The sequence below is a fragment of the Candidatus Flexicrinis affinis genome, from assembly GCA_016716525.1.
Taxonomy (GTDB): Bacteria; Chloroflexota; Anaerolineae; order Aggregatilineales; family Phototrophicaceae; genus Flexicrinis; species Flexicrinis affinis.
Map to the genome: position 1 here is coordinate 171237 of JADJWE010000009.1, position 230686 is coordinate 401922.

Here is a 230686-nt window from a genome sequence, read left to right on the forward strand (position 1 = left end):
CGCCCAATCCGAGCGCGTGGCGATACGCCGTCACCGCTGCCGCCTGATCCTTCTGCGCGTTGGCGTAGAGCTGCACCGCGCCGAGGCGGGCGAGTCCGTACTCGATGTAGTAAAACGGGTAGCGGAAGATATGCTGCTTGCGATGCCAACCCGTGGCCTTGTAGTCGTCGTAGCCGGTGTAGTCGATATCTGGCTCGAAGCGCGCCTTCAGGTCGAGCCAGGCGGTGTCGCAGGCGTCCGGGTTGCCGCCGTCGTTGGCCGGATCGTACGCCCACAATTGGAACGCGTCCACCATCGCCATATACGGCCAGAACTCGATGATGCTCTCGAGGTGGTCGATGCGGAAACGCGCGGCCTCGCTTTCGGTGAAGTATCCGCCGTTCGCGGTGGTCAGGTACGGCGACGACAACATCTCCATCCCGAACGACGCGACCTCGGCGAACTCGGTGGGATACGCGCGCTGACCTTCGTAGGGCAGAGCACGCGTGGCGTAGCTGTGGAAGGCGTGGCCGACCTCGTGGATCAGCGTGCGCACGTCTCCGTCGCTGTTGACCGCGTTCATGAATACGAACGGCTTCGCGGTGAGCGGGAACGTCGCACAGTACGCGCCCGGCCCTTTGTGCTTGCGATTCGGCAGATCGGTCAGGCCGGCGGCGAGCATGTCGCGGTACTGCGCACCCAACTGCGGATCGACCGCGTCGAACACGCGGCCCGATGTCTCGGCAAACCCGTCGATCGACACCCACGGCGTGAGCGGCGGCTTGCCGCTGGCGTCCACGTCCACGTCATACGGCTTCATCGTGTCGAGGCCGAGGCGCTGGCGGCGCCGGTCGCGAGCACGGATCGCCGCCGGAACGACCACCTCTTCGATTGCGCGGTGGAACGTCGCGTTGTCGTCCGGCGCGTAATCGAAACGTCCGCGCAGTTTCCACACCAAATCGCGGAAGGTGTCGAAGCCGGCGTTCTTTGCCATCTGCTTGCGGATGTCGAATGCCTTCGACCAGATTGCGTTGATCGCCTGACGATCCTGCACCCAACGGTCTGCGAACAGGTCGAAGGCCGCCTTGCGGACCGTGCGGTCGGGATTCTTGAACGACTTCATCAGCTCGACCAGCGTGACCTCGTCGCCGTCCCACTCGACGGACTGCGCGCCGGTAATCTTGGCGTATTCGAGGCCGGCCTGTTGATCCTCGATCTGCAGCGGCAGGTTCTCTTCGCGGAAGACTTCGACCGCCGCGCGGGCACGCTTGAGCGGCATTTCGAAGTTGTCGGGTGTGAGCCCGCTTTCGAGCAACTTGCGATTGAGCCGCGTGACGACGACCTGCATGGGCTGCATCAGGTCCTTCGTCAGCGACTTGAGCCGGGCCTCGGCCTCGGCATCCTGCGTATTCTGGGTCGTGGCGACGCGCGCCCGCGCCATGATCTCGCCGATGACGGTGGTTGCTGCGGTCATATCGCGCAGCCACTGATCGACCGACTCCGGCGTGAGGTCGCGGGCTTCGAGGTCGGCGAAGTACGGCTCGAACCGGGGCCAATCCCACGTCTTCGCCTCGTCATGCGTCTTTGGTAACGTGTCAAACATCGATCGCTCCCATCCTTGATAACGCCGGCGAGTATAACGCACGGAAGAAAGTGCTGAGTCGTGAGTGATGAGGGACGAGGGGGCAGCTACCAGTTATCAGTTATCAGTCGTCAGTCGTCAGGAGTCAGAAGTTCGTCGACCATCACGCATCGTTCTCCCCTCTCCCTGAGGGAGAGGGGCCGGGGGTGAGGGCTTGGTGGGGTGAAGGGTGCGAGCCTACTCCGCCTCGCCATCTCCACGCGCAATGGGCACGCCGCGAACGATCTCGCGGGCCACCCACGTCTGCAGGAAGCGCGGGATCAGCCGCCCGCCGAAGGCGAGAAATCGCTCGAACAGGCCGGGGACGATCAACCGGCGGCCGTTCAACGCCGCTTCGACCACGTTGCGCGCGACCCACTCGCGGTCACGGTAGTACAGCTTTTCGCGCCACGGGATCGGCCGCATGCCGCCGCGTTCGAACAACTGCGTGCGGACGGGTCCGGGGGCCGCCGCCGTGATATTCACGCCGGTACCGCGCATCTCGTAGGCCAGCGCCTCAGTCAAGCTGAGGATGTACGCCTTGCTGCCGCCGTACGCCGCGTGGTACGGCAGTGGGAAGAACCCGCCCAACGAGGTCATGTTGAGGATGACGCCCTGACCGCGCGCGGCCATCTCACGCGCGTAGTGTTTGCTGAACTGCGCGACGGCGCCGACATTCAAATCGACCAGTTCACTTAGGTGCGGCTGCATCTGCGAGATGAACGGCCCTGTCCAATCGACGCCGGCGTTGTTGACTACGATGTCGATCTGCGGTCCTTTTCCCAGCGTTTCGAGCAGGCATGTCCGGGCGTCGCGGTCAGCGAGATCGACGGCGTGTATCACGACGTCGACGGGATATGACGTGCGCAGCTTTTCGGCAGCGGCCTCGAGCTTGTCAGGCCGATGCGCGACGAGGATCAGATTCGCGCCGCGCTTGGCCAACTCGTGCGCGACTGCTTCGCCCAACCCGCTCGATCCGCCGGTGACCAATGCCCACCGATCGGTGACGTCATACGGCGCGCTCCGGGCTGTCATCGGGCTATGCACAGGCGTCGGCGCTGCCGCCGGTAACATACCGGGCAAGCACCACACGGTCGGTGGGACGCACGCACAGATCGCGCGTCCGGCCCTCGCTCAACATGATGTCGTGGATCATGCTGAGTGTCGTACTAAGGCCCGTGTCGCCCAGCACCCACACGACATCCCCGTGAAGCCCGTCCAATGAGGCGCTCAGCTCTTCGCTCGCAAATCCACGCCAACCGAAGTCGATGCCGATCCCCGGCCGGACGCTAGCTTGCGCATGGTGGAATCCCAGCGGCGAATCGGGGCGAAATACGGTGACCACCGGCTCGGTGAGCGTACGTTGCTCGGCCAGTGTATCGAGCGCCGGGTGATAATCCGGCGCCGGCCAGAAGAACGGCGCACCGCCAGCCGCAGTCAGTATGAGCGCGATTCCGCTGGTGATCGCGCCGCCCAACGGCACGCGACGAAGGATCAGGCGGTACAGGATCGCCGCCGTCAGGATGATGAACAGACCGCGCGCGACAGCGACACTGGCGAGTGAATCGCCCAGCACGGTCGTCCACCCTTTGCGCAACAGCAGCTCGGGACGAAGCCCGCCCGCATCTTGCATGCGAGTGATCGACTCGCGCCAATTGGCGAGGATGGCACGGGCCACGTCTTGCGGGGCGGCGGCGCGCACCGGTGTCTCGTCGCGGATCAACCACGCGTCGAATGCGGCCCTATCGCTGACCGGCGCGCGGGACGCACCCAAGACGCCGAGCGTGAACGCCGCAAACAGCACGCCGATCAGGGCGACTGGGATTCGACGCATCGGCTGTTACTTGGCCGGTTCGTTCGGTTCGACGTACATCCACCAGAACCGCTCGGCTGGGTAGGCCGGGATCAACGCCTCGGCCCACGCGAAGTCGCCGGGCTTGACGTAGCGCCGCAGCGCCGAGTCGGCGGCCTTCGCCTTGAGCGTGAGCTCCTTGACGTCCGCGCCCAACTCCTCCAGCGCGATCAGGGCTTCCTCGGCAATCGTGCGGCGCAGCACTTCCGGGCCGTACACCTTAGCCGCCAGTCTCGGATCAGTCTTGGCCTCCTCGAAGAACGGGCGCATCGCATCGAGCCGCGACGCGACCTCGCGTTCGAGCTTGGCCCGATAGTGTTCGCGCCATTCTTTGATGACGCTGGCCCGTTTGGCTTCGATCTTCGCGAGCTGTTCGAGCTGATCGCCGGATAGCTGCGGCTGCAGAGCGCGCAGGCGGCGCAGACGCATCGCCAGTGAGCCGGCGGTCAGGGCCGGCATCCGCCCGCCGGTAAACCATCCGCCGCCCACCGATCCGTACACTTGATCGCCCTGCACATAGGTCTCGAGGCTGTCGGCGAAGGCCTGTGCTTCCTTCAAATCCTGCGTGACCGAGTACTCTTTCGACATAGTCAGGTTCCTTTCGGTAGGCCGTTATTTTAGCACGGATACGAGGCGTGTCAGGACTATGGCATAATGACCGTCTGAGGACCGCAAGGAGGCTGGCATGAACCCGAAGGCGCTGTTGGAACAATACGATCTGCAGCCCCGCAAGAGCCTCGGTCAGAACTTTCTTCACGACCCCAACGCGCTGGAGAAGATCGTCACCACGGCCGAAGTGATGCCGGGCGACACCGTGCTCGAGATCGGCCCCGGCACCGGCCTGCTGACCGAACGTTTGGCGCGGGCGGCGGGGCAGGTCATCGCGGTCGAGGTCGACACGCGCCTGAAGCCCGTGCTCGAAGCGCAGTTCGCGCAAACCCCCAATGTCACGTTGATTTGGGACGACATCCTCAACGTCAACCCGGACGCGCTGTTTCCCGAACGCGACTATATCGTGGTTGCCAACGTACCGTATTACATCACCAGCGCCATCCTCAAGCACCTGCTCGAGCGCGAGCATCGCCCGCGCCGGCTGGTGCTGACTGTCCAGCTCGAGGTCGCCGAGCGTGTGTGTGCCAAGCCCGACGACATGAGCCTGCTGGCGGTAAGCGTGCAGTTCTTCGGCAAACCGTCGCTGGCGGGCAAGCTCAACCCGGCAGTCTTCTGGCCGCGCCCGGATGTCGACAGCGCGTTGCTACGGATCGACTGCTATCCGACGCCGCCGGTCGACGTGCCGAGCGTGGGCGCATTCTTTGTCGTGGTCAAGGCGGGCTTCAGCCAGAAGCGCAAGCAGCTCAAGAATGCGCTGGGCGCAGGCCTGCGGCTGTCGGGCGAGGAGCTGGCGCGGCTAACGGCGGACACCGGCGTCAACCTGACCCGCCGTGCCGAAACGCTCTCCCTCCAAGATTGGGCGGCGTTGACCCGTGCACTGGCGTATAATCTACCGTAGGGATAAGCGGGGACGTATGCGGATCAAACGACCAGATCAAGTATTTCTCGCGTTTATGGCGACGCTTGCGGGTATTGTACTGCTCGGCGGGCAAGGGCTGGGGCTTCCGGTCATGCTTGCGACGGTGCTGGCATTTGTCGCCGCCATCGGACTGGTCGCGTTCCGCCCGGCGTTCGACCGCGTCCGCGCGCAGGCGTCTGCCGCCGCGTCCAACCGCCCGTCCGGCACGCAGGCGGCGCAAGAGGCGACCCAACGCGTGCGCGCCCGCGGTGTGATCCCGTCGGTCGGTGTGAAGCTGGCCGACGTCGGCTTGATCGTCTCCGAGACGACCAGCGACGGCGTGACGTTTCGGCGCACGCGCGAAGTCGATCATGATGACGACGGCGTTCGCCCGTATGTGCAGTTCAATGCCGACGCGCTCGGTGCAGAACGGCGTGCGGTCGTCCGCTATGAGATGATCGATCCGACCGGCGAACCGGCCTTTGTTCACGAGGATGTGGTCTATTTGCAGTTGGGCGAGAACACCTTGCATCCCACACGCCACCTTCCGTTGGCGGGAGGACTTGACACGCAGCAGCTTGGTCGCTGGGACTTGCACGTCTATCTCGACGGTGAATTGGTAGGGATGCTGAACTTCGCCGTCACCCCCTCTGACGAGGAGCGTCGGTCGCGCTTGACCGGCCGGGCCGAACCCGGCGCGACCAGCTTCGAGGATCTGCTGCGAAGGGGCAGCGGGTCAGGAGATAACCGGTAATGAACTTTCGACTCACGCGCGAATTCGCGATCGTCGCCGTCATCGTCGGCGCTATCGTATTGGCAAATCCCAACCTGTGGTGGCTGCTGTTCTTCGTGTTCAGCGGGTTCTGGTTCAACAACCAGCAGTCCAGTGGTCAGAGCGCGTCGCCCCGCCAGATGCCGCGCGGGCGCTACCGCGAGACACGCCGCACCGATGGCACCGAACGGCGCCCGACCACATCCAGCGAACTGCGCCGCCAGCGCCTGGAACAGTCGCAGGAAACGATGCCGGGCGTGTTCCCGCCGCGGCCGCTCGAGAGTGCGAACCCGGCACCGCGTGTGCCGCGCACATCGGCTGCCAAAGGCCCGATGCCGCACGCTGCAGACGCCGTGCGCGCTGCCGGTCAGTCGCTGGACGGCTTGGCGCTGCTGCCGGTCGACATCGGCCTGATGGTCTACACCGGAACGCAGCGGCCCGTCCTTCATCGCGAGGCGCCGGTGCCCGACACGGTTGACTTCGTGCAGCCGTTCGTCGAGCTGCAGTTAAGCCGGCCCGCCGCGGGTACGCTGCGCTTCGAGATCCTTGACTCTACTGGCGACGTGGTGTACCGGCGCGAAGAGCGCGGTCAACTACCTGCCGGCCGTACGGCGGTCATTCCGGCCACGCGCATGCCTGTCGGCGACTTCCTGTTCACCGAAGGCGGGTGGACGCTCAACGTCTACGCGGCTGACACGCTGCTGGCATCGCACACCTTCGAGTGGGGCGAGCCTGCCGACGCGACCGGTGTCCTTCGCGAACACCTTGCGCAGGATGGCGAACTGAGCGCCGATCTGGCGATGCTGGTCGAGGACGCGCGCCTACAGCCGCTCTCGCTGGACGACTTGCTCGACGCGCAAGAAGAGCCGCAGCGCATGGCGCGCAGTTCGTAACCTGCCCATGCGTGGCAGTAGGTGCCTCCGGCGCATCTCGCGGTAGAATGATGCGCTAGGAGGCGCACGCGATGATCGGCAAACGAATTCTCATCACCGGAGTCACCGGGCGGCTAGGGAGCCGTCTGGCGCACTTGCTCGACAACGGCAGCAATACCGTGATGGGGTTCGATCAACCCGCGCTTGACATCACGGACTGGGCGACCGTCCGGCAGGTGATTGTGAACGCGCATCCGGACATCGTCGTCAATGCCGCGGCCATGACCGACGTCGACGGCTGCGCGCGCGATCCTGCACTGGCGCATCGCGTCAACGGGCTTGGTGCGGGTAACGTCGCTGCCGCTGCGTACGCCGCGCGCGCGCTGATCGTCCATATCAGCACCAACGAGGTCTTCGACGGCTCGTCAGCGCGCCCGTATCGCGAGTACGACTCGCCGTGCCCGATCAACCACTACGGCGAGAGCAAGTGGGCAGGCGAACAAGCCGTGATCCGCGTCAACCCGCGCCATGTGATCGTGCGAACGGCATGGCTGTTTTCGCATGGCGGGCGCAACTTCATTCACGCCATTCTCGGCGCGGCGCAGGCCGGCAAGCCGCTGCGCGTCGTGTGCGACGAGATCGCCAACCCGACCTATAACAACGACCTCGCCGATGCCATCATCGCGCTGGCGCAGACCGAACGGCCGGGAATCTATCATCTTGTCAACGAGGGCGCGGCGACCCGCAACGCCTTCGCGCGGCGAATCCTCGACCGCAGCGGATATGCCGACACGCCGATTGCGCCGATTCTGCGCGCGCAGTGGCCGCGCCCGTCCACACCGCCGGCCCATGCCGCGCTGGACAATACTGCCGCGGCCTCGCTTGGGGTACGCCTGCGCCCATGGCAGACCGCACTCGACTCATTCTTGGAGCGCGAAGGGCTGCTGGCCTGAGCCGCCGCATTCTGCGCGCTGTACCGGATAGGTGAACTTAACGATGCACATCGCGCTCAACGCGTGGTTCTGGGATCAGCCATACACCGGCAGCGGCCAGTACATCCGCCGTTTGACGGCGGCGCTGCGTGCCGTCCGTCCCGATCTCAAGCTGACACTGGTGACGCCGCCGCGCATCGGCGCGCCGGAGAGTGTGCCTGACGGTGTCGCTGTCCACCGCGCGGGTGGGATCGGCGGCAAAGTCGGCAAGGTGCTGTTTGAACAGCGCGGGTTCCCGAACGCCGCACGTGCTGTCGGCGCAGACCTCGCCCATGTGCCATACTGGGGGCCGCCGCTGGCCTCGCCAGTGCCGCTGATCGTGAGTGTCCTCGACGTCATCCCGCTGGTGATGAAGGAGTACAGCGGCAGCTTGGCGGCATCCTTCTATACGTCGCTGGTGACGGCCGGCGCGCGCGGCGCCAACCACATCATCACCATCAGCCACGACAGCAAGAGCGACATCGTGGCGCATCTCGGCGCTGCAGCAGATGACGTCACCGTGACGCATCTGGCGGTGGACGACGTGTTTCATCCGCGCCTCGGCGCCGAGCGCGACGAGGCCGTGCGTGCCAAATACAAGCTCCCCGAGCGATTCGTGCTGTACCTCGGCGGCTTCGACGTGCGCAAGCAGGTTAACGAACTGCTGCTGGCCTATACCTACGTGATGCGCGCCGAAGGCGATCAGGTGCCGCTGGTATTGGCCGGCCGCGAGCCGAAATGGGGCGGGCCGGTGTTCCCTGACCTGCGTAAGTACGCGCACGACCTCGGGCTGGACGACGTTGTGCAGTGGGTCAACGCGCCGGATGACGCCGACAAGCCGAGCCTGTACCGTCTTGCCGCCGCGCACGTGTGGCCGAGCCGCAAGGAGGGCTTCGGACTGCCCGTGCTTGAATCGATGGCATGCGGCACGCCGACCATCGCGTGGAACGCCCCGGTCATCGCCGAGGTCGTCGGGGACGGGGCGTATTTGGTCGACTCGGCGCGCGAAATGGCCGGGGCGATCCTCGCCGTGCTGAACCAACAGCCGCTTCGTGATACGCTGGTGAATCAGGGTCTTGCACAGGTCACGCGGTACTCCTGGCGCAAGACCGCGCGCGAGACCGCTGCGGTGTACGATCAGGTGCTGACGTCGCTTTCGACGGGTCAGGGAGGTGGATGATGGCAGAGAATCGGGGACTGCGCGCCCGCGTCGCGCGGCTGTTTCAGCGCCGCGCCGGCAACGAGCTGACCTATCTCGTGATGGGTTTGGCGCTGGGCATCATCATTTCGCGCGTCGGCGATCTGGTCAGCGATCAGCCGCGCTCGTTCTTCGAAAGCCTCGTGCCGGAGTTCATCGGCATTGTCTTTACCGTGTTCGTCATCAACCGGCTCGACTCTGTGCGCGAAGACCGTCTGATCCTCGAAAAGCTCCTGCGCGAGATGCACAGTCGCTATAACCCGGTGGCGCTGCAAGCCATCGAGGAACTGCGCGTGATGGGCTATCTCGACTCCGGCGCGCTGCGCGAACGCGACTTCCGCGGCAGCAGTTGGCAGGAAGCTAACCTGTACCGGGCCGATTTGCGCGGTGCCGACCTCAAGCACGCCGACCTCGAGAACGCCGATCTGTACGAGGCCAATCTGGAAGGCTCGACGGTGACCGCCGACCAACTGCGTATGTGCAAGACGCTGCGGCGCTGTACCATGCCGGACGGCTCACGCTACGACGGGCGCTACAACCTGCATTGGGATCTCCACCTGATGCGCCGCGACGGGTTCGACCCGAACGACCCGACCAGCGCGGCTTCGTTTTACGAGGTGTCGCTGGAGACGTATCAGGCGGGGCAGGAAGCCGCGAAGCGGTAGGGAGGCGGCGGGAACCCTCTAGCCCTCACCCCCGGCCCCTCTCCCTCAGGGAGAGGGGAGAAAACGTTCGGAGACAAGGGTTACAGTCTGGCCAGCCGAACGTAGATGCAGCGTGCCAACTGACCGCTGACTTCTGACGACTGAATACTGACTACTGGCAACTATCTCCTCATCACTCAGGACTCATCACTTGCTTCCATGAGCCCTCACCCCCGGCCCCTTTCCCAACCTTCGGTGCTCCCAATGGACATCAGGGTGTGGGGGGAACGATGTTCGGACACATGGGTAACAGTCTAGCCAGCCGAACGTAGATGCTGCGTGCTGGTTGCTGACGACTGACGACTGAATACTGCCAACTGGCAACTATCTTCTCATCACTCATCACTCAGGACTCATCACTTCTTTCTCCGTCGGGTGACAAGTCGCCGGCGAGCCACGGCATGCCGTAGGCCACCGCCAGCGACCCGGCCTCGCCCAATGCCCGCCCCAACGATTGCACGTCGTGATAGGTCCACCAGTGCTTGCCGGATGGCACGATCGCCACGCCGAAGTCCTCCACCACCAGTGCAGACAGGTCGCGGCGCACGCCGTCGCTGCGCAGGAGCGTCACGCGGAAGCGCGACGGCACGCCGGACGACCACTCGGTGTCGGCATACGGCAGGTGTTGAAACTCGATGGTGGCGGTCAGCCCGTTGCCGAGTTGACTGCTAAAACGAAACTGACCGCCGGCCCACTTGAGCGGCAGTTCCTCCAATTGATAGCCCGCCGCCGAGAATGCTTGACCGACCACGGTCAACAGGAGATCACGGAAGGCGTCCTGCGCGGCCGGGTTCATCGGATCAGTTGATCTTCATCACCCGGAACGACTCGGCATACGGCACACCGATCGCCTGGCCAGACTCTTTGTCCCAGCCGCCGATGAACTCGCGGATTTCCTCGCGGTCCTGAAGCTGCGACGCGTGCAGCATCAGTGCGTCCAGCTTACGCTCGAAATAGGCGCTGATATCGACTTGCAGCGTCGGCTTTTCGCTGAACATGAGGTACACATAGGTGACCTTGTGCGGTTCCAGCCCCTCGTCCAGCAGCTCCTCGAAGTACTTACGGTTGCCTGCGGCAGGGAATACCGCATCAATCACCGTTTGACAGGCATAACGGTGGTCCGGATGGTTGATGTAGGTGTTTTCAAGCGTAAACAACATCGTCGGGTCCATCGTCGCCAACGTATCCGGCTTGACGTGACGGATCACGCGGACAAGCTCGCGCCGCAGCTCCAGCGACGGCACGATCATGCCGTCCGGATGCCCGAGAAAGATGACGTCCTTGACGCCGATCGAAGCGGCGGCAGCGCGCTGTTCGTCCTGCCGTATGGCGGCAAGTTGGGCGCGGCTGATGTCCGGGTCGTCGCTGCCCGCCGCGCCATCGGTGATCAGGCAGTAAGTCACATGGCTGCCGGCTTCCGTCCAGCGCGCAATCGTGCCCGCCATGCCGAACTCGATGTCATCCGGATGGGCGACCATGACCAAGGCGCGTTCTGGTACGTAGAACTCCGGAGCAGAGTTCTCGCTGGGTGTTTCCGTCATTCTGTAGTCCTCTCCCGGATTGAATTACCTTCTCAGCGTACGCGTTTCCACGTCGCTGTCAAGGCACCGGGCAGCAGCGGATTCAGCCGATAAATTGCGCCGTCCGGAGCATCGATAAAGATCGTGCCGTCGGTCGCGCGTTGAATCGTGCGCGAACTGAGATCGATGCTGGCCGTGGCGAAGCCGATCGCGTCGATCCAATACCCGCCGAGGCCGAACTGCGTACAGGCCATCCAGCTAAACTGCTGCTGCGGCAGGATCGTCCCCGGTGTCGGCAGATACGAGCCGCACATGTTGTTGACGCCGTCCCACAAACTGGCGGCCTGCCCGTATTGATCGCTGGCGAACAAGCCGTTCTTGCCCGGGGCGCGCACCAGCGCATAGATCATATTCTGGCCGTCGGCGTTGGCGTTCAGCATCACGCCGAACTCGTTAGACTGATACGCGCCGACGACAAGCTGCGACGCGGCGGTCGGACAGCCGACGTTCTCGGCCTGCGCGATGGCGTTGTCGAAGAACCACGAGAACGAGCACTGCACCAGCACGCGGATTTCGACCGTCTGCGTGATTTCCTGTAGGCCGCGCCGCACGACGAGGCGGTAGAACACGCGCCCGGTCTGCACGTTGGGAATCGTGACGTTCAGTTCGCCGCTGACTTCTACCGGCGTGCGCGTGTTGACCGCACCGTTGGCGTCCTGCTGTTCGATCGTCGCCTCTTCGCCGTCGGCCTCCCAGAGCAGTGTGATCTGTCCGCCGCCGGCGACGTCAGTGCTGCTGGCCGTGAAGCTGAAGATGCTCGGGAACGCGTTGGTCGGCTGGACCTCGGGTGTGATGGTACGGGTCGGCGTAGCCGTGGCCCGACGGGTCGGGGTACGCGTGGGCGTGGCCGTGCGCGTCGGGGTTGGCGTGCTGGTCGTCGTCACCGTCGGCGTCGGCGTGAAAGTCGGTGTGTCGGTCGACAGGGCGTCAAACGCGATGGCAGTGGCCGACGCATCCATAATGGCCTGCGCCGTGCTGTTCAACGCGGCGATAGCCGTTCGGGTCGGATCGAATTCGTTTGGAGTCTCGGTTGGTGTGATAGTCGGCGTATGCGTTTCCGTCGGCGTTCCGCTCGGTTCGCCGGTCGCCGAGGGCTCGGATGTCGCCGTCGGTTCGGGAGTGTCAGTGGGGGTATCGGTCGGCGTGGCGGTCGGCAGTTCCATCAGCGTCGGCAGCGGTTCGCTGCTTTGCAGGCCGGGATCATCGCACGCGGCAAGGACGACAAGGCTGAGACACAGTACAATCCACAACAGAGATGATTTCCGGATCATAAGGAAACTCCGCGTGCGGGCTGGCAAGGCGTTAAGAGCAATAACGGCGCTAATGGTACTTCTGATGAGTGCTGCGTGCCAATCCAACGATAGTCCGGCACAGGATTTGCCCACGTTGATGGTGCTGCCGTCGCTGACGCCAAGCCCCGCCCCGACAGCACTCCCGACCCGCGACATGCGCCCGCTGCCGACGGCAGTCCCGACTGCGATGCCGACGCCTGTACCGCTGATCGTCCCGACTGCGCAGCCTTCTGCGCTGCCCGAGGTCTCGCCGACACCGACCTCTCTGCCGGATCGCTTCGTGTTCGGGCAGTCGGTCGAAGGCCGCGACCTGATCGGCTACCGGATCGGCAGCGGCGAACGCGTGCTGATGCTGGTCGGCGCGGTGCACGGCGGGTTCGAGCAGCACACGTCCGACCTGATCGAGCAGCTCGCCGACCATTATCGCAGCACGCCGACCGATGTGCTGCCGCAGATCTCGCTGGTACTGATCCCCGCGCTGAACCCCGATGGTCTGGAGCGCGGGCGGGTGGCGGCGGGTCGGCTCAACGCCAATGGCGTCGATCTCAACCGCAACTGGCCGTGCGGATGGTCACCCGACGCCGTGTTTCGCGATCAACCGGTGAGCGCCGGCACCGAGCCGCTCGATCAGCCCGAAACGCGCGCGCTGGCGACGCTGATCGAAGACCTTCAGCCCGGCGCGGTCCTATTCTTCCACGCCGCGGCGGCCGGGGTGTTCGCCGGGGACTGCGGCGGCGATGCGGGCAGCGCGGCCATGAGTGCGACATTCGGTACGGCAGCCGGTTACGAATACGGCAGCGACTTCTCCGACTACGTGGTCACGGGTACCGGCCCGGCGTGGGTCAACAGCCTCGGCATTCCGTCCGCCGATATCGAGCTGACCAGCGCCACCGACCCGGAGTTCGACCGCAATCTGGCTGGCGTTCAGGCGGTTCAATGCTGGCTGGCGCCGCTGTCGCCGGCCTGCGCGTAGAGCCGTCCGTTGTGAAACGGCCGCCAAACCGCTACGATGGTCGCGGCGCTCAGGAGGGGGCGATGCACCAACTGAACGAAATCATCGGCACCATGGCCGGCAAACGCGTGATCGTGATCGGTGACGCGATGCTGGACGAATATCTGTACGGGCAGGCGACGCGCATCAGCCGCGAAGCGCCGGTTCCGGTGCTAGAGTACACCGAGCGGCGTGTGATCCCCGGCGGCGCGGCGAACCCGGCTGTCAACGCGGCCCGGCTTGGCGCGCACACGACTCTGATCGGCGTGATTGGCGGCGACGCGGCAGGGCAGGAGCTGCGGGCGGCGCTGTCGGAGCGCGGGGTTGACACGTCCGGGCTGATCGTCGCGGAAAAGCGGCCGACCGTCGTCAAGCAGCGCATTATGGCGCAGATGGGCCTGCGCTTCCCGCAGCAGGTCGCGCGTATCGACCGCATCGACCGGTCGCCGTTGGCTGAATCGCAGCGCAGCGCCGTGCTCGAAATGCTGGCGCGCTGCTTCGGCGAACAGACCGTGGACGTCGTCTTGGTGTCCGACTATCGCAGCGGATTGATCGACAGCGCCTTAGGGCAGGAGATTGTGGCACGGTGCCGCGCGTCCGGCGTGCGGCTGGCGGTCGATGCGCAAGGCGACTTCGACAAATATATCGGCTGCGGCGTGCTCAAATGCAACGCCGACGAGGCCGCGTCGTATCTTGGCACGTCTCTTCAGTCTGACGCAGACTTTGCGCGTGCTGCGGCCAGTCTCGCCGATCGCCTGCAGATTGACGTGGGCGTATTCATCACGCGCGGCGCGGCTGGGATCACCGTCGGAATGCGGCAGAACGGGGCTGCAACTGCAACGCACGTCCCGGCGCGCCATGTCGAGGACGTGTTTGACACGGTCGGCGCAGGCGATACCGCGATTGCGGTCATCGCGTTGGCGCTGGCCTCTGGCGCGGACGTGACTCGCGCGGCGGTGCTGGCGAACGCCGCAAGCGGAATCGTGGTGCGTCGGCTTGGGAACTACGCGCCCAGCCCCGACGAACTGCGCGCGGCGCTCGAGGAGGGTGCGTGACCATGCCGGAACTTATCATCGCTCGATACGCTGGCCCTCACCCCCAGCCCCTCTCCCTCAGGGAGAGCGTGGCAACCGATCGGGCCCTGCCAGTTACGCGATGTGTTGGGGGGCCCCCGGGGGGGGCCCGCCCGGGGGGGGGCCCCGGGGGGGGGGCGCCCCGGGCGCCGGGTCCACCCCGCTTGTAGGCCCATGCGCGTCGTCCATCTCATCAAAACCGACGGAATCGCTGGCGCAGAACGCCACCTGCTCGACCTGCTGCCGGCGCTCATCGCGCGCGGAGTCGATGCGCGGGTGCTGTTCATCGCACCGGAGTCGGGCGCAGGTGCGGACTTCGCCGCGGCGGCCGAATCACGCGCTATTACGGTCGATCGCCTTCCCATTCGCGGCCACGGGTCGCCCGCGCTAGTCCGTGCAATTGCGCGCGCGCTTCGCCGCAGTAAACCCGACATCGTCCACGGCCACCTCGTCCACGCCGAGCTGTGGGGAATCCCGGCGGCCCGTCTAGCCCGCGTCCGCCGTGTCGTCGTCACGCGACACAGCGACGACGCGCGCCGCACACGCCAGCCGCTGCGCACGGTGTATGGCGCCTTGTGGCGGATGCTCGACACCTGCATCTGCGTATCGGATGCGGTGCGCCGCGCAGCCGAGGCAGAAGGCGCGCCGTCGCGCAAGCTGCGCGTGATTCACCTCGGGCTGCCGCCGCGCGAACCAGAGCCGAATCGACCCAGCCGCGAGTCTCTGCGCGCCGAACTTGGGCTTGCGCCCGACACGCTGCTGTTCGGTACGGTCAGCCGACTGCTGCAGATCAAGGGGATTGACGACGCCATCCGTGCGCTCGCGCGGGCACCGCGCGTTCATCTGGTCGTGGCCGGCGATGGCCCGGAACGTGACGCGCTGACAGCGTTGGCAGCGCAACTGAATATGGCGAATCGGGTTCACTTTCTCGGCTGGCGCAGCCCGATTGCGCCGGTGCTGGCGGCGTTGGACGGCCTGCTTGCGCCAAGCCGCCGCGAGGGATTCGGCATGTCGGTGCTGGAGGCAATGCAGCAGGGCATCCCGGTGATCGCGTCGTCGGCCGGCGCGCATCCCGAAACGGTCGTCGACGGCTATACGGGCCTGCTCGTACCGCCCGACGACCCCGCCGCGCTCACCAAGGCGATCGTTTCACTGGTGGAAAGCGCGCACTTGCGTCAGGCGATGGGGGCAGCAGGACGCGAACGGGTGGCGTCGGTATTCACCACAGAGCGCATGGTCGACGCGACGCTGGCACTGTATCGCGAGCTGGGTTCAGGGAAAGCAGTCGAATAGGCTGTCGATCCCGCGCGCCGGGCCCCAAATCTGCGTCGGTACGCCGTTGCGCAATTCCCAACGCGGCCCGGCCAAATCCACGCCGAACACCAGCCAGCAGTTCTCGGCGGCCCACTCATGGAGCTCGGACCGAAACCCTTCTGAGGACTTGGGCAGATAGAGGAAGCGCACGCGCCGATCGGCGATCAATTGCACGATGCCTTCGTCGCTAATCATCGGGTCGCGGCCGATGAACCCGCCGATGAACAGCACCGGCCGGCCGGAATGCACCACGTACGGCGACCCGATCGCCGCGTTCGGCGCTGCGACCAAGTATTCGATATCCTGCGTTTCGGCTTGCAGGAACTCGAGCGCGTCGGGGTTGTAGTCGAGCCGTTCGACGTCGCGAAACGCCAACCACTGCCGCGTCGCGAACGACCCGAACGGCTCTGGCACCGTGCGATCGAGCGCCATCGACGACGTCAGACCGGAGAACACAAACGGTGTGACGACCATCGCCACCGCGCCGAGGCCCACAGCCGCGGACCATCGGCGCATTCGCCAAGCCGCGACGGCGGCCACCGCCAGCACAGCGGCCAGCGGCCACCACACCGGCGGAAACCCATCGTCGAACGGCTTGGCGTGCTGATAGACGAGCAGCAGCGACACGCCGATCACCCACAGCAGCGCGCCCATCCGCGACTGGGCTGCCCACCACGCGGCAATTCCGATCAGGGCGGCAGTCGGCACCATCAGGATGATCGAATAGTAGGCGTGGATGAACGAGGCGACGGTCAGCACGTACGCGCCGATCAACAGCCACGATCCATACAGCAGCAGCGCGCGGAACGGCTCCTCACTCGCACGGCGCGGCCGCCACGCCAGAACGCCGACCACAGCGATGACAACCGCCAGCGGCAGCATCCATCCCGCGTTATAGAATAAGTCGCTGTCGAACAAGCGCGCCGGCGACTCGATGAACGCTTGAATCCCGGTCGACGCCGTCGGCCCGCCGATCAGCGCGGTCGCGCCCGATGTGCGCATCAGGCCGTTATAGCCAAAGATCAGGTCGAACGCCGAGTTGTTCCCGCTGCTGCCGATAAACGGGCGGCTGTCCACCGACGTCAAGTCGACGACGACCGCCCACGAGAACGCGAAGGCTGCATAGACCGCGCCGGTGATGACGAGGCGGCTTAGGCGCCCCGCCCACGGTACCGGCGCGCTGAGCAGATAGACGAGGATCAGCGGCGGCAGCGGGAAGACCGATTGCAGCATCTTGACGTTAAACGCCGCCCCGAACGCCAGTGCAGACCACAACAGCGGGCGCAAGCGTCCCGTTTCGATGGCGCGCAGACCAAATGCCACGCCGACCGTCTGGGCGAAGATCATCTGGCTGTCGATGAGGTTGGTGCGGTCTAGCGCAACACTGACCGGCGTGACGGCGACGACCAGCGCTGCGATGATGCCCGGCCAAAACCCGAACCGGCGCGCGATCATCGCGTGGACGAGCGCGGTGGTCAGTACGCCGCTGGCGACGCCCGGCAGCGCCAGCGAGACCCAATTGAACCCGAAGAGCCATGCCGCGATGGCCTGTGTCATAAACCCCAGCGGCGGCTTATCGACCGTGATGCTGCCGCCCGGTTCGGCCGCGCCGAACAGGAAATTGGACGGCGATTGCATCATCGACAGCACTGTGCCGCCGTAGTAAGAGTGACCGATGCCCTTCGTCTCCAACTCGCTGGTGCGCAGCAGCAGTGCGACGAACAGCACCGCGAACAGCGCCGCGGTCCGTGCAAACGTCAGTCGGGGGATGGTGTAGGTCATGGTGCGATAACGCCGCACACCGGCGCGGCCCAACCCAACGCGTCGCTCTCCGCCACCAATCGGTCGAGCGTCGCGGCGATCTCGTCGGGCCATGCGACGGTGCGGCGCGCGGCAAGATCGGCGTGGCTGTTAACGCACTCGAATGTCGACGCGAGGTTGCCGCGCGTCTCGTTGACCATGAACATCATGTAGTGCATACGCTTGGCGCTGCGCCCGAGAATGCGCGCGTACACCGCAGTCGTGTCGCCGATCAGCACCTCGTTGAGATAGTGGATATGGTGTTCGAGATCGAACCCGCCGCGTTGGGTGCGCTCGAAGAACTCGAGTGTCAGGCCGATCCTGTCGATCAGCGGATACCCGGCGTCGTCAAACAGCGACATATAGTGGCGGACGTTCATATGCCGGTTTTCGTCGCTGTACTCGGGCGGGACGATCCTGCGCAGCAGGAACGGCAGGGCGGTGACGTCGGTAAGGGCGGGTGGCGTGAACTTCATCGCATGACACGCAGTGGTGATTGGACGCGCGCGCGAGTATAGCATGCCGCGCTCCGGTACGACCGGGTTGACCCCGTGCCGTTCCAGCCCCTATAATCAACGTCGACGGGCGCATAACTCAATCGGCAGAGTGCCATCCTTACAAGATGGAAGTTACAGGTTCGAGTCCTGTTGTGCCCAACGCAACCCGCCCACGATGCACCGTGGGCGGGTTCTTTTTACTGACTCAAGGGGTGCAAACCCCTTGACCCCGTTTCTGCGGAACTGGCATGCGAGCATGCCAGTTCCGCGGTTAAGGGAGTCCAAAGGGCGAAAGCCTTCTGGCAGGGGTTGGGGCAGCGCCCCAACGGGCTCCCGCTACACCGAGCCGTCTGGCACGTACTTGCGCCACGAGTACTCCGGCTTGAAGCCCAGCATGCGCTGCGCCTTGCCACTGCTCAGCAGCGACTCGTACGGCTGCAGCCCATCGGGGATGGGCAGCTCGGGGAAGTAGCGCGCGAGCAAGTCATGGTTCGTCGTGTTCATGATCGAGTCGGCCGCGGCGATCATGAAGACTTCCGCGCCCTGAATGTCCGCTGTGATGCTCAGGCGGGCCGCCTGCGCCGCGTCGTTCTCGTCGATATAGCTCCACAGGTTCCAGATCCGGGTCGTCGGGTCGGCCCAGAAGGTCGGGCAGTTCTTGTACACGTCCGGCCCGATGATGTTCGAGAACTGCAAGCCGATGAACGGAATGCCGGACAGGCGGTTGAACTCGCGCGCCATCTGCTCGCTGATCACCTTCGAGATGGCGTAGCTCGACCCCGGCGCGTACGGGTGTTCCTCGGTCACAGGAACGAACTTCGGCCGGTTGACCTCCAGCGGCAGGCCGTAGATCGTCTCGCTCGATGCCCAGATGACCCGCTGCATCTTCAGCGCAACGGCCGCGTTGAACACGTTGTACGTCGACATCGTGTTGTTGTGGAAGCGCTGCGCGCCGGTGAAGTGATCGCGGTCGGGCTCGGGGTTGGCGGCCATGTGGATGACGACGTCGAAGCCGTGCAGGGCCGCGAGCGTTTGGCCGTAGTCGGTTAGGTCGGCGAGGCGAAATTCGCCCTGCCAGCCCTGCGGGCGAACGATGTCGGACTGGCCGACTTCATACCCGTGGTCGAGCAGCTCGCGGACGATGTTCCGGCCCGCGCGCCCGGTTCCTCCAGTGACGATGACCTTCATAACGTTGCTCCTTAGTGACGCGCCGCTTTTTGGCAGAAAGTATTGACAATGCGACGAAGATCAATCCGCAGTGAAGTGTTCCTCATTCGGGAAGAACTTGCGCTCTAGCTGGTGGATGTCCTCGTCGCCGATGGGCTGCAAGACGCCGACTGCCCGCGACCGCAGCAAGGCTTGCGCGCTGAATTCGGCGACCTCTATCCGATCGAACGCTTGCAGCAGGGTCGTGCCGGTCGCCAGTACGGCGTCGTTGCGCAGCAGCACGACCGGCGTGGTGGTCGACAGCATGCGCGCGACGTTGTCCGGATCGGTGAACTCCTCGCCGTAAGGTGCCGCCGGGAGTTCGCGCAGCACGACGTACGTCTCGGGGATCAGGCGCGTGTCGAACGGCACGGTTTCGGACACGGCGAAGCTGATCGCCCCCGGCGGCTGTGCGCTGATGACGCAGTTGACGTCGGGATGGTGTGCGTAGATCGACCGGTGCATGCGCACGGCCCGGCTCGGCACGCGCCCGGCCTCGCGGCGGCCGTCTAAGATGCGCACGATGTCGACCGGCTCGATGTACTTACGGTCGAACCCGTAGGGCGTAATCAGAAAGTCGTCGTCGCCGATACGCAGCGAGACGGTGCCGCCGGTGCTGGTCATCAGACGGCGGGCATAGGCGCGGCGCACCATATCGACGATGGCGCGGCGGCCCTCCAGTTCACGGCTGTCGCGCGTGCCGGGCGCGAACTCTGGCAGCAGGTTGTCGAGGTGGCGGAACAGCGCCAGATCTTCGTCGTTCAGCAGGTGATAGCCGCCAAGCCCTGCTGCGTGAATCTGGGTCTGCGCGCAGAATTCAAGGGTTTCGAGCCGGTGGAAGGCTTGCAGCAGGGTCGCGCCGCCGGCCGCGACGCCGTGATTCTCGAGCATGACGAGGTTCGGCCCGGCCATAAACGCCTCGGCGATCCGCATACCGAGCGCCTCCGACCCGGGCAGTTCGTAGCGCGCATAGCCGACTGGCCCGCAGATGTCATACGCCTGCGGAGTCAGGCGCGTTTCCGGACTCTGCCGCACGAGGCTAAACGCGACGAGTGCGATCGGGTGCGCGTGGACGATGGCGCGCAGGTCGGGCCGGCCATGATAGATGCGCCGGTGGAAAGGCAGCTCGCTGGACGGCGCGTGCTTGCCTTCGGTGCGCCCGTCCGGCAACACGCGCACGATGTCGTCGGGTGTCAAGCCGCCTTTGTCGATACTGGCCGGCGTGATCCAGATGCTGCCGTCGTCGTCGTGGATCGACAGATTGCCGCCGCTGGTGGTGGTCAGGCCCTGCTGATACAGCCGCAGCATGATCTCGACCAGTTGGTGACGCGGGGGAAGCATGGCGAAGTCCATGACGCTTATCCTCCTACACAGCCGGATATGGCTCAATCTGGACGAGGGGCAGCAGGCGCTCGGCTTCGCGGCGTTCAAGCTGAGCCGTGCCGGCTTGCTGTACGACCGCGCTGGCATACGCAAAACCGCGCCGCAGACCCATCTCGATCGGTTCACCGCGCCACACCGACTCGGTTAAGCCGGCCATCACGCCGTCGCCGGCGCCGCCTGCGCTCACGACCGGCACCTCCAGCGGCGGGACGAACCAAGCGGCATCGCGCGTGACCGCTAGCGCACCTTCCGCACCTAGCGTGGCGACCACCGTCGTGCCGAAGCGCGTGACGAGGTCGCGCGCGGCGGAATACACGTCCGCAAGGTCGCCGACGGGCCGGCCGATCAGACGGCCCAGCTCGTCGCGGTTAGGCTTGATGAAATCGGGCCGCGCCTCAAGCCCGGCGGCCAAATTGGGCTGGTCGGCGTCGAAAAGCACCGGTACGCCGCGCCCGCGGATCAGGCCGATCCAGCGTGTATACAGCGACGGCGACAGAGTCGAAGGCAGGGTGCCGCCGAGCATCACGCATGCCGCATCGGACAACACATCGTCGAACCGCGCCTCCAACGCCGCGACGTGCGCTTCGGAGACGATCAGCGTGTCGGTCGTGATCGTCGTTTGTGTGCCGCTGCCTTCGTCAGCGATCACGACGTTGATGCGCGTTTCGCCGTCGACCTCGATGAAGTCGACATCGACGCCGCGCGTCTCTAGGATCTGCTTGGCGCGCTGGCCGGCGGTGTTGGCCGCAAACCCGATGGCGAGGCTGTTGACACCCATTTCGCCGAGGATGTACGAAACATCGGTCGGCTTGCCGCCGATGCTGACGACGCTGCGCTTCGCGCGGATGGTCGTGCCGGAGGCATAGCCGGGGATCACCAGCGTCTGATCGATGGTGGTGTTCGCCGTGATGGTGACGATGCGGCCCATGTGCAGCCGCCCTTACTCGGTGAACGACGAAATGACGTCTTCCATACGCGCGCGTTCGGCCTCCAGCATCGGGCTGGCCCCCAGTGCGCGCGACTGGATGATGATGTAGGCGTTATTGTCGAGACGCTCGACGGCGTCGTACGCGGCGAACAGGTCGCGGCCCATCAGAAACAGCCCGTGCCATGGCGCGATCGTGCCCGCGGCATGCCCGCTGATGCGCTTCTCACGCCCACGCATGCTGGCGACCACGTTTTGTGCCAGCACTTTGCTGTGCGCCGGTGCGTACTCGACCACCGGTGTCACGCCGAACTTGCGTGTGGCTTCCAGCACCGGCGGCATCGGCTGTGCGGCTGCCGCGAACACGAGCAGGTTGCGGGCATGGGCATGGATCACGCCGGTGCCGTGTTCGCCGAACTCGCGGTGCAGGCTAAGGTGCACCTTGCTCTCGCGACTGATCGTCCCGTCACCGGCGAGCACGTCGCCGTCGAGGTTGACCACCAGCACGTCTTCAGGGTTGAGCTGCCACTGCCGGAGCGATCCGGAATAGCGCGGGGAGATGCAAACGAGATCGCCGATGCGTTCGCTGAGATTGCCGCCGGCCGCATCGGTCAGTCGGCGCTCGAACAGCATGCGGCCGATCCGTGCCACCCGCTCGCGAGTCCTCTGAATGGCCGGATCGCTGCGGATTTCGTCGCTGTTCATCGTGAATGTCCTTTGTTCGAAGTGACTGGACGTACGCACCACGTGCGCAAATCTGGTAAGCTATTATAGCGAATTCGACAGAAAACGAAAGAAAACGAAATGACAATCTTCGAGTTTGCGACGGCAGATCGGATCGTGTTTGGCCGCGGTGCAATTACACAGGTCGGCCAACTGGCACGAGCATACGGCAAGCGTGCGCAAGTGGTCAACAGCGGGTCGGCCGACCGCGCACAGCCCGTGTATGCCGCGCTGGAAGGGAGCGGGATCGCCTACACCGCGTTTTCCGTCACACACGAACCGACGATCGACATCGCCAAGCATGCCATTGCACAAGCACATGAACTTGGCGCGCAGCTGGTGATCGGGTTCGGCGGCGGGGCGGCGATCGACCTCGGCAAGGCGGTCGCGGCGCTGGCGACCAACCCCGGCGATCCGCTCGACTACCTCGAAGTGATCGGTCGCGGCAAGCCGCTGCAGCACGATCCGCTGCCGTACATCGCCGTTCCAACCACCGCCGGCACCGGCGCCGAAGTCACCCGGAACGCCGTGCTGGCGTCCACCGAACACCGCGTCAAGGTCAGCTTGCGGTCGCCCAAGATGCTGCCGCGTGTCGCGCTGATCGACCCGGAGCTGACGGTAAGCCTGCCACCTGACGTCACGGCCAGCACCGGCATGGACGCGCTCACGCAGTGCATCGAGCCGTTCGTCAGCCCGGCCGCGAATGTGATGACCGACACGTTCTGTCGTGACGGCATCCGGCGCGCGGCACGCGCCCTGCAGCGCGCGTATCGTGATGGCGCAGACATCGACGCCCGCGAGGACATGTCTGCCGCCGCTCTGATGGGGGGATTGGCGCTGGCCAACGCCAAGTTGGGCGCGGTGCACGGATTCGCCGCGCCTATTGGCGGCATGTTCGACGCGCCGCACGGGGCGGTCTGCGCGGTGCTGCTGGCGCCGGTCATGCGCGCCAACCTCAGAGCGCTGCGCGAGCGCACGCCGGGACACCCGTCATTGGAGCGCTACATCGAGATTGCCCGACTGGTCACCGGCACGGGCGGCGCGACCGCCGACGACGGCGTGCAGTGGGTACAGGCGCTCGCCCGCGATCTGAACGTTCCCGGCCTGAGCGCGTACGGGATCGGCCTCGATACTCTGCCTGAGATCGCCGAAAAAGCCGCGCAGGCCAGCTCGATGAAAGGCAACCCGGTTGTGCTCACACTTGACGAACTGGTCGGTATCCTCGAAGAGGCGTTGTAGACGTTTCGACCCGCGAGCACGCGAAACCGGATTCACGCGTACAATCGACGTATCACCCGGGGGCGTGAAAGGCGTGCCGCATGATTCCCAAAGACTTGCTTCACCTCGCTGCCGAACTGTCGTCCGACTATCTCGATTCGCTCGATTCGCGCAGCGTGTACCCCACCGACGAAGCGATCGCGGCCTTGCCGAAGCTTGGCGGGCCGATCCCGGAGTCGCCCAGCGACCCCGCCGAGGTGCTGCGACTCCTGCACGAGGTCGGTTCGCCGGCGACGGTCGCGATGGCCGGGCGGCGCTATTTCGGCTTCGTCATCGGCGGCTCGGTGCCGGCGGCCCTCGTCTCGAGTTGGCTGGCAACGGCGTGGGATCAGAATCCCGGGCTGTATGTCGCGTCGCCAACCGTCTCCGTGATCGAGGAGATCGCGCGCGATTGGCTGCTGGACATTCTCGGCCTTCCGGCCACCGCCGACATGGGGTTCGTGACCGGTGCCACGATGGCGAACTTCACGTGCTTGGCGGCGGCCCGTCATGCGCTGCTCGATCGCGCAGGCTGGGATGTGGAGGCGCACGGATTGTTCAGCGCGCCACCGATCCGGTTCGTCACCGGACAGGAAGTCCATGCCAGTGTGCTTAAGTCGTTGAGTATGTTGGGATTGGGCCGCGAGCGCATTCTGCGTGTGCCGGTCGACGATCAAGGCCGGATCGACCCGGCGCAGCTCCCCATGCTCGATGCGATGACGATCCTGTGCATTCAGGCCGGCAACGTCAATACCGGCGCGTTCGATCCTGCGCTGGAGCTGTGCCAAGCCGCGCACGATGCCGGCGCATGGGTGCACGTCGACGGCGCATTCGGAATGTGGCTGTCCGCGGTGCCGTCGCGCAGCCATCATACGGCCGGATTTGCCGATGCCGACTCGTGGTCGCTCGATGCACACAAGTGGCTCAATGTCCCGTATGACAGCGGCATCGCCATCGTACGAGACCCGAAGCATCTGCGTGCAGCCATGTCGAACAGCGCCAGCTACCTGATCGAAAGTGATCACCGCGACCCGTACAAGTACACGCCGGAGATGTCGCGCCGCGCACGTGCCGTCGACATCTGGGCGGCGCTGCGTTCGTTGGGCCGTTCCGGGGTTGCCGACTTGGTCGACCGCAACTGCCGGCAGGCGGAGCGGTTTGCCGACGGGCTCCGCCGTGCCGGGTTCGAGGTGCTCAACGATGTCGTCGCCAATCAGGTGCTGGTGACGTTCGGAGACGCCGAGACCACGCTAGCGACCATCGCGGCGATTCAGCGCGAGGGCACCCTTTGGGCGGGCCAAACGGTCTACCGCGGTCGCACCGCGCTGCGCATCAGCGTATCGAGCTGGGCGACGACCGACGACGACATCGACCGCAGCCTCGAAGCGATCATTCGGGTCGCAGATCGGGCGGGTTAGGCCATCACCTGACGCAGATACTGTCCGGTGTACGACTCCGTCGCCGCGGCGATCTGTTCAGGCGCGCCTTCAGCCACGATATAGCCGCCCTCCGCGCCGCCTTCCGGCCCGAGGTCGATCACCCAATCGGCGGCGGCGATCAGGTCGAGGTTGTGTTCGACCACGACGACCGTGCTTCCGCCGTCCACCAACCGTTGTAAGACGCCCATCAACCGGGCGGTGTCAGCCGGGTGCAGGCCGGTCGTCGGCTCGTCGAGCAGATACAACGTTCGCGCGCTGGCGCGCCTGCCCAGCTCTTTCGACAGCTTGACGCGCTGGATCTCGCCGCCCGACAGCGTTTTCGCAGGCTGGCCCAACTGCATATATCCGAGGCCGACGTCGACCATGACCTGCAGGCGCGATGCCGCCGCTGGCACATCCGAGAACAGCGCCAGCGCTTCGTCCACCGTGAGATCGAGCACATCGGCAATGGTGTGATCCCTGTACGTGACCGCCAGCGTCTCCGGCTTGAAGCGGCGTCCCTTGCACGCCGGGCACTTGACCTCGACGTCTGGCAGGAAGTGCATCTGAACGGCCAGCGTGCCGACACCCTGACAGCGCTCGCACCGTCCGCCGGGGACGTTGAACGAGAAGTGGCGGGCGGTCATCTTGCGCTCGCGGGCGGCAGGCGACGCCGCGAAGACCTCTCGGATCGGCGTGAAAGTGTCGGTGTAGGTGGCGGCGTTGGAGCGCGGAATCCGCACGACGCTCTCTTGACCGATGGTGATGAGCTTGTCGAAGTGCTCCCAGCCTTCGATCGAGTCGTGGGGGCCGGGCCGATCGGATGCGTTGTAGAACTGCTGCCGGCCTGCGGCGTCGAGGATGTCGAAGATCAGCGACGACTTGCCCGAACCCGATACGCCAGTGACAGCCACCAACAGGCCGATCGGCAGGCGCACGGTGATGTCTTTGAGGTTGTTGGCGCGCGCCCCTGCGATCGTCAGCCAGCGGCCATCCGGCAGGCGGCGCTGTCCGGGAACCGGCACGTGTTCGCGGCCTGACAGGTAGGCGCCGGTTATCGACGTCGGGTGACGAGCGATTTCGTCCGGTGTGCCGGTGGCGACCACCTGCCCGCCGTACTTGCCTGCGCCGGGGCCGAAGTCGATGATGTGATCGGCAGCGCGCATCACTTCAAGGTCGTGTTCGATCACCAGCATCGTGTTGCCCAGATCGCGCAGGCGTTTGAGCACGCCGATCAAGCGCGTCGTGTCGCGCTCGTGCAGGCCAATGGTTGGCTCGTCGAGAATGTAGACGAGGCCGGTCAGGCTCGAGCCAAGCAGCAGGGCCATCTTCAGCCGGCGCGCCTCGCCGCCGGACAATGACGGCGACGCACGATCGAGCGTAAGGTAGCCGACGCCAACTTCGATCACCCGCCGGATGCGCTCTTGCAGGTCGATCAGCAGCGAGCGGGCAACGTCGCGATGATCGCTTTGCAGCGCATCGGGCAGCGTGCCCAGCCATGCGGCCAAGTCGGTCAGCGCCATGCGCGACACGTCGATGATGGTTCGTCCCGCAACTGTAACGGCACGTGCGTCCGGGCGAATCCGCGTGCCTTCACAGTCGGGGCACGTATCGGTTACCAGAAACTCGGCCATCTTCTGCTGATAGTCGAGGTCGTGAATATGCTCGGCATAGCGCCGCAGGATGGTTGTGGCGACGCCTTCGAATCGTCCGCCGCGGACGGTCTGCGGTGTCTCGACGTCGGGCGCATGGCGGCGGAACTGCGCGCTCTCGACGCCGAAGACAAGCAGATCCCGCATGGCCGGCGAATAGTCTTTGACCGGCATCGACGGATCGAAGGCGAGGCCGTAGTGCTGCGCAGCGGCGGCAAGGATCCCAATTTGGTAGCGGATCAGGTTGGCGTCCCAGCCGTGGATCGCGCCATCCTCAATGCTCAGGTCGTCGTTGACGAGCCGCTTGACGTTGGCCTGATGAATCGTGCCGAGGCCGGTGCAGGTTGGGCAGGCGCCCTCCGGCGTATTGAACGAAAAATGCCCCATGGTGAGTTCCGGAACGGCCGCCCCGCAGTGCGGGCACGCGATGTACGTGGTTTCCGGATCATGCTCGCTGGTGTCTTCCGGGCTCCAGTCGTCCGGCATCGCCTCGCTCATCGGCGGGATGGTCCTGCCGCACGCGGGACACGGGCGCTGTCCCAGCCGTTCGAACAGCACACGGACGTAGGTGTAGATGTCGGTGGCCGTGCCGACTGTCGAGCGCGGACTGCGGTTGGTGCCGGAATGGTCGACGCTGATGGTCGGCAGCAGCCCAACGATTGAGTCGACTGGGGCTTTGCCCACGCCGCGCGTCAACATGCCGACCGCTTCCAGATACTGCCGCTGGCCTTCCATGAGCACGATGTCGAAGCCGAATGTGGACTTGCCTGAACCGGACACGCCGGTCAGGACGACGAATTGACCGACGGGGATGTCGACGTTGACGCTCTTGAGGTTGTGAAGTCGTGCGCCGCTGATCGAAATGTGGGACTGCATCCTGTGCCACCTCCGCGATTCATCTGGCGAGCCGACCGCCCGTGAAACAGGCGGCCAAGAAGGCTATCACGGATCAGCTGGCCGTTAAAAGCCCAGATATCGGGTGGTGTTGCGGACTTCGACCGATCAGCCGACCGCGTGCGCCATGGTCGTCATCAGGCTGATGTTATGGGTCGTGGCGTACATGCGCGAGTACTGCACGATGATCGGCGTACTGCTGCGCACGCGCACCCCGTAGGGCGTGTCGAACGGGATGACGTAGCCGCCGACCTGTGACGGATCGTCCATGCGCACGTGCACGCACCGTTTCGCGCCGATCACGATCCGCACGTCTTCGACCGGTTCACGGTCGGCGAAGTAGAAGTCGAGGCGGATGTCTGCGTCTGCGTCCGTCGTGTTCAGAATGCAGATCGCTTCGTGATTCTTGTACACCGGATCGTCGCCGGCGGGCGTGGCCAAATACGCGTCGGGAATGAACCACACGGTTGCGCCGTCAGGGGACATAGCAGACCTCTCAGGAATTCGTACGGGCGAATTGATTGCGGCGGTAGATTTCGTCCGGACGGCGGACGATGTGCTGCACGTCCTCGTCGCTGAGGAACAGCGGGCCACCGAGCGCCGCCGCGCCGGCAAACACGCGCGCCGCCTTGATCGTCATCATCGTGATATTGAGCGCCTCGCGCGCGGTTTGCCCCAGCGCGATCAGGCCGTGGTTTTTCAGCAGGATCGTGCGCGGGGCTTCGCCTTCGGTCTGCATGTACGCACGCACCGACTCGCGGATGGCGCATGCCAGCGGCAGGCCCGGGTCGGCATACGGGACGAACGCGCTGCGCGGGCCGCACAGCACCGCTTCGTCGGGGAAGCTGCGGTGGTTGGCGAACTCCTCGGCGCGCGGGCTGCACAGGATCGACACGACTGGCGTCGGGTGCGTGTGGGCGATGAACTTGACGCCGCACTCCGCCAGCAGCAGCGCGTGAAACGTCACTTCAATCGACGGGTCGGGCGCGTTGAGGTCGAGCTTGGCGGTTTTGGCGCGCGCCTTCTGTTCGTCCATGCTGGGCGCGGGGTCGGCGTCGACGAGCGCCAGCATCGGCGCGATACGTACCGCGACCAACCCGGCCGGCTCGATGGACGCCATCTGCTGCCCGCTGGCCTTGATGTAGAACGTGTCGGCGTCGATGCGCGCCGACGTGTTGCCCTCGCCGATGATCACGCAGTCGCGCTCGGGCTCGCCCAGTGTGCGTGTGAGTATCCAGAGTTCGTGCAGCAGGTCGTTCATCGCGGGTTGCCTCCGGTAGCCAAACAGCAGGCGGCAGGAACGCCGTAACGCCCCTGCCGCCACATGGTCTTCAACGCCAAGCCGATCGCTTAGAAGTCGAAGTCGTTGATGTTGTCCTTGTTGAAGATGAACGGCGGCCCAAGCAAGACTTCGGAGCCGTTCACGACAGCCAAGTCACCGAGGCGGCCCGCCGACACGCTGGCGTCGCCCGGCTGGAAGGTGCCGTCGACCACCGCGCGCATGACGTAGACCGCCGCGTAGCCGAGATCGATCGGGTTCCACAGCACGACCGACTTGACGCAGTCGGATTCGACGTACGGCTTCATCGCGTTCGGGGTCGCCAAACCGATGACCGCAACCTCACCGCACAGCCCGGCCTGAGTCACGGCGTCTGCCGACGACGGGGTGGCGACCGAGGTCATGCCGAAGATACCGTCGATGTCTTCGCCGTACTTGTTGAGCAGTACGGTCGCCTGATCGAAGCTGAGCACGGCGTCTTCCTGTGCTTCCAGTGTCTCAAGCCACGTCATTTCGGGGTGGCACTTGCTGGCGTACGCCCACATTTCGGCGATCCAGCGGGCCTGGTTCGGGGTCGTGAAGGTGCTGGTGACGATACCGAACGAGGCATCCTCGCCCTTCTCCTCGGCCAGCGCGTCGATCATCGCCTTGCCGATGCCGTTGAACTCGGCCTGATTGACGAACCACGTGCGGGCATCCGGCTCGCTGTTGGCGTCATAGCCGACCACATGCACACCGGATTCCAGCGCGCGGCGCAGCACCGGCGAAATCGCGACCGGGTCGTTGGCGGCGAACAGAACGCCGTCGACACCCTGCGCCAGATAGTTCTCGATGAACGTAATCTGGTCGTCGATGTTGGCTTCGGTCGGGCCGTCGGTCGTTACGGTGACGGTGCCGAGTTCCTCAGCGGCCTGCTGGGCGCCGAGGGCGGTCGCGTCGAAGTAGCCGATACCGATCAGCTTGGGGATGTCGACGAGGACGATATCCTGCCCGGCCTTGTCGGGGGCGTTCTGAGCGACGCCGCCGTCATATTCGGGCATATCCATCATTTCCTCTTCGCCCTCTTCTTCCATCATCTCGCCTTCAGCCATTGGGCAGTCGAGCGGGTTGACGGGCAGATCGTCGGCGCCGTCCCAGCGGTCTTCGTCTTGCGCCGCGGCCGGGGCGATGAACAGTGCGGCCAACAGGGCCAGCACCATGAACACTAGAAACTTGCGATTGCGCATCGTATCACTCCATCTTCAGAACTAAAGCACTGCTCGAACGATCGTATGCTGCCAAACGTCGGGTCATCAGCTTTATCACGCACCTCCCTTAGCTATCCCGTCAAATACGTTATTCGACCTGCCGGCGGCTTTGGATGAAGTTGTTGACCAGAATCGAGAAGATCAGCACCAAGCCGATCACGATAATGGTCGCATCCGCCGTGACGCCGTTGAGCGCCAGGCCGTTCTTGAGCAACTGGATCAGGATCATGCCGATGACGGTTCCGGTGATGCTGCCCGTGCCTCCGAAGATGCTCGTGCCACCGAGAACCACCGCCGCGATGACGTCCAGTTCCAGCCCACTCCCCATATCAGAGCGCGTTGTCGTCACGCGCGAGACGAAGATCCAGCCCGCCAGTCCTGCCATTAGGCCGGAGAAGCTGTAGATCACTAGCTTTGCGCGGTCGACGCGCAAGCCGGAAAACCGCGCGCCCACCTCGTTGTTGCCGATCGCATAGAGCGTTCGGCCGAAGGTCGTGCGCGACAGGATGATGAATGAGATGATGATGCCAACGATCAGGAACCAGATCTGTGTCGGCAAGCCGAGAAAATCGCCCTGACCGACCTGATAAAACCATTCCGGATAGCCGCGTACCGAGCGCCCTTCGCTGATGCCTTCCGCCAACCCGCGGTAGAAGGCCAGCGTCGCCAGCGTCATGATCAGCGGCGGCACCCCGACCCGGACGATAAACAGCCCGTTGACGAACCCCGCCAGCGTCGCCACACCCAGCGCCAGCACGATCGAAAGCTCGAGCGGCAGGCCGACGTTGTTCCAGAACACGCCGAGCATAATCGCCGTCAGGCCGAGGATCGACCCGACCGACAGGTCGATACCGCCGGTGATGATGATGAACGTCATCGGCAGGGCGACCAGGCCGACCTCGACCAATAGGCGACCTTGCGTGAGCAGGTTGCTGCCCTGCAGGAACTTGTCGGTGCGGGCAGCGAGGAACAGCACCGACACGACGAGGATGATGAACAGCACGCCTTCCTGACTGAGCAGGATTCGGCGAACGCGAGCGCCCAGCGGCGTGCTGGTTTCTGCGGCAGGTACGGGAGCGTCTTGAAGGGCCATCGGTCGTCCTTGTCGCTTACACGCGCTGGCGGCGGCGCCGCAGCAGGTCGGCGAGCACAGTCACGAGGATCAGCAGACCCTGTACCGCCCTCAACCAGAACGGGGAGAGGTTGATGAAGACCATCGACGAGCGGATCGCGCTCAGCAGGATCGCCGCGAACATCGCGCCGATGGCCGTGCCGGTACCGCCGAGAATACTGACACCGCCGACCACCGCCGCCGTGATAACCGTCAGCTCCATACCCGGTGGGGGCGTCGCCTGAATGATCGTGAGCTGGGTGGCATACAGCACGCTCGAAATACCCACAAAGAAACCGTTGATGACGAACGCTTGGAACACGATCCGCCGCTCGTTCAAGCCGCTCAGGCGGGCCGCTTCCTTGTTGCCGCCGACGGCGTACAGCGATCGCCCGAACCCGCTGTAACGCATCCACAGCGCGGCGAGGATCGTCAGCACGATCATGAACCATACCGGCATCGGGATGTTGAGCGGGCGCATCTGCGCGAGGAAATAGCCGTCGGGCAGGTCAACCACGCGCGATCCCGCCGTCCAGATCAGCAGCAAGCCTTTGAGGATGCTCAGCATACCGAGCGTCACCACGATCGACGGGATGCGCATGTAGGCGACCAGAAAACCGGTCACGCTGCCGGCGACCATACCGAGCACCGGCGGCGCCAGCCATGCCAGCCAGATCAGACCGGTGTCGGTGGCGATGCGCCCGCTGATGATCGCCAGTAAGCCGACCAGCGAGCCGATCGAGATGTCGATGTTGCCGGTGATGATGACCATCGTCATGCCGATGGCCGCGACGGCGATATAGGCATGCGCTTGCAGCACGTCGGTCAGGTTGCGTTCGGCCAGATAGCGCGGGTTGAGGATGCCGACAATCGTCACCAGCGAAACGAGGCCAGCGACTAGAATCATCTCTTGGTTGCCCAGCACGCGCCGGACGCCGAACTGCGGGCCGGCGTCTGCACGGGGCAGGGCGACCTGCGCGATCATCAAGACGGCCAGCACCAGCATCGCCCAGAAGCCGAGCGCCATGCTGCCGAGATAGTCGGATCCTTCGGTTTGCAAATACTCTTTGAAGAAGATAACGAAATAGGCAAGCCCGACCACGCCTGCCGCGGCGATCAGAATCGACACGACGCGGTCATGGCGCGGGCTGAACAGGGCCCAAACGCCGAGGGCCAGCGCGGCGGCCGCAGCAATCGGCAGAACGACCAGCCCGTTGGTTTCCAGATCGAACTCGTTGTTGCCGCGTTGGGTCAGCGTGGCGATGTCGGTCGCGCCGAGCTCGGCCTGATTGACGAACGGCAGCGCGACGTATGCGGCAAGCAGCAGCACGCCGAGGATGATGCCGACGAAGTGCGTTGGGCGGCGGACAGTGGCTTGAGGGGCAGCAGCGGCAACGGCGGTCATGACGCTGCTCCTTGTGCGGCGGCCTTGACGGCCCCGTTATCGCTCATCATGGCGGACGCGATGCGTTCCTGCGTCGCTTCCGCACGGGCAAACTCGGCCACGATGCGCCCCTCGCGCATGACCAGCACGCGGTCACTCATACCGAGAATTTCGGGCAGTTCGCTGGAAATCATCAGAATGGCAAGGCCGTTCTCGGCAGCAAGCTGACTCATCAGGCGGTGGATTTCGCTCTTGGCGCCGACATCGACACCGCGGGTCGGCTCGTCCATGATCAACACTTTGGGGCTGCTCGCCAGCCACTTGCTGACGACCACCTTCTGCTGGTTGCCGCCGCTCAGTTTGTTGACGACCTGCTCGGGGCCGGTCGCGCGGATGGCAAGCTGGCGGATGGCTTCGAGCGCCATCTTCTTCTCGCTGCCGCGCTGAATGAACGTGTTGCGCGAGACGTTCCTGAGTACCGCCATCGTGCTGTTCTCGCGCAGGGTCATCGCCCGGACAAGCCCTTGCAGGCCGCGATCCTCCGGCACGTACGCGATCCCGTGCTGCACCGCCTCGGCCGGGTGATGAATCTTGACCGGCTGGCCGTTGATCAGTATCTCGCCCGATTCCGCCGGCAACGTGCCGAAAACGATCTGCGCCGTTTCCGACCGACCGCTGCCGACCAGCCCGGCGATCCCGACGATTTCGCCGGCGCGCACGCTGAACGATACACCGCGCGTGTGGGGTTCGCGCTTCAGGTCGCGTACTTCCAGCACCACGTCGCCGATCGTCGCGTCCATCTTGGGGAACAGGTTGTCGATCGTCCGGCCGACCATCATGCTGATCAGCTCGCCCTCGGTCACGTCCTTGACCAGCTTGGTGTCGACGTACTGCCCGTCGCGCAGCACGGTCACCCGGTCGGCCAGTTCGAACACCTCGTTCAGGCGGTGGCTGATGTAGATGATGCCCACGCCGCGTTCACGCAGCAGGCGCACAATGTCGAACAGCCGCTCGACGTCCGCTTCAGTGAGGGCGGCGGTCGGCTCGTCCATGATCAGAATGCGCGCGTTGAACGAGAGCGCCTTGGCGATTTCGACGCGCTGCCGGTTGCCGACGTTGAGCGTGCCGACCTTGCGCCGGACATCCAAGTCGTGGATGTTGAGATCAGCCAGAATTTCCTTCGCGCGGCGCTCCATCTCCGGCCAATCGACAATCGAGATCGGGCCGAGCTTGCGGCGCGGCGCGTGGCCCATGAAGATGTTCTCGGCGCCCATCAGCTCGGGATACAAGCCGAGTTCCTGATAGATCGTGGCGATCCCGCGACCCTGCGCGTCGTTCGGGCTGCTGAACTGCACCGGCTTACCGTCGAGCGTCATCGTGCCGCCATCAGGACGATATACGCCGCTGATGATCTTAATGAGCGTTGACTTGCCGGCGCCGTTTTCGCCCAACAGCGCGTGTACCTCGCCGGGGCGCACGTCGAAGTTGACGCCGCGCAGCGCGTGCACGCCGGGAAAGCGTTTCTCGATTCCTTGCAGCGACAGGATCGGTTCGGTCATCGTCCAGCCTCCTGTCTTGCGGCCGCCTTTTCGAGCAGGGCGACGTAGCGCGGATAGTGCGCGTCCCACTCTGCCGCCTGCTGCGGCTCGTAGACGTGGGTAATCATCGACTGCGCGAGCAGTTCGCGCGCCTCGCTCAAGCTGCCCAGTTCACCGAGCGCCATCAACTGCACGATGGCGTTACCCAGCGCGGTCGCCTCGACCGGGCCGGCATACACCGGGCGATTGATCGCATTGGCGGTCATCTGGCAGAGCAGGCCGTTCTGCGACCCGCCGCCGATGACGTGCATGCGGTCGACCCGCTGTCCGCTGACCTCGATCAAGTGCTCGAGCGCGTAGCGGTATTTGTATGCCAAACCGGCATAGATGGCTGCCATCACCTGCGCGTCAGTCTCCGGCACCGGCTCGCCGAGTTCGGCGCAGTGCGCGCGCACGCGGGACGGCATGTCGCCGGGCGGGAAGAACGCGATGTCGTCCGGGTCGATGAACGAGCGGAACGGGTCGACGCTGGCGGCCATGTCGACCAGTTGATCGTAGCTGTACGCGCGGCCGTGCGACTCCCACGTCTCGCGGCACTGCTGCACGAGCCACAAGCCCATGATGTTTTTCAGGAAGCGGAACTTGCCGCCGACGCCGCCCTCGTTCGTCAGATTGGCTTCGTAGACCGCGTCGTCGATGATCGGGTGGTCGAGTTCGAGGCCGAGCAAGCTCCACGTACCGCTGCTGATGTAGGCATAGTTGGCGGTGGTGGTCGGCACGGCGACGACCGCGCTGCCGGTATCGTGACAGGCTGGGGCGATCACCGGCGTGCCGCCGTACTCGCCAATGCGTGTGCCGGGCGGTACGATCGGCGCGAGGATGCGCTCGGGGATGCCGAATGCTTTCGCCAGTTCGACGTCCCACGTCCCGGTGCGCGGATTGTAGAGCTGCCACGTGGTCGCCATCGTGAATTCGCACGTCTTCGACCCGCTCAACCAATAGTTGAACAGGTCGGCGATGGTCAGCATGGTGTCGGCCGCCTCGAACAATGGACTGCCGGACGCGATCAGCGACACCATGCGGTTGATTCCGTTGGTCGGCATGAACTGAATGCCGGTACGCTCGAAGATCTCGCGGCGCGGCACATAGTCGGTCAGCCGTGCAAAACCGTCCTCGCTGCTCGAGTCGCGATAGTGCACCGGGTTCGACAACAGCGCGCCGGTGCGATCCAGCAGCGCGAAGTCGACGCCCCACGTGTCGACGCCGATCGAGCGCACGTCCTTGTCGCGGGCGCGCAGGCCGGTCTGGATTTCATGCCACAGCCGCAGCACGTCCCAGTACAGCGTGCCGTTAGCCGTCACCGGGACATTCGGGAACCGGTGCAGCTCGCGCATGTCAAGCCGGGAACCGTCGAACCCGACTTGAATGACACGGCCCGACGACGCGCCGAGGTCGATGGCGACGACGTGTGCACTTGCCACTGCGCGCTACCTCACGTACGCGGCGCTGACACCGCCGTCGACTGTCAGGACCGCGCCGGTGGTCTTGGCGCTGCGCGACCCGGCGAGGAACGCAATCGCTTCGGCGACATCTTCAGGCAGAATCTCGACCTTCAGGACGTTGCGCTGGCGATAGTGTTCGCCGAGTTGGTCAACGCCGACGCCGTACTGCTTGGCGCGCGCTTCTTTCCATTCCGTATTCCAGATGCTGCTGCCTTGAATCACGGCGTCCGGCAGCACCGAATTGACGCGGATCCCGGCGCCGCCCAACTCGTCGGCAAGGCTGCGGGCGAGGTGCAGCTCGGCAGCTTTCGCTGACGAGTAGGCCGTCGCGCCCTTGCCCGGGGCGATGCTGTTCTTGCTGGCGACGAACACCATCGTGCCGCCGGTGCCCTGCTGCTTGAAGACCTTCACGGCCTCGCGTGCGAACAGGAAATAACCGGTCGCCAGAATGTCGATGTTTCGTTCCCAAAGCGCCAGCGACGTATCTTCGATGTTGGCGCCGCCGGCGATCCCGGCGTTATTGATCAGCACGTCGAGGCCGCCGTACTGCAAGATCGTCTCGCGGAACGCGTTCGTGACGGCCGCTTCGTTGGTGACGTCGGCTTGCACGAAATGCGCGCGGCGATAGCCGAATTTCTTGCGCAGGTCGGCGGCGACCTGCTCGCCCTGCTCGGCGTTGATGTCGACGATCACGACGTGCGCGCCGTCACGGGCCACACGCCACGCCGCCGCCCGGCCGATGCCGCTGGCCGCGCCGGTAATCATCACGACCTTGCCGGCGAAATCGCCATCGGGCGGCCGCAGCTTCAGCTTGTAGAGTTCGAGCGGCCAGTATTCGATATCGTAGGCTTCCTTCGGCGTCAGCGGATTGAACCCGCCCAAGGCTTCCGACCCGCCCAGCACCGCTACCGCGCGGTGATACAACTGACGGCTGACATCGGCGTTGGTCGCGTCCTTGCCGGTGTTGATCATGCCAATGCCGGGGATCAGGATGACGCGCGGGGCCGGGTCGCCCATTTCGTCGCCTTCGACCTTGTTGGTCTCGAAGTACTCGGCGTAGCGCTTGACGTACTCGGCGACACCGTCTTTCGCGCGGGCCTTCAGCGCGTCGACGCCGTCCTCGGGCCTCCAGTCGATGAACAGCGGCTGGCGCTTGGTGTGGACGAGGTGGTCGGGGCAGGCGACGCCAAGCTGGCTGACTGCCGGCGTCTTCTCGCTGCCGATCATGGCGGTCGCCTCGGGCGAGTCGTCGGTGAGCAGCACCGCAAACTTGCGCGCGCTGACCGCGCCGCGGATCGTCGGCAGCACCGCCGCCAGCACGTCCTCGCGCTCCTTCGCGCCCAGTGCCGGAACCTTCAATTCGCCGAACACGCGTTTGCCGCGCTCCTGCTCGGTGACGTAGTCCTCGGCCTCCTGAATGATGCGGATGGTGTTGTCGTAGCACTGGCGCGGGTCGTCCGACCATGTGACCAACCCGTGCTTGCCCATCACGACGCATTCGATGTTCGGGTTTTGCTGCACCTTCTCGCCGATCCACTTGCTGAGCGTGAAGCCGGGGCGGATGTACGGTACGTACGCCATGCGGTCGCCGTAGACGGCGCGGGCCGCGGCTTCCGGATCGGGCGCGCACATCAGGCTGATGACCGCGTCGGGGTGGGTGTGGTCAACGTGCTTGAATGGTACGAATGCGTGCAGCAGGGTCTCGATGCTCTGGCGCGGGCGACCCGGTTCGAAGGCGGTGCGCGAGAGATACTCGATCATCTCCTCGTCGGTCATGGCTTCGCGCTGCTGCAGCGGACGGATTTCCTCCATGCGCAGCAGGGCGAACTGCGGCCCGGTGATGGTCAGCACGTCCGAGCCAGAGGCCTTGACGGCGAGGCACTCCACCTCGCGCCCCATGTGATCGGTGAGCATCAGCTTGGCGGACGTGTTGCCGCCGTAGATGTTGACCACGGCACGGTCGCGGCCCAGCAGGTTACTCCGATAGACGAGCCATTCAAGGTCGGGCAAAGCCTGTGCTTCGCCCTCATTCCAGAGATGCTGCGGCATGGTGCAATCCGTTCCTTGATAAACCTAAGCGTTTTACCCAGCGGGTCAGGTTCCGCCGCTGATTGGTTTTTAGTTGCTTTCGTTTGCTTTCGAGTGGATACTATCGCGCACGTTTTGACCTGTCAAGTTTGTGCAGACGGGAACTTAAGCTACCGGCACGCGGACGATTTCAACGCCCTTCTTGCGGAGAGCCTCGAGTGGCTCACGGGGCGCGGAAGCCGGCGTAAAGAGGGTGTTGATCTCGCTTGCGGTGGCGAGCGTGAACGGGGCGACCCGTCCCCATTTCGCGTCGTCGATCATATAGCACGTCGAAAGGCAGCGACTCATGAGCGCGCGCTTCATGGTGGCTTCTTCTTGACTGCTTTCGGTCGCGCCGGTTTCGATCGTGATGCCGTGGGCGCTGAAGAAACCAATGTTGATGTGGATGTCGGGGAAGTTCTGCGGGTTGCCGACCAGTGCGATCGAGTCACGCCGCATGACGCCGCCCGGCATATACACCTGTATCTTCGGCGAATCCAGCAGCGATTGGGCGATCATGAGGCTGTGCGTCACGACGATCAAGCGGTCGAACTGCTTGAGTATCGGTAGCATTGCGAAGACGGTGGTGCTGGAGTCCAGCGCGATGGTCGCGCCGTTCTGCACCCGCTTGACGGCCTCGCGCGCGAGGGCCTGCTTCTGCGACTGACGTTCTTGCTGGCGCACGTCGAACGTGAGTTCCGGCATTACGCTGCGCTTGCGCGGCAGCACCGCGCCGCCGTGCGTGCGCTCCAACAGATTTTCTTCATCGAGCGCGCGCAGGTCTTGCCGGATCGTGACGGCGCTGACATTGAGCCGCTCGCTCAATTCGTTGACGGAAACGCGACCCTGTTCACGCAGGATGTCGAGGATGCTGCGCCGCCGTTCGGTCATAAAAAGTAGCTCGGACATGTGGCAACGCTCCGCGGTAATTGATAGACTCAAATCGACACTAAGTGAAACCAAAACATATCGATGTGATTATAGTCAAGTTCCGAACGAAAGAAAACAAACGCGGCAACGTCCCGCTCGTCACGCGGGGTTCCGTGCAAGACGGCTTTCACATACGAGGTGCGTAATGGATCATCTGTCCCACTATCCGGCGCTGGCGGAGCGGCTGACGAAAGCCGGACTCAACGTCGAAGACGTCAAAACGAAACTCAAGACGCAGCATATCGAGACTCCGTCATGGGGCTATGGCAACAGCGGCACGCGCTTCAAGGTCTTCGCGTGGCCGGGGGCGGCCCGGACGGCCTTCGAGCGTATCGCCGACGCCGCCTACATCCACCGTCTGTCCGGCATCGCGCCGTCGGTGGCGCTGCATATCCCGTGGGACAAGGTTGACGATTGGGGCGCGCTCAAGCAGTACGCCGGCGAGCAGGGTGTCGCCATTGGCGCGATCAACCCGAACGTGTTTCAAGACGATCAGTACAAGCTGGGCAGCGTGTGCAGCCCGTTCGGCGCCGTGCGTGAAGAAGCCATCGCGCACATGGTCGAGTGCTGCGACATCATGGGCAAAACGGGCAGCGGACTGCTCAGCCTGTGGTTCGCCGACGGCACCAACTACGCCGGCCAAGACAGCATCCGCGGCCGTAAGCATCGCCTCGAGAGCGGACTGGCCGAGGTCTATAAACACCTGCCCGCCGGCGGCCGCATGTTGATCGAGTACAAGTTCTTTGAACCCGCGTTCTATCACACCGATCTGGCCGACTGGGGCACGGCCTATGCCACCGCCCTCAAGCTGGGCGCGCAGGCCGAGGTGCTGGTCGATACCGGGCACCATGCGCAGGGCACGAACATCGCGCACATCGTCGCCTTCCTGCTGGACGAAGGGCGGCTTGGCGGGTTCCACTTCAACGCGCGCCGCTACGCCGACGACGATCTGATCGTCGGCACCAACAACCCGTTCGAGCTGTTTGAGATCTTCGTCGAGCTGGTCAGTGCGGGCAGCAAGGCCGACAACGTCGCCTACATGATCGACCAGAGCCACAACATCGAGCCGAAGCTGGAGGCGATGCTGCTCAGTGTGCTCAACTGTCAGGTCGCCTACGCGAAGGCGCTGATTGTGGATTATCGCAAGCTGGCCGCCATGCAGGCAGCGGGCGACGTGCTGGGCGCGCAGCAGGTGCTGGTCGACGCCTTCGAGACCGATGTGCGTCCGCTGTTGGCGCAGGTGCGCGTCGAAATGGGACGCGATCCGGACCCGCTGGCGGCGCTCCGGCGCGACGATTACGCGGCGCGGATCGCCAAAGAGCGCGGCGCCGGTGTCAGCGGGGGCAGCGGCTATCCCGGATAGTCCGCGCCGCGTCGTTCAGCCGCGCGGGCGATCAGGTCGAGCGTAAAGTCTTCGAGCGATTCGATATGCGCGTCGCACAAGGCCAGCACGTCGGGCGTCAGCGGAAAATCGGGCGACGGCGCGGCGACTGCGATCATGCGGGCCGCCTTGAGCGCGCGAATGCCGTTGGACGAGTCCTCGATCCCGAGCGAGACGTCCGGCCCGACGCCGAGGCGTTCCATGGCGGCGACGTAGATATCGGGCGCGGGCTTGCCGTTGGGGTAGTCGTCGCCGAATACGATCGCCTCGAAGACCTGATCCAGCCCGCTGAGTTCCATCACGTGCACGATGATCTCGGTGGGTGAGCCGGACGCCAACGCGCAGCGGAAATTCGCCGCCGCCAGCTTGACCGCCTCGATCGCGCCCGGGCGCAGCGGCAGGTGCTCGTCGTAGTGGGCCATCACGCGCCGCTTCATCTCGGTCATGATGTCGTCCAAATTCTCGGCGAGGGCGAGGCGTTCCTGCATTACGCGCGCCCAGCCGATTGTGCTGCGGCCCATGGCCACGCGCTGATCGGCGTCCGTCCACACCTTGCCGCGGTCGCGCGCGAACTCCTCGCGCGAGCGGTGCCAGTACACCTCGCTGTCGACGAGGACGCCATCCATATCGAAAATCACGGCTTCAACGGCGATGAGGTTGCTCTCTTCGTTCGGGGCGCTGCGCTCGATGCGCGCCAGTATAGACGGCCGGGGATGCCGCTGCAATCACGCCGCGCGACGCAGATTTTCGGCATCCGGTTCGTTGTGGATGACCGCCTCCCAAATCAGCCCGGGTGGGACATCTCCGTTGAGATAGCGGAATAATGGCTCGCCCGCCGGGTTTGACGGCAAGCCTTTGGCGCGCTCAATGGCGTCCTCAACATCCACGAACGCGGCATCGCACTTCATCAGCGCGGAGTCGTCCACCGTAAGCATGCCGTCTCGAACGTTGACCTCGAACACGAAGGCGACTAACCGACAAGGTGCCCTCCCGTGAATATCGACACATGAAACGTACGCTAGGCGCACGTCTCCGTCGATACTCAGCCGAGTAGTTTGCGAGACTACGCGGGGAATTGCGTCGACGAGACGTTCACGACAATTCATAATGTCGCCCGGTAGAAACCAAGATTGGCGGTGTTTCTCACGTTGATACAGGGTCAGGATTTTCCCGTTGTGACGGACGATCACATAGACACACGGTAGAGTCTTCATGATGTGAGAGAACCTCCATTCGAGCTGCCGCCCGCGCCGGTTACCGAACACAACACTGCACTTAGCCGGTACTCATCCATTTACGCTTAGGTCCATTTCTGGATTCCATGGTTCGGTGGTTATATGGTACCTTTTTCTCAAGACCGTTCATGCAGTTCACGGTACGCGTTGCATGATACCCTGAACATCGGCACGTACAAACATGGCGTGCTTGCGTTTGCTTGACTGTACCCAGAGGCGGTAAATGAAGATCCTAACAGTGGTCGGTGCACGGCCCGAGTTCATTCAAATTGCCCCGGTCGACCGCGCGATTCGCCGGCGCCATACGCAGATTCTCGTCCACACCGGCCAGCATTACGACGACAGCATGTCGGACACGTTCTTCCGCGAGCTGTCGATTCACGAGCCCGAAGTCAATCTGGGCGTCGGCAGTGGCACGCACGCCGAGCAGACCGCGCAGATGCTGCTTAAACTCGAAGAGGTCATGCTGGCCGAAAAACCCGACTTTGTGGTTTCGATCAGCGACACCAACTCGACATTAGCAACCGCGCTCACCGCGGCAAAGCTCGTGCTTCCGCTGGCGCATATCGAGGCTGGCCTGCGCAGCCGCGACCGGGCCATGCCCGAGGAGATCAACCGGATCGTCACCGACGCGATCAGCGATGTGCACTTTGCGCCGACCAAAGTCGCCGTCGAGAACCTGCGCGCGGAAGGGATCAGCGAACACGTCTACAACGTCGGTGACGTGCGAATGGATACCATCATGTTCGTCATCAGCGACGCGCGCGCCCGCCTGCCCGAGCTGCGTGCACAAATTCGGATGCCGGCTGGCACGCCGTTTGTGCTGGCGACCATCCACCGCGCCGAGAACACCGACCACGAGGATCGCCTACGCCGCATTCTTGGCGTGCTGGGGCTGGTCGACGCGCCCGTCGTGCTGCCGGTGCACCCGCGCCTCGCCAAGGTGATGAAGCAGTTCGGCCTCAAGTTCAGCAAGAACATCGTCCGAATCGAGCCGATCGGGTTCCTCGACACGCTGGCGCTGCTCGACGCGTCTCAATTCTTGATTACCGACAGCGGCGGCTTGCAGAAAGAAGCGTACATGCTGCGCCGCCCGGCCATCACCATGCGCAGCACAACCGAATGGACGGAGACGGTCGATTCCGGCTGGAACCGGCTGTGCGAGCCTGAACCCGACGCGTTCCGCGCGGCAGTCGCGGCGGCGACTGGCACGCTGCCGCCGGAACATCCGTCGTTCTATGGTACGCCGGGCGTAAGCGAGCGCATCGTCGACGTGTTGGAAGCAGTCAAGATCAAGAAGGGTTCGGCATAGCGATCATGTACACGACGAAGAAGGGCGCGGAATGAGAATTCTGGTCACCGGCGTCGCCGGTTTCATCGGGTCGAACCTGACCGAAGGCCTGCTCGCGCGCGGGCACTCCGTGGTCGGGATTGATAACCTGTCGCAAGGTACGCGGCTGAACATGGAGTCGTTTCGCGGCCATCCGGCGTTCGCGTTCCACGAAGTCGACATCCGCGACGAGCAGGCCGTCACGACGTTGGCCGAAGGCTGCGACGTCATCGTGCACCTCGCGGCGTTCAAGATTCCGCGCTACAGCGACGCATACGATACCCTGACGATCAACGCCTACGGGTCGGAGAACCTGCTCAAGGCGGCGGTGGCGCACAAGGCCAAGATCGTCGCGGCCTCGACCTCCGACGTGTACGGCAAGAATCCGGACATCCCGTTCAGCGAAGAGCACAACTCGGTGATTGGCGCGCCGACCGTGAAGCGCTGGGCCTATGCCATTTCTAAGATGTTCGAGGAACAGATGGCCTTCGCGTACCACGAGCGCCATGGCATCGACGTCGTGCTGCTCCGGTTCTTCGGTGGGTACGGGCCGAACCAGCACCTGACATGGTGGGGCGGACCGCAGTCGGTGTTCATCAACATGGCGCTCGACAACGAAGAACTGCCGATCCACGGTGACGGCCAACAGACGCGCACGTTTACGTATATCAAGGATCACGTCGACGGCATCATCCGTACCATTGAAATGCCGGAGGCCAACAACCACGTCTTCAACCTCGGCGGCCTGCAGGAAGTCACGATCGAGTCTTTGGCCCGCACGGTGTGGCGGCTTGTACGCGGAGAGGACGCCCCGGCCAAAATCAAGTTCATCCCGTACGCGCAGTTCGGTAAGTACGAGGATGTGATGCGCCGCGTGCCGGATATCACGAAAGCGCGCACGCTGCTGGGCTTCGACCCGAAGACCGACCTCGAGACCGGCCTGCGCGAGACGATCGCGTGGCAGATCGAGCGGCGCAAGCGGCTCGCCGGAGCGGACTCATGAGCCATCACCACGGAGCACCCAGCAGAACCGCATGCGCATTCTGACCGTTATCGGAGCACGCCCGCAGTTCGTCAAAGCGGCCCCTGTCAGCGCCGTGCTGAGAGCCGAGCACGAGGAGTATCTCGTGCATACCGGCCAGCATTACGACTACAACATGTCGGACATCTTCTTCGAGGAGCTTGGCCTGCCGGAGCCCGACCTGAACCTCGGCGCGGGCAGCGGCACCCATGCCACCCAGACGGCGAGCATCGTCCCACCGCTCGAACGCGCGGTGATTGCGCAGAACCCGGACATGATTCTGGTTTACGGTGACACCAACTCGACCGTCGCGGCGGCACTGGTTGCACACGCGCTCAAAGTGCCGCTTGCGCATGTCGAGGCCGGCCTGCGCAGCTACAACCGCGCCATGCCCGAGGAGATCAACCGGATCGTCACCGACCGCGTTTCGGATCTGCTGTTTTGCCCGTCGGAAGTCGCCGTCGAGAACCTCGCCAAAGAAGGTATCCGCGACGGCGTTGTTTTGACCGGCGACGTGATGGTCGATGCGGTGCTGCGCGCCGTCGAGACCGCCAAGCAGACCAGCATGATCCACGTGACGCTCGGTATCGGGGCACCGTACGCGCTGCTGACCATCCATCGGCCTGCCAACACCGACGACCCGGCCGCGTTGGCCGGAATCATCGCAGGGTGCGGCGGCTTGGACCTGCCGGTGGTCTTCCCGGTGCATCCGCGGACGCGCGTGGCGATGGACCGCGCCGGCATCCCGCTGCCTGAGAACGTGCGGCTGATCAACCCGCTGGGCTACATTGACATGCTGTGCCTGCTCGAAGCGGCCAGTTTGGCGATGACCGATTCCGGGGGCCTGCAGAAAGAAGCGTATATTCTGAGAACGCCGGCGGTTACGATCCGCACCGAAACCGAGTGGGTCGAGACGGTTGCCAGCGGCTGGAACCGCCTGGTCGCGCCGGACGCGCAGGCGATTGCCGCCGCGGTGGACGAAGCGATCCACAATCAACCCGACGAGCATCCTGATTATTACGGCGACGGCAATGCTGCAGAGCGGATCGTCGCCGCCCTTGAAGCCTTCATGGAGGAACAACATGCTGAGCGATCTGGCACGCCGAATTGAGGACAAGTCGGCGGTCGTTAGCGTCATCGGGCTTGGATATGTCGGACTGCCGGTCGCGTGCATGTTCGCGCAGGCCGGATTCCAAACATGGGGCGTCGACATCGTCGCCGAGCGCATCGCGATGCTCAACGCAGGCAAGAACCCGATTGAGGGTAAGGAACCCGGCCTCGCCGAGTTGATCGAGGACGTGGTCGGCCGCGGCCTATTGAAGTGCACGACCGACTACAGCGACCTGCGCGATGTGGACGTCGTGCTGGTGTCGGTGCAGACGCCGATCGACGAGAGCGACCATCTGCCGCGCTATGCACATCTCCGGTCTGCGCTGTCGGCGCTTGGGGCGGTGCTGAAGTCCGGGGCGTTGGTCGTCATCGAGTCGACGCTCGCGCCCGGAACCATGCACAACGTCGTGATCCCGACACTGGAAGGCGCGACTGGCGGCAAGGCAGGCGAGACGTTCTATGTCGGCCATTGCCCGGAGCGCGTCATGCCAGGCCGGCTGATCCACAACCTGACGTACATGGACCGCGTGGCGGGTGGGTGGACTCCGGAAGTCGCCGACGTGATGCGGCTGTTCTACCGCAACATCGTGCGCGGCGAGATCGACACCACCAACCTGCTGATGGCCGAACTGGTCAAGACGACCGAAAACGCCTACCGCGACGTCCAGATCGCGTTCGCCAACGAGGTCGCGCTGGTGTGCGAGGCGTTGGGCGGCGATGTGTGGACACTCCGCGAACTCGTCAACAAGAGTCCCGGCCGGAATATGCTGTATCCGGGCGCCGGCGTGGGTGGACACTGCATCCCGAAAGACTCCTGGCTGTTGATCGCCAACGCGCGCGACGAGGTCACGACCCACGTGATCCCGGCGGCGCGCACGGTCAACCGGTCGATGCCGAGCCATGTCGTTTCCCTGACCGAATCGGCGCTGTCCGAGTGCGGCGTTGCGCTGGAAGGCGCCGTGATTGCCGTGTTGGGCTACGCTTACTTGGCAAATTCCGACGACACGCGCGACACGCCCAGTCAAGCATTCGTGGAGCTCATGCAGGCGCGCGGGGCCGAAGTTCGCATTCACGACCCGTACGTGCATGAATTCAAAGGCGATCTGCCGGATGTGCTGACGGGCGCTGATGCGGCGGTTATTCTGGTCTCGCACGACGAATACATCGCGGCGGACTGGGCATCGCTGCTTGGCCTGCTACGGACGCCAGTGTTGATCGACGCACGCCACGTGCTGCCGGACGACTTTCTCTTCCCCGGCGCTCGAGTCCGGGTGTTGGGCAAAGGATAGGCGTGTCGGCTACGTCGCCGACAGTTCCGGCTGTGTGGGGACCTTCGCGCGCCAGAACACCAGCACGGCCAACGTCGCCGCGGCTCCGCCGTAGATCTGAAGCGCAAGCGGGACGCCAAGCCCCTCGGCCAGCATGCCGAGCGCCAGCGCGCCAAACGGCGACAAGCCGAACACGGTAAGCATATATAGGCTGAGCACCCGACCGCGGAAGGCGTTCGACAGCGTGAGCTGCAGTCCGAGGTTCATGTTGACCAGCGTCATCACCATGCACAGGCCGGACGCCATAGCGAACAGCACTGCGCCGGGAACCGACGTTTGCATCCCGATCAACGCCATGACGGCCGCCGCGCCGAGCATGGCCGCTCCGATGACGCTGATGCGGGCATAACGTGCGGTTAACCAGCCCACCAGCAGACCGGCGACGATCGACCCGACACCCTGTGCCGCGCTCAGCAGCGCGTACCCCTCGCGGGAGTTGTCGACGGTGGTCTCGGCAATCGCCGGCATCATCTGAAAGATCGGCAGCAGGAAGAAGCCGGCAATCGATGACAGCATCAACAGGCGGCGGACCGCCGGATCGTGCCGGACGTAGGCGAAGCCCTCGCGCAGCTGCTGCATGGGCCGCGTGCGGACCTTCGGGATCGGCAGGGCGAACGGTACGTGCATCGCGATCAGGCATCCCAATACAACGAGGAAGCTGACCGCGTTGATGAAGAAGCACCAGTTGACGCCGAGCTGGGCAAGTACCGCACCGGCGGCCATCGGGCCCAGCACGCGCGACGAACTGTTCAGGATGGAGTTGAGTGCGAGGGCACTCGGGAGATCTTCACGGCCGACCATCTCGACCATGAACGTCTGCCGTGAAGGCGCATCGACCGAGATCGACATGCCGAGGATGAACGCCAGTACGACGACATGCCACACTTGGACTGTATTGGTTGCGGCGAGGACGGTGAGTATCGCAGCCAACGACATCTGCGTGATATTGGTCGCTACGAGCAGGTGCCGCCGCGGGAACATCTCAACGATCACGCCGGCCAGCGGGGACATCAGCAGTACGGGTAGGCCCGCGGCCAGCGCCACGATCCCGAGCCATGCTTCCGAGCCTGTCAGGCTGTACACCAGATACCCCTGCGCGATGTTCTGCATCCACGTGCCGGACTGCGAGACCATTTGGCCGAAGAAGTAGAGGCGGAAATTGCTGCTGCGGAGGGCGTGAAAAGTCCCGACTGCGGGGGCGGCGACGGCAGTGACGGCCATGAGGCGAACTCGTGTTGTCCTGTTTGTTCTCGGTTAAACCATTATTGCGCGAAGCCTCTGCAGATTGGTCTGCGTTGGACTACCCAACGTCCGGCAGCGTGCGCCGGATCGACCCGGGCGATGGGTGTGTTTGTAACGCTACCAATTACGATAACGATGGAACACTCATGAATGTCTAAAAACTGTCGCGCTCGTGGACAGAATTCGCACAAGTGCCCACGCGGAAATATTGGATCCGTGTTGGGAACATATTTGCAAACGCGGATTGTCGAATTTTGGTGAGGATCACCAAGCGCTCATCATTGATAAAGCTGTTCCGCTGTGTTATTCTCTCCGCCGTTAACACCCGTTAACACGGGGGAGGCGTGAGTCGGATGCCGACTCCCGGTTGCGAATACAAGTCCGACATTTTCTAAGGAGGACCGAATGAAGCGCACTATTCGTTTCATGGTAGTCGGCCTGATGCTGCTGGCGATGTCACTGGGGATCGTCGCCAACGCACAGGATGGCTCCGTACTTGTCATTGGTTGGGAACAGGAGCCCCCGCTTCTTTCCCCGCGCAGCGACCTTGCGTTTGCTGCCAATATGCTCAACTTCTATGGCCGCGACCTGTGGGACTGGGACGTGAACCGTGACATCTTCCCGGTCATGGCCGCGGAGATCCCGACGGTTGCGAACGGGATGGTCGCCACCCTCGAGAACGGCAACACGCAGGTCACCTACAAGCTGAAGGAAGGCATTGTGTGGTCTGACGGCACGCCGATCACGACCGACGACTGCTTGCTGCGCCACGAGCTGATGATGGATCCCACCAAGGCCACCTTCCAGCGTGGATCGTACCCGGACGTCGTCGAGAGCTTCGAAGTTGTCGATGCAACGACCTTCGTGCTGACCTACAACGCCCCGTGGCCCGACTATCAGTCGGAAGCCCCCGCGGCCTGCGGCACGTTCCCTGCACACATCTTCCGCCCGATCCTCGAGGCTGAAGGCACCGTCGACAATGCGCCGTTCTGGAGCGGCCAGGGCGTCGTTGGCTACGGCCCGTACGTCTTCGCCGAGTGGATCGTCGGCGAGAGCGTCCGCTTTGAAGCCAACCCGAACTGGGATGGTCAGGCACCTGCCTTCTCGACCGTCATCCTGCGCATGATCACGGACACGGCCCAGATGCAGAACGCACTGGAAGCCGGCGAAATTGACGTCGCCTTCAACTTCAGCGACGACCTTGTCCCGGGCTATCAGTCTATTGAGAACGTCGAGGTCTTCAGCACCCCGGGCGTCTTCGGTGACGCGATCTGGATGAACTACGGCAACGGCGGCCACCCGGCCCTGGCCGATAAGAACGTCCGTATCGCTTTGGTCCATGCCATCGACCGCGCGACCCTTGCCGAGCAGCTTGTCGGCCCGGGCACGGAAGTTCCCAAGGCGTGGCATTCGGCCGCCTTCTGGCCGGATGATCTCGGCCGCGTTGATTACAATGTTGACGAAGCCGTCCGTCTCCTCGACGAGGCCGGCTGGGTCGATAGCAACGGCGACGGCATCCGTGATAAGGACGGCGTCGAGATGGTGCTGCGCTTCTTCACCACCGACCGTCAGATCCGTATGGACTACCAGGTCGCCATTCAGGACTACCTCTCGCAGGTTGGCGTAGCCACCCAGCTGCTCCCGGTCCCGGCGACCATCCTGTTCGCCGACTACCTCGAGCGCGGTATCCTCGACACCGGTGACTTTGACCTCGCGATCTTCGCCCTGAGCTCTGGTGCGCTGTCGCCGTTCGCCGGTGCGCCCGACTGGTTCGGCTGCGATGGTATTCCGACGCCGGAAGAACCGAATGGTAACAACGGTTGGGGTTCGTGCAGCCCTGAGTTCGACGCACTCGACCTGCAGGTCGGCACCACCGTCGATCCTGAAGAACGTCTTGCCATTGCTGGCGAGGCCATCAAGGAATTCGTCGACGAGCAGTTCTGGCACGGCCTGTACCTGCGCCCGACGTGGTACGCGATCAACACCGCTGTGATTGATCCTGCGACCGCCAAGGATCTGGGCACGCTGAGCAGCAACTACTTCAACAAGATCGAGTTCTGGGCGCCCCCGATGTAATTGGGCACCCGGCATTCGTCACAATGCCGCAGAATGGACGGGGGGCGCTCGCAAGGGTGCCTCCCCGTCCATTTTCGACAGTTTGAACTCTCCCGTATTCCAAGACGAGGCGCGCCGTCATGGGCAAGTACATTGTTCAGCGAATCCTTCAGGCTATCCCGCTGCTGATCATTATTTCGATCGTCGTTTTTACCCTGATGAAGTTGGCGGGCGATCCGTTCGCCTACCTCGCGCAGGATCCGCGCGCCACGCCGGAAGACCGCGCGTTGATGCGCGCCAAATATGGACTTGATGACCCTTTGCCCATCCAATACATCACGTGGCTGGTCGGTGACGATTGGCGCATGCGCGACAAGACCGGCGATGGCGAACTTGACGGCTACGGCGATCGTCGCGGCGTGCTGCGCGGCGACCTCGGCGAGTCGATCGTCTACGGCCGCACCGTCAACGAAGTCTTCAGCATCCGGCTTCCCAACACGCTGATTCTGATGGTCACGCAGTACATCGTGACGATCATCTTCGCGCTGTTCATTGGCATCTTTGCCGCGCTACGAAAATACACGGCTGCCGACAACATCATCACCGGCGTATCGTTCGTGCTGTTCTCGATGCCGGTGTTCTTGCTGGCCCTGCTGCTCGTACAGGTCTTCGCTGTGCAGTTCAAGAATCTCGGACTGCCGTCTCTGCCGGTCTCCGGCATGTATGACCCGCGTGGCGACCGGTCGTTCGACGAACTGGTGCGCCACTTGATCCTGCCGGTCGCCAGCCTCGCCGCGATCAGCATCGCCGGGTACAGCCGCTATATTCGTTCCACGATGCTCGAAGTGATCAACTCGGATTACATTCGCACGGCGCGCGCGAAAGGTCTCTCCGAGCGGCGTATCACCTTCCTGCACGCGCTCAAGAACGCGTCGCTGCCGCTGGTCACGCTGGTGGCGCTGGACATCCCGTTCCTGCTGGGCGGCGCGGTCATCACCGAGTCGATCTTCAGTTGGCCGGGGATGGGCACCGCCTTTATCGAGGCGCTGCGACGGCCGGATATGTTCCTGATTATCTCGTTCGTCTTGATGACGGCTGTAGCGGTGGTGGTGTTCCAGATCATCGCGGACATCGTCTATTCGTGGCTCGACCCACGAATCCGTTACAACTAGGGAGATTCGTTACATGGCTAACGCAGCCGCAAAGCAGGCCCAGACCGTCGTTACGCTCGGCGAGCGTGAGCCTGAAGCCGAATCTCTGCTGAAGATCGCCGTGCGCCGGTTCTTCAAGCATCGCATGGCGGTGGCCGGTCTGGTCATCATGGGCGCGATCCTGCTGTACACGGTTGGCGGGGCGTTCTTTGTGAGCGAGGAATTCGCCAACGATGCGGACGTGACCAAGCGCTTTCAAGCCCCGTCCACCGAGCACCCTTTTGGCACCGACGAGGTCGGCCGCGACTTGCTTGCACGTACGATTTACGGCGGGCAGATTTCGTTGGCGATCGGCATTATCTCGGTTGCGATTGCGATTAGCATCGGCACCGTCGTGGGTCTGGTCGCCGGCTACTTCGGCGGGATCATCGACAGCCTGCTCATGCGCTTTGTCGAGGCGATGCTGGCGATCCCGACACTGATCTTGCTGCTGCTGCTTCAGCGCCCGCTGATCGAGGCGAGCGCGACCAACATCGTAGTTTTCGGCCGTCAGATCAGCATCACCGTGGTGGCGATCATTCTCATTATCGGCCTGACGTCGTGGCTGGGCCTGAGCCGTATCGTACGTTCGCTGGTGCTCTCGCTCAAGGAGCAGGAGTTCATCACGGCGGCGCACATGCTTGGCGCCAGCAGCACGCGCATCATCTTTGTGCACATCCTGCCCAACTGCCTCGCGCCGATCCTCGTATCGGCGACGCTCGGCATCGGTGGCGCGATCGTGGTCGAGACGGCGCTCAGCTTCCTCGGCTTCGGCGTGCTTCCGCCAACGGCGACATGGGGCAACATCCTGCAGCGCGCGCGAGTCGACCCGTACGGCTATCCGTGGATGTGGATGGCCCCCGGCGCGCTGATCACGTTGACCGTGCTGTCGATCAACTTCATCGGTGACGGCCTGCGCGACGCCTTCGACCCGCGGTCGATGAAGGGCGGCTAGATCCCAAAACCCCCGAACACCGGCCCCTCGCTTGGTCTGCGGCGAGGGGCTTTTTGTTTGCTAATGATGCTAAAAAACAATGTCCAAACCCTGATTGCCCATCCCGCCCACTTCGACTATCATTCGCCGGGTGATGTCCCGTACGCCGTGTAAGGAGCAGCTCGCCCATGACCGATTCGCAGTTTCGCTGGTGGCAGACCGGCATCGTCTATCAGATCTACCCGCGCAGCTTTCAGGACTCCAACGGCGATGGCGTGGGCGACCTGCCGGGGATCATCAGCCGCCTCGACTACTTGGTCGACCTCGGCGTGGACGCGATCTGGATCAGCCCGTTCTACAAATCGCCGATGGCCGACTTCGGCTATGACGTGGCCGACTACTGCGACGTCGACCCGATCTTCGGCACGCTTGACGATTTCGACCGCTTGCTGGCCGAGGCCCATGCGCGCGGCATCAAGGTCATCATCGACTGGGTGCCGAACCACACGAGCAGCGAACACCCGTGGTTTCTCGAGTCGCGCTCAAGCCGCGACAACCCCAAACGCGACTGGTACATCTGGCGCGACCCCAAGCCGGACGGAAGCCGCCCGAACAACTGGGGCAGCATCTTCGGCGGGCCGGCGTGGGAGTGGGACGAGACGACCCAGCAGTACTACTACCACTACTTCGTCAAGCAGCAGCCCGACCTGAACTGGAAGAATCCGGACGTCGTCAAGGCGATGACCGACGTGCTGCACTTCTGGCTCAAGCGCGGCGTCGACGGCTTCCGCATGGATGTGGTGTACCTGATCGCCAAATACCCCGGCATGCCCGACAACCCGATCAACCCCGACGCCGTGCCGCTCAATGAGAACGACATTTTCGGCGTGCAGCATCACGTCTACGACGGTATCCAGCCCGAGGTACACCGCTACACGCGCATGTTCCGGCAAATCACCGACCAGTATGGCGACACCGTGATCGTGGGCGAGGTGTGGGAAGACGACCTTGACAAATGGATCGCGTTCTACGGTCCGGAAGGGGACGAAATCCAGCTCCCGTTCAACTTCCGCCTGATGCAGCTCAAAGAGTGGAACGCCGATGTCGTCGGTACGTCGGTCAACGAATTCGAGGACGCGCTGCCAGAGTTCGCGTGGCCCAATTACGTCATCGGCAACCACGATCGCACGCGCCCGGCGACTCGCGTCGGAAGTCAGGCGCAAGCGCGCGTCGCTCAAATGCTGCTGCTCACCGTGCGCGGTACGCCGACGATGTATCAAGGCGACGAGCTGGGTATGGAAGAGGCGCAGATCCCGCGCGAGCAGTGGGTCGATCCGTGGGGTATCAACCTCGGCATCTCGCGCGACGGATGCCGCACGCCGATGCAGTGGGATGGCACCGAATACACTGGATTCAGCACGGTCGAGCCGTGGCTCCCCGTGCAGGCCGATCACACGTGGCGCAATGTCGAGGCCATGTCGAACGATCCGCGCTCGTTCCTATCGCTGGTCAAGAAGCTGATTGCGCTGCGGCGTGCCGAACCGGCCCTGCACCTCGGCGCGTTCCGCCGCGCCGGCGCGCCTGACGGCGCATTCGCCTACATCCGCGAACACGACGAAAGCCGCTTCCTGATCGCGCTCAACTTCACGTCCGAGGAGAAACACGTCCCGCTCAACGGTCGCGGCACCGTCACGCTCAGCACGCACCTCGATCGCGAGGGCGAACCGGTGGCGGATACGATCACGCTCCGGACCGACGAAGGCGTGGTCGTGCTGCTGGGATAACGACGGCTCCCAAAGGGCTTTCGCCCTCTGGACTCCCATTTCAGCAACATCGGGCCGCACGCGGCCCGATGTTGCGAGATAGGAGGGGCAGGAGTGCAAACTCCTGCCGGGGTCTGGGGCAGCGCCCCGTATCTCTTTACGGAATCACAAACCCATTCGGCAGCGCTTGACCGTACTCGACCTCGGCAGGGTAGAAGTGGTCGCCGTCAAATACCGTGGCGATGATGCGTGTCGCGCGGGAGAGCCGCTCGGTGAGGTCGTCGGGCGTGTTTGTCCAGTACGGCGCAAACACGTACGACGGTGGGGCGACGAAGCTCGGGACGTGGACGAACCCGCGCAGGCGCGGATAGTCCACCCCAGTCATCGCGCGAAAGACGAGATCGTGCGTGGCGTACGTGCCTTCGAAGAACATCGTCGCTTCGCTGCCGGCGAAGAACCAGCGATCGTGCTCCAGCGCGGAGAGGAACGCCGGCGTGTTGACCAGTGCGATCCCTTGATCGGCGGCGGGATCGATCATCTCCAGCAGCGCGTAGGTGTGATCGGACATCATGGCGGCTTCGGCGCGGCGCGCGTTGAGGTAGGCCGCGCTGATGAACACGCTCCCGGCGATCACGACGAGAGCTGCGCCCCGCCTGACAATCGCAGCGCGGCCCGACTGCTGGGCGAACGCGTCGGGGAGCATGACGCCCCAGAACAGCGCGACGCCGATCGATGCCGGCATCAGCACATGCGGCGAGCCCTTGAGGTACTCGGTACCGAGCAGCAGCGACGCGGGGAGCGCCAACAAGCCGAACGCGGCCAGCGCGAATACGCCGATCCGCCATGCGGCACACCCGCCAATCCATAGCCCAAGTGCAGCGCCGCCGGCGGCCAGCGCCAGCATCGGGATCGTCTGCGGTTCGGCGAGGGTCAGGCGGCGCAGCACGGCGAAGGCGGGATAGAACAATCCTTGCGCGAACACCGCCAGCGATCCGGGCAGCTCGCCGGCGTGGAAGGTCACGGGTCCGGCGGCGGGGCGCGGGATGCCGAAATACAGCGCGAGGTAGACGAGCGTCAGTGCGGCGACGCCGCCGTACAGCACAAGCGCACGCGGACGAAGTACCGCCCGCGCGCCATGGACGGCGGCAGTCAACCCGACTAGGAGCGGCCCGGCCAACACCCCGAGTTCCTGACTGAACAGCGCGACGAATGTCCCCAGTGCGGCGAAGATCAGCGGCAGCACGCCGCGCTTGCGGTCGATCCATGCCAGTCCGGCCAGCAGCGCCAGCACCAGCCCGAAGGCGACCATGACGTGAAACAGCGCGGCAACCCACGTCACGGCGCGGTAGGCGAACGGGTACAGCGCGAACGCGCCGCCAGCGATCAAGGCGCCGCTGTCACGTCCGCTCAGGCGGCGGGCGAGCGCGGCGATCAGCGCGGCGGTCGCGCTGAATACGACGACGCTGAACAAGTGCAGCGCGAACGGGTCCATGCGGCCATCGCTGCCGTACGAGAGTTCGAGCACGCTTATCCCGAGCGGACGGTAGTACTGATAGCTGAGCGATCCGCCCCAGAAGCGCAGACCGGGCACGCCTTCCGGGCCGTAGTCGTGAATCATCGCGTGCAGATTCCCGTCGTCGGCAAACAGCGGCATGCCGAGGGCAAAGCTGTACACGACAAAGGCCAGCACAGCCGGCGCCAGCAGCACGACCAGACGGCGGATCATTGCAGGGCGGCCTGCGCGCGGTACCAGTCAACCGTGCGGGCGAGGCCGGCCTCGAAGTCGACGACCGGTGCAAAGTCGAGCAGTTCGCGTGCCTTGTCAATCGCCGCGCGGCTGTGCTTGATGTCGCCTTCGCGTGCCGGCTCGAAGACCGGCGCAATCGACGTGCCGATGATGGCGTTGAGCTGGTCGGCCAGTTCCAGCAGGCTGACGCGCCCGCCGGTTGCGAGATTCATCACTTCGCCGACGGCATCGCGCGACGTGGACGCCAGCAGGTTGCCGTGAACGACGTTGTCGATGAATGTAAAGTCGCGGCTTTGCGTGCCGTCGCCGTAAATGGTCGGCGGCTGTCCGTTCAGCAGCGCGGTAATGAAGCGCGGGATGACCGCGGCATACTGGCTGTTGGGGTCCTGGCGCGGGCCGAACACGTTGAAGTAGCGCAGGCATACCGTTTCGAGGCCGTACACGCGCGTGAACGACTGGCAGTAGTATTCGCCGGCCAACTTGGCCACGCCGTAGGGCGAGATCGGCTGGGGTGTCATGTCCTCGGACTTCGAGTCGCCGGGCTGGTCGCCGTAGGCCGACGACGACGCCGCGTACACCACCCGCCGGACACCGGCGCGGCGTGCGCTATCCAGTACGTTGAGCGTGCCGGTCACGCAGTGGTGATGCGTCTCGAGCGGGTCGGCCACGCTGCGCGGGACGCTGGGCAGGGCGGCCTGATGGAAGATCGTGTCGACGCCGCGCACGACGTCGGGAAGCGACGGCTCGGTGATGCTGACCTGCTCGAATGTCAGGCGGCCATTGGCGCGCGTCCTCAGCCAGTCGACCGTCGCCGCGCTGCCGGTCAGCAGATTGTCGATGACGACGACCTCATGGCCGTCTTGCAGCAGGCGGTCGGCGATGTGCGAGCCAATGAATCCCGCGCCCCCGGTTACGGCGTAGCGCATGTACGTCCCCCTCTCGGTGCATCCGCTGCATTATACGGTTGCCCGCCTCACGCGACAATTGCGGTTGGCGTCCAGAATCGTTCAGAACCATCTGGACGATCTCTGGACGTCGGTTTGCGATCATACAGGCATCTTCCGCACTTCACTCAAGGATCGCTCGCCATGAAGCCTGTAAAGACCCTGACGCTCGTACTTCTCGCCCTCGTCGCTCTCGTTGGGGCAGCCTTGCCCACGGCCGCACAGGACGTGCTGCCCGTACCCTATGCCCCGGGCGATGCGCGGCTCAACGCTGCTGCGCCGTATGCCCCAGCGAGCGGCGCGCGCCTTAACCGCACGACGAGCCTCGTCTGGTATAACGTCGGCGCTGATCAGTACACCGTCGTCTTCAAGAACCTCGCCACCGGGTTCAAACAGAACAGCACAACGATCGAAGCCGAGTCTTGCGGGCCGACGTACTGCAACTGGAACCCGACCGAGTACGGCATCTTTCAACTGCTGCAGAATGGCGCGACGTACTCGTGGCAGGTCGTAGCGATGAAGGATGGCGACAAAACCAAGAGCAGCTCGCGCATCGTGATCGTCGACCGCGCTGTGGCGCCGACTTTGTTGAGCATGCCCGACGGCGGCTACTATGTACCCGGCGACATCATGCAGTGGACGACCGACCCCGCCAACACCAGCTATCAGGTGCACATCAAGGACAAGACGACCGGCCAGAAGGTGGCGGTGGTACAGCTTGACAGCGCCATGTGCCCGTTCATCTGCGCGATCAACCCGACCAGCCACATGTCGGCAATCGCGGGTCACGAGTACAAGTGGTGGGTCAAGGCGTTCGGAATCGAGATGTCGGCGCGCAGCGAAAAGCGCAGCTTCTCGGTGGACTAGGAGTGATTGCCATGCACCTGCCTGATCCGCTGCACGACCCGATGCATCCGACCGACGCAATAAGCGCACCCGAGCTGTCGGTCCCTCAGTGCCGCTGCATGCTCCTCATGGAGCGGTTCGGCGGCAAGCAGCGACCGTATCGGTGTAGAACGTGCCCGCAGCGTCAACCAGACTTCGCGGCCCCGCCGGTCGTTGGCGGCAAAGGCGAAGCCTGCTAGACCGACAACCCCCGTAACTGCGGGGGCTGTTCGTTGTGTCAGGTTGTGGCGCGCTTGGCTGGACGTTTGCCGGATTCGAGCTGATAGCGCGCGCGAATTTGTGCGGCGACAACGTACAGCAGGACTATCAGCGCGATCAGCACCAGCGCCACCGGCCATGACGGCGCCCAACTGAGCGCCAGCGCCCCCGCCCCGAACAGCACGCACAGCCCGTACAGAATCAGCAGCACGCGGCGCGAACTGAGGCCGAGGCTCATCAGCCGGTGCGACGTATGATCACGGCCGGCCTGTCCGGGCGACCGCCCTTCGCTCAGGCGGGTGAAGATCACGAGGTTGATGTCGAACGCCGGGAGCCACAGCACCAGCACCGGAACGAGCCACTGCGGCGCGACCGGCCCCTGCACCATGTCGAGCTTGACCGCGATGATCGACAGCACGAAGCCGAGCATCAGCGCGCCCATGTCGCCCATGAACGTACTCGACGGCGCGAAATTGTAGATCAGAAACCCGACCGCGCTGCCCAACACCGCCGCAGACAACAGCGCCACCAGCACCAGCCCCTGACTGAGCGCGATCAGCAGGAAGAACGCCGCGGCGATGGCGCTGCAGCCCGCCGCCAGCCCGTCCATGTTGTCTTGAAAGTTGAGCGCGTTGGTCAGCGCCATGATCCAGAACACCGTAAGTGCCCCGTCGATCAGCTCGATGCCGGTGAACCCGAACCGGATACCGGACAGCACGACCACCGCGCCGGCGATCGCCGCGGCGATGAACCGTGTGCGGATGCCGAGGTTGTAGCGGTCGTCGAGCAGGCCCACCAGCGCGATGAACGCCGCGCCAGCCAGCACCGATCCGAACTGGGTCAGGTAGGCCGGCGGGCTGAACAGCACGAGCGCCAGCGCGAACCCGGCGTAGATCGCAAGGCCGCCCATCAGCGGCTTGTGATCGGCGTGGATCGTGCGGTTGTTTGGGACGGCAACGACTCCCAGTCGCATGGCAAGCTGGCGTGCGACCGGGGTCAGCCCGAGCGACACGACGAAGCCCACCACGAGGATGGGGAAGAACTGCAAGTTATCCATCGCGCCTTAGGGTTTTTTCGTCCGTGGGGTGCGGCGCGCCGAGTCTTTCGGCGTGCGATCGGGCCGGGCGCCGCGCTGGCCGGCTTGCTGTTGACTGCCGCGCCGGTGGCGTGCCGCGCCCAGCATGACGTACAACTGTTTGACCGGCTCGCGTTCGAAAATGCGATGCCCGCACACGTCACACACCAGCGCCGGCATGGACGGCACGCTGACCAGTTTGCCGTTTTCGATTGCGGCATAGGGCAGGTGCGTCGCACGCAGTTGACCAATTTGGCAGCGGGGGCAGGTGGAACGGGAAAGCTCAGGCATCGAGTTCGCCCTTCTCCGGGGTGTCCGGCTTGTCATTTCTATTGTACTCCGGGATGCGCGCCTTACGACAGCGGCCCGAAGTCCTGAGGCGGCAGGTAGCGCCAGATCGCCCTGCCGACGATACGGTCGCGCGTGACCGGGCCGAACCGCCGCGAATCGTTGGACTGGTTGCGGTTGTCGCCCATCATGAAGTACTCGTTCGGGCCAAGCTCCACCACCTTGTTGGAGCAGTTGGTGCATGGCCGGTTGACGAAGTACGGTTCATCGAGCAGTTCGCCGTTACGATAGACCTCGGCGTAACCGGTCGCGGTCACGGTGCCGTTCGCGTCACGTTCGGCAGGAAACACCTTGATTTCGATGGTATCGCCCGGCACGCCGATGACACGTTTGATCAACATTTCAACCGGCTCGCCCGGGGCGTCGAATACGACAATATCGCCCGGCTTAGGCTCGCCCAACAGGTAGTCCATTCGGCTGATTAGCAAGTGCTGACCGGCAAACAGCGTCGGCTGCATGCTGGGCCCGTCGATGGTCGACCGCGGAAACGCCATCTCCGCAATTATCAGCGCGGAGAAGATAAAGAACAGGTTGTTGAGAATTTCGCGCAGCATGCCGGGCCGATGCAGGCGCGGGCGCAAAACCTGTACCCGCGGCACGTTTGCCGTGCGCGGCGTGAGAGTCTGATCTGTCATGATGTCAGGGGTTGTGGTCGTCATAGCGTCTCATTATACGATCGCAACGCCCAACCCGACAATTGCGATTGATTCCCCGAATTGGCCACGTTGACACGCATCTTACGGCGGCCCGAAGTCCTGCGGCGGCAGATAGCGCCAGATCGCCCTGCCGACGATGCGGTCGCGCGTGACCGGCCCGAACTGCCGCGAGTCCTTGGACTCGTTGCGGTTATCGCCCATCAAGAAGTACTCGTTCGGACCCAAATCCCAAGCCCTGCTTGGGCAGTTGGTGCACGGCCGGTTGACGAAGTACGGCTCGTCAAGAAGCTCGCCGTTGCGGTAAACCTCCGCGTAACCGGCCGTGATCACGGCGCCGTTGGCGTCGCGCTCGGCGGGAAACACCTTGATTTCGATGGTATCGCCCGGCACGCCGATCACGCGCTTGATCAGCATCTCGACCGGCTCGCCCGGGGCATCGAATACGGCGATGTCGCCGGGCTTCGGCTCGCCCAGCAGATAGTCTATGCGGCTGATCAGCAGGTGTTGACCGGTAAACAACGTCGGCTGCATGCTCGGCCCGTCAATAGTCGAACGCGGAAACGCCATCTCCGCAATGATCAGCGCACAGACGATGAAGAACAGATTATTCAGGATTTCGCGCAGGATACCGGGCCGGCGCAGGCGCGGCCGCGGAATCTGTACCCGCGGTATGTTGGCCGTCCGCGGCGTGGGGGTCTGATCTGACCAGCTATCGGGGGTTGTGATTGTCATGGCTCTCATTCTATGCACGCATCGTCTAACCCGATAATTGCGATTGAACTATGGAGTCTGGCACACTGTAAGGCGATCTTGGCGATTCAACAAGGGGACGGTATGTCCGGGTTCCAAATCAATCATATTGCCATCGTCGTGTCGGACATGCCGAGCGCGCTGGGATTCTGGCGCGACGCGCTTGGACTTTCGGTCGAGCGGCTGGAGCAGAACGAGATCGAGAAGGTGGATATCGCATTCCTTCCGATTGGCGAATCGGAGATCGAGCTGATTTCACCGACCAGCAGCGAGACCGGCGTCGGGCGCTATCTGGCCAAAACCGGCGGCGGCCTGCATCATATCTGCCTCGAAGTGCCGGACATCAACGCTGCGCTCGAATCGCTTGCCGCCGCACGAGTCGAGCTGATCAACGCGACCCCGCGCACCCGCGACGATGGCACGCGCTATGCCTTTGTCCACCCGAGCAGCACGGGCGGGGTTTTGCTCGAGTTGTACGAACTTCCCGTGACGGGGGCTACGGCGTCGGTGCAATGATGCCTTCGCGGGCAGTGGTCGGCGTCGGGGTGATCGATGGCCGGGGCGACGGACTGGCGGGCAGCGGCGTGACGGTTGGTGGCGGGGGCACCGTGTTGCTTGGCGTCGGCGTCGGGTTGACCGGTTCGATCAAATCGAAGCGCATGTAGCCCGCGTCGAGGCGGCGCGTGCGCGGCTCGACGTCGAGCAGGTACCAATCGTCGTTCGGCTCGGGCTCGCGGCTCAACACGCACACAATCGTGCCAAGCGGAATCTGCGCGACAATCGCGCTGGCGGTCGACGGGCGTTCACGGACGATGGCGACGCGCGGGATCACCGCGAAGTCCTGACAGGGCGGCAGGGGTGTCGGCGATGGGCGGAGCGTGATCACGGGCGCGGCTTCGGTGATGGTGGCGGCGCGCGCCACCGTCGCGCTCACGATCAGCTCGGCACGTTGAGTTGCCTCGACGATGCCGAGGCCGCCGGCGCGCATGAAGTCCTGCACGCCTGTCCACACGTAATACGCCCCAAACACGACCGCGATCGCCAATAGGAACACAAGCCACGGCGGAAGTCCACCACCACCTAGCCCGGGCCGACCCCGACGATACCCCACGTTCGACCTCAACTCGTAGATTGCACGAATCTAACTGTACCAACTTGCAACCTTTCAGCCACCCTGCGCGTATTACCAGTAGGCCAATCAATGGATACCCGTTCAGCGAGGACATGACGCCATGAGCGATGAGAAGAAGAAGAACTTCGAGACCGAGTTTTCGTTTAACTTCAGCGGTCTGGCTGACAAGATCAGCGAGGTCGTCGGCAACGTCGGCGAGGAGCCGGAAACGTCGTACTTCGACGAGAAGATCGGCGAGGCGACCGTCGCCAAAGTCGAGATCAGCGGCGGAATGGGCAAGCTGCACGTCCACCCCGTCGAAGACGAAACCCTGCTGGCACAGGTCGAAACCAAACATGTCGGCAAGATGAACTACGTCGTGTCGCAGTCCGGCAACGGCGCAGGCAAGAACGTGAAGATCGAAAATCAGGTGATGAAGGGCGGGTTCCGCGGCATCATCGGGGGCATGGGCAAGAAGGACCTGTATGTCGATGCCGCCCTGACGACCAAGATCCCGCTTGAGCTGAAGGTCGAAACCGGCGTCGGCGAGGCGCTTGTCGATGTGCGCGACCTATCGCTGATTAGCGCGTTTGTCGAAGGCGGCGTGGGTCCGGCCACGGTTTACCTGCCGGAAGGCGACTACAAGGCGAAGGTCGAGGCAGGTGTCGGCCCGCTAACGGTCAACGTGCCGGCGCATCTCAAGAGCACGCTGCGCGTTGAAGGCGGGGTGGGCCCGTGTACGGTCAACGTGCCGGCAGGTGCCGACCTGACGCTGGACGTCGAAGCCGGCGTCGGCCCGATGGTCATTCGGCTCGCCGCAGGCACGCCGTTCATGGTCGACTACGAAGGCGGGCTTGGGCCGTTCCATCGCCCAGAGGGTCTTGTGCAGAAGAGCAAGAAGGTCTGGCAGACCGAGGGCTACGATCTGGCGTCGGAGTCCGTGTTCGTCAAGCTTGAAGGCGGCGTCGGCCCGTGCAAGATCCTGTTTGTCGAAGATGAAGGCGCGGCCGAGAAGGCCAAGCCCAAGAACGACGAGTAACGGCATTCGCGCAACACAACGCGGCCCCCTGATCTGTCTCAGGGGGCCGTTTCGATTCGGGGTGCGGCAAGGGAGTGGCGCTAGTACGGATTGACGAATGTCCGCGATTGGCTCTTGGCGGTGGCGTTGATGCCGAACGCCTTGACGAACCACTTCATCTGAGCCGGCTGATTCTGCAGCGGGCGATAGGCGTGGAAGTTGATCGAGCACAGCGACCCGGCGCAGTGACTGCCATCCACCGACATCTGCAGCACGGTCGCGCCGTTGGATTTGTCCTTGACGTACAGCACGTACGACACGTTGGCGGGGTGATGGATCCAAGTCAGATTATCTGCGTAACCGATCGTGGCGCCGTCCGCGATGTTGACGAGCTGCGGCGTGTTGACGCGATCCGCGTAGAACGTTCGCGCCCCGCCCTTGACCGCCTCGCTGCCGTACTGCCCGACCTTTACGTAGGCGATCACCTTCCACTTGTACTGGCGGCCATCGACCAGATCGTCCAACATGCCGGCGTCATACAAGCTGTACTGGCAGGTCATGGCGTTGCAGATATTGTTCTCGATGCCGGCGAAGCTCTTGTAAGTTTGGCCGGTCGTCAAGTCTTTGATCTTCACGTCGTAGGTCATCGCGCCGACACGGTTCCACGTCAGCACAGAATGGCGGTTGACGTGCGTACCCGCCGCAGGTGTGATGATCTCCGGCGTGACCGCGCGAACTCCGGCATCAGGGACAGGCAGCACGTCGTCCTGTGCCAGCGCCACGCGGCCCATCGTCCCGATCGCGAGTGTGAACATGGCGAGCAGCGTCAAGCGAATAAGTGAAAGTGTAAGCGACTTCATGGTGGGCATCTCCGAACAGGTCGTGTCATCAATGCCGACATCATCGCAAGTGATCGTTTAGAGATCGTCCAACCGGTTCTGAACGATTTTCTGACTTACCTCACCCCCGGCCCACTCTCCATGGCCACGACCGCAGGGAGCACCGAAGGTCTGGAGAGGGGGAGTCGAGCGCCAGCGAGACGGGGGTGAGGTTCGGTGGCAGGCCGACCGAAGCAAATCGGGTTGATAGAGACGCACTCAGCACGTCCCACTTGTTGCCTAGGTGTACTCGAATACCGTCTTGATGTACTGCTCCGGATTGGCGGAAATCGTCCGGTACGCGTCGACGGCGTCCTCATAAGCGAAGATGGTGGAGACCATCGGTGCAGTGGCGAGCTTTCCGGTGCGCAACAGGCGAATGACGGTCTGCTCGACACGCGCGAGGCTCCACATCGGGGCGCAGCGGTGCGGCATCCCCCACACCGGCATGCTCGAGATCAGCGTGGGCCGGTTGTGATGCCACTCCGCGCCCAGTTCGATCGGCTGTAGGCCCTTGTAGTAGCTGGCCGCCACGATCAGCCCGCACACGTGCACCGCGCGGATCGCGCTTTGCAGCGCCGCCACCGCGCCCGAAATCTCGATTGCCGCGTCGACGCCTTTGTTCCCTGTCAGGCGCTTGATCTCCAGCGCGACGTCGCCGTCCTTGGGGCTGAGCGCGTAGTCCGCGCCGAATTCGCGAGCCAGTTCGAGGCGATCCGGCAGCAGATCGACGGCGATGACCGTCTCTGCGCCGCTCAGCCGCGCGAGCTGCACGGCGAGCAGGCCGAGCGCGCCCATGCCGAACACGGCGACGTGATCGCCAACCTTGATCTGCGCGTCCTGCACCGCGGTCAGCGCGAAGATGCCGGGGTCGGTGAACACGGCGGCGGCGGGGTCGAGTTCTCCGAGCGGGTACAGGCGAGTCGTCTTGGTCACGTTTTCAGGCCGGTGCGGCATCGGGCCGAACACGCGGTCACCGACGGCGAAGTTGTGGATGACCGCGCCGACCTCAGTCACGTCGCCGACCGCCCACGACCCGAGGAAGGTCGGGTAGAACGACGGGTTGTCGTCGTCGACGAACAGGCGCAGGTCTGCGTCGAAACGCTTGTGCAGGAACGGCGTCTTGCCCTCGTACATCGTCAGCTCGGTGCCGTGCTTTATCCCGCTCAGGATCGTGCGGATTCGCACCTCGTCAGGCTGAAGCGGGGCCGGTGTGACGTCGCGGAATTCGAGGGTGTGCGGGGCGGTGAGGATGAACTCGCGCATGGTGGAATCCCCTGTGGTGCGTGGAGTAGCTATTCAGGGGATGATGATAGCACGAGGGTTGAAACGGGAGCAGTAAGCGGGGACCTGAACCTTGTGATTACGGGGCAATGAACAGACTAAGAACGGGTGCAACGGATTGTCAGTAGATACCGTCTTAAATGTCAAGTGGTCGGCGTGAAGTGAAGAGCATAGTTGGGGTCGAAGGGCCGGCCGGACTTGAGGATGGCATGGGCCAACAGCAGTAATTTGCGCATGACGGCGGCGATCACGGCCATGGTGGGCTTGCCTGCGTCCAGTAATCGCTGGGCGAAGGCATGCAGGGCGGCAAGTAGCGCTTAGCGGAGATGGCCGGCATGTAGAGAGCCCGGCGTAGACGGGTCGACCCGCGCTTGGACAACCGGGAAGGCCGACGCACCGAACTGCCCGAGATATGTTGACGCGGCGCCAGTCCGGCGTAAGCGGCAATCTGGCGTGGGGAGGCACTGGCCGCCCAGGACGGCAGTTCGGCCAGCAACTGTGCCGCAGTCCATCGCCAATGCCCGGGATCAGGTGAGCAGGTCGCGTTGGCGACGCAGATCGGGATACTGGTCCAGATGCTGGCGAATGCGGCGGTCGAGGTCGTCGAGTTGTTGGGTAATGAACGCCCGTGCTCTTGAATGGAGTGGCGAACCGTGGCCGAGTGTAGACCCGAGGCCAGCCGGTTGTTCTCCTGCTGACGCATCTGCAATAAGGCACCGCGGTGTCGCATCAGCGCTTGTAGCTCGCACTTCCGGCGCGGGCGGTTGCCAGGTGTGGGCTGCTGGGTGCGGCAGAAGTCGGCGATGACCGCGGCGTCGCTGGCATCCGTCTTGGTGCGCCGCAGCTGGCTGTCGGCATAGCTCTTGATCTGCGCCGGATTGATGACGCTGACGAGGTAGCCAGCTTCGTGCAGAAACAACGCCACCTCGTCGCCGTAATGTCCGGTCGCTTCCAGTCCAACGTGGACAATACCTTTGCCCCGCTTCTTCAGAAAGTGGCGCAGCTGGTTAAACCCCTTGCGCGTGTTGTCGAAACGGCCGCTCTCGCGTTGGCCATCTTCCCGCAGCAGCACCGCATCCAATTGATCCTTCGACACGTCGATCCCCAGGTAACTGGCCATGCGCTTCCTCACCAACTCGGCCCGTCCGAACGCACGCGCGCCGTCTCCCTTGTGCATGCAGGCTCGTGGCCTCAGATACCGTTCGACGTTGGCGTGCTGCACGTGGGTGACCGATCTACATTCCAGGCTTTCTGCCTCAGGGGCGACCCGGTCTGCTCCCACGCGCCTCGGGGCATCCTCTGCTTCCAGCATACCCCAATCTCAAGATACAAGGGGCGACCCGCCGGGTCGCCCACACCCCGAACGCCGCTACTGTGGTTCTATACGCGGAATCGAACTCAACCTATCACGGGTCGGGATATATCTTCAGCAGTGTATATGTAATTCCATTGGGATTGAGCTGTGCGTCTGCATAGTCCAGACCAAACTGACAGTATACGATCGAACTGTCCAAGAGCGGTGACTTGGGGCGACACCAAGTCAATTGCCTGTAGCCGAAGATCATTGCCATTCCGAGGATGGCGATCCAGAACGCGCCCGGAATCAAGACAGAAAGTGTGAAGATGTTCTTGCGCCACGCAATGAGTGCAAGACATCCCAGCAGGACCAAACACGCCTCAACTACAAGGAGTCGAACCCAGATGCGTCTCACTCCGACGGCTAGTTCGGGGACGAAATGCGTGTTTGCTAGAAGCGTGCTGAGCCAGTACACATAGTACGCTGCGGCAAACGCGACGACACTCAAGACGATGTTGGCGGGGATAATGAACGAGGGGCGCAAGCGCGGTAGCTGTGACGGTGCGAGGATATGCAGCGACATAAGACAGTGCCTATCTCGTTTTCACGTTAGGCAGTCCGCGAGACATCATGAATGGTCATCCGTCAGGGATTGAATCAACTTCTCGATTCGCTCACGAAGATCCGGCAAATCGGCAACGGCCTCCCACACAAAATCAATAATGATCTCGTCGTAGTTGTGCGCGAGAAAATCCCTGAAGCCGATGAGCTGTTTCCAGTCGATTTCAGGTGCCGAATCTCGCACAGCTGACGACAATCGCTTGGCGACCTCGCCAATGATTTCGTAGTTGCGAATGACCGCGTCCTGAGTCTTTTCATCGGACAGGAACCGGTCACGGCCCTCGACGGTGTAGCGCTCGATTCGCCCGAGAACCTCGATCATGTCTTCAAGGAGGATACGAGGAGGCTTCATATCGGAATGGCTGTACGACGCGCTTCGCGTGTGACATCACCGCCGCTGGGGTGATCGGCAATCAAATCGATATCGCACCCCAGCAGTTCCTTCAGATCTAGCCATAGACCGACTTGATCGAAGATTGAGGTGCCGGGCGGAAACGTCACGATGAAATCGACGTCGCTGCCCTCTTCACTTTCACCCCGTGCGATGCTCCCGAACACGCGGACATGGGTCACGCCGTACTTTTCAGTAAGCGCGAGGATGTCGCCGCGTCGCGCTCGGATGTCGCGGAGTGTGATGGGGTCGCGGGTGTGATTGGACATCTCTGGAGCCTCTGATCGCTTGCCACTCCATTATACGCAGGAATTATCGGGAACCGGGCATCACGAGGTCTCCGAGAGCGGAATAGGGGGCGCGTACTGCGCTGTGTGAGATTGAAACCCTGCCCGTCCACACGTAGTGGACGGGCAGAGTGGGGGATTGTGGCCTAGTTCAGGTTCTCGAAGATGCCGGCGGCGCCCATGCCCCCGCCGATGCACATCGTGACCATCCCGTACTTGCTGCTGCGGCGCTTCATCTCGTTCATCAGCGTCACGGTCAGCTTGGCGCCGGTGCAGCCCAACGGATGCCCGAGCGCGATTGCGCCGCCGTTGACGTTGACCTTATCGGCGTCCATGTCCAGCGTGCGGATCACGGCCAGCGCCTGCGACGCGAATGCCTCGTTGAGTTCGATCAGGTCGATCTGATCGAGCGACATGCCGGTGCGCTTGAGCAGCTTTGGCACGGCCGCGACCGGCCCGATGCCCATCACTTCCGGCCGTACGCCCATCACGTTGAAGCCGACGAAGCGCGCGATCGGCGTCATGCCCAACCGCGCCGCGGTCTCGGCCTCCATCACGATCACCCCCGCCGCGCCATCGCTCAACGGCGAGGAGTTGCCGGCGGTCACGCTGCCGGTCGGCTTGAACACCGGCTTGAGCTTGGCGAGAGCCTCCAGCGTCGTCTCGCGGCGCAGGTGCTCGTCCACGGTGATGGTCTGGGTGAAGGTGGTCGGCAGGCCGTTTTCGCCGATGACCGTCTCCTCCCACGAGAAGGGGACGATCTCGCCAGCGAATTTGCCGCTGTCGTATGCGGCGGCCGCCTTCTGATGGCTCGCCAGCGCGAAGGCGTCCATATCCTCGCGGCTGACGTTGTGCTCGGACGCGACACGTTCGGCGGTGTGGCCCATGCTCATGTACACGTTCGGGTCGTGCTCGGCCATGTACGGGTTCGGGCTGATGTGGTGGCCGGACATCGGCACCAGCGACATCGTCTCCGCGCCGCCCGCGATGATGATGTCCGCGCCGTTGGAGATAATCCGCTCCGCCGCCATCGCGATCGTCTGCAGGCCGGACGAGCAGAAGCGGTTGACCGTCTGCGCGGCGGTCTCGACCGGCAGGCCGGCTCGCAGCGCGATCACGCGGGCGAAGTTCAGGCCCTGTGCGCCTTCGGGCATCGCACAGCCGACGATCACGTCGTCGATCTCCAGCGGGTCGAGCTTGCCGTCGGTCTGGCGCATCAGCTCTTGGATGACGGTCGCCATCATCTCGTCGCTGCGGGCGGTCTTGGTCGAACCGCGCACGGCCTTTCCGACGGCGGTGCGGGTTCCGGCTACGATTACGGCTTCACGGGTCATGGGGTGTCCTTTCACCTCGGTAACTGAACTCATCTGGGCGGATAGCACGGAAATAGATCGTACTTGGCAAGCGAACGGCGTTCGTCTGCACGTTCGATCGTGTTGAGCAGCAGAAACTTGATGGTCATGGCGCCAATCGCTGTCAGAGAGGCGAGGAGTCCATCCTCCTGATAGACGAAGTGATCGTCCCATCGCATTGTCCGCGGGTTGTAGAGATCAACTTTCTGGCCTGTCTCCCAGTCGAAGGATACGATGTCGCTACCCTTTCGCCGATTGCAGCGCAAGCATGCCAACGACAGATTGTCTGCTGTAGTTGGACCGCCGTGTTTCTCAGGGATTATGTGGTCGATCTCAAGTGCAAACATCAACTCAGAGACAGGCAAGCGGCAATACTCGCAGCAACCTCCAGCGCGGTCGACGATCTCTCGGCGAAGGGCGACTGGAATTCGCGTCATTTGCCCTGCATACGGATTCGAGTCTTGGCTTTCAACATGGCGACGAAATGATCCATGTGCTCATATTCGTCCAACTCGGCATTCTCCGCGTCGGTTAGCCGCCGGCTTCGATTCGCTTCCAGCAATTCCGATGCGCGCCGCTGAATGTGTTCGGGCGCATGATACGCAAGGATTTCGTCGTCAGACGGTCGCCGGGCAAGAAACTCTGCAACCTCTGCAAACACGCCCTGTACGATCTGTTCAGCCATTCGACAACCTCCCAAACTCAGTTCCGCAGCGGCTTGTTGTTGGCGAGCATGTACATCACGCGCTCCTGCGTCTTCTGCTCCATGATGAGCTCCATCATCGCCTTGCGCTCGAGGTCGAGGATCACCTGCGGATGCACCCACCCGGGCTGGCTGAGCGCGCCGCCGGTCAGCACATAGGCCAGCTTGCGCGCGATGAACCCGTCGTACTCGGTCGCCACGCCGCTTTCGATGAATCCGGCGATGCCGAGGTTCAGTGCGGCGTAGGCGTCACGCCCGGCGGCGTAGATCATATCGACGCCTTTCGGCTGGAACGTCTTGGCCATTCCGAGTGCGTACTGCTTCGCTTCGCCGATCAGGTGCGCCTTGTTCATCACGATCTTGTCAGCCTTACGCAGGAAGCCGAGTTCGCGCGCCTGGTTGGCGCTCTCGCTGACCTTCGCGGTCGCAATCGTCGTGAAGATCGACTGCAGCGGTTCAAGCACGTTCGCGCCCCGATCGGCGACCGGGTTGACCACCCGCCGCAGCAGTTCCTTACAGCCGCCGCCGGCGGGGATGATGCCCACGCCGAACTCGACCAATCCGGCGTACAGCTCGGCGTGGGCGACGACCGCGTGGCCGCTCATCGTGATCTCCAGACCTCCGCCGAGAGTCATGTTGTACGGCGCGACGACCACCGGCTTGGGCGCGGCGCGCATCGCCATCCCAAAGTCTTGCAGCTTTTTCGTCACCGCCTCGACACCTTCGATGCCGGCGCCCATCGCGTCGGCGAGGTTCGCGCCGATGCTGAAGCGTTCGCCTTCGTTGGCGATCACGAGCGCCTGCCATGCTGGGTCTTCGAGCATCGCCAGCGCCTTGAACCCGAGGTCGAGCAGACCGCCGGTAATGGTGTTCTGCTTGGTACGGAACTGGAATAGCAGCACGCCGTCTCCGATGTCGTAGAGGATGCCGTGGTCGTTCTGCTCCAATACGGCGGTGCCGCGCGCACGCAGATCGCTGAGCGAAATCTCCATCGGGTCGTGGCCGGTGGTGACATACGCGCCCGCCTGTGGGCTGTAGTAGCCGACCACGACGCCATGCGCGTCGCGCTGGTAGAACGTCGAGTTACCGCTGGCGAGCATGTCCTTGACCCATTTCGCCACCGGATAGCCCGCCGCCTCGAACTTCTCGACGTATTCGGCTACGCCGATCGCGTCCCAAATCTCAAACGGGCCCATCTCATGCGCGAAGCCCCACTTCTGGGCGTTGTCGATGTTGACGATCGTTTCGGTGATCTCCGGCACCTTTTGCGATGCATAGGCAAGGTAGAAGCCGTGCAGGTGGAACAGGTACTGCCCGCCGCGGTCCGGCTCGGCGATCAGGCGCTTGATGCGCTCGCCCAGCGGCTTGACGCGACCGTGCTTCTCGATACTCTCGAACGTCACCTGCTTGGGCGGCTCGTATTCGAACGTCTTGAGGTTGAGCGCCCACAGCTCCTTGCCGCCGTCGGCCGAACGGCGCATGTGGTAGAAGCCCTGACCGGTCTTGCGGCCCAGCCAGTTGCGCTTGAGCATCTCGTCGCTGAGCGCTGCGCTGCCGGGGTGGTTCAATACCTCGCGCGCCGGGTCGTCGGCGATGGCGGGATACAGGTTGCGTGCGACGTGCACGGCGATGTCGTAGCCGACGAGGTCGTTCAGGTTGAACGTTGCGGTCTTGGGCCGCCCAATCAGCGGGCCGGTCAGCGCGTCGACTTCTTCAACCGTGTAATCGTGGTCGAGTGCATAGTTCATCGCCTGCATGCCGCTCATCGACATGAACCGGTTGCCGATGAAGTTCGGCGTGTCCTTGCACAGCACGACACCCTTGCCGAGCACGTTCTTGCCGTAGTTCATCATGAAGTCGACGACGGCCGGATCGGTGCCGGCATGCGGGATAACCTCGAGCAGGTTGAGGTAGCGCGGCGGGTTGAAGAAGTGCGTACCGAGGAAGCGCTTTGTGAACGGCTCCGGCAGCCCTTCGGCGATGTCCCCGATGGGCAGGCCGGAGGTGTTGCTGCTGATGATGGCGGTCGGCTTGACGACCTCGGCCAAGCGTGCCATGAGGGCTTGCTTGATGTCGAGCCGTTCGACGATGACCTCGACCACCCAATCCGCGTTCGCGACATTGCCGAGGTCGTCCTCGGTGTTGCCGGTGGTGATCCGCTTGAGGTCGTCGGCGCTGAATAACTGCGCGGGGCGCATCGACTGGAGCGTTTTGAGGTTGCCGTTGACGATGGCGTTGCGCTTGGCGGCGGGGTCGCCGGGTTTGGTGTCGCGAGCGGGGATGTCGAGCAGCAGCACGTCGACGCCGACGCCGGCCAACAGCGCGGCGATACCACCGCCCATCGTACCGGAACCAATCACCGCGGCCTTCTTGATTTGGTCGGTCATAGGAGAACCTTTCGGCAGTACAACAAAATCGAATGACAATTTGATTCTGAATCGCTCAATTGTACCATCCCTTACCTGAGCACGTCATTGGAATGGCTGGCGCGACGGGTTATACGAGCAGCACGACTCCGCCCGCATAGGCCAGCCCGGCCACGAGCAGCACCCGGATGAGTCTTTCACTGCGCGGCTGGCCGGCGGGGCGCGTGAGGCGGTGCGCGATCATCGGCAGCGCCAACAGCAGGGCGGGCCATAACAGCGGCGGCGTAATGCCGGTTACCACGCTGATCACGCCAATCGCGATGAGCGCCACCGAGGCGATCCGCAGCAGGCGCGTGCTGACGGCGACACCGAAAACAGTCGTGAATGTGCGTTCGAAGCGGGCGTCGAAGGCGGCATCGCGGATCTGCTGTTCAAGTTGCGCGGACAGCGACGCCAGCACCAGCGCGCTCCACGCCAGCGCGTCGAACGGGGTCAGCGGCGCATCGATCAGCCAGATTGCCGCGAGGTATGGCAGTGTCTCGACCAGCGCCGCGTGCGCGAACAAGTCCCAGCCCGGTCGCGCCTTGAGGCGCAGCGGTGGCGCGGAGTAGGCCCACGCGGCGGCCAACGCAATCGCGGCGATGACCCACGCACGGGGGCCATACGCGCCGAACACGCCGACCACCATCGCTCCGGCGACAATCAGGATCGCAGTCATCTGTCTGCGGTACGGCCCGGCGAATACGCTGCGGTGCGCCTTGCGCGGGTCGCTCGCGTCGACGTGCGCGTCAAAGCGGTCGTTGATGGCGAACGCGAGCCATGCGCCCGCCGCCAGCATGACCGGTATGCCGAGCGTGCTGCCGTCGAGTCGGCCTCTCAACGCGAGCGAAACCGCGCTGACGACAAGCGTGACGATCCACGCGTCGGCGTGGTTGAAGAACAGCCAGAGTCGGGACATCGGCCTCAAGGTGGGTATACGATCGTCCGTGCGAAGCACGGCGCCGGACGGACAGTGCGACCATTATAGCGGGGTGGGTTACAATGCGTGTCAAGTCGTGCGTTCAGGAGTGGTGGCGATGCGCTTGGGATTGATGATCGGGTACAGCGGGGCGACCATCGAGCTGCCGATGCCGCTCGTGCAAGAAGCGGATCGGATGGGCTACTTCGCGGTTTGGACGGGCGAAGCCTACGGCTCGGACGCAATCACTCCGCTGGCATGGATCGGCGCGCAAACGGCTCGCATCGGGCTGGGCACGGCGATCATGCAAATGCCGGGCCGCTCACCCGCGATGACCGCGATGACCGCCATCACGCTCGATCAGCTCAGCGGCGGACGATTCCTGCTCGGGCTTGGCCTGAGTGGGCCGCAAGTCGCCGAGGGCTGGCACGGAGTTGCCTATGGCAAGCCGCTTGCCAAAACGCGCGAATACGTCGAGATTGTGCGCGCGATCCTCAAGCGCGAACGCCCGCTCGAACATCACGGCATGCACTACGACATCCCCTACAGCGGCCCCGACGCGACTGGTCTCGGCAAGCCACTCAAGTCGATCATCCACGGCCGGCCCGATATGCCGATTTATCTGGCGTCGATCGGCCCCAAGAACGTTGCGTTGACTGCCGAGATCGCCGACGGTTGGCTTCCGATCTTCTTCAGTCCGCGCCATTACGCCAGCGTGTACGCGCCGCACATCCGCGAGGGGTTTGAGGCCGCTGGCGGTAAAAATCCGACGTCGTTCGACATCGGTCCGTCGGTGCCGGTGGTCATCAGCGACGACCTCGACTCGGCGCGGGCGGCGATCAAGCCGCAGTTGGCGCTGTATATCGGCGGCATGGGCGCCAAAGGCAAGAACTTCTATAACGACCTCGCCGTGCGTTACGGCTACGAAGAAGCCGCAGCGACGATCCAGGACCTGTACCTTGCCGGCGACAAGATGAAGGCAATCTACGCGGTGCCGGATGAACTGGTGGACGATGTGGCATTGGTCGGCCCGGTAGACCGCATCAAAGACCGCCTGCAGTTGTGGCGCGAGGCGCCGATCGGCACGCTCAACATCATGGCGTTCGATGTCGAAACCGTCCGCACAATGGCCGAACTGGTGCTCTAAGCGGGGCGCTGCCCCGAACCCTGCCAGAAGGCTTTCGCCCTCTGGACTCCCTTACCCGCGAACACGGCATGCTGGCATGCCGTGTTCACAGTAATGGGGTCAAGGGGTTTTCACCCCTTGATGGGATCTAGAGGCTCAGTGCTGAAATGGCCGTTACGGTGTGATGGTATCCCCCGCCGATGTATCGAGGAACGTGCGCGCGAATTCCACGAACTGATAGACGTCGGCAAAGTTGCTGGCGATGCCGACTGACACGCGGATCGCGCCGACCGCCTTGTCGCCGTGCTTCGACATCGCGGTGATGAACTGTTCGAAAGTCATCCGTTCGCTGCCATGGAAGTACGGCAGCAGTTCCTCTTTGGTCAGGCCTGCGGCCATCTCACCCGCGCCCGGATTGCAGAAACAACCGGTCCGCAGCGAGATGCCACGCCCGTTTGCCCGGTCTTCGACCCACCGAAAGTCGATCAGCTTGCCGTCGACATCGTAGAAGTTGAACGTGACCGTTCCGCCGCGCATGCAGGTGTCGGTCGGGCCGTAGATGGTCGCGAGAGGGCGCCCGTTGCTGTGGCGAAGTGCGACGAGGTTGCGAATCAGCCAATCCGTCAGGCACATCACGCGGTTGTGTATGCGTTCGATCCCGATTTGCTCGATGTAGCGCAGCCCAATCTCGATAGCGGGCAGGTTCAGGTAGTTGATCGTGCCGTCTTCGAAAGCAGCGACGCCGTCATCCAGAAAGTAGCCGTCGCCCTGCACCGAGGCTAGCGTGATCGTGCCGCCCGCGAACCACGGCCGGCGTAGTTTGGGCAGCACCGCCTTGCGTATGATTAGGCAGCCGACGCCGGTCGGATAACCGAACATCTTGTAGAACGACAGGCTGACAAAATCAGGATGGTGCTGGCTGAGGTCGAGCCGGTTGGTCGGCGCGAACGCAGCGGCATCGAGCAGAACGTCCCAACCGTTCGCCTGCGCTTCGGCGATCCATTCAAGCGCATGTTGAACGCCGGAGAAGTTCGACTGTGCAGGGTAGGCGAACAGGCGCGACTTCCCGTCATGGTTCGATTGCAGGTGCTCGCGCAGTTTGTCCGTATCGATGCGCAGCTCGGGTGGGATAACGGGCGCATAGGTTACGGCAGCGCCCTGCGCGCGGGCGAACTCGCGAATGCCGTTGACCGAGTTGTGATTGTCGAACGTCAGCAGGTAGTGACCGCCAGGCTCGAACGGGTACGACTCGCCGACCAGCTTCAGCGCGCCGCTGGCATTCAGCGTGAAGATGACGAGGTATTCGTCCGGTGACGCGTTGAAGTAGTCCAGTACGTACTGGCGCGCGTGTTCGTCGAGCTGCGTGCTTGCGGCCGAGGTTGGGTTAGCCGAATGCGGGTTGCCGAATATGCCCCTGCGCAGCATGTCCATGTGGGCCGACAACTGCGAGTCGGCATACAGGCCGCCGCCGGTGTAGTCGAGGTAGACCTGCTGCTGTGCGTCCAATCGCCCGTACTCGGTGCGGCGCAAGGCCTCGAGCGCTGGTGCGTCGTACTCAGGACATCGGTCTTCAAACTCGTGGCGCGCTTCCGCGTATGCATCAGTTACGGTAAACATCAGTAAACCTGCCGCCATATTGCGCTGGCATCAAGAAACGTATGTTATCAGGAGCGATCTCGCTCCATGTGCCAATTTGAGTAGATTCTACCGCACGCGGAAGACCGGCGCACGTCGCGGCTTTGGCGGTCGAGTCGTGGGGCTAGAACGCGTTCGCGGCGTCCAGAATGCCGCTGAGCGGCGTGCCTCGTCCGTCGTCCCATGAGCGTGCAAAGGCGTCGGGCGGGACAACTGCCTTCAGCTCTGCCAGCAGCGCGGCGTGATCCTGCGCGTCCATGCCCTCGACTGGCGCGTTCTTGGCGGCGCGCAGGCCGTCGGCCGCCCCAAGCAGGTAGACCGCGCGCAGTCGATCGCCGCGGTGCAGCGCGATCCCTGCCAGTTTCTCGATGCACATGGCGACTCCGCGCTCGTCGTCCAATGCGGCGCTGGCGTTCAGGCTTCGTCGTACGTAGTCGAGAGCCGAGTCGAGATCGCCAGTGGCAAGGCACGCGTGTCCCATATTGTCGAGCACGTGCGCGTCCAGCCACAGGTTGCCGATCCCGCTGCTGATAGACAAGGCCCGTTCGAAATAGCGCATGGCCGTGTCGTACTGGCCCCTGACTGCGTGCGACCTCGCCCAATCCGTTGAGCAAGCTGGACTCTTCCCACGGGATATCGACGGACTGCGCCGCCGCCATGCCTTGTTCGAAGTACGTATTCGCCTCGGCGAAGCGACCCATCCCGCCGGACATCATCCCGAGTGACGTGCAGGCAAATGCGATCTCGCGCGGGCTGTTGGCCAGCTCGGCCGTGCGCAGCGCATCGCCCGCGTAGGCTCCGATCGACGGGTAGTCGCCGGCGAAGTACGAGAGGATCGCCGCGCCATTCAACATGCGTGCGCGTCCGGCCAACAGGTCTGGGTCGCCGGCTGGTGCGCGCAGGACTTCGCCGACGTAGGCGAGGCCGGTCACGAGGTGGTTGCGATATACCCAGTAGTGAATGAGCGCGCCGGCGAGCGTCAATGCCTGTGACCATGACTGCGACTGGATGAATCGGTCCAGCGCCGCATGCAGGTTGCCGTGTTCGGCCTCGAAGCGGGCGAGTCCGTCGACTTGCCCATCGCGCCAAACGGCATGCTCGTGATGCTGCGCATAGTCGAGGTAATAGTCCGCGTGCCGGTTGCGCGTGCGTTCACTTTCGCCGTGCGCGCTCATCTCCAACTGCGCGAACTGGCGAACGATCTCAAGCAGGCGATAGCGCGCAGACTCCGTATTCGCGCCTGCGCGCGCCACGAGGTTCATGGCGACCAAGTTGGCGGTCGCGAAGGCGATGTCGCGCGGGTACTCCGCGATACCCTGCGCGGCATCCAACGTCCACCCGTCGACGAAGAAGCCCATCTGGCGGAGGAGCGCCTGATCGACGCCGTCGAGTCGTTCGTAGCTCCAGCGGATCGCGTTGTTCAGGGATTGGTGACGCGGGTCGCTGTCGACCATGCCGGGGCTGTGCAGCACCGCAACCGGTGACCAGCGTTCGAGGATGTCGCGGGGTGCGAGTGCCATCGCTTGCACCGCAACAATTTCGATGGCAAGCGGCAGTCCGTCGAGGCGGGCGCACAGTGCCGCGATTTCCGTACCGTTTTGCGCATTCAGGGTGAATTCGGGCTGTGCGGCCTGAGCGCGTTCGACGAACAGCGCGATTGCCGAATAGCCGCCGAGGTGTGCCGGCGCGAGGTCGTTGGCACGCGCCGGGAGGTCCAGCGGGCGCAGCGGGTACCGATGCTCGCCGCGTATCCGCAGCGGGGAGCGGCTCGTGACGATGACGTGGACCAGCGGACAGGCGACCAACAGCGCGTGGATGATCAGCGCGCCGTCCTCGATCTGCTCGAAGTTGTCGAGGATCAACAGCGTGCGGCGGCTGTAGAGGTATCGGTGCAGGCTGTCCTGCGCTTTCTTGTGCCCGGTCAGCGCGATATCGAGCGTACGAGCGATCTGCGGAACGACACGATCGGGCTGCGTGATCTGCGCCAGTTCGACCATGAACACGCCATCCGGGAAGTCGAGCAGCGCGCGCTGGCCGACTTCGATCGACAGGCGCGTTTTGCCAATGCCCGGCGGGCCAAGCAGGGTGACCATCTGGACGTCCTCGCGCCGCAGCAGCGTGACGACGTCGCTCATTTCCTTTTCGCGGCCGACAAACGACGTGAGCTGGCGCGGCAGGTTATGCGGCGGGATGAACTCGCTGCGCCACGGCGCGGACGCCTCGAAGCTGCGATTGGACAGAGGCTGCCCCGAGCGCGCAAAGCGTACGAACGCGTGTAGTTCGGGTCCGGTGACGCCGAAAACCGCCGCGATCAGCCGCGCGATCTGTTCGGACGGGCGGCGGTGGTCGGCCTCGATCTTGTAGATCGTCTCGACCGAGCAGTTGACGCGATCGGCGAGCGCTTGCTGTGTCAGGTCGGCGATGCGGCGCTGGCTTTTGAGCCATTGGCCGAACGTTCGATTGTTTTCCATGCGATGCTCTGCCGATGTCAGGCTCACGACTGCAAGCGTAACACGAGTCTAGCTGTTGTACGGATTCCTGTACGGATTCTCGCTTCGAGTCCGGTGGCCGTGCATGGTTCACTTGGGATGCAAGACATTCATTTCCGGGAGGACACCATGTTTAAGCGCAGTCGGGTACTATCATTGTTTGTTGGATTGGCCGCCATGCTGGGCGTGTTCGGCCTCGTTGCAGCTCAGGATGCACCCCCTATGGTCGACCCGCTGAATCTCACGAGCGAACCCGTTGTACTCGAGTTTTCGTCCGGCCCCGCCGGCCCACCGACCATTGAGATCGTGACCGACGGGCGGATGACGTTCCGAATCGACACCGCCGGCCCGGTCAGCGGGTCGTTCGACGGGACGATGACCGGGACGGTGAGCGAGATGACAGCCAACCCGTCGCCCGCGTATCATCAGGTTACCGTGATGTTCAAGATCGAGACCGAACTCGGCTCGTTCCACGGCTACTATGCGGGCAGCTTCCATCGTCCCGAAGGCGCGGATCAGGCGGAAATCGCGGCGGTCGGCAAGATCCTGTCGGTGTCGGGCGCTTATGCCGACCTGTACATGGCGGACGTGTACGTGAACAGCGCCGTGTCGTACGCCGACGGGCGCTCGACCGGCGAAGCGGGCACGATGCTGATCGCGCCGCGCTAGATCGATCATCGGCAAGCCAGAACGAAGAACCGGCAGTGACACAAGTTCGCTGCCGGATGCTTCGCGCCTAGACGGACTGAGTCTAGGTCAGTGTTTGAAGGTCGGTGGACTCAGTCTCACATCTCGAAGTGGTCGGCGAGCGGCGAGACTGGCAGTCTCTCATCACTCATCACTTCCATCTCAGCACTTAGTACTTGCGGACGATGTTGCGGTATACGACCGGCTGACGCATCTGCATGACTTGCGAGTCCTCGCGCGTGCGCCGTACGTCCTCGAGGTCGATTTTGGCGACGATCACGCCGTCCTTCGGCGCGCCGGTCTCGGCGTCGGTGTTATCGGCCAGCGTCGCAACGATCTGCCCGCGCGGGCCGACGATCATGCTTTCGCCGCCGAACGTCTGCGTGACGTCGGTGCCGACGCGGTTGGCGCCGACGACAAACACGGCGTTTTCCAGCGCCCGCGAGCGGAGATACGTCTTCCACGCATCCATCTCGCCGGCCTCCCAGTTGCCCAGTGCCAGCAGCACCTCCGCGCCTTCCAGCGCCGCGCAGCGCGCGATCTCAGGAAACGCCAGATCGGACCCGAGCATCATGCCGAACGTTCCCAATTCGGTGTCGGCCGTGGTGAGCTTGAAGCCCTCGCGGAAGATCATGCGCTCTTCGCCGCGCAGGTGCAGCTTGTGATAGACCTCGACCAATTCTCCGCTCGGGCCGATGAGCACGGCCGAGTTGTACAACACGCTTTCGACCTTCTCTTTGGTCGCCATGCCGAATGCTATATAGGTCCCGAAGTCCATCGCGCGCTGCGACAGCGCGTTGATCACCATGCCGGGGACGCGCTGCGCCATTTCGGTAAAACGGACGCCCAACTCGGCGCCCGACGTGACCAACTCAGGGAAGACGATCAGGTCGACGCGCTGGCGGGCGGCGACTGTCGTCACCCACTCCGCCATCTTGACGAGATTGTCCTCGAGCTGACCGAGCTTGGGCTGCATCTGAACGACGGCGATGGTCAAATCGCGAGCCATGAAGTTCCTCCGCGGGTGATAGACCCGAGGATTATAGGGGCCGATGGAATGTGTGACGAGGGCGCTCTATCGTTGAGACACGTCTCTACCAAAGGGCTTTCGCCCTCCGGACTCCCGTTTCTGCGGAACTGCGGCGTGAACGCCGCAGTTCCGTGCAAAACGAGGTGCAGGAGTGCAAACTCCTGCCGGGGCTTGGGGCAGCGCCCCAACATCTCAGGCGATGACTTAAAGATGGACGACTGAAACCATCAGACTCACGGGCAGGCGAGCGAGAGCGGGGCTATCCACCTCTCATCACTCAACACCGATCACTATTCTCCTTACCGCGGCATGGTGGGAATGAGCAGGTTGACGGCGCCGATCAGCGCGTCGTCGTCCAGCGGCACGCGGCGTGCCTCGCCCTCAACGACCTCCTGCTTCTGTTTCATGCCGAGCAGGCCAGTCTTGTAGACGGTGCGCTTGCGGCGGGTATCGACCAAGTAGCCGATGGGCCGGTCGTTCTCATTGAATATCAGTTCGACCGTCAGCAGGGTTTGGCGCTCGGTCACTTCTGGCGGCGTGCCGGTGAAGCCGCTGAATTCACCCACACCGGGGCGCGCGGCATAGATGCGCCACCCGTACCGGCGTTCCGTGCTGTCAACTTCGATGTTGTCGTCGACTCCGTACGTGTCTTGATCGGGTAGGTGCTGCTCGAGCACTTCGTTCAGGATGCTCACGACACCCATCGCGTGATTGACCATCGCGTCAATGCGCTTCTGGTACTGCTGGAGCGATACGGCCGTCGTCAAGAGCCGCCCGGTGTGGCGTTTCATATCGTCGGACATAACACACCTCGAAGTATCTAGGACGTCTTGTATGCTGCTGTTTCCATTGTATGTGATTTCGTCGTGCTGCACATCTATTCGAGCGCTATTGACGGCGATCTCGCACGATTCTGACGTCTATCATGGCGCAGTGGTTGCGCCCGTCACTATCGGCGCGGCGTGCCCAGATGTATCGTATAGGCAAACGTATTGTGCAAAGGAACCACCTCCCATGTCCATCCAACAGGCGCATAGCAAACAACCCGGAATCGCGGCGCGGTTCATGCGCCGAATCAATCCGATCGTAGTGGCGATCCTTCGCTCGCCGCTTCACGGACTGCTTAGCAACCGGCTTGTGCTGCTCACGATTCGCGGGCGCAAGTCCGGTGAGCTCTACACGTTCCCGGTCGAGTACAAGCAGGATCTCGGCCATATTGTGATCATCACGCATGCCGAACGCGTGTGGTGGCGGAATCTCGAAGGCGGCGCCGACCTCACTGTGCATCTGCGCGGCGAGGATATTCACGCTGTCGGCACCGCCGTCCCTTATGAAGAGCAGGTCTTGCTTGCCGTCGCGCAGCTTTACCCGGCGTTGTCGCCGGAGCACGCGGCCGAGTTCGCCAAGGGCAAGGTGCTGGTTGAGCTGCAGCTCAAAGCCCTGCCGCATACGACGGTTCATGCGGCGTAAGCGGGGAAGAAACCGGGCGGCGGGAATTGCTCCACCCTATATGACTACACACTATTGGCGGGACTTGCCCGCCCAGTCCGGTTCTGCTGTTCCGAAGACGAGAACCGCGGTGCGGTCTTCTTGGCGTTCAGCCTGTTCGTCTGTGACCTCATAGACCGGGCGCGAGCAGCATTGCGCGACCGATCATGACGCACAGACCGAGCGCGAACGCCACAGCCAGCCCGAGCGTCAACATCACCGCCGAATACCGCATCACCTGTGCCATACGCGCCTCCCTTCCGATCAGGACACTGTATCTCTAGATACGGAGACGGGCCATGACGGGTCGCACGCGTGCGACCTACGCCTGTCCCACGCTGGCCGCGTAGCCGGGAACTATCCCGTTGTCAGCACGGCGCGGATTTTGAACGGATCGATCAGCGTGACCGACTCGCCGCGCTCGACGGCGAATCCGGCATGCGCGACGCGCTGCGCAACGCGTTCGACCTCGTCGGCTGTGGGCAGTATGACCGTATAGTCGATCAGGCCGATGGCGTCGTCCGGCGCGGGCGGAATTCCCGACCCGGCCCATACGTTCGCACCGAGGTGATGGTGGTAATCGCCAGCCCGGAAGAACGCTGCGCCGACGCGCGCGTCGCTGAACACCCGGTCGAATCCGACCGCATCGCGGTAGAAGGCCGACGCCGGGCCCAGGTCCGCGACGTGCACATGCACATGCCCGACGACGGTGTCACCCGGCAGGCCGTTCCACGGCGACGGATCGCGGGCGAGCTCGGCCATCAAGTCGTCGACGTCGATCGGCGCATTGCCGAGCTGAATCACGTCCTCGAACGACGGCCACTGCTCCTTCGGATAGTCCCACGCCAGCTCGATGCCGTTGCCGTCGCTGTCCGGAAGATAGATCGCCAGATGGGTGTGATGGTCGACCAGTCCTTGCACCGGCGTGCGCGTCTCAGCGATCCGGCGCAGCAGATGCGCCAGCGCCCAGCGTGTCGGCAGCAGGAACGCCGTGTGATACAGGCCTGTCGTGCGGCGGTAGCGTTTGGCGTCCGCGACCTGCGTGAGCCGGATCAGATCCTCGCCGCCTGCGCCGAGCCGGATGTTGCTGCCAGAACGATCGTGTACGGCGAAGCCCAGTACGTCGGTGTAGAACGCGGCAAGCTTTGGTGCATCCGGTGTGCGATAGTGCACCGGCCCGAGCCGTAGGTCCGGCGAAATCCGGACTCCGGCGGCCAGTTCTGTCTGTGAAGTGGTCATGGATTGTCCCTCAGGGAATGTGTGCTGCGCGCGGCAGCGTGTGCCTCCTAGACGCGGGCGGCCCTGCAGGGCTTTCGTCACAATGGTCACGATCCGGTCACGTCCGGTACACTGAGGGGGACTGTCCGTACCACGAGGCGCGCGAGCATGACGTTAGCGTACGACTTCATCATCGTTGGAGCAGGGCCGGCCGGGTGCGTGCTGGCGAACCGGTTGAGCGCCGATCCGTCGATTCGCGTCCTGCTGATCGAGGCTGGCGGCGGCGATCGCAGCCCGTTTGTGCAGGTGCCGGCGGCGTTCTCGCGCCTATTCCGCGGTGCGCGCGACTGGAACTACGAGGCCGAGGGCGCGCTTCCGCAGCAGCAGCAGTATTGGCCGCGTGGCAAGATGCTCGGCGGCTCGGATTCGATGAACGCGATGATGTACGTGCGCGGCAACCCGGCCGACTACGATCGCTGGCAGTCTGCCGGCGCGGATGGGTGGGGCTTCGCAGACGTGCTGCCGTACTACCGCAAGCTGGAAGGCGACCGAGCACAGCGTTCGGATCTGCGTGGCAGCGACGGGCCGGTGACGATCAGCCCACAGGTCGAGCCTAGCCCGCTGACCCACGCATTCCTCGCCGCCAATGCCGAGCTAGGCGTACCGGTCAACCCGGACTACAACGGCGCGACCCAAGACGGCGCAGGTCTGACACAGGTCAAGCAGGTCAACGGACGGCGCTGGAGTGCGGTCGATGCCTACCTGCGCCCGGCGATGCAGCGCCCGAACCTGACCGTTGTCACCCATACCGAGGTCACGCGCGTGACCCTTGAGAACGGCCGCGCGTGCGGGGTCGAAGCGGTGCGGCGCGGGCAGCGCGTCGCCTATCACGCCGGCCGCGAGGTGCTGTTGTGCGGTGGGGCGATCAACTCGCCGCAGCTCTTGATGCTGTCGGGAATCGGACCGGCCGATCATCTGCGCGAGCATGGCATCGCGGTCATCGTGGACGTGCCCGGCGTCGGCCAGAACCTGCAGGACCACGCGGTGAGCGGCGTCGCGTGCGCGATCCATCAACCGATCTCGCTGATCCGCGGCGAGAACCCGCTGCAGCTCGTGCCGTATCTGCTCAATAAGCGTGGGCCGCTGACCTCCAACGTCGCCGAGGCGATCTCGTTCATCCGTGTTGATCCGGACGCGCCGCTGCCCGACATCGAACTGATCTTCGCGCCGACCTTCTTCGTATATCACGGATTCCGCAGCCCGAAAGGCCACGGCTACACCATCGGCGCGATCCTGCTGCGCCCAAAGAGCCGCGGACAAATTCGGCTTGCTAGCGCCGACCCGTTGGCCACGCCGCGTATTCAACCGCGCTACTTCAGCGATCCGGCCGATTTGGCGCTGCTGCGCGAGGGTGTGCGGTTCGCACGGCGTGTGGCGCATGCCGATGCGTTCACGCCGTATCGCGAGCGCGAGGTTCTGCCGGGGCCGGACGTGGTGAGCAACGATGCGCTTGACGGCTACATGCTCGAGGAATTCCAGAGCCTGTATCATCCGGTGGGGACGTGCGCGATGGGGTCGACGGACGACCCGAACGCGGTGGTCGATTCGGTGCTGCGAGTGCGCGGCGTGGACGGCCTGCGGGTGGTCGATGCCTCGGTAATGCCGACGATCATCGGCGGGCACACCGTCGCCCCGACGCTCATGATCGCCGAGAAAGCCGCGGACATGGTGTTGGGTGAGGGCTGAAGCGACTAAACTACAGAGACGCATGTAGGGACGACCCGCCGGATCGCCCCCGTGCCGCCTGTCTACTCCGTAGGCGTGCCGGGCAGCGCCACGACATTGCAGCTGTCCGATCGGCTGTCGTAGGCGTAGCGCGAATCCTCCGAGAATCGGGTCAGCTTGCCGCGGAACGGATAGACGACTGTCCCGCTTCTGGCATCGCGAATCCCGACACGATTCTCGACGACGTAGCGCCCGTCCGGGCTGATACTCGCCTGTCGCTCGACATCGTACAGCTTGACTCCGTTGACGAGGTCGTACACGCCGTGGCCGCTGATGATCGCGAGCGAAAAGTCGGTGGTGTAGCCGGCGAGTTGGCGGTCGACTGGCGGGTCGATCTCCACGATTCGCTCGCCGGTCTCGCGCCAGTAGAACCCGTTCGACCGCTGCTGGATGGGCGTTGGCGGTCTGGTGGCGTAGGTGGCGATCACGTCTACGGGCCGGTCGACCGAGACCAGCTCACCGGTGTCGAGATCGAAGGTAAACCGTGTGTTAACGAAATCCGACGCCGGCTCGGCCGATAGGTACTCGCGGGTTGTGACGACGATTGTGCCCGCGTTCCGGTCGATCTCAAACCGGGGAAAATCAACTCGACCCGCGCTGTTCTCCAGTGGGTAGGTGAGCGTGAGCGGCGCGCGTTCGCCGGTGAGGTCGTAGAGCGTCGCCATAGGCTCGGTATAAGGGTGGATGGCGAGGTTGGCCTCGCCGGCGATGAAACTGGCGGCCGAACCCGGCCAGCCCAGCTCTGGCAGATTCTCATGCACCACCTCGTTGGTCCGAATGTCGCGCACATCCGTGCCCCATGTTGCAAGCCATCGGCCGTCGGGTGACGCCCAGAACCCATTGGACACCGGGCGCGTGTACAGTGTCTCGCCGGACGCCAGATCGAACGCAGTCAGCGCCGCGCCGTTGAAGGTGATGGCGATCTCGTCTGTCAGGAGAACCGGAGGTGTCGGCAGAGGAGGAGGCTCCCGCGGGTCGTTGCTCAATGGCGGCAGAGAGCTGAGGTACTCGTGCTCGAACAGGACCTCCAGCGTATCGACATCGTAAACCCGAAGCCGGACGCCCCACGCCGGCAGGTATTCCAAGGCGGCGAAGTTGACGGCGTGGTTGCTGTCCTCGGTCAGCGCATAGCCGAACGACTCCCGTCTCGTAACCGTGTTGGTCAAGTCGAGTATCTTGTCGCCGGTTGCGACATCGTATACGCCGCTGCCCGGCACCAGCACACGGCCCGCGCTAAGCTCGAACATCAGGTAACTGATCGTGGGAGGGTCGAACGGCGCGCGCGTTTCGCCGGTGATCAGGTCGATGATGCCGTGGTCCAGCACTGCGACTGCGTTGTGTTCGGCGAACATCATGCACGACGAGTCATCGGCAAGAATCTGCCGGAAGGTCGCGATCGGCTCGGCGGTGGCTTCGGGCGCGACCTGCTGCGGCGTAGCGACAGGCGGAAGGTCGGCCGGTGTGCCGGGCAGTGCGAAGATCACGCACTCGCTGCCCCGGTAGATGCCGTAGCGGGAGTCCGGGGTGAAATTGATGGTTCCGCTAAATGGGTACAGCAGTGTGCCGGTTCGTGCATCCCGAATCCCCGCGAGCCGTTCCGCTATGAATCGACCATCGGGACTGATCGTCGCGTAGTCGGACACGTCGTACAGTTTAGTCCCTGCGACTAGATCGTAGACGGCTACGGTGGGGATGACGGCGAGGGTATAGTCGTCGTTGAAGAACGCCCAGCTACTTGATTCCACATCGATAGACGCGATCTTATCGCCCGTGGTCCGATCGTAGAATCCATCACGGCGCCGTATGACAGGTGCATCAGGGTCTACGAGGACTAACGGAACGTGGTCTGCTACCGGCCCTACATCCACGAACCCACCCGTGTCGAGCGCAAAGCGGTACTGGAACGGCTTCGGTTCTAGAAACGCCGCGCCAGTATCAATCTCGACAACCGTCACGCGAATCTCGTTGGCGTCACGGTCAACAGCGAATTTGTCGAACGCGGAGACTATGCTTTGACCGAACGAGGGACGGTATGAGACGACGACAGGCGGGTTGTCCTCGATGAGGTCGTACAGCGTCGCTTCCGGAACGTCGGCCGTCTGAACGATCATATAGTCGAAGTCTTCCGTGAAGCGGACCGGATTGCTTTGGTCGCCCCGGATCACTGGTATGTCTCTGGTAATCACCTCGTTGGTTCGGATATCGCGAACATCCTCGCCCGAAACGACCAGCCACTTTTGATCGTTCTCAAGCCAATAGAACAGTTCAAAGGCGCGCGTGTACAGCAGCTCGCCGGTGAAGAGGTTGTAGACGGACAGCGTTTGGCCGTCATGAACCAAGACGAACTCGTTGGTCAGCGTCAGGCCGGGCCATGCGCGCATGACCGTCTCCACGCTGCCGTCGCCCGGCGGCGGGAAGCGCAGATCCTCGCGCTCGAACACGACTTCTAGCGTGCGGACGTCGTAGATGCGGACGTGTACGGTGCTGTCGTCCTTGCGCCGGATTGCTGCGTAGAAGCTCGGCGCATACCCGTCGTCAGTCTCAGCGTACGCCAGCGAATAGACACCGAAAACGGTACCCTTGAGGTCGATGAGTTTGCTACCAAGTGGCAAGTCATAGATGCCGCTGCCCCTAGCAAGCAGTCGATCCGCGCCAATCTCCGTGAATGGATAACCGTCAGCGGGGGGATCGAACGTAACGCGCTGTTCCCCGGTGACTAGGTCAACCACGCCACGATTGGCGACCGCGGCAGACCGGCCGTCGCTCAGCACTTCGCACCACGAATTGGCGGAGAGCACGCGCCGCACGGTCATGATCGGCTCGGCGGTGGCCTCGGGGGCTTGGGCTTGCGGGGAGGGAATAGTGAGCGTGGCGATGAACGCAGCAAGGACGAGTAGGGCAAGTGCGAATGAGGATCGACGCAGCATGACGACGTAGTCCTTCCATTGAGTGTCTTGTGCAGGATTACTTGACTGGCGTGCCGGGCAGGGCGTACACGACGCACGAATCCCGTCGATACTCCCACGCATACCGCGATCCGCGCGAAAACTGAATCGGCCGACCCGAGTGTGCGAAGATCAGCCGCCCCGTGCGGGCGTCGAGGATGCCGTAGCGTTCCTGATAAATGAACCGGCCGTCGAGACTGATGTAGATCGGAGCGCCGATGTCGTATAGGCGACGTCCTTCGACAAGATCGTAGACGCCTTCGTCGGGGACGGCGGCGATGGTGTAGTTCTCGTCGTACACCGCGTGGCCGTAGTTCTCGTTGGTGTTCTCAACGATCAACGCGCCCGTATCCGTGCGGTAGAAGCCATCGGAGCGCAGTTCGACGGGCGGCACAGGATCCTCGGGGAAGAACGGCAGCGGATGATTGGCGTCTTCGATGCGCAAGCGTGTGCCGTCTGCGAGCGAATAAATGTAGTTCACCCCGCGCGGCGCAGGCTGTGGTCGTGTCCGGGAGAGTTCAATGCCGGCCACGACAATCTCCCCAGCTTCGCGATTCACGTCGAATCGCTCGTAGAAGTAGGACGGATACGTCAGAATGATTTGTTCGTCGTCCGGGACGAGCGAAATCGTGACCGGCTCGCGATCTCCGAACAGATCGTAGACCGTGCTCGACTCGAAGTCGGGGGAATACAAGAACAGATACGTGTAGTCTGCAGAGAACCCAAGACGATTCCAGACGATGTCTGGCAGGCCGTCGAAGATGAGCGAGTTTGTCTTCAGGTCACGAATGTCTTCGCCCATGACGGCGAGCCATTGATCGTCATTGAGTGTGCGATAAGCGCGGTTGAAGTCGCGGGTGTAGAGCAGTTCGCCCGAGTGCAGGTCGTAGACAGTCGCCGTCACGCCGTCGTGCGCAATCACCACGTCCTCGGTGACCGTAAGTCCGCCCGGGGCCATTACGGTAGCGGGACGATACGGATCCGCGGGGGGTGGATACGGCACGTTATCGCGATTGAAGAGCAGCTCTAGTGTGTTGATGTCGTAGATCATGACCCGGGCAGATGTCGCATACAGCCGCTCCTCTGCGACGAAGTAACGCGTGCGTGCCGCGTCGGTTAACCAGACGTTCGCGGCGTGTGGCATTGGATAGCTCGTGGTTCCGGAAAGGTCCAGCAGCTTCTGATTTGAGACCAGATCGTATATGCCGCTGCCTGCCACGCCCAGACGATTCTCACCCGCCGGGAAGAGTGGAAGCATCGCTAGCGGCGGATCGAAAGGGATCTCTACCTCACCCGTGACGAGGTTGACGACACCACGGTTGGCGACGGCAATCCGGGTCTCGTCGTGCAGCAGGACGCATGGGGCCTCAGATGACAGGACTCGGCGCACGGAGTCAATGGGTCCGACGGTGAATTCCGGGGTAAGCTCCGGCGTGGCCTCCGGGGCTTGGGCTTGCGGCGAGGGAATGGTGAGCGTGGCGACGAACGCAGCAAGGACGAGTAAGGCAAGTGCAGCAGCGCGCATATCGGCGTGCCTCGTCTATGCAGGGTAGATACGCACATCTTACCACGGCCTGCCTACGTCGTAACCTATGGTTTGCCGGCGTTGTTGGCGACCGCGCGCTGCGGGCCGATGGTGGGGAGGCATTCGGGCGCGCTGAGGCGCGGATTTGTTGCAACATCTTGCGTTTAATGGTATATGAGAAATGTCCGCTTTAGGCGCGGATAGTTTTATTTGCACTGAGGGAGAATTCACATGGCAACATCAGCGACTTCTGGAAACAATGTCATTGCAGTACTAGCCGCCATTTACACAATAATCCTCTGTATCATCCAGATCTGTGGCGGCGTGGTCATCGGGCTGCTGTCCGGCGGGCTGGGCGCAATCGGCCGTGCGGCAACCGAAGCTGGCGTCGAGGACCCGAGCCTGACCGAATTGGGGAATGCCACCGGGGCGACCGGAATCGTCAGCATCATCCTCGTCGTTGTCGGGATCGCGCTGCTGGCGGCTTCGGTCGGCGTGTTCATGCGCCGTCCGTGGTCGTACTGGCTGATGATTGCGATGCACGTCGCGTTCGTCGTGCTCACCCTGCTGAGCGCCGGGCTGTCCAACATCGTGTCGATTATCTTCATGGTGCTCAGCGCAGGCGTAGCCGCCGCGTTCTTCCTGATGCCGGACATCAAGCGCGCGCTCAACGTCGCGTAAGAACCCGTCCCACAGCTTTGACCGACTACAACAACAGCCCCGCTCAATCGAACGGGGCTGTTGTTGTGAGTGTTCAGTTTTCAGTCGTCAGGATTCAGCCGTCAGTGCCTTTCAACTGACAACGGGTCACTGCCGACTGTTACCTAAGCGCGGAGCGCTTAGAAGTCCATCCCGCCGCCGCCCGGGGGCATGGCCGGCGCCTTGTCTTCCTCGGGCACGTCGGTGATGAGCGCTTCGGTGGTCAGGATCATCGCCGCGATCGAGGCCGCGTTGGCGACCGCGCTGCGGGTGACCTTGGCCGGATCGGGGATGCCTGCCTCGATCATGTCGATGTAGGTGTTGCTCACCACGTCGTAGCCGATGCGCAGGTTGTTCTTCTCGCGCTGCAGGCGGCGGACTTCCTGAATGATGACCGCGCCATCCTCGCCGGCGTTGCTGGCAATCTTGCGCATCGGCATCTCGAGCGCCTTGCGCAGGATGTTGACGCCGGTGTTCTCGTCGTCATTCTCGAGCTTGTAGCCGTCGAGCGAGGCGACCGCGTTCACGAGCGCGACACCACCGCCCGACACGATGCCTTCTTCGACCGCCGCGCGGGTGGCGCCGAGGGCGTCCTCAACGCGGTGCTTCTTTTCCTTCAGCTCGGTCTCGGTGGCGGCACCGACGCGGATGATCGCGACACCGCCGCTCAGCTTGGCCAGACGCTCCTGCAGCTTCTCGCGGTCGTAGTCGCTGGTCGTCAGCTCGATTTCCTTGCGAATTTCTTCGATGCGGCCCTTGATCTGGCCGGGATCGCCCTGACCGTCGACGATGACCGTGTTTTCCTTGCTGCTCACGACCTTGGCCGCGCGGCCCAGATCCTGCAGCGTGACGGTCTCGAGCTTACGGCCGGTCTCTTCGCTGATGACGGTGCCACCGGTCAGGATGGCGATGTCACGCAGCATGGCCTTGCGGCGATCACCGAAGCCCGGCGCCTTGACGGCCAGCACGTTCAGGATGCCGCGCAGCTTGTTCAGCACCATCGTGGCCAGCGCCTCGCCGTCGACGTCCTCGGCGATGATCACCAGCTCGCGCTTGCCGATCTGCATCAGCTTCTCCAGCATCGGCAGGATGTCCTGCGCGGCGCTGATCTTCTTGTCGTAGATGAGGATGTAGGGATCGGACACGACCGCTTCCATCGACTCGGCGGCGGTGATGAAGTACGGGCTGATGTAGCCGCGGTCGAACTGCATACCCTCGACGTACTCGGTCTCGAACTCGACGCCGCGGCTTTCCTCAACGGTGATGACGCCGTCCTTGCCGACCTTGTCCATCACTTCAGCGATCAGGTTACCGATCTCGCTGTCCTGCGCGCTGACGCTGGCAACCGACGCAATTTCGTCGCGGGTCTCGATCTGGGTGGCCTGATCCTTGATCGCCTTGACGACGACCTCGGCAGCGGCCAGGATGCCGCGCTTGAGCTGCATCGGGTTGGCGCCGGCGGCGACGTTCTTCAGACCTTCATTGACGATCGCCTGAGCCAGCACGGTGGCGGTGGTGGTGCCATCGCTGGCGGCGTCGTCGGTCTTGGTGGCGGCTTCCTTTAGAAGCTGCGCCCCCATATTCTCATACGGATCTTCCAGTTCGATGTCCTTGGCGACCGTGACGCCGTCATGGGTCACGGTGGGGGCGCCGAACTTCTTGTCGAGCGCGACGTTGCGGCCCTTCGGCCCCAGCGTCGTGGCGACGGCGGCGGCGAGCTTGTCGACGCCGGCCTGCATGCGGCGGCGCGCTTCTTCCTTAAAGATCAACTGCTTGGGCATGGCTATTCTCCTCCGAGAGTCTCTCGTTTGTCGCAGAATTCAGGACGAAGGCAAAACTGGGGGTTATTCCAGAATGCCCAGTACGTCGGTTTCCTTCATGATCAACAGCTTCTTGCCATCAAGCTTGATTTCGGTGCCGGCGTACTTGGCGAACAGGATCGTGTCGCCGGTCTTGACGTCCATTTCGATGCGCTTGCCTTCGTCGTCGCGGCGGCCGGCGCCGGCGGCGAGGACCTTGCCCTGCTGCGGCTTTTCCTTGGCAGTCTCGGGCAGAAGCAGGCCGCTGGGCAGCTTGTCTTCGCCTTCGGACGGCTCGACGAGGATACGGTCACCTAGTGGGCGGAGGTTCATGGTGGTCTCCTTATGATCTCAAATCGGGTCGCAGTTTAGCACTCACACACCGATAGTGCTAATTCACGCCGGAAATATACATACATTTCGCCGTGTACGTCAAGCGCAAACTACGACTTCTAGCAAACTTCATATACAAGTGACAGGGATTGGAGTAGTCAGGTTTCAGTGGTCAGGAGTCAGTTGTCAGATCCAAGGATTCAGGAGCCAAGGTTTGAGTAGCTGCGGACGACGGCAAGTTGCTCCTCATCCAGATTTCTTGGTGAACTGCTGACCGGTATTGCCAGACCTGCACTGTCAACTGACCACTGACACCTGACCACTGGCTCCTTCCCCTCTTGCACATGCCGCCGTCCATCTGGCACTCTTATCGGCAGAGTGCACATTGTCCCGAAAGCCGCCTCTGATGACTGCTTCGAACCATCCCCCGCTGAGTCCGCACGCATATACGGTGTCGCAGTATGGCGCCGCTGCCGCCATTGCCGCGCTGACCTTCTCTGCACCGGTGCAGGTCCTGATCGCGCTGCGGGTGCCGGGGGCGGGATTGTTCGTCGTGACCGCGATCCTGTCGTTGCTGCTGACACTGCCCTTGTTCCTGCTGCTGCGCGCGACGCCGCCGGTAACGACCGACGACGCGGGCATCACGCTCAAGCCGCGTGTGGGGCGCACGCTCACGATCGCATGGGGCGACGTGCACGAGGTCAGGCCGTATCCGCTGCTGCCGCCGACGGACTCCGAGGCCGTGCGCCGCGCCGCCGTAGGGCGGAGAAGATACCGCGTCGCCGAGGGCATCATGCTGCGCTGTGCCGGTCTGCCATGGCCGTACCGCGTCGTCGGTTGGTTCGCGGGCGAGGGGTTCCGCCCCGTGTTCGCCGTCACGAACCGGTCGCACGCCGAATACGACCGGCTCAAAAAAGAGATCGAACGGCGGGTGAAGCCGCGCTAATGCCAACCGTCCATGGAACTTCGCCTCGTCCCCGAAACCGACCTATCGTCGTGGGGGGGTGGGGGGGGGGGGGGGCGGGGGGGCCGCAGCCACTGGTATCCCTACCGTGACTTCGATTCGTGGATGAGCCGTGTCGATCCGCAGCGGGTGTATGGCCTCTACCAAGACTCGTTCCTGATCGGCACGTTCAACCTGACCGACACGCCGCGCCCGTATCAGCGCGAGGGTGGCTGGGGCGGGGGGGGGGGGGGTTGGCGGATCGGCCTGCGTTTAGTGGGCAGGGGCTGGGCGATGGCGCAGGCCGATCGGATCGCACAGGACGGCGGATACGCGGCTATCCGGTTCGACGGTGTCGCCAGCAACGCCCCGTTGATGCGCTTCTACGATTCGCTAGGTTACGAACGGCGCGGCGTCATGGATTTGACCGGGCAGGGCTGGCAGCCTGTGATGTGCTACGAACGGATATTCTCAGCGCGATAAACCGCCGGTGCCGAGCTGCGTCAGCAGCCGGTCGGCACGCGCGATTAGCGGTTCGTCGCGGACTTGGCAGGCAAGATTGCGGCCGGTGCGTGCAGCGGCCCAACCGGCGCTGTGGCGTTCGGTTCGCATGAACAATTCGGCCAGCGTGAGGGCGGCCTGTGCACCAATGCGGCGAGTGCCATAACGTTCCGCGAGATCGGCGGCGGTGGTCAAATGCGTGTGCGCTTCGCCGATATGGCCGGCCAGCATCAGAGTCTCGCCGAGGGCGACGTATGTTGCCGCCATCCAGACCCGCAGGCCGTCGTCCATGCGAAGCGTCAGTGCGCAATTGAGATGAGACAGCGCGGCGCTGCTGTCACCCCACGCTCGCAGCAGCAGTCCCAACGTATGCAACGCATCGGCTTCGATGTCTGCGCGGCCGCAGCGCTGGGCAAGGTCGAGCGCGAGTTGCGCGGTGTCCAGCGCCTCTTCAGGTTGGCCGAGCTTGAACGTCATCCCGCTCCACGCCACCCGTACTGCCGCTTGAACCGCCATGTCACCCGCCCTGCGCGCATGCTCCAGCGCGTGAATCAGCGCCGCCCGTGCGCCGCTATAGTCGGACCGTTGGAAGCGCGCCTGCTGAATCAGCGCGAGCCTTCCGCGTTCGAGGTACAGCGCCGCCAACGGGCCCGGTAGCTCGCTGCGCCCGATCTGGCGCTCCGCGACGTTCAGGTGACGCAGCGCCTCGCGCGTGCCTTCGCCGTCAAGGATCACCATGTCGACATATAGCCGCGCGCGGGTGAGCTGGAGGCTGATCCGCTCGTGGTCGGTGGCGTACGGCATGCTCACGTGGCTGATCTCTTGCGGGAGCGCGTTCAGCGCGCTGTGCATCTGCCCGCCGTAGAACAGGGTGGTCGCCGCGCTGCAAGCCGCGTGCATATCGAGTACCGTGTTCATGACACATCCTCGCGCACATAGTCGAGCTTCCAACTGCCGTCCCACGTTTTGCCGCCGTCCGTCGTGCGTTCGTATCGCCACGCGAACCGGTCGGAGTGGATGTCGTCGAAGACCTCACGCATGGCCGTGTCCCCGGCGATGGTGCCGTCTGCGTTGACAAATCGCTCGGCATAGCCGGTGAATCGGCGTGCTTCCGAGTCCCACGCGCCGACCCAGTTCAGAATCGAACCGCCCGGTTCGCTATCCACCCACCGCTGACGCCATCTTCCGACGCTGGCGTCGAACTTGCGCAGGCTCCACGCCTCGAACGGCTTGCCGTTCAGCGGCCCGCAGAAATGTTCGAAGATCAGGTTGCCGCCGAGTTCGCGCGTATGGAACGCCGTCAAGTCTTCTTCGACCCACGACCCGCTTTCGGTCAGCAATCGCGACCGTACGCGCCACCGGCCGATGAACCAGTCAAGTTCCGCCATATGCGGATCGGGGTCGGGCAGGGGACGGTTCGGGTCGCTCATCGCTCGTACTCCTTGCGCATATACTCTACAGGGGATGCACCGGGAATTGCAGCTCGGTCACGGTCGCCGATTGCTCGCTTTCCCAGTCGATGTGATGGTAGATCTCGCGCCCCGGCCCGCTGATCGCGTAGCCGCTCTCGTCGATCCAGCGGCCCAGCGCGGTATACCCCTCCGACAACGACAGCCACGGACCGCGATGGACGGTAACCGCCATCGTCGGCACGGCAGGCAGGGCGACCGGCTTCATCTCGCGCCGATGGGACAGCGGTATGTGCTGCGTGCCGTGTTCGGATGGGAACCCGACTTCGACATCGATGGTCTCGAGCTCGTACGCTTCGTCGTGGAATACCGCCATCAGGTTCGTGCCCAGTGTGGATAGGGCGTACGAGTGCGTCTCTCGCAGCAGGTCGACCAGCGCGTTCATCGTTGGGACGACCGTGCGTACGGCCGTAATCTCCATCGGGTCTGCGCTCTTGATAGCGACCTCGTACGGAGGCGCTGCCACCGTGGTGTCGATCTGCCGCAGGCGTGCCTCGACCATCCGCAGCATCGACGCGGCCTCGTCGATCTCCTGTTCGAGCTGTGCGCGCTTGAGGGTCAGCATGGCGCGCAGGTCGTCGGCGCTCGGATGGTCGCGCAGGAGTGACCGGATTTGCGGCAGGGCGAGGCCCATCGCACGCATCGCCAGAATCCGGTTGACCTCGGCGATTTGGTCGATGGCGTAGTAGCGATACCCGGTGTCGGCGTCGATCGTGGCCGGCTTGAGCACGCCTTCGGCGTCCCAGTGGCGCAGCGCCTTGACCGATACCATACAGATTTTCGAGAACTCGCCGATCTTGAACATGGCCCGCAGCCCCTCCCCATACCCGTCATTAAAAACTCTACCCCAGCGGGAGAGTCAAATGAAAAGATGCGGAGGCTCCGCCTCCACGCCTCTGCAAGGGGGCGTAAGCCTTCTGGCGGGGTTTGGGGGCAGCGCTCCTGTGGGGTTCTACTCTTCGATGACGTACGAGAAAAGCGCGCCGCACATGAGCAGATAGCCGGCGGCGGTGATCGCCAGCAGGCCGAGCCAGCCGATCCAGAGCGATTCCGGTTGGCCGGAGAACATGCCGTTGGAGGCCCGCACGGCGCATAACAGCACCGGCAGCGCCGTCGGCAACATGATGATCGGCAGCAGGGAATCGCGCGAGCGCGCCTGCACCGCGATGGCGGCTAGCAGCGTACCGACAGCCGACAGGGCGAGCGATCCGAGCACGACCGCCGCAATGATCGTCGGATGAGCCAGCGGCAGGTTGTAGAGAATGGTCATAAGCGGCAGCAGGATCAGGCCGATGAGGCTGGAGAAGACGAAGTTCGACAGCGCTTTGCCGAGAAAGATCGAGGCGCGCGGCATCGGCGAGAGCAGCATCGCGTCGAGGCTGCCCTGTTCGCGCTCGCCGCCGAGGCTGCGGTTCAGGCCGAGCATGACGGCGAATGTGACCGTCACCCACAGCACACCACCCGCCACCGCGTCGCGCGTCTGGCGATCGAGCTCGAGCGCGAAGCTGAAGGCGAGGATGCACAGCACCGAGAACAGGCCCATCATGCTGAGCAGTTCCCGGCTGCGCATCTCGGCGCGCAGGTCTTTGGCAAAGACGGCGAAGGCGGCGGGCCACAATCCGGTCATGTCATTCCTTCCGATCGGTGCCGGGCGATTATACGCGATTTGACCGTCGTCCCCAGCGGACGGTATGCTCGATGTGTCGATCTACCGCAGATTCGAGGATGGATGTCCGTGACTCGACCGTCGTCGCATTGGCGGATACCCGCCGCGGTATTGCTGATTCTGATGATGGTGGGTGTGGCACAGCCGGCGCCGACTGCGCGCGATCTACTGCCACGGGTGGGGATCGCCGCCGTTTCTGCTGCCGAGATGGAACCGCTGGCGGCCGGCTTGTCAGACGTGGAGTGGCTGCTGGCCGGAGGCGTGCCGTACACGATCGGCACCGTCGACGGGCGACTCGTCGTACTGTTTCAAGCGGGGCCGGGCATGGTGAATGCTGCGGCGCGCATTCAGCACGCGTTGGATCGCTTCGCGATTACGCATCTGATCTTCAGCGGTGCCGCCGGGGCACTTGAGCCGGGTCTGGCACCGGGGCAAGTCGTGGTGCCGCGCTGGTGGGTCAACCACCAATTCGGCGTATTCACCGACGATGGCATCCAACCCCTGCCGCTGCACATCTATCCGGCCGGTGGCGAGCCGCTGCAGGTCGATGGTTTCGAGGTCGATCCCGAGTTGTACGCGATCGCGGAGCGCATCGACGGCGTCCGTGCGGGCGGCACAGGCGTGAGCGGCGACCAGTTCATCCGCAGCGACGCGGCGCGTGGGGATTTGGCGTCACGCTTTGCGGCGCGTATCGTCGACATGGAGAGCGCGGCGGCGGCGCAAGTTGCGCTGCTTAACGACGTGCCGTTCATTGCCGTGCGTGCCATCAGCGACGACGCGGGCGACATGGCCGACGGCCAGATCGAGGCGCAGATCGTGCAGGCGGGGCGGGCTGCCGCCGCGGCCACGCTGGAGCTTGTACGCCTGCTTCCATGAGCGTAGGCGAATAATCGATATAACACTCTCGCGAAACCGACCGTTTGGTCTGTATACTGCTGCCAGAGCAATTCGCCTGCGCACCAGCGTTATAGGAGCACCATGACCCGCACCATCGAAACGACCGCGCCGGTACGCCCGCCGCGCATGCCCGGCATCCCATATCTCACTGACAACGTCAACATGCTCAACGATCCGCTCCGCTACCTCGTGCAGGGGTATCGCGAGCTGGGGCCAGTATTCCGCGTGCGCATGGGCTTCACCGAGTACACCGTCTTGGCGGGACTTGAGGCGAATCTGTTTCTCCAGCGCGAGGCCGAGCAGTACCTGACCAGCGAAACGCTGTTCGGCGGGATGGCGCGCCAGTTCAACACCGACGTCATGCTGACGATGCTCGATGGCGAGCCGCACCGGCACATGCGCAAGGTCATGCGGCCCGGGTTCTCGCGTTCTGCGATTGCGCCGCACGTCGCCAAGGTGCTCGATGTCGTGCGCGAATTCGCCGAGACGTTGAAGCCGGGCGACGACGTGGCGGTGTTCGACAGCATGCGCCGGCTTGTCTGTAATGAGATTGGCCTGATCACCACCGGCGTCAAGCCGGGTGACCGCTATCAGGACATTCTGACCTTCCTCGCCGGCGCGATGAACGTCGAAGTCGTCAAGGTGTGGCCGCGCGTGATGCTCAGCCGTCCCTCGTGGAAGCAGGCCAAGGCGAACATGCTGGCGCTCGGCAAGGAAATTCTCGATCTGCATCGCGCCGATCCTCCGCGCGAGGGCGGACGCACGCCGGACATGATCGACGATCTGCTGGCGTCGGTGCGTCCTGACGGTGACCCGTTCACCGAAGACGACCTGATCTCCTTCGCCGTCGGGCCGTACATCGCCGGCATCGACACGCTGGCGAGCACGCTGGCATTCTTCGTGTATGCGATCGCCAAACACCCCGAGATCCGAGCCCGTGCCAAGGCCGAGGTCGACGCCCTGTTCGACGCTGGGACGCCGGACCTGAACGACTTCCGCAAGCTGGAGTTTCTGCACGCCGCTGCCATCGAGAACTTGCGCCGTTTCCCGGCCACGCCGTTTACACCGCGCGCCGTCAAGCACCCGTTCACGTTCGCCGGCTACGACTTCGCCGTCGGCACCGAGGTGATGTTCGCCAACGGCGTGACGCACATGCTCGATGAGTACTATCCCGATCCGCTGAAGTTCGATCCGGAGCGCCATCTGACCGGCGAAGCGCCACCGCCCGGCGTGTTCGCGCCGTATACGCTCGGCCCGCACACGTGCCTTGGGGCAGGGATGGCGGAAGGTTTGGCGCTGATTACGATGGCGGGGCTGCTGCGCCATACCAAGCTCGAACTGCCGAACCCGGACTATACGGTGAAGATTCGCACCATGCCGCTGCCCAACCCGGGCCAGTCGTTCCGGGTGAAGGTGGCGGACAAGCCGGTCTAGTCGTCTCGCCGGGAGGCCATCTGGCGAAGGTCGCCGGTGAGCTTGAATACCCCGATCAGCACGGCGAAGAATTCGAGCCGGCCAAGGAACATGCCTGCCGTCTGCGTCCACATCACGCCGAGCGGCATGTCGGGGCGCGTGACGCCAACCGAGAGGCCGACCGTGGACAGCGAACTGGTGAACTCGAACAGGCTTTCGCGCAGGGTATAGCCGTGGGCCGCGATAATCCCTGAGCCGATGAAGAATACGGTGATGTACATGCCGACGAATAGCGCCGCCTGCCGCACCTGCTTGTCGTTGAGGAGGTCGCGCCGTTCACCGTGCCAGATCGCCGGCTCGTTGATCGCATGCTTCGGTAGGAAGGCGCGCTTCAGTTCCCAGATCACCGACTTGTACAGAATATAGATGCGCAGCTGCTTAATGCCGCCCGCGGTCGAGCCGGTGCCGCCGCCGATCAGCATGAGGCTGATGAGCACCAGCCAGCCGAACTCGGCCCACGGCAGATAAGACGTGGTCGAGAACCCGGTCGTCGTCCACGCCGATGCGGCCTCGAACACGGCCGCCCGCACGCCTTCGTGCGCGGTCGGATACAGCGGCACGACGATCCCGAACAGCAGCAGCGGCCCGACCACGAGACCGGCCAGCATCATGCGAAGCTCGCCGTTGCGGATCGCGGTGCGAAACTTGCGTTGTAGCAGGGTATACGCGATGACGAAGTTGAGCGCGCTGAGCACCATGAGGACGATAATGACGGCTTCGATGGCGAGGCTGTCCCAGTGGCCGATCGAGTCGACTTTGGTCGAGAATCCGCCGCCGCTGACGGCCGAGAACGCGTGCACGACCGCATCCAGCGGCTCCATGCCCGCGATGAGCAGGGCTATGATCCCGACAACGTTGTATGCAATGTAGATGCGGAACACCAGCGTCGCGCTTTGGCGGACGTTTGGCGCAAGCTGATCGGTGCGGCCCTCCGCCGCCGACAGCCCAGACGCGAACGAGCCGGCTACGGCGGACAGCGCGATGATGGCGAACCCTGCGCCGCCGCACGCTTGCAGCCAACTGCGGAAGAATAGAATCAGGTTGGGGGCTGTCGTGACGTCCACGACTGAAAGACCGGTAGTCGTCCACGCGCTGGTCGACTCAAAAACGCCTTGCGAGAAATTCAGGCCGACGCCGGCCATCATCGGAACGGCACTGCTGAGGATGCCCAACAGCCACGCAAGCAGGACAACCACCGACCCTTCCTGAATGTCAAGCGAGATCGGCTCCCTCGGGATAAACCGCTTGGCGGCCAAGAGGCCCAGCACCAGCATCGGCAACCCGCCGAGCAGAAAGCCGCCAGCGTGTACCGCCTCATCGGGGTAGAACACGATGAGCAGTACCGGCACAAGGTTGATGACGCCGATGATCGCCGCCAGCATACCGACATAACCCACGATGGCGCGATATCGATCGCGCAGATGCGCGCGGTAGCGATCCATGTGTGCGGCCTAACCGAGGATGGCTTCCAGATCCCGCTCGTGATGCTCGACGTCGCTGATGACCAGCACATGGTCATCGGCTTGCAGGACGGTCGAGCCGCGCGGGACTATTACCTCGTCACCGCGCACGACGCAGCCGATCAACGTGTTGCCGGACAGCGGCAGGTCGTTGAGCGTCATGCCGACGGCGGGCGCGCTTCTGGGAAGGTGCACATCGGTGAGCGTGACCCGGCCCTTCATCAATGGCATCAGCTCGTGGACGTTGGCAAACGACGTCTCGGACTCCAGCATCTGCCCGATGACGCGCGTCGCGCTGAACGCCACCGTCACGCCGAGCTTGGTGAAGATCTCCTCGTTGTCGGGGTCGTTGACCAGTGCGATCGTGCGCGGCACGCCGAACTTGCGGTTGGCGATCTGGCACGCGATCAGATTATCCTGATCGTTAGGGGTGAGGGCGAGGAACGCGTCGGTCATGCGCGCGCCCGCTTCTTCAAGCCGGTTGATGTCGGTGCCGTCACCGACTACGACAGTGGCTTTGGTCTGGCTGGCGAGTTCGCGGCATTGGGTGACATCCGGGTTTAGGACGACCACGTGTACTTTGCTGCGGACGAACTGGCGCGCGAGATAGTAGACGGTCCTGCTGCCGCCATACAGAATGATGTGCATCTTCTATTCCACCAGCCTCAGAAACGCGTCAGCCGACAATTTTACCGGGCTGATCGTCTCGATACCCAACTCCTTGTACAGCATCTCGCGCGCCGGGTCGAAGACGCGGGCGACCACCCGTTTCACGTTAAAGATCTCCTTGGCGACCTGAGCGACCATCAGGTTCGTGTTGTCGCCGGTGGTAGTGGCGAACAAGCAGTCGGCCTTCTGGATGCCGGCTTCCTTGAGCGTATGCGGCTCGATCGCGTCGCCGATCAGACGAAAGCCGGAAAAGTCCGGGCCGAGCTTGTCGAACGCACCGTCGCGCCGGTCGATCACGACGACGTTGTGGCCCTCACTGCTCAGGTGATTGGCCAGCGCGCCGCCCAATCGGCCGCAGCCGACGATGACGATATGTTTGAAGTGTGGCATAGAGGGGACTGGATCTGTCTTCTGACGGAACCGCACTAGGCTAGCACGAGTTGCAGGGCCGGGCAAGTGCAATCGAGTCGCACCGCAGCCGCAAGTCGCGATCCTTCAAATAGGGTATAGTGGGATTCTTGAACCCTAAATTCGGCTTGGCATGATGTTCAACAGTCTCTCCGGGCAAACGCTCGGCAAGTACGAACTGCGCGATCTGCTCGGCTCCGGCGGCATGGGCGCGGTCTACCGCGGCTATGACCATGCGCTCCGGCGTGAGGTCGCCGTCAAGGTGATCAACTTGGCGGCCGGTGGTGCGGACCTGCAAGCCCGCTTCATCCGCGAAGCGCAGACGTCTGCGGCGCTCGAACACAACCACATCGTGCGGATCTACGACTACGGCGTCGAGCGCGACATCAACTACGTCGTCATGCAGTACCTGACCGGCGGGTCGTTGGCCGAGCGCATCAAGCAGGCGGCGGATCAAGGCCGGCCGCGCGCAAGCCTGACTGAGGTCGCTGCGCTGCTTCAGCACCTCGCCAGCGCGCTCGACTACGCGCACAAGCAGGGCGTCGTCCACCGCGACATCAAGCCGGCCAACGTGATGTTCAACAATCAGGGACAGGCGTTCATCGTCGACTTCGGCATCGCCAAGCTGCTGACCGGTGCGACCAACCTGACCGGCACCAACATGGCGATGGGCACGCCCAGCTACATGCCGCCCGAGCAGTGGTCGCAGCGCGACCTGACCCCCGCCGCCGATCAGTACGCGCTGGCCGTGACGACCTATCAGCTCGTGTCGGGCCGATTGCCATTCGAAGCCGACAGCGTGCCGTCGTTGTGGTACAAGATCGAGAACGATCAGCCCACGCCGCTGCACATCCTGCGCCCGGACATCCCGCACGAGGCGATGCTGGTCATCAACCGGGCGATGGGGAAGATCCCCGCCGAGCGATTCCCGAACTGTACGCAATTTGCGCAGGCGTTCGAAGCCGCGACCTACGGCGCGGAGTCCGGCGCGACCGAGTATTTCACGTTCAAGCTTGCGCGCCCGGCGTCCGCGGTTTCGCGTACCCCGACGCCTCAGACGCCGGGCGGATCGTCTGGCAGCGGCACGCCGCCGCCATCAAGCCGCACGCCGTCCATCGCCGTGACTCCGCCCGTATCGCAGCCTCGGGGCGGTTTCCCGCGCGGCCTCTTGATTGTCGGCGCGCTCGCGATTGTCGCGCTGCTTGTAGTTGCTGCCGCGCTGCTGGGCGGGCGCGGACCGTCCGAGTCCGACCTGCGTCTGACGGAAGTCAACCAGACGCTAGTTGCGGTCGGTCTGGCGACCGCCAGCGAAGCGACCCGCCAGAGCGGACTGGAACTGATCGTCACCGAGACCGCGACCGACAGCCCAACCGACTCGCCTTCGCCTACAGCTACGGATGCGCCGACCGACGAACCAACGCGCGCGCCATCGGAAACGCCCACCGATAGCCCAACTTCCACACCTACGGCGACCGCCACCGACGCGCCCAGCGCAACACCGACCGACGAGCCGACCGCTACCGCGACGATTTCCGCGCGGGAGGCCGCACTCGCCACCCTCGATACCGCCGCCACGATGACGGCCACGCAGTGGACGCCGACGTGGACGCCGGACTTCGACGCCACCGTGCGCGCAGAGCTCACGGCGGTATTCGTCGAGACTCAGATCGCGCGCGCCACCGCCCGCGCTGAAGAACGCTTGGTCGCCCAGCAGACGCAGGACGCAAGCGCGACGGCGGAGACGATCGAAACCCTGAGCGCCGACCAGACGCGCGTCGCACAGCAAACCCAAGTAGTCGCCGCGACTGAACGCGCGCAGGCGACGGTGTTCGCTCAACAGACTCTCGATGCCGCCGCGATTGTCAGCGCGGAGCAAACCGCAGCCGCACAGGCGGAGTTCGACGCACAGGCAACGGGAATCGCCGAGGTGACGTTATCTGCTCAACAGACGCTGGCCGCAGCAGCGACCGTTGGCGCGGAGCAAACCGCGGCCGCACAGGTGGAGTTCGATGCGCGGGCCACGGGTATTGCGCAGGCGACGGTGTTCGCCCAGCAGACTCTGGACGCTGCGCCGACAATAACGCCGACCATCGGCCCTGAAGGTGGTCTCTACCACGTACAAGCAGGCGACACGATCGCCAGCATCGCGGTTCGGTTCAACGTATCGGTTCTGTCGCTGATGGCGGCGAACCAGATCACCGCCGATGCGTCGCTGTATGTCGGGAGGCCGCTTTTCATCCCCGCGCGACCGACGCCAGCGCCGACCCGAACACCGACGACTCCGCCGGAACTGCGCCCGACCTCCACGCCCTCGCTGACGCCGGCGCCGCGCGTGCCGATTACGCTCGGCAATGCCAGTCAGCTTGCCGAAGTCGCGCAGATTCAACCGCCAGGCAGGGCGGCTGTTTACTCGGCCAAGTTCAGCCCGGATGGCACGCGCATCGTCTACGGCACGTCATCCAACGAAGTTGTGGTTTACTCGTTCGGCGCGAGGCGCAACATTCGCAGCTTGTCAGGACACGATACCACCGTCGTCAGCACGGTGTGGAGCCCGGACGGCACGCGCGTCGCCAGCGGTGACGGAAACGGTAAGGTATACGTCTGGGATGTCGAAAACGGAGAGCGTGTGCTGGAGCTTGTCGGGCACACCAGCACGGTGTTCGGACTCGCGTACAGCGGCGGTGGCGCGTATATCGCCTCGGGCTCTAACGATGATTCGGTGCGCGTTTGGGACGCCTACACCGGCCGCTTGGAGATGCACCTCGGCGGCAGCGGCGGCACGATCTACAAGACGATGTTTTCGAACGACGGCTCGCGTGTCGTGGCGGTGTCGTCAGATCGCCGTGTGCGGGTCTGGGATTGGCGCAACAACCGCCTCATCAGCGAGACCGAATTGCGCGGGTTTGTCGGCGCGTTGGCCTTCAATCCGGACGGCGACACCTACGCCACGGGCGCCGATGGCCCGCAGTCCGGCGAAGTCCACCTGTGGAGCTTGTCCACCTATGCCCCGTTCCGCGTGCTGCAAGTGCCCGAATACGTCCTCGACGTCGCCTTCAGCCCGGACGGGTCGCTGCTGGCGAGCGTAGGCTGGGACGACACCCTGCACGTGTTCGACTGGCGCAGCGGGGCCGAACTCGCGGCGCTCTCCGGCCACACCGCCGACGTTCAGGCCGTCGACTTCAGCCCGAACGGCACACTGATCGTTACCTCCGCCGAAGACGGCACGATCCGCCTGTGGGGGATTCCCTAAACAGCCTAAAGGGTTTACACCCTCTGTACTCCCGTTTCTGCGAAAATGCGGCGCATGCGCCGCATTTTCGCGCATAACGAGGTGCAGGAGTGCAAACTCCTGCCGGGGTTTGGGGCAGCGCCCCAAGCTCACTCCCAGTGCGCGGCGCGGAGCCACGACATCACGACGTGCATGGCGTCGACGTCGTCGTGGATGTAGGCGCGCATGCGGGTGAAGCTGTCGGCATCGCCGTCGTATACCCAGCGCTTGAAGTCGGCCAGCGCGAGATCCCAGCGGTCGTAGGCCTTCCACTGGAAGCCGAGATACGGCGCGACGGCCTTGAGCGATCGGCTCTTGAGCGGGAAGGCGACAGTGCGCTTGACATCGGCGTGCAGGTCGCGCATCACCGTGTCGAGCAGCGAACGGGTCGGCTCGGCGGCGGTCTGGCGCATCACGCCGCTGTCGAAGCCCGTCCAGTGCAGCACGGGTGCGCCGTTCGGCAGCAGCTCGCGCGCGAGATCCCAGCCCTCGGCTTGGCTCGACGTGATGAGAAAGCGATCGTCGTCCGGCGCGCACAGTGGGTTGAGATCGTCGCATACGAGGACGGTCTGTGCCGGGTCGTCGTCGGCGCGAATCGTGATGCTCCACACGCGTCCGCTGAACGGATCGGTCTCGATGTCGAGGTAGGCGCACGCGGCATCGAGCAAGTCAGATGGGCGCGGTGCGAGCAGGCGCGGTTCGCGGTTCACATACGCGATGGCGTGCGCGTGGATCGTCTCGGCGGTCGTCTTGATGCCTTTGACCGCGCGCAGATCGTCCGGCGTGGCCTGCGCGACGTCCTCGATGCACACGAATCCGCGCGCGCGCAGGCTGTCGCACGTGCGCGGGGAGACGTTGGGAAGCAGGTCGAGCGGGAGCATTTTGGGTAAGGAGTCAGGAATCAGGTGTCAGTGTTCAGTATAGCAGGGGCGAGTGTCTGGTTGTCATGGCAGGATGCATAAAGCGCAGTCGGGACTGTGTGGTAGAGCCAAGGCGTACGGTGGCCGACGTATCTTGCGATTACAGGCTTAGACACCCAAGCGCCGACCAGAATCCCTTCTACTTGGAGACGGGATGAGGGCGACGGGCGTCACGCCTCGTACAACGACGCGTACAGCGCCTTCTGACGCTCCAGCAGTCTCACGTATGCGTCGGAGGAGTCGGCACGCGGACGCACAATGGCCTTGACTGACGGCGCGTCGACCGGCTCGCCGTTTTGCGTCAGGCCGCACAGCAGCGCGACGCCGCGCCCGGTCGGCTCGGCCTGATCGACCAGATACAGCGGCGCATCGAGCGCGTCGGCGGTGATCTGCGCCCATGCCGGCGACTGATTCAGCGCACCGCCGCCCGCCAACACAAACTCGCCCGGGCGTCCCATCAAGTCGTAGATCATGCGCAGCCGCAGCGCGACGCTCTCGAGCAGGGCATGTACGATGTCGAGGGGCGCGGTGTCGAGGCGCAGGCCGTGGAGCGTGCCGGTCGCGGCGGCGCGATAGCCGGGGCTGCGCTCGCCTGCGAACAGCGGCAGGACAGTCAGACCGTGCGATCCGGGCGTGCGCGCAAGGAGGGTATCGTCGAGTTCGGAGTCATCCAGCTTGAGCGCCGATTTGGCCCATGCGAACACGCTGCCGCCCTCGCTGGTCGCGCCACCGATCAGATGCCGTTTGGCGTCGACGCGATACGCCCACAAGCCAACCGGCACGCGCCCCGGCTCAGGCGTGACGACACGCAGCGCCGCCGTCGTGCCGACCGTTAGCACCGGATGTTCCGGCACCGATCCGCCCGACCCGATGTTGGCCGCTGCCCCGTCGCCGACGGCGAGGTAGAACGGAACGCTGTTGAGAAACGGCCAGCGCGCGCCATACGCATCCGATAGACCGCAGTACACCTCGTCGTAATCGGCCAACCGCGGCAGCGCGGATGGTTCGAGGCCGAGGGTGTTAAGCCATGTCGCGTCCCACGTAAGCGTCTCACGGTTGAGCAGCCCCGACCACGACGCCACCGAATAGCTGCACGGCACGTCGCGCCCGAACCACACGCGGTAGCAGTAGGTGGCGAAGTCCGTCCATTGGGCGGCACGGGCGTACGCTGCCGGATCCGTGCGGCGCATCCACGTCAGTTTGGCGGGATGATAGGCCGGATGAATGCGGCATCCGGTGCGCGTGTGCGCCGCGTGCAGCGAGACGGACTGCGCCAGCGCATCGGCATCGGGTGCGCTGCGCATGTCGGCGTAGGTGAGGATCGGCGTGACCGGCGTGCCGTCCGCGTCGACGCCCAACACGTTGCCGACGAACGTCGCCATGCCGACCGCCGAGACATCCGCCGCGGCGGGATGCGTCAAGATCTGATCGATACACTGTTCGGCCAGTTTGCGCAGGTGCTCGGCATCGACGGTGCCGCTGCGTGAGAAGTGGACAGGCCGGCGTGCGGACGCGTCCGCGATCGGCTCGGCGGCGCTGTCGAACAGCAGCGCGCGAACCGACGAACTTCCGACGTCGAGGACCAGCGTGCTCACGACGGCCTCACGCGGTACAGCATTTCGCCGGCCTTCGGGACGTACAGCACACCTTCCGATTCGCGCCCCTCCCACGCGGCTGGATCGATCAGCGCCGGATCGCAGTAGCCGAGCGCGAGTGTCTGGCAATCGGCCGCGGGAATGGCAGTCGACAGCGTGACGCGGATGCGCGCGTGCTCGACGCCGTTGTCGTAGGTGCCGCTTCCGCGCAGATGGGTGCCGTGCGCCAGCACGCCCAAGGGCAGGTGCTTGAAGCGATCCCACTGCTTGAGATAGTAATCGCGCACGTGATAGCCGGCCTCGAAGATGTATTTGCCGTGGACGTGGCTGACGGTGTCCAGTTCCGGCGCATAGACGATGACCTCGCCGCCGTCGGCAATCGCCGGTTCGAGCTTGTACATCGCCTTGGCCGCTGTCCACAGCTCGTCGTACATCGTTGGCGCGCGCGACAGCACCGACCGGAACGGGGTATCGACCCATCTGATGTGGCGCTCGGACGACAGATCGGCGGCGGCTGACCACGCGCTCACGTGATCGCCGACGAACAGGCCTGCCAGCCCGTCGCCGACCACCACCATGCTCACCAGCGTGACCGGTGTTGGGACGCACTCGGCGGCGGCGTGGATCATGTCGCGCACGGGCGTGTCCTTGACGCCGATGGTGTTCAGGATGGTCGCCAGCGCGCCCAGCCAATGCGTCGTGTTGATCATCTCCGCGCCGGAAATGCCGGGGAACAGGTACTTGGCGCCGCCGCTAAACCCGACCACCTCATGCGGGAACGTCGGACCGACGATCAGGATGTGGTCATAGTCACGGATGCGCCGGTTGATGCGGATGGGTGTGTCGTCGCCCAGTGAGGGATGCCACAGGTCGCCGGCGATGTGCTGAATCTGCGCCTTGTCGAGCACGCCGATCTGTTCCAGCGCGTTCGGGTTGGCCCAGTCGTGGTTGAGCAGGCCGACGTGCTGGAACGTGGTCCGCCGTTCCTCGGCCGTGATGCCGACCAGCTTGTGCAGCGCGGCGTCGTTCAGCGGTGGATGCGTGCCGAGCGCCACCATGAAGTCGAGCTGGCGCGCGTCGCGTAGTTCGTCCACGAGCAGGCGGAACAGCACTGGCAGCGGCAGGCTGCGCGTGTGATCGGGGATCAGCACGAGCACGCGCGCGTTGGCGAAGCGCCCGCCGAGCCCGGCATGCAGCGTCTCGCGGATGAGCTCGGGGGACAACAGTGCGCCCTCAGGCGCGGTGGCTTGGGCGTCAATCGGCATGAGCGACGACTCCGTCGGTACTGGCTGGAATGCGAGAGATTGTACCGGATGAGCGCAGGGCGGGGCAGTCCGGCGACACCATTGTCTGCGCCGGAGGCGACATCGACCGTGCGCCGATGGCTCAGGTGAGCTATAGTCGCTCATCCTCCGACAATGGCGAGAGACTGCGCGATGCAAACCACGATCAATGGCACTTCGGTGTACTACGAGGAACGTGGCAGCGGGCTTCCCGTCGTAATACTGCATGGATTCAGCCTCGATCACGAGAGCATGCTGAACGTCTTCGAACCCCTGTTCGCTGGGCATGACGGCTATCGCCGGCTGTACCTCGACATGCCGGGCCACGGACGGACTGCCGGTACGGATGCGCTTTGCTCGTCCCAGGCCATCGCACAGACGATACTCGCGTTTCTGGATGTGCTCGCACCCGATCAACCGATTGCGCTGGTCGGCTTCTCCTATGGCGGACACATCGCGCGTCTGATTCTCAAGGCCTGCCTGGAGCGTATTGTGGGCCTGTGTTTGATTGCACTCCCGGTGGAGTCCGGGCCGGGCATTCGCGACCTTCCCGAGCCGCGAGTCATCGTCCGTGATCCGGCCGCGATCGCGGACCTTCCGGAGGAGGTCGCGTCCTCCATCCTACCAACCCTTTGCGTTCAGACTCGGCCCGTGCTCGATCGGATCCGCGCCGAATTGGTCGACACATTCGGCCGTGGGGACCCCGCTTTTCAACAGCGTCTGCGCGAATCGCCGACCTACGCGTATGCCCCCGAGTCCGTCCGGCTGCCCGCGCCATACGACCGGCCGACCCTGATTCTGACCGGCAGGCATGACGTAAGCACCGGCTTTGCGGGCGCGTTCGATCTGGCGCGCAAGTTCCCGCGCGCGACCTACGCTGCGCTAGACGGAGCGGGTCACGGACTTTTCTTTGAACAGGCGGCGCTGTTCCGTGCTCTTGTGCTAGATTGGCTCGATCGAGTCGCGCTAGCTCGTGCTGACATCGCTTGACGTGCGGCGCACTCCGTCCTACGCTGAGAAGTAACGCCAATCAACGCCAGTCAAGAAGGCACGGCTATGAACACCGCCGTCGATACCTACATTAACGATGCCGTCCGCCCGGAGCTGCGGCCCGTTGTCGCGGCACTGCGTGCCCTGATGGCCGATGCCGTGCCGGACGCGATCGAAGACTTCGCGTACAACATGCCGGTGTGGCGCTTCAAGAAAATCTTCGCCTACTTGAACGCCAACCAGACCGACATCACGTTTTCATTTGTCCACGGCGCAGCGTTCGACGACCCGTATCGCGAACTCAAAGGCAAAGGGAAGTGGGCGCGATTCATCAAGATCAAGCGTGTCGAGGACATGGACGAGGCAATCCTGCGCTTCTACATCGCGCAAGCCGTCGAGCGTGCCGAGCGCTAGGGACAAGGGGAGCAGATCCGATGAGCAGCGAAGTCGATGCGTTCGTACAGGAAAAGGTGCTGCCGCAGTTTCATGGCGTCGTCGCGGCGATCCGCGCCCTGATGACCGACGCCGCGCCCGATGCTACCGAGTACATCACCTACGGCATACCGGCCTGGCGCATGACGCGCATCATCGCGGTGCTCAGCCCGACCAAGAAGGACATCACGCTGGCGTTCTCGAACGGTGCGGACTTTGAAGACACGTTTGGCCTGCTCAAAGGCGTCGGCAACCGGTCGAAGCACGTGAAGCTCAAGACCGCCGACGAGGTAATCGCCCACGATGCGGCGCTGCGGGATTACATCGCGCAGGCCATCGCCCACGACACGCGCTAGTTTTCTAGACAGGGGGCCGATTTGTGAAAGACGGGCACAAGGCCCGTCCTTCACTCTGTCGGCAAAATCTGGCGCTAGTTGCAGATCAGATCGCCGCGCCACGGTGTATCGCGTGGCAGGCACATGTCCGGCTCGGTCGGCACCATGTCACGCTGGAAGAACTGCGTATTGGCGCAGGCGAAGCAGGTCGACGCCGGAAGGATGCCTTCGGCGCTGGCGTCCTCGTCGCTCGGCGCGTCCAGCGGGTAGATGTCGTTGTAGTCGGTGTCCACCAGACGCACCGCCTGCCGCGCCACGTCGATCGGTGCCGCGTCGAGAGGGAGCGCGCCGGCCTCGTAGATGTCCGGGTCGCCGCGGGCGTCGGACGTGAACACGACGTCGGCGCTGCCGCAGTACCACGTCGGCGCATAGTCGGCGATGTCGTTCTCGGTGAGCAGCCTCGTCTTCTTCGACTCGAGGCCGTAGACGTACACGTCCAGATCGCCGTCAAGGTCGCTCTGGTAGGCGATCAGCTTGCTGTCCGGCGACCACGCGAGGTTATCCGCGTTGCCGGCCGGGTCGGAGATCATGGTCACGTGCGAACCGTCGGCATGCATGACGTAGCCGACGCTCTTTTCGTTCGTCATGGCGTGGAAGGCGATGCGCGTGCCGTCCGGCGAATAGTGCGGGTCGACCGCCTGCGTCATCCCGCGCGTCAGCGGCGTGACCGCAAGCGTCGCGACGTCCAGCGCGTACAGCTCGAACTGGCCGGTGCGGTCGCTCTGGAAGACCAGCGTTGAGCCGTCCTCGGACCAGCTCGCGTTCAGATCGCTGGCCGGATCGTCCGTCATCTGCCGTTCGATGCCGCTCGCCAGATCAACCACGTAGATGTCCCAGTTGCCGTCACGGGTCGACTCGAAGGCGAGCTGATCGTTCGGGCCCCACACCGGGTCGATGTCGTGAGCGACGGTGTTGAACGTGACGCGCTGCGTCAGTTCGGGGTCGCCGTCCGCGCTGGCGATGTAGATCTCCCAGTTGCCGTCGCGATTGCTCGCATAGGCGATCCACCGCCCGTTGTCGGAGCGCGACGGCTCGATGTCGACGGCGTCGTGCTGCGTCAGGTTCGGGTTGGCGTTCGGTTTGTCGGGGATATCGCCGAGGCGGAAGATTTCCCAGTCGCCGGTGCGGTCGGTGTGATAGACGAGCCACTCGACGCACGCCGGCCCGAAGACGACCTCGGTCGGGGTCGGCGTGTAGGTCGGCGGTCGACGCGTCGGCGTATTGGTGAACGTCGGCGTCTCCGACGGGATCCACGGCGTCAGCGACGCGGTATGGGTCGCCGTCGGCGTCTTAGTCGGCCTGCGTTCACGGGTCGACGTGTAGGTTGCCGTCGGCGTGTCCGTAAACGTCGCCGTATGCGTTGGTGTGTCCGTGTACGTCGCGGTGAAGGTCGGCGTGTTTGTGGGCGTGTCGGTCGGCGTACTGGTGAACGTGGCGGTGTGGGTCGGCGTGTCAGTTGGCGTGCTGGTGAACGTCGGTGTCGGTGTCCACGTCAACGTGGGCGTGGGGGTGGGTGTCTTGCGACAGGTCGGAGTCGGACTCGGGTCGCAGTCCGGACCGAACTCGTAGGCGGAGACGACCTGTCCGGCCAATACGCGGTGCATTGCGCCGATGGCGCTCAACGCTCCGCCCGCGCCGCAGGCCGGATACGCCTGCGGTACGTCGATCAAGTTCGAATTGAGAGATGCAGCTGGCTTGGATGCAGGGTTCGCCACTGAACTGCTGTTGACAACCAGCAACAGCACGGCAGCGATGAGGACGATGCGTGCCAGTGCGTGGAGAGTGCGTGACGTAAGCATGGCGACGCGACCTTATTTGTTAACGAAAGTCCTTACTTTCATTGTAAGGCCGTTCGTCGCCTATGCTCCGCTCGCGGACACCGCAGCATCGCTGCGTATGTCCAATTCTTCGCGTGGGACGTGCCGGACCCCCAATCATTGAGGGGGCGAAGGGCGGTTGCTGTTTACTCGCTCCGCTTCCAGCACGACAGCAGGTGATCGTTCACCATGCCGTGCGACTGCATCATGGCGTAGACGATGGTCGGGCCGACGAACGTGAAGCCGCGCTTTTTGAGGTCTTTGCTGAGCGCCTCGGCCTCGGGCGTCACGGCCGGGATCTGCGACATCTCGGTGAAGCGATGGTCGATCGGCGTGCCGTTCACGAATCGCCACACGTAGGCGTCGAAGCTGCCGAATTCCTCCTGCACATTCAGGAAGGCGCGGGCGTTCTTGATCGCCCCTGTGATCTTGAGCCGGTTGCGGATGATGCCGGGGTTCTGCAGCAGAGACTCGACCTTGGCGTCGTCATAGGCCGCGACCTTGTGCACGTCGAAGTTGTCGAACGCGGCGCGGTAATTCTCGCGCTTGCGCAGTACGGTGATCCAACTGAGGCCGGCCTGCGCGCCTTCGAGGCAAATCTTCTCGAACCACGCGCGATCGTCATGACAGGGCTGGCCCCACTCCGTATCGTGGTACGCCTCATACAGCGGATCGCCCACACACCACGGGCAGCGGATCTTCGAGTCGGTCATGGCGGATGCCTCCGGTTGGCGACAGTCGTACGCTGATTATACCGCACAAGTGTTCTAATTGCGTCAATGTCGATGCCGGGTTGGCGTGCGAATCGACAACGCTTTTGGGTACAGATATACTCTCGCCACCAACCCCACGAATAGGCACGTTTTCACTGGCGAGCACGTTTCAAAACAGGGCAGGGTGATGCCATGACGGATGTCCGCTACTCCCGCAAGCTCGGTATTGTGTGTTGTGCACTGCTATGCGTCGCCTTGGTGTTTGCCGGGACGCCGGCCTCGGCCCAGAACACGGATGCGGAGACGCTCGCCCGGATCGACGCCCACGTCGAGCGCGTGATGGCGATGCTCGACATTCGCGGGGTGGCGGTGGGCATCGTGCAGGGCGACACCGTCGTGCATCTGAAAGGGTACGGTCGCGCCGACGAAGACGGCCGCGCGATGACGCCGCAAACCCCGGTTGTGCTCGCGTCGATCAGCAAGTCGTTCACGGGGCTGGCGATCCAGCAGCTCGTCGAGGCCGGTCAGCTCGAAATCGGGACGCCGGTCGCCGATATTTTGGACTGGTTCCCGTATCCCGATATTCGCGTGTCGCACCTGCTCTATCAGACGGGGGGCTTCACGACCATCAGCGGGACGTCGTATCTGGCCGGCGGCCGCCGCGACGATGGCGCGCTGGAAGACACCATGCGGCGAGTGGTCGTCGACTATCCGCCTGTGCGCGAGCCGGGCGTCCAGTTCGAGTACAGCAACACCAACTACGATCTGCTCGGGCTGATCGTGCAGGTCGTCAGCGGACAGCCTTACGAAGCCTATGTGCAGGCGAACATATTCACGCCGCTCGGCATGACAAGCAGCTACACGTCGCTCGAAGCCGCACAGGCAGGCGGCCTGTCGCAGGGCTATACGCCGGTCTTCGACCAGATGCGCCCCGTGGACTCCGTCTACTCCCGCGGCCATATTGCCTCAGCGGGGCTGATCTCCAGCGCGGAGGACATGACCCGCTACCACATCGCCCTGCTCAACGGCGGGCAGTACGGGGATGCCACGGTGCTGTCGGCGGAGGGCGTCACTGCGCTGCACACGCCCGGTCACATGACCGACCTGTGGAACGGCTACGGGATGGGCTGGTGGCGCTACCCGTTCTGGGCCGGCGTCGAGGACCGCGGAGTCTATACGGTCGAATATCCGTACGTACTGGAGCATACCGGCACGGCCAACAACTACATTTCGTATCAGTATCTTGTGCCTGCACGACAACTGGGCATCGTCGTGCTCGTCAATTCGTACGATCCCACGCACGAGTCGTTGTATTACAACCTCCCGAACGGGATCGCGGAACTTCTCATCGGCTATGCGGAGGCTGCGGCGCTGCCGGCGCGCGAAGACTTCCTGACTCAAAACGGTCTGGTCGTCATGCGCGTCCTGCTGGCGATCTGGGTCGTCATGGCGCTGTTGGCCCTGCGCAAGATCGTGCTGTGGTGGCGCGACTCGTCGGCCAAACCGCGCAGCGCACTCCGCCGGCTGGCGGCCATCGCGATCCCTGCGCTGCTGGATGTCGGCGTGTTGGTGCTGGTGCTCGTCATCCTGCCACCCAGCGCGGACTCCACGATCGACTCGATTCTCGCCTACCTGCCCGAAACGCCGATACTGCTCTACGGCCTGATTGGGCTTGCGGCCGGGTGGGGTGCGATCCGCACGCTGCTGTATGTAGCGCTGCTGGTGCTGAATCGGCAGCCGCAGCCCGTCGCAAATATCGCTTCACGGTGACGCCGAGTCGATCTATCGGCACAGGAGGTAAAATCGCTTCATCAGCCGTTCGAGGTGGCAGTAACGACGATCCTTGCTGCGACGGAGGCTTTACGTGCGCGTGTTTCGACTTGTTGTACTCCTACTCAGCGTTGTTCTCGCAAGAAGCACAGCGACCAGTGAACCTGTTGTCCTGAATGGGGATATCGCCTATGCATCCGATCAGGATGGCGACTTTGAGATTTATGTGATGGAGGCCGATGGATCAAATATCCGGCAACTGACATCGAATTCGGAAGACGACTCTGAGCCGATTTGGTCTCCAACGGGAGAAGAGATCCTATTCACTCGGGATGTCGGTACGCACACTGAAATCTTCAAGATGCTGCCGGATGGAACGAACCAGACCAGCTTAACACCGGATCTATTCAGTTATGATGGGCAGTGGTCACCTGACGGATTGAGAATAGCATTCACGGTAGTGACGGCTTCAGGCAGTCAGAATGTATATGTTATGGACGCCGATGGATCGAATAAAGTCAACCTCATAGATGACGACACAATCCGCGTAAACGCAGCTCCATTATGGTCAAATGATGGTAATCACGTCTACTTCATAACGGATAGAGAGTATCCTTATGGGTCTGCATTGGACCCAACAACTGTAGACTTATATCGTATGGAAGCAAGCGGCGCGAATCCTACCAAAATCTTTACTATGGGGATCTATTTCTCGGGAATGGATATTTCGCCCGTCGATCCGACGCTCCTCGTATACGGCAGCGCGAGACTAGGCGGCGCGATCTTCACAAGAAACCTGGCAAGTTCTCAAGAGAGCGTGCTGGTCAATGGCGTTGACGATTCGGGTGCATATCCTGCGTGGGCTCCTGATGGCAGCAAGCTCGTCTTCGCAAGAGGCGGGACTGCACTTGCAACCATGGACCCCTCCGGCGCAAACGTAGTCGATCTGCGCGTGTTCGATACCTCAGTACGAGTACGCAGTCCACACTGGCAGCCCATTGTCACTGAGCCAACGGATGCAGAAGCGCGACCATGCGGCAGGCACAGCCAACCGTAACACGTTATCGCTTGTGCGATCAGACGCCGTGGGTCGCATCGGATCGTCGAGTCGGTCAGAGCATGGCCTGTGGCATCCCGCTCTACTTATAGAAGTTGTACTCCCCGCCGGCGCGCTGGATCGCGTCGTAGTCCGCCCAGTGGATGATGCGCAGATGCTCGGACGCGTCCAGCCCCTTGCGCGCCACAATCGACCGGAACGCCGCGGCGATCTCGTCGGTCAGGCCGGACTGCTCGGCTTCCGTGCGCTGGCGCTCGGTCTGGAATACCAGCGTCACACCGCCCCGAAACCGATCCATCGAACTACGCCGCAGCTCTCTGTACCGCCCGTGCAGCTCGTCGGCGGCTTCGAACATCAGTGCGTTGATCCGCTTATCCTGTGTCATGTGGCCTTCCTCCGTCGTCCGGCGACTACGGCTGATTCGGCAGATCGACCACGCAGCGCCCGGCGCTGGCCTCGCAGGTGGCGATTACCTCGTTGTTCAGCTTCACGTCGAACGTGCCGTCCAGCCAGAAGCGCTGATCCGGGAACAACCGCCCGCGCGACTCACGCACGACACGGCATTCCCTCGGCCGCGACGGCGACGGCGACACGCCGCCGGCATACGCCTGCACGCACGAGCCGGACGGGAACGCGAACGTGCTGATGGTCGACCACCAGTACATCGGCATGGTGAAGGTCGCGCCAACCAGTGACACGCCGCGCAGATCGGCGGCATACCGTTCGACGTTGATGACGGTCAGCGCGTCCTCGTCGTACAGGATCAGCAGTTCCGGCCCGGGCACCGGCGTCGGCGTGAGGGTCGGCGTGGGCGTATTGGTGATGCGCGGCGTCGGCGTACGTGACGGCGTAAACGTCGGCGTGAACGTGGAGGTCGGCGTCACCGTCGGCACCAGCTCGGGAATCCAGATCAGGTCGGACGTCAGGTCGACCTCGATCAGGTTCTCGTACGTGTCGTCGGAGAGCAGCATGTACAGTTTGCCGCCCGCGCGCGCCGGCACCGGAAGCTCCTCGGCCCAGTCGATCCACTCACCGTTCATCATCGGATGGCCGGACTCGTCGAAGAAACGGACTTTGGTCGGGCGTTTGATGTTCTTGTTGTCGGTGCTGTACGGATAGCGCTCGATGGTCTGGTGCAGCGTGCGCGTCTCCGGATCGTACAGCGACGGCAGCACGCCCGGGCGCGACCCCAGCACGACGATATAAATGTAGCGCCCGAAGCTGATCGGCAGCGCGGCGATCCCCACCTCGCGATAGGTCGGGTTGGTGGCGGCGCGCCGGTGCAGCGGCGATCCTTTCCAGAAGTCGATCGACGTGTCCAGGTTGCGAATCGCCGCAATCTCTTCCACGGCGATCTGCGCCGAGGTGCCGTAGGTCGGCCACTGGAACGGTTCCCAGCGGGCGCGCTCCTTGGGCAGGTCGTTGATGCGCCCGCGGTGGATCTGCACGCCGTCGGGGTAGGGCCGCAGCGTGCTTACGTACGCGGCTTGAAAGTACGCCAGCGCGTCCAGCGTCGTGTTGCGTTTGAGCGGAGCGAGGCCTTCCGACATGCGCCACTCATTCAGACGAGCCAGCATTTCGAGTTCGGCGTACGGATCACGGCGCGGTCCGGTTGTTGATTGGGCCAGCACGAACGTGCCGATAATCAGCAGCGGGACAAGCGCGAGTGCCAGCTTGACAACGATATGGCGGCGGCCATGCGACATGGGACGATCCTCGGTGGTGGATAGCGGTCGTGTCGGGCGATGGGACGGCACCCATTAGAGCTTGAATTGCGCGGTTTGGCGAACGATTCTCACGCAGAATGGGCCGCGCATGCGCGCATCACACTGGGACCGCCGCGTGCTCGCGCACGAACGCCGCGACCTGCGCCATCGCGTCGACGGCCTGCGGAAGCTCGGGATAGTTCAAAGGCCACACGTGCCACAAGCGCGGTTCGACGCACAGCGTGACCGGCGATCCGGCTTTGGCGGCGGCGTCGGTGTACCGCACGGCATCGCCGCATAGCAGCTCGCGCTCCCCGGCGAAGATCAATGTCGGCGGCAATCCGGACAGATCGCCGAGGACCGGCGACGCCAGCGGACTCTCACCGTCCGATCCGCGGATGTACGAGGCGTGAAACTTCTGGAGGGCGCGCGGATGCAGCATTTCGTCGGTCTTGGCTGCCGGGTCCTCGTCCCGCGAGCGGGACATATCTGCCACGGGCGAGATGGCGACTGCGCACGCCGGCATCGGGTCGCCGGACTGCTTGAGCGCCTGCAGCAGCGCCAGCGTCAGGTTACCGCCCGCCGAGTCTCCCGCGACGATCAGCCGCTCGGCCGGGACGCCGTTCGCCAACAGCGCCTGATATGCCGCCAGCGAGTCGTCCACCGCGGCCGGGAACGGGTGCTCTGGAGCCAGCCGGTAGTCGATCATCAGCACCGATCCGCCGATGTGCTTTGCCAGATTGCCGCAGTAGGTCCGGTGCAGAACTGCCGCCGGCATGATGAAACCGCCGCCGTGGAGATACAGCACGACCGGCCCGGACTCGCTCTCTGCCGCCCGGAACCACTCGGCGGGCCGGCCCGCGATCGTCGTCTTGGCGGTCGTCACGCCTGCGGGAATTCGCGCCGCGCCCAACGTAAGGTCATTGAGCCATCGAAACGTCGTCATAGGGACGTAACCCGTCATCCAGCGGATAACGGAAAGCCCGCGGCGGATGCGTTGTTCGGCGTGAGAGATGTTGGCGCTCATCGGGGTTTGGTATCCTCAGAATTGCTGCACAGTTCCTTATGGTATAGTACCGCGGTCTGGGCCGGCATTCTCAGCACGTTGCATGATCGAAGAAGGGTGAGATGACGACCACGTTCGATTTTTCATATTTTCCGACACTTGAAACCGAGCGCCTCATTCTTCGACGCATTACTCCGAAGGATGTCGCGGACGTCTTCGCCATCCGCGCCGACTATCAGGCGACCAAGCTCAACATTGGCGCACCTTATACGACGGTCGAACAAGCTGGCAGTCTGATTCACCGGATGCAGGACAACTTCATGGAAGGCTCGGAGCTGCGCTGGGGCGTTACGCAGCGCGGCAGCGACCGCGTGATCGGCATGATCGGCTTCAATTACTGGGTGCAGGCCGACCGGCGCGCGGCGGTCGGGTTCGACCTCAACCGCCAGTACTGGGGGCAGGGCATCATGAGCGAAGCGCTGATCGCGGTCGTGGGCTTCGGCTTCGAGTCGATGGGTCTCAATCGTATCGAGGCCGACTGCTCGATCATGAACGTCGCGTCCCAGCGAGTACTGGAAAAAGCCGGGTTCAAGATCGAAGGCCGCCAGCGCGAGCACTACTACCTCGACGGCGTGTACTACGATCTGCTGCTGTGGGGGCTGCTGCGCTCCGACATGGAGTAGCCCAAAGTCCTAGATGTCGTGCAGGTCGAGCGCCTCGTCTACGACGGTCGTCATGAAGCGGAAGAACTGCGCGTTCACGGCCATATTTTCCTCCATCGTGTGCCCGGTCATCTCGGGGTAGATGTCCGCCATGTTCAAGTCATAGAGATTAAAGGCGGCGCCGAGCATGTATACCTCGATGTACTTACAACTCGCTGAGGCGAGGTAAGCAAGCCGCACGCGGCGTGTGTCGCCGCGCCATCCACCATCGCGCAGACCGTTCAGGTATCCCTCGAACAACGCCTCGCACAGGTCGCGTGCCAGCATGACGTCGATCTCCATGAACAGCGGATCGATGATCAACGGAACGGCGATGTCCACCCCGATTGCGGCGTGTCCTACGTACGCCCAGTCGATTGCGATCGTCTCATATCCATCGTCGGCGGGCCGCAGAAACAGATTGCGCCGGACAGGGTCTTGGTGGCACAGCGTTTGGGGTAGCCGATCCAGCGTCGACAACAGCGACTCGCGGGCGTTCCACAAGCGCCAGAACTGCTCGATGGAGTCCGCGGGGAAGATCTCTCGCACATGTGGGAGGTTCAAGTTGTCGAGAATCTTCGGGACGTGCGGGACTGTGGCATCGGCGATCTGGCGGAGCCACCCGTTCGACATCCACGGCGCCTGCGGGGCTGGACGTCCGTTCAGATATTGCGCGTTGAACAGGCCGATATTGCGCGCATGGGCCGTGTACTCGGCGATGCTCCACGGTCCGGGTATCGCACCCGTAACATCCTCCTGCCAGATCCAGCAGGCCTCATCGGGGAACTCGGTCACGCCGTAGCCATGGACTGGCCGGAAGCGGCCCGGCACGTCGACGTCGAGACCTGCGCGATAAAACTCGGCCTCGCGCTTCCAGTAATGGGTGCTGTCGGATTTCTCGTCGGGGCGGGCGCTTGTGACCTTCAGAATGACCGACCACGGCGTTGAGGCCCCAGCGCTAACCGCTGTGCCCGAATACCGGTACACGGCCGTCCCACCCGCGCCACCGCCGACGCCGCCGTGAACCGATGTCGATGACCATTCGGTGATCGTTAGTGCTTCGTCGTTTAGAACTTTGCGGATGATCGGCGTGAGGGTGGCGCTGTCGATGGATTGCAGGCGAGCTTGGACGGGATCGATAGAGTCGTTCATGGCCGCGTTCCCCCCGGATAAGGCCGACGTTCGATGTCCGTATTCGCATTATACGGACGATTCCGATATCCGGGGGCCGGACTCTAGGCCAACCGCCAGTTCACGCGTGTGACGGGGAGGGACTCGAAGTCGTTGTCACTTGTAATAAGACTAGCGTCAAGACGCCGGGTTTGAGCAGCGATCAGAAGGTCCAGATCGGATGATGTTTTGCCCAGTCGACGGTTCTCGACCCACAGTGCGCTCGCCGCAATCCAATCGTCGTCAGTGAGCGCTTCCCACACAAGTTCCGTCTTCAGACGCTCGTCATAAATCAGTATCTGTCGATGTGCGCCGACATAACTGAGTCCGCGCCGAATCTCAAAGTCGACTGGGGGGACGAGAATGAGCGTATCGCCATCACGAAATGATGCCTTGAGACGATCTACAACAGGCTCGAAATTCTTGATTACATCGGATATGACGTTTGTGTCCAGTACGAAGCGGCGACTCACAGAATCTCGCTATCCGTATCTGTCGTCTCGACATTCATCGCCCACTCGAGTTCTTCAAGCTGCTTCGCGGTCAATCCCGACTGAATATCATCTACTGCCATGTCGAACGCTCGAACTCTGGTTTCGTCAGGTTTTGTCGTAGATGACGCGTGCTTCTCGAGACGGGCAAGCAGCTCTGCCCGATCAGCGGGACTGAGAAGCTCAATGAGCCGCTCAACTTCTTCAAGCATCGTCATCGCGTATCCCTCAATTGCCAGTACACCAATTATAGCGCAGGCACTCAGCCACCCTGCAGACACAAAGTCCCGCACGTGTCAGAACATGCGGGACTTGATCGGCACGATTTGGCGGGTTTGGCCCTATCCCGGCAGGTAGACTTCCACGCCGCGGTCCGACCACAAGCCGCTCCGGTCGCCGATCTGGAAGACGCCGACCCCGTTGAGCCGGACGATGCCGGTGCCGGTCGCGGTCATCTCGATGCCGACGCCCTTGATCTTGACCTTGACGTTGTCGCCGGTAACGCTGGCCGTACCGTCGAAGCCGATATATTTGTGCAGTACGCAGTTTCCCTTCTGCTTGACGACTTTGAGGCCGTTGCCGGTGACGGTGATGACCGCGTCCCCGCCGCAGTCGAGCACCTTGAAGACACCGCTGCCGCTGACGTCTACGCTGCCGTCGCCGCGTAGCACGGCGCGACCGCTGCCGCTGGCCGTGAGCGTGCCGGTGCCGATGATCTGGGCGCTGTCGGCGAGCGCGGTTGCGCTCAACGCCAGCAGCAGGGCGAAAACAATCAGAAGTGACGTCGTACGCTTGGTTGTCATGGGCTTTGCTCCTCCATGTGCTAATGCCCGTGCGATAGGCCCACCTTAGAACGCGCATGTTTTGCAAAGCACATCGCGACGTAAATCCTGTTCAGGGAATGCAAACATCATGTAAAGCATGTAAATCAATGACGCAGAATCGCGCCTTATGGCATAATGGACAAGCGTAATTGAAGCAGTAGGCGAAGGCCGATTGTTTACCCTGCACAAAGGACGTGTGCGATGATTATTGGCATCCCCAAAGAAGTAAAGATTGACGAAAACCGTGTTTCTCTGCCACCGTCTGCGGTCGGGCAGCTTACGCTGCACGGCCATACGGTGTACGTCGAGGCGAACGCGGGCATGGGCAGCGCCTTCAGCGATGCCGAGTACGTGCGTGCTGGCGCCCACATCCTCGACGGCGCTGCCGATGTATGGTCGAAGGCCGACATGGTAGTCAAGGTGAAGGAGCCGCAGCCCGAGGAATACCCGCACATGCGGGAGGGACTGATCCTGTTCACCTACTTGCACCTCGCTGCCGCCCGCGACCTGACTCATGCGATGCTGGACAGCGGCATTACCGGCGTGGCCTATGAAACCGTAACGGATCCGCGCGGCAAGCTGCCGCTGCTCGAGCCAATGAGCGAAGTCGCCGGGCGGATGTCTGTGCAGGTCGCGGCACATTGTCTGGAGAAGAAACAGGGTGGACGCGGGATGCTGATGGGCGGCGTACCGGGCACGCGCCCGGCGCACGTCGTCATTCTGGGCGGCGGTACGGTCGGCACGAATGCCGCCAAGATCGCGCTCGGCATGGGGGCCGAGGTCACCTTACTCGACATCAACCTCGACCGCCTGCGCTACCTCGACGACACCATGCACGGCCGGTTCTCGACCCTGTACAGCAGCGACGTCAACATCGCCTACACGATCACCACGGCCGATGTCGTCATCGGCGCGGTGTTGATCACCGGAGCGAAGGCGCCGCGCCTGATCCGCCGCGATATGCTCAAGTCGATGCCGGACGGCAGCATCATCGTGGATGTGTCGGTCGATCAAGGCGGCTGTGTCGAGACGACCCGCGCGACCACCCACAGCGCGCCGACCTACGTCATTGACGGCGTTGTGCACTACGGCGTTGCCAACATGCCGGGGGCCGTGCCGCGCACGAGCAGCCTCGCCCTGTCGAACGCCACCCTGCGCTACGTCCTGCAGATCGCCGACCACGGCTTGACCGAAGCGATGCGGCGCGACAAGGGACTCGTCAACGGCTTGAACTTGCATGCTGGACGGGTCACGCACGCGGCGGTCGCCGAGACGTTCGACCTGCCCTATACGGAGATGCCCGTGCTCGCGTAAGGCGGGGTATACTCATTCACGCAGACAGAACGTGAAGGGAGCAGCGCCATGGCGAGCCCAACCGTACGCCCGCGTGAAGACGGCATCCGGGTGCGTGAAACCCCCGTCGACGGCCGGCCAATCGGGTTGGTCGGCACGGCGGACATCCTTGAATCGCTCGAAAGCCCGGCCGAGACACTGCGCAAGGTCGGGCTTCCCGATACGTGGCTGCGTATCCGCAAGACGGACGGCACGGTCGGATACGTTGCGGCACGCCTGATGGACGCTGTCGATATTCCGGCCTCGGCGCCGCTGATGGTGCGATGCCTCGCTGACGGACTGCGCATCCGTGAGCATTCCAGCAGCGGCAAGCCGATTGCCACGCTGGGCCTCGACGAACTGGTGACGTCGCTTGAGAGCGACCCCGAGACCAAGCGCAAACTCGGCACCTTGGGCGAATGGCTGTTCGTCCGGGACTCTCAAGGTACTGTAGGCTACGTTGCCGCGTGGTTCATGGGTCCGCCGCAAAGCGCGCCGGTTCAACCTGTCACGCCGCCACCGGATCCCGAACCCGTGCCTGAACCTATACCGGATGACGCGGCGGTCGCTGTCGGCGCACAGGCAGCAGCGCCGGAAGCTCCCGTCTACGTCCGGCCCATCGAAAGCGGCTTGCGCATCCGCGAGATGCCCCGCGACGGTAAGCCAGTCGGCATGGCGCACGTCACTACGGCGCTGCGCGTGTTGGAGCCCCGGGCGGTGGCGCTCGACAAGATCGGCGTGCAAGGCGAGTGGCTGAACGTCGCCGATCAGACCGGCGTCGAAGGGTACGTCGCGGCGTGGTTCGTCGAAGAGACCGAGCCGCCGCTGCCGGTCGTGCGCCCCGGCGGGGTCAACATCATCGGTATCAATCTCGATCACTTCCACCCGCTCGGCACGCCCGAACCGGATCGGTTCAAAGGGTTGGGCTGGGTACGCTTCGGCTACAACGTCAGTATGGGGCGCGGCTCGCAAGACATCAACGCGGCGTATCAACTTTATCGGCCACTGGCCGAACGCTACGCCCGCGCTGGCTTCAAGGTGATGTTCTGCTTCACGCATCAGACTTATGGCGAGGGCCGCGACGAATTCTGGCCGTGGCCGGCTATGACCGACGACAAGTGGCGCCGCTTGACCGACCGCTTCAGCGACATGGTCAACCGGATCGCCGCGGAGTTCGCCGGCCAAGACCTTGTCCACTGCTGGCAAATCTGGAATGAGCAGGATGCACCGATCGGCGCGTCGGCCAGCGTACCGATGTCTCCGCGCAACTACGCGCACCTGCTCACACGGTCGCTGCAGGCTGTGCGCGCCGCCGACCCGAACGCGGCGGTGATTACCGGCGGGCATACCGGCGGTCCCGGCCCCGGTAGCAACTACGCGCGCGCCACCGTCGAAGCACTGCCGCAAGGCATGCTGCCGGACGGCATCGCGTGTCACCCGTACGGGCGCGGCCCGCGGCCGTTCACGCGATACGCCAACTTCGGCGACATCCGCGAAGAACTGAACGCCTATTTGAGCGTGCTGCCCGACCGCCCGCTGTGGATCAGCGAATGGGGCGCGCTGGACAAAGAGCAGGATCATCCTGAGGAAATCGCGCGTTACGCCGCCGAGATGGTCGACGTCGTGACGCGCGAGTACGACACCAAGATCGCGGCGCTCATCTGGTACGCGTGGGCGATGGGTATGCATAACGGCTACGGCATCGTCGGGCGCGACAATCAACCGCTGCAACCCCTGTACGATCGCTTCCTGCGCCTGCGCGGGTGATCGCCATTTCTCCCAAAGGGCTTTCGCCCTCTGGACTCCCGTTTCTGCGGATTGATGCCGATTACGGCATCAATCCGCGAGTAACGAGGTGCAAACGCGTCAACGCCGCAAAAGGTCTACACCGCTTGACTCTGGAACTGCAATAGAGGCCCAGCGACCTCTATTGCAAGTCAGGGAGTCCAGAGGGCGTAAGCCTTCTGGCGGGGTTTGGGGTAGGGCCCCACGCTATGACCCTTACGGCTGCCACGCAAGCGCGCTGACCACGTCCGGCAGGCCTGATTGGATCGCTTCGCCGGTGGTCAGGTCGAGCAGCGTGAGTCCGCCGGCAATCGCGCCAGTCGGCGTGTACGTCGCGTTGGTATAGACCGCCATGATTGCGCCATCGGGCGAGATCGCGCCCATGACCACGTTGACCGACGTGTCTTCGCTGAGGGTCAGGATGATCGGGTCGCTGACGGTATCGTCCATCAAGTTCGCATCGAATACGAACGCCGTATACGACTCAACGGGAGGCACTAAGGCTGTGCCGACGATTCGCACCGTGCCCGGGTGAATCTCGACGGCCTTTTCGGCGAAGAGGGTGAACGGCGATACGTCGGCGAAGTCAACGACGACACGGCGGTCGTCAAACGACTCGGTGCCGTCGACGAGACTGAGCGAGAATTCGCCGGCCACCCCGCCGTTGCCGTACAGCAGCAGCTTGTCGCCGTAGAGGGGGAGGGCGCTGTTGTGGACCTGCCCTTCCAACAGCGTCAGCTCACCGGATTCGAGGTCGTAGATGCCAGTAGTCTGCCATTCCCACACGCCGACATTGACGATCAACCGGCTAATTTCGCCGTCGGCATCGCGTACAAACTTCGACGGCTCATAAATACGCACGTCCGGCATATTCGAGCCGTTGGCATCCAACGGGACATCCTTCAGGAGTTGAGTCGCCTCGCGGGCGGCCAGATCGTACAGCCAAACACCGTCGTTGGCATATGCGATCGAGTTGTCGTCCGGGTCGAACAGCGGGCTGCTGAAGAACTGGATATCGGTCACGGGGGCCAGCGCCTCGGCCTCTTCGGTGTGAATAGGCTGGAGCCACAACTGGTCGCCTGCCACGTACGCGATGGCGAGTCCATCGTGAGACGCGCCGAAGGCCCGCACGTTGCGTTCCGAGGACGTGACCTGCCGCGGCTCGTCCTCGCCGCCGAGCAGGTAGTGATAGACCTGTGTAACGCCGTTGGTATCCGGAGCGAGATAGTACAGGTTCCGGGTCACCGGGCCCATGTCTTGCGCGCTGGCCACTACTCCGGCCAGAAGCGAGATGAGTGCTGCCGTCAGCACACGAAGGTAATGCAGTGCGTGGGTCATGTTGGGTGATGTCCTCTCAGATTTCATGCACAACTGTCAGTCTAGGACGGCCCGCATCGTACTTCTTGACGCCTGCCTGACGCGTCATCTGCGCCGGATAGGCGTGCAGTCTTACGTGATCGACGCTTAAACGTAGGGCGAAACTGCAGTATCCGTCACAGGCACTGCGCGCGCACCGCAGTCTATCTTTAGTATATCGCCGGACCGCTCAGTTGAGCCGATCCATCAGGAGTTCGTAGGCTGCGTTGACTTTCTGCATGATCTCGGTCGCGCTGTGGTCGCCAGTTGCGTCCGGGTGGTACTTGCGCGCCATCACATAGTACGCCTGCCGGACGGTCTCGCGGTCGTCACCGGGCGAACAGCCGAGCAGTGCGAACGCGGCATCCATCTCGCTCATCGGCTGATCGCCGCGCAGCACGTCCTCGGCGGTAAACTGCGGCGGCGCGAACGTCGCCACACGCCACGTACCTTCGAGTCCGGGCAGGGTGACCGTGACCTCCTCCGTCTTGAGATACCCGGCGCGCACGGTGTAGCCCCACTCGGTCATGCGCCGTCGTCCCTCGCCGTGCAGAAACACGGAGAACAGGTAGACCTCACGGTCGATGATCTCGTAGGCGTACACGCGGTCGCCGTTAAGCGCGATGAACCCCTCCATCCAGTCCTCCATGCGGAAGACCTTGCCGTGTTCGGGCACCATCATCGCCGCCCACAGCATGAACAGGCTGTAGATCCCGGCCCGCGTGTTGGCTTCGACGATCTTCTTTATCTCGTACAGCGGGATGCTGCTGTCGATCAACTGCGCGCTGACCTGCCGGCCGTCGTGCAGTTCGAAAAGGATGATGTCGCCGCCGTCGTGAAGGACGCGTTTCATCACGCCGCTGTCGCGCAGGCGGTGGAGCAGGAACTCGCCCGCGTAGTAGGACTCCGCCCGCATGTTTGCCATGCGTTAACGCTCCCAGATCTGCGGCTTGCCGTCGATCCACAGCACGAGGTTGCCGCCGTCGATGCTGTACTCGACCTCGCCGATGTCGCCGTCGTCATAAGCGAGATGCAGCACCTTGCCGCGCGTCGTCCAGCGGCCGCGGCTGTCGCGGCCGGCGGACTGATAACCGCGTTCCGCCGCTTTGGTTGCCGAAACACCGGCACCGCTGTGCAGGTTCGTATAGTCCGCGCTGACGGCGCTCGTGACGAAAAAGCGCCCGTCCGGCAGGAACACCCTCGTCACCGAAGTCGACGCACTGAACCCACCGCTGCTGTAGAACTCGCCGCGCGAGAAAGCGCCGATGACGCGCGGATCGTACTGCCCGTCACCGGGCAAAGGCGCGCTCGTGCCTTGCGTGCCACCGGAGTCCTCCCCGGTCTTTTGCGGGCTGGTGCGCTCGATCTCTTTCGCCAGCGCCTTGAGTCCCTTCAGTGCCAGCGCCCCGCCGACAACCGCGCCAGTCGTGATCCACTTGCCCCAATCGATGCCGGGCTTGGCTTCGGGTTGAGGGACATTAGGCTCGGACCTCGTAGACGGCTCTGCGGTGGGTGGTGTCGAATCGGCCGGCTCGACGGTCTGGGGTGGGGGCGGGACATGCAGCATCAAGGGAGCGACGGGCCCAGTGACGGCTGGATCAGCCGGACCTTTGTAGCGCAGGTATCCGCCGCCCATGCGGGTCAGCGTCCGCGCGTCGTCGATGACGGCGTAGCTCTCGCTGTTTGGCACGTTTATCGAGGGGCGCTGCGTCCACGTCAGTTCAATGGTCGGGCCCCAGTTGACGGCGTACGTGCCGATGGTCAGCATGCGTTGTTCGCCGCTGGCCGGGTCGACGGCGTGCAGGTCGCACGTCAGGTCGGGGCGCAGCGTAATGATGCGCGGCGCGGCCTTGCTGTCAGGATCGTACCGGTAGATGCCATTGAGCGCGTTGATCTTCTCGGGCACGGGGTAGGCCTCCTCCCTTAACGCAGACAATTACCGCATCATGCGTACCGATGTTATACTCGCACGAAAGAGTGTAGACCAGCGATAGTATCCGCGCCGAATGGGAATCTGCTAATGGTCGCCTTCAACGCGCATGAACGCCCCGCTCACAATGCCGCGGAGCTGCCGGTTACGCCGCCTCCCCGGCTAATTGGCCGCGAATCCGAACTCCAACAGATTTACCCGCCGCTGCGCGAATCGCGGGCGGTGTTCCTGCATGGGCCGGACGGTGTCGGCAAGTCGGCCGTCGCCGCGATGTTGGCTGCGGCGTTTGCCAAGCAGCCCGGCGGCTCGCTGTGGCTGTACGTCGATGACGACACAACGCTCGAGAGCCTGATCGTGCGGGTTGGCCGCGCGTACGACGTCGCTGAGGTCGCGTTGTCCGACAACCCGCTGGGGATGGTCGGGGCGGTCGCGGCGCTGCTCCAGCAGCACAAACCGCTGATCGTGCTCGACGGCCCGCTCGAGACCAGCATCGCCGCCAAGTTCGTGACGCGCTGTGCCGACCGCGTGCCTGTGCTGTTGATCGAGCGCGAGACGCAGAATGGCCCGTGGGTGACAGTGCCGATCGCGCCGCTGACGCCCGACGCCGCCGTCGAGCTGTTCAAGCAAGAGGCCAACATTGCCAAGAACGCGCCGAACGCCGCCGACGCCGACCTGCGCGCGCTGGTCAAGGCGTTGGGTCATTTGCCGTTTGCCATTTGCGTCGCGGCCCGCACGATGCTGGCCGGAAAGATGTCGCCGTCGGATTTCCTCAACCGCGTGCGGCAGGTCGCGCCGTCGGTCAATAACGACCCGGCGCGCATCGCACTTGCGCTCAGCTTTGCCGCGCTCAACAACAACCCGCTGCAAGGCGTGCTGTTGATGATGGGTGCGATTCCCTCCGGCGCAGGCACTGCCGACCTGCTGGGCATGATCAGCGGAGCGCCCGCCGCGTCGATCAATCAGGCGGTGCAGATGTTGGCCGGGCTTCGGCTTGTCGACCGCAGCACGCGCGGCGATCAGGTCTATTTCCGCCAGCACGCGCTCACACACAAGTTCTGCGAGGAACGCTTGCGGTCGTCGGCCCGGCTTGACGGCCTACAAGAGAAGTCGCGCGAGAAGCTGGTCGAATATGCGCAGGCCAACAAAGACGCAAGCCAAGCCAGCCGCCTCGCCGCCGAAATGGAGAATTTCGTCGCGCTAGCCCGCCACGCTCAGCGCACAGGCGACCGCGACACCAATACCAAGCTCGTGATCGCGCTATCGCAGGCGGGTACGTTTGTCAACGACCACGGCTTCGTGTATGAACTGGTGCAAATTCGCGGGGCTGGCAGCGCGCCGTTCCCGGCGTATCAGGATGCCGAACCTGCCGCACCCAGCGGGCTGTTCGCGAGCCTGACCGCCGCGCCGGTCGAGGAGTTCGCGCCGGAGGAACTCGAAGCTGCTGCCCGCGGCGACGTCGATGACGAGGACGACGAGGAGTTCGACGACGAAGACGAGGCTGAGGAGGTTGTCGCGCCAGCGTCGCTGGCGACTGCCGCCCCGCCCGAGCTGGACGAGGAGTACTTGATCGACGACGACGAAGAGGAAGCCGATTCCGGCCCGGTGCCAGTTGCGCAGTCGCCGGAGGACTTCCTGTCGTCGATGGCCTCAGCCCCGCCAACCATCGCAGAGCCGCGTACGTCGGCGATGTTCGGCGATGAAGATCTGGACGACGAGATCGAGGACAGCGAGCCTGTTGTCGAGGAAGAACCGGCCACCGTCGAGGAGAAGATTGCCACGCTGCGGTCCCAGTTAGGGCAGGCGCGGCAGGATGGAGACATGGCGCGGCAGGTTACACTGCTGCGACAGCTCGGGCATTGGGAGGTCGAGGAAGGGCTGCTGATCGAAGCGATCGCCACCTACAATCAGGCTCTGGCCGTCTACGAGCAGCGCGACGATCAGAAGGGCCAGCTTGAAACGCTCGAAATTCTGTCGGCATTGATGGAAAAGACCGAGAACGCGCAGGCTTCGGTGCTGATGGCCCAGCGTGGTGTCGCGATTGCCGAAGCCATGGGTGACGAGGAAACACGCTTGCAGCTTCTGCTCACGCTGGGCGATGCGCGCCAGCAGTTGGGCGAGAGCGCCGAGGCCGCGAGGTCGTATGGTCAGGCCCTGCAGATCGCGCGCACGACCGACGACTCCACGCACGAGGCGATCATCCTGCAAAAACTCGGCACGGCGCAGCTTGACAGCGGCGACCCGGATCGTGCGATCGACAGTTGGGAGCAGGCACTGGCGCTGTTCAAGGCGCAGGAACGCCGCGCCGACGAGGGCCGCGTCAAGGGTGCGCTCGGCCAGGCCTACGGCGAGCTTCAGCGCTGGCCGGAAGCGATCAACTTCCATAAGTCGGCGCTGTATATCGCGCGTGAGCTCGGGGACAAGGCCGAAGAGGCTGTCCAGCTTTCCGACCTCGGCTACACATGCTTACAGGCCGAGCAGTTGGGCGAGGCGATGATGCACTACCGTCAAGCCCTGCATCTGGCCTTCGAATATGGCAACCGCGCCGATATCGTCGCGGCGCTGGTCGATCTGGCACGTCTGATGCTGCGCAGTCCGACGCACCTCAAGATCACCGAGCAGTTGGTCGCCGACGGCTTGCAGCTCGACCCGAGCGACAAAGACCTGCGCAGCCTCAAAGATCGGATCGCCGGGGAGATTCTCGCGGCGCAGAATAGAGGCGTGCAGTTCAAGCAGGTGGCGGGGACGGCGCGCCAATTCGCGGCACAGGGCTATCGCAAGTTCGCCGGAGCGTAGGCTAGAGGCTGCCGGATACCGCGATCTTTGTGCGGACAATAAGACAGTTCAGCGAGTTTGAACAAACGCCGGCATTTTCCGCGTGGACGGGAGACGTCCTTCGGGCACAATGTACGGAATCGTCCGACTCAATACGTGAAATTTGCCACTAACCCTACTCACCTCCTACCCCTATGCTAGAATCGCTCGTGCAGTGCATGACGATTAGGGGGATACCCACCTATGCTGAAGAAACAACACCTGAAGAGCAAGCCGGTGTGCAAGGTCACCTTTTACACCCCGGCACAGATCGAAGCGGATACCGTCCATCTCGTGGGCGACTTCAACGGTTGGAGCGAGACCGACACCGAAATGAAGAAGCTGAAGGACGGCCGCTTCTCCGTTTTGCTGGAGCTGGACGCTGGTAAGGAATATCAGTTCCGCTACCTGATCAACGGCAAGGATTGGCACAACGACTGGGAAGCCGACAAGTACGTTCCCAATCCGTTCAGCGGCGACAACTCGGTGGTCACCACCTAGTCGATCGGTCGCAGCATCAGATCGAAGACGCCGCGTTTCGGGCAACCCGGGGCGCGGCGTTCGATTCCCCGTCTGCGCCATCGGGGCGCTGGGTGCGGGGAAGCGAATTCCTGCCGTGGTTTTGGGGCGGCGCCGCAGGTGGCTACTCGTCGTTGAAGCTGTCGGGGAACAGATCGATCGCGTCGGCGAGGATGTCGCTCATCAGCACAGCGCCTTCGTTAGGCAGCTTCAGTCCCTGAATGTAGCGCTCGGTGATCGCGATGCTGCTGTGGCGCAGCAGGCGGCTGATGGTGTCGATCGGCACTTTGGCTTGATGCAGCGCGCCCGCCACCGACCGGCGCAGGTCATGCGGGGCGACTGGACCGAGGTCGGCATAGCGCGCCGACTCCTCGACAATCAGCAGCACGCCTTCCGGGGTAAGGCCGCCCTTGCTGACACGTCCGCCTTTCCACACCCGCCGGATCAACGGCGAGTCGGGGAAGGCACCGCGTGTTGCCGGCAGGCAGTGTTTGCGCCATGTCTCCAGCGCCTTGACGACCTGTCGCGGGACATCGACCGAGGCGACCTTGCGCCCCTTGCCGTGGACGCGCAGCACCACGCGGTTGTTCTGCACGCTGAGATCGCCCCAGCGGGCGACGGCCAGTTCTTCGCGGCGAAGCGCCATCGTGCACAACATCGACATCACGGCGAAATTGCGCGCCGCTTGCGACTCGTGGGTGGCGATCTGCGTCGATGCCCACATCAGCGCCTTCAGTTCAGACGGCGACAGCCAGCGCCCGGTACGCTGGCCGGACTCGGCTCTCGGCGGGCGCACGCGGCTGAGAGCAGCGGCCTGTACCTCGGGAAGCCAACCAGCCTCCGCCAGCAGGTCGCCCAGCGTGACCAGCGCGGCGCGCGCCTGATTGATCCCCTGTTTGCTGTGATTGCGGCGTGCAAGCACGCCCAGCCATGCGCGTACGCCGCTGGGCGTGAGGGCATCGAGCATCATGGGCAACGGAAGCTGAGTCATCCGTTCGGCGCGTGACTCCATATCCTTGCTTTCCGGCCAACCTGCGTTGTCGACAAGGAACGTCTCGACCCAGCGGAAGTACGCCCGTTCGGTGTGCCTGCTGCTGGCACGACCCGGCAGCACCGCGGCGAAATTGAAGGTCAGGTCGCGGCGGTCGGTCGAAAGGGCGCTGCGGTTCGGGTCGCGGGGGAGCATGGTCAGGCGTCGTGGCTGTCTGGTGACTGCGCAAGATCAGCGATCATTTTCAGCACGGTTGACTTCAGTTCTGGAATGTCTGTCTTGAGCGTTTCCAGCACAAGGGCATCGCTTGTTCGATGATAGTAGTGCACGGCGCGGTCGCGAAAGCGAGCAATCTGGGCCCATTCGATATCTGAATAGGCATTTGTGAGATCTTTGGGAAGGCCTTTGACCGCTTCACCAATGATAATCAGGTTGTAGAGAACCGCATCTCTTGCGCTTGGGGAAGCCCTTAGCTCGTCAAGGGACAGCGCTGAATGCGGCTCAATCCTGTTGATGTGGTCAACGATATCGTTCAAGCGGTCAAGAGCGGTCCTCACAACGCAACAGCCTCCGACAAAATCTGCGCGCGCGCGGCTTCTTCGAGGCCGTCGTCGGATGCGATATCGACATGCACGCCCAAAAGATTCTCGATCGCGATCTCTAGTCCCATCATGTCGTAGACCGTCGCTCCGGGGAGAAAGGTGACGAGCAAATCGACATCGCTGCCTACGGTATCTTGATTTCGAGACACCGACCCGAAGACGCGCACATTCTCTGCACGGAACTTGGCCGCTATTGATTGGATCTCGTCCCGTCGTGCATGAAGCAGGTCACGAATCGGTATCTTCCGGGTTGCAGTGTCTGACATTTCTCCATCCTCGCTATCTACCGCCCCGCCAGCAGATCCAGCATGTCTATCTGCGTCAGGATGCCGACCGGCTTGCGGTCGTCGCCGTCGCCAGTGGCTTCGGTCACCAGCGCGATCTTGGTCGAGGTGAACACGCTCATCACGCTTTCGACCGGCGTCGTCGGACTAAGCGTGACGACCTGCGTGTCGATCACGCCGGCATCGCGGATCGGCTGACGGGCCGCGTCCGCGCTCGATTCGCGCAGCAGGAAATTGAGCAGGCCGACCTCGGTCACGAGCCCGACCAACTGCCGGCGCTCGCCCACGACGGGAAGCTGCGAGACGTCGGCGCGCTTGAGCTTGGCGACCACATCGCCGACCGGGTCGCTGTCCTGCGCGGTGACCAACTCGGCGCTGGGCTTGCGCGACAGGACGCTGGCAACCGTCACATCCGCCCACTCGCTGTCGAGGAAGCGATTCTCGCGCATCCAGTTGTCGTCGAAGACCTTCGACAGGTAACGGGATCCGCTGTCGGGCAGCAGCGCGACCACCAGCTTGTCCGGCCCAAGGTCGCGGTCGGCCGCATAGCGCAGCGCCCCGGCCACCACGGCGCCGCTGCTCACGCCGCCGAAGATACCTTCCTCGCGCACGAGCCGGCGCGTCATCAGCATCGTCTCTTTGTCGCTGACCCGCACCATGTCGTCGATCACCGTGAAATCGTAGTTCGACGGGATGAAGTCCTCGCCGATGCCTTCCGTTTTGTAGACGTGGGCCTCGGTCATCTTGCCGGTATAGAAGTAGTCGTACAGGATCGAGCCGATCGGGTCGACGCCGACGACCTGCACCTTCGGGTTCATCTGCTTGAGATAGCGCGCTACACCGGTGATCGTGCCGCCCGTGCCCATACCGCACACGAACACGTCGATCTTGCCGGCCGTCTGCCGCCAAATCTCGGGGCCGGTCGTGTCATAGTGAGTCTGGGGATTGACCGGGTTGTGATACTGGTTGGCAAGGATGCTGTTGGGCGTGTCCTCGTGGATCTGGCGGGCGACGCTGTAGTAGCTGCGCGGGTCGTCCGGCTCGACGTTCGTCGGTGTGACGACGACGCGCGCGCCGTAGGCCCGCAGCACGCGAATCTTCTCCTCGCTCATCTTGTCGGGCATGACGAAGATACACCGGTAGCCCTTGAGCGTCGCGGCAATCGCCAAGCCGACGCCGGTGTTGCCGCTGGTCGCCTCGACCACCGTGCCGCCGGGCTTGAGCAGTCCCTTCTGTTCGGCGTCTTCGATAATTGTCACCCCGATGCGGTCTTTGACCGATCCGCCGGGGTTGAAGTACTCGACTTTGGCCACCATCTGGCAGCGCAGGCCGCGCGCAAGCCGGTTCAAACGGACGAGCGGTGTGTTGCCCATCACGCCGAGGACGTTGTCATAGATTTCCGGCTCGGCGGGCACGTCCGGAGTGTGCGGGCGTACTGTCGGTTGGGGCAGGGTCATCGCGTCAAGCTCCGGATTAGGGGGTCGGGGTTTGCCCGTATTCTACCATGATCGGCCTGCGGCACGTCGAGGAGGCGCGGTTGTGACGCGTGCGTTTTGGATTGCTGGCGGATGCCTCGCGCCACAGCGCTTTAGCCTGCGGGGACCTCGGCCAGCGCCCCCATGAGCTGCGCCATCAGGCCCATGCCGAACTGCGAGATCACCCGATACGGATCGCGCTGTAGGCCTTCTCCGGCTTTATTGACCTGTGCAACGCCCCCAAGGAACCCGTCTGGAGTCAGATAGGCGTGCAGCGCGTCGAGTGTCTCGGACGCAGCAGCGCGGGCGTCTCCAGAAAGCCATCCATGCCGTGCGGCAATCGCCAGTGCCGCGGCGATTCCGGCCGAGCCGGACGTATCGACCGGCGTGTCAGGTTCGCCCAGGAATGTCGGCCACAGCGCGCCGGTGCGATGCCGCAGCGCCCATTCGCCAAGGCGCTGCACATCGCGGAGCAGGTCTTCGGGCGGGTCGGGAAGCACGGCCAGCGTGCGCGTCAATCCCAACAGCGACCACGCGACGCCACGGCACCAGTTAACGAAGGTACGCGAGCCGTCGGGCAGGATGCGCAGCGCGTGACTCTCGCCGTCGAACAGCGCGCGCCGCAGCCGAAGCTGCGCCAGCGCCATCGCCGTCCACTCCGGTTCGCCGCGTTGCTGGCCAATGACCGCCAGCGGATAGGCGACGGTATAGCTGCCTTCGGCCGAGAGCATGTCGGGGTCTTGGATCGCGCCGCCCTGCTGTTCCCACAGCGACCGCCAGAACCCCAGTGCGCTGTGAATCGCCGGATGATCGGGCATCACGCCGGCCATGACGGCGAACGGCAGTGTGCACTCGATGCCGTAAATGTCGCCGGCGCGCGGCCTGCTCCAGTCGTCCTCGTAGTCGAGACGTCCCTCGGCGTCGAAGAACATCGCCATGTGCGCACGGATCGCCGCATCGGCGCGGCTGGTGCTCAGCAGGCCGCACTCGGCCAGATCGCGCAGACCGACCAGCACGCAGCCCTCCTGCCAACCAAAGAACTGCAGCGAATCGAGCGAGGCGAGGCGGTCGATGAACGCGCTGGAAGCGGGCGAATCAACGGGGCCGAGCAGATGTGGCATCAACGCGTGACTTAGGCCGTGATTGCCGTCCGGGTTGTGCAGCAGCCATAGCGGCGTCGAGCCGCCGTCGAGATGCAGCGTGACGCCATGACGTGCGGCAGCGGCGGCGTTCTCGGCGCTCAACAGCAGTTCGAACGGCTGAAAAATGTGCGCGTAGCGAATGTCGAGCAGGCCGAGCGTTCGGCCCGAGTCGACTAGCTTCACCGTTATGCGGCGGGCGTCGCGCTCGTCGATCGCTACGGCGACACGCAAGCGCGCTGGCCACGGTGCAGGCGGGTTGTCCCAAAGGAGTGCTACGGGTACGTCGTGGCTCAGCGGAAATGCCGCCCATCCGCGCGTCAGCCGCCGCTCGGGCGGGATGGGCAAGTCAGCGAAGCCCGTAGCGTGTGCGAGTGCGTAGTGTGGCGGCGTCATCGGCGCGGCCATCTACTTGAGGCCGGAGCGAGTCAGTCCCTCGACGAACTGGCGCTGCAGCACGATGAACACCAGCAGCACCGGCACCATCATGATGATTGCGGCCGCCAGCGCCTGATTGTATTGGCTTGAATACTCGCTGAAGAACATCGACAGTCCCAACGGAAGCGTGCGCAGCGCGTCCCGCGTCACCACGACCAGCGGCCACACGTAGCTGTCCCAACTGGCGAGGAAGGCGAAGATCACCACGGCGGAAATCGACGCGCGGCTCATAGGTACCACCACGCGCAGCAGGATTGACAGCTCCGAGGCCCCGTCGAGACGGGCCGCCTCGATGTAATCGTCGGGGATGCTTTTCATGTGCTGGCGCATCAGGAAGATGCTGAACGCGTTGACGGCCTGCGGCAAGATCAACCCCTGATAGCTGTCGAGCCAGCCGAGGTCGCGCACCACCAGATACAGCGGCACGAGGATGACCTGCACCGGCAGCATCATCGTGCTGAGGATGGCGACGAACGCGATGTTCCGCCCGAAGTAGCGGTACTTGGCGAGGCTGAAGCCGGCGAGGCACGAGATGACCACCGTGAGCGCCACCGACGCCAGCGCGGCGATGATGCTGTTGAGGAAGTACGTGCCGAACGGCCTCTCCTGAAAGGGCAGGATGAAGTTTTCCCAGAGTGGATTCTCGGGGATCCAGTTCATCGGCACGGCGAAGACCTCGGTGTTCGGCTTGAGCGCCGATGTCGCGGCCCACGCCAGCGGGAACAGGATCAGAAACGCGCCGAAACCGAGTATGCCGTAGATGATGGCGTGCTGCGTGAAGTGGATGACGCGAGGTGACGTGAGCATCGGCCTACTCCTGCGTCCTGAAGAACCACATCTGGACGACGGTGAACGACAGCGCGAGCAAGAACAGGATGACCGACATGGCCGCCGCACGTCCCATGCGCAGGAAGATCCAGCCCGTCTCGTAGATGAGCACCGACAGGACGCGCGTCGCGTCGCCGGGGCCGCCGCCGGTCATGATCCAGATGACGTCGAAGTGCCGCAGTGCGTTGATGATCGACACGACGACCACGAACAGCGTTGTCGGCCGCAGCAGTGGAAACGTGATGAAGCGGAACAACTGCCAGTTGTTGGCGCCGTCAAGTCGGGCCGCTTCGTAGTATTCGTTCGGGATGTTTTGCAGGCCAGCCAGATAGATCACGCCGTAGTAGCCGGTTGCGCGCCAGACGGCGAGGATGATGACCGCCAACAGGGCGTGCTGGTTGGAGTTCAACCACGGGATCGTCTGATTGATGAACGGCGCGAGCAGTACCGTGTTGATCGGCCCGAAGGGGTGATAAAGCAGCGACCAGATGATCGCCAGCACCACCAGCGGCATGACGATCGGCGCGAAGAACACCGTGCGGAAAAACGTGCGCAGGCGGATATTCTGGTTGAGCATCAGCGCGAGGATCATCGACAGCACCCAGATCGGCACGCTGATGCCGAAGGCGTAGATAATGGTGGTGCCGAGCGACTCCACGAACTCCCGCGAGCCGAACAGGAATTCGTAATTACCAAACCCGATCCACCGCGGGGGTGAGAGCAGATTGTAATTGTAGAAACTCAGCCGGACGGCGTTGGCCATCGGGTAGAACGCAAACAGCGTGAAGTAGATCAGCGCGGGCAGCACGAAGAAGAAGCCCGTGAACCCGAGCCGTCGGCCATACGTCAGCCACGGAATGTGCTCGAACCATGCGCGCCGGTGAACGCTGGACTCAACTGCGGCCATAGAAAGATGCTACTCCTGACAAAACAAGCACGCGGGAGCAGGCCGTTCGCGCATGGCCTGCCCCCGCGCGGGTCTATCTACAACCTGCAGGCATTAGCCGGCAAGCGCGGCGTTGATTTCTTCGCACGCGTTGTCGAGCGTCTCCTGTGCGTCGAGATTGTTCAGGATCGCATCTTGCACGTACTGGTGGATGATCGTGCCGATTTCGCCCTGACGCGGGTGGATCAAGCGCGGGCGGCCGTACTGCATCTGGTCGATGAACACGTCAAGGCCCGGGAACTCAGGCACGGACGGATCGTCGGTCCAGCCAACGCGCGGGAGGATGTAGCCAGCGGTCGGAAGCCAGCGCGCGCCTTGCTGCGAGGCATAGTCGACGAAGTCCCACGCAATGTCCGTGTGCTCGGACGCGGCATTGACCGTCCACACCCACGACGACAGCATGACGACGTTGCGCTCGGCGTCGGTCATCTGCGGCAGCGGGATCAGGCGCAGATCGTCACCCACCGGCGTCAGCTGCGGGACGGCCCACGGGCCGAGGATCCACATGCCGATTCGCTCCTGATAGAAGTCGATCATCGCGTCCTGTGCAGTCGACAGGTTGATTCCCGGCGCACCGGCGCCGTACTTGTAGTACATGTCCTGCATCGTCTGCAAAGCCGCAACGCCCGCTGGCTCGTTCAGCGCGCAGGCATCGCCCTTATCGTCTTCAGTCAAGATCGAGCCGCCACCCTGATAGACCAACGGCGAGAACAGCAGCATCGTCCAGCCCGGCGTCACCAGATTCCACGCGAAGCCCTGGCGCTCGAACACACCGTTGTTCACCTGAGCAATCTGCGCGCCAATCTCGCCGACCTCTTCCCACGTCTTGGGATAGTCGGTTTCCGGATCGAGGCCGATCTCGCGGAACATGGCGTCGTTGATGACCATGATCCACGAGTTGTACTCGAACGGGATGCCGTACACCTGACCGTCCTCGCCCTTGAACGGGTTGAGGCTATCGGGCACGTACGCCGCTTCGAATTCTTCCTGAGTCTCGAACCCGAACGCCGCGACGTCGACTGGGGCGAGAATGCCGTTGGCGGTCAGAATGGCGTGGTTGGCGTCGTTAATGTCGAAGATATCGGGAAGCTGACCACCAGCGGCGGCGGTCAGTACGCGGTTGATGTAGTCTGCGCTGGAGATCAGTTCCAACTGAATATCGATTCCCGGATTGGCCGCTTCGTATTCCGCAATCAACTCCTCAGTGAGCGGATCGGCGGGCGGATGGCTGTGCTTCCAGAACGTGATGACGGTGGTGTCCTGCGCCATGCCGACAGCGCCGACGCTGACCAGCAGGGCGAGACTAAGTAGGACTACTAGGAGACGATGAGACGATCTGGACATCTTTTTCCCTCAATTTCTGCAATACCTCGCGGTGAGGGGTATTGTATCCATACCAAGAGAAGCCACGCAACCAACTACGGAGTCCGATTGGTCATGTCGGTTCAGATTCTTCAAGGGGGATTGATCGTCTCATGTCAGGCACGGCCGGAGGACGTGTTGACCGACGCCGGCTTTCTGGCGGACATGGCGCGCGCCGCCGAAGCGGGCGGGGCAGTCGCTATTCGCGCGAACGGTCCGCGCAACATCGAGGCAATCCGGGACGCCGTCGACATCCCGATCATCGGTATCTACAAGCAGGATTGGCGTGGCGTCGGCACGCGCATCACGCCGACGATCGACGCCGCACGGGCGATCTACGATGCCGGCGCGAGCGCGATCGCGTTCGACGCAACGCGGCGTTGGGGCGACGAGGGTCGACCCTCCCCAGCCGAGATGATCGCACGAATCCACGCCGATCTGGACGTTGTGGTGATGGCCGACATCTCGACGTTCGACGAGGGCATCGCCGCAGCAGAAGCTGGCGCCGATCTGATCGCCACCACCCTGTCAGGCTACACAGATTACAGCCCGCAGATGCACACACCGGACTACGAACTCGTGAAGCGCCTGAGCGCCGCGCTTGAGGTCCCCGTCGTTATGGAAGGCCGAATCTCGACGCCGGACGAGGCCGCGCGCGGTCTGCGCGCCGGTGCGTTTGCGGTCGTCGTCGGCTCGATGATCACGCGCCCGCGCTTCATCGTGTCACGTTACGTCGCGGCGATGCGGCCGGAAACAGACGTCGCGCCCGTCATTGCGGTCGACATCGGCGGGACCAAGATTGCCGCGGCGATCATGCTGCCGTCCGGCGACCTCGCGCACGCGACCCGCATTCCCACCGAACCCCAGCGCGGCGGTGAAGACGTCCTCGTGCGCGCTGCCGGCCTTGTCGCTGACTTACGCACGAAGGCGCCCGATGCCGCGTCGATCGGCGTGTCGACCGGCGGTGAGGTCGACTCGCTGGGGCGCGTCCGGTTCGCAACGTCGCTGTTGCCGGGGTGGACGGGCATGCGGATCACCGAGCGCATGCAAGCGCAGTTCGATCTGCTGACTGTGACCGACAACGACGGCGTATGCGCGGCGGCAGCGGAGGCGCTGCGCGGGGCGGGGCAGGGGTACGACAACGTGTTGGGCGTCGCCATTGGCACCGGCCTCGGCGCGGGCTGGATCGTGGATGGCCGGCCGATGCGCCTGCGCGACGCGGCCAGCCTGAAGCTCGGCCACATGCCGGTCGATCCGGAAGGGCTGCCGTGCACGTGCGGCCTGCGCGGGTGCCTCGAGACGCGTGTGTCCGGGCCGGCTCTTGCACTGGCATACGCCGAACGCGCCGGTGTCGATCCGATGACTGTCACCGGCCAGACCGTGCAGGCCGCGGCGGAATCCGGAGATCCGGCGGCGCTAGCGGCCATCGGGGCGATGGCACGTTGGCTGGCAATCGGCCTGGCGTCGGCGGTCGACCTGCTGCGCCCAAACGTGATCGTGATCGGTGGCAGCGTCGCCGGGCTGGGCGATCTCCTGTTTGGGCCGCTGCGGTCCGCATTTGCCGAGCGGGTCTATCCGTCGCTCACCGACACGTTGATCGTATCGGCGCGCTACGGTGGCGAGGCTGGGCTGGTGGGGGCGGGCCTCATGGCCCAACAGCTCCAGCGGCAGGGACCGTCGCATTAGGTTCACCCGGCGGATCGGTGTCAATCGTCAGCTCGACGACGGTCCCGCGACCGGGCATCGCGTCGATTTTGAGGTGTCCGCCGACCAACGCGGCGCGTTCATGCATGCCCATCAAGCCGAAATGCCCCGAACTGGTCAGGGTCACCAGTTCTGCCGGCGGTGTGAATCCGACACCATCATCGGCGATGCGCAGGACCGCGTGTCCGTTCTGGGCGCCGAACTCGATTTCGACGGCGCGCGCGTTGGCATGGCGCTGTACGTTGTTGAGGGCTTCTTGCGCAATGCGATACACCGCAAGCTCTTGGTCGGGCTTCAGCTTGGGCGGCGAGCCGGGGAGCGTAAACTCAGCGCCGGCGTCTCGCGCGAGCGATTCGAGGGCTGTCGACAACCCCAGTTCGGCGAGGTAATGCGGGTGCAGCGCTTGACTGAAGCGCCGCACTTCGGCAATGGCCTGCTCGATCATGCCGCGCATGTCGGCGGCGAGTGCATCCGAACTTGGATCGCCGCGTTTGAGGCTGCGCTGGATCATCTGCGCTTTGTGCCCCAGCGCGATCAACGTTTGCACGGTTTCGTCGTGAAGCTCGCGCGAGAGGCGCGCGCGTTCCTCTTCCTGCACCTGCGTCACCATGCCGACATAGTCCTGCAGCGCCGCACGCGAGTCCCGCACGCGTGAGGCCATGTCGCCCAACGCCGTGCGCAGGTCGCGGATTTCGGTGACGCCGTTGATGGGTAGGGCCGTCGCGTCGTAATCGCCTTGTCCGATACGCACTGCGCGCAGCCGCAGCTCTTGCAGCGGCCGAACGACGTAGCGAACGCCGAGGAACAGCACCAGCAGCGAGACGATCACGGCCACGGCGAGAATAAGCGGCGTGATCTGGTCGAACCGGAGCAGCGGAGCGGTCAGCATGTGCCACGAGTCTTCGAGCACGAGCTGCCAACCGGTTTCCGGAATGGTCGCGCGGGTAATCAGGACATCGTGGCCGGTATCGGGGCTGACCGCTGTCATGTGATGGTGGCCTCCGCCGTTCGCCGCCGGCATCATCGAATCGTGATGCGGGATCGTCGTCTCGTCGCCGAAGAGCAGTCGCCCCTGAGCGTCGTACAGCGACACAGCACCGTCCTCGTCGTCGTCCTTCGCGCCAAACACCGTGTCGAGCGCCAGCGCGCCGACCGGCACCGCAAATGGCGGGATTTGCTCGGCGTTGGCGTATCGCTGAACCTGCGCGCTGATCAGCGCGGCATAGGCCCGGATCAGCCGGCCGTTTTCCTCAATGGCAAGCGCCCGCATCGACTGCTCGTGGCTCGAGATGCCGCTGTAGGAAAACAGCAGCAGCAGAATCGTCAGCGGCAGCAGCGTCCACAACAGGACTTGAACGCGCAGACCGCCGACATCGAACCGCCGCCGGACGGACGTCACGACTTGTTCTCCGGCAGGGAGATGAGGTGAAGTTGAAGCGCTTTGGTCACGGCTTCGGTGCGGCTGTTGACGTTGAGCTTGGCATAGATGCTGGCGAGGTGACCCTGCACCGTGCGGTCGCTGATCGACAGCCGGAAGCCGATCGCGCGGTTGGTCATGCCGGCGGCGGCATATTCCAGCACTTCGTGTTCGCGATCGGTCAAGTGTTCGGCATTGTCTGCACTGTGCGGATCGCCGCGGCGGGCCAGCTTTTGCGCAAGCGCAGCAGGGATCACCGACCGCCCCGCGTGGATAGCGCGTACCGTGTCAACGATGTCGTCGGCCTCGGATGTCTTGAGCACGTACCCGCTTGCGCCCGCCTGCAGCGCCGCAATGACGAACGGGTCGTCGTCGTAGGCGGAGAGGATCAGGACGCGGGTGGGCAGATCCTGCGTCCGCAGCCATGCCGTTACCTCGATTCCGGTGGCATGAGGCATCCGCACGTCGAGGATTGCGACGTCCGGGCGCAGATCGCGAATCAACGCCTTGACCGCCTCGCCATCACCCGCCTCGGCAAGCACTTCGATGTCGGAGTCGTCTTCGAGAAACTGACGAATCCCCTTTCGGACCACAGCGTGATCGTCTGCAAGCACAACACGGATCCGCGTCATTGGACATCCCCCGGGAAATCCACACCAAACGAGGCGGGACGAGGCATGCACCTCGGTTCCCGCCTCTCATTGTACCGACTTGTTTGCGACTCTTGTGCGAGGTCTACGAGCTCTTGAGCGCTGCGATCAATTCCTCATACCGCGCAATCTCCGCGGACTGCGCATCGATGATCGCCTGCGCAAGGTCGCGCAGTTCGGCATGGCCGGTATCCCCGCGCGCGAGCAGTCGCTCGGACATGTGGATCGCGTCGTCGTGATGGTCGATCATCGACTCCAGCCACGCAATCTCGTACTCCACGCCGGTGAGCCGGTTGAAGCCTGCGAACATGCCCATCATCATGGCCGGATCGGTATGCGGCGCGGTAGTGGCGGCGCCACCATGGCCACCGTGCCCGCCATGACCCATGCTCGGTATGGCCGTGGGTTGCGCGCCGTGCCCGCCATGGCCCATACCGCCCATGCTCCCGCCCATCATATCCATGCCCATGCCGCCGCCGTGCATCATGCCCATCATCGCCATCATGCCGCGCATCTGATTCATCATGTCGCGCATCTCGCCCGGCATGTCCATCTGCATCATGCTGTCCATCATTCCCATCATGGGCGCCATCATGCCTGCGATGTCGCCGCCGCCGTGCAGACCACCCATATCGGCCATCGACATCGGCGTGTAGTCGACGTTGTACCACTCCAACAGCCACGCCTGCATCTGCTCGATTTCGGGCTGCTGCGCCGCGATCACCGCTTCACACTCGGCACGCAGTTCCGCGGAAATCTCGCGCGCCACGCAGTCGGCGGCCATGTCCAGCGCCATCTGATGATGATCAATCATGCCTTCCATAAAGCGAAGCTCGGAGCGCCCGAGGCGGTCAGCCACCGGGCCGTGGCCGAATACGACCGGCGCAGCCAACGCCACCGCTACCACGACCAAGACACTTACCAACACAACCCGCAGTCTCATGTCACAACTCCTGCTGAACACAGAACAGTACGCCGGGGCGTCGCCGCTCCGGCACTGTGATTCAGTATGCGGTCGGCGACACGGCACTTTCATCCGCCGAACGACGCATCCACCCCCGCCATTTGGCGGGTATTTGCATGTGGTCTTGAAAGATCGATTTGCATCGATGCGTCGTTGATAGCGAGGGAGTCAACACCAATTCAGCACAGTCAGCGATCATTCGACCCACCGGGAGGGCGAACGCCATGAACACGTCAAAGCCGCACAACGAACACACGCAAGGGGGCCACCAAGCCCACGACCACCACACGAAACATGAGCACGCGCACCACGCGGAAGATCACAGCCACCATGGGCACGACCACGCCGCGATGCAGCACGGCGGCGAGCATGCAGCGCACAGCAGCAAGACTCACGACGCCGGGCACGGCGCCCACGAACACGGCGGACATGGCGGCGGAATGCACGAAGGCCACATCACGATGATGCGCAACCGCTTCTTCGTGACCCTGCCGCTGACGCTGCTGGTCGTCCTTTACTCGCCGATGGTGCAGGGGTGGCTCGGGTTCACAATGCCGGACTTCCCCGGCAGTTCGTGGATCGCACCTGTGATCGGCACGATCATCTTCGTCTACGGTGGCCTGCCGTTCCTGTCGATGGCGCGCGGCGAGCTGGCGTCGCGCCAGCCCGGCATGATGACGCTGATCTCGGTTGCCATCACGACCGCGTACGTCTACAGCATGGGCATCTTCCTGTTCCCGGCGCACGACGCCGCCGGCATGACGATGGACTTCTTCTGGGAGTTGGCGACGCTCATCACCGTCATGCTGCTGGGCCACTGGATCGAGCTGCGCAGCGTCGGGCAGGCGCAAGGCGCACTCAAAGAACTGGCCAAGCTGCTGCCCGACACCGCCGAGCGCATCCTGCCATCCGGCCAGACCGAGACCGTCGCGGTATCGGAACTGCGCGAAGGCGACCGCGTCTTGATCCGCCCCGGTGCAAGCATTCCGGCCGATGGCGTCGTGGCGGAAGGGCAAAGCAATGTCAACGAGTCGATGCTGACCGGCGAGAGCAAGCCGGTGACGAAAGCCGCGGGTGACGCCGTGATCGGCGGGTCGGTCAACGGATCGGGAGCGCTGCGTGTCGAGATCCAGAAGGTCGGTGAAGGCACGGCGTTGGCCGGTATCATGCGGCTGGTCGAGGACGCCCAGAAGAGCCAGTCGCGTGCCCAGACACTGGCCCAGCGCGCGGCCTTCTATCTCACCATCATCGCCATCAGCGCAGGGATCATCACGCTGGTCGCCTGGCTCATCACCACCGGGAGCCTCGCCGACGCGGTACGCAGTACCGTCACGGTGCTGGTGATCGCATGCCCTCACGCGCTCGGACTGGCCGTGCCGTTGGTCGTCTCGATCTCGACTACGCTCTCAGCGCGTAACGGTCTGCTCGTGCGGCAGCGCGTGGCGCTCGAAAAGGCGCGCGAGCTGGATGTCGTCGTGTTCGATAAGACCGGCACGCTGACCAAAGGCGAGCAAGGTGTCGTCGGCTTTGCAGTCGACGGTATAGAGGAGGACACGGCGCTTCGGATTGCGGCCGGGCTCGAGCGCGACAGCGAGCACATGATCGCGCAGGCAATTCGTGCCTACGCTGAAGGCCGCGGCATCGAGCCTGCGGCAGTCACCGGCTTTGACGCCTTGGCGGGACGCGGCGTGCGCGCCGAGGTGGACGGTTCGACGTACTTCATCGGCGGCCCGCGCTTGCTTGAGGAGGTGGGTCTCGATGCGCCCGCGGCTCTTGCCGAAGACGGGCGCAAGGCCGAGGACGCTGGCCAATCACTGATATACTTCGCATCGGAAGAACGCGTTCTTGCGCTGTTTGCGATCGCCGACGTGATCCGCGAAGAAAGCCGGCAGGCGGTACGCGCGCTGCACGAACTTGGCGTCGAGGTCGCCATGCTGACCGGCGACAGCCAAGCAGTCGCGGACTCGGTGGCGCGCGAGCTGGATATCGACACGGTGCTGGCACAGGTGCTGCCCGATCAGAAGGCGAACCGCGTAAGCGAGCTTAAACGCGGCGGGCGGACGGTGGCGATGGTCGGCGACGGTGTTAACGACGCGCCGGCGCTGGCGACAGCCGATGTCGGTATCGCGATCGGCGCAGGCACCGACGTCGCGATCGAAAGTGCGGGTATCATCCTTGTGCGCTCCAACCCGCTCGATATCGTGCGCATTGTGCGCCTGAGCCGAGCCACCTACCGCAAGATGGTGCAAAACCTGTGGTGGGCGGCCGGGTACAACATCGTGGCGATCCCGCTGGCGATGGGCATCCTTGCGCCGTTCGGGATCACCCTCGACCCGGCGGTGGGGGCGGTGTTCATGTCGCTGAGCACGATCGTCGTCGCGTTCAATGCACAGCTCTTGCGCCGCCTCGACCTGAAGTCGGCCTAAGCAGCGAAAAGACAGGCAGCCCGTCCCGCGTGATGCTGGTCACGCAGGGTGGGCTGCGCTTCATTACGGGACTGTCTTGTCGCCAACCGTCTAGCCCTTAGAGGCCGTTTGAAAAGCAGGGGGGACCGGACAAAGCCGGAGTGGGAGAGAGCACATTCCGACGGCGAATTGGCGACGCCCTGCGCAGCGCCGATATGCGCGGTTGCTGAATGCCATCATCTACACTGAGAACCAGCTTCAGTGGAGAATGCTGCCGGGAGTTTACCGCCCAAAGGCACGGTCCACCACAATTCAACAGCTGGCGCCAGAATGGCACCGGGGAGCGGAGGGGGCGACCCGCAGTGGCTGTCATCCGCCTGGCCAGTGGCGTGATCCTGGACAGCCAATCGGTGAAAACCGGCGAAAAAGGGGAAGAGGCGCTGGTGTTGGTGAGACAGATGCAGACCGATGCGGCTAAGCACCTGTTGATGCAGAACATCACTCGCTTTCCACGGCTGAAGGCAGACGGAGGTCGGAGCCAGTTTGTCACCTGGGCGAACAGGTCTGCGGCATGACGGTCGACCGTCCGGACACGGGACCGCTTGCGCGGCGCTGGGCGGTGGAACGAACGTTCAGGCTCGGCGAACCGCCGTCTCAGTGAAGCGATGCTCTATGTCTCCAGCATCCGCCTCATGCCGCCGCCTTGCCTCACCCTGACCTTTTCAAATGGCCTCTTAGGCAACGACCGCGACCGCGTCCTCCTCGACGCCGGCATCCTCAGCCAGCTTCTTCTTCGCGTTGACGATCCCCGCCGGGCAGCGGTTGCCCCACCCGTCAAGGAACTGCGACTCGCGCAGTACGCACACGACCTCGCAGTCGTTCGGGCATCCACCGCACTCGATGCCGACGGTGCGGAAATCGACGTCCTTGATGTCGAAGTCGAACGCAGCTTGCGAGTGCCGGCGCGCCAGAATCGCCACGCCGATCGCGCCCATCTGGTGCCCGAGCGAATCGACGATGATCGGGTGCCCGGTGACGCGCTCGAACGCGCGCACCACGCCGACATTCTTGCTGACCCCACCCTGAAACACGATCGGCGGGACGATACGCTTGCCCTTACCGACGTTGTTGAGGTAGTTGAGCACGATCGAATGGCACAGCCCGGCGATGATGTCCTCGGTCGGGTAGCCCATCTGCGCCTTATGCACCAGATCGGATTCGGCGAACACCGTGCAGCGCCCGGCGATCTTGGTCGGCTTGGTGGCGCGCAGGGCGTACTGCCCGAACTCCTCGACCGGGATGTTGAGCCGGCGCGCCTGCGACGACAGGAACGACCCGGTGCCTGCCGCACATAAGGTGTTCATCGCATAGTCGGTCACAACGCCGTGCTCCATTACGATGATCTTGCTGTCCTGACCGCCGATCTCAAAGATGGTGTGCACGTCCGGGTGGAACGTCAGCGTGCCGATGGCGTGCGCGGTAATCTCATTCTTGACAATGTTGGCGCCGAGGATCGATCCGATCAGCTCGCGTGCCGAACCCGTCGTCCCGACGGCGTCGATCGTGATGCCCGGAGGCATCTGCAGCTCGATACTCGCCATCAGGCGCTTCACCGCGTGGATCGGATTGCCTTCGGTCCACAGGTAGTCCTGCGCCAGAATGCGATTGTCTGCGTCGATGACGACGGCCTTGGTGGAGATTGAGCCGACGTCGACACCCATAGATGCACGAACCGCTTCGCTAGGCATGGCGTTCTTTCCTCATCACCATCATGTCGTAAAACGCTTCGAGTCGGGTTTTGATGCCGGTCTCGGAGGTCAGGGAGTCGAAGCTGAAGTACACGATCGGAAAGTGGAAGTCCTCGGAGATGCGGTACAAGGCCGGCATCGCGCTGATCTCCGGCATGCATCCGAACGGCTTGACGTGGATCAGTCCGTCAAAACCTTGTTTGGCGTATCTGAGCGCCGAGGCGACGTTTTCGGTGCCTTCGCCACCCAGCCGCCCCGTGACATAGGGACGGGTGGTTCTGAGCGTGCGCGCGACCTGCCAGTCGTAAAACGTGATATCGCGAATGGTGTGCGCGACCGTAAGCGGGCGATGAACCTCCACCCCGAACTTCGCCAGATGCTTCTCGATGAAGAAGTTGGAGAATGGCTCAAGCACGACGTAGAACTCGCCGACGAAGCCGACTCGCAGCGGATGCTCCGGCTAATCGACCTCGATCTGGCGCACGTCTTCAAGGTACTCGCGGCGGACCCGCCAGATGTCGCGTAGCGCAGATGCCTGATCGAGCTCGGCGAGGAAGCGTTTTTGCAGCCGTTCGAACGAGCCGGCCTTGACCTCGAATCCGATGTTCTTACGCATGACGTCTTCGAAGTCGTCGATTGCGCGGGCCTTTTCGAAAGCGCGGTAGAGCGCCTGCACAATGGCGAACAGCGATAGGTTGGGGTAGTAGCGCCTGATGAAGCCGAAGATCTCCGGAATGGTGTTGCGGCCGCCGATCGTCAGGTAGTCGACCTCATAGCCGAGGCTCGTGAGGATGGCCCGCTGCAGCTCGGCGTAACAACCAAGCCGGCACCCGCCGCCCACTTGAATGACAGCGTTCGCGCCGCGCTCGATGGCCTCGATGAAGTTGCCCAGCACGTACTTGAACGGCACGCAGATTGCCTCGGGGCTGTACTTGGTGCCCAGCTCGAGCGTACGTTTCGTCAGCGGCGGCGGCAGGACGACCTCCGCCCCGATTCCTTCGGCGAGGGCCTTTTCGGCAATGTGGTACGAACCCATCAACGGGAAGCTGACACGGCGCACGGTCATCGCGACGCCTCCTTTTTGATGCGCAGGATGTCGACGAAGCTCTCAAGCCGCGTCTTCAGCCCGGCGTCGCCCTGCAGCTCGTCCAGCGTGAGCACGCAGCTCGGCTTGTCCTTCAGCACGTACTGACACAACGTGAAGATCAACGAGTCCGGCCCACACGGGAACGTGGTGAGGAAGATGATGCCGTCGACGGAATCTTTGTATATCGCCAGACCGCCAAGAAGCTCCTTGCTGTACGTCCAGTAGCAGTCGGCCGAGATTTCGCGCGAGCGCGTGCGCGCCGCATCCGAATCGGCGATGTCGGCGTAAACGACACCGACGCCGAGGTTGCGGAGGATCGCGCTGACCTGCTGGCCCATCAGTGCGTCATGCGTGACGTACGAGTGCGCGACGACAAGCACGCGGCAGTCATGTTCGGCTTCAACCTGCTTCTGCTGCTTCAGCAGTTCCGCTTGGTTGTGTTTAGCGAGTGCGGCGCGTGCGGCAAACACTGCGCGCAGCACGGCGATGATGTTTGGATTGAGCCGCAGCCCGATGCGCACCATGCCCCAGAACTCCGTCCGACGCTTCTCGTTGTCGACGTCATATTCCAGCAGGCGTACGCCGCGAAACACGTTACGGACAAGGTCGCCCAGCGCAAACAGTTTGACGCACATCCGCTCACTGGCGTGCAGGGTCAGTATGTGCGGAATAAAGATGTAGTCGGCCTTTTCGATCAGACTGTGGACATGGCCGAGGAAGACCTTGACGGGGAGGCACGTCTCATCAATCGCAAGCTGGAGTCCTTGGGTCAGGATGGCGCGGTTGGTCGCGGGGCTGACAAGCACTTTGCAGCCGAGCGATTCGAAGAACGTTTTCCAGAGTGGGGCGTACTTGTGATACAGCAGAGCACGCGGAAGGCCCACCACCGGGGCGGCGGTGGCTTGCGAAAGCACGGCGGCCATAGAGCACCACACCTCGCAGTCTGTGTGTTGGGGGAGGCCGCTGCACTTCAATGCGATTCGCGACCTGAATCGAGCGTATTTCCATCACCACTAAATGTCAAGAGAGCCACGCAATATGAGCGCGGAAACACGGTAAGGCTATTAATGATATGACCGGAAATTGAGGAACTTCACCGACTGACTGCGTAACGAGCGGGCAGGTCGTGGGTTATTACGGACTTGTGGTGAAATGCATGTCATGGCCGCGCCTTCACGACCAGACCGTGGTCGACACGGCTTTGGCACCCGCTGAGGTGCTTGGCTCGGACGACTCAAGATTTGCAGCAAATTAGGCCGGTATGGGGTAGGGCCGAACACCCGTTGGAGAATCGGATGGATTGCGTCAGAAAATGAGGTGCGATTTTGCTCATACAAAACAAACGTTGATGCAAAAATGACATGCATCCATTGTATAATGTGCATATAACACATCGGTGCCGATCGAAAGCGAGGGTGTCCGTGTGTGCTGTGACTGTGAGTGTAGGCGCCAGAGTGACTCAGACCATCGAGGATGCACTGGCGCTTAACTATGCGCCGCGCACATGGGTCTGCCTAGCACAATCGGCAGGTTGAGGAGGAAGAAATGAGCTTCGAAGATTTCAACGCCCTGATGCACGTCAACGAGAGCAACGCACTACGCTTCGTTGAAAAGGAACGCCTTGTTCAGGAGGCACTTGCCGCCCACCCGCATGGGCTGCGGCACGATCTCGGGCAGGCGTTGGTGCGCCTCGGGCATTGGATCGAAGGTCGCCGGATCGATACAGAGTCGGTCGACGACAAGGCGCGTTACAACTAGGTCTCCGGTTCCGGGGCTGGCGGGTTGACGCCCGTCAGCCTTGGGGCCGCACGATGACCACCGCAATCGATCGGAGTCGCTTGACAGCGATGGTTGCCGGGAAATTCATCCCCTTCAGCAATGGGCAGTCGCGCAGCTGCCATTGCATACTCACGGCGCCGGATCGCGAACCGACGCGATCCAGCGATCAGGCTGCGCGGGCCGATGATCGGGCCGTCGCTCCGCCACCGGCGCCCCGCCGGCAGCGCGAAAGGTTGACACCATGCGCTACGAATCAGTCACCTACGACTTGTTGAAGACGCGTCAGCACGACTTTATGCGTGCTGCAGAGAAGCACGAGGCTGTGAAGCTGGCGCGCCGCGCGCCCGGCTATCACGGCGTATGCTGTGACATCGGACGTGCGCTTGTGCGGCTTGCCGACCGGCTGGAAGGCCGCCGGAGGATCAACGGCCTGCGCCTCTGGTTCGGTGAGACCATGTTCCGGATCGGCGCGTGGCTGGAAGGCCCGCAGGCCGAGTACGACGACGTCGTGCTGAATCACGATAGCCGTGTGGCCGCGCATTAGCCGCACGCACCATTCTTGCGATACCGGTACGCTGCCTGCGCGACGCCCCAGCGGCGTTGCATCGGCGACGCGAGTTATCGGCGATGCCTCGAGAGAGAAGGAGGCACACCATGTTAGTCAGACATGACCCGGCCGAGGTGAAAGCCTTCCAAACGCTAAAGGTGCGGCGCGCCGACAAGGAGCGCGTCGTCCTGCAGACGCTGTGCGATCCACAGCGCCCGCGCGCATTGTGCGTGCTAGGCCATTTGATCGTACGCATCGGACGGTGGATTGAGGGCCGGAAACCCGAACCCATCGACATTAGTGTTGGCCGGCGGTTTGGCCCGGTGCACTAACGTCGAACCCTCGCGCCGGATCGGACACCCGATCCGGCGCGGGGGCGTTTGGCCCGACTATGTCTCGCAGATAGACACTCGACATTGAGAGCTCGCCCTGATTGACGCGAATCGGGTGTACGATTGATGTAAGCGCCGCATCACGCCAAAGCGCTGCGTGGCTATGGGCATTGAACGCCGTGATATACGCCAGTCGGTTTCTCACCCCCGTGAGATAGCGCTGGCGTTTTTGATTCTCCGGAGCTTCACACCGCGCAGCGCGAGCAGCGAACAGCGGTTAGCTCCAGCGTGACATGCGTAGAAGGAGTTCACGATGTCTAGGGTTGTGTTCGTGCGTCTAGTTGGTTTCATGATCATCGTCGCGCAGTTAGCGGTGACCCCGCTGGCCGCGCAAGATGCGACAACCTATGCCGAGCGCGGTCCATATACGGTCGGCGCGATGGAGTTTTTGATGAACGCCGACTCCGAGCGCCCGGTTCCGGTCACGGTCTGGTATCCGGCGCTTAGCCCCGACGGATTGCCAGAAGAAATCATGTATGACACGGGGCTAAGGGCCATCCTCCCAGACATGCCGGACGGGATGGTCTTCTTCCCGGGCAGTGCTATCGCAAATGCGGCTCCCGACGCAGGCAACGGCCCCTATCCCCTCGTGATCTACTCGCACAGCAACATCACGAGCCGGTTCTTCACGGCATATCTTCAAGAGCAGTTGGCATCGTACGGCTTCGTCGTGATGGCAGCCGAGCACATCGGGTCGGCATTTATCGACGGGATTGTGAACCCGCCCGAGGCGATCGAACCGTACGCTCTGGCTGTCGCGTATCGCGTGCAAGATGTCGCCGGTGAGCTTGATCTTGCCGCGCAGCTGGCCGCGCCGGGCGAGGCATTCGAGGGGATGATCGACATGGAGAACGTCGCGATTGCCGGCTGGTCGTTGGGCGGCAATACCGCATTGCTGCTTGCCGGTGCCCGGTTTGATGTCGCGGCAATGACGGAGTGGTGTCAAGAGCCCGGCCGGGACGAGCCGTGTCGACTGTTGGACTACACGGCGCAGATCGCTGGTATTCTCGGTTTCGATCCGGACGCTGAAGGTCTTTGGCCGTCCTTCGCCGATTCGCGCATTGACGCCGTGATCGATATGGCGCCGGGCTGGTCGATGGCCTTTGGCGTCGATGGATACGCGGCCGTGACTGTCCCTTCGATGACGCTCATGGGTACCGCCGACGATCCGTTCGGGACAGTGATCAACGCTTATCGCGAAGTCTCGTCAACGGATAAGGCGCTCGTGGCGTTTGAAGGCGCGGGTCACACGATCTATGGAAATTGCCCGCAGTTCTGGATTGATGGTCAGTTCCCGTTCTGCTTTGACGCGGCATGGGATATGGCAGCAGCGCGTACATACGTGAAGCACTTCGCCACGGCCTTCCTGCTCGCGGAGCTGAAAGGCGATGAAGCCGCACGCGTGGCGCTCGCGCCGGATGCGGTGAGCTTCCCCGGCATCACGTATGAAGCGGTCGGATTCTAGGCATATCGGCCAATGTACAAGCCCCCGCTCGGTTGACGCCGGGCGGGGGATAGCGCGCAGTCCGTGCGATATCACAAAGCCGATCACGCATAGGATTGATAGCAGGTACCAATTTCAGTTTGAGCGAGAGGTGCATTCATGTCAGATCCCGCGATATTCATGTTGCGAGAGGGACGCCGTCTGGGCTATGCCGAGTACGGGACGCCGAATGGCCGTCCACTCCTATTCTTCCACGCGACCCCCGGCTCGCACGTCCAGCTTGCGAGCCTCGATACGCACGCCCGGCGCGTAGGCCTCCGCATCATCGTGCCTGAGCGGCCCGGATACGGACGCTCCGATCCGCTCCCGGGCTATGCGCTCCTTGATGTCGCATGCGACGCCGTCGAACTGGCGGAGTCGTTGGGGATTGATCGGTTTGGCACTGCCGGCGTGTCGGGCGGGGGGCCCTATGCGCTGGCCGTCGCGGCGCAGTCGCCCGACCGCGTGACGTGTGTCGGGTTGATCAGTAGCATCGGCCCGACAACTGACGGCGAACCGTTCGATCGCGCCGCGCTTGAGACGAGCTACCGTCCGGTTGCCGAGCGCGCACGCAGGGATCCGGAAGGGCTGGTCGACGAACTGATCGCAGGTGCTGCAGAGCGGGATCGGCCGGCGCTTACACAGTCGCGCGACATGATTATCGCCTCGTTCTACGAGGCGTACCGGCAGGGCGTGATCGGCATCGTAGACGACATGGCGGCCCATCGGCGTCCGTGGGGATTCGATCTGCCGCAGATCGCCATGCCCGTCTATCTGTGGCACGGTGACGCCGATCCGCTTGTCCCCATTTCGGTGGCGTATCATCTGGCGGCTTTGCTGCCGGCCTGCGCGCCGATCTACCTCGAAGATCAGACGCATTTCCTGCCGGACGAGGTGTTCCTCCCCATCTTCACACGGTTGGCGGATGTGATGGTAGGCGCGACCGAGGCATGAGCAGCGCGGGGGCGACCGATCGGTCGCCTTTGCGGATTGGCGGGCGGTCAGGCGACAGGCACATCATGCTGGACGTGGCATTTGGGTGAAGGCATTATTGTGGCACGCTGCTGTGGAAGATGCTGTGCCCCGCGCTTGGCGTTAGGCGTGGTCCAGCGGGTAATCGACCAGCAACCAGTAATCATAGATGATGGGGTCGGCATGCCTCTTGCGCTCATCCTCGGCAATCCACGCGTAGACCGTCTGCGCTTCCACTTCTCGTTGAATGAGTCCGAATTCACCGGGGACGATGCCAAACAGGCGGTGCATATCTTGATGGAGGTACGTGCACAACCAAGAACAGTCAAAATTGTTATGGGAGAACCTGAGAAGTTCAAAACCGAGCGTGCGTCCTCCTTCGGCCATAGGCAATCGTTGCTCTACACGTTTTTCAATTCCTTCACTCTCTCCAGGCCAGCGCCAATTGGCGACTTCGAGCTCCAGCGGAAGCCCTGCTCCAACGATATGCAGGCCCTGTCGATCCTCGATAAATCGATTGATGAAGCGATTCGCCGCCACCGGGGAGTAGAACATGCTCCAGATGTCCATATCCTCTCGATAATCTGTGCCACACCACGCAACGAACTCGTCGATCTGGCTCGCGCGCACGCCAAAATCGAGGGCCGCCTGCCTGTTGCCTGTTATCCATCCCCAGCTGACGCTGAACTGTGGACAAATATGGCTTGACAAGCTGATGAGCCGGTCGGGTAGCAGTTCCTTGAGTTGTTCCCAGCCGGGATTACCCTCTCGGGTTATGAAGTAGCCGCCTGAGACAAAGCGTGTGAGTTCGATCTCCATATGCGGATAATCCTTGTGGTCGCGTGCGATCAGACTATGCCGCAACGTAAGACATCGAAGTTCTTTCCTGAGATCCACACCATCTGCTCTCGCAAAGAATTGCCCCGTTCCCGGCACGAACGTGCGTCCGGTGACTCTGGTTGGGCGCATATCTGGGCGACCGATCGGTCACCCCTGCGTAACGGTGAGCCGGTGGACGAAGGGCGACCGATCGGTCGCCCCTCCAACCCCTCTGTGTGCTCCGTGATCTCCGTGTGCTCTGTGCCCGCTTTTCCTCAGCACTCGGCACCCATTACGCATCACTTCCGTTACGCCTCGATGACCTCGACCGGGTGGAACGTCAGGTGTGTGCCGTCGCTGTCGATCACGACGTGATCGCCGTCCATCACGCGGCCTTCGAGAATCGCCGTCGCCATCGGGTCCTGCACAAGCCGCTGGATTGCGCGCTTCAGCGGACGCGCGCCGAACGCCGGATCATAGCCCTGATTCGCCAGCAGCTCGCGGGCCGCCGGCAGCAGTTCGATCGTGATCCGCCGCTGCGCGAGCAGCCGCTGCAAGCGGCTAAGCTGGATGTCCACGATCCGCGCGATGTCCTCGCGGCTGAGCGCGTGGAACAGGATGATGTCGTCCAGACGGTTCAGGAACTCCGGCCGGAACTGGCGGTCGAGCAGGTTCAGTACCTTGCGGCGCGCCTCCTCGCCGGTGCCTTCGTGCTTGAGGACGTCGCTGCCCACGTTGCTGGTCATGATGATCACCGTGTTGGTGAAGTTGACCGTGCGGCCCTGCCCGTCGGTCAGGCGCCCGTCGTCGAACACCTGCAGGAAGACGTTGAACACCTCGGGGTGCGCCTTTTCGATCTCGTCGAACAGCACGACCGAGTACGGGCGGCGGCGGACGGCTTCGGTCAATTGGCCGCCTTCTTCATACCCGACATACCCCGGCGGTGCGCCGATCAAGCGGGCGACCGTGTGCCGTTCGCCGTATTCGCTCATGTCGATGCGCACCATGGCGTTCTCGTCGTCGAACATCAGCGCGGCGAGGCTGCGCGCCATCTCGGTCTTGCCGACGCCGGTCGGGCCGAGGAACAGGAACGCGCCGATCGGCCGGTTCGGGTCTTGCAGGCCGGCACGACTGCGTCGCACAGCGGACGACACCGCGCGCACCGCTTCGTCTTGACCGATCACGCGCTCGTGCAGGCGGTCTTCCATCTTGAGCAGCTTCTCGATCTCGCCTTCCAACAGGCGTGACACCGGCACGCCCGTCCAGCGCGAGACGACGTTGGCGATCTCGTCGGCGTCAACCTCTTCCTTGAGCATCGTGCTGCCGTCATGGCGCATCTGCTCGATCGAGTCTTCGGCCTGTTCGATACCGCGCTCCAGCTCGGGGATCGTGCCATAGCGCAGGCGGGCGGCGGCTTCCAGATCGCTGCGGCGTTCGGCGCGTTCCAGTTCGATGCGCGCTTCCTCCAGCTTGCTCTTGGCGTCGCGGATGCGCCCGATGGCGTCGCGTTCTTTCTGCCAACGCGCGTTAAGCGCCTGCAATCCTTCGCGCAGATTCGCCAGCTCGCCCTCCAAATCGCCGAGGCGTTGACGGCTGGCCTGATCGCGTTCCTTCTTGAGCGCCTCGCGTTCGATCTCCAGCTGCATGATCTGGCGCTCGACCTTGTCGACCTCGACCGGGCGGCTCTCGATCTCCATTTTGAGATTGGCCGCGGCCTCGTCGATCAGGTCGATGGCCTTGTCGGGAAGCTGGCGGTCGGGGATGTAGCGCTGGCTGAGCGTCGCCGCGGCGATCACCGCGCTGTCCTGCACGCGCACGCCGTGATGCACCTCGTAGCGCTCCTTCAGGCCGCGCAGGATGCTGATCGTGTCCTCCACGCTCGGCTCGTCCACGAACACGGTCTGGAAACGGCGTTCGAGCGCGGCGTCCTTCTCGATGTGCTTGCGGTATTCGTCCAGCGTCGTCGCGCCGACCATGCGCAGTTCGCCGCGCGCCAGCATTGGCTTGAGCATGTTGCCGGCGTCCATCGCACCTTCGGCCGCGCCTGCGCCGACGATCGTGTGCAGCTCGTCGATGAACAGGATCACCTTGCCGTCGCTGTCGGCGATCTCCTTGAGCACGGCCTTCAGCCGCTCCTCGAACTCGCCGCGGAACTTGGCGCCGGCCACCAGCGCGCCGAGGTCGAGCGCGATCAGACGCTTGTCGCGCAGGCTTTCGGGCACGTCGCCGTTGGCGATGCGCTGGGCCAACCCCTCGACAATCGCTGTCTTGCCGACGCCGGCCTCGCCGATCAGCACCGGGTTGTTCTTGGTGCGCCGGCTGATGATGTGCACGACGCGGCGAATCTCCTCGTCGCGGCCGATCACCGGGTCGAGCTTGCCCTGACGCGCCAGCGCGGTCAGATCCCGGCCGTACTTTTCGAGGCTCTGGTACGTCTCCTCCGGATCGGCCGAGGTCACGCGCTGCGATCCGCGGATGCTGGAGAGCGCCTGCAAGACCGCGTTTTCGTCGATCTGATGCCGGGCGAGGATGTCGGCGGCGGGCGGGCGATGCGTGAGCGCCAGCAGCAGGTGCTCGGTGCTGACGTACTCGTCGCTCATGCGCTTGGCGATCTTCTCGCTGTCGGCGAGCAGGTCGACCGTCTGGCGGCTGAGCGGGGGTTGGGCGTTGCCGCCCGACATGCTTGGCAGGCGGTCGATGGCCGCGTCGGTGTCGGCGAGCACGGCCTGCGGGCGTGCGCCGATCTTGGCAACGACCTCCGGCACGACGCCGTCCTTCTGTGTAAGCAGCGCGGCGAGCACATGCAGCGGTTCGAGCTGCGGGTTGCCGTTCTCCACCGTGATCTGTTGTGCCCGCACGAGAGCTTGCTGCGCGCGGGTGGTGTATCGATTCATATCCATGTTCGGTTGTTCCTTCTGCCGCGCAGTGAAGTCCGCGCGGGCCTGACATTGACTCTGTCCTAAGCATACCGGACGAGTATCAACATTCGGTAGGAATTTTGGGGAAGTGGTCAGATGTCAGTTATCAGTGGTCAGTGGGGGCAACCCGCCGGGTCGCCCGCCGCCTTGCCGTTTCGTAGGGGCGACCGATCGGTCGCCCACCTATCCGCCGCCGCTCTGTACCGACAAAGAGCGGGCACAGAGGACACAGAGATCGCAAAGCACACAGAGGGGTTTGTAGGGGCGACCCGCCGGGTCGCCCGCCCATCCACGCCTCGTGTTTTGGTAGGGACAAGGTCGCCTTGTCCCGAATGCTGTCGTGAGAGAAGGCAGAATCTGACAGGCGCGGCAGGCTGCAGGGTGACGGGTGTCATGTGACGGGTACGACGAATGTATGGATCGTTCGGCGCTCCGCCGTGAGAAGGTCGCGTCCTGCCGCCGACTTAACACACGGCGAACTCGAGGCGTGGTCTAATGGCGTCATGTCGTAAGTCTAACGAGGTGTTGCGTGGCCCGAATCGCGCTTGTCTGTGTGTCGCTCCTGATCGGCATGTTCACCGCGTCCGCCCAACCGCTGCCGCTGCCAGAACTGCCCACCGTCCCGTACTACGTCCCGCCGGAGTACGCGATTGACGCGCGCGCGGCGTCGTACTTCGTGACGACGACCGCCGACGAGGACGACGGCATCTGTGGCGGCGGCACGGGCATTTCCCTGCGCGAGGCGATAGTGTACTGCGCGCAGGTTGCGACGTCAGCCGTTGTCTATATCCCTGATGGCACATACTCCCTGACATCTGAAATTGCGGTGACTGACAGAGCGATCCGACTGATCGGCGAGTCGCGCGACGGCACGATCATCACGACCGCCGCCAATGACCACCGGCATTTGAAAGTGATGTCCACTGGATACGAGTTCGGTCTATTCAATTTAGCGTTTTTGCATGGCAACAGCGGTAGCGAGGCAGGGGGATCACTCTACATTGTTGGTGGCAGCCGTTGGACAGCTACAACATCTACTACGGCATGAATAGCGGCTACGACGGCGCCGCAATGTATGTCGCGAGTAGTGGCGGTGGTCTACTGCACGCATCAATAAATCGGACTGAGTTTGTGGGTAATGGGACATCCGCTGCACTGAGCATTGTGCCCGGTGAACAATCCCAGATCGTAGTAACAAACAGCCTGTTTGAGTCAAATCTGGGCAGTGCTATCAGCTTCTTTTCGGGTCCAGTGGCGTCGAGCCTGACGGTTTCGGCAAGTCGCTTTATTGACAACGGCAGCGACAGCGTGGGTGGCGGCATCCTCACGGTAACAACAGATCCCAGCATACTACCCACCTCGTTTCGTCGTGTGAGAATCGTTTTAAGAGGAATCGAGCTGGTGGAGGAGCGATTCTGGTTCTTGGCTTCGACTTCGGACGATTGACAATGTCGGTTGAGGGGTCGGCGTTTCTCGACAACACGATGGGTGGGGCGATTCAAGTCAGCGTGTTGCCATTTGCATCGATACTCATACGAGACAGTTCGTTTATCGGCAATCAATCTGTAGTCTACGCGGGAGCAGTGTCCATTACAGCGCATGCCGGTAGCGTGACGATCGACGGTGTTCAAGGCACGCAGAATGTCCTGTATGGCACATACACTGGCCTTGCTGGCGCGATGGATGTGTTTGCCGGTCGAGTCAGTGTTTCCGACAGTTACTTCGACGGGAATGAAGCCGATTACTGTGGTGCATTTCACGTTAGTGCGAGCTATTCGGCGACCGTGGCACGAACAGAAGCAAAAGACAATCGAGCCAAGGTTTATGGGGGGATGTGCGTGTTATCCCCCGGTAGTATCTACTTGACGGAAGTAACGGTCGTCGGAAACCGTGCCGAGTCGGATGACGGCCTTAGCGGATCTGCTGGAAGGCTTGCGCCTAAGTCTGAGCAAGTGGCTTCCGTTCAGGACTCACTGATAGAACAGAATTACGCTGCGCATGTCGGGTGCCTCAGCGTAGGAGGCTCCCTCATCTCCCTCGGCGGGAACGCGATTTCCGATACGTCCGGCTGCAACTATGTCGCGCACCCGACCGATCGTATCGACAACCTGCTCGACAACGGCGGATTCGAGTTCGCTGCCGGCGATCCGGCTGTGCCCGATGCGTGGACACCGGTCAATCTCACCGGCGACAAGCGCAAGTGCAATACGTCGGCCAAGACGTTCACCGACTACGGACGCTGCGCGCTGGTGTTCAAAGGCGGGCCGGGTGAATCGGCGCAGTTCACGCAAGATGTCGACCTGCTGACGCACACCTTCAGCGCCGGCGAAGTGCTCGAACTGTACGCGATGGGCTGGGGTGGGCCGGCGGGATCGGTCGTGGTGCAGGCAAAGGCGACCTACGCCGATCCGCTGCTGGCGGCCACCAAGGCGAAGCTCGTGCTGCAAGGCAGCGCAGTCGCGGTCGAAGACGTGAATGCGTTGGCGCTGACGGACGGCGATCTCACCCAGCTTACGGTGAAGGTCAAGCACAAGAGTCCGTCAGGCAAGATGATGGTCGACCGGGTGTACCTCACACGCTCGCTTGCTGCACCGCGCGGGCTGGAGTCCGGCCCGCTGCCACCACCAGCCGCGCCCGACGGCTTCCGCGGCGGGAACTAGGGACAGGGGTAAGGGAAAAGGGGTGGGCGACCCGTCGGGTCGCCCACTCATCCACCGCTCTGCACGTTCGTAGGGGCGCAGCACGCTGCGCCCGCCACCCACGCTCCAACCGTCTCGTAGGGGCAACCCGCCGGGTCGCCCACCATCTCCGCCTTCTTGCACCCAGGATAGCTTACGCGCTGTCCCTACCAGTCGGCGGTGATGTCCGCGTGCCGTAAAGAATCCTGTTTCCGCTGCCTGACGTCTGACTCCTGACCCCTGCCATCTGACAGCTTCCACCACCTCAGCGCGATCCATAAACCTGTGCTTTAATGCGATTAACGTCCTATTTGCACGGGAGTCAATTCCATGCATCGCGTCTTATTCACCATCGCAGCCGTTCTTGTTTGTTTCGCCTCGTCGTTGGCTCAGCCACCACCGTTCGCCGTTCCCTACTATGTCCCGCCCGAATACGCGCAGGACACGCGATTCGTCTCGGTCGCCGTCACGACTACAGCGGACGAAAACGACGGTTCATGCGGGGGCGGTACCGGGATTTCGCTCCGCGAGGCACTCCTTCACTGCGTTAATACAACCGAAGCCGCATCCATCTCCATCCCCGATGGAACCTACATTCTCGGCTCCGAAATAGCCACGGTCGACAAATCCGTCTATCTCGTCGGTGAAACGCGCAGCGGCGCGATCGTCACGTCGACCGGCGGCAGTTTCCGCATGCTGAACGTCACGCTCGATGACGACCAGTTCGGCCTGTTCAATCTGACTGTGATCGGTTTCACCTCACCGGCCGCCCCGGGCGCGGTCATGAATGCGACCGGCGACGGCAACATCATCGTGTACAACGCGCTGTTCGAAACCAACTCGTCGAACGCGGGCGGCGCCGTGGCCGTTCAGCCCGATCCGTTGGAAGACGGCCCGCTTGACGTAACGGTAGATTCGTCGGTGTTCACTGGCAATACGTCGACCAACAATGCCGGGGCACTGCGCATGTCCGGCGGCGTGATTGGCTACAACCTCGTCATCCTGAACAGTATGTTCTCGGCGAATATCGGCGGCGGGGTCAACCTCGGCAGCGTGCCGGTAGACGCCGACGTGATCATCAGCAACAGCACGTTCGTCGACAACACGTCGACGTTTGGCGGCGGTGTGCAGGTCTCCACAGCGAACATCAATGTCGCGGTCATCGTCGCCCACTCGTCGTTTGATGGCAATGCTGCCACGAACAGCGGCGGTGCAATCAGTGTTACGACGCCCTCCGGCGGCAGCTTGAGCCTGTCGAACGTCACAGCGACCGGCAATTCGGTGGGCAGCGGAGAAGGCGGTGCGGTGCGTGTGCTTGCCTCTGATGTGCACATCACCGAAAGCACATTCACTGGCAATACGGGTGACAGGGGTGGGGCGCTGGCGATTGGAACAGCCAACACGTCCGCCCAGATCAACAACTCGGTGATTCAAAATAACCGCGCCTACACCCGTGGCGGGGGCATCTTCAACTTCGCTCAGTACCTCGTGCTCAGCAACGTCGCGATCACCAACAATGTCGCGGAGTCGTTGGACAGCTTGTCCGGCAGCGGTGGCGGGCTCGCCATGCAGAGCCATGACATCGTGGTGCAGGGATCGCGTATCGAGGACAATTTCGCCATTGTGGAGGGGCCGGATTGCTGGCCGTACACCGGAACGCCGAATCTCATTTCGATCGGACAAACCTTTATCACGGATCTGACCGACTGCCTCTATACGGCGCACCCGACCGACTACGCCGGTAACCTGATCATCAACGGCGGGTTCGAGGTGCCGGGCATCGACGCGTCGTCACCATACATCTGGGTCGGCAAGAACCTGACGGGCGACAAGCGCAAGTGCAACAAGCCGACCAAGGCGGTGACACCGTGGGGCAACTGCGCGCTGGTGTTCAAAGGCGGTCCGGGCGAAGCTGCGGAGTTCTCGCAGGACGTACCGATCGGCTCTCTAGTGCTGACTTCGCTCGACGGGCTCAAGCTGTACGGGCAGGGTTTCGGGGCGCTTACAGCATCGGTTGTCCTGCAGATCAAGGTCACGTATGACGACCCGAACATCAGTCCCGACAAGGCCAAATTGACGTTTGACGGCAAGGGCAACGACGTACTTACCGAGGAGGTCGTCGTTGCGCTGGTCGACCCGGACCTCGAGTCGATCAAAGCCAAGATCAAGTACAAGAGCTTGGTCGGCAAGATGACAATCGACCGCGTGTACCTATCGGTGGCCGAGAACATCGGCCCGCGTTCGGTTGACGCAGGTGTGCTGCCGCCGCCAACCGCGCCTGACGGCTTTCGCGGCGGGAATTAGAGAGAGGGTAAAGCGGCAAGGGGGAAAGGCCAAAGGGAAGGGCGGCCCGCGGGTCGCCCACCATCCCTCCTCACCGATTCGTAGGGGCGACCGATCGGTCGCCCTGTCCTGTAGAACATCGATCTCTCGCCACCCCCAATGCATTGGCATGACTCCGCCCGCCGAGCGTTGAAACGCCCTGCTAATACGATCAAAGCCCTGCGGGCTGGAGGAATAGGATGGCTGTTCTGATGCCTGTACGCCGAAACGGAGCTTGGTGTCTCTGACTTCCGACTCCTGACAACTGGAAACTGACCGCTGACAACTTCTCCCAACTTCTTACACCCCCGTAACACTTTTACAACACCGTCTGCATAAGGTGGGTAAACGACAGCGAACGGAGGCCAGCGATGGATAGGCGCACGTTTCTGGGGCTGAGCGCCGTGTTCGCCCCAACCCCCACCGCAGAGCGCGACCCGGCCATGCACGTCATCAACCGGCTCACGTTCGGCCCGACGCCGGAGCTGCTCGACTACGTGCGCAGTGTCGGAGTCGACGCTTACATTGAAGAACAGCTGCACCCCGAGCAGCTCGACACTGGACCGGTCGAGAACGAGGTCGCCGACCTGTTCCCGAAAGCGAGCGGTGCCCCCGCGACGTTGTACGAAGAGGTCGGTACCCGCCGTGGCCCGATCATTCAGGCGTTGGTGGGCGCGGCGGCCCTGCGCGCGATGAAATCGCCGGCACAGGTGTACGAGCGCATGGTGCAGTTCTGGGGCGACCACGTTCACGTATTCGTCAACAAGGGGCCAGTCGTGTACTTCAAGCCGCACGACGACATCCACGTGGCGCGGGCGCACGCGCTCGGGAATTTCCGCGATCTGCTCGGGGCGTCGGCGCACAGCCCGGCGATGCTGATCTACCTCGATAACGCGCAGAGTGTGGCGGTTGCGCCCAACGAAAACTACGCCCGCGAGCTGCTTGAATTGCACACGCTCGGCGTCGACGGCGGATACACCGAGGCTGACATTCAGGAGACGGCGCGCGTGCTCACGGGCTGGTCGATCGACGGCCTGCCGGCACGCCGTGACGATGCCGAAGGCGTGTTCCGCTTCCGGCCCAGCCTACACGACCGCGGCACCAAGACCGTGTTAGGCGTCACGCTCGAGGGCAGTGGCGAGGCCGAGGGTGAGGCGCTCCTCGATCTGCTGGCGCGCCACCCGTCGACTGCGCGTCATCTGGCGACCAAGCTGGTGCGGCGCTTCGTCGCGGACGATCCGCCCGCCGCGCTGGTCGACCGCGCCGCCAGTGAGTTCCTCGCGACGAATGGCGATATCCGCGCCGTGCTGCGAACGATCTTCACCTCCGAAGAATTCCGCAGCGCGCCCCCCAAACTGCGCCGGCCCTTCGAGTACACCGTGGCCGTCATGCGCGCGGTGATGTTCGAGGTCGGTGCGACCGGCCCATTCGTCCGCACGCTGATCGGGCTGTTGTCCACCATGGGGCACATCCCGTTCAACTGGCCGGCGCCCAACGGCTATCCCGATCACAGCGCCTACTGGACGAGCAACCTTCTGCCGCGCTGGAACACGGTCATGGCCGCGCTGGTGGGCGGGCGTCAGGGCGCGCCGGATTACGAGGCGCTCGCCACCCGGATTCTCTTGCCCGACACCGGCGGCTTCGACGGCATTCTCAACCGCGCGGCCGATCTGCTGTACGGGCGTGCGCTTGATGGCGCCGAGCTGGACGTTCTGCGTACCGCGGCTCAGGAGGTCGAGGGCGGTGAAGACACCAAGATGTTTGCCGTGCTGGCGCTGATGCTGATGGCGCCGCCGTTCCAGTCCGTGTAGACGAGGGTCACGATGATGACAAGCCGACTTTCACGCCGCGATTTTCTGAAAGCCAGCACTCTAGCGGCGCTTGCCTCGTCGCTGCCCAGCTGGATGCCGCGTCTTGCCTTCGCACAGCCGTACAACGACCCGCGCGGCGACGTGCTGGTCGTGGTGTTCCTGCGCGGAGGCGCCGACACACTCAACATGGTCGTTCCGCATGGCGAGGCCGCCTACTATGCCGCCCGTCCGCGACTTGCCATCCCACGCCCGGATGCCGCCGGCGAGGCGCTCCGCGTGCTCGATCTCGACGGCTTCTTCGGGCTGCATCCGGCGCTGGCGCCGCTGCTGCCCGCTTTTCGCGAGGGGCACCTTGCGGCGATTCATGCGACCGGCTCGCCGCACGATACGCGCTCGCACTTCGAGGCGATGGACTTCATGGAGCGCGGCTCGCCGGGCGAATACACGCTGACTTCGGGCTGGGTCGGGCGGCATCTGGCATCGCTGGCGCCCGAGTCGCCGTCGCCGGTGCGTGCGGTCGGATGGGGTGCGGCGGTACAGCAGGCGCTGACCGGAGGGCCGTCAGTCGTCGCGATGCAGTCAATCATCGACTTCCACCTCGCCGGCGATACCGCGCTGGCCTTTACCATGCTCGACTCGCTGCGGTCGATCTACGCCATCGACGGCGGCTCGCTGGCCGCGGCAGCCGAGTCGACGGCGCAGGCGATCGACCTCGTGCAGGCGGTCGGTTATGCGGACTACGTGCCGGATCACGGCGCGGTGTACCCCGAGGACGAGTTCGGTCAGGCGCTGCGTCAGACCGCCGCGCTGATCCGCGCGCAGGTTGGGCTGGAGGCTGCGTGCATCGACCTTGGTGGGTGGGATACGCACGCGCTGCAGGGCGGGGCCGAAGGGCTGCAGGCGCGCCTGATGGCGCAGTTGGCCGAGGGATTGGCGGCGTTCCGCGACGACCTCGGGCCGGAGCTGGGCCGCGTGACGGTCGTGGTGATGAGCGAGTTTGGCCGCCGTTTGGAGGAGAACGCCAGCGGCGGAACCGATCACGGGCACGGCGGCGCCATGCTGCTGATGAACGGCGATCTGGCGGCGAGCGTGCCGGTTGTAGCACGCTGGCCCGGCCTCGGCGAGGGGCACCTCGACCGTGGCGACTTGCAGGTGACGATCGACTACCGCAGCGTGCTGGCCGAAGTCGTCGGTCAGCGCCTCAAGAACGACGCGCTGACCGACGTGTTCCCGAACTTCACCGCCGAACGCGTCGGGCTGTTCGGCGCGTAGTAGCGCCTGCTCATGGTCACGTCTTCTCATTAAATGGCTGTACAATAACTGCGAGATCGAGGAGATCATCATGAGCACTGTCGACCATCATCTCTTGGAACTGTTTCATCGTTTGCGCCCTGCCGCAAAGAAGCGTGTGCTAGCGCTTATCGACCACGAGATCGCCGCCGAACGCGCGTCATCGGCGGAGGAGGTGTTCGACTTCACAGCGTGGATGGACGACGTCGAATCGATACGGAACGAAACCAGACAGATGGCAACCGTCAACGTGGTCGAACTCCTGCGAGAACTTCGTGACGGGGATGACGAATGACCGTCGTCGCCGACGCGAACGTCTTCTTGGCGTTCGCCTTGGGTGACGAACCCTTGTGTCGCAGAGCACAACAGCTCCTCCTGGGCTGGCACAGACAGCGCGAACAAGTTGCCGTTCCGCTGCTGTTCCGCGCCGAGATTACCGCGGTGGTTCGTAAAGTCGTCTTCGTGGGTCGAGTCTCCCACGAACAAGGAAGACGACATTTGGCGAAGCTACTGGCGTTTCCGGTCACTGTCTACGACGACAACGATCTCTTGTTGGATGCATACGACCTCGCTGAAGCCTACAATCGGCCGCGGGCATATGACACTCAGTAAGTAGCCCTCGCACGCCGGCTCAACGCCCCGTTCTGGACTGCAGATGAACGGTTGTTCAATAGCCTGAAGGAAGACTTTACCTGGTTGCGTTGGCTTGGAGCGGAAACATAGCCCTACCGATTCCCGCTGGCGAGACGCGCCGATGCCGGCGACCGCCTGAGCACGAGCATCGCCAGCGCGCCCAGCACCGGCCCGATCGCCAGCGCCGCGAACGCCCACGGCCACCCGATTGCGGCCTCCAGCGGCGGGATCAACCGGATCGAGGCGAGCGTGAGCAGGAACCCCATACTCGTTTGCAGCGTGAGCGCCGTCCCGGTCAGCTGGCGGTCTGCCAGTTCGCTCACCGACGCCGAAAACTGCGCCGAGTCGGCCACGATCGCGAAGCCCCAGATCAGCCCGACGAACGCCAGCAGCAGCGGACTGCTGCCGAACAGGAAACCGATCACCACGCAGCACGTCCCGCTGATGACCAGCGAGGCGATCGTCACCGTCGTCCGGCCCATGCGGTCGGCCAGCACGCCGGCGAGCAGACTGCCTACGCCGCCTGCGCCGATGATCGCGAAGGTCAACACGCTGGCGAGACGCGGATCGTCACTCGTGACCGCGAAGCTGGCCGCCAAGAACGCCCCGATCCACGTCCACATCGCGTACAACTCCCACATGTGGCCGAGGTAGCCGGCGTTCGCCAGCATGACGTGCCGGTCGCGGAAGATGCTGCCGACATGCGACCAGCGAAACGGTGGCGACTGGGTCTTGTGCGGGCCCTCCTCGATCAGCAGATAGCCGATCAACCCGCCCAGCGCAGCCGATCCTGCGGCGAGATACAGCACGCTGTGCCAGTCGCCGATGCCCCCAAACGCGTTGAGCAGGTGCGGCATGGCCGACCCGACCGTGAGCGCGCCGACCAGCAGGCCAATCCCCAGCCCGCGGTCTTTGGTCGTCCACGTCGCCATGATCTTCATGCCGACCGGATACACGCCAGCGAGACAGATTCCGGTGACGAGGCGCAGGACGATCGCAACTTCAAGCCCGGTCGCCACCAGTGGAATCAGGGCCGTCGCCAGCGCCGCGGCGAACGCGCCTATCGTGAACAGCCGTTTTGCCGGCACGCGGTCGGCCAATGTGAGCAGCGCCGATCCGAACGCGCCGATCACGAAGCCGATTTGCACGGACATCGTGAGCCATGCGCGCCCGTTGTCATCGAGGTTCCATTCCGCCGTGAGGGCTGGCACCACCGCCGAGGCCGAGAACCATACCGACATCGCCAGCAGTTCGGCCAGCGCAAGCAGCAGCAGCGTGCGCCACTTGCGCGTGTCGCGTGGTTGCAGCGCCGTCATCACGCTAGCCGAGGTACTGCGCGATCAACTGCTCAGCGTTGGGCAGTCCGCTCTGGCGATAGATGTCGACATACGCGTCGAGGTCGTACGGAACGCGGCGGAACTCGAGCGACACTCGCGCGCCGTCGATGGTCAGGATGGCGTATTCGGCGAAGGCGTTCATGTGCGGCTGTTCGGCGTGGGAACGGTTGAAGACGAATCCCACCGCGCCGGGGTTGAAGAAGAAGGCGCCGCTGTCGCCCAACCGGCGCTGAAACGGAGTGTGGACGTGCCCGCCGCACATGATCCGCGGCAGATGCGCTTCCAGCATCTCCATTACCTCGGCATACGGCGTGTGCGGGTGGATCTGGTCGTCGTACGAGGCCGGCGATCCGTGGAAGCACAGCAGCATGTTCGCGCCGTCGAGCGGGATTTCGACGGTCGGCTGAAACGAACCTACGAACGCGCGGTCGGCGTCGGTCATGCGCGACAGCGCGAAATCGCGCTTGGGGGACACGCCGGGGATGTTCAGCTCGTCGGTGTTGGTGTTGGGGTAGGCGGGTTCGGCGAACCACGCGTCGGTGTTGCCACGCACGACCGGGCAGTGCAGGTCGCGCAGCAAGGCGATCGTCTCGGCAGGCTGCGGCCCGCCGTAGATCACGTCGCCGAGGCACACCAGATGATCGCACGACTCGCGCCTGATTTCGGCGAGGACGTGCTCGAACGCGAAGGCGTTGCCGTGCATGTCTGAAAAGACGGCGACTCGAGTCATGATGTCGTCTCCCATCGGTATTGGAGCGCTGGTTCGATGATACACCGGGATAGTTCAGTTGGCTTGGCTTGGGCGCGGTATCGCCGGTCTGTGGACAGCCTCGCCGTTCCGCCGTAACCTGAAGTGTAAGAGGCTGCATGAGGTGCAGGAGTACAAACTCCTGCCGGGGATAACGGCAGCGCCCCAGCTTGGCCCACAGGCGCGCACCGCGCGGCGGACCCGCGCTTCGCCGCGCAGTGCCAGAACATCGGACGGGACAGGACGCGGCTCCGCTTGCGCCTCCTGTCGCAGCGGAAAGGCGAGATTGCAATGCTCCGCCTACGCGGAATCTTCCTGATCGCCGGGTTGGCGCTGTGCGCCGCCGGGCTGACCCTTGCTCAAGACGGCCATAGCCGTACGCTCTTGGGTGGCAGATCCACTGTCTTCAACGACACGCCCAATGCCTTTGGCTTCCCGTCGCCTGCCTTGAGCCGCGACGAACGCTTGTTGTTCGCCGTGGGCAATTCGTTCTTCCGGCAGAACTGGGCGCCAGCGCCGTCGACCACACAATCGCGCGACGGCCTCGGCCCGTTCTATACCGCACGCTCGTGCGCCGGGTGCCACTTCAAGGACGGTCGCGGGCGCTTGCCGGTCTACGACAGCGAAGCGCCGACCGGCATGCTCACCATACTATCGCAACCTGAGCGCAGACTGACGGGCGGCTATGCCGGCGACCCGGTTTACGGCGGCTTGCTGCATACCGGGGCGCTGGAGGGCATCGCGCCGGAAGGCTCGACGCGCATCACCTACGAGGAAATCCCCGGCCAGTACGCCGATGGCACGCCGTACACCCTGCGCAGGCCGATCGTGTCGGTCGCTGATCTCGCCTACGGCGATCTGCACCCGGACACGGTCGTCACGGTGCGCGTGGCGACACAGCTCATCGGCCTCGGACTGCTTGAGGCCGTGCCGGAGGAGACGATCCTCGCGCTGGCCGACCCGACCGATGCCGACGGAGACGGGGTCAGCGGGCGGCCCAACTGGGTGTGGGACATCCTCAATAACCAGCGCACGCTCGGCCGGTTCGGCTGGAAAGCCGGTCAGCCCAGCCTGCTGCAAGAGGTTGCGCTGGCCTATGCCGGCGAAATCGGCGTCACCAACAGCCTCGCGTCTGCGGAGGATTATGGCCCGATGCAGGTCGGGCGGACGGTCGCCGAGGATCGCGGGTTGGAGATCAGTGACGACAACCTGCTCAAGGTCGTACTCTACACGCAGACGTTAGCCGTGCCGGCTCAGCGCAACGCCGACGACCCGCAAGTACAGCGCGGATACGCCTTGTTCTTCGAGGCGCAGTGCCACACCTGCCACGTGCCGGCCCTGACAACCAGCATCCATCCTGAAGTGCCTGCGTTGTCGAATCAGACGATTTACCCGTATACTGACCTGCTGCTGCACGACATGGGCGAAGGCTTGGCCGACGGTATGCCGGAGTTCGAGGCGTCGGCGCGCGAGTGGCGCACGTCGCCGCTGTGGGGAATCGGTCTGTTCGAGACGGTCAGCGGGCACACGACCTACCTCCACGATGGCCGCGCGCGCGACCTTGCCGAGGCGATCCTATGGCACGGCGGCGAGGCCGAGTTCTCCGCCGAGGCGTTTCGCGCCATGAACGCCGACGACCGTGCAGCCTTGATCGCATTGATGGAGTCGTTCTAGGACGCTTGATGACCCGACACGCCTACCGAGGTGCCGCGCTCACCGCTGCCGCCGTTGTTGCCGTATTCGCAATCCTGTTTGCAGGACAATCCGCCCGTGCGCAGTCTTTCGACCGGCAGGGGATGGTCACCGGATGGCTGACCGAGACAATCCTGCCGCTGCATGAAGCTTTCGCTGCCGAGGCCGCCGAACTCGAGATGGCGGCACTGGCGTTCGACGCCGATCCGACCGAGGACACGCTGGCGGCGTTCCGCGAGGCGTGGGTCGACGCAGTGGTCGCCTACGAACGGATCCAGCTCTTCAGCTTGCAGCGTGTCATGCCGCTGCTCTCGCAGCTCGACAGCAGCCCGACCAACGTCCAAAGCATCGAGCAGGCGATCTCGTTTCAGGCCGAGGGGACGATCGACACGCTGTTCGTTGAAACGCTCGGTTCGCCGGCGAAGGGGTTCTCGGCGCTCGAATACCTGATCTTCGCCCGGCCGCTGCCGCCGTTGGCCGCCGTCCAAAACCGGCGCGATTACGCCGCGTCGATCGCGGCCGACATGCGCCGCATCGCCGACGAACTGGTCGTCCAGTGGACGCCGGGGACCGACGGCTATTACGGTGACCGGTTCATCGCCGACGAGTTCGAGTTGTCGAACGTGCGCGGCATGGTGAGCATGGTGATCAACGAGATGATCGCCAACGTCGAGGACATCGGCAAGTTCCACGTCGGCGACCCGGCCGGTTATCGCAGCGGCGGCACGCCGCAGCCGCAGTTGGTCGAATCGCCATACAGCGGCACGTCAATCCGGCGCCTGCAGGCCAACATGGAGACGTTCCGTGAGATCGTGTACGGGCGCGGAACCGCACCGTCGCTGGCCGACTACATGGACTTCATCGGCGCGGAGCTGAACGGAGAGCCGTTCTCGGCGGTGTTAGCCGCGCAGCTCGATGCCATCACGGCGGCGCTCGACGCCGTCGAGGAGCCGTTCGCGCAGTCCATCGTTCAAAACCCTGACGCCGTGCTCACCCTGTATACGGAGATGCGCAACCTGCTCGTGTTGACTAAGACCGACATGGCCAATCAGCTTGGCATCACGATTACGTTTGGCGACAGCGATGGTGACTGATGCGCAGTCGATTAACCTGGGTACATCAACGGGTTAACCGTGTGCGCTGTCCTTAGAAACGGTGCGCACATTGCGAATTCGCGCGGCGGAACTATAAGATTGAGGCGATGCGTGGAGTTCTGCGCGGCCTGCCCGTAACCTATGGTACGGTTCCGGGGCATCGCCCGGTCGCCAACATGAATCTACGAGGAGAGGACGGAATGAAGCGAGCTTGGATCTTGATTGCGCTGGCGATGCTGGCGTTTGGCGCGGCTTCGGCACAGGATGCCGATCTGGAGGCGGTGCAGCGCGAGGCGATGTCGACGTACGCGGACATCGTGTTCGCCAGCTACGAGGATTCGCTGAGCGCGGCGCTCGACCTGCGCGACGCGATCGGGGCGTTTGTCGCCGAGCCGACCGAGGAGACGTTTGCTGCGGCGAAGGACGCGTGGTTGGCGGCCAATGAGCCGTACGGCCAGACCGAGGCGTTCCGCTTCTACGGCGGACCGATCGACGACGCAGACGGCCCCGAGGGTCTGCTGAACGCATGGCCGCTGGACGAAGCCTATGTCGACTACGTCGACGGCGACCCGGACGCCGGCATAATCAACAACGTGGCCGACTACCCCGAAATCACCCGTGAGCTGCTCGTATCGCTCAACGAGGTCGGTGCCGAGGAGAACATCAGCACTGGCTACCACGCCATCGAGTTTCTGCTGTGGGGGCAGGACCTGTATGCCGATTCGGCCGGTCGACGCCCGTATACCGACTACACGACCGCGCCGAACGCCGAACGCCGCGCGGCGTACCTGTCAATTCTCGCCGATCTGCTTGTGGAAAACCTCGAGATGCTGGTCGCTGCGTGGGCGCCGGACGATCCGGACAATTACCGTACGGAATTCCTCGCCATGACGCCGGACGCCGCCCTGACCAACATGCTGACCGGTATTGGTGTGTTGGCGACGGCTGAGTTGGGTGGCGAGCGCATGTTCGTCGCGTATGACAACCGCGATCAGGAAGACGAGCACTCGTGCTTCAGTGACAACACGCACCGCGACATCATCACGAACTTCATGGGCATCGCCAACGTGTACACCGGCAGCTATACGCGGCTGGACGGGTCGGTCGTCAGCGGGGCGGGCATCGCCGACGTCATCGAGGCTGTCGATCCGGCACTGAACGCCGACATCCTCGCGCTGCTGGCCGATGCCGATACGCTAACACAAGAGATCTATGTGCCGTTCGATCAGGCGATCGTATTGAGCGATCAGCGCCCGATCGTGCTGGACACCGTATTCGTGCTGCAAGACCTCGGCGACCTGTTTGCGCAGGCGGGCAGCGAACTGGGCCTGACAATCAACACAGCCCTGCCGGAGTAGGATTTGCTGGGGAGCGGCACGCACGCAGCTCCCCTTCGGTATGCAATAAGGCACAGTGAGCACATCCACTATGCGGCTATTGAGAGCAGTGCTGGTGTCGATCGGCCTCACGCTAAGTGTGGCGGGTCTCATCGTCGCGCAGGACGACCCGGATCGAACCCTCCAGGGCGGCCAGACCACGATCTTCAACGACACGCCGAACGCGTTCTCGTTTCACACCCCCGGTCTGAGCCGCGAGCAGCGCCTGTTGTTCTTCGTCGGCAACTCGTTCTTCAACCAGAATTGGGTGACGGCGCCGTCGTCGACCGAAGCGCGCGATGGCCTCGGGCCGCTGTTCAACTCGCGCTCGTGTGCGGGCTGCCACTTCAAGGACGGGCGCGGTCGTCCGCCGGAATTCGACGGTGAAGCACCGACCGGCTATCTCGTGCGTCTCAAGATCCCGGAGCGTACGCTGTCCGGCGCGTACCTCGGTGATCCGAACTACGGCGGTCAGTTCCAGACCGATGCCCTCGAGCGCATCGCCGCCGAAGGCGACCTGCGCATCACGTACGTCGAACTCCCCGGCCAATACGCGGACGGCACGCCGTACAGCCTGCGTCAGCCGATCGTCACGCTCGAGAACCTGAACTACGGCGACCTCGACCCCGAGATGACGTTCTCGCCGCGCGTCGCCAACCAGATGATCGGCCTCGGGCTGTTGGAGGCGGTGCCGGAGGAGACGCTGCTGGCGCTGGCCGACCCGACCGACGCCGACGGCGACGGAATCAGCGGCCGGCCGAACTGGGTGTGGGACGCCTACAACAACCGCCGCGCGATGGGCCGGTTCGGCTGGAAGGCCAATCAACCGCATCTGCTGCAGCAGGTAGCGTCGGCGTTCAACGGCGACCTCGGCATCACCACCGGGCTGCTGCCGCTGCAAAACTGCACCGCGGTACAAGCCGACTGCACAGCGGCGATCCACGGCGGCATGCCGGAGATCAGCGACGACGACTTGCTCAAGGTCGTGCTGTATGCGCAAACGCTGGCCGTCCCCGCGCAGCGCAATGCCGACGATCCGCTGGTGCAGCGTGGCCGTGTGTTGTTCGTCGAAGCGCAGTGCAGCACGTGCCACGTCGAGACGCTCACGACAGGAATCCATCCCGAGGTGCCGGCGCTGTCGCACCAGACGATCCACGCCTATACCGACCTGCTGCTGCACGACATGGGCGAGGGGCTGGCCGACGGATCGCCGGATTTCGAGGCGACAGGCCGCGAGTGGCGCACGCCGCCGCTGTGGGGCATCGGCCTGATCGAGACGGTCAACGGCCACACCTATTTCCTGCACGACGGCCGCGCGCGCAATCTGGCCGAGGCGATCCTGTGGCATGGCGGCGAGGGTGCGGCCTCGGCGGAAGCGTTTCGCACGATGAGCGCGGACGACCGCGCCGCACTCCTCGCCTTGCTGGAGTCATTCTAGGGTTCGCGATGAGTCGCTCGACGCCCCAGTCTGAGAGTCCGCTCGCTGCGTCGCCCGTGCTAACTGCTTGCGTTACCGTGTATGGCTGAGATGCTGCGCAACCGCCTGACGCGACCGGCCGAACTGCTGCCGCTGGCGGTCTTTCGGGTCGGCTTCGGCGTGCTGATGCTGCTGAGCACCGTGCGCTTTGCGGCGTTGGGTTGGATCGACGCGTTCTACGTTGCGCCCGGCTACCACTTCACGTACTTCGGGTTCGACTGGGTGCGTCCGCTGCCACCCGCCGGTATGTACGCAGTCTTCCTCGTCATCGGCGTGTGCGCCGCGTTGATCGCCCTCGGCCTGTTCTATCGCGCTGCGATCATTACGTTCTTCGTGCTGTTCACGTACGTCGAGCTGATCGACCTCGCGTACTACCTCAACCACTACTACTTCATCTCGGTCATGAGCCTGCTGATGATAGCGCTTCCCGCAAACCGGATGCTGTCGCTGGACGTGCGGCGGCGCCCGGACCTGCGCGCGTCGACCGTGCCGGCGTGGATGGTGGCGGCGCCACGCGTCATGCTCGGGATCGTGTACGTGTACGCCGGGATCGCCAAGCTCAACCCAGATTGGCTGATCGACGCCCAACCGCTGCGGATTTGGCTGCGCGCGAGTGCCGGCATGCCGGTGATCGGCCCGCTCTTCGATCAGCCGTGGATCGCCCACGCGATGAGCTGGGCGGGCGCGGCGTTCGACCTGACGATCCCGTTCTGGCTGAGCTGGCGGCGGTCACGCCCAGTTGCGTATCTCGTGGTCATCGGGTTCCATACCATGACCGGGCTGCTGTTCCCGATCGGCGTGTTTCCGTGGGTGATGATCGCCTGCACGCTGGTCTTCTTCGACGCCGACGACTGGCGCTGGCTGTTTGGTCGGATCGGGCGCGTGCTGCCTGCCGCTGAACCGGATCGCGTCGTACGTCCCGCGCGTTGGGTGGCGCCCGCCGTCGCGTTGTTTTTCGCGTGGCAGGTGCTGATGCCGCTGCGCCATTGGCTGTACCCCGGCAACTACCTCTGGACCAACGAGGGCTTCCGCTTCGCGTGGCACGTCATGTTGGTCGAGAAGAACGGCACCGTGACGTTCCGCGTCGAAGACCCGGCGACGGACCGTTTCTGGATCGTCTATCCGTCCGACTATCTGACCCGCGTGCAGGAACACCAGATGAGCTTCCAGCCGGACATGATTTTGCAGTTTGCGCACCATCTGGCCGCCGAGTTCGCGCCAATCTGCGAGTGCGAGCCGGCCGTGTACGCCGAAACGTACGTTAGCATGAACGGCCGACCCGGTCAGCCGATCGTCGATGCCGAGCGCGACCTCGCCCGCGTGCAGCCGTCGCTGTTGCCGGCCGACTGGATCGTGCCGCTGGCGACCGATTGATTGTCCTGCGGAAGCTTTGCCTCCACGCCTCCACAAGGTATTTGCACCCCTTGACCCCATCTCTGTGGAAGGGTCCAGAGGGCGAAAGCCTTGTAGCGGGGTTTGAGGCAGCGCCCCACTATCACTGCCATCCGGTGCGATAGGCCAGCCATGCGCGCGATACGACGCCGAGCGCCGCCTGAAATTCGCGTAGCGTGGGCAAGCCCGGCGGCGGCGGCCTCAGCGACCTTTCGGTGAACATGCCGGATACTGCAGCAAGGACTGCGTTCACCCGGTCGGGGTCGGCTTGGCGAAATGCAGGATGCCGGATCGCCACGTCTTCCGGCGGAGGGCCGCCTTGCATCGTCACGCTTGGGGCGAACGCGAGGATGTCGATCCACGCTGCGCCGACTTGCCCCCAAGGCCAGTCAAGGAACCACACGCGCTCATTCGAAATGAGGATGTTGTCGGCCCGTATGTCGAAATTGAGGAGCGTGTCTCCGGTAGTGGCGGCGCTGGCGCGGGATTCGAGATCTGCGGCCGCTTCGAGGTGGCGCCGCGACCACGCATCCAGCACGTCACGCTGGGCCGGATCGCCTTCGAGCAGGAGACGCCAACCCGCGATTCGCGTGCCGATGGTCAACCCGATCGGGTCCACAGCCCCGATCGGCAGCGGCGACGGCGTCAACTGCTCGGACAGGTCGATCATGCCACGTACGACGCGATCGAGATCATCGGCTTGCCACGGTTCGTGCGGGTGTCGGCCGTCAATCTCATCCAGTGCCAGCACGACCCACCCGGTCTCGGCGTCGTCGATCGACCAGCGCAAGCGCGGCACGGGCGCGGTCGGCGGCAGCATTGCGGTGATGCGCGCTTCTTGGCGATGGATAGCCGGCGAATCGGGGTTAGGCTGCGGCCCGACGGCTTTGACGAATACGCGTTGGCCGTCTGCAGTGCGCAGTCGCGCGGCGACCCCGGGCGAAAATCCGCCGGGCTGCGTATGCGCGGCTACGACCGGCGAACCCAACCGCGCTTCGATATTGGCGCGGATGCTGGCGGGGATTGCGCTCCATTCGAGACGGGCGCCACGGGCCGGCGGCGGGGGTGGGGTAGACATGCGCGCTTTCGATCGAATGTCAGCCGATGCGACACTGAGTGTAGCACCAGTTTGCACACACCAATCCGCGACACCGGCGGTGCGCCAGCGGATACGGTTCCAGACATGGAGAAACCGGCTATAATGGAAACTGCGAACTAGAACAAGGGTGCTATTGTGGCACAGGATGACTTCTCCCGTGACCCGTTCGACCGTGTTCGTGACATCGCATTGGCGATGCCCGGCGTGGAGGAGTCGACCACGTTCGGCACACCGTCGCTCAAAGTCAACGGCAAGTACCTCTTCCAAATGAAGGACAATGACACGCTGATCGTATCGGTCGATCTGGATACGCGTGAAATGCTGCTGGCGACCGAACCGGAAATCTTCTTCATCACCGAACACTTCCGCGGCTGGCCAGCAGTGCTGGTGCGCTTGGCCGAAACCGACGATCGCACACTGCGCGATATCATCGAAAAGGCATGGCGCCGCCGCGCTCCGAAGAAACTCGTGAAGGCGTACGATGCCCGGTGATTGCCGCGCGGAGGCACGCTGAAACACCCCGTTTGACGGCCTTTGTTAACGTTCGACTTCTCATCCTACGCGCTTGACACCGGCGCGCCACGCGGCGTATAATGCCCATTACGCACTTTCCCGGTGGGTGCGTTCCGGCGCAAGGATGAGAAGTCCAGACATCAGTCATTTTTCCACAGTGTCCGACACAACGGTCTTAGACTGACCGTTGTTTTGTCGTCTCTGTCCACTGCCGCGGCACGGCGCCGCCGGGTATTGGCTAGCGTTTGCCAGTGTTAAGGAGCAGCGCGTTGAATAACGAGTATTTCAACACCAAGAACTACGCCCGAACGCTCGACGTTCAGGAGCTGCCATCGCTCATTGATATTCAGCTCGAGTCGTTCCAGTGGTTCTTGACCGAAGGGCTGTTGGAGCTTTTCGACGAGATCACGCCGATCGAGAGCTACAACGGCAACCTCCGCTTGCATTTCCCCAGCAACCGCCCCGAGTCAAAGCAGTTCGACCTCAAATTCTGGTACGAAGAGCCGAAGTACAGCCGGGAACTGTGCCTCGAGCGCGACATGAGCTATTCCGTGTCGCTGTATGCCAAGGTGGCCCTCGAAAACCGCGACGCCGGCGGCGAAGTGACCACCAGCGAGATTTTCATGGGCGAGTTCCCGCTCATGACCGACAAGGGTACCTTCATTATTAACGGCACCGAGCGCGTGGTTGTCAGCCAGTTGATCCGCTCGCCCGGCGTCTATTTCGAGACGGAAGAGGATCGCAGCACGGGCCGCAAGCTGGCCTTCAGCAAGCTGATCCCCGACCGCGGCGCGTGGATGGAGTTCGAGACCCGCAAGAGCGACGCGCTCGTCCTCAAATTCAACCGTAAGCGCACCGTGCCGGTGACGACGCTCCTGCGCGCGTTGGCCGCCGTGCGCGACGAGATGGAAACGACCGGCAGTGGCGAATCCCCGATCAAGGACGGCTCGGACGAGGAAATCCTCGCGCTGTTCGCCGACATCGACACGGATGAGAGCCACCACTTCATCTCCAAGACGATTGAGACCGAGACCGACCTTCAGAAGGGTCCGAAGGACCAGACGATTGCTCAGGCCTCGTTGATCGAGTTCTACAAGAAGATGCGCCCGGGCGATCCGCCGACGCTTGACAACGCGCGCGAGTACCTCGAACAGCAGTTGTTCGATCAGCGCCGCTACGACCTCGAGCGCGTCGGCCGCTACAAGCTCAACAAGCGCCTCGGCCTGCAGGGCGAAGTGCCGCAGAAGATTCGCACCATTACCAAGCGCGATATCATTAACCTCGTACGCCACATGATCCTGATCAACACCGGGAAGCAGAAGCGCGACGACATCGACCACCTCGGCAACCGCCGCGTCAAGACGGTGGGCGAGCTGATTCAGAACAAGCTGCGGGTCGGCCTGCGCCGCGCCGAACGCGTCATCAAGGAGCGCATGAGCACCAAGGAGCAGGAAAATCCGACTCCCGGCACGCTCATAAACATCCGCCCGATCGTCGCGGCCATCCGCGAATTCTTCGGGTCGTCGCAGTTGTCGCAGTTCATGGAACAGACCAACCCGCTGAGCGAGCTGCGCCACAAGCGTACGCTTTCCGCGCTCGGCCCCGGCGGTCTGCGCCGCGAACGCGCGGGTTTCGACGTCCGCGACGTGCATCACAGCCATTACGGGCGCATCTGCCCGATCGAGACGCCGGAAGGCCCGAACATCGGTCTGATCGGCCGCCTCGCCAGCTATGCGAAAGTCAATCAGTACGGCTTCATCGAGACGCCGTACCGCCGTGTCGTTCGCACCCTCAAGCTGGACGACGCGCGCCTAATGGGGCGCTCGATCCGCGAGGACATCGAAAACAGCAAGGGCGATGTCATCGTCGAAGAGGGGACGGTCATCGACGAGGCGGTCGTCAAGACGCTCAAGAAGTCCAAGATCGAGGACGTGCCGGTCGTGCCGTTCGTTGACCCGAACAGCTTCTACCTGCCGGCCGACGAGGAAGACGACTTCGTCATCGCGCAGGCGGACACCCCGACCGACGAACTCGGCCAGATCACCGTCAGCCGTGTGTCGGCCCGCCACAACCAAGACTTCAAGATGCTGCCGACCAACCGCGTCGACTACATCGACATCGCACCACGCCAGATCGTGGGTATCAGCGCCGCGCTCATCCCGTTCCTCGAGCATGACGACGCCAACCGCGCCCTGATGGGTTCGAACATGCAGAGTCAGGCCGTCCCGCTGCTCGACCCCGACCTGCCAATCGTCTCGACCGGCATGGAAGCGGTCGCGGCGCTCGACAGCGGCCAGATCCTGCGCACCGAGTACGACGGCGAAGTCGTCAGCGTACAGGGCGACCGCGTGGTCGTTCGCACCGAGGACGGCGAGGACATCGTCTATACGCTGCGCAAGTACAACCGCAGCAACCAGTCGACCTGCATCGACCAGAAGCCGATCGTGCGCAAAGGCCAGTTGGTCAAACGCGGCGACGTGCTGGCCGACAGCAGCTCGACTTACAAGGGCAGCCTTGCGCTCGGCCATAACGTGGTCGCGGCGTTCCTGTGCTGGGACGGCGGTAACTACGAAGATGCGCTGCTGATCAGCGAAGAAATGCTGCGCAAGGATATGTTCACGAGCATCCACATCGAAAAGCACGAGGTGGAAGCCCGCGAGACCAAGCTCGGCAGCGAAGAAATCACCTACGACATCCCCAACGTCGGCGAAGAGGCGCTCAAGGACCTCGACGAGTTCGGCATCGTGCGCATTGGTGCCGAAGTCGGCCCGAACGATATCCTCGTCGGCAAGATCACGCCGAAGGGCGAGCGCGAGCTGAGCCCCGAGGAGAAGCTGCTGCGCGCGATCTTCGGCGAGCAGGCCCGCGAGGTCAAGGACTCGTCGCTTCGCCTGCCGCACGGCGAGCGCGGCAAGGTCGTGGACGTCAAGACGTTCACCCGCGAAGAGCACCGCGATCTGCCCGCCGGCGTCGAGAAGATGGTGCGCGTGGCTGTCGCCCAGCGCCGCAAGCTGACCGTCGGTGATAAGATGGCCGGCCGTCACGGCAATAAGGGTATCGTCAGCCGTATCGTCGCCCTTGAAGACATGCCGTACCTCGAAGACGGCACGCCGGTACAGATCATTCTCAACCCGACCGGCGTCCCGGGCCGCATGAACCTCGGTCAGGTGCTCGAACTACACCTCGGCTGGGCGGCCGACCGGCTCGGCTTCCGCGCCATTACGCCGGTGTTCGACGGTGCCATGGAAGACGACATCCGCGCCGAACTCGGCCGCGCATGGCTGATCGACTTCGTGTGGGACCAGATCACCGAGCGCGCGTGGGAGTGGATCAAGCAGTACAACTACGGCGATACCGACCTCGAAGACGACGAAGAAGTGCGCAAGCTGTACATCTTCGAATGGCTGAAGGACAACCCGGCCTACGACTCGCAGCAGATTCTCGAGAGTCAGGTGCTGCGCCGGCGCGCCGCGCTGGCCGAATGGCTGCGCGAGAAGGGCTACAATCCGGACCTGACGCTGATGTTCGACACCGAAGGCGTCCGGCCCGAGAAGCGCGACGAGATCGAAGCCAACGCCATCGCCGTGTCGCTGACCGAGTGGATCAAGCTGTACGATCCGAGCGCGAAGATCCCCGCCAACGCGACCAACGCCGACCTGTATGCAATCGCCGACCGCGTGATGTTCGCCACGGGCGTTCCGCTGCCGCACTACGGCAAGATGACCCTGTACGATGGCCGCACCGGCGAACCGTTCGACAACTCGGTGGCAGTCGGCTATGTGCACATGCTCAAGCTGGCGCACTTGGTCGAGGACAAGGTGCATGCCCGTTCGACCGGCCCGTACTCGCTGGTGACGCAGCAGCCGCTCGGCGGTAAGGCACAGTTCGGCGGCCAGCGTCTCGGCGAGATGGAAGTGTGGGCGCTGGAAGCCTACGGCGCGGCCTACACGCTGCAGGAAATGCTGACGGTCAAGTCCGACGACGTGCAGGGGCGCATCAGCACCTACGAAGCGATCGTCAAGGGCGAGCCAATTCAGGACCCGGGTATCCCGTCGAGCTTCCGCGTGCTGGTGAAGGAACTCCAGTCGCTGGGTCTGTCGGTGGAAGCGATCACCGAAGACGGTGAGACGATCACCTTCGGTAAGGAAGACGACCTGCGCGCGGCCCAGCAGCAGAAGCCGCAGACGACCTATACGCCCAGCCCGACCGATCTGCTCGACTAGCAGAGAAGTCGTCAGGAGTCAGTCGTCAGTTGAAAGTTGAAAACAGTAGCCGGTGGGGAAACCCGCCGGCTTTTGTTTTCTAGCTGCCAGTCGTCAGGCGTCAGCCGTCACGTGGACGTAATCGATCCTGTCCACATACAATGTGGGCCGTGGTGGTGACCCGGTACACAATTCATGTCGCCGTATAGCGCGACCGCCAACCTCGCTGTCTCGGTCGTAGCGGCGACCCGCCGGATCGCCCGCAAGAACCTCACTCCTAAGTCTCGTCTCCGTCTCGGCGAGGGGACTCACACTATCGCATCTTTCTCCCGTCTCTTCGGGAGAGGGGCCGGGGGTGAGGTTCTCCCCCTAATCCTTGAACACGTTCCAGCGCACCTGATTTAACTCCCCGCACTGCCGCTGTACCGTCGACAGCGTGATATACGGCAGTACGCGCAGCAGCACGTTGTCGAACGGCTCGGTCATCAGTTGGCACTCGTTCGCGCCGAAACGCGCCAGGTAGACCGCAAGGCGCAGGCTCAGGCGCGGTGCGGCGAACGATGTGCCGAAGTACGTGTCGCCCTGATACGTCACCTGTCCCGGCATCAGCACCTCGCCCCAGTTCGAGCATAGCGGGTTGCCGTCGGAATCCGTCACGCAGTTGAGCGCCTTCTGGAACGCGAGGAATGGCACGTCCTCGGCCGTCGCGCTGACGCTCACCACCGCCGGCTCGGACGCCGGATAGAACGGGTATTCCAGCCCGGCGTTGCCCGCCGCCGCGATAAACACGTTGGCCTGCGAGATCAGTTCTTTCAGATAACCGCACGATCCAGATTCGGCGTCCGGATTGACGAATACGTTCGACCCATCGACAAACGCCCCGCACAAGTTTCCGCCCGCCTCGGTCGCGATCTTGACGCGCTCGGTGACCGTCTTGACGACATGCTGGAAGACGACGATCTTGGCCGGGTTGGCGTCGTCGATTAGCGCGTCCAGCGCGAACAACGCGTCGGTGTAGGCTTCCAGCGTCGCGATTTCGCTGCACGGCACGACGGCGAAGCTGGCATTGACGATCCACGGGATGTCGCCCAATTCGGGGCGGGTGGTGCCGTCCAGATAGCCGGCGATCTGCTGGTTGATCACGTCGAGGTCGTAGCTCTGCACGTCGACATGGATGACCTCGATGCCGAGGATGTCACTCAAACTGGTGTCAAACGCCCCAATGAAGTAGTCCTCGGGGACGGCAAGGCTGGAAATCTCGAGTTTGTCCGGCGCGTAGGCCGCAACGGCGTTGAGGATCGCCGCATTGACGATCTCGCCATGCGGGTGCGGCGCCCCCGGCCCCGCGCCGGTGATAGTATAGTTGCCCGTACCATCGACACCGAACTCAGGCAGATGCACGGCACAGGTCTCTCCCTCGCTCAGGCCGCCGCCATGCTCCTCTGCAATACTTTCGATGTCACTGAAGCATAGCATCAGCATCGCCTGGATTTGCACCTGAGTCTCAGTTGACTTGGCCGTAGGATCGAACAAGATCGACGACATAGGCGCTGTTCAACATCCCTCTCGAGCTCGTCCCAATTCGGTGTTCAGGATCAAGTCCGGTGAACTGGTCGACTATGAGCAATAGCGCCACAGGTTCAGGATTTGCTGGTGTCGATGGTGTCGCGCCAACATTACCTCCTACAATCAAAGTCATCGGCCACAGCAAGTCCAAACAAGCGCATGACATAGACCGTGGTTTCATCGTTGTTTTCCCCCGCTGCCTAAACGTTCGATCGCTCACTCTAGTACATGTTCCCGCTCCGCTGCATACTCGCGAAGCAAACGTATCTTGTTTGAGTCACCAAGTTCACTATAGATCTCGAACGCCGTGCAAAGCGCGTGCTTCGCCCGAACGTTGTCACCCATACAGTCGAAACTCATACCTAGTGTATGGTGGAGAACTCCGATCCAATATCGCCACGCTGGATCGCGATTGGCGATCTCAAGGGCATCTTCACAGTCTGCGATGGAATCCTGATAGTATCCCGCGTCGTACTTCGCGCTCGCGAGGTTGTTGAGTGCGGCTAACTGGATCTCTACATCACCGATCCGTTCCGCCACTTCGAGGAATGCCTCGGATGTCCCCAACACGGCGTCCAGCGCCTCAGCAAGCCGCGGATCGCCAGTCTCTTTGTAGTAGTTCACTGTTGGCCTTCGAAATAAACGCGATATTCCAGCGCGCGCATGGTTACGTAATCGTCGTTAAGGGCGTCGGCCTTGCGCTGGATGCGCTCGGCGATCTCCGCCGCCGTGTCAAATTCGTGCCGGTCGACAAATATCCGGTTCAGCACGCCGAGCAGGATGATCTCGCGGTCGGGCAGGCCCAACTGCTCGGCCCGGCGCAGCGCGTCCTCGTACGCCGCCCGCGACTCGTCCAACCGGCCCGCCAGATACTCGATGTTGCCGAGCTTGCTGTACATGAAGTGCAGCATCAGCGAGTACTCCGGCTGACCCGCTTCTAGCCCCTCGGCCGCGCGGATCGCCTCGTACAGCCGCGTGCGCAGCAGGTCGTCATGGCCGTACGCACCGAGGTACGCGCTGTCGACCGTGAGACGGTACAGGATGTCGATCAGGATGTCGGGCCGCATCAGCGACTCAGCGGCGTGGGCGGCGGCGTGCAGGATGTTGGCGCGTTCGGCGTACAGCGCGGCGACGTCCTGTGCGTGCTCGTTGACGTAGCGCAGGCAGGCCTCGGCAAAGCGCTGCTGCTGGGCGCGGGTCGGTGCACTGCGTTCGCGCAGGTACAAATACGCGACGTCGTGCACGCGGTAGCGGGCGACCGAGCCCTCCTTCTCGATCAACCGGACAAGGCTGCGCCGGCTCAGGTCGTCCAGTGCCGCCTGCACACGGCCGGCGTCCACGTCGACAACCAGCGCCAGCAGATCGCGCGTCATGGCCGGCGTGAAGGCGCTGCCGAAGGCGAAGAGCACGCGCCGCATCACCGAGTCGGTAAGCTGATCGAGGCTGGTGTTGAGCGTGGCGGTCACGCTGCCGCGCCGCCTGCGTGCGACCTCGCTCTCGCCGTAGTCGGCCGGAAACTGCAGGCTGTCGAGCGTGCGCGCGGCGCTGTCCAGCAAATCAGCCGGGGACGCGCCGAGCGCCATGCTGTGCCCGGCGATCTGCAGCGCCAGCGGCAGGTCGCCCAGAAACGCGCACAAGTCCGTCGCCGCCGGATCTCGCAGCAGCGACTCGACGGTCTGCGCGGCGTAGTGCGCCAGCAGAGTCAGGCTGCCATGCGCGCCTTCGAACCCCTGCTGATCGAGCTCGATCCGGTCGGCGCCGGGCAAGGCGTACAGATAGCGGCTTGTGACCAGCAGCGCAGCGCCGTCCGGCACGGTATTCGGCACGAACCAGCGGAAGTCGTCGAAGCTCCACCACACGTCGTCAAGCACGACCAGCAGGCGTTCGGTCTGGCTCAACCGTGCCCGAATCTGCTCGGCGGCGTCGGCGTTGTCCACCGCTCGGCCGACCTCGCGTTCCATGTCGAGGCAGCGCGCGATCTCGCGCAGGGTTTGCGGCACGCCCGCGCTGCCGACCTGCACCCACATCACGATGGCTTTGGGGGCGCTGCCAATCCAGCGATGTGCCGCCTCGGCCGCGAGCGCCGTCTTGCCCATGCCGCCGAACCCGCGGATCAACACGGGCGTACACGTCGACAGACCCTCACCGACGCGGTGCAGCACCGAATCGCGGCCAATCAACCGGTCGGCGCGGTAGGCGCTAAGCTGTGCGCGCTGCTCGGCAGTAATCCAGCGCGCGCTCTCCTCGGCTACCGGCCCGCGGCGCAGTTCCTCTGTGCGGACATCGGTGAGTTGATGCGCCGCCGGCAGAGAATCGACCGGCTTGGCGCGGCGGACAACGGCGGTTACGGCATCAGTGTACGGGTCGGGGATTTGCAGGGCGGCGATCAGCAGCGGCGCGCTGTTCTTGGGGAAGCGATCTTCACGCTCGTAACGCGAGATCGTGTCTTCCTGATAGCCCATCAACTGGCCAAGCGCGCTTTGGGTCAGGCGCAGCACCTCCCGGCGGTGCTTCACCCACGCTCCAAAATGCGCGTACTCGGTCATGGTGCCGGCCGATCTCAGAACTGGACGGGCGGAATGATCGAATCTATCCGGGTGACCCGGACAAATGCGGGCCGGATTGCGTGTGTAATGCGAGGAGCGATGGCACAGACGGCCCGTGCGGTCCCTCAACCGCACATGCTGACTCTACCACGGGTTCCCTAATCGGAAAAGCAGGCTCGCCCGTGCCTCCGCAATCGGTAACCGCTGTATCGGGAGTGAAACATCATGTGGTTGATCTTGGCCGACGACACCGACTCCTCCGCCCGCTGGCTGTATCAGCAGTTGAAGCACGATGCTCGACTCGACGTGCGTCTGGCAAGCGCCTTCACCGTAGCCAGCAACATCAACTGGGCATTTCGCGCATCGCCGACGGGCAGCAGCCCTGAGTTCATCCTCGCCGACGGCCGACGCATTTCGACCGACTGCCTCGACGGTGTGCTCAACCGGCTGACGCGCATCCCGTCGGTGCGGGGTACCACAGCACCCGGACGCGCCGCCTGCGAAGGCGACCCGGAACAGACCGCGCATTTCGTCAACTGGATGTACAGCTTGTCGATCCCGGTGCTGAACAGACCGGACATCCTAAACCTGACCGGAATCTGGCGGCGCGCGTCGGACTGGACGGTGATGGCATCGGTCGCCGGGTTGCTCCCCGCGCCCTTCCGCGCCGAGACCCCGCCCGCATATCACACCGAAGTCTCGCTGGTCGCGGACTCGCGCATCGACGGGATGAATCGCACGGTGTTCGTCGTCGGTGGGCGTGTGGTCGGCGAAGACGTCCCGGCCTCGATCGCAGATGGGTGCGTGTGCCTCAGCCATATTCTCAACTGCGACCTGATCGCCGCGCACTTCTGCGTCAACCGAGCCGGCGCATGGTTAATCACCGGCTTCAGCGCACAGCCCGATCTGCGCCTCGGCGGGGACGCGCTCGTACACGCGATCGCGGCGATGATGCTGGCACGTAACGACGTACTATCGGCGTCGGCGTAGGCTCGGGTGCGGGGAGGTTCGTACCTCCCCGCTGCCGTGGTACATTCTGCGCAGCACACCGCCAACACGAGCGAAAGGATGACACCATGGCCCGCCAGACGATCTCCAGCGGAAGCCCGTACGAGCCGATCCTCGGCCTATCGCGGGCGGTGCGCGTCGGCCCGCCGCCGTCGTGGCCGCAGCCGGCACGACGCGTCGAGCCTGGGCCGGCGCAAGCTCGCGGGGTCGCGCGCGCGCCAGGTCGCGCTCGAACAAGCCGGCGCAAGCCTCGACCACGTGATCCGGACGCGCACGATGCTCACCCGGATCGAGGATTGGCAGACGGTCGCCAAAGTGCGGTCGCAGTACGTGGGCCATGTGCGCCCGGTCGATACCGTCGTGCAGGTCTCGCGTTTCATCGATCCGGAGTGGCTAATCGAGATCGAGGTCGACGCCTACGTCGACGACCTCCCGCCGACGTCGGGGGGGGTCGGGGGTTGGGGGGGGGCCAACAAAGGGGAACGGCCCCCCCCGGCCCGCGCGCGCCGGGAGGGGCCCGCCGGGGCGGGCCGCCCGCCCCCGCCCCCCCCCAAGCAACCCTACCGAGAAAAAAACCACACACACCCGCAAACCCACGCCCACTGCCGGACAGCCGGGCCCGCCCCGCGCCCTTTTCCCAACCCTCCCCCCACGGGAGACAAACCGCGGGGGGGGAGGGGGGCGGGGACACGGGGCCCCCCCGGGGCCCCCGGGAGAGCGCGGGGGGAGGGGAGCCCCGGGCCCCCCGGACCGGGCCAAAGGGGGCGCCGCCCCCCCCGGGGGAACCGCCAAACCCAGCCCCGCCGGGGCCCCACAAACAGCCCAACCGGGGCGGGCGACCCGCGGGCGCCCCCACCAAAACCCACCGGGCGCCGGGGGCCCCCCCCGGGGGGGGGGGGGGGGGGGGGGCCGGCGCCCCCCCGCCGCGGGGGGGCGCCGGGGGGCAGCCCGGCACAAACGGGGCCACCCCGGGGGGGGGGGGGAGCCCGGCCCCCCCGGCCGGGGGCGGGCGGCAGAGGAAGGCAACCCCCAGGGCCCCCACCCCCACCCCGGCCCCCGGCGCCGCCCCACCCCACACCCCCAGCGCCCAGGGGGGGGGGGTCGTAGGCTAGCGTTCGCGCGGCGGACGGTCGACCTTCGGGGCGCGTTCGAGCAGGTTGGCGATGTAGTGCGCGAACGGTTTCATCGCGCCGGCAACCTCCAGCACGTAGTCGACCAGATCGTCGCGCAGCAGGTCGTCGACGGTGAGGTAGCGCGTGGCGAGCCACTGCTTCATGCGCAGCAGGTCGATGTCCGGGTGGTCTTTCGAGTAGCCTTTGGGCGCGGTCTTGAGCGCTTCGCCTTCGACCGTGCCGAACAGCGCCTTAAACTTCGGCGCGGCGATGAGCTTCCGCAGCGGTTTTGAGTCCGCGGCGATCGTATCGCGAATGTACTTGACCTGTTCGGGCGCAGCCATATACGCACCGGTTGCGACCAGCGAATTGCCCTCAGGCGCAACTTGAAAGTAATACCACAGCGAGTCCGACTTGCGGCCCTGCTTGCCCAGCAGCGCGCCGAACCACGTCTTGTACGGGGACTTGTCTGCCGAGAAACGCACATCGCGGTTGATGCGGTACATGCAGGCCTCGGGCGAGATCCCACCGAGGTCATCCACGGCGTCGAAGCGCGCGATCAGCTCGGAGAGCACGTCGACATAGGCGGCGCGGGCGAGTTCGTAGCGGTCGCGGTTGGCTTTGAACCACTCGCGGTTGTTATTCAGACGCAGGTCGTCCAGAAAGTCGAGCGTGTGCTGCAGCGATGCCGGCATAGGGAACTCCTTCGCGGGTCACGAAGTCCAGACAGGCAGCCCTGACTATAGAACAAACGATCGACTTCGGCAAGTCCCGCCGCGCGCTATGGCACGGGGATCACGCAGCGGAAGCCGACGTACTTGTCTTTGAAGTTCTGCGCGACGGCGAAGCGGTCGATGACGCGACCAAGGTTGGCGTTGTCGTAGCGCGATCCGCCGCGCACGACGCGGTCACCGGCGATGTTCGGGTCTTCGCGGCCGTCGGCGGCGTTGTACGGATAACCGAGCAAGCGCCCGTTCATCCACTCGAACACGTTGCCGGCGAGGTCATGCGCGCCGACCCACGATGCGCCGCCCGGATAGCTCCCGACCGGATCGGTCGGCGGCTGTTCGGTACGATCCCAGCTGAACAGGTCGCGGTTGAGCTCATTGCCGTAAGGGAACTCTAGGCTGTCCGGCCCGCGTGCCGCGTATTCCCACTGCAGTTCCGTCGGCAAGCTGCCGCCACGCATAACGCAGAAGTCGCGCGCTTCGAACCAGTCGACATTTTCGACCGGACGGTTGTCGCCATCGAATCCGGGCGGATCGGCGGCGACCCCGTTCAACGCATTGAACTGCCCCTGCGTGACCTCGTACTTGTCGATCCAGAACGGTGTATCGACGCAGGCCCGATGTACGGGGCGTTCGTCCACATCCGTGCTGGCTTCGCTGCCCATCAGGAAGCATCCTGCCGGCACCAGCACCATCGTGATGCCCTGAGCAGTGCCTTCGACCGGCGTCCACTGTGCGTTGAACTGCACGCCCACGCGCGCCAGCGCGATGAAATCGGGCGTCGGCGTGCGAGTCGGCGGCGGCGTGTGGGTTGCCGTCGGCGTGGCGGTGTGGGTGGGCGTGTTCGTCGGCGTGGATGTCGCCGTGGGAGTCGGGCTGGGTGTAATGGTTGGCGTCGCGGTCGGCGTGGACGTGGCCGTGGCCGTGTCGGTCGGGGTGGGGCTGGGCGTCACGGTCGCGGTGGCTGTCGCCGTCGGCGTGGCGGAATTGGTCGCGGTAGGGGTCGCGCTGGGCGTTGGTGTCGCCAGCGTCGCGGTCTGAGTCAGCCCGGCAATGAACGCTTCGGTCGCCAGCGCGTCCTCGGTGGCCTGTGCCGCCTGTGTTTCCTCGAACGACGCGGTCATCTGGGCGAGGGCCAGTTCGCGGGCCTCTTCCGTTTCGACGAACACGGCGGTGATTTCCGCCTGAACGGTCGCTTCGAAATTGGCGTCGGGCGTCTCGGTCTCGGTCGGCGTGAGCGTATCGGTCGCTGACGCGGTGTAGGTCGGGGTGTGCGTCGCGGTCAAGCTGGCCGTATAGGTCGGCGTAAAGGTCGCTGTGGGGCTTGCTGTGGCGGTTGGGGTATCGGTAACCGCCTGCGTATCGGTGGCGGTCGGGGTCTCTGTCGCGGTTGGGATCAGCGCGAGGGCTTCCGCCGTTGCGGTTTCCCCGGCGCCAATCGCGACGACCGTTTCTTGCAGCGCGGTACGCGTCATGTCGATGTCGCTTGTGCCGCCGCCGCTGCCGCCCAGGATGACGACCAGTGCAATCAAGACGAGGATCACGCCCAGCACGAGCCCGATCAGCAGGCCGCCGCGCTGTTGGCGGAGCGCGCCGGTGATCCCCGACGTCGGCGTGACGGTCGGCGGTACGGGCGTGGCCTCGGCAGGTTGAAACGTCGGCGTCGCAGACGAGCCTGACGCACTCGCCCCGCTTGCCCCGCTTTGGCCGCCGGCAGGGCGGGTTGGCGCGGCGGTCTTCGGCACCTTGAACGTGAAATATCCGGTTGCTTCGCCGGCATGGCCTTCGATGGCCGAGTCGAACGCCTGCGCGAAGGCCGTGCATGACGGGAACCGGTCTGACGGGGCCTTCGCCATCGCCCGCCCAATGACTGCAATGACGGCAGTTGGGACGTCCGGGCGTACGACGTTGAGCGGCGTCGGCTGTTCGTTGAAGTGCTTGAACATCAACTGCACGGCGCTGTCTGCCGCGAAAGGCAGACGACCGGCCACCAGTTGATACGTCACGACCGCAAGCGCGTACTGATCGGCCTGCGGCGTGAGTTCGGCGCCTTCCCACTGCTCCGGCGGCATGTACGACGGCGTGCCCATCGCGATGCCGGTGCCGGTCAGCAGCACACTCTGGTCGACCAGCTTGGCGATGCCGAAGTCGACGAGGAACGCGCGGCCGAGGTTGTCGAACATGACGTTGGCCGGCTTGACGTCACGGTGGATGACGCCGTGGATATGTGCGTAATCCAACGCCGAGCCGAGGTCTCGCACCAGCGCTGCGGTCTCGCCGAGTGATATTGGCTGTCCGGCCGCACTGCGCGCCTTGATCCGGTCGGCCAGCGAACCACCGCGCAGCAGCTGCATGACGACATAGCTGATGCTGCGCTGGGTGCCGAAGTCGAAAATCTGGACGATGTTCGGATGGCTGAGGTTCGCGGCAGTCTGGGCTTCTTGCGTGAACCGTTCGAGGTAGCCCTGCTGGTTGGCGATGGTCGCCGGCAGTACTTTGACCGCCACCTCGCGCTTGAGGCTCATTTGATAGCCGCGGTATACGGCGCCCATGCCGCCCGCGCCTAGCATTTCTTTCAGTTCGACGCCGCCGAGTGTCGTCCCGGACAGGTTCTCTACGCTCATGATGGGGTATCTCGCTGGGTTGTTCGGTGGCGCAGTCCGTCAGCGCAGCAGCCTCGGTGCTGCCGCAGTGCGCATACAGACAGTATAGGAACGTTTGCGCAAGCGCACAACTCGGGCGGACGAATTAGCCTAGTGCGGCAAGTCCAAGCATGGCGATCCGCACGTCTTCGTCTTCTGGCAGGCCGCTCACGCCGAGACCGCCCACCACATGCCCGTCGACGACGATCGGCAGTCCGCCGCCCCAGCCGACGAAACGCGGGTCGCCGAAGTAGGACAGCGGGAAGCCTTCCGCTCGCGAAAGGGCGCCGAGATCGCGGGTGGCGGTGCGTTCGCGAGCCGCCGTGAACGCCTTGTTCTGCGCAATCGTGATCGGCGGCAGCGGGCATCCATCGGTCCGCAGGAAGGCAATCAGCTCGCCGTGCGAATCGACCACGGCGACCGCCGCACCTTGACTGGTTCGCACGAGTTCGCCGCGCACGGCGTCGATGATGGTCATCGCTTGGGCGAGGGTGAGAGCAGGTGACGTCGGCACGGCGCAGTCCTCCAATGGAGCAGTCGCCGTTGAGCTTAACGCAGCCGTGCTATTCCGGCGACACGATCGGTAGGTGCACGGTGAAAACCGACCCGGCATCTACGCGGCTGTCGACTGTGATATGTCCGCCGTGGTGCTCGATGATGCGCTGTGCAATCGGCAGGCCGAGGCCGAAGCCGGGCGTTGTGCGCGCTTCATCCTGCCGCCAAAACCGGTCGAAGATGCGTGGCAGTGCCTGATGTTGGATGCCAATGCCCGTGTCGCGCACTTCGATGGTAATCCCGGTGCGACTGCACGCCGTCGTGATGATCACGCTGCCGTTGGTGTCGGTATGGCGCAGGGCATTGTCGATCAACTGTGAACACGCTTCGTTCAGGCGGATCGGATCGGCGCTGATCGCCGGGAGCGCATCTTCGAGCACGAGGTCGAAACGGATCCCGCGTCGTTCGCAAATCGCCGCGAAATGGCTGCGCAGGTCGCGCAGCAGATGATTGACGTTGACTGCTTGCCGGCGCAAGACAACGCCGGCATCCAGTTCGGCCATGACCTGCAGGTGGTCGAGAAGCCGCGTAATGCGGTTGATCTGATCGTTGGCGACCCGTGCGTGTTCGTCGCGCCGGCCCTCGTCGGTACTGCGGCGCAGCAAGTACACGCTGGTCCCGATGATCGATAGCGGCGTGCGAAACTCGTGCGAGGTGTCCTGAATGAACTTGGTCAGGATCGTCACGCGTTGGCGCTCGGTCTCCAGCGCATAGGCTTGCCGCACGGCCTCGTGCAGGTCGGCCTGTGCTTGCTTGAGCTCGGAGATGTCGGTCGACACGCTCAGGACCGCTTCGACATCGCTGCCGGGGAGCTTGATCGGCACCTTGGTCGTACTGAACATGAAGCGTTCGCCGCTGGGTGCGACAAACTCGTCCTCGAGAATCGTACGCGGCACGCCGCTGCGCAGCACGTCCTCGTCCTCTTCGCGAAGCTGCGCGGCGATCGGCACGCCGAAGTCGAAATCGGTCTTACCGATGATCTCGTCGACGGTGGAGCCAACTGCTTGAGCCGCCGCCTCGTTGGCGATCACGTAGCGACCTTCGCGGTCGCGCGCATAGATATGGTTGGGAACCGCGTTGATGAGGGTGCGCAAGAGCGTCTCCGCATCGCGGATACGCTGCTCATTCTGGCGCCGCTCGGTGATGTCGCGCACGATGCTCTGAATGTACGCCGGGTTGCCTGCACGATCGCGCACGAGCTCGACGGTCACTTCGACCGGGAACAGCGCGCCAGACTTGTGGCGCATCAGGCGCGTCAGCATCGGGACGTGCTCGCCGGCAATCAGGCGATCCATGATGGCGCGCGTTGCGTCCGGTTCGCCAGACAACTCCATGACGCGTTTGGATTGGATCTCTTCGATTGTGTAGCCGAACATCTCGGCAGCGCGCCGGTTGACCGCGAAATAGCTGCCGTTCAGGTTGAGCAAGAACACGGCGTCGTGCATCTGGTCGAAGAACGACCGAAACGAACGGATGGGGAGCGGCGGCACGCCGCTGCCGTCGTCGCCCAGTGCAAGCGACAGCACCTCGGAGATCGTCTCGGTATTGAGCAATCCAGCCTGCTTGGCGCGCTCGATGAGCTCGTCGGGCAGGTGCAGGGTGATGTCGCCCACAGTCGAAGGGTTCCTTGGCCCGCGTTGACCGAATTATAGCGCAAGCGCCTCCAGTACAACGTAAGATCTGTATGCGGATGGGGTTGCCCACAGAGTCCAAACCCCGCACGTGAGGTGCTATACTCGTCGCGTTTTGTCTGGCAGAAGCAGGTGAATCGACCCATGAGTCATCCTACGTACGAAACGATCCGAGTCGACGTGCCCGCGCCCGGTGTCGGGTTGGTGCAGTTCAACCGCCCGCAGGCCCTGAACGCGCTCAACGCGCAGATGACCGGCGAGGCGTTCACCGCCCTTGAAATCTTTGACGCCGATCCCGCAATTCACTGCATGGTGCTGACCGGCAGCGACCGCGCGTTTGCCGCCGGCGCCGACATCAAGGAAATGGCCGGCAAGACAGCCGTCGATATGTTCGCCGGCGCCGACGTCACCGACTGGTCGCGCCTGACCCGCATCGCCAAGCCAATTGTGGCGGCCGTGAGCGGCTTTGCGCTCGGCGGCGGATGCGAAATTGCGATGACGTGCGACATGATCGTCGCCAGCGAAACCGCTTTGTTCGGCCAGCCCGAGATCAACCTCGGGATCATCCCCGGCGCGGGCGGCACACAGCGCCTGACGCGCGCGGTCGGTAAGGCGTTGGCGATGGAGATGATCCTGACCGACCGCCGCCTGAGCGCCGAAGAAGCGCTGCGCCACGGCTTGGTCAACCGGGTCTCGCCGGTCGAACTGTATCTGAAGGAAGCGATCGAGCTGGCGCAGAAGGTCGGCGAGCGGTCGCAAGTAGCGGTGCGTATGGCGAAGGACGCCGTTAACAAGGCCTACGAGCTGTCGCTGGCGGAGGGGTTGGTGTTCGAGAAGCGCAATTTCTACCTGCTGTTCAGCACCGAAGATCGCGCCGAAGGCATGAACGCATTCATCGAGAAGCGCAAAGCGAACTGGAAGAACAAGTAACCTATGATCGATCCGAAGCCCGAGGACCTTCAGCAAGCCGCGCCGCAGGATAAGCCCAAGCGCCGCTTCTTCATCGACACCGACCCGGGGACCGACGATGCCGTTGCGCTTGTGATGGCCCTTCAGTCCGATGCGATCGAGGTGGTCGGAATCAGTGTGGTTGCAGGCAATGTCGGGTTGGAACAGACCGTGCAGAACGCGCTGTACACGGTCGAGATATGCGGCGGCGGCGTGCCAGTCTACGTGGGCGCCAAACGCCCGATGAACCGCGAACTGCAGACGGCCGATCTTGTGCACGGCAAGGACGGGCTGGGCGATATCGGTCTGCCGCTGACCGGGCGCATACCCGCGTCCGCCTCCGCCGTGGATGCGCTCATCGAGGCAGCGCGGCAGTACGCCGGCGAACTCACGCTGGTCACGCTTGGGCCGCTGACCAACGTTGCGCAGGCCGTCCAGCGCGATCCGTCGTTTGCCACCAACATCGCGCGCTGCGTCATCATGGGCGGCGCGCCTGACGGAGTCGGCAACACCACTGCCACCGCCGAGTTCAACGTCTTCGTGGATCCTGAAGCCGCGCACGTCGTGCTGCACAGCGGCATGCCGACCGAATGGGTAGGCTGGGACGTCACGCTTCGCCACGCTATGCTCACGCCCGAGGAGAACGATTCGCTTCGCGCGCACGGTACGCCGCTGGCCGAGTTTGTCGCAGACATTCAGAAACCTGTGCTGGCGTTATGGGACCGGCTTTATGGCTATCCGATGGTGTGCCTGCCCGATCCGCTGGCGATGGCGGTCGCGTTGACCCCGGACATCGCCGAGTATCTCCCGGTGCACATGGACATCGAAGTGTCTGGCTCGCTCACGGTCGGCATGACAGTCGTCGACCGGCGGCCTCGCCCCAGCGACCACAACGCGTTGATCGTCACGCGCGTGCATCGCGACCGCTTCATGCAAATGCTGCACGACGCTGTCTCATGAGCGAAATACGGGTTGCGAAGGCAACGATCCTGTTCACGCAGGACCTGCGCGGCGACCTGAACTTCGTCCCAAAGCTCGGACGTGTCCTGTGGCGCCTGCGTGCCGAGGATCAAAACAACGTGACCGTCGATCTGGGCGCAGCCTGCGACCGGTCGGTCTGGCACTGTGACGCCACCGATGGCCGATCCATGCTGATCGCGCTCGATGGAATGAACTATGCGGCGGCCAACACGGAAGGGCTGGAGGAGAACGTCCGTCCCCACCTTAGCCGTGCACTGGTCGGCCTGCGGGCAGTCGACCGCAAGTACCCTGCCAAGCTCGGCCCGTTTCAGATGGTGACACACCTCCCGCCAGAAGGGTTCCCCGGCGCGTCGCTAGTGCTCGTCCTCGCGCCGCAGGATCATGCGCGCGTTGAAGCGAATGCGGTTTTCTTCCCGCGTGTGCCGCGCTATGCGATCGGGCGCATTCGGGTCGCCCTTCTGCCGAAGGTCGAGATCGTGAGCGTCGAGACGCTTCCAGTCCCGCCCGACACGCCGCCGGACCCGACGCTGTCAGCGATGGTCGGGTTCATCGAGAGCGAGGCGCGTCAGTACGCGGAGAAACGGAAGCGTCCGATTTGACATTCCTGCGCGAGCTGACGATATCGGTCCCGTCCGACGCCCCGGCGATCTTCCCCTATACCGTGCCGTTCGTGCGGCAGGTCAAACGGGTCGCGTTTCCGGCGGTGACGTTCCTTGCCGGCGAAAACGGCTCGGGCAAGTCGACGCTGTTGGAAGCGCTGGCCTGCGCCGCCGAACTACCGACCGTCGGCGCGGAGTCGGTGAATACCGACCCGACGCTGGCCGACGTGCGCGGGTTCACACGGAAGTGCGTCAAGCTTGTGTGGAGCAAACGGTCTCGCAAAGGGTTCTTTCTGCGAACAGAGGACTTCTTCGGTTTTGCCAAGCGTGTTGCGCAGGATAAAGCCGACGCGCAAGCGGCGATTGACGAGATCGAGCGCGACTACAGCGACCGGTCGGATTTCGCCAAAGGGTTAGCTCGTATGCCGCATTCGCGCAGCTTGCTCGACATCCGCGAGCGCTACGGCGAAGGCCTCGACGCCAACAGTCACGGCGAGGGATTCTTCAAGCTGTTTCAATCGCGCTTCAGCGGCCCCGGCCTGTACCTCATGGACGAGCCGGAGGCGGCCCTTTCGCCGACCCGGCAGCTCACGCTGTTGAGCATGCTGCACCAGGTGGTCGGGCAGGGTGCCCAGTTCGTCATCGCCACGCACTCGCCCATTCTGATGGCGTACCCGCGCGCGACGATTTACGCGTTCGGCGAGGAAGGTCTGCACGAAGCGCCGTACGAAACGCTGGAACACGTCGTCGTCACGCGGGAGTTCTTGGCTAACCCCGGCGCATATCTGAGGCACTTGTTAGAGTAAGTCCATTCCTTACGTGCTGCTGGTAAACTTGACGCGTTTTCCGGACCGATAGGCTACTCGAATGACTGAGCGTGTGCACGAGCGCACCAACGAGGATTGGCTGGCTGACCTGCGCGATGGCGCTCCGAAACAAACCGACGCATTACGCGACCTGCGCGATCGGATCAAGCGGAGCATCTATTACTATCTCAGTCAGGAACGCAGTGACTTGCGCACGCTGCCGCCCGCTCACCTTGACCAGATGGCCGACGACCTCGCGCAGGACGCGACTTTGCGCGTGCTGGCAAACCTCGACAACTTCCGCGGCGAGAGTCAATTTACGACGTGGGCCAACCGTATCGCGACGCGCGTTGCCATCAGCGAACTGCGGCGCGCCCGCTACCGTGATTTCAGCCTCGATTCGATGGCCGCAGATGGTGAACTGATCCCGGCCGAAGCCAGCCTCATCAGCGAAGCGCCGCCCAACCCCGAGCGTGCCGCCGAGCGTACCGATACGCTGGATCGAGTCATGCGCCTGCTCAACGAGTCGCTCACGGAACGGCAGTACAAGGCGATCGAAGCGGTAGCGATTCGGGGCGTCCCGATGGATATTGTCGCGGAACAGCTCGATACGAACCGCAATGCGCTGTACAAGTTGATGCATGATGCCCGTCGAAAACTGAAAACCGCGCTTGAAGCCGACGGCCTATCTGTCGAATATGTATTAAACTTGTTTCAGCGCGGATGACGACCGCGTAAGAGGCTGGCCTGCGTCCCCGTCTAAGGGAACAGGATGATAGGAATGCTCTGCTGATGACCCCGCCGCAACGCCCCAAAGAGAACCACCTGCTGGAGTTCATCTTCAACCAGCCGCTGGACGACGAGTGCGTGTCGATGGACTGCACGGACGACTGCGAGAAGATCGCGGCCCTCGCCGAACGCGTCGCGGCAGGCGAAAGCCTGTACGAGATTGCGCCCGACTTCGATCAGTTCGTCCTGCACTGGTCCGACTGTCGCGAGGAGTTCGACGCGCTGGTGGCGATCTTGAAGGCGGAAAAGGCGCAGCGGGAATCAGGCAGCGAGCAGTAACCCCCAAGTACGGAGAACAGCATGACCAATATCAAGCGCGAACGGGTCGTCATCATCGGGTCCGGGCCGGCAGGTTTTGCCGCCGCGGTCTATGTGGCGCGCGCGCAGCTCAAACCGGTGATGATCGTAGGGCCGCAGTTAGGCGGCCAGCTCGGCCTGACGCACGAGATCGAGAACTACCCCGGCGTTCTGTCGATGAGTGGTATGGACCTCGTCGAGCAGTTCAAACAGCAGGCCGAGCATTTCGGCACCGAACTGCTGTATGACGTCGTGGAGTCGGTCGACTTCAGCAAAGGTTCGCCGTTCACGGTCAAGACCACCGACACGACCTATTTGGCCGACTCGGTGATCGTCACCATCGGCGCCAACCCGCGCAAGCTCGGCGTGCCGGGCGAGGACGAGGGCGTTGGCGCGGGCGTCAGCTACTGCGGCACCTGCGACGGATTCTTCTTCCGTGGCAAGGAGATTGTCGTGGTCGGCGGCGGCGACTCGGCCATCGAGGAGGCGATCTTTCTGACCAAGTTTGCCACCAAGGTCGAGATCATCCACCGCCGCGACAGCTTGCGCGCCGGCGTGGCCCTGCAGAACCGCGCCTTCAAGAACGAGAAGATCAGCTTCATCTGGAACACCGTGGTGGAGAAGATCGAGGCCGACGAGAACGGTACGGTGGGCGCGGTGCATCTGCGCAACGTCGAGACCGGCGAACAGTGGGTCAAGCCGACGCAGGGCGTGTTCATCTTCATCGGCCATACGCCCAACAGTCACGTGTTCGGTGGGCAGTTGGCCGCGGACGACGCCGGCTATCTTATCACCGATTCGCTCTACCGCACCAACGTCGAAGGCGTTTTCGCTGCCGGCGAGATTCAGGATCAGGTGTACCGTCAGGTCGCCACCTCGGTCGGGCAGGGCGTAGGCGCCGCGATGAGCGCGATCCATTGGTTGCAGGAGCATGAGGATCAGCTTCAGCCGCTGGAGACGGTGGCCGGCTAGGCTGCATCTCACTCGAGTACACAGCAAGCGGCGGCACTGCATTCGCGGGGCCGCCGCTTTTCGTCGTCGCATGCCGCGCTCGCAATCCGATCCCTCATCCGCTCGCGTGCTCGCGTTCACGGCTCGCTAAATTTGGTCTGGTACCCTGCATTGTGAACAATGACACAATGCGGCGTGACGAATGACATCGTAGGAATTGACGATATCCTGCGACCGTGGAAATGCCGATAATGAGGATGATGACAACGATGACCGATGCGCTGATCCGGGTGCGGGGCCTGTCCAAGACGTACGTCGAGGGCGAAAGCCCGCGTCGTGTGCTGGACGGTGTCGACCTCGATATCCACCGCGGCGAGTTCTTCGTGATGCTCGGGCGCAGTGGAAGCGGCAAGAGTACGCTGCTCAACTTGATCAGCGGGGTGGACCGCGCCGACGACGGATCGATCTGGGTGGGCGACACGCAGGTGACCGGCCTCGACGAGCGCAGCCTGACGCTGTTTCGCCGCGATCACATCGGCATCGTGTTCCAGTTCTTCAACCTGATCCCGACGCTGACCGTGATGGAGAACATCACGCTGCCGCTGGAACTTGGCGGGCGGGCGCGCCGAGAGGCCGAGAAGCAGGCACAGGCGCTGCTCGAACGCGTCGGATTGGGCGACCGCGGGACCGCGTTCCCGGACAAGTTGAGCGGGGGCGAACAACAGCGCGTCGCCATTGCGCGGGCGCTGATCCGTGAACCGCAGCTCGTGCTGGCAGACGAACCGACCGGCAACCTCGACGAGGAAACCGGGCGGACCGTGCTGGCGCTGCTGCTCGAACTGACGCGCGACGCCGGCAAGACGCTGGTGATGGCGACCCACAGCCCGGAGATCGTACCGTTTGCCGACCGAGTCGGGCAATTGCACGACGGAAAGCTGACGGTACACAGTGTTGATGAGAAACTTGTGCCAACCATGGCATAATGGTTTACAGTAGTGGCTAGACCGCAAATGCGGCTTCGGAGATCCGTTCCGGTGAACCGGCCGCACGCACGGGCAGCCAACGGAAAGGCATTCACCATCATGGTCGATCCTGACCCGACAGTGATCAAGCATCTGCTGATCGAGCTGCGCGATGTCAACAAGGACACCCGCCGCAGCGCCGTGATGAAGCTCGGGATGCAGGGTGGCGATACCGCGGTCCGTGCCCTCATCGATGTCGTACAGAATCCGTATGAAGATCTGATCGTGCGCGGGCGCGCCGCCCAAATGCTGGGTGTAATCGGTGACATTCGCGCCGTCGATCCGCTGATCCGCGCTCTGACCACCCCCGGCCACATGGCGCAGCTATCGGCTGCCGAGGCGCTCGGCAAGCTGGGCAGCGCACGCGCGATCGCGCCGCTCTTGGAGGTCGCCAACGACCCCGGGCGCGACAAAGTGCGGCATGCCGCGTATTCCGCGCTCAAGAGACTGGGCTGGCAAAACGACGTGGGCAGCCCGGCGACACACCCCCCTTCCGAAGAGGACGAACCCTCGCCCGAAAAGGTCACGGAAGAAATCTAGCGACAACAACCAACCCCCTGCACATTCAGCAGGGGGTTTCGATTCTCTACGTCCGATTCGCGCTGAACCACGCGGTGGCAAAGTCCACCAGCGGCCGCAGCTTGAGCAGACGTGCTTCGGCCTGCCCGATGCGGCCCGGCGCGTATCCGATCGATGCCTCGTAGGCAGCCCCCACTTGCGGGAAATCGTCGGCGTTGACGTCGAGCATGGCGAACTTCACCCATTGGCGTACGCCATCCACCCGTATGACCGCTTCCGACATCTGCATCTTCTTGGAGGGCCACGTGGCACGGTGCTCGGCGATGTGCAGAGCCGTGTTGTTGCCGTGGGTTACGCCGATCAACAGCGCCGATGCGTCGATTTCGAGCAGCCGGCTGTACGGCGACGGCTCACCCAAACCCTGACTGAGCGGGTGTTCGGCCGTGAGGTAGGCGGCGTGCCTGCCGCGCGCGGCCAGCGAGTGCTGAGGATGTGCGCTGCGCAAAGTGCCGGGATAGCGCCGAAAGTATTCCGGCAGCGCGCCCATTTCCCATGTCGCGGAGGTGTCCGGATCGTAGGGCGGGGTATGCAAGCGGATTTCCGGCCACCACTCCGGCGGCGCGGGCGGCGCCTGCCACGGCTCCGGTGCCGAATTGTCGGACGTGTGGGTGGGCATCGCCAGCGTGCCATCGGGGCCGAGCACCGCGTCGAACGCGGCGATTATCGTGCCCAATCCGCCGATCAGCATGGCGTTCATTTTGCGCAGCGCCGAGTGCACGATTACCGTATCGCCGCGCTGCAAGCCCAGCGCGCGAAGCTGCTCGGCCAATACCGGCAGCGTGAGGAGCGTTCGATCGGACATGGTGTCTCGCTAGAACTGAAACGCGTCGCGGTAGCGGATGAGCTTGCGCTGATAGGCCGTCGTGAACGTCTGCAGGCGGTCTTCCAGCTTGTTCCAGCGCACGCTGTTGCGCGCGCGGCGCCAAATGTCATGGCTTTCGATGGTGAATTCGAGCAGCCGGGCGGGGTACTTGCCGTAAGCCGTATGCCACGCGGACGTCATGTGGACGCCCATCGTGCGCAGGGCCGGTACGAACTCGCCGAGGACGTACCGGTAATAGCTGTCTTGCTTGTCGGGCAGGATGTCATACGTGATCAACAACTTATATTCGGGTTTCATCGTGGCGGCCGCTAGCGGAAGAAGTCTCCGGCGATTGTAGCACACCGTCCCTTCGCGCGGCTAAAGATTCGCGATCACGAGTCGCCGCCGAATTCATCCATCCAGAAGTCGACTTCGTCACGACTGAGGCGCAAGTTCGGGTCTTCCTCGGCCGAGGGCTTGGCCGGGGGTGGTGGCGCTTCGAGCATCTTGACGAAATCGGTGGAGCGGATCACCGGGATCTTGTGCTTGCGGGCGACGTTCTGCACGGCGTGATCGTCGCTGACGACCGTCCAACTGCGCGGCGGACTGAGCGACGGGACGCGCTTGCGGATGACCGAGTCCGCGGATGTGTCGTGCGGCGCGAACTGGACCTTCACGCGGCCCGACGACATGCGCGACGGCCCGCCGGGAAGCCCGTTGTCGAACACGACCCAAATTCTGTGCTGTGACCGCGACGCCCACCCATTGAGCCGCTGAACGAGCAGCGCTTCGTCATTCGGGTCGTCGAGGTCGATATCGGGCATTTGGCCGATCAGGTTGTGGCCGTCGATCAGAAAGAACATATCGCACCCAGCCTGTCTCACCTTTCAGTGTACAGGCCGGGTGTACAATACGGCAAATGAAGGTTCGGTGATTGGACTCCCGCTACGCCGAACCGTCCGTGTTCTCGGGCAGTTCGACCTCGATGCTGCGCAGGAGCTCCGTCACTGCAGTGACGCTCACGTAGACCGCGTCGGCCTGTGCGATCAGATACTCGTCTGCACCGGTTCGTATCACCGCCACCCGGATATACTGGTCCGGACTAGTGAGGGACGCCTCGGACCTGTGGAGACTGCCGAAGTACAGGCGTGCCTCGTAGCCGTCCACCGTTTCATCGGACACGTGTGTGCGCACGACGATTCCGGCATAACGCTGTACGAGACTGTCCCAGTAGTCGCTCGCGAATTCGTCGGTGGACGGACCGAGGAACGCCGGGGAACGGACGAAGTACATGATCACGATAGCCGTTCGGTCCGTGACGGTTGCAACGCAGACAACTTCGGGCACGTTCCCGCACGCGGTCGCGGACGAGTCGGGTGACCATGCTGAGGGATGCGCGAATGAAACGCGCCCGCTTGCGAACCGCTGCGTAATTGCGAATCGGGTCTGACACGCGGCGGTCAGGACGACCAGAAGGCCGATGAGCACCATCAGTGCCACCAACCCGTACCGAACTCGCTTCGGGGCACTCGTCTCTAGAGCGCCCGTTCTGCTGTTGGCAGGGTCTGCTGGATTCCGCATGGTCGGAGTCCTCGAAACACATCCACCTTACAGCAGATGATAGGGTGCAGTTAAGTTGAGTCAAATTCCTAAAAGGTCTTCGAGGTTATGAACAGGAATCATCTCGGCGCACGGGCCGGCCTACGCCGAGTCGTCCACGTCCTCAGGTGTCTCGATCTCGATGCTGCGGATGAGGGCTTCGACGGCGCCGGCACTGTCGCGAGTCGAATAGGCGGAAACCAGCAGCAGTTCGTTGGTCCGGGTACGGATGTATGCAGACCGGATTTGTTCGCCCATCCGAAAGCCGCCACGCGTCCCGCTTACCGTGCCGCTGTACAGGCGCGCTTCGTACCCGCCGATTTGGTCGCTAGAAACCGAGTCCAGCTCAACCCAAACGGGGTAGTCTCGACGCGCAGCGGTCCACAGTTGCTCCGCGACATCGTCCATCAGCCCAAACGGGCGTTCCGACCGTATCCCGTACACCGTAACTTGCGCACTCGCACTGGTCACCGCCGCGACGCACAGAATGCCCGGCTGAATCCCGCATGCCAGCGGAGACGAGTTCACCGTCCATATCGCCGGATGCTCGAACGCAACACGGCCGCTCTCAAAGCGGGTCGTGTTCGACAATTGGATTCGCTGTACAACGTTAAGCCCCGCAAACACGGATACCCAGATCACTACAGCAGAGATCAGGGGATAGACGAAACAACCGATCCGCCAGAAGCTCGGTTCGGCAGGTATTGTCGTGCGCCATTCAAGGTAGGCTCTGCGCTGCGACAGGATCAGCCCGCTGTTCACCAGCAAGCCAAGTGCAAGGGTCACGACGAGGTATGTGTTGGCATCTCGGATGTTGTAATACAGCCAAAGACTGGCAAACGTCAGGCCGACGTACATGAAGATCAGCACGGCGATAGCACGCCCGTTGTAACCCAGCCGCCGCCAGTTGAGTGCAACCAACAGCGGCACGAGCCCGGAGACGAACAGCATCAACAGAACTGTCGTCCTGAATCGGTGGATCGGAAACGGCAGGAGCTTGCCCGTAAACGGATGCCGGCTGACTGGCTGTCCGGGCTGGCCATAGATCCAAACCGCGTTCGGATTCTGCGACACAGCTAAGGCTTCGCCAGAGTCGGTCATGGTCTTCACGCGCGCTGAATAGACTGATTACTGCACACAGTCTACTGCGGAATCGCAGCGCACGTGCGGGCAATTGGCTGAGCCGGCACGTGCGTGCGTTTCTCCCGACTGCCTCGTTACGGCGCGATCTCCATTGACGCGATTAGCGCATACAGGTCGTTCAGGCGTGGGCCGGACGCGGAAGGCTGGAACTCGTTGAGTGCCGCGCGGATCGACTGCACGTATAAGTCGTAGCCGGCTTCGAACGCCACCGCATCAAGATTTTCCGGTGGAGCAGAGGGCAGGTAGTTGGTGTCGAGCGGGAACACCGCCGCGATGTACAACGCGCCGTCGTCGCTCAAGCCCTGGAAAACCAGCGCGACATCGCCTTCGACCAGCGGGACGTTCGGCTCCGCGAATGCGGCGAGGTACAGAATGCCCGTTCCGCCGCGAAGCTGGACGTACTGCTCACGGGCGTGCAGCACCGGCGTGACATCGCGGAGAGGCAGGAACGGCAGCACGGCTTCGGCCGAGAGCGCGTCGCGGCTTTGGATGAGCGCGGCGAGTCGTTCAGGGGCGTCCGCATAAGCCGGGTCGGTGTCACGCGCAGCTTGCAGCTCGACCGTGGCGTACATCCACACCCCGGGATCGACGGCAAAGTCGTGCGTCAACTCGGGAGAGTCGTCGGGCAGATAGTCGACAAATTCGACGCGCGTTACGGTCGGGACGAACGGCCGATTGCGTGCCTCGATGGGGGCGGACCGGGCAACGTCGTATCCGTTGGCGACGGTGAATGGAAGCGTAAAGCTGAGCCGGTCAACGGCAATCGACAGGCCAGCCAGATTGACCGGCTCCAATGTGGATTCGGGAGTTGCTTCTGGCGCGAAGTCGGTTGTGGCCTCGACGGGGACCTCCAGCGTGACCTCCGGCGTGGTCTCAGCGCTGGTGTTCGGCGCTTGGCGTTGAGCGACGATCGTGACGGCCGACGCGCTCATTAAGAGGACGGCAAGTACGGCAACAATCTGTTGACGACGGGACATAGACGATCTCCTGTGCGTACGCGCTCACACTATACCGCCGGATGCGCCACGTCAATGCGTTCGCTGGCAATCCGTAGGGGAAAGGGAGTGGAGTGATGAGTCCTGAGTGATGAGGTGAAAGGGATCAGTCATCAGGGGTCAGCATTCAGGCGATGGCGCACGGCTCAGTGCGCAGCATGTCCAGGTTGCTCGGGTCGTCCCGCCGTTCGTATCGCCCAGAACAAGCAGCGCGTGCAGATGATTGGGCATAATCACATACGAGTCGACCTGTACGCTGGGGCGAACTTGCGTCGTTCGTAGCAGTTCACGCTCTACTATGCGTCCGAGCGAGGTCATCTCGACGACGGCGTTGTCCGTGATGGTTCCCAGAATACTCCGTCGTTCGTGCGTGCAGATCGTGACGAAGTACGTGCCGGAATTTGCGTAGTCGTAGCCATAGAGTCGCGTGTACTTCCGCCTTCGTGCCAACTCAGACCTGAGAGTTTCGTTTCAATGTTGTAGCGACCGGGACGACCCAGCGGGTCGCCTCGCCAGTACCTGACGTCAATAACGATTTCCCGGTGCAGCCTGTCCCCTTAGCTCCCGCCCGAAGATGACGGGAAGGGTACGACGCGCCCGAACCCGCCCCCGGCGCTGCGTCGGCGCGCCAGCGCGAACATCAGCGCCAGCACCCCGGCTGCGCCGAGCCGGAAGCGCGACATCCGGCCGAACGTCAGCGGCTTGTGCGCGTTGGAATCGATGACTGGAGTCTGTGCGGCTGGCACGGGACTGGCGCCCACAGGGGTTTGCACCGGGACCTCACGCAGCGTGGCTTCGATCCCGCCGGCATGCCAGCGTTTCACAACCTCGTACAGGTCGGCGGCAAGCTCTGGCGTAAAGCGGCTCGAACGCCCGGGTTGGATGACGACCACCCGGTTTATCCCGTTGGCTTTCAGGAACGTCGCGGACGGGAAATCCTGCGGGAAGACGACCCACCGGTTGTCGAACTCGCCCGGACCGGGCTGTACGGGCGGGTTGCGGTCATAGTCGATGAGAAACGCCGGTGGCGCGTTCTCGGCGATCCGCTGGCGTGCGATCGCCGGCGTATAGCGTATGAGCGCGGACATGATCGGGCGCACGTCGACGGCGACTTTCGAGCCCGTGAGCGTCGCCGCGCAGTTGTACAGCGGCACGGGGCGGAACCCGCGATCGGCCAACGCTACGCCAGCCTCGATGGCGGCGACCCCGGGCAGATTGACGATCAGCGCGGTGCCGCTCCGGTAGTCGCGCGTCCAGTCCAGTTCCGGCCCGGGCTCGAACGACTCGGTCGAACCCCCGGACACGGGGGTCGTGGCGAGGTGCGCGAACAGCACCGGCTTCGCCCAGTCCGACCACACACTGGTGCTCGGCGCCCACATCTCAAATAGGTTTTGTGCGCTCATAAGGTCTCTTCCTCTTTGATCAGTATGGCGAGGTCGCGTGCGGTTGAATCGACGATGGGCGTGCGGCTGAGCCGGCCATAGATGCCGGCGACACGCGCGTTGACGGTATAGACGCCGACGCTCGGATAGACCGTCTCGCCGTGCGGATTGGTCAACGGTATCGCGATGAACGGTTTCTGCGCGATCCATTCGCCGGGCCGCCGCCGTGCCGACTTCTCGGCGGAGCGCCACAGTTTCTCGGACGCCACGCCGGGGATCGCGATGTCCTCACCGAAGCGGCCATAGACCGGCTTCAACACCCACTCGCGCCACTTGGGCTGCGGGATGCTGCGCACGTCCACGGTCGCGGGCAGCATTTCGCGCCAAGCGTCCATCGGCGTCTGGAGCGCATCCCACGTCAGCGGAAAGCGTTTCGACTGTGTGAGCAGCGCCGTGGTCGGATTGCTGGCCGGCGGTGCGGCCTGCGTGAAGAAGTCCTGCCAGCGTGTGGATCGGCGCAGGCTGGGCAGCCATTCGGCCGGGTAGTAGCGCACGATGGCGTCGACCGGGACGGTCTCGACCGCGTTGGCGAGCGTGACGCGCCCGTTCGCCCACGTTAGGTGTGCGGCACTGGCGAGGTGTGTCGTCAGCCCACGCGCTTCGAGATATTGACGCAGAAACAGCAGAATCTGCTGATCCTCGACGAACGATGTCGGGTAGATCATCGCCACGTGCGCGCCTTCGGGCACGGCGTCAGCGATGGCGTCGGACAGCATCTGTGCCGGGTTGGCCGCAAGGGCAGTGCCGGGGGTGTGCTGCTGCATCAGGCACGCGAAACCGACGGCTTCGTTATAACCGCCGGGCGTATCGCAGTTGCATTCGGAGATGCGCCAGCCGTCGTCCGTCAGGTGAAAGTCGAAGCGCATCACGCGCGCATCTCGGGTTCGGTCAGGCGCCCCGCGCGACCACAGCCGCGCGATGGGCTTGGGGAGGCCGAGTGTCTTGTGCAGCGCAGGGCGGCGGCACAATTCGGCTTCGGCGGCGAGCAGCTCACGGCTCAACTGCTCGGCGCAGCGGGCGATGCGCTCCCACTCCGGACGTGGCAGCAGCAGCGGATACTCGACCAGCAGGGGATGATCCGATACCTGCGGGTCGTACTTGAAGTGCTCGAAGATCATGCGCGTGCGCACGTCACGCATAATTGGCGCAGGCAAGGGCGGCCCGAATCGAAGCGTCGCGGTCACTGCAGAGGTTCCGCTCACAGGCGCGCGGCGGGCTGCAGCACGATCGAGAACGACACGATCGCCAGCGTGACGTACATCACGACCGGAAACACGCCATATATTATGGTAGACGGGTGTGGCCTATCGACGGTCGGCTTGGCGATGCGCTCGATGAACACGGAAAGTGCGATCAACGGCAGTACCGGCCACGCCCGCGTGACGAACGACACGACGAAGTCTTCCATGTCGATCCAGTCGCCGCTGACCGACCGGCCGAGGATCACGCCGGAGACGATCAGAAACGCAGCCAAACGGATACCGGCGGCCATACTGCGGTCGATCGTGATCGTCTCGGAAATCTGAGTGAAGAGTTCGAGTACCAGCCACGCCAGCAGCAGTGCGAGTGTGGACGTCACCGCGCACAGCAGCACGATCCACCACCCGGGGCCGTCGCCGATGTTTCCGCCGACGAACGCCGCGCTCACGCCGATGAACGCGCCGCACAGCGCGATGGTCGCGCCGGTGTTGCGCCGCTGGAGACCGTCGTCCTGCAAGCTGATGCCGAGGACGGGCAGGAACCACTTCCAAACAAACAGCCACGTCGCGCCGAACAACGTATAGAACAACTGGTAGATCGCGTATTCCTGCACGTAGGCGTCGCCGAAGCGCGCGATCGCCCACCACATGCCGACGACACAGCCGACCGGCACCAGCGCAAGCAGCCAGAAATCGATGCGCTGATAGACCATCCGGTTGACCCGGAACAGATACGCATAGTGCACAATCCACATCCATGCCACGCCGCCGATGAACAGCCACGTCAGCATGATTTCGCTCTCTTCGAGCAAGTCAAAGTCCATAATCGACTCTTTCGGTGCGGCGCACGAAACCACAGCGCTGGATGATATTATAGTCAGAATGACCCTGTTTCGCGTGTCACCCGTTTGTTCGCCCGCGCACGAATTCGCCGCCTGCTATGCGCTGGTGGCGCGCGTGTTCGCGCCGGACGAGCTGGTCGCCCGCAACGAATACGAGCACCTTCTGCGCCGCGCGGACGATGCGGCCCACCCGCACCGGTTTGCGATGCTGGCGGCGTGGGATGGCGATACCCTGCTCGGCCTGATCGCCGGCAGCACGATGACGCTCGACGGCGATCCGTCGCGCTGCGTCGGGCTGATCGAGTATTTGGCGGTCGCGCCGGACGCGCCGCATCACCACGGGATCGGCTCGGGTCTGCTCGACGCGTTCGAGGACGCCGCGGCGCACGAAGCGCGCGCGCGTCATGAATCGTTTTCCGCTATCGTGGGCGAGGTGGACGAGCCGCTGCTGCCGTTCAAGTTCGCGCATGGGTACCGGCTCGCCGAGGGCGTCCGCTATGCGCAGCCGCCGATCGCGTTCGACGCGGAAGGAAGCGCGCTGCATCCCATCGTCCCCAAACTTCTGGCGATCAAACCGTTCGCGCTGGCTGACCCGCACGCCATCGACGCGAATCTGCTCGAGTCGATCGTGCGGACAATTGTGCGCTGGCGATACGTGCCCATGTTCGGCGCCGAACATGCCAAGCAGCGCGCCGCCGCGATGATCGACCGCGACGTGGTGGTGCCGTTCGTGGATTCGCTTGGCGACCGCGCGGCGATCCCGCTGATCCAGTACGTCGCGGCTAGGCCGTAGTCAGCTCGCCGCACAGGTCGCGCTGCATGTCGGCCCGAATCGTCTCGGTCGGCAGGCCGCGGCTGAACAGATAGAACAGTTTGGCGAGCGCCGCCTCGGTCGTCATGTCTCCGCCACTGACGACGCCCACCTCTGCCAGCACCGAACCCGTCTTGTAGGCGTTGAGATCCACCGTGCCGCGCACGCATTGGCTGCACGCGACGATCACCACACCGCGGTCGCACGCTTCGCGCAGCGCGGCCACAAACTCGCCGTCGCGCTCGGGCCCGTTGCCGACGCCGTACGCTTCCAGCACCAGCCCGCGCAGCGGCGGCTGAAGCAGCGTTCGCAGCATCTCGGCGGTAATGCCGGGGAAAAGCCGCAGCACGGCGACCGGTGGGTTGCGCAGCGCCTGCACGCGGATGGGCTGCGCGGCGGGACGTGGGCGCAGCAGGTCGTGGCGCAGGTCGATGGTCAGCCCGAACCGGCCCAGCGGCGGGAAGTTGGGCGAGTTGAACGCGCTCAGGCCGTCGGCCTCGACCTTCTGCGCGCGGCATCCGCGCAGCAGGCGGTCGCCGAACACGACGGCGACCTCGGCCAATTCCGGCATCGACGCGACGAGCAGGCTGTTGATCAGGTTGACGCGGCCGTCCGAGCGCAGTTCGGCCAACGGGATTTGCGACCCGGTCACGACAACCGGCTTGGCGAGTCCTTCCAGCATGAACGGCAATGCGGACGCCGTATAGGCGAGCGTGTCGGTGCCGTGCAGCACGACGAACCCGTCGTAGTCGTCGTAATGCGCGGCGATGTCCTGCGCGATCTCAAGCCAGTTGGCGGGCGTCATGTTGGCGCTGTCGAGCAGCGTGTCATACTCGTGGACATCGACGCTCGGCATCTGCGGGTCGTTCAATTCGGGCAGATCGGCCAACTGTCCGGCGAGAAAGTCGCGCACGGGGGCATAGCCGCCTTCGGTGCGTGCCATGCCGATCGTGCCGCCGGTGTAAGCCACATAAACCCGCGCCATCGCGTGTATCCCTCCGCCGTTTCCGCGCGGCGAGTATACCGCGTGCCAACACAGACGCGGCGGCCTCGACCACGGGCGTAGGGAGATTGAACCACAGAGAACGATGTAGGGCAGACCGCCGGGTCGCCTGTCATTTCGCATATCACCGCGGTCTGGTAGGGACGCGATACATCGCGTCCGACAGGGCACAGATAAGGCGGCCCCGTATGGCGCTTTACACGCGGCGCTGCGTCCCCTATGCTCATCGACTGAATCCGGTCACCGAGAATACACCCATGCCCGAACCCATTGGTCGCCGCGTCAACCCGCCGCTGATCGTCGCGTTTGCCGTATTCGTCGTCATGGCCGCGCCGGTCGGCATCCTCAACGTGGCGTGGGAGCCGATGGCCGGCGACTTTGCCCAGCCGTTCGAAACGCTGGGCGTGCTGCTGTCGATGTACACCATCGGCCGCTTGATCGGGACGTTCGCCGCCGGCCGAATGATCGTGCGGTTCGGGTTGTTCCGGGTGTTGGCGGCAGGCACGCTGGTCAGTGCGATCGGCTTGGCGGGGTATGTGCTGAGCGGGGCGTGGCCGCTGATGCTGGCGAGCGCGTTCACGCTGGCGCTGGGGTGGGGCACGGTGGACATCTCGATGAACGTCTACATTGCCGCCAACCACCGGCCGGGGATCATCGCGTTCTTGCACGCCAGCTACGGCGTCGGCCTAACGCTCGGGCCAATCATCGCCGCGCTTTTCATTACCGCGCTGGACGGCTCGTGGCGGCTGAGTTACATCGTCGTGCTGGTCGGATTGCTGGCCCTGCTAGGGTGGACGGTGGCGATCCGCACGCAGTGGACGCTGCCGCGTGCCGAACTTTCCGAGGATGGACAGACGCCGGTCAAGGCACCGGGCCTGTGGGCGACCCTCGCCCTCCCGCTGATGGTGGGCTGGATCGTCTTCGCGTTCGTGTACGGTGGCATCGAGGTCGGCACCGGTCAGTTGGCAGGCACGCTGCTGACCGACTCGCGCGGGCTTGACCCGGCTACGGCAGGCACATGGATCAGCGTGTACTGGGGGATCTTCACGGTTGGGCGGGTGGTCATCGGAGTTATCGGAAATCGCGTGCGCGTCCACGTCGTGCTGATCGCCAGCATGATCGTCACGCTGATCGGCACGGTACTGCTGATGCTGCCGGGGCTGAATCTGGCGCTACCGGGCCTGCTGCTGATCGGCGCGGGGTTGGCCGCGGTGTTCCCGTCGGTGGTGGGATCGCTGCCGCGCTGGTTCGGCGTTAACCATGCGCCGAACGCAATCGGGTTTACAATAGGTGTAGCCAGCGCCGGTACCGCCGTACTGCCCGGCATTGGGGCGTTCGTCGCCGCTCGGCTTGGTTTCGAGTCGATCGGAGTGTTTCTCGTCGTGCTCGCGGTGAGCCTGACTGCGCTTTATGCGGTCAATGGCTTCCGAATGTTCGCCCGCGCACACCGGGCGAGTGTGTGAGCGTGGCGTTAGGTTGATTGACCCGACAGTACTATTCGGGTTAGTCTCGACACACGTTGTATTTGTTATTGTGAGGGAACTCATGCGCAAGAATCGTTCGTTTTTTGCGGCCGCGCTGTTGGTCGCGGTGCTCACCGTGCTTGCAGTAGCGGCAGTGCCGGCGTTGGCTCAGCCGCCGCTGGTGACGTTTAATGTTGACACGGTGATCGATGCGAAGGACGCGTCGCCGGGCGACGGCACCTGCGCGACCGCCGGCGCGGCCTGTTCGCTGCGCGCCGCCATCGAGGAAGCACAGGCGCTCGGCGCCGCCAACGACTATCAGATCAACATCCCGGCCGGGACGTATGAACTGACGCTCGAAGCGTACCCGATCGATGTCGACAACTATGCGCTGTATGGCGGCACTCTGCTGCCGATTATCGACGGGCGGACCATCACGTTTGTCGGCGCGGGATGGAGTACCACCGAGATCCGCCGTGCGTTCATACCCGTGCTGGGGCGCCTCTTCTTGGCCTTTAACTCGAACCTTACGTTCCAGAACTTGTCGTTCAGTGAAGGTATAACGACGAATGTCGACGGGTGCCTGACTTGCAATCACGGTGCGCTCATCAACGCTTCCGGCGGAAGTCTTGCATTCGACCGGGTACGCGCACAGAGTTTCGGTGGCGATCAGCTGCTTAGCGTCGTCTACGGCGAGAACGTATCGAGCGTTTCGGTTGCACGGTCGCGTTTCAACGGCCCCGGTCCTGCGGCGCAGATCGCCACGGTTGCGGCGGGCAACGTGAGTATCACGTCTAGCACGCTTCAAGGCGGGTTAATCGGCGTGGATATTGCCGAGCCCAGTTCTACCGGCACCTACGTAATCGAGAACACCACACTGAGTTCGTCCCCGTATGCGGTTCAAGTGGGCCGGTCTGCCGGCGCGGGCAGCACGGAAGTTGTGATTCGCAATACGACGATATGGGACAGCTTCGTGCGTTCCAACAACACAAGCGCTGAAACTCACACCATGCGGCTGATCAACTCGATCATCGCGGCGACGTCGCCGTGTGGATCAAGTGGCGCTGGAACGACGCTGTTCGTCGGCGAGGGGCGCAACCTCGTCGGGTTTAACGGCAGCCTCGGCGGGTGCCCGGCCACGCCGGAGTTCGAGGTCATCGCTGGCTTGCCCAGTACGGTGATCGACACAACACTCCGTAGTCTGGCAGCCAGTGGGTTTGGCGGACCGACGCAGGTGTTCGAACCGGCGGACAACAGCCCGGCCATTGACCGCGCACTCGGTGTCTGCCCCGCGCAAGATGGCCGCGGCGCGACGCGCAGTATCGGGGCGGGATGCGACATCGGCGCGGTCGAGGCGATTCAGGCGACCTTCACAACGAATTCGCCGGTCACCGAAGGCTCTGGATTCGCGGCCCTCTTTGGTTTCACGGGGGCGGCAGCGTGTCCCGACTGTGCGCGCACGATCAGCGTAGCAACCAGTGATGGCAGTGCGATAGCGCCGGGAGACTACTTGCCTTACACGCTTATCAACCATAATGTCGCCGGTGTTGCATCTTTCACGGTGATTGGCAGTATCGAGGACGATGATGTTGTCGAGCCTGACGAGACCTTCTCAGTCAACGTGACCGACACGGTCGGGTTCTCGCTAATGAGCCCGGCGACGCGGACATACACGATCAGCGCCAACGACGGATCGCTGGCGGGAGTCACCGTCAGCGAGAGCAGTCTGACGATCGAGGAGGGCGAGAGCGACATCTTCACCGTCGTCCTCGACGCCGCGCCGGGCGCCGACGTCACCGTCACCCTGACCGAACCTGCGATCGCGTCGCTCGACAAGACCCTGTTGACGTTCACCGAAGGCAACTGGGATACACCGCAGGTCGTGACTGTCACCGGCTTCGAGGACAGCATCGACGGGTCGGACTCGGTCGCCGACGTAATTGGGGTGACCGTGTCGAGCAGCTTGCCCGCGTATGATCTCGGCGCGCTTTCCGACATCGACGTGACCATCACCGACGACGATGTGTCCGCCGTGGTGTTCGACCCGGCGTCGGTCACGGTCGTCGAAAGCGGCAGCACCGTTGTGAACGTCACGCTGGCAACCTTGCCGGGTGGCGACGTGACCGTCACGCTGACCCCGCCGGCGGAGGTCACGTTCGACGTGTCGATTCTGACGTTCACCAGCGGCAATTGGGACACGCCGCAGGCCGTCACCGTCTCCGGCGTCGACAACCTCGTGGATGCGCCCGATGTCGTGACGACGTTCGCCTACGACGCGGCCAGCGCGGACGCGAAATACGACGCGCTTGCGGGAACGGTCGACCTGACGGTACTGGACGACGACACCGCCGGCGTGACCATCGCGCCGACCGCGCTGAACCTGCTGGAGGGCACGTCGGCCACGTTCGACGTCAACCTGACCAGTCAGCCGACCGCCGACGTGCAGATCACACTGACGTTCGACGCGCTCGACCTCGACGTGCAGCCCAACGTCCTCACGTTCAGCGACCTGACGCCGCAGACGGTTACCGTTACGGCGATTGACGACCCGGTCATCGACAGCGAGACGGTCGACGTCACGTTCACGGCGTCCAGCGGCGACGGTCTGTACGACGGATTCGTGGTCGCGCCGGTCGGCGTGCAGATCACCGATTCGCAGACCAACCTGCTCGTCAACCCGAGCTTTGAGCCGAACGTCCTGCGCGGCGACATCCCTGACGGATGGTCGGGCAAAGACCTGCTGACGTCGGACGGGATCAACTCGAAGGAAGTGGTTGACGGCGTGACGACCTTCCGCTTCCGGTTCACGGGTGCGACTAACGTTACACGGAAGCTAAAGCAGACCGTCAAGTATGACGCTGCGTTTGCCGAGGCCGGCGACGCGCTCGCCTTCAGTATTTGGGCGCGCGGCAAAGACTTGACTACCGGTGGTCAGGTCAAGGTCAAGGTCAAGTATGCTGACGACAACAAGGACAAGGTGACGCTCGATGTCGGCGTGGGCACGACCGTGTATACTGAGCTTACGGCGAACATCCCGCTGACCGGGCCGGTCGCCAAGGTCAAGGTGCAGATCCAGACAGGTTCGCTCGGCTCGATGTGGGTAGACGACTCCGACCTGCGCATCACCGCCGCAGTTCCGCGCCGAGATGCCGTGCTGCCGCCGCCATCGGCCCCAGACAGCTTCCGTCGTAACGACTAGACCATACCTGACATGGAGGGTTAGAAACCATGCTTCGAAAACTCGCGATCCTGATCTTGGTGACAGTCGGGTTCACGCTGCCAGCGCTGGCGCAGCCCGCAGGCGACGTGCAGTTCGACGGAGTCACCGTGGCCTCGTGCAACGGCACAATCATGGAAGGGACGCTGCTGCTGGGCGCAACCGATACCAACGGCAACCCGCTGATTGGCGAGACGCTCGAACTGCGGGCGGGCGGGACGACGATCCCGTTCATATTCAACATCACGCCGATGCCGTTTGCGATTGACGTGCCGTCACTTGCGTCGGGGCCAATCACGATGTCGGTGCGCATCGCTGGCGCGCCGGCAACCGAGTCGGTGACTCGCATTGTGGGGTGCGGCGGCGAGATCCTGCCGCAGGCCAGCGATGACCGCATCAACGCCGGTTACGGCGATTTGCTCGCCGTGCTGTACAACGCCGAGACATCCACCGGCCCCGGAATCGTCGTATACGTCGTGGACGGGACGGTTGGCCGGTCGATCGGCGCATACGCGGGCGTGCTGTTCCAGATCGACACGCCCAGACAGAACACGATCATGGCTGAGCTGGGACCGACCATGTTGATCGCGCTCAGCAGCGGCGAATTCCAAATCAACATCGGGCCGGACGCCGAAGGCAAGGTCTACGAGGTGATCCTCGATGAACTGCCGGGCGAAGCCAGCGCCCTGCGGTTCTACCGCGCGCGGTAGGGTGAACGTAACAAGATACACGACGGGCCGGTCGTTCGACCGGCCCGTTTTTGTTCCGCATACCGCACCATTTCTCACCATCTGCACAGTCGACTTTCTGAGCTTATGTGCTATTGTGATAGGCCGTCCAGACCGCTATACTGCTAGAACGTCTGTGCCACAAACTGCATACCCCCGCTTGGCCCCCTACCAGCCGGAGACTCGAGGTCCTTATGTCGGATAAGATCGTCGTCCATGGCGCGCGCGAACACAACCTCAAGAACATCGATGTCGAGATCCCGCGCGACCAACTGGTCGTCATCAGCGGCTTGTCCGGGTCTGGCAAGTCGTCGCTCGCGTTTGACACGATTTTCGCCGAAGGTCAGCGGCGTTACGTCGAAAGCCTGAGCGCCTATGCGCGCCAATTCCTCGGGCAGATGGAGAAGCCCGACGTTGATCAGATCGAAGGGCTGAGCCCGGCCGTCAGCATCGACCAGAAGGGCGTGAGCCATAACCCGCGCTCGACGGTCGGTACCGTGACTGAGATCTACGACTACCTGCGTCTGCTATATGCCCGTATCGGCATCCCACACTGCCCGGTCTGCGGCGAAAAGGTCGTCGCGCAGAGCGCACAGCAGGTCGTCGACGCCGTCAGATCCCTCCCGGAAGGCACCCGCATCCAGATCCTCGCGCCGGTGATCCGCGACAAGAAGGGCAACCACGAAAAGGTGCTCGAGGACATCAAGAAGCAGGGCTTCGTGCGCGTGCGCGTCGATGGCGACGTGCGCGAGCTCGAAGAAGAGATCAAGATGGATCGCTACAAGATCCACAACATCGAAATCGTAGTCGACCGTCTGGTGATCCGGCACTATGAGGACGCGAACAGCGAGGACGCACAGAACGCCGAGACGCGCCTGACCAACGCCATCGAGACGGCGCTCAAGCTGGGCGAGGGCGTTGTGACGGTCAACACGCTCGGCGACAAGCCCGAGGACATCCTGTTCAGCGAGCATCTCGCCTGTGTCAACGGCCATGGCAGCATTCCGGACATCGAGCCGAGCACGTTCTCGTTCAACACGCCGCGCGGCGCATGCCCGGAGTGTCAGGGCTTGGGCTTCCGGCTTGAGTTCGACCCGTCGCGCATCGTCGCCAACGCCGACGCCAGCCTCGCACAAGGCGCGATCGACGCGAACGGCTGGAACATGGAAGAGCCGGGCTGGACGCGCACGGTGCTCGAAGCGGTCTGCAAGGCGCATGGCATCGACTTTGAGGACACGCCGTGGAAGTTGTTCACCGAGCGCCAGCAGGACGTCATCCTGTACGGCACCGGCCGCGACAAGATCCGCGTCGAGTACTATAACCGCTTCAATCAGCTGCGGGTGTACGAGACCAAGTTCGAAGGCGTGATCAACAACCTGCGTCGTCGCTACAACGAGACCAGCAGCGAGATGATCCGCGAGACGCTTCAGGGGTATATGACGCCGTTCCCGTGCGAGACGTGCAACGGCCGCCGCCTGCGCCCCGAAGCGTTGGCCGTGACCGTCGCTGACAAGCCGATCTACGATGTCACGAATCTTCCCGTGGCCCTGCTCAAAGGCTGGGTCGACAGCTTGCGCGGCAACAACGGCACTGTCGCTTCGCTGAACAACCGCGACCAGCAGATTGCCTACCAGATCCTCAAAGAGATCGAGGAACGCGTGCGCTTCCTCAATGATGTCGGCCTGGGCTATTTGACGTTGGCCCGTGCGGCCGCGTCGCTCAGCGGCGGCGAGGCGCAGCGTATCCGGCTCGCCACGCAGATCGGATCGCGCCTGACGGGCGTACTGTACGTGCTGGACGAGCCGTCGATCGGTTTGCATCAGCGTGACAACGGCAAGCTGATCCGCACGCTGATGGACCTGCGCGACCTCGGCAACACCGTGCTAGTGGTCGAACACGACGAAGAGACCATGCGCTGCGCCGACCACTTGATCGATCTCGGCCCCGGTGCCGGAGAGCACGGCGGGGAGATCGTCGCGCAAGGCACGCCGGACGACGTGATGCAGGTCGTCGGCAGCCCGACCGGCGACTTCCTCAGCGGGCGCTTCCATATCCCGGTGCCGGAGACACGCCGCGAGGGTTCCGGCGGGACGATCCGCATCATCGGCGCAACCGAGAACAACCTCAAGGAACTGAGCGTGGACATCCCGCTCGGCAAGCTGGTGTGCGTGACCGGCGTCAGCGGCAGCGGCAAGTCGACGCTGATCGTCGATATCCTGCACGCTAAGCTGGCGCAGGCCATCAACGGCAGCCGCGAGCGCCCCGGCAAGCACACGGCGATCGAAGGCATCGAGCAGATTGACAAGATCATCAACATCGATCAGTCGCCGATCGGCCGGACGCCGCGCAGCAACCCCGGCACCTACACCAAGATGTTCGACTCGATCCGCGACCTGTTCGCCGAGCTGCCCGAAAGCAAGATGCGCGGCTACGGGCCCGGCCGCTTCAGCTTCAACGTCAAGGGCGGTCGTTGCGAGAACTGTCAGGGGCAGGGGCAGATCAAGATTGAGATGCAGTTCCTGCCGGACATCTACGTCGACTGCGAGGTGTGCAAGGGCAGCCGCTATAACCGCGAGACGCTGCAGGTGCACTTCAAGGGCAAGAGCATCGCCGACGTGCTGGACCTGACCGTGACGGAAGGGCTGGCGTACTTCGAGAACATCCCGACCATTCGCAACAAGCTGGAGACGCTCGACGCGGTCGGCCTCGGTTACATTCGCATCGGTCAGCCGGCGACGCAGCTTTCCGGCGGCGAGGCGCAGCGCGTCAAGCTCAGCCGCGAGTTGAGCAAGCGCGCGACGGGCAGCACGCTGTACATCCTCGACGAGCCTTCGACCGGCCTGCACGCGATCGACGTCAGCCACCTGATCACGGTGCTGCAGACGCTGGTTGACAACGGCAACACGGTCGTCGTGATCGAGCATAACCTCGACATCATCAAAGTCGCCGATCACATCATCGACCTCGGGCCGGAGGGCGGCGACGGTGGCGGCGAAATCATCGCCGAGGGTACGCCCGAAGAAGTCGCGGAGAACGAAGTCAGCTTCACGGGTCAGTACCTGCGGCACATGCTGGCCGGTGAGCCGATTCTGCCCATCCTCTAGCCGCCTCCGGCGGAGTGATGCGTGCTGACTGATGCGTGACAAGGCGCGGGAGACCCCCGTGCCTTGTGTGTTATTCAGGGCCAGTGAGTAAACGCGCTTTTTCCTCGTCGGTGTCGGCTTCCGCATTCCGCCCGATCGCCCGAAAGATTTCTGCCCGCGTCACATAGTATTCGGCATCATCCGGATTGAGTTGAATCGCGTGTGACAGGTCAGTCAAGGCGTGTTCGAGGTCGCCCAGAACCTAATAGGTACAACCGCGATTGCAGTAGTCATCGGCATGGTTCGGATTGAGCCTGATCGATTGGTCGAAGTCTGCCAATGCGGCCGCATAGTCGCCCATCTCGAAGTACGTCGTTCCGCGCGCATAGTATGCGCGAACCTGGTCGGGTTGATCCTCGATGATGAGCGAATAATCTGAGATCGCTTCGTCATACCGGCCAAGCTGCATAAGGCAAAACGCCCGATTTGACCGTGTCACGCTGGCAGCCGGCCGCACGTGGAGCGCATCCGTGAAGTGCGAAATCGCGGCTTCGAAGTCCTCGAGCTCCATGCACATCTCACCCCAGTCCGCGTGTGCCCAGAAGAAAGCGGGATCGAGCCGGACCGCTTCGGCGTAATCGCGATGTGCACGCTCCACATCACGCAAGGTGTGCAGGTGAATAAAGGCCCGATGCCAGTACGCTTCCGCCAGCGTGGGATCGTTTTCGATGGCTGCGCAAACGGCACTGTATGCCGCCGACTTGTCATCGAGCGCGTGCAGAGCGCGACTGCGCACGTAGAGCGCCTCCGCGTTTGTCGGATCAGCGCTCAGGATGTCTCCGCATGTCTCGAGTGCCTGCGCATAACGACGAGCAGAGAAGTCGTTCCAAGCGTCTTGTACTCTAGAAGGTATGGGACGTCCTCCGTGTCAATAAAGTAACCATGTTCTGCCATCCAGCCTATTGTAGACGATCACGCTCTAGAAAAATGCGCTACCGCGTGTGTCGAGGGATGGTTGGTGCGGGAGACCCCCGCGCCTTGTGCATTGGGCTGAGGACGTTCGTCACGGCGAACGTGTTCATATCGACACGGGCGGCTGCCGAAGTTTCGGGTCACACTGAATGATGCGGCACTGCGCGTTCGCTCTGCAGCCGCGTTGGACGCGACGGGGACTCCCACCATGACCACCAAGCCAATCTCGCCGGCTTTGTTCTGGCTCAAGCTGTTTCACACCGTTGTGTTTCTGGCCGTCAGCGCGGCGATCCTCTACATCCTCTACAGCGGGATCGCGAATCAGGGCGGACCGCTGCTGGTCGTGTCTGTCGCCGCCGTACTGGCCGAGTCGGCGGTGTACGTCCTCAACGGCACCCGCTGCCCGCTGACCAACCTCGCCAAGCAGATGGGCGATCATACTGGCAACGACTGGATCGCCGACATCTTCCTGCCGGAGCAGTTCGCGCGGCGCATCCCGCAGGTGTGCGGGGCGCTTGCGGTCATCGGGATCGTCATTGTCGGGCTACGGATCGCGCTCGGTTGACGCAATGATTCGTGCCCACTCATCGGCGCTCGTCTCCCAATACGGATAGATCGCGATCCCGGAGAACGTCTGTGGCGACGCACTTTCAGCGAGACCGTTCCGCAGTCCCCACAGCGCGGCGTCGAGCGTTTCGCCTTGCGTCTGGTGCGATGGGGTCCATTCCTCGGAGGTCGGAATGCCGACGACGAGGTCGGTTGACGAGCCGGCCAGTGCTTCCGTCGCCGTCGCCACCTGATACGTCATCCAGCGACGATAGTCGGCAGGGAACGGCAAACCCGAGTCGTAGGCCATGAGCGCAATCTGATCGACAGTCGCTGCGACATCCTGCAGGTAGGCGACCGACCAGTGATGCGCTGCGGCCGGGTAGGGGATGAACGTCACCGGCCCTGTAAGTCGCAGCGCATGCGCCGTCGTAGAGAGCAGCGCGTCGTCCTGCATCGACTCGCGGATGGCGCGCAGCGTCTCGATCAACGCAGGGTCGCCGTCGGCCGCGAGCTCGGCATTGAGATGGACACCGTCGAACCCGAGTTCGGACACGGAGAACGCCGCAAACTCGGCAAGCGAGTCCCGAATGGAGATGTCCTCAAGCCGGTTGATATCAAGTCCGTCCGGGCCGGAGCCTTGAATCGGAACGCCGATCCACGCCAGCAGCATGATGTCCGGCGCGAGATCGCGCAGCGTGTCGGTCAGTGCGCGCGCATGGTCGAAGGTCGGGTTGAAGGTGTCGTCGGGTCGAAGGTAGCTCACGTAGAAGTAGGCATATTGGATACGTCGGTCAGACAATTCAGCCGCAAGCGCGCGCAGTTCGGCGGAGTCATGCGGCTCCATCGCCCATTCGACTCCGATCCATGCCGCGCGATAGACGTCCGCTGGCAGCACGGGCGGCTCGTGGCCGGGCGGAAGAAACTGGAGTCCGGCGGCGCCGGCCACAGCGATGAGAGCGATGAGAACTGTGCGTGCGGCGGTGCGCAATCGGTTTCGGCCTCCAGTTCTTAAGGATTCACCCTACTGCATAAATCGCATGCGCTTACGCGCATACGGAACTGCCAACACCATATACGACAGTAGGTTTTGCATCAGGAATCCGCAAGGTGCCGTAGACCCGCCGCAGTTTGTTCAAGAGTCCACGCGAGATAACCTTGAATCATGAAGCGACAGGAGCCCGGGTACGTGAGATCGTTCGTTGCTACATGCCTGTTCTTGATGATGCTGGTCAACTTTCCTTTAGGTCAGCAGACCAACGACTTGCCGGTTGTGTCTGCTGCATTCTACACCGGCACGCTGCTGGTCTCCGCTTATGAGGACTCATCGGATGTTGTGGTTACCGATCCGACGGGTCTTTACCAGTCAGCGATGTTCGGCTTTCCACATCCGGTCTCCCACCTTGCCCACACACACGGCCTCTGGTTCGGCGCCGTGCTCCAGAACAATACCCTATACCTGAGCCATCGTGTGACCGGCGAAACGCATTACCTTCTGCCGGATGGGGGCGCGCGTCTCGCTGCCGTGAGCCCCGATACGCGCATGGTTGCGATCGCCACAGCCGACGACAGCGGACGGATTCATATCTATGATATGACGGTCCCTGAACATGCACTGCGTGTGATCAGGCCCCAACTCCGTGATGTAAGGTCATTGGCGTGGCGAGACTCGGATACTCTGGCGATCGCGGGGCCGGACGGCCTCGAGGTCCATAATGTGCGTACCCGCGCGCTCATGGTGCGATCCGTGCTACCCGTCTACCAGATGGCGTGGGCCAGTCTGACGGGGCCTCTCCTCACAGTTGGGGACGGACGCTGGCGAATCTGGGAATACGCGGATAACCATGTCGTCCGAGAAATCTCGTACTTTCCCGAACCGACTCCCTCCATTGCGCCGTACTCCTACGCCGGATGGCTCGATGACGGTGATACGTTTGCGATGACGCTGCCTGACGGGCGAATCGACGTCTACAGCGCCGTGACGGGTGAACTGCTGCTGCAGAGGTGGGCGGATCGCGACGCTCTGGTCCCTTTCGTGCCGACAACTGATGGTTTCGGCTACTGGTCGAACGGGAAACTCGTGACCGAACCGATACCTGCACTTCCTCTTGCTGAGGCTCAGGACCTTTTGGCACTGTTCGACCCAGCCTGTGAGTCGCTGTGCCTTTTCGGAATCGAGCCGGGCATTACGACCTCGTACGAGCTGCGGGCACGTGTCGAACGGGCCGGCGGATACTGGAACGAAAGCGGCGGGTGGCATGGCGTTTTTGCCGATGGAATGGTCAACGACCTCGCAAGCATAAACTTGCCGCGGCAGCGATTTCTGCATTCCGATTTCGGTACGTCAATCGGCGTGTGGGTGCAATGGGGTGTCGTGCAGTTCATCTATGCGCCTATCAACACGACGTTGGATGCGATCATTGGCGCGTTCGGTTACCCGGAATCCGTTAATGACGACTCAGGCGAACTCTGGTTGATGTATAACCAGTTGGGTCTCTACTTCGAGCTGGAGCTGCGTTACCCAAACGCCGGGGTTTCTGTATTTCATAGTCCGCCCAAACTGCACTCTAGAGTGATGCCCGTTGTCCCGTGGATGACCATCGAGCCATGCGCTGCGTATGGGGAATACCCATGCCTAGTCCCGACCGCCACACCGTATCCGGGCTATACAATGATCCCGTCACCCACGAACTGGCCGACAGCGACCCCGATGACGATTACACCGACCGCGGTCGCCGTTCCCGTTGAGGACCCGATCACTGCGATCAGTTGGAACGCCACCGGGGAGCACGTTTTCGCGGTGCACGAGTCCGGCCGGGTTGTCGTTGACCGCAGCGACGGCGTGAAGATCACGGTGCAGATCGCGCCATGCTCGCATTGCGTCACGTGGAGCAAGACAGATGCTGATCATCTACTATTCATTGCCGCCAGTGGGGGTTTGCGCGTGCTCAACCTGAGTTCCCTTGAAGTCGTGAACCAATTCGACATTGTGGACCCTTTTGGTGCCACCTCAGTTGCCGTCGATCCCACTGGGACGCGAATCGCGGTGGGAACCGTAGGTGCGAATGTCGCGCTGACGGTCTACGACCTCGACTCCGGGGCGGCAATTGTCGCTACGTCTATCGCCAGTCGTGCGATAACCCGTGTGACGTGGAGTCCTGGCGGCGAGTTTATTGGCGCGATGGTAAGCGATTTCAACGATGTTGAGTCTCTGCATGTGTGGCAGTTTCTCGATGATGAACAACAGCCAGAATTGGCTGCAGTGCGCATTATCGCCTCCGTAACAGAGTACTTGTGGGGAAAGTCTGCAGACACACTGGTCACAGCGCACGGTGATGAACTTGCATTCTGGCACGTACCGGAATTTGAGCGACAAAGGGCATATAGAAGTCCGGTCAATATTAGCCAGCTGCAGTGGGCGCCCGAAGACCGTCTCTCGTATAACACCGATGGCGGGTTTCGGCTGTATTTCTATGAACCCTCAACAAATTCACTGTTCTACGTGACGGCCAACTATAACTTTGCGGGCGTCATGGCATGGAGACACCCTCATGAACTCGTTACGCTCGCGGACCCGAATACAGGTCAGATCTACACGACGGCATACCGGATTCGACCAGGGTTCATCGTTGCATCTCCAACCCCGACAACAACGCCTACTGCTACCGCTACATTCACGATTGCGCCTTCCCCCAACAATTAAGATCAGCCTCAATTGGCAGGCGCCCTCGGTTGACGGTATACTGCCAAAAGCACTTATCACCGGACAACGTGGGATCAGCGGCAGGAAGGGCGGATTCCGTGAGTCATTTCCCGAACAAATACCTTATCGGCCTCACGGGGAATATCGCCGTCGGCAAAAGCACCGTCCGCCAGATGCTTCAGCACCTCGGTGGCTACCCGATCGATGCGGATTCGCTGGTTCATCAAGCCATGCAGCCCGGCGCCCCCGCCTACAAGCCGATCGTAGACACGTTTGGCGCGTTCATCCTCAACCCCGACAAGTCGATCAACCGGGGCGCGCTCGGCGCGATCGCCTTCAGCAACCCGCTCGCGCTCCAACGCCTTGAACAAATTACGCACCCGATCGTGCGGCAGGCCGTGCTGGCCCTCGTCCAACGTGCTAAGCAGCGCGTCGTCGTCATCGAGGCGATCAAGCTGCTCGACGGCGACTTGGCGAAAGTCGTCGACGAAGTATGGGTCGTCAATGCCAAGCCGGAGACGCAGTACCGCCGCCTGCTTGGCAAACGCAGCATGACGCCCGAAGAGGCCAAAAAGCGCATTCTCGGGCAAGGCTCGCAGGCCGAAAAGCTCAAGAAGGCAAACGTCGTCATCGAGAACGACGGCAATGTCGAAGAGACGTGGAAGCAGGTTCAGAAGGCGTGGAACAACATCGTCAACCGCGCGCTGGACAAGGTGGCGTCCGGCGCCAACCCGCTGGTCACGTCGACCACCGAGACGGCGCCCATTCCACTTCAAATCCCGGTTATGCCGGCCGGCGCGCTCCAAGTCGGCATCAAGCGCGGGATGCCCACCAACGCCGACCGCATCGCTGCGTTTATGACGCACGTCACCGGCAAGCCGGTCAACCGCATGGATGTGATGCTGTCGTTCGGCAACAAGAGCTTCCTGATGGCGCACGACCAGCACGAAGATGTACTGGGCATCATGGGCTGGCAGGTCGAGAACCTGATCACCCGCTGCGACGAGCTGGTGCTCAAGCCCAACGTGCCGGTCAAGCCGGTGATCGACGCGTTCGTCAAAGCGGTCGAAGAATTCAGCCGCGAGCTGGAAAGCGAAGTCGGCTTCGTATTTCTGCCGATGGATGTCGCCAAAGACGTGCCGGCGGCGTTTGCCGTCAACGGCTATCAGACGGTCACGATCAACCAGATCACCGTGCCGGCATGGCGCGAGGCGGTCACCGAAGCCGGTGGCAACAGTCTGCTGGTGCTCGAAAAGCGCCTGCGCAAAGACCGCGTGCTCAAGCCGATCTAGACGCCAGTCTTCAGATTTCAGTCGTCAGTTATCGGGATGATTCGGGCGCTCCCTGTTCAGCGCGAGCGTACATCGGTAAACTGTCTACTGAAATCTGACCACTGAAGACTCTCCCGAAGGGAGCCTGAGATGGACTTCCTCAAACGAATCCCCGGGGCGGCATGGGCTGCGCGGCACCCGAGACTGGCGGCATGGATCGTGCTGTCGGTCGGCATGGTGGCAATCGTCGGCTATGAAGCGCGCGACGCGGGCATGCTGCCGACTCAGTTCATCGCGCTGTTGGTGGCGACCGTGCTGGTCGCCGGCCTATGCGTGTACATCGTCGCGTGGGAAGACAGCGCCGAGCCTGCCAAGTCCGAGGCCGCCGCTCCGACCGAAGTGAAGTCCGACCCCGCGCAGGAGTCGTAACCGATGGCCGACCTCAACCTGATCGACATGGGCAAGCGGGCGAAGGCCGCGGCAGTCACACTCGCCCGGGCGACCACCGACCAAAAGAACGCGCTGCTGCTTGAGATCGCCAATGCGCTGGAGGACAGCGCCGACGCGATTATCACGGCGAATGCCGAAGACCTCGCCGAAGGGCGGGCCAACGGACTGAGCGCGGCATTGCTCGATCGACTTGACCTGCAGAAGCGGCTCACCGGCATCATCAAGGACGTGCGCCATGTCGTCACGCTGCCCGATCCGGTCGGCAAGTCGTGGGACGAGCGCACGCTCGACAACGGACTGAAAGTGTCGCGCCGGCGCATTCCGCTGGGTGTGCTGGGTGTGATTTACGAGGCGCGCCCGAACGTCACCGTCGAGGTCGCTTCGCTGGCGCTCAAGACCGGCAACGCGTCGATCCTGCGCGGCGGCAAGGAGACTCTGCGCAGCAACGTCGCGCTGGTCGCGGCCATTCAGCGCGCGCTGGCGTCGTGCGGATTCCCCGCCGACTGCGTACAGTTGATCGCCAGCACCGACCGCGCGTATGTCGGCCAGATGCTCAAGATGCACCAGTACATCGACGTGCTGATCCCGCGCGGCGGCAATTCGCTGCACGAGTTCTGCCGCGAGAACAGCACGATCCCCGTGATCACCGGCGGCATCGGAATCTGCCACCTGTTCGTCGATGAGACGGCCGATCAGGACAAGGCCATCGCCATCATCGACAATGCCCGCACGAGCAGGCCGTCGGTGTGCAACTCGGCGGATACGGCGCTGGTGCACCGGCGGATCGCAAACGACTTCCTGCCCAAGCTCGTGACCGCCCTGCGCGAGCGCGGCGTGTCGTTCAAGGCTGAACCGCGCGCCTTGCAGATCGTCGGCGATATGGAGGGCGTCGAGCCGGCCGGGCAGGACGACTTCGACACCGAGTGGATGGCGTTGGTGTTGGGCCTAAAGGTGGTCGATTCGCTGGACGAGGCCGTCGAGCACATCCGCGCGCACAGCCTCGATCACAGCGATGGCATCCTGACGCGCGACATGCTCAACGCCGAGCGGTTCGTCAACGAGGTCAACTCGTCGGCGGTGTTCGTCAACGCGTCCACACGTTTCAACGACGGCGGCGCGCTCGGCCTGGGCGCAGAGGTTGCGGTCAGCACGCAGAAGCTGCACGCCCGCGGCCCGATGGCGCTCGAAGAACTCACCACGTACAAGTGGGTCGTCCAGGGCGACGGCCAGGTGCGCTGGTAAGCAGCGGACGGGCGGCAAGGTCGCCAAGCGTTAAAACGCATGGCGAGACGTAGCCCGATAGGCCGATCGTTGGCACCAATTCCGGCAAGTACACGAGTGGGACGACCCGCCGGGCCGCCCCTACATCGCCGATCGTCTCGCAACCGAATTGCCACGCTCAATGCGAGCGTCCTTAGGTCGTCAGTCGGCTTTGAACCTGTTAGCCGGGCGTTTCAACGCTCGGCGCGACGCACGCCATACCCGCGCCACACTTGCCGCGCCTCGCACAATCCGATACGATGACGACTCATTCGCGCGCGTATCAAGAAGGAACGCCCATGACGCACGCCCTTATCACCGGCGGCGCAGGATTCGTCGGCAGCCACTTGGCCGAAAAGCTGATCGCGGCCGGCCAGACCGTGACCGTGATCGACGACCTCAGTACCGGCCGGATGTCGAACCTCGCCAATCTGGTCAAACACCCGCGCTTCCGCTTCGCCATCGAGGACATCCGCAACGTCGTCGTGCTCGACCGGCTCGTCAGCGAGTGCGACATCATCTACCATCTGGCGGCGGCGGTCGGTGTGCAGAAGATCGTCAGCCAGCCGATCGAGACCATTGAGATCAACATCGGCGGCAGCGAGGTCGTATTCAAGACGGCCGCCCGCTACCGCAAGAAGGTCATGCTGGCGTCGACCAGCGAAGTCTACGGCAAGGGTGTCAAGTTTCCGTTCGAGGAGGATGACGACAGCCTGCTCGGCCCGACGACCCGCAGCCGCTGGTCCTACGCGGCGTCCAAGGCGATAGACGAATTCTTGGGGCTGGCATATCATAAAGAGGTCGGGCTTCCGGTCACGGTGTTCCGGCTGTTCAACACAGTCGGCCCGCGCCAAAGCGGCCAGTACGGCATGGTGGTGCCGCGCTTCGTGCGTTGGGCGCTCAACCATCAGCCAATACAGGTCTACGGCGACGGACAGCAGCAGCGCTGTTTCGGCAACGTCTTCGACGTGGTCGACGCGATCGCCAAGCTGGCCGAGGTCGAGGACGCGGAAGGGCAGGTCTTTAACATCGGCAGCGACGAGGAAATCAGCATCGTGGGTCTGGCAGAGCGTGTGCGCGAGCGCAGCGACAGCGCCAGCGAAATCTCGCTGATCCCGTACGATCAGGCGTACGAGCCCGGGTTTGAAGATTTTCGCCGCCGCGTGCCGAGTTTGGATAAGATCAAGCGCGTTATCGGTTGGCGCCCCACCACGGCGCTCGACACAACGATCGATCAGATCATTTCGTACATCCGGGAGAATCCCAATGGCTGAGCTGACCCGCAAAGAGATCATCATGGTACTGAACGGATCGGGCAAACCGCGGCTTGCCGGTGTCGACCTCAGCCAGGAGAACTGCACGCGCCTCGACTTCGAGAACGGCAACTTGCGCGGGGCGAACCTGCGCGGCACCGTCCTGCGCGAGGCGATCATGCGCAGCACCAACATGACCGGCGTTAACGCGGTCGGCGCCAACATGCAGTTCGCCGATCTCAACGCCGCCATCTGCGTGGCCGCCGACTTCACAGTGGCGGCGCTGCAGGGTTCGCGTCTCACCGGCGTCGACCTGACCAACGCGAACGTCAGCGGGGCGAACCTGCAAGGCGCCAACATGACGGGCGCGAAGGTGCAGGGCCTGCGCTTCGACGCCGGCACGACATGGCCGGACGGCAAACAGGGCACCGCCGGCAACCCGAACGACTACACATGAACGATCGTCCAGCACTTCCGGCAAGGAGGGCTAACGGATGGCGCAGCGAGTTAACGTGCGACGGTTAGCCCTCTTTGCGTTAACGGTGGCGCTGCTGGTCGCCGGGGTGTTGTTGACCAGTCAGCCGGCTCAGGCCGATATGAGCGGCGGAAAGATCCGATTCCGCAATGGCTACATCATCCTCAAATTCGACCACACCGGCTCGGCGGTGCATCGGCGTGCTTACATTTCCTCAGACTTCACTGCTCTGGGCTATCACGCAAACCTCATCTACGCGCACTATCTGCTTGAGGACAATCAACTGTATCGTTTCGCTGGATCGACGGTGTCGGAATGGACGTGGACGCCAATTGCATCAGTCTCGTACGTTGTGGACGGCGCGAAGGTTAAGTGGAAGGTCGATGAGGCTCTTATCGACCGCGCCTGTCCGTACGGCTTACACGTAGTTTTCGAGGTCGAGAAATCCCGCGACACCAAAACCATGCTGCCGATCTATAAGTTTGACAACAACTGCGCACTTCCGACGTCTACGCCGACTCAAACCTATACTCCGTCACCGACACCACTGCTCACGTATACGCCGACTCCGCCGTCCACACACACGCCGACATCGACGCCGGAGAAACCCGCCACGGCTACCAACACCCTGACACGCACACCTTCGCCGTCGAATCCAACGGACATACCAACCTACGGTCCGTCGAATACGCCTACGAACACGTATACGGCTACGGCGGCCGGCCCGACGGCCACGCCCTCGAACACGGCCACGTCTACGCCTACGGTTCCTACCGACACGCCATCAAACACGGCTACGCCGTCGAATACGCCTTTGCCCACGTCGACAGGCCCGACGCCCACCTTCACGCCATTAACATTCACCCCGACCCAGTGCGGCGGCGGAGAATGCCCGCTGCCGCCGTTATAGTGTGCGGGTTTTCGCTGCTAGTCGCCCGTCTCTAGCTGCACGACCAGCGTTTCCTCGCCGACGGTCGCGAGGACGACTACGCCGTTTGTCCCCACGATGAGCGGCTTCTTCTGCACGCTGGTCGGAGAAAAGAAGCGCGTTCCGGCATTTTCGATTACCTCAGAGCCGAGAAGGATGATTCCTTCGTCGCTCGGCTCGGCCAGTGCAACGAGATCGGTGCCGACGTCCTCCAATGTCAGCCGAAAATCCACGATCAACAGCCCGCCGTCCGGCAGCCAACCCGCGCTCAGCACAAGTCGGCTGGGCGCCAAGGGCTGTTTGGTCGCGCGCGCTGCAGAGATAACAACGTATCCGTTGTCCTCGATCGTATCGCTTGGCCGAATCGCTTGCATCATCAACTGGTCGCGCACACCCGTTAGTCCCAGAATCGACGTACTGTCCGGCGACACCGATACCGACAAATAGGGGATGCGTTCCCGGGTTTGGGTCGCCAGCAGCTTGGCTTCGTCATCCTCTACGAAATAGGCCCACACACCGGAGAGCGGGCTGTCCAGCAGATCCATGGCGTAGGCCAGATACGATCCGTCCGGCGCCCAGTCCATGTCCATCACGTACCCACGTCCGCCGGGGATGATCGGCAGCTCGGCGATTGGCTCCGGGTCCCCATCGGGCATCGTCAACGCCATGACTTCCGGCGCACCTTCCATCCGGATGTTGTAGCGGACGAACGTCAACCTGCCGTCGGGATGCCATGCCGGCGCAAGGTCGACATACGCGGAGTCCGGCGCGTCGTCGTCGCCCGTGACCGCAAGCGAACCGTCATACCCGTCGTTGGTGACGTTCAGGAGCAGGCGCGTAACGACGTCGAACACCCAGATGTCGGAGTCTCGGAAGAAAACGAACGCGGGTTCAGTGAACGCCACATACCGCTCGTCCGGGGACCAGCGGAACGTCTCGTGGTCGGGGCGGGGCGTGTCGTCATCCCACTGATCACGGATATCGACGCAGTTGAGCCGGGTATCGGGCATAGCGTACACGCAGAAATCGAACCCGGCTGTGTGCAGCATCAGCGTGCCGCTGGGCGACAGATGGGCCGACGTATTGGCCGGTGCGGATAACATCGGCAGCCGCGCGGAGAGCGAGGCAGTCAGATTGGACGGGTCGAGCGGGGGTGCCTCTTGTGCGGCGACAGGAACGACGAGGATGACGATGAATGCTGCAATTGCGATCAAACGGTGCATTGGTGATCCCACGGTGTGAACAATACTGTCCTATACCGTAACACACATTATCAAGCCGCGTGCGTCACCCGCTCATCAACTCCCATCTGGCTACTGAATCCTGTCGACGCGCCCTACGGTGCGCTGATCTCGCGGCGTACCGTCTCAAGGAGCGTCTCGGCGCGGAGCTGCGCGAGCGAGTAACACGGTCCGCCGAGTTGTTCGGCCAGCTTGCTCGCCAGACCTTGATCGAACGCGATGTGCTCCATGTTGATCGTGACCGTGCGGATGTCGTGCTCTTTGATCTGCCGCGCGATGCGATGCGCCTCCTCTTGCGGGGACATCGATGTCGACAGGCTGACGTTGCCGGCGCCGTCGGTGAGCAGGATCATCAGCGGCATGACGTCGGGATTGTTGGTCTGCTCACGGACGATCGTGTCGTAGCTCAATAGCAGGCCGGCCGAAAGCGGGGTCTTGCCGCCGACAGGAATGTCGGCCAGCGCGTGCTTGGCAAGGATGACCGAGTTGGTCGGCGGCAGCACCAGCGTCGCGCGGTCTTTCTGGAAGACCACCAGACCCACGCGGTCGCGCCGCTGATAGGCGTCGGTGAGCAGCGACATGATCGCGCCTTTGGTCGCCTGCATGCGCTCGGCTACCGCCATCGACCACGAGGCGTCGACGACGAACAAGATCAGGTTGGCGGCACGGCGGACACGCACCTTGCGATACAGATCGCCTTTCCGCAAGGCATAGGCCATGCCCGTCTCGGCCTTCTGCTGTTCGCGGGC

204 protein-coding genes, 1 tRNA gene and 2 pseudogenes (2 of these 207 only partly in view) are annotated in these 230686 nt (G+C 63.5%); 91 read left to right on the plus strand and 116 right to left on the minus strand.

From position 1 onward, the window contains the following. The 4 genes from IPM16_19980 to IPM16_19995 all read right to left on the minus strand — a co-directional run. Nucleotides 1–1582: the 5' portion of a M3 family oligoendopeptidase gene (locus IPM16_19980; GenBank protein ID MBK9125383.1), read on the minus strand. It extends 125 nt beyond the left edge of the window; only the first 1582 of its 1707 coding nucleotides appear in the window; the start codon lies at nt 1580–1582; the stop codon falls past the left edge of the window. Nucleotides 1583–1798: 216 nt separating this feature from the next. Further along, nucleotides 1799–2635, minus strand: coding sequence for an SDR family NAD(P)-dependent oxidoreductase (locus IPM16_19985; protein MBK9125384.1), 837 nt, complete (start codon nt 2633–2635; stop codon nt 1799–1801). A gap of 4 nt (nt 2636–2639) precedes the next feature. After that, complete coding sequence (locus IPM16_19990; protein ID MBK9125385.1) at nt 2640–3434, minus strand: hypothetical protein; 795 nt, start codon at nt 3432–3434, stop codon at nt 2640–2642. A 6-nt stretch (nt 3435–3440) separates the two neighbouring features. After that, nucleotides 3441–4040, minus strand: a complete 600-nt coding sequence (locus IPM16_19995; GenBank protein ID MBK9125386.1) for a hypothetical protein — start codon at nt 4038–4040, stop codon at nt 3441–3443. Between the two features lie 97 nt (nt 4041–4137). Between IPM16_19995 and rsmA the strand changes: the two genes are divergently transcribed. The 6 genes from rsmA (at nt 4138) to IPM16_20025 (ending at nt 9440) form a co-directional block, all read left to right on the plus strand. Beyond that, nucleotides 4138–4962, plus strand: a complete 825-nt coding sequence (gene rsmA / locus IPM16_20000; protein ID MBK9125387.1) for a ribosomal RNA small subunit methyltransferase A — start codon at nt 4138–4140, stop codon at nt 4960–4962. Between the two features lie 16 nt (nt 4963–4978). After that, nucleotides 4979–5716: a hypothetical protein gene (locus IPM16_20005; protein ID MBK9125388.1), complete on the plus strand. Its 738-nt coding sequence runs from the start codon at nt 4979–4981 to the stop codon at nt 5714–5716. Beyond that, entirely contained in the window at nt 5716–6627 is a 912-nt protein-coding gene (locus tag IPM16_20010) for a hypothetical protein (GenBank protein ID MBK9125389.1), read from the plus strand. Before IPM16_20005 ends, IPM16_20010 begins: the two co-directional genes overlap by 1 nt. A 71-nt stretch (nt 6628–6698) precedes the next feature. Next, nucleotides 6699–7559 carry a dTDP-4-dehydrorhamnose reductase gene (gene rfbD, locus IPM16_20015; GenBank protein MBK9125390.1) on the plus strand — a complete coding sequence of 287 codons (861 nt, stop codon included), beginning with the start codon at nt 6699–6701 and terminating at the stop codon, nt 7557–7559. Between the two features lie 43 nt (nt 7560–7602). Continuing rightward, on the plus strand, nt 7603–8757 hold the full coding sequence (locus IPM16_20020; protein MBK9125391.1) for a glycosyltransferase family 4 protein: 1155 nt from the start codon (nt 7603–7605) through the stop codon (nt 8755–8757). Further along, nucleotides 8754–9440 (plus strand): pentapeptide repeat-containing protein, encoded by a 687-nt coding sequence (locus IPM16_20025; GenBank protein ID MBK9125392.1) that lies wholly within the window; start codon nt 8754–8756, stop codon nt 9438–9440. Before IPM16_20020 ends, IPM16_20025 begins: the two co-directional genes overlap by 4 nt. A 385-nt stretch (nt 9441–9825) precedes the next feature. Here IPM16_20025 and IPM16_20030 read toward each other — a convergent pair whose 3' ends face one another. From IPM16_20030 to IPM16_20040, 3 genes are read right to left on the minus strand one after another with little or no spacing between them, the layout of a single operon-like run. Continuing rightward, entirely contained in the window at nt 9826–10275 is a 450-nt protein-coding gene (locus tag IPM16_20030) for a hypothetical protein (protein MBK9125393.1), read from the minus strand. A 4-nt stretch (nt 10276–10279) separates the two neighbouring features. Then, entirely contained in the window at nt 10280–11020 is a 741-nt protein-coding gene (locus IPM16_20035; GenBank protein MBK9125394.1) for a PIG-L family deacetylase, read from the minus strand. A gap of 32 nt (nt 11021–11052) precedes the next feature. Next, nucleotides 11053–12330, minus strand: a complete 1278-nt coding sequence (locus IPM16_20040) for a hypothetical protein (protein MBK9125395.1) — start codon at nt 12328–12330, stop codon at nt 11053–11055. 64 nt (nt 12331–12394) lie between these two features. On the opposite strand from IPM16_20040, the gene IPM16_20045 reads away from it, so the two are divergent. The 3 genes from IPM16_20045 (at nt 12395) to IPM16_20055 (ending at nt 15708) form a co-directional block, all read left to right on the plus strand. Further along, entirely contained in the window at nt 12395–13324 is a 930-nt protein-coding gene (locus IPM16_20045; protein ID MBK9125396.1) for a hypothetical protein, read from the plus strand. A gap of 62 nt (nt 13325–13386) precedes the next feature. After that, complete coding sequence (locus tag IPM16_20050; GenBank protein MBK9125397.1) at nt 13387–14397, plus strand: ribokinase; 1011 nt, start codon at nt 13387–13389, stop codon at nt 14395–14397. A 192-nt stretch (nt 14398–14589) separates the two neighbouring features. Beyond that, nucleotides 14590–15708, plus strand: coding sequence for a glycosyltransferase family 4 protein (locus tag IPM16_20055; GenBank protein ID MBK9125398.1), 1119 nt, complete (start codon nt 14590–14592; stop codon nt 15706–15708). Here IPM16_20055 and IPM16_20060 read toward each other — a convergent pair. Beyond that, nucleotides 15688–17511, minus strand: a complete 1824-nt coding sequence (locus IPM16_20060) for a glycosyltransferase family 39 protein (GenBank protein MBK9125399.1) — start codon at nt 17509–17511, stop codon at nt 15688–15690. The two genes, IPM16_20055 and IPM16_20060, sit on opposite strands and share 21 nt — an antisense overlap. After that, nucleotides 17508–18050: a thioesterase family protein gene (locus IPM16_20065; protein MBK9125400.1), complete on the minus strand. Its 543-nt coding sequence runs from the start codon at nt 18048–18050 to the stop codon at nt 17508–17510. The genes IPM16_20060 and IPM16_20065 overlap by 4 nt, the downstream gene beginning before the upstream one ends. Nucleotides 18051–18112: 62 nt before the next feature. Between IPM16_20065 and IPM16_20070 the strand changes: the two genes are divergently transcribed. Beyond that, a tRNA-Val gene (locus IPM16_20070) sits at nt 18113–18185 on the plus strand. Nucleotides 18186–18362: 177 nt separating this feature from the next. Here the strand turns inward: IPM16_20070 and IPM16_20075 are convergent. Genes IPM16_20075 through IPM16_20090 form a run of 4 tightly spaced genes read right to left on the minus strand, consistent with a single transcriptional unit; the run spans nt 18363 to nt 22245 of the window. Further along, nucleotides 18363–19214, minus strand: coding sequence for an NAD(P)-dependent oxidoreductase (locus IPM16_20075; GenBank protein MBK9125401.1), 852 nt, complete (start codon nt 19212–19214; stop codon nt 18363–18365). 60 nt (nt 19215–19274) lie between these two features. Continuing rightward, nucleotides 19275–20585, minus strand: a complete 1311-nt coding sequence (locus IPM16_20080) for a class II aldolase/adducin family protein (protein ID MBK9125402.1) — start codon at nt 20583–20585, stop codon at nt 19275–19277. Nucleotides 20586–20598: 13 nt separating this feature from the next. Then, on the minus strand, nt 20599–21543 hold the full coding sequence (locus IPM16_20085; protein ID MBK9125403.1) for a hexose kinase: 945 nt from the start codon (nt 21541–21543) through the stop codon (nt 20599–20601). A gap of 12 nt (nt 21544–21555) precedes the next feature. Further along, nucleotides 21556–22245 carry a class II aldolase/adducin family protein gene (locus IPM16_20090; protein ID MBK9125404.1) on the minus strand — a complete coding sequence of 230 codons (690 nt, stop codon included), beginning with the start codon at nt 22243–22245 and terminating at the stop codon, nt 21556–21558. A gap of 99 nt (nt 22246–22344) precedes the next feature. On the opposite strand from IPM16_20090, the gene IPM16_20095 reads away from it, so the two are divergent. Next, a complete protein-coding gene (locus tag IPM16_20095; protein ID MBK9125405.1) occupies nt 22345–23502 on the plus strand; it encodes an iron-containing alcohol dehydrogenase in 1158 nt (385 codons plus the stop codon). Nucleotides 23503–23582: 80 nt separating this feature from the next. Beyond that, nucleotides 23583–24938 (plus strand): aspartate aminotransferase family protein, encoded by a 1356-nt coding sequence (locus tag IPM16_20100; protein MBK9125406.1) that lies wholly within the window; start codon nt 23583–23585, stop codon nt 24936–24938. Here IPM16_20100 and uvrA (IPM16_20105) read toward each other — a convergent pair. The 10 genes and pseudogenes from uvrA (IPM16_20105) to IPM16_20150 form a co-directional block, all read right to left on the minus strand. Continuing rightward, the gene (uvrA, locus tag IPM16_20105; GenBank protein ID MBK9125407.1) at nt 24935–27466 is read right to left on the minus strand and encodes an excinuclease ABC subunit UvrA; all 2532 of its coding nucleotides are present in this window, start codon (nt 27464–27466) and stop codon (nt 24935–24937) included. The two genes, IPM16_20100 and uvrA (IPM16_20105), sit on opposite strands and share 4 nt — an antisense overlap. Nucleotides 27467–27592: 126 nt before the next feature. After that, a complete protein-coding gene (locus IPM16_20110) occupies nt 27593–27970 on the minus strand; it encodes a hypothetical protein (GenBank protein MBK9125408.1) in 378 nt (125 codons plus the stop codon). A gap of 10 nt (nt 27971–27980) precedes the next feature. Then, nucleotides 27981–28745, minus strand: a complete 765-nt coding sequence (locus IPM16_20115; protein ID MBK9125409.1) for a class II aldolase/adducin family protein — start codon at nt 28743–28745, stop codon at nt 27981–27983. A gap of 89 nt (nt 28746–28834) precedes the next feature. Next, entirely contained in the window at nt 28835–29962 is a 1128-nt protein-coding gene (locus IPM16_20120) for a substrate-binding domain-containing protein (protein MBK9125410.1), read from the minus strand. Between the two features lie 136 nt (nt 29963–30098). Then, nucleotides 30099–31103, minus strand: coding sequence for an ABC transporter permease (locus IPM16_20125; GenBank protein MBK9125411.1), 1005 nt, complete (start codon nt 31101–31103; stop codon nt 30099–30101). Nucleotides 31104–31119: 16 nt separating this feature from the next. Next, nucleotides 31120–32106 carry an ABC transporter permease gene (locus tag IPM16_20130; GenBank protein MBK9125412.1) on the minus strand — a complete coding sequence of 329 codons (987 nt, stop codon included), beginning with the start codon at nt 32104–32106 and terminating at the stop codon, nt 31120–31122. Nucleotides 32107–32522: 416 nt separating this feature from the next. Next, entirely contained in the window at nt 32523–34064 is a 1542-nt protein-coding gene (locus IPM16_20135; protein MBK9125413.1) for a sugar ABC transporter ATP-binding protein, read from the minus strand. Then, nucleotides 34061–35506, minus strand: a pseudogene (locus tag IPM16_20140) (rhamnulokinase). Before IPM16_20140 ends, IPM16_20135 begins: the two are co-directional and overlap by 4 nt. 24 nt (nt 35507–35530) lie before the next feature. Further along, nucleotides 35531–37594 carry a bifunctional aldolase/short-chain dehydrogenase gene (locus IPM16_20145; protein MBK9125414.1) on the minus strand — a complete coding sequence of 688 codons (2064 nt, stop codon included), beginning with the start codon at nt 37592–37594 and terminating at the stop codon, nt 35531–35533. Nucleotides 37595–37738: 144 nt separating this feature from the next. After that, nucleotides 37739–38521, minus strand: coding sequence for a DeoR/GlpR transcriptional regulator (locus tag IPM16_20150; protein MBK9125415.1), 783 nt, complete (start codon nt 38519–38521; stop codon nt 37739–37741). A 166-nt stretch (nt 38522–38687) separates the two neighbouring features. Between IPM16_20150 and rhaI the strand changes: the two genes are divergently transcribed. Beyond that, a complete protein-coding gene (rhaI, locus tag IPM16_20155) occupies nt 38688–39905 on the plus strand; it encodes an L-rhamnose isomerase (protein MBK9125416.1) in 1218 nt (405 codons plus the stop codon). On the opposite strand, the gene IPM16_20160 is transcribed toward rhaI, so the two are convergent. Both IPM16_20160 and IPM16_20165 read right to left on the minus strand, forming a co-directional pair. Next, complete coding sequence (locus tag IPM16_20160) at nt 39893–40549, minus strand: HAD family phosphatase (GenBank protein MBK9125417.1); 657 nt, start codon at nt 40547–40549, stop codon at nt 39893–39895. The two genes, rhaI and IPM16_20160, sit on opposite strands and share 13 nt — an antisense overlap. Nucleotides 40550–40648: 99 nt before the next feature. After that, on the minus strand, nt 40649–40885 hold the full coding sequence (locus IPM16_20165; GenBank protein MBK9125418.1) for a hypothetical protein: 237 nt from the start codon (nt 40883–40885) through the stop codon (nt 40649–40651). A 496-nt stretch (nt 40886–41381) separates the two neighbouring features. Here IPM16_20165 and wecB (IPM16_20170) point away from each other — a divergent pair, with 496 nt between their 5' ends. From wecB (IPM16_20170) to IPM16_20185, 4 genes are read left to right on the plus strand one after another with little or no spacing between them, the layout of a single operon-like run. Next, a complete protein-coding gene (gene wecB, locus IPM16_20170) occupies nt 41382–42470 on the plus strand; it encodes a UDP-N-acetylglucosamine 2-epimerase (non-hydrolyzing) (GenBank protein ID MBK9125419.1) in 1089 nt (362 codons plus the stop codon). Nucleotides 42471–42501: 31 nt separating this feature from the next. Continuing rightward, a complete protein-coding gene (locus tag IPM16_20175; GenBank protein MBK9125420.1) occupies nt 42502–43491 on the plus strand; it encodes a GDP-mannose 4,6-dehydratase in 990 nt (329 codons plus the stop codon). 31 nt (nt 43492–43522) lie between these two features. Further along, complete coding sequence (gene wecB / locus IPM16_20180; GenBank protein MBK9125421.1) at nt 43523–44620, plus strand: UDP-N-acetylglucosamine 2-epimerase (non-hydrolyzing); 1098 nt, start codon at nt 43523–43525, stop codon at nt 44618–44620. After that, nucleotides 44592–45908, plus strand: coding sequence for a nucleotide sugar dehydrogenase (locus IPM16_20185; GenBank protein MBK9125422.1), 1317 nt, complete (start codon nt 44592–44594; stop codon nt 45906–45908). Before wecB (IPM16_20180) ends, IPM16_20185 begins: the two co-directional genes overlap by 29 nt. 9 nt (nt 45909–45917) lie before the next feature. On the opposite strand, the gene IPM16_20190 is transcribed toward IPM16_20185, so the two are convergent. After that, nucleotides 45918–47168, minus strand: a complete 1251-nt coding sequence (locus IPM16_20190; GenBank protein MBK9125423.1) for an MFS transporter — start codon at nt 47166–47168, stop codon at nt 45918–45920. Between the two features lie 426 nt (nt 47169–47594). On the opposite strand from IPM16_20190, the gene IPM16_20195 reads away from it, so the two are divergent. The 4 genes from IPM16_20195 to IPM16_20210 all read left to right on the plus strand — a co-directional run bounded on the left by IPM16_20195 (nt 47595) and on the right by IPM16_20210 (nt 53152). Then, the gene (locus IPM16_20195; GenBank protein MBK9125424.1) at nt 47595–49265 is read left to right on the plus strand and encodes a peptide ABC transporter substrate-binding protein; all 1671 of its coding nucleotides are present in this window, start codon (nt 47595–47597) and stop codon (nt 49263–49265) included. Between the two features lie 119 nt (nt 49266–49384). Next, nucleotides 49385–50416 (plus strand): ABC transporter permease, encoded by a 1032-nt coding sequence (locus IPM16_20200; protein ID MBK9125425.1) that lies wholly within the window; start codon nt 49385–49387, stop codon nt 50414–50416. Nucleotides 50417–50429: 13 nt separating this feature from the next. Continuing rightward, the gene (locus IPM16_20205) at nt 50430–51389 is read left to right on the plus strand and encodes an ABC transporter permease (protein ID MBK9125426.1); all 960 of its coding nucleotides are present in this window, start codon (nt 50430–50432) and stop codon (nt 51387–51389) included. A gap of 167 nt (nt 51390–51556) precedes the next feature. Then, the gene (locus IPM16_20210) at nt 51557–53152 is read left to right on the plus strand and encodes a DUF3459 domain-containing protein (GenBank protein MBK9125427.1); all 1596 of its coding nucleotides are present in this window, start codon (nt 51557–51559) and stop codon (nt 53150–53152) included. A gap of 136 nt (nt 53153–53288) precedes the next feature. On the opposite strand, the gene IPM16_20215 is transcribed toward IPM16_20210, so the two are convergent. Beyond that, the gene (locus tag IPM16_20215) at nt 53289–54857 is read right to left on the minus strand and encodes a hypothetical protein (GenBank protein ID MBK9125428.1); all 1569 of its coding nucleotides are present in this window, start codon (nt 54855–54857) and stop codon (nt 53289–53291) included. Next, complete coding sequence (locus IPM16_20220) at nt 54854–55804, minus strand: SDR family oxidoreductase (GenBank protein MBK9125429.1); 951 nt, start codon at nt 55802–55804, stop codon at nt 54854–54856. Before IPM16_20220 ends, IPM16_20215 begins: the two co-directional genes overlap by 4 nt. A gap of 162 nt (nt 55805–55966) precedes the next feature. On the opposite strand from IPM16_20220, the gene IPM16_20225 reads away from it, so the two are divergent. Next, nucleotides 55967–56689, plus strand: a complete 723-nt coding sequence (locus IPM16_20225) for a hypothetical protein (GenBank protein MBK9125430.1) — start codon at nt 55967–55969, stop codon at nt 56687–56689. A 256-nt stretch (nt 56690–56945) separates the two neighbouring features. On the opposite strand, the gene IPM16_20230 is transcribed toward IPM16_20225, so the two are convergent. The 4 genes from IPM16_20230 to lepB (IPM16_20245) all read right to left on the minus strand — a co-directional run bounded on the left by IPM16_20230 (nt 56946) and on the right by lepB (IPM16_20245) (nt 59737). Further along, a complete protein-coding gene (locus IPM16_20230; GenBank protein ID MBK9125431.1) occupies nt 56946–57983 on the minus strand; it encodes an undecaprenyl/decaprenyl-phosphate alpha-N-acetylglucosaminyl 1-phosphate transferase in 1038 nt (345 codons plus the stop codon). A 6-nt stretch (nt 57984–57989) separates the two neighbouring features. Continuing rightward, on the minus strand, nt 57990–58292 hold the full coding sequence (locus IPM16_20235; protein MBK9125432.1) for a hypothetical protein: 303 nt from the start codon (nt 58290–58292) through the stop codon (nt 57990–57992). 62 nt (nt 58293–58354) lie between these two features. Continuing rightward, the gene (gene lepB / locus IPM16_20240; protein MBK9125433.1) at nt 58355–59008 is read right to left on the minus strand and encodes a signal peptidase I; all 654 of its coding nucleotides are present in this window, start codon (nt 59006–59008) and stop codon (nt 58355–58357) included. Between the two features lie 78 nt (nt 59009–59086). Continuing rightward, nucleotides 59087–59737, minus strand: a complete 651-nt coding sequence (gene lepB, locus IPM16_20245) for a signal peptidase I (GenBank protein ID MBK9125434.1) — start codon at nt 59735–59737, stop codon at nt 59087–59089. A gap of 102 nt (nt 59738–59839) precedes the next feature. On the opposite strand from lepB (IPM16_20245), the gene mce reads away from it, so the two are divergent. Further along, nucleotides 59840–60271, plus strand: a complete 432-nt coding sequence (mce, locus tag IPM16_20250; protein MBK9125435.1) for a methylmalonyl-CoA epimerase — start codon at nt 59840–59842, stop codon at nt 60269–60271. Here mce and IPM16_20255 read toward each other — a convergent pair. After that, the gene (locus IPM16_20255) at nt 60252–60866 is read right to left on the minus strand and encodes an SH3 domain-containing protein (protein MBK9125436.1); all 615 of its coding nucleotides are present in this window, start codon (nt 60864–60866) and stop codon (nt 60252–60254) included. The two genes, mce and IPM16_20255, sit on opposite strands and share 20 nt — an antisense overlap. A gap of 121 nt (nt 60867–60987) precedes the next feature. On the opposite strand from IPM16_20255, the gene IPM16_20260 reads away from it, so the two are divergent. Next, a complete protein-coding gene (locus IPM16_20260; GenBank protein ID MBK9125437.1) occupies nt 60988–61905 on the plus strand; it encodes a hypothetical protein in 918 nt (305 codons plus the stop codon). An 80-nt stretch (nt 61906–61985) separates the two neighbouring features. Here the strand turns inward: IPM16_20260 and IPM16_20265 are convergent, their stop codons facing one another. From IPM16_20265 to IPM16_20315, 11 genes are all read right to left on the minus strand, one after another. After that, nucleotides 61986–62744 (minus strand): hypothetical protein, encoded by a 759-nt coding sequence (locus tag IPM16_20265; GenBank protein ID MBK9125438.1) that lies wholly within the window; start codon nt 62742–62744, stop codon nt 61986–61988. 258 nt (nt 62745–63002) lie between these two features. Beyond that, nucleotides 63003–64028, minus strand: a complete 1026-nt coding sequence (locus IPM16_20270) for a zinc-binding dehydrogenase (GenBank protein MBK9125439.1) — start codon at nt 64026–64028, stop codon at nt 63003–63005. 265 nt (nt 64029–64293) lie between these two features. Continuing rightward, nucleotides 64294–65166, minus strand: a complete 873-nt coding sequence (locus IPM16_20275) for an IS110 family transposase (protein ID MBK9125440.1) — start codon at nt 65164–65166, stop codon at nt 64294–64296. Nucleotides 65167–65452: 286 nt separating this feature from the next. Then, on the minus strand, nt 65453–65926 hold the full coding sequence (locus tag IPM16_20280; GenBank protein ID MBK9125441.1) for a hypothetical protein: 474 nt from the start codon (nt 65924–65926) through the stop codon (nt 65453–65455). Between the two features lie 45 nt (nt 65927–65971). After that, nucleotides 65972–66286: a DUF86 domain-containing protein gene (locus IPM16_20285; protein ID MBK9125442.1), complete on the minus strand. Its 315-nt coding sequence runs from the start codon at nt 66284–66286 to the stop codon at nt 65972–65974. A gap of 26 nt (nt 66287–66312) precedes the next feature. Further along, a complete protein-coding gene (locus tag IPM16_20290) occupies nt 66313–66624 on the minus strand; it encodes a nucleotidyltransferase domain-containing protein (protein ID MBK9125443.1) in 312 nt (103 codons plus the stop codon). Between the two features lie 164 nt (nt 66625–66788). Then, complete coding sequence (locus tag IPM16_20295; GenBank protein MBK9125444.1) at nt 66789–67976, minus strand: acetyl-CoA C-acyltransferase; 1188 nt, start codon at nt 67974–67976, stop codon at nt 66789–66791. Between the two features lie 29 nt (nt 67977–68005). Beyond that, complete coding sequence (locus IPM16_20300; GenBank protein ID MBK9125445.1) at nt 68006–68431, minus strand: HNH endonuclease; 426 nt, start codon at nt 68429–68431, stop codon at nt 68006–68008. Then, entirely contained in the window at nt 68428–68679 is a 252-nt protein-coding gene (locus tag IPM16_20305; GenBank protein ID MBK9125446.1) for a hypothetical protein, read from the minus strand. Before IPM16_20305 ends, IPM16_20300 begins: the two co-directional genes overlap by 4 nt. 17 nt (nt 68680–68696) lie before the next feature. Beyond that, nucleotides 68697–71084 carry a 3-hydroxyacyl-CoA dehydrogenase/enoyl-CoA hydratase family protein gene (locus IPM16_20310; protein MBK9125447.1) on the minus strand — a complete coding sequence of 796 codons (2388 nt, stop codon included), beginning with the start codon at nt 71082–71084 and terminating at the stop codon, nt 68697–68699. Between the two features lie 109 nt (nt 71085–71193). Then, a complete protein-coding gene (locus IPM16_20315; protein MBK9125448.1) occupies nt 71194–72021 on the minus strand; it encodes a UbiA family prenyltransferase in 828 nt (275 codons plus the stop codon). Nucleotides 72022–72139: 118 nt separating this feature from the next. Here IPM16_20315 and IPM16_20320 point away from each other — a divergent pair, with 118 nt between their 5' ends. Then, nucleotides 72140–73168 carry an LLM class F420-dependent oxidoreductase gene (locus IPM16_20320; GenBank protein MBK9125449.1) on the plus strand — a complete coding sequence of 343 codons (1029 nt, stop codon included), beginning with the start codon at nt 72140–72142 and terminating at the stop codon, nt 73166–73168. A 153-nt stretch (nt 73169–73321) separates the two neighbouring features. On the opposite strand, the gene IPM16_20325 is transcribed toward IPM16_20320, so the two are convergent. Together IPM16_20325 and IPM16_20330 are read right to left on the minus strand one after the other, a co-directional pair. Then, entirely contained in the window at nt 73322–74764 is a 1443-nt protein-coding gene (locus IPM16_20325; protein MBK9125450.1) for an aminotransferase class V-fold PLP-dependent enzyme, read from the minus strand. A gap of 47 nt (nt 74765–74811) precedes the next feature. After that, nucleotides 74812–77253, minus strand: coding sequence for an XRE family transcriptional regulator (locus IPM16_20330; protein MBK9125451.1), 2442 nt, complete (start codon nt 77251–77253; stop codon nt 74812–74814). Nucleotides 77254–77400: 147 nt separating this feature from the next. Between IPM16_20330 and IPM16_20335 the strand changes: the two genes are divergently transcribed. Continuing rightward, entirely contained in the window at nt 77401–77940 is a 540-nt protein-coding gene (locus IPM16_20335) for a hypothetical protein (GenBank protein MBK9125452.1), read from the plus strand. A gap of 187 nt (nt 77941–78127) precedes the next feature. On the opposite strand, the gene IPM16_20340 is transcribed toward IPM16_20335, so the two are convergent. Together IPM16_20340 and IPM16_20345 are read right to left on the minus strand one after the other, a co-directional pair. Beyond that, nucleotides 78128–78967 carry a carbon-nitrogen hydrolase family protein gene (locus IPM16_20340; protein MBK9125453.1) on the minus strand — a complete coding sequence of 280 codons (840 nt, stop codon included), beginning with the start codon at nt 78965–78967 and terminating at the stop codon, nt 78128–78130. 320 nt (nt 78968–79287) lie between these two features. Beyond that, the gene (locus IPM16_20345; GenBank protein ID MBK9125454.1) at nt 79288–79791 is read right to left on the minus strand and encodes a hypothetical protein; all 504 of its coding nucleotides are present in this window, start codon (nt 79789–79791) and stop codon (nt 79288–79290) included. 211 nt (nt 79792–80002) lie between these two features. Between IPM16_20345 and IPM16_20350 the strand changes: the two genes are divergently transcribed. Next, nucleotides 80003–80458 carry a hypothetical protein gene (locus IPM16_20350; protein MBK9125455.1) on the plus strand — a complete coding sequence of 152 codons (456 nt, stop codon included), beginning with the start codon at nt 80003–80005 and terminating at the stop codon, nt 80456–80458. A gap of 375 nt (nt 80459–80833) precedes the next feature. On the opposite strand, the gene IPM16_20355 is transcribed toward IPM16_20350, so the two are convergent. Further along, nucleotides 80834–81715, minus strand: coding sequence for a VOC family protein (locus IPM16_20355; GenBank protein MBK9125456.1), 882 nt, complete (start codon nt 81713–81715; stop codon nt 80834–80836). A gap of 147 nt (nt 81716–81862) precedes the next feature. Here IPM16_20355 and IPM16_20360 point away from each other — a divergent pair, with 147 nt between their 5' ends. Next, on the plus strand, nt 81863–83440 hold the full coding sequence (locus IPM16_20360; GenBank protein ID MBK9125457.1) for a GMC family oxidoreductase N-terminal domain-containing protein: 1578 nt from the start codon (nt 81863–81865) through the stop codon (nt 83438–83440). A gap of 62 nt (nt 83441–83502) precedes the next feature. Here IPM16_20360 and IPM16_20365 read toward each other — a convergent pair whose 3' ends face one another. Further along, complete coding sequence (locus tag IPM16_20365; protein MBK9125458.1) at nt 83503–86406, minus strand: hypothetical protein; 2904 nt, start codon at nt 86404–86406, stop codon at nt 83503–83505. Nucleotides 86407–86443: 37 nt separating this feature from the next. Continuing rightward, nucleotides 86444–87949, minus strand: coding sequence for a hypothetical protein (locus IPM16_20370; GenBank protein ID MBK9125459.1), 1506 nt, complete (start codon nt 87947–87949; stop codon nt 86444–86446). Nucleotides 87950–88180: 231 nt separating this feature from the next. Here IPM16_20370 and IPM16_20375 point away from each other — a divergent pair, with 231 nt between their 5' ends. After that, nucleotides 88181–88630, plus strand: a complete 450-nt coding sequence (locus IPM16_20375) for a hypothetical protein (GenBank protein MBK9125460.1) — start codon at nt 88181–88183, stop codon at nt 88628–88630. 158 nt (nt 88631–88788) lie between these two features. Here the strand turns inward: IPM16_20375 and groL are convergent, their stop codons facing one another. Both groL and groES read right to left on the minus strand, forming a co-directional pair. After that, complete coding sequence (gene groL, locus IPM16_20380; GenBank protein MBK9125461.1) at nt 88789–90429, minus strand: chaperonin GroEL; 1641 nt, start codon at nt 90427–90429, stop codon at nt 88789–88791. 63 nt (nt 90430–90492) lie between these two features. After that, nucleotides 90493–90780, minus strand: coding sequence for a co-chaperone GroES (groES, locus tag IPM16_20385; GenBank protein MBK9125462.1), 288 nt, complete (start codon nt 90778–90780; stop codon nt 90493–90495). Between the two features lie 406 nt (nt 90781–91186). On the opposite strand from groES, the gene IPM16_20390 reads away from it, so the two are divergent. Both IPM16_20390 and IPM16_20395 read left to right on the plus strand, forming a co-directional pair. Continuing rightward, entirely contained in the window at nt 91187–91726 is a 540-nt protein-coding gene (locus IPM16_20390; protein MBK9125463.1) for a hypothetical protein, read from the plus strand. A 123-nt stretch (nt 91727–91849) separates the two neighbouring features. Beyond that, nucleotides 91850–92206, plus strand: a complete 357-nt coding sequence (locus IPM16_20395; protein ID MBK9125464.1) for a hypothetical protein — start codon at nt 91850–91852, stop codon at nt 92204–92206. On the opposite strand, the gene IPM16_20400 is transcribed toward IPM16_20395, so the two are convergent. The 4 genes from IPM16_20400 to IPM16_20415 form a co-directional block, all read right to left on the minus strand. Beyond that, nucleotides 92195–93142, minus strand: a complete 948-nt coding sequence (locus IPM16_20400; protein MBK9125465.1) for a tetratricopeptide repeat protein — start codon at nt 93140–93142, stop codon at nt 92195–92197. The genes IPM16_20395 and IPM16_20400 overlap by 12 nt on opposite strands. Continuing rightward, a complete protein-coding gene (locus IPM16_20405; protein ID MBK9125466.1) occupies nt 93139–93654 on the minus strand; it encodes a DUF1579 family protein in 516 nt (171 codons plus the stop codon). Before IPM16_20405 ends, IPM16_20400 begins: the two co-directional genes overlap by 4 nt. A gap of 25 nt (nt 93655–93679) precedes the next feature. Beyond that, nucleotides 93680–94498, minus strand: coding sequence for a MerR family transcriptional regulator (locus IPM16_20410; protein ID MBK9125467.1), 819 nt, complete (start codon nt 94496–94498; stop codon nt 93680–93682). 147 nt (nt 94499–94645) lie between these two features. Then, nucleotides 94646–95320, minus strand: coding sequence for a heme exporter protein CcmB (locus tag IPM16_20415; GenBank protein MBK9125468.1), 675 nt, complete (start codon nt 95318–95320; stop codon nt 94646–94648). A 108-nt stretch (nt 95321–95428) separates the two neighbouring features. On the opposite strand from IPM16_20415, the gene IPM16_20420 reads away from it, so the two are divergent. Together IPM16_20420 and IPM16_20425 are read left to right on the plus strand one after the other, a co-directional pair. Next, the gene (locus tag IPM16_20420; protein ID MBK9125469.1) at nt 95429–96235 is read left to right on the plus strand and encodes a 5'-methylthioadenosine/S-adenosylhomocysteine nucleosidase; all 807 of its coding nucleotides are present in this window, start codon (nt 95429–95431) and stop codon (nt 96233–96235) included. A 102-nt stretch (nt 96236–96337) separates the two neighbouring features. Further along, nucleotides 96338–97690, plus strand: coding sequence for a cytochrome P450 (locus IPM16_20425; GenBank protein ID MBK9125470.1), 1353 nt, complete (start codon nt 96338–96340; stop codon nt 97688–97690). Here IPM16_20425 and IPM16_20430 read toward each other — a convergent pair. The 3 genes from IPM16_20430 to IPM16_20440 are packed head-to-tail and all read right to left on the minus strand — an operon-like array spanning nt 97687 to nt 100248. Beyond that, nucleotides 97687–99171 (minus strand): TrkH family potassium uptake protein, encoded by a 1485-nt coding sequence (locus tag IPM16_20430; GenBank protein MBK9125471.1) that lies wholly within the window; start codon nt 99169–99171, stop codon nt 97687–97689. The two genes, IPM16_20425 and IPM16_20430, sit on opposite strands and share 4 nt — an antisense overlap. A gap of 9 nt (nt 99172–99180) precedes the next feature. Further along, complete coding sequence (locus tag IPM16_20435) at nt 99181–99837, minus strand: NAD-binding protein (GenBank protein ID MBK9125472.1); 657 nt, start codon at nt 99835–99837, stop codon at nt 99181–99183. A gap of 3 nt (nt 99838–99840) precedes the next feature. After that, entirely contained in the window at nt 99841–100248 is a 408-nt protein-coding gene (locus tag IPM16_20440; protein ID MBK9125473.1) for a TrkA family potassium uptake protein, read from the minus strand. Nucleotides 100249–100399: 151 nt separating this feature from the next. Here IPM16_20440 and IPM16_20445 point away from each other — a divergent pair, with 151 nt between their 5' ends. Then, on the plus strand, nt 100400–103516 hold the full coding sequence (locus IPM16_20445) for a protein kinase (protein ID MBK9125474.1): 3117 nt from the start codon (nt 100400–100402) through the stop codon (nt 103514–103516). Between the two features lie 128 nt (nt 103517–103644). Here IPM16_20445 and IPM16_20450 read toward each other — a convergent pair whose 3' ends face one another. From IPM16_20450 to IPM16_20460, 3 genes are all read right to left on the minus strand, one after another. Beyond that, complete coding sequence (locus tag IPM16_20450) at nt 103645–104415, minus strand: ribonuclease H-like domain-containing protein (GenBank protein ID MBK9125475.1); 771 nt, start codon at nt 104413–104415, stop codon at nt 103645–103647. Between the two features lie 209 nt (nt 104416–104624). After that, a complete protein-coding gene (locus tag IPM16_20455) occupies nt 104625–106049 on the minus strand; it encodes a gluconokinase (protein MBK9125476.1) in 1425 nt (474 codons plus the stop codon). Beyond that, on the minus strand, nt 106046–107314 hold the full coding sequence (locus IPM16_20460; GenBank protein ID MBK9125477.1) for a DUF2088 domain-containing protein: 1269 nt from the start codon (nt 107312–107314) through the stop codon (nt 106046–106048). Before IPM16_20460 ends, IPM16_20455 begins: the two co-directional genes overlap by 4 nt. Nucleotides 107315–107485: 171 nt before the next feature. Here IPM16_20460 and IPM16_20465 point away from each other — a divergent pair, with 171 nt between their 5' ends. The 3 genes from IPM16_20465 (at nt 107486) to IPM16_20475 (ending at nt 109110) form a co-directional block, all read left to right on the plus strand. Continuing rightward, nucleotides 107486–108322: an alpha/beta hydrolase gene (locus IPM16_20465; protein MBK9125478.1), complete on the plus strand. Its 837-nt coding sequence runs from the start codon at nt 107486–107488 to the stop codon at nt 108320–108322. A 66-nt stretch (nt 108323–108388) separates the two neighbouring features. Then, nucleotides 108389–108736 carry a DUF1801 domain-containing protein gene (locus IPM16_20470; GenBank protein MBK9125479.1) on the plus strand — a complete coding sequence of 116 codons (348 nt, stop codon included), beginning with the start codon at nt 108389–108391 and terminating at the stop codon, nt 108734–108736. Between the two features lie 20 nt (nt 108737–108756). Next, entirely contained in the window at nt 108757–109110 is a 354-nt protein-coding gene (locus IPM16_20475) for a DUF1801 domain-containing protein (protein MBK9125480.1), read from the plus strand. A gap of 74 nt (nt 109111–109184) precedes the next feature. Here the strand turns inward: IPM16_20475 and IPM16_20480 are convergent, their stop codons facing one another. Both IPM16_20480 and IPM16_20485 read right to left on the minus strand, forming a co-directional pair. Continuing rightward, nucleotides 109185–110948 carry a PD40 domain-containing protein gene (locus IPM16_20480; GenBank protein ID MBK9125481.1) on the minus strand — a complete coding sequence of 588 codons (1764 nt, stop codon included), beginning with the start codon at nt 110946–110948 and terminating at the stop codon, nt 109185–109187. 164 nt (nt 110949–111112) lie between these two features. After that, nucleotides 111113–111679, minus strand: a complete 567-nt coding sequence (locus IPM16_20485; GenBank protein MBK9125482.1) for a DNA-3-methyladenine glycosylase I — start codon at nt 111677–111679, stop codon at nt 111113–111115. A gap of 192 nt (nt 111680–111871) precedes the next feature. On the opposite strand from IPM16_20485, the gene IPM16_20490 reads away from it, so the two are divergent. Together IPM16_20490 and IPM16_20495 are read left to right on the plus strand one after the other, a co-directional pair. After that, nucleotides 111872–113449: a serine hydrolase gene (locus IPM16_20490; protein ID MBK9125483.1), complete on the plus strand. Its 1578-nt coding sequence runs from the start codon at nt 111872–111874 to the stop codon at nt 113447–113449. A gap of 100 nt (nt 113450–113549) precedes the next feature. Next, nucleotides 113550–114506, plus strand: coding sequence for a PD40 domain-containing protein (locus IPM16_20495; protein ID MBK9125484.1), 957 nt, complete (start codon nt 113550–113552; stop codon nt 114504–114506). Between the two features lie 82 nt (nt 114507–114588). On the opposite strand, the gene IPM16_20500 is transcribed toward IPM16_20495, so the two are convergent. From IPM16_20500 to IPM16_20510, 3 genes are all read right to left on the minus strand, one after another. Continuing rightward, nucleotides 114589–114891 carry a hypothetical protein gene (locus tag IPM16_20500; GenBank protein ID MBK9125485.1) on the minus strand — a complete coding sequence of 101 codons (303 nt, stop codon included), beginning with the start codon at nt 114889–114891 and terminating at the stop codon, nt 114589–114591. A 25-nt stretch (nt 114892–114916) separates the two neighbouring features. Next, nucleotides 114917–116212 (minus strand): hypothetical protein, encoded by a 1296-nt coding sequence (locus tag IPM16_20505; GenBank protein MBK9125486.1) that lies wholly within the window; start codon nt 116210–116212, stop codon nt 114917–114919. Nucleotides 116213–116330: 118 nt separating this feature from the next. After that, on the minus strand, nt 116331–117239 hold the full coding sequence (locus IPM16_20510) for an alpha/beta hydrolase (GenBank protein MBK9125487.1): 909 nt from the start codon (nt 117237–117239) through the stop codon (nt 116331–116333). A 101-nt stretch (nt 117240–117340) separates the two neighbouring features. On the opposite strand from IPM16_20510, the gene IPM16_20515 reads away from it, so the two are divergent. Then, on the plus strand, nt 117341–117901 hold the full coding sequence (locus IPM16_20515) for a GNAT family N-acetyltransferase (protein MBK9125488.1): 561 nt from the start codon (nt 117341–117343) through the stop codon (nt 117899–117901). Nucleotides 117902–117910: 9 nt separating this feature from the next. On the opposite strand, the gene IPM16_20520 is transcribed toward IPM16_20515, so the two are convergent. From IPM16_20520 to IPM16_20535, 4 genes are all read right to left on the minus strand, one after another. Beyond that, a complete protein-coding gene (locus IPM16_20520; protein MBK9125489.1) occupies nt 117911–119071 on the minus strand; it encodes a phosphotransferase in 1161 nt (386 codons plus the stop codon). 83 nt (nt 119072–119154) lie between these two features. Next, the gene (locus tag IPM16_20525) at nt 119155–119562 is read right to left on the minus strand and encodes a PIN domain-containing protein (GenBank protein ID MBK9125490.1); all 408 of its coding nucleotides are present in this window, start codon (nt 119560–119562) and stop codon (nt 119155–119157) included. Continuing rightward, nucleotides 119559–119798: a hypothetical protein gene (locus IPM16_20530; protein ID MBK9125491.1), complete on the minus strand. Its 240-nt coding sequence runs from the start codon at nt 119796–119798 to the stop codon at nt 119559–119561. Before IPM16_20530 ends, IPM16_20525 begins: the two co-directional genes overlap by 4 nt. 123 nt (nt 119799–119921) lie before the next feature. Further along, complete coding sequence (locus IPM16_20535; protein ID MBK9125492.1) at nt 119922–120383, minus strand: hypothetical protein; 462 nt, start codon at nt 120381–120383, stop codon at nt 119922–119924. A gap of 222 nt (nt 120384–120605) precedes the next feature. Here IPM16_20535 and ald point away from each other — a divergent pair, with 222 nt between their 5' ends. Then, nucleotides 120606–121718 (plus strand): alanine dehydrogenase, encoded by a 1113-nt coding sequence (gene ald, locus IPM16_20540; protein ID MBK9125493.1) that lies wholly within the window; start codon nt 120606–120608, stop codon nt 121716–121718. 48 nt (nt 121719–121766) lie between these two features. Next, a complete protein-coding gene (locus IPM16_20545; protein MBK9125494.1) occupies nt 121767–123503 on the plus strand; it encodes a cellulase family glycosylhydrolase in 1737 nt (578 codons plus the stop codon). 234 nt (nt 123504–123737) lie between these two features. Here the strand turns inward: IPM16_20545 and IPM16_20550 are convergent, their stop codons facing one another. From IPM16_20550 to IPM16_20560, 3 genes are all read right to left on the minus strand, one after another. Then, nucleotides 123738–124859, minus strand: coding sequence for a hypothetical protein (locus IPM16_20550; GenBank protein ID MBK9125495.1), 1122 nt, complete (start codon nt 124857–124859; stop codon nt 123738–123740). A 208-nt stretch (nt 124860–125067) separates the two neighbouring features. After that, nucleotides 125068–125802 carry a J domain-containing protein gene (locus IPM16_20555; protein MBK9125496.1) on the minus strand — a complete coding sequence of 245 codons (735 nt, stop codon included), beginning with the start codon at nt 125800–125802 and terminating at the stop codon, nt 125068–125070. 3 nt (nt 125803–125805) lie between these two features. Next, nucleotides 125806–126783, minus strand: coding sequence for a hypothetical protein (locus tag IPM16_20560; protein ID MBK9125497.1), 978 nt, complete (start codon nt 126781–126783; stop codon nt 125806–125808). 114 nt (nt 126784–126897) lie between these two features. Between IPM16_20560 and IPM16_20565 the strand changes: the two genes are divergently transcribed. Then, nucleotides 126898–129600 carry a tetratricopeptide repeat protein gene (locus IPM16_20565; GenBank protein ID MBK9125498.1) on the plus strand — a complete coding sequence of 901 codons (2703 nt, stop codon included), beginning with the start codon at nt 126898–126900 and terminating at the stop codon, nt 129598–129600. Nucleotides 129601–129822: 222 nt separating this feature from the next. Beyond that, entirely contained in the window at nt 129823–130119 is a 297-nt protein-coding gene (locus IPM16_20570) for an isoamylase early set domain-containing protein (GenBank protein ID MBK9125499.1), read from the plus strand. 142 nt (nt 130120–130261) lie between these two features. On the opposite strand, the gene IPM16_20575 is transcribed toward IPM16_20570, so the two are convergent. From IPM16_20575 to IPM16_20610, 8 genes are all read right to left on the minus strand, one after another. After that, nucleotides 130262–131323 (minus strand): tyrosine-type recombinase/integrase, encoded by a 1062-nt coding sequence (locus IPM16_20575; GenBank protein ID MBK9125500.1) that lies wholly within the window; start codon nt 131321–131323, stop codon nt 130262–130264. A 2-nt stretch (nt 131324–131325) separates the two neighbouring features. After that, complete coding sequence (locus IPM16_20580) at nt 131326–131664, minus strand: DUF86 domain-containing protein (GenBank protein MBK9125501.1); 339 nt, start codon at nt 131662–131664, stop codon at nt 131326–131328. Nucleotides 131665–131681: 17 nt separating this feature from the next. Continuing rightward, entirely contained in the window at nt 131682–131996 is a 315-nt protein-coding gene (locus IPM16_20585; GenBank protein ID MBK9125502.1) for a nucleotidyltransferase domain-containing protein, read from the minus strand. Between the two features lie 17 nt (nt 131997–132013). Beyond that, a complete protein-coding gene (locus tag IPM16_20590) occupies nt 132014–133471 on the minus strand; it encodes a cystathionine beta-synthase (protein ID MBK9125503.1) in 1458 nt (485 codons plus the stop codon). Nucleotides 133472–133602: 131 nt separating this feature from the next. After that, entirely contained in the window at nt 133603–135024 is a 1422-nt protein-coding gene (locus tag IPM16_20595) for a glycoside hydrolase family 88 protein (GenBank protein ID MBK9125504.1), read from the minus strand. A gap of 12 nt (nt 135025–135036) precedes the next feature. Further along, nucleotides 135037–135873, minus strand: coding sequence for a carbohydrate ABC transporter permease (locus tag IPM16_20600; protein MBK9125505.1), 837 nt, complete (start codon nt 135871–135873; stop codon nt 135037–135039). A 4-nt stretch (nt 135874–135877) separates the two neighbouring features. Next, nucleotides 135878–136801 (minus strand): sugar ABC transporter permease, encoded by a 924-nt coding sequence (locus IPM16_20605; protein ID MBK9125506.1) that lies wholly within the window; start codon nt 136799–136801, stop codon nt 135878–135880. A 93-nt stretch (nt 136802–136894) separates the two neighbouring features. Then, on the minus strand, nt 136895–138184 hold the full coding sequence (locus IPM16_20610) for a sugar ABC transporter substrate-binding protein (protein MBK9125507.1): 1290 nt from the start codon (nt 138182–138184) through the stop codon (nt 136895–136897). 93 nt (nt 138185–138277) lie between these two features. Between IPM16_20610 and IPM16_20615 the strand changes: the two genes are divergently transcribed. Continuing rightward, complete coding sequence (locus IPM16_20615) at nt 138278–139888, plus strand: putative N-acetylmannosamine-6-phosphate 2-epimerase (protein ID MBK9125508.1); 1611 nt, start codon at nt 138278–138280, stop codon at nt 139886–139888. Here IPM16_20615 and IPM16_20620 read toward each other — a convergent pair. From IPM16_20620 to IPM16_20630, 3 genes are all read right to left on the minus strand, one after another. After that, nucleotides 139848–141305 carry a sensor histidine kinase gene (locus tag IPM16_20620; protein MBK9125509.1) on the minus strand — a complete coding sequence of 486 codons (1458 nt, stop codon included), beginning with the start codon at nt 141303–141305 and terminating at the stop codon, nt 139848–139850. The genes IPM16_20615 and IPM16_20620 overlap by 41 nt on opposite strands. After that, on the minus strand, nt 141302–141955 hold the full coding sequence (locus IPM16_20625) for a response regulator transcription factor (protein ID MBK9125510.1): 654 nt from the start codon (nt 141953–141955) through the stop codon (nt 141302–141304). Before IPM16_20625 ends, IPM16_20620 begins: the two co-directional genes overlap by 4 nt. 103 nt (nt 141956–142058) lie before the next feature. Next, the gene (locus IPM16_20630; GenBank protein ID MBK9125511.1) at nt 142059–142916 is read right to left on the minus strand and encodes a DUF305 domain-containing protein; all 858 of its coding nucleotides are present in this window, start codon (nt 142914–142916) and stop codon (nt 142059–142061) included. A gap of 245 nt (nt 142917–143161) precedes the next feature. Between IPM16_20630 and IPM16_20635 the strand changes: the two genes are divergently transcribed. Together IPM16_20635 and IPM16_20640 are read left to right on the plus strand one after the other, a co-directional pair. After that, entirely contained in the window at nt 143162–145363 is a 2202-nt protein-coding gene (locus tag IPM16_20635; GenBank protein MBK9125512.1) for a copper-translocating P-type ATPase, read from the plus strand. A gap of 341 nt (nt 145364–145704) precedes the next feature. Further along, a complete protein-coding gene (locus tag IPM16_20640) occupies nt 145705–145917 on the plus strand; it encodes a hypothetical protein (protein MBK9125513.1) in 213 nt (70 codons plus the stop codon). A gap of 159 nt (nt 145918–146076) precedes the next feature. Here the strand turns inward: IPM16_20640 and IPM16_20645 are convergent, their stop codons facing one another. The 4 genes from IPM16_20645 to IPM16_20660 are packed head-to-tail and all read right to left on the minus strand — an operon-like array spanning nt 146077 to nt 149100. Then, nucleotides 146077–147090 carry a 2-hydroxyglutaryl-CoA dehydratase gene (locus tag IPM16_20645; protein MBK9125514.1) on the minus strand — a complete coding sequence of 338 codons (1014 nt, stop codon included), beginning with the start codon at nt 147088–147090 and terminating at the stop codon, nt 146077–146079. Then, nucleotides 147083–147505 (minus strand): hypothetical protein, encoded by a 423-nt coding sequence (locus IPM16_20650; protein ID MBK9125515.1) that lies wholly within the window; start codon nt 147503–147505, stop codon nt 147083–147085. The genes IPM16_20645 and IPM16_20650 overlap by 8 nt, the downstream gene beginning before the upstream one ends. A gap of 45 nt (nt 147506–147550) precedes the next feature. Continuing rightward, nucleotides 147551–148156 (minus strand): hypothetical protein, encoded by a 606-nt coding sequence (locus IPM16_20655; GenBank protein MBK9125516.1) that lies wholly within the window; start codon nt 148154–148156, stop codon nt 147551–147553. Beyond that, complete coding sequence (locus IPM16_20660) at nt 148153–149100, minus strand: hypothetical protein (protein MBK9125517.1); 948 nt, start codon at nt 149098–149100, stop codon at nt 148153–148155. The genes IPM16_20655 and IPM16_20660 overlap by 4 nt, the downstream gene beginning before the upstream one ends. A gap of 622 nt (nt 149101–149722) precedes the next feature. Between IPM16_20660 and IPM16_20665 the strand changes: the two genes are divergently transcribed. The 5 genes from IPM16_20665 (at nt 149723) to IPM16_20685 (ending at nt 153332) form a co-directional block, all read left to right on the plus strand. Beyond that, a complete protein-coding gene (locus IPM16_20665; GenBank protein ID MBK9125518.1) occupies nt 149723–149935 on the plus strand; it encodes a hypothetical protein in 213 nt (70 codons plus the stop codon). A 262-nt stretch (nt 149936–150197) separates the two neighbouring features. Then, nucleotides 150198–150500, plus strand: a complete 303-nt coding sequence (locus IPM16_20670; protein MBK9125519.1) for a hypothetical protein — start codon at nt 150198–150200, stop codon at nt 150498–150500. Nucleotides 150501–150610: 110 nt separating this feature from the next. Next, nucleotides 150611–150835 (plus strand): hypothetical protein, encoded by a 225-nt coding sequence (locus IPM16_20675; GenBank protein MBK9125520.1) that lies wholly within the window; start codon nt 150611–150613, stop codon nt 150833–150835. A gap of 313 nt (nt 150836–151148) precedes the next feature. Continuing rightward, complete coding sequence (locus IPM16_20680; protein ID MBK9125521.1) at nt 151149–152360, plus strand: hypothetical protein; 1212 nt, start codon at nt 151149–151151, stop codon at nt 152358–152360. Between the two features lie 138 nt (nt 152361–152498). Then, nucleotides 152499–153332 carry an alpha/beta fold hydrolase gene (locus tag IPM16_20685; protein ID MBK9125522.1) on the plus strand — a complete coding sequence of 278 codons (834 nt, stop codon included), beginning with the start codon at nt 152499–152501 and terminating at the stop codon, nt 153330–153332. A gap of 141 nt (nt 153333–153473) precedes the next feature. Here the strand turns inward: IPM16_20685 and IPM16_20690 are convergent, their stop codons facing one another. Both IPM16_20690 and clpB read right to left on the minus strand, forming a co-directional pair. Beyond that, nucleotides 153474–154169: a hypothetical protein gene (locus IPM16_20690; GenBank protein MBK9125523.1), complete on the minus strand. Its 696-nt coding sequence runs from the start codon at nt 154167–154169 to the stop codon at nt 153474–153476. Between the two features lie 308 nt (nt 154170–154477). Beyond that, nucleotides 154478–157069: an ATP-dependent chaperone ClpB gene (gene clpB / locus IPM16_20695; protein ID MBK9125524.1), complete on the minus strand. Its 2592-nt coding sequence runs from the start codon at nt 157067–157069 to the stop codon at nt 154478–154480. A gap of 547 nt (nt 157070–157616) precedes the next feature. On the opposite strand from clpB, the gene IPM16_20700 reads away from it, so the two are divergent. From IPM16_20700 to IPM16_20735, 8 genes are all read left to right on the plus strand, one after another. Further along, the gene (locus IPM16_20700) at nt 157617–158135 is read left to right on the plus strand and encodes a hypothetical protein (protein MBK9125525.1); all 519 of its coding nucleotides are present in this window, start codon (nt 157617–157619) and stop codon (nt 158133–158135) included. After that, the gene (locus IPM16_20705) at nt 158105–158533 is read left to right on the plus strand and encodes a hypothetical protein (GenBank protein MBK9125526.1); all 429 of its coding nucleotides are present in this window, start codon (nt 158105–158107) and stop codon (nt 158531–158533) included. The genes IPM16_20700 and IPM16_20705 overlap by 31 nt, the downstream gene beginning before the upstream one ends. Nucleotides 158534–158949: 416 nt before the next feature. Further along, complete coding sequence (locus tag IPM16_20710) at nt 158950–159747, plus strand: hypothetical protein (GenBank protein ID MBK9125527.1); 798 nt, start codon at nt 158950–158952, stop codon at nt 159745–159747. 348 nt (nt 159748–160095) lie between these two features. Beyond that, nucleotides 160096–162069: a hypothetical protein gene (locus tag IPM16_20715; GenBank protein ID MBK9125528.1), complete on the plus strand. Its 1974-nt coding sequence runs from the start codon at nt 160096–160098 to the stop codon at nt 162067–162069. Nucleotides 162070–162458: 389 nt separating this feature from the next. Continuing rightward, nucleotides 162459–163898 (plus strand): DUF1800 domain-containing protein, encoded by a 1440-nt coding sequence (locus IPM16_20720; GenBank protein ID MBK9125529.1) that lies wholly within the window; start codon nt 162459–162461, stop codon nt 163896–163898. Nucleotides 163899–163910: 12 nt separating this feature from the next. Then, nucleotides 163911–165170, plus strand: a complete 1260-nt coding sequence (locus IPM16_20725) for a DUF1501 domain-containing protein (GenBank protein MBK9125530.1) — start codon at nt 163911–163913, stop codon at nt 165168–165170. Nucleotides 165171–165240: 70 nt separating this feature from the next. Beyond that, the gene (locus tag IPM16_20730; GenBank protein MBK9125531.1) at nt 165241–165483 is read left to right on the plus strand and encodes a hypothetical protein; all 243 of its coding nucleotides are present in this window, start codon (nt 165241–165243) and stop codon (nt 165481–165483) included. After that, the gene (locus IPM16_20735; protein ID MBK9125532.1) at nt 165480–165800 is read left to right on the plus strand and encodes a type II toxin-antitoxin system VapC family toxin; all 321 of its coding nucleotides are present in this window, start codon (nt 165480–165482) and stop codon (nt 165798–165800) included. Before IPM16_20730 ends, IPM16_20735 begins: the two co-directional genes overlap by 4 nt. Nucleotides 165801–165913: 113 nt before the next feature. Here the strand turns inward: IPM16_20735 and IPM16_20740 are convergent, their stop codons facing one another. Beyond that, the gene (locus IPM16_20740; GenBank protein ID MBK9125533.1) at nt 165914–167137 is read right to left on the minus strand and encodes an MFS transporter; all 1224 of its coding nucleotides are present in this window, start codon (nt 167135–167137) and stop codon (nt 165914–165916) included. Nucleotides 167138–167141: 4 nt separating this feature from the next. Continuing rightward, complete coding sequence (locus IPM16_20745) at nt 167142–167888, minus strand: metallophosphoesterase family protein (protein ID MBK9125534.1); 747 nt, start codon at nt 167886–167888, stop codon at nt 167142–167144. Between the two features lie 309 nt (nt 167889–168197). Here IPM16_20745 and IPM16_20750 point away from each other — a divergent pair, with 309 nt between their 5' ends. The 5 genes from IPM16_20750 (at nt 168198) to IPM16_20770 (ending at nt 174919) form a co-directional block, all read left to right on the plus strand. Further along, nucleotides 168198–169580 (plus strand): thiol oxidoreductase, encoded by a 1383-nt coding sequence (locus tag IPM16_20750; GenBank protein MBK9125535.1) that lies wholly within the window; start codon nt 168198–168200, stop codon nt 169578–169580. 8 nt (nt 169581–169588) lie between these two features. Then, on the plus strand, nt 169589–170692 hold the full coding sequence (locus IPM16_20755) for an imelysin family protein (GenBank protein MBK9125536.1): 1104 nt from the start codon (nt 169589–169591) through the stop codon (nt 170690–170692). A gap of 200 nt (nt 170693–170892) precedes the next feature. Next, complete coding sequence (locus IPM16_20760; protein MBK9125537.1) at nt 170893–172050, plus strand: iron-regulated protein; 1158 nt, start codon at nt 170893–170895, stop codon at nt 172048–172050. Between the two features lie 70 nt (nt 172051–172120). Continuing rightward, nucleotides 172121–173506, plus strand: coding sequence for a thiol oxidoreductase (locus IPM16_20765; protein MBK9125538.1), 1386 nt, complete (start codon nt 172121–172123; stop codon nt 173504–173506). A gap of 90 nt (nt 173507–173596) precedes the next feature. Then, entirely contained in the window at nt 173597–174919 is a 1323-nt protein-coding gene (locus IPM16_20770; protein MBK9125539.1) for an HTTM domain-containing protein, read from the plus strand. Nucleotides 174920–175040: 121 nt separating this feature from the next. Here IPM16_20770 and IPM16_20775 read toward each other — a convergent pair whose 3' ends face one another. Further along, nucleotides 175041–176015 carry a phosphotransferase gene (locus tag IPM16_20775; GenBank protein MBK9125540.1) on the minus strand — a complete coding sequence of 325 codons (975 nt, stop codon included), beginning with the start codon at nt 176013–176015 and terminating at the stop codon, nt 175041–175043. 156 nt (nt 176016–176171) lie between these two features. On the opposite strand from IPM16_20775, the gene IPM16_20780 reads away from it, so the two are divergent. Together IPM16_20780 and IPM16_20785 are read left to right on the plus strand one after the other, a co-directional pair. After that, on the plus strand, nt 176172–176528 hold the full coding sequence (locus tag IPM16_20780) for an MmcQ/YjbR family DNA-binding protein (protein ID MBK9125541.1): 357 nt from the start codon (nt 176172–176174) through the stop codon (nt 176526–176528). Nucleotides 176529–176818: 290 nt separating this feature from the next. Then, nucleotides 176819–180772 (plus strand): DNA-directed RNA polymerase subunit beta, encoded by a 3954-nt coding sequence (locus IPM16_20785; protein ID MBK9125542.1) that lies wholly within the window; start codon nt 176819–176821, stop codon nt 180770–180772. A gap of 348 nt (nt 180773–181120) precedes the next feature. Here IPM16_20785 and IPM16_20790 read toward each other — a convergent pair whose 3' ends face one another. The 3 genes from IPM16_20790 to IPM16_20800 form a co-directional block, all read right to left on the minus strand. Further along, entirely contained in the window at nt 181121–182296 is a 1176-nt protein-coding gene (locus IPM16_20790; protein ID MBK9125543.1) for a hypothetical protein, read from the minus strand. 237 nt (nt 182297–182533) lie between these two features. Further along, a complete protein-coding gene (locus tag IPM16_20795; protein MBK9125544.1) occupies nt 182534–182941 on the minus strand; it encodes a hypothetical protein in 408 nt (135 codons plus the stop codon). Then, nucleotides 182938–184833: a hypothetical protein gene (locus IPM16_20800; protein MBK9125545.1), complete on the minus strand. Its 1896-nt coding sequence runs from the start codon at nt 184831–184833 to the stop codon at nt 182938–182940. Before IPM16_20800 ends, IPM16_20795 begins: the two co-directional genes overlap by 4 nt. Nucleotides 184834–185088: 255 nt before the next feature. Here IPM16_20800 and IPM16_20805 point away from each other — a divergent pair, with 255 nt between their 5' ends. After that, nucleotides 185089–185853 (plus strand): hypothetical protein, encoded by a 765-nt coding sequence (locus IPM16_20805; protein MBK9125546.1) that lies wholly within the window; start codon nt 185089–185091, stop codon nt 185851–185853. A gap of 78 nt (nt 185854–185931) precedes the next feature. After that, nucleotides 185932–186291 (plus strand): annotated as a pseudogene (locus tag IPM16_20810) (RidA family protein). A gap of 688 nt (nt 186292–186979) precedes the next feature. Here the strand turns inward: IPM16_20810 and IPM16_20815 are convergent. The 4 genes from IPM16_20815 to IPM16_20830 all read right to left on the minus strand — a co-directional run bounded on the left by IPM16_20815 (nt 186980) and on the right by IPM16_20830 (nt 192521). Next, nucleotides 186980–187678 carry a DUF2461 domain-containing protein gene (locus tag IPM16_20815; protein ID MBK9125547.1) on the minus strand — a complete coding sequence of 233 codons (699 nt, stop codon included), beginning with the start codon at nt 187676–187678 and terminating at the stop codon, nt 186980–186982. A gap of 86 nt (nt 187679–187764) precedes the next feature. Continuing rightward, nucleotides 187765–190335 (minus strand): SUMF1/EgtB/PvdO family nonheme iron enzyme, encoded by a 2571-nt coding sequence (locus IPM16_20820; protein ID MBK9125548.1) that lies wholly within the window; start codon nt 190333–190335, stop codon nt 187765–187767. A 124-nt stretch (nt 190336–190459) separates the two neighbouring features. Further along, complete coding sequence (locus IPM16_20825) at nt 190460–190966, minus strand: heme-binding protein (protein ID MBK9125549.1); 507 nt, start codon at nt 190964–190966, stop codon at nt 190460–190462. Continuing rightward, a complete protein-coding gene (locus IPM16_20830) occupies nt 190917–192521 on the minus strand; it encodes a PAS domain S-box protein (GenBank protein MBK9125550.1) in 1605 nt (534 codons plus the stop codon). The genes IPM16_20825 and IPM16_20830 overlap by 50 nt, the downstream gene beginning before the upstream one ends. Nucleotides 192522–192683: 162 nt before the next feature. On the opposite strand from IPM16_20830, the gene IPM16_20835 reads away from it, so the two are divergent. From IPM16_20835 to IPM16_20875, 9 genes are all read left to right on the plus strand, one after another. After that, nucleotides 192684–193469, plus strand: a complete 786-nt coding sequence (locus IPM16_20835; protein MBK9125551.1) for an enoyl-CoA hydratase/isomerase family protein — start codon at nt 192684–192686, stop codon at nt 193467–193469. Between the two features lie 3 nt (nt 193470–193472). Then, nucleotides 193473–194447, plus strand: coding sequence for a nucleoside hydrolase (locus IPM16_20840; protein ID MBK9125552.1), 975 nt, complete (start codon nt 193473–193475; stop codon nt 194445–194447). Next, nucleotides 194444–195067, plus strand: a complete 624-nt coding sequence (locus IPM16_20845) for a hypothetical protein (GenBank protein MBK9125553.1) — start codon at nt 194444–194446, stop codon at nt 195065–195067. Before IPM16_20840 ends, IPM16_20845 begins: the two co-directional genes overlap by 4 nt. Beyond that, a complete protein-coding gene (locus IPM16_20850; protein MBK9125554.1) occupies nt 195064–195873 on the plus strand; it encodes an AAA family ATPase in 810 nt (269 codons plus the stop codon). Before IPM16_20845 ends, IPM16_20850 begins: the two co-directional genes overlap by 4 nt. A 61-nt stretch (nt 195874–195934) precedes the next feature. Then, a complete protein-coding gene (locus IPM16_20855) occupies nt 195935–196600 on the plus strand; it encodes an RNA polymerase sigma factor (protein ID MBK9125555.1) in 666 nt (221 codons plus the stop codon). Between the two features lie 65 nt (nt 196601–196665). Then, a complete protein-coding gene (locus IPM16_20860; GenBank protein ID MBK9125556.1) occupies nt 196666–196941 on the plus strand; it encodes a hypothetical protein in 276 nt (91 codons plus the stop codon). A gap of 21 nt (nt 196942–196962) precedes the next feature. Then, complete coding sequence (gene trxB, locus IPM16_20865; protein MBK9125557.1) at nt 196963–197931, plus strand: thioredoxin-disulfide reductase; 969 nt, start codon at nt 196963–196965, stop codon at nt 197929–197931. 248 nt (nt 197932–198179) lie between these two features. Continuing rightward, a complete protein-coding gene (locus tag IPM16_20870; GenBank protein ID MBK9125558.1) occupies nt 198180–198893 on the plus strand; it encodes an ABC transporter ATP-binding protein in 714 nt (237 codons plus the stop codon). Between the two features lie 51 nt (nt 198894–198944). Continuing rightward, the gene (locus IPM16_20875) at nt 198945–199472 is read left to right on the plus strand and encodes a HEAT repeat domain-containing protein (protein MBK9125559.1); all 528 of its coding nucleotides are present in this window, start codon (nt 198945–198947) and stop codon (nt 199470–199472) included. Between the two features lie 46 nt (nt 199473–199518). Here the strand turns inward: IPM16_20875 and IPM16_20880 are convergent, their stop codons facing one another. The 9 genes from IPM16_20880 to IPM16_20920 all read right to left on the minus strand — a co-directional run bounded on the left by IPM16_20880 (nt 199519) and on the right by IPM16_20920 (nt 207515). Continuing rightward, complete coding sequence (locus tag IPM16_20880; GenBank protein ID MBK9125560.1) at nt 199519–200313, minus strand: AAC(3) family N-acetyltransferase; 795 nt, start codon at nt 200311–200313, stop codon at nt 199519–199521. A 9-nt stretch (nt 200314–200322) separates the two neighbouring features. After that, nucleotides 200323–200631 carry a hypothetical protein gene (locus IPM16_20885; protein ID MBK9125561.1) on the minus strand — a complete coding sequence of 103 codons (309 nt, stop codon included), beginning with the start codon at nt 200629–200631 and terminating at the stop codon, nt 200323–200325. Nucleotides 200632–200705: 74 nt separating this feature from the next. Further along, complete coding sequence (locus tag IPM16_20890; GenBank protein ID MBK9125562.1) at nt 200706–201176, minus strand: NYN domain-containing protein; 471 nt, start codon at nt 201174–201176, stop codon at nt 200706–200708. Between the two features lie 82 nt (nt 201177–201258). Continuing rightward, nucleotides 201259–201894 carry a hypothetical protein gene (locus IPM16_20895; protein MBK9125563.1) on the minus strand — a complete coding sequence of 212 codons (636 nt, stop codon included), beginning with the start codon at nt 201892–201894 and terminating at the stop codon, nt 201259–201261. Nucleotides 201895–202014: 120 nt separating this feature from the next. Further along, nucleotides 202015–203013: a hypothetical protein gene (locus IPM16_20900; GenBank protein MBK9125564.1), complete on the minus strand. Its 999-nt coding sequence runs from the start codon at nt 203011–203013 to the stop codon at nt 202015–202017. A 116-nt stretch (nt 203014–203129) separates the two neighbouring features. Then, the gene (locus IPM16_20905; protein ID MBK9125565.1) at nt 203130–204032 is read right to left on the minus strand and encodes a hypothetical protein; all 903 of its coding nucleotides are present in this window, start codon (nt 204030–204032) and stop codon (nt 203130–203132) included. 575 nt (nt 204033–204607) lie between these two features. Further along, nucleotides 204608–205453: a hypothetical protein gene (locus tag IPM16_20910; GenBank protein MBK9125566.1), complete on the minus strand. Its 846-nt coding sequence runs from the start codon at nt 205451–205453 to the stop codon at nt 204608–204610. After that, nucleotides 205450–206676 carry a glutathionylspermidine synthase family protein gene (locus IPM16_20915; protein ID MBK9125567.1) on the minus strand — a complete coding sequence of 409 codons (1227 nt, stop codon included), beginning with the start codon at nt 206674–206676 and terminating at the stop codon, nt 205450–205452. Before IPM16_20915 ends, IPM16_20910 begins: the two co-directional genes overlap by 4 nt. 14 nt (nt 206677–206690) lie before the next feature. Then, nucleotides 206691–207515 (minus strand): hypothetical protein, encoded by an 825-nt coding sequence (locus IPM16_20920; GenBank protein MBK9125568.1) that lies wholly within the window; start codon nt 207513–207515, stop codon nt 206691–206693. A 58-nt stretch (nt 207516–207573) separates the two neighbouring features. On the opposite strand from IPM16_20920, the gene IPM16_20925 reads away from it, so the two are divergent. After that, on the plus strand, nt 207574–208326 hold the full coding sequence (locus IPM16_20925; GenBank protein MBK9125569.1) for a GNAT family N-acetyltransferase: 753 nt from the start codon (nt 207574–207576) through the stop codon (nt 208324–208326). Here the strand turns inward: IPM16_20925 and ansA are convergent. Continuing rightward, on the minus strand, nt 208316–209329 hold the full coding sequence (gene ansA / locus IPM16_20930) for an asparaginase (GenBank protein MBK9125570.1): 1014 nt from the start codon (nt 209327–209329) through the stop codon (nt 208316–208318). The two genes, IPM16_20925 and ansA, sit on opposite strands and share 11 nt — an antisense overlap. 275 nt (nt 209330–209604) lie before the next feature. On the opposite strand from ansA, the gene IPM16_20935 reads away from it, so the two are divergent. From IPM16_20935 to uvrA (IPM16_20950), 4 genes are all read left to right on the plus strand, one after another. Further along, nucleotides 209605–210810 carry an MFS transporter gene (locus tag IPM16_20935; GenBank protein ID MBK9125571.1) on the plus strand — a complete coding sequence of 402 codons (1206 nt, stop codon included), beginning with the start codon at nt 209605–209607 and terminating at the stop codon, nt 210808–210810. Between the two features lie 82 nt (nt 210811–210892). Next, a complete protein-coding gene (locus tag IPM16_20940; protein ID MBK9125572.1) occupies nt 210893–214009 on the plus strand; it encodes a hypothetical protein in 3117 nt (1038 codons plus the stop codon). A 29-nt stretch (nt 214010–214038) separates the two neighbouring features. Beyond that, nucleotides 214039–214737, plus strand: a complete 699-nt coding sequence (locus IPM16_20945; protein MBK9125573.1) for a hypothetical protein — start codon at nt 214039–214041, stop codon at nt 214735–214737. A 212-nt stretch (nt 214738–214949) separates the two neighbouring features. Next, entirely contained in the window at nt 214950–217859 is a 2910-nt protein-coding gene (gene uvrA, locus IPM16_20950) for an excinuclease ABC subunit UvrA (protein MBK9125574.1), read from the plus strand. Between the two features lie 241 nt (nt 217860–218100). Here the strand turns inward: uvrA (IPM16_20950) and IPM16_20955 are convergent, their stop codons facing one another. After that, nucleotides 218101–218634: a tetratricopeptide repeat protein gene (locus tag IPM16_20955; GenBank protein MBK9125575.1), complete on the minus strand. Its 534-nt coding sequence runs from the start codon at nt 218632–218634 to the stop codon at nt 218101–218103. A 384-nt stretch (nt 218635–219018) separates the two neighbouring features. Here IPM16_20955 and IPM16_20960 point away from each other — a divergent pair, with 384 nt between their 5' ends. Continuing rightward, the gene (locus tag IPM16_20960; protein MBK9125576.1) at nt 219019–219375 is read left to right on the plus strand and encodes a hypothetical protein; all 357 of its coding nucleotides are present in this window, start codon (nt 219019–219021) and stop codon (nt 219373–219375) included. Here the strand turns inward: IPM16_20960 and IPM16_20965 are convergent. Then, complete coding sequence (locus IPM16_20965; GenBank protein ID MBK9125577.1) at nt 219355–220347, minus strand: hypothetical protein; 993 nt, start codon at nt 220345–220347, stop codon at nt 219355–219357. The two genes, IPM16_20960 and IPM16_20965, sit on opposite strands and share 21 nt — an antisense overlap. A 228-nt stretch (nt 220348–220575) precedes the next feature. Between IPM16_20965 and IPM16_20970 the strand changes: the two genes are divergently transcribed. From IPM16_20970 to IPM16_21000, 7 genes are all read left to right on the plus strand, one after another. Further along, nucleotides 220576–223059, plus strand: coding sequence for a WD40 repeat domain-containing protein (locus IPM16_20970; protein ID MBK9125578.1), 2484 nt, complete (start codon nt 220576–220578; stop codon nt 223057–223059). Nucleotides 223060–223157: 98 nt separating this feature from the next. Beyond that, on the plus strand, nt 223158–224351 hold the full coding sequence (locus IPM16_20975) for a dephospho-CoA kinase (GenBank protein ID MBK9125579.1): 1194 nt from the start codon (nt 223158–223160) through the stop codon (nt 224349–224351). Between the two features lie 129 nt (nt 224352–224480). Further along, a complete protein-coding gene (locus IPM16_20980) occupies nt 224481–224759 on the plus strand; it encodes a hypothetical protein (GenBank protein ID MBK9125580.1) in 279 nt (92 codons plus the stop codon). A 3-nt stretch (nt 224760–224762) separates the two neighbouring features. Next, nucleotides 224763–226022: a glutamate-5-semialdehyde dehydrogenase gene (locus tag IPM16_20985; GenBank protein MBK9125581.1), complete on the plus strand. Its 1260-nt coding sequence runs from the start codon at nt 224763–224765 to the stop codon at nt 226020–226022. A gap of 317 nt (nt 226023–226339) precedes the next feature. Continuing rightward, complete coding sequence (locus IPM16_20990; GenBank protein MBK9125582.1) at nt 226340–227314, plus strand: GDP-mannose 4,6-dehydratase; 975 nt, start codon at nt 226340–226342, stop codon at nt 227312–227314. Further along, a complete protein-coding gene (locus tag IPM16_20995; protein ID MBK9125583.1) occupies nt 227307–227750 on the plus strand; it encodes a pentapeptide repeat-containing protein in 444 nt (147 codons plus the stop codon). The genes IPM16_20990 and IPM16_20995 overlap by 8 nt, the downstream gene beginning before the upstream one ends. Before the next feature lie 37 nt (nt 227751–227787). Further along, a complete protein-coding gene (locus IPM16_21000) occupies nt 227788–228678 on the plus strand; it encodes a hypothetical protein (GenBank protein MBK9125584.1) in 891 nt (296 codons plus the stop codon). A 17-nt stretch (nt 228679–228695) separates the two neighbouring features. Here the strand turns inward: IPM16_21000 and IPM16_21005 are convergent, their stop codons facing one another. Then, nucleotides 228696–229919, minus strand: a complete 1224-nt coding sequence (locus tag IPM16_21005; protein MBK9125585.1) for a PD40 domain-containing protein — start codon at nt 229917–229919, stop codon at nt 228696–228698. A 113-nt stretch (nt 229920–230032) separates the two neighbouring features. Then, a protein-coding gene (locus tag IPM16_21010) for a VWA domain-containing protein (GenBank protein MBK9125586.1) crosses the window boundary here: on the minus strand, nt 230033–230686 show its 3' portion. The gene runs 144 nt beyond the window's last position; the window shows 654 of its 798 coding nt (coding positions 145–798); its start codon lies beyond the right edge, outside the window; its stop codon occupies nt 230033–230035.

Bases quoted from the DNA above. Each gene is read 5' to 3' on its own strand.
- uvrA (MBK9125574.1), top strand. From the start codon at position 214,950: ATGTCGGATAAGATCGTCGTCCATGGCGCGCGCGAACACAACCTCAAG.
- IPM16_20570 (MBK9125499.1), top strand. From the start codon at position 129,823: ATGCTGAAGAAACAACACCTGAAGAGCAAGCCGGTGTGCAAGGTCACC.
- IPM16_20880 (MBK9125560.1), bottom strand. From the start codon at position 200,313: ATGTCCGATCGAACGCTCCTCACGCTGCCGGTATTGGCCGAGCAGCTT.
- IPM16_20330 (MBK9125451.1), bottom strand. From the start codon at position 77,253: ATGGAAAACAATCGAACGTTCGGCCAATGGCTCAAAAGCCAGCGCCGC.
- IPM16_20725 (MBK9125530.1), top strand. From the start codon at position 163,911: ATGATGACAAGCCGACTTTCACGCCGCGATTTTCTGAAAGCCAGCACT.
- IPM16_20960 (MBK9125576.1), top strand. From the start codon at position 219,019: ATGACCACCAAGCCAATCTCGCCGGCTTTGTTCTGGCTCAAGCTGTTT.
- IPM16_20655 (MBK9125516.1), bottom strand. From the start codon at position 148,156: ATGACCGTGCGCCGTGTCAGCTTCCCGTTGATGGGTTCGTACCACATT.
- IPM16_20350 (MBK9125455.1), top strand. From the start codon at position 80,003: ATGTCCATCCAACAGGCGCATAGCAAACAACCCGGAATCGCGGCGCGG.
- IPM16_20270 (MBK9125439.1), bottom strand. From the start codon at position 64,028: ATGCGCGAGTTCATCCTCACCGCCCCGCACACCCTCGAATTCCGCGAC.
- IPM16_20160 (MBK9125417.1), bottom strand. From the start codon at position 40,549: ATGGATGGCGTCCTCGTCGACAGCGAGGTGTACTGGCACCGCTCGCGC.
- IPM16_20100 (MBK9125406.1), top strand. From the start codon at position 23,583: ATGATTCCCAAAGACTTGCTTCACCTCGCTGCCGAACTGTCGTCCGAC.
- IPM16_20130 (MBK9125412.1), bottom strand. From the start codon at position 32,106: ATGATCGCGCAGGTCGCCCTGCCCCGTGCAGACGCCGGCCCGCAGTTC.
- IPM16_20285 (MBK9125442.1), bottom strand. From the start codon at position 66,286: ATGATCGAGGTTCTCGGGCGAATCGAGCGCTACACCGTCGAGGGCCGT.
- IPM16_20680 (MBK9125521.1), top strand. From the start codon at position 151,149: ATGTCTAGGGTTGTGTTCGTGCGTCTAGTTGGTTTCATGATCATCGTC.
- IPM16_20670 (MBK9125519.1), top strand. From the start codon at position 150,198: ATGCGCTACGAATCAGTCACCTACGACTTGTTGAAGACGCGTCAGCAC.
- IPM16_20870 (MBK9125558.1), top strand. From the start codon at position 198,180: ATGACCGATGCGCTGATCCGGGTGCGGGGCCTGTCCAAGACGTACGTC.
- lepB (MBK9125433.1), bottom strand. From the start codon at position 59,008: ATGACGACCACAACCCCTGACATCATGACAGATCAGACTCTCACGCCG.
- IPM16_20585 (MBK9125502.1), bottom strand. From the start codon at position 131,996: ATGTCAGACACTGCAACCCGGAAGATACCGATTCGTGACCTGCTTCAT.
- clpB (MBK9125524.1), bottom strand. From the start codon at position 157,069: ATGGATATGAATCGATACACCACCCGCGCGCAGCAAGCTCTCGTGCGG.
- IPM16_20935 (MBK9125571.1), top strand. From the start codon at position 209,605: ATGCCCGAACCCATTGGTCGCCGCGTCAACCCGCCGCTGATCGTCGCG.
- IPM16_20770 (MBK9125539.1), top strand. From the start codon at position 173,597: ATGCTGCGCAACCGCCTGACGCGACCGGCCGAACTGCTGCCGCTGGCG.
- IPM16_20195 (MBK9125424.1), top strand. From the start codon at position 47,595: ATGAAGCGCACTATTCGTTTCATGGTAGTCGGCCTGATGCTGCTGGCG.
- IPM16_20465 (MBK9125478.1), top strand. From the start codon at position 107,486: ATGCAAACCACGATCAATGGCACTTCGGTGTACTACGAGGAACGTGGC.
- IPM16_20395 (MBK9125464.1), top strand. From the start codon at position 91,850: ATGAGCCGTGTCGATCCGCAGCGGGTGTATGGCCTCTACCAAGACTCG.
- IPM16_20290 (MBK9125443.1), bottom strand. From the start codon at position 66,624: ATGTCCAATCACACCCGCGACCCCATCACACTCCGCGACATCCGAGCG.
- IPM16_20630 (MBK9125511.1), bottom strand. From the start codon at position 142,916: ATGAGACTGCGGGTTGTGTTGGTAAGTGTCTTGGTCGTGGTAGCGGTG.
- rhaI (MBK9125416.1), top strand. From the start codon at position 38,688: ATGGATCATCTGTCCCACTATCCGGCGCTGGCGGAGCGGCTGACGAAA.
- IPM16_20320 (MBK9125449.1), top strand. From the start codon at position 72,140: ATGCGCTTGGGATTGATGATCGGGTACAGCGGGGCGACCATCGAGCTG.
- IPM16_20885 (MBK9125561.1), bottom strand. From the start codon at position 200,631: ATGAAACCCGAATATAAGTTGTTGATCACGTATGACATCCTGCCCGAC.
- IPM16_20635 (MBK9125512.1), top strand. From the start codon at position 143,162: ATGAACACGTCAAAGCCGCACAACGAACACACGCAAGGGGGCCACCAA.
- IPM16_20740 (MBK9125533.1), bottom strand. From the start codon at position 167,137: ATGACGGCGCTGCAACCACGCGACACGCGCAAGTGGCGCACGCTGCTG.
- IPM16_20940 (MBK9125572.1), top strand. From the start codon at position 210,893: ATGCGCAAGAATCGTTCGTTTTTTGCGGCCGCGCTGTTGGTCGCGGTG.
- IPM16_20405 (MBK9125466.1), bottom strand. From the start codon at position 93,654: ATGAGCGACCCGAACCGTCCCCTGCCCGACCCCGATCCGCATATGGCG.
- IPM16_20275 (MBK9125440.1), bottom strand. From the start codon at position 65,166: ATGGCCAGTTACCTGGGGATCGACGTGTCGAAGGATCAATTGGATGCG.
- IPM16_20690 (MBK9125523.1), bottom strand. From the start codon at position 154,169: ATGGAGATCGAACTCACACGCTTTGTCTCAGGCGGCTACTTCATAACC.
- IPM16_20815 (MBK9125547.1), bottom strand. From the start codon at position 187,678: ATGCCGGCATCGCTGCAGCACACGCTCGACTTTCTGGACGACCTGCGT.
- IPM16_20855 (MBK9125555.1), top strand. From the start codon at position 195,935: ATGACTGAGCGTGTGCACGAGCGCACCAACGAGGATTGGCTGGCTGAC.
- IPM16_20775 (MBK9125540.1), bottom strand. From the start codon at position 176,015: ATGTCTACCCCACCCCCGCCGCCGGCCCGTGGCGCCCGTCTCGAATGG.
- IPM16_20435 (MBK9125472.1), bottom strand. From the start codon at position 99,837: ATGCACATCATTCTGTATGGCGGCAGCAGGACCGTCTACTATCTCGCG.
- IPM16_20005 (MBK9125388.1), top strand. From the start codon at position 4,979: ATGCGGATCAAACGACCAGATCAAGTATTTCTCGCGTTTATGGCGACG.
- IPM16_20215 (MBK9125428.1), bottom strand. From the start codon at position 54,857: ATGATCCGCCGTCTGGTCGTGCTGCTGGCGCCGGCTGTGCTGGCCTTT.
- IPM16_20035 (MBK9125394.1), bottom strand. From the start codon at position 11,020: ATGACGGAAACACCCAGCGAGAACTCTGCTCCGGAGTTCTACGTACCA.
- IPM16_20220 (MBK9125429.1), bottom strand. From the start codon at position 55,804: ATGCGCTACGCCGTAACCGGGGGCGCGGGATTCATTGGCTCGCACATC.
- IPM16_20315 (MBK9125448.1), bottom strand. From the start codon at position 72,021: ATGTCCCGACTCTGGCTGTTCTTCAACCACGCCGACGCGTGGATCGTC.
- IPM16_20430 (MBK9125471.1), bottom strand. From the start codon at position 99,171: ATGGATCGCTACCGCGCGCATCTGCGCGATCGATATCGCGCCATCGTG.
- IPM16_20820 (MBK9125548.1), bottom strand. From the start codon at position 190,335: ATGAGCGTAGAGAACCTGTCCGGGACGACACTCGGCGGCGTCGAACTG.
- IPM16_20390 (MBK9125463.1), top strand. From the start codon at position 91,187: ATGACTGCTTCGAACCATCCCCCGCTGAGTCCGCACGCATATACGGTG.
- IPM16_20860 (MBK9125556.1), top strand. From the start codon at position 196,666: ATGACCCCGCCGCAACGCCCCAAAGAGAACCACCTGCTGGAGTTCATC.
- IPM16_20675 (MBK9125520.1), top strand. From the start codon at position 150,611: ATGTTAGTCAGACATGACCCGGCCGAGGTGAAAGCCTTCCAAACGCTA.
- IPM16_20990 (MBK9125582.1), top strand. From the start codon at position 226,340: ATGACGCACGCCCTTATCACCGGCGGCGCAGGATTCGTCGGCAGCCAC.
- IPM16_20025 (MBK9125392.1), top strand. From the start codon at position 8,754: ATGATGGCAGAGAATCGGGGACTGCGCGCCCGCGTCGCGCGGCTGTTT.
- IPM16_20755 (MBK9125536.1), top strand. From the start codon at position 169,589: ATGACCCGACACGCCTACCGAGGTGCCGCGCTCACCGCTGCCGCCGTT.
- IPM16_20750 (MBK9125535.1), top strand. From the start codon at position 168,198: ATGCTCCGCCTACGCGGAATCTTCCTGATCGCCGGGTTGGCGCTGTGC.
- IPM16_20225 (MBK9125430.1), top strand. From the start codon at position 55,967: ATGAAGCCTGTAAAGACCCTGACGCTCGTACTTCTCGCCCTCGTCGCT.
- IPM16_20200 (MBK9125425.1), top strand. From the start codon at position 49,385: ATGGGCAAGTACATTGTTCAGCGAATCCTTCAGGCTATCCCGCTGCTG.
- IPM16_20265 (MBK9125438.1), bottom strand. From the start codon at position 62,744: ATGAAGTCGCTTACACTTTCACTTATTCGCTTGACGCTGCTCGCCATG.
- IPM16_20440 (MBK9125473.1), bottom strand. From the start codon at position 100,248: ATGCCACACTTCAAACATATCGTCATCGTCGGCTGCGGCCGATTGGGC.
- IPM16_20485 (MBK9125482.1), bottom strand. From the start codon at position 111,679: ATGACCGACTCGAAGATCCGCTGCCCGTGGTGTGTGGGCGATCCGCTG.
- IPM16_20535 (MBK9125492.1), bottom strand. From the start codon at position 120,383: ATGACAACCAAGCGTACGACGTCACTTCTGATTGTTTTCGCCCTGCTG.
- IPM16_20475 (MBK9125480.1), top strand. From the start codon at position 108,757: ATGAGCAGCGAAGTCGATGCGTTCGTACAGGAAAAGGTGCTGCCGCAG.
- IPM16_20925 (MBK9125569.1), top strand. From the start codon at position 207,574: ATGACCCTGTTTCGCGTGTCACCCGTTTGTTCGCCCGCGCACGAATTC.
- IPM16_20120 (MBK9125410.1), bottom strand. From the start codon at position 29,962: ATGGTGCTGGCCCTGTTGGCCGCACTGTTCATCGCCCCGGCCGCGGCG.
- IPM16_20045 (MBK9125396.1), top strand. From the start codon at position 12,395: ATGAGTGCTGCGTGCCAATCCAACGATAGTCCGGCACAGGATTTGCCC.
- IPM16_20645 (MBK9125514.1), bottom strand. From the start codon at position 147,090: ATGCCTAGCGAAGCGGTTCGTGCATCTATGGGTGTCGACGTCGGCTCA.
- IPM16_20745 (MBK9125534.1), bottom strand. From the start codon at position 167,888: ATGACTCGAGTCGCCGTCTTTTCAGACATGCACGGCAACGCCTTCGCG.
- IPM16_20080 (MBK9125402.1), bottom strand. From the start codon at position 20,585: ATGGACTTCGCCATGCTTCCCCCGCGTCACCAACTGGTCGAGATCATG.
- IPM16_21000 (MBK9125584.1), top strand. From the start codon at position 227,788: ATGGCGCAGCGAGTTAACGTGCGACGGTTAGCCCTCTTTGCGTTAACG.
- IPM16_20415 (MBK9125468.1), bottom strand. From the start codon at position 95,320: ATGACCGGATTGTGGCCCGCCGCCTTCGCCGTCTTTGCCAAAGACCTG.
- IPM16_20715 (MBK9125528.1), top strand. From the start codon at position 160,096: ATGCATCGCGTCTTATTCACCATCGCAGCCGTTCTTGTTTGTTTCGCC.
- IPM16_20260 (MBK9125437.1), top strand. From the start codon at position 60,988: ATGAGCGATGAGAAGAAGAAGAACTTCGAGACCGAGTTTTCGTTTAAC.
- IPM16_20895 (MBK9125563.1), bottom strand. From the start codon at position 201,894: ATGCGGAATCCAGCAGACCCTGCCAACAGCAGAACGGGCGCTCTAGAG.
- IPM16_20075 (MBK9125401.1), bottom strand. From the start codon at position 19,214: ATGAAGGTCATCGTCACTGGAGGAACCGGGCGCGCGGGCCGGAACATC.
- IPM16_21005 (MBK9125585.1), bottom strand. From the start codon at position 229,919: ATGCACCGTTTGATCGCAATTGCAGCATTCATCGTCATCCTCGTCGTT.
- IPM16_20490 (MBK9125483.1), top strand. From the start codon at position 111,872: ATGACGGATGTCCGCTACTCCCGCAAGCTCGGTATTGTGTGTTGTGCA.
- IPM16_20720 (MBK9125529.1), top strand. From the start codon at position 162,459: ATGGATAGGCGCACGTTTCTGGGGCTGAGCGCCGTGTTCGCCCCAACC.
- IPM16_20660 (MBK9125517.1), bottom strand. From the start codon at position 149,100: ATGGCCGCCGTGCTTTCGCAAGCCACCGCCGCCCCGGTGGTGGGCCTT.
- IPM16_20520 (MBK9125489.1), bottom strand. From the start codon at position 119,071: ATGAACGACTCTATCGATCCCGTCCAAGCTCGCCTGCAATCCATCGAC.
- IPM16_20470 (MBK9125479.1), top strand. From the start codon at position 108,389: ATGAACACCGCCGTCGATACCTACATTAACGATGCCGTCCGCCCGGAG.
- IPM16_20010 (MBK9125389.1), top strand. From the start codon at position 5,716: ATGAACTTTCGACTCACGCGCGAATTCGCGATCGTCGCCGTCATCGTC.
- IPM16_20845 (MBK9125553.1), top strand. From the start codon at position 194,444: ATGAGCGAAATACGGGTTGCGAAGGCAACGATCCTGTTCACGCAGGAC.
- IPM16_20050 (MBK9125397.1), top strand. From the start codon at position 13,387: ATGCACCAACTGAACGAAATCATCGGCACCATGGCCGGCAAACGCGTG.
- IPM16_20370 (MBK9125459.1), bottom strand. From the start codon at position 87,949: ATGCGCGCTGCTGCACTTGCCTTACTCGTCCTTGCTGCGTTCGTCGCC.
- IPM16_20125 (MBK9125411.1), bottom strand. From the start codon at position 31,103: ATGGCCCTTCAAGACGCTCCCGTACCTGCCGCAGAAACCAGCACGCCG.
- IPM16_20325 (MBK9125450.1), bottom strand. From the start codon at position 74,764: ATGTTTACCGTAACTGATGCATACGCGGAAGCGCGCCACGAGTTTGAA.
- IPM16_20730 (MBK9125531.1), top strand. From the start codon at position 165,241: ATGAGCACTGTCGACCATCATCTCTTGGAACTGTTTCATCGTTTGCGC.
- IPM16_20110 (MBK9125408.1), bottom strand. From the start codon at position 27,970: ATGTCCCCTGACGGCGCAACCGTGTGGTTCATTCCCGACGCGTATTTG.
- IPM16_20825 (MBK9125549.1), bottom strand. From the start codon at position 190,966: ATGCCGGGTCGGTTTTCACCGTGCACCTACCGATCGTGTCGCCGGAAT.
- IPM16_20760 (MBK9125537.1), top strand. From the start codon at position 170,893: ATGAAGCGAGCTTGGATCTTGATTGCGCTGGCGATGCTGGCGTTTGGC.
- IPM16_20040 (MBK9125395.1), bottom strand. From the start codon at position 12,330: ATGATCCGGAAATCATCTCTGTTGTGGATTGTACTGTGTCTCAGCCTT.
- IPM16_20295 (MBK9125444.1), bottom strand. From the start codon at position 67,976: ATGACCCGTGAAGCCGTAATCGTAGCCGGAACCCGCACCGCCGTCGGA.
- IPM16_19985 (MBK9125384.1), bottom strand. From the start codon at position 2,635: ATGACAGCCCGGAGCGCGCCGTATGACGTCACCGATCGGTGGGCATTG.
- IPM16_20280 (MBK9125441.1), bottom strand. From the start codon at position 65,926: ATGTCGCTGCATATCCTCGCACCGTCACAGCTACCGCGCTTGCGCCCC.
- IPM16_20980 (MBK9125580.1), top strand. From the start codon at position 224,481: ATGGACTTCCTCAAACGAATCCCCGGGGCGGCATGGGCTGCGCGGCAC.
- IPM16_20545 (MBK9125494.1), top strand. From the start codon at position 121,767: ATGGCGAGCCCAACCGTACGCCCGCGTGAAGACGGCATCCGGGTGCGT.
- IPM16_20450 (MBK9125475.1), bottom strand. From the start codon at position 104,415: ATGCTCCCGCTCGACCTGCTTCCCAACGTCTCCCCGCGCACGTGCGAC.
- IPM16_20600 (MBK9125505.1), bottom strand. From the start codon at position 135,873: ATGCTCACGTCACCTCGCGTCATCCACTTCACGCAGCACGCCATCATC.
- IPM16_19990 (MBK9125385.1), bottom strand. From the start codon at position 3,434: ATGCGTCGAATCCCAGTCGCCCTGATCGGCGTGCTGTTTGCGGCGTTC.
- IPM16_20345 (MBK9125454.1), bottom strand. From the start codon at position 79,791: ATGTCCGACGATATGAAACGCCACACCGGGCGGCTCTTGACGACGGCC.
- IPM16_20135 (MBK9125413.1), bottom strand. From the start codon at position 34,064: ATGACCGAACCGATCCTGTCGCTGCAAGGAATCGAGAAACGCTTTCCC.
- IPM16_20565 (MBK9125498.1), top strand. From the start codon at position 126,898: ATGGTCGCCTTCAACGCGCATGAACGCCCCGCTCACAATGCCGCGGAG.
- IPM16_20305 (MBK9125446.1), bottom strand. From the start codon at position 68,679: ATGGCTGAACAGATCGTACAGGGCGTGTTTGCAGAGGTTGCAGAGTTT.
- IPM16_20150 (MBK9125415.1), bottom strand. From the start codon at position 38,521: ATGTCCGAGCTACTTTTTATGACCGAACGGCGGCGCAGCATCCTCGAC.
- IPM16_20505 (MBK9125486.1), bottom strand. From the start codon at position 116,212: ATGTCGCATGGCCGCCGCCATATCGTTGTCAAGCTGGCACTCGCGCTT.
- IPM16_20375 (MBK9125460.1), top strand. From the start codon at position 88,181: ATGGCAACATCAGCGACTTCTGGAAACAATGTCATTGCAGTACTAGCC.
- IPM16_20020 (MBK9125391.1), top strand. From the start codon at position 7,603: ATGCACATCGCGCTCAACGCGTGGTTCTGGGATCAGCCATACACCGGC.
- IPM16_20555 (MBK9125496.1), bottom strand. From the start codon at position 125,802: ATGGCAAACATGCGGGCGGAGTCCTACTACGCGGGCGAGTTCCTGCTC.
- IPM16_20410 (MBK9125467.1), bottom strand. From the start codon at position 94,498: ATGTTCAAGATCGGCGAGTTCTCGAAAATCTGTATGGTATCGGTCAAG.
- IPM16_20145 (MBK9125414.1), bottom strand. From the start codon at position 37,594: ATGCCGCAGCATCTCTGGAATGAGGGCGAAGCACAGGCTTTGCCCGAC.
- IPM16_20510 (MBK9125487.1), bottom strand. From the start codon at position 117,239: ATGAGCGCCAACATCTCTCACGCCGAACAACGCATCCGCCGCGGGCTT.
- IPM16_20735 (MBK9125532.1), top strand. From the start codon at position 165,480: ATGACCGTCGTCGCCGACGCGAACGTCTTCTTGGCGTTCGCCTTGGGT.
- IPM16_20500 (MBK9125485.1), bottom strand. From the start codon at position 114,891: ATGACACAGGATAAGCGGATCAACGCACTGATGTTCGAAGCCGCCGAC.
- IPM16_20575 (MBK9125500.1), bottom strand. From the start codon at position 131,323: ATGCTCCCCCGCGACCCGAACCGCAGCGCCCTTTCGACCGACCGCCGC.
- IPM16_20685 (MBK9125522.1), top strand. From the start codon at position 152,499: ATGTCAGATCCCGCGATATTCATGTTGCGAGAGGGACGCCGTCTGGGC.
- groES (MBK9125462.1), bottom strand. From the start codon at position 90,780: ATGAACCTCCGCCCACTAGGTGACCGTATCCTCGTCGAGCCGTCCGAA.
- IPM16_20945 (MBK9125573.1), top strand. From the start codon at position 214,039: ATGCTTCGAAAACTCGCGATCCTGATCTTGGTGACAGTCGGGTTCACG.
- rfbD (MBK9125390.1), top strand. From the start codon at position 6,699: ATGATCGGCAAACGAATTCTCATCACCGGAGTCACCGGGCGGCTAGGG.
- wecB (MBK9125421.1), top strand. From the start codon at position 43,523: ATGCGCATTCTGACCGTTATCGGAGCACGCCCGCAGTTCGTCAAAGCG.
- IPM16_20805 (MBK9125546.1), top strand. From the start codon at position 185,089: ATGTGGTTGATCTTGGCCGACGACACCGACTCCTCCGCCCGCTGGCTG.
- IPM16_20210 (MBK9125427.1), top strand. From the start codon at position 51,557: ATGACCGATTCGCAGTTTCGCTGGTGGCAGACCGGCATCGTCTATCAG.
- IPM16_20615 (MBK9125508.1), top strand. From the start codon at position 138,278: ATGTCGGTTCAGATTCTTCAAGGGGGATTGATCGTCTCATGTCAGGCA.
- IPM16_20310 (MBK9125447.1), bottom strand. From the start codon at position 71,084: ATGACCGACCAAATCAAGAAGGCCGCGGTGATTGGTTCCGGTACGATG.
- uvrA (MBK9125407.1), bottom strand. From the start codon at position 27,466: ATGCAGTCCCACATTTCGATCAGCGGCGCACGACTTCACAACCTCAAG.
- IPM16_20910 (MBK9125566.1), bottom strand. From the start codon at position 205,453: ATGAGCGCACAAAACCTATTTGAGATGTGGGCGCCGAGCACCAGTGTG.
- IPM16_20030 (MBK9125393.1), bottom strand. From the start codon at position 10,275: ATGAACCCGGCCGCGCAGGACGCCTTCCGTGATCTCCTGTTGACCGTG.
- IPM16_20185 (MBK9125422.1), top strand. From the start codon at position 44,592: ATGCTGAGCGATCTGGCACGCCGAATTGAGGACAAGTCGGCGGTCGTT.
- IPM16_20115 (MBK9125409.1), bottom strand. From the start codon at position 28,745: ATGAACGACCTGCTGCACGAACTCTGGATACTCACACGCACACTGGGC.
- IPM16_20610 (MBK9125507.1), bottom strand. From the start codon at position 138,184: ATGTCCAGATCGTCTCATCGTCTCCTAGTAGTCCTACTTAGTCTCGCC.
- IPM16_20060 (MBK9125399.1), bottom strand. From the start codon at position 17,511: ATGACCTACACCATCCCCCGACTGACGTTTGCACGGACCGCGGCGCTG.
- IPM16_20480 (MBK9125481.1), bottom strand. From the start codon at position 110,948: ATGCTTACGTCACGCACTCTCCACGCACTGGCACGCATCGTCCTCATC.
- IPM16_20355 (MBK9125456.1), bottom strand. From the start codon at position 81,715: ATGACCACTTCACAGACAGAACTGGCCGCCGGAGTCCGGATTTCGCCG.
- IPM16_20985 (MBK9125581.1), top strand. From the start codon at position 224,763: ATGGCCGACCTCAACCTGATCGACATGGGCAAGCGGGCGAAGGCCGCG.
- IPM16_20335 (MBK9125452.1), top strand. From the start codon at position 77,401: ATGTTTAAGCGCAGTCGGGTACTATCATTGTTTGTTGGATTGGCCGCC.
- IPM16_20230 (MBK9125431.1), bottom strand. From the start codon at position 57,983: ATGGATAACTTGCAGTTCTTCCCCATCCTCGTGGTGGGCTTCGTCGTG.
- ansA (MBK9125570.1), bottom strand. From the start codon at position 209,329: ATGGCGCGGGTTTATGTGGCTTACACCGGCGGCACGATCGGCATGGCA.
- IPM16_20360 (MBK9125457.1), top strand. From the start codon at position 81,863: ATGACGTTAGCGTACGACTTCATCATCGTTGGAGCAGGGCCGGCCGGG.
- IPM16_20175 (MBK9125420.1), top strand. From the start codon at position 42,502: ATGAGAATTCTGGTCACCGGCGTCGCCGGTTTCATCGGGTCGAACCTG.
- rsmA (MBK9125387.1), top strand. From the start codon at position 4,138: ATGAACCCGAAGGCGCTGTTGGAACAATACGATCTGCAGCCCCGCAAG.
- IPM16_20065 (MBK9125400.1), bottom strand. From the start codon at position 18,050: ATGCTATACTCGCGCGCGCGTCCAATCACCACTGCGTGTCATGCGATG.
- IPM16_20665 (MBK9125518.1), top strand. From the start codon at position 149,723: ATGAGCTTCGAAGATTTCAACGCCCTGATGCACGTCAACGAGAGCAAC.
- IPM16_20920 (MBK9125568.1), bottom strand. From the start codon at position 207,515: ATGGACTTTGACTTGCTCGAAGAGAGCGAAATCATGCTGACGTGGCTG.
- IPM16_20840 (MBK9125552.1), top strand. From the start codon at position 193,473: ATGATCGATCCGAAGCCCGAGGACCTTCAGCAAGCCGCGCCGCAGGAT.
- IPM16_20995 (MBK9125583.1), top strand. From the start codon at position 227,307: ATGGCTGAGCTGACCCGCAAAGAGATCATCATGGTACTGAACGGATCG.
- IPM16_20530 (MBK9125491.1), bottom strand. From the start codon at position 119,798: ATGACGATGCTTGAAGAAGTTGAGCGGCTCATTGAGCTTCTCAGTCCC.
- IPM16_20055 (MBK9125398.1), top strand. From the start codon at position 14,590: ATGCGCGTCGTCCATCTCATCAAAACCGACGGAATCGCTGGCGCAGAA.
- IPM16_20425 (MBK9125470.1), top strand. From the start codon at position 96,338: ATGACCCGCACCATCGAAACGACCGCGCCGGTACGCCCGCCGCGCATG.
- trxB (MBK9125557.1), top strand. From the start codon at position 196,963: ATGACCAATATCAAGCGCGAACGGGTCGTCATCATCGGGTCCGGGCCG.
- IPM16_20235 (MBK9125432.1), bottom strand. From the start codon at position 58,292: ATGCCTGAGCTTTCCCGTTCCACCTGCCCCCGCTGCCAAATTGGTCAA.
- IPM16_20625 (MBK9125510.1), bottom strand. From the start codon at position 141,955: ATGACGCGGATCCGTGTTGTGCTTGCAGACGATCACGCTGTGGTCCGA.
- ald (MBK9125493.1), top strand. From the start codon at position 120,606: ATGATTATTGGCATCCCCAAAGAAGTAAAGATTGACGAAAACCGTGTT.
- IPM16_20605 (MBK9125506.1), bottom strand. From the start codon at position 136,801: ATGGCCGCAGTTGAGTCCAGCGTTCACCGGCGCGCATGGTTCGAGCAC.
- wecB (MBK9125419.1), top strand. From the start codon at position 41,382: ATGAAGATCCTAACAGTGGTCGGTGCACGGCCCGAGTTCATTCAAATT.
- IPM16_20595 (MBK9125504.1), bottom strand. From the start codon at position 135,024: ATGACGCCGCCACACTACGCACTCGCACACGCTACGGGCTTCGCTGAC.
- IPM16_20445 (MBK9125474.1), top strand. From the start codon at position 100,400: ATGATGTTCAACAGTCTCTCCGGGCAAACGCTCGGCAAGTACGAACTG.
- IPM16_20835 (MBK9125551.1), top strand. From the start codon at position 192,684: ATGAGTCATCCTACGTACGAAACGATCCGAGTCGACGTGCCCGCGCCC.
- IPM16_20400 (MBK9125465.1), bottom strand. From the start codon at position 93,142: ATGAACACGGTACTCGATATGCACGCGGCTTGCAGCGCGGCGACCACC.
- IPM16_20460 (MBK9125477.1), bottom strand. From the start codon at position 107,314: ATGCCGATTGACGCCCAAGCCACCGCGCCTGAGGGCGCACTGTTGTCC.
- groL (MBK9125461.1), bottom strand. From the start codon at position 90,429: ATGCCCAAGCAGTTGATCTTTAAGGAAGAAGCGCGCCGCCGCATGCAG.
- IPM16_20890 (MBK9125562.1), bottom strand. From the start codon at position 201,176: ATGTTCTTTCTGATCGACGGCCACAACCTGATCGGCCAAATGCCCGAT.
- IPM16_20095 (MBK9125405.1), top strand. From the start codon at position 22,345: ATGACAATCTTCGAGTTTGCGACGGCAGATCGGATCGTGTTTGGCCGC.
- IPM16_20090 (MBK9125404.1), bottom strand. From the start codon at position 22,245: ATGAACAGCGACGAAATCCGCAGCGATCCGGCCATTCAGAGGACTCGC.
- IPM16_20365 (MBK9125458.1), bottom strand. From the start codon at position 86,406: ATGCTGCGTCGATCCTCATTCGCACTTGCCCTACTCGTCCTTGCTGCG.
- IPM16_20190 (MBK9125423.1), bottom strand. From the start codon at position 47,168: ATGGCCGTCACTGCCGTCGCCGCCCCCGCAGTCGGGACTTTTCACGCC.
- IPM16_20515 (MBK9125488.1), top strand. From the start codon at position 117,341: ATGACGACCACGTTCGATTTTTCATATTTTCCGACACTTGAAACCGAG.
- IPM16_20550 (MBK9125495.1), bottom strand. From the start codon at position 124,859: ATGACCCACGCACTGCATTACCTTCGTGTGCTGACGGCAGCACTCATC.
- IPM16_20765 (MBK9125538.1), top strand. From the start codon at position 172,121: ATGCGGCTATTGAGAGCAGTGCTGGTGTCGATCGGCCTCACGCTAAGT.
- IPM16_20900 (MBK9125564.1), bottom strand. From the start codon at position 203,013: ATGACCGACTCTGGCGAAGCCTTAGCTGTGTCGCAGAATCCGAACGCG.
- IPM16_20905 (MBK9125565.1), bottom strand. From the start codon at position 204,032: ATGTCCCGTCGTCAACAGATTGTTGCCGTACTTGCCGTCCTCTTAATG.
- IPM16_20340 (MBK9125453.1), bottom strand. From the start codon at position 78,967: ATGGCTCGCGATTTGACCATCGCCGTCGTTCAGATGCAGCCCAAGCTC.
- IPM16_20590 (MBK9125503.1), bottom strand. From the start codon at position 133,471: ATGACCCTGCCCCAACCGACAGTACGCCCGCACACTCCGGACGTGCCC.
- IPM16_20790 (MBK9125543.1), bottom strand. From the start codon at position 182,296: ATGTCGTCGATCTTGTTCGATCCTACGGCCAAGTCAACTGAGACTCAG.
- mce (MBK9125435.1), top strand. From the start codon at position 59,840: ATGTCCGGGTTCCAAATCAATCATATTGCCATCGTCGTGTCGGACATG.
- IPM16_20300 (MBK9125445.1), bottom strand. From the start codon at position 68,431: ATGACGCGAATTCCAGTCGCCCTTCGCCGAGAGATCGTCGACCGCGCT.
- IPM16_20085 (MBK9125403.1), bottom strand. From the start codon at position 21,543: ATGGGCCGCATCGTCACCATCACGGCGAACACCACCATCGATCAGACG.
- IPM16_19995 (MBK9125386.1), bottom strand. From the start codon at position 4,040: ATGTCGAAAGAGTACTCGGTCACGCAGGATTTGAAGGAAGCACAGGCC.
- lepB (MBK9125434.1), bottom strand. From the start codon at position 59,737: ATGACAATCACAACCCCCGATAGCTGGTCAGATCAGACCCCCACGCCG.
- IPM16_20205 (MBK9125426.1), top strand. From the start codon at position 50,430: ATGGCTAACGCAGCCGCAAAGCAGGCCCAGACCGTCGTTACGCTCGGC.